Raw genomic sequence first — 224,218 nt, 5'->3', positions numbered from 1 at the left:
TCGCCGCCGCCAAGGCAGGTGTCACCACCGGTGAATGGGCCGAAGAAATGCGCAAGGCCTACGGCACGTATCGCGGCCCGACCGGTGTGTCGGGCTCGGTGTCCAACAAGACCGAAGGGTTGGACGATCTTCGCGCGGCAGTCGATGCCGTTAGCGACAGGCTGGGCCGTCGGCTAAAATTCCTTGTCGGAAAACCCGGCCTGGACGGGCATTCAAACGGAGCCGAGCAAATCGCGTTTCGCGCCCGCGACTGCGGAATGGACATTACCTATGATGGTATCCGCTTGACCCCCGAAGAAATCGTGAACGCCGCGATGGAAGACAAAGCCCATATCATCGGCCTTTCAATTCTGTCGGGCAGCCATATTCCGTTGGTCGAAGACGTTATGGCACGGTTGCGGCAGGCCGGATTGGAAGACGTACCGGTAATTGTCGGCGGCATTATCCCGGACGAGGATGCCGCAAAACTAAAGGCGATGGGCGTCGCTGAAATCTACACACCCAAGAACTTTGAGTTGAACGCAATCATGGATGACATCGTCACCTTGGTTGACCCCCAAACCCTCGCCGCGGAATAGCGCGCGCAGGGCGTTTTCGGTTTTGATCTGATCCGAGCGATAAAACGGGGTATTTGCGCGTTAAGCTTGTAACTACGGCTACTCTTCCAGTAAGCCGTAGTTTCTTATGTGGGCCGGAAAACAACGGGAATCATCGTCAGCATAGCGATTTGCAACCACAAAGCGGAGCGACACGGGGCGCAACAAATGCCCGATCGCTGCACCGCTGCGCAGGTTTAGATACGTTTCACTTCTGCTGTGCTGTCTGAATTTGCGCTGAACCGGCTCTGTAAAAATGGCGTTAGGCCTGAATCCAAGGGGACAAAGCTTTAAAATGACGATCCATATTGGTGCCGCTAAAGGTGAGATTGCTGAAACCGTACTTCTGCCGGGTGACCCTTACCGGGCGAAATGGGCGGCTGAGACCTTTCTGGAAGACGTCAAACTGGTAAACGAAACCCGCGGAATGCTGGGCTATACCGGCACCTGGAAAGGAAATCCGGTTACGATTCAGGGCAGCGGGATGGGGATGCCATCACTGTCGATTTATGTAAACGAGTTGATCCGCGACTACGGTGCAAAAACGCTGATCCGCATCGGTTCATGCGGCGGCATGCAAGACAGCGTTAACGTTCGAGATGTCATTCTGGCGATGACCTCGACCACGCTCAGCACACCTTCTCGTGGGATTATGAAAGAGCTGAACTTTGCGCCCTGCGCCGATTGGGGTTTGCTACAGGCCGCGGCAGACGCCGCAGCCACCAAGGGCACCCCAACCCATATTGGTGGAATATACTCGTCGGATGTTTTCTATGATGAGCGGCCCGATCTGAACGATCAAATGGTTCGGCACGGTATTCTTGGCGTTGAGATGGAGGCCGCAGAACTCTATATTCTGGCCGCGCGTCACAAATGCCGGGCCCTCGCGGTGCTCACGGTATCCGACCATTTGCTCACCGGTGAGGCGTTGCCCTCGTCCGAGCGCGAGCGCAGTTTTGGCGAGATGGTTGAGATTGCGCTTCATGCGGCGTTCCCCGACGCCGAATAACAGTCCAAAGCCACCGAGGTCGCCTTAACCCTGCCTGCTTTTCAAACATTGGGTAGGCGCATCATCGCCAGATTGTTCCGCACCGCAAAAGGCACAGACCCAAGTGCCCTCTTTGCGGTGTTGGCGCCAGCGACAGTCGCGGGTCAACGACGTGGTCCGCGAGCGCCATAAAAGGTATGCAAAGACCCCAAGGGCCAAAATAAGCAAGAGAATGGGCATGACTATGCTTTGCCCAATCTCTGTATGGCTTCAAGTGTCTTGGTCGGGTTTCACGCAGCGTTTGCGTATTCGAACAGCTCTGGTTCGGCTTTATCCTGTCCGACGACCGGCTCGGGCATGTAATAGGCCCAAGCCTGTTCAAGAACTGCCAGCGCTTCTTGCGCTTTGGATTTGCTGTCTGGTTGAGTTTTCTGCATCGGAACGATCCCGTATAGGTGATATCATTCCTCCCTGATCGATCAGATAACGTCGATCAGATCGCGCTGCAGCCCATGATTTTGCAATCTTGCCATGCGCTTGCCGCAACCCGGCAAGCACATGGAATCAAGCCGTTATACGGCGCGTTCGACCATCATTTTCTTGATTTCCGCAATCGCCTGTGCCGGGTTCAAACCCTTGGGGCAGGTCTTTGCGCAATTCATGATGGTGTGACAGCGATACAGTTTGAACGGATCTTCCAATTCATCCAAACGCTCACCCGTCGCTTCGTCACGGCTGTCGATGATCCAGCGATAGGCATGCAACAACGCGGCGGGCCCGAGATAGCGGTCACCGTTCCACCAGTAGCTGGGACACGAGGTCGAGCAGCTGGCGCACATCACGCATTCATACAGACCGTCCAGTTTCTTGCGGTCCTCGATGGACTGCTTCCACTCTTTCGCGGGTCGGTTCGTCTTGGTTTCCAGCCAGGGCATGATCGATGCGTGCTGCGCGTAGAAATGCGTCAGGTCCGGGATCAGGTCCTTGACCACCGGCATATGTGGCAACGGATAGATCTTCACGTCGCCCTTGATCTCATCCATGCCGTAGATACAGGCCAGCGTGTTGATCCCGTCGATATTCATCGCGCACGACCCGCAAATCCCCTCACGGCAAGACCGGCGGAAGGTAAGTGTTGGATCAATCTCGTTCTTGATCTTGATCAGCGCGTCCAAAACCATCGGGCCGCAGCTATCCATATCAACGAAATAAGTATCGACGCGCGGGTTCTGACCGTCATCTGGGTTCCAGCGATAAATCTGGAACTTACGCACATTGGTCGCGCCATCAGGTTTGGGCCACGTCTTTCCGGTTGTGATCCGGGAATTCTTTGGGAGGGTCAGCTGTACCATATGTTCCTCTCCTTAGAACGTCCGCGCTTTGGGCGCGATTTTCTGAAGGCTGATGCCACCTTCGTTTTCTGTGGTCAGCGGATCGACGATGACCGGGCGATAGCTAAGTTCAACCTTGCTGCCTTCAACTCGGCTGACGGTATGAACGCGCCAGTTTTCATCGTCGCGTTCCGTGAAGTCTTCGTGCGCGTGCGCACCACGTGATTCCTTACGCGCTTCGGCGCCCACAATCGTTGCCAGCGCGCTTGGCATCAGGTTGGTCAGCTCAAGCGTTTCCATCAGGTCACTGTTCCAGACCAAAGAGCGGTCGGTCACCTTCAGATCGTCCATCTTGGCAGCGATCGCGGTCATCTTCTCGACGCCTTCGGCCATCGTCTTGGCAGTACGGAAAACGGCCGCGTCGGCCTGCATGGTTTTCTGCATCTCAAGTCGCAGGTCGGCCGTCGGGATTTCACCACTGGCGTTGCGAACGGCGTCGAACCGATCAAATGCTTTGTCGACAGACGCCTGGTTCAGAACAGGGTTTGATGCCTCAGCATCCACCACTTTACCGGCCCGGATTGCCGCCGCACGCCCAAAGACCACTAGGTCGATCAGAGAGTTCGAACCCAAACGGTTCGCCCCATGGACCGACGCACACCCTGCTTCACCCACGGCCATCAGGCCCGACACAACAGCGGTTGGGTCGTCGGCGGTTGGGTTCAGCACCTCACCCCAATAGTTCGTGGGAATGCCACCCATGTTGTAGTGCACGGTCGGAAGAACCGGGATCGGTTCTTTGGTGACATCGACACCGGCGAAAATCTTGGCTGATTCCGAGATGCCGGGCAGACGTTCCGCCAGTGCCTCGGCAGGCAGGTGCGACAGGTTCAGGTGGATATGATCGCCTTCGCCGCCGACACCACGCCCTTCGCGGATTTCCATGGTCATGGACCGGCTGACGTAATCGCGGGGCGCAAGGTCTTTGTACTGGGGCGCATAGCGCTCCATGAACCGCTCTCCTTCGGAGTTGGTCAGGTAACCACCCTCGCCCCGTGCACCTTCTGTGATCAGACAGCCCGAACCGTAGATGCCGGTCGGGTGGAACTGCACAAACTCCATGTCTTGAAGGGCCAGACCCGCGCGGGCCACCATGCCGCCGCCATCACCGGTGCAGGTATGGGCCGACGTGGCCGAGAAATAGGCACGGCCATAGCCGCCAGTTGCCAGCACCACCATCTTGGCGTTGAAGACATGCATGGTGCCATCGTCCAGCTTCCAGCAGACAACGCCCTGACACTGCCCGTCGTCGGACATGATCAGGTCGATGGCGAAATATTCGATATAGAACTCGGCGTTGTTCTTCAGCGACTGACCATAGAGCGTGTGCAAGATCGCGTGACCGGTCCGGTCAGCCGCGGCACAGGTGCGCTGTACGGCAGGGCCTTCACCAAATTCAGTGGTGTGCCCGCCGAAGGGACGCTGATAGATTTTGCCTTCTTCAGTACGGCTGAACGGCACACCGTAGTGTTCCAGCTCATAAACCGCCTTGGGTGCCTCACGCGCGAGGTATTCCATCGCGTCGGTATCCCCCAACCAGTCCGAACCTTTGACGGTGTCGTACATGTGCCACTGCCAATGGTCCGGCCCCATGTTCGACAGCGACGCCGCAATCCCGCCTTGCGCCGCAACCGTGTGCGAGCGCGTCGGGAAAACCTTGGTTACACAAGCCGTGCGCAACCCTTGTTCTGCCATGCCCAGAGTGGCGCGCAGTCCGGCCCCACCAGCGCCGACAACGACCACGTCATATTCATGTGTTTCGTATTCGTATGCAGCCATTTCGTTCAGCTCCGGGAATTAAAGGGCAATGCGCGCGATGGCGAACAAGCCAGCCGCTGCCGCGCCGTAAGACAGGCAGGTGGTCAGGATGATCAGGACTTTTTCCATGGTGCCATGGACATAATCCTCAAGCATCACCTGCGCGCCTTCGGCAAAGTGTTTGAACCCGATAACCAGTGTCAGCGCCGCGACAATTGCCGGGAAGGGGCGCGAGTAATAGTCCAGCACCACATCATAGGGCTGTCCCAGTACCGGGCCGAATGTGAAGATGAAAAGCGGAACAAGGATCAGCAAAGCAACCGAGCTGACCTTCATCCGCCAGAAATGCGCAGTCCCCGCCTTGGCTGAACCCAGGCCAATCGCGCGTTTACGGTCCGTCAGATAACGCATGTCAGGCCTCCTTTAAGCGACGATGATCAGGGTCAAAAGGGTCAGAACGACTGAACCGATGACAACCGCCCAACCCAGCTTGGTCGCGGTGGGCAAGTCCAGCCCCACGGCGTTATCCCAAATCAGGTGACGCACACCAGCCAGGGTGTGATACCACAGACCCCACAAGGAAAACGCCATCACCAGATCACCCAGAACCGAGGTCACCCACCAGTTTGCGCGTTCAAATGCCTCGGGCGACGTCGCGGCGGCCAGAAACCACCACACGATCAGCAACGCGGCCACGATCATGGCGTTTCCGGTGATACGGGTCAGAATGGATGTGACCGAGGTCAGCTGCGGTCGATAAATCGACAGGTGCGGTGATAACGGGCGATTGCCCCGATTAACATCGGCCATGGCGGCTCCTTTTCGGTTGGCTACCGAACGTTTTACTGGTTTTTGCGACACTGTCACGTGCTGCACATGCAAAAAAGCCGCAAATTGACGCAATATGGCAGATATTGCGAAAACGTGATCACACAAAATAATGACGTGATCACAAAAGAAATCGAGTCCTTTGGATGTTAGCGCCGCGACTTCCGAATCTGCGTTTCGACTATTCCAACCCAGCCGTTTGTTGTGTCACTTCCCGCAGCAACTTTTTCCGGATGCGCTCGGGATAATCCGCGAATCCGGCGGCCGAAACAACGAATGCGCCTTCGCCCACTATAACGTTTTCAAAGAAGTAGGCGGTCAGGTCCGGTTCACTCTCTTCAATGGCGATCGCATTCACCGTCACACCTCGGTTTCGCAGAACGTCATGTATTTCGTTAGGTTCGACCCCCTCGTTCGAGATTCCGTCGCCAGATATGTCGATCAGATGACGTTTGCATTCAGAAACCTCGTCAAAGCTGGACAATGTCATCTCGAGCGCTTCTCCGATCGCGGTGGAAAAGTTGCGCCACACCCTAGGGTCAGCCGCCACTTGATCGGCAAAGCGATCCAAAGTTTCAAAACTGTCGATCCGGGTCCACGGGATCGTCACTTTTTGCCGCGACGCACCGGTCCACTGCACCAGCATCAATCTGGCATCGCCCCGCACCAGCGCCTCGGACACGATTGGGTCGCGCAAACCGGCAGCCAGACCGTCCATCTGAATGCGGTATTCTGTGGAATCAACCGACCCGGAAACATCAACTGCCAGAGCTAAAGCGAGGTCACACGCCAAAGCGGGAGAAGAAAGACCAAAAGTGACCGCAAGGGAACGAAGCAGAACCATGCGCGCAGCCTAGCACGATTGGCCGTCATTGCGATCACATGAATGTGGGCGTCGATCAAATCGGCATAAGGGCCCAATAATCAAGGTCGAGCAGGACATCAGGAAGGTACTTGCCGTCCTCACCCTTTATCTCAAATGCCGGCCCACCTTTGGTGGCGACCAGCCGCAGGCGAATGGCACCAACACCGGGCACGTCGGTTTCCGCCTTGTCCAGAACCTCGGACCAGGCTTTGATTGTGTCGCCCGCGAAACAAGGGTTGGCATGCGCCCCACCGTTCAGCCCAACGATCATTTGCGCGTTTGCAAGCCCGTTGAAGGACAGCGCACGCGCCATCGAGATCACGTGCCCACCGTAGATCAATCGACCTTCGGGCCGGAACGTCAGGTCGAAATGTACTTTGGCCGTATTCTGCCACAGCCGAGTTGCCAGCATATGCTCGGCCTCCTCCACGGTGACCCCGTCGACGTGATCAATTTTTTCGCCAACCGAGTAGTCACCCCAACGGTGCGACTCTCCTGCAAGCGCAAAGTTGTAATTGGTGAAGTCCAGACCGTCAGGAACGATCAGATCTTGCGGTTCCAAGACCTTTTTCAGTTCCGGAACGACCGTATCGGGTGCAGGTGCACCCGGATCTGATTTACGCACCATAACCCAACGAACATAATCCAGAACGGTTTCGTCCCTTTGATTCAGGCCGCGTGTGCGCACCCAAACAACGCCCGTCTTGCCGTTAGAGTTCTGCTTGACGCCGATCACCTCGGATTCCGACCGCAACGTATCGCCGGGATAAACCGGTTTCAGCCAGCGTCCTTCGGCGTACCCAAGATTGGCGACCGCATTCAGTGATACATCCGGGACGGTCTTGCCGAACACGACATGAAAGGCGGCCAGATCATCAATCGGGCTTTTCGGCAAACCGCTTGCCCGGGCAAACTCGTCCGAGGAATACAGCGCATGACGCGCTGGATAAAGCGCGTGATACAAGGCCCGCTCGCCATCTGTCACAGTCCGCGGCACCGCATGATGCAGGACCTGACCGACAGAGTAATCCTCAAAAAAGCGTCCCGGATTGGTTTTTGCCATTACTGCAGTCCCAGTTTCATATCGGGGGAATAGTCGGCCTCAACGTCTTTGGTCACAGCTTGCGCGCACCGCATGACGTTGTTGGCCGCGTCAAAGGCGTATGAGGGGCCGCCGTAAAGCTCCCAACCTTTGGCCAGGGCATCGGACACCTTGTGGCAGAAAGCCGAGGTGTCCTCCTCGGTCAGAATGCGATAGAGTTTCGCCATCGGTATACCTCTTACGAACCAAACGGTGACGGGCCAACCAGCCCGTGAATATAGCCGATGATCCCAAGCAGAACGATCGAGGCCACAAAGAACATCGCGTCCTTACCGTAGGTGCCAGGTTCACCCGGCGTCCACTCGGGCTCGGATTTGTTGATCACGATCACTTCGACCACGGCCCAGGCCAGCAACCCGCCGAACAGGATGATCGAGGCCAGATCGCCATTCACCAGCAGATGCGCAAAGGCCCACAGCTTGAACCCGCCCAGCATCGGATGGCGCAGTTTGTTCAGCAGGCGGCCTTTCTTCGCTGCGGGGCTCATCAGAAAGATGGCGATCAGCACCAACAAGTTGTTGACGTGGATCAGGAATGTCGGCGGTGCCCAGACATAGACGAAATCGGTCATGCGATAGCCGAAGATCATCAACACAATCGCCGCGACCAAAGCCAGCGCCACGGCGCCCTTGCCGCCATCGCCCATCGCCGCGCGCTGCGTAGGCATTACACGTTTGAACAGATGAGCCGCCCACCAAAGCGCCACACCAAGGATCAGAAGAACAAAGCCCATGCTGGCTTACCCCGCTTGCAAAGCTGAAATTGCCTCTGCTTTTGCCAGAATTTCGCGGGCGGTTGCAACGTGCAGGTTTTCAACAATTTTGCCATCAACGACGGCAACACCCTGCCCTTGGGCCTCAACCTCTTCAAACGCTACAATCTGACGTCGTGCCAGATCGATCTCGGCATCTGACGGCGCATAGGCCGCATTGGTGATATCCACTTGCGCCGGATGGATCAGAGTCTTGCCATCAAACCCCATATCACGCCCCTGCTCACATTCCGCAGCAAGGCCAGCGTCATCTTTGAACGCGTTATAAACACCATCCACGATCACCAGCCCCTCGGCCTTTGCGGCCAGCAGACACAGCCCCAGCGAAGCCATCATGGGCAAGCGGTCAGGACGGAAACGAGTTTGCAGCTCTTTGGCCAGGTCATTTGTGCCCATCACAAAGCCCGCCATCAGAGGGTGGGCGGCAATCTCGGCTGCCTTCAGCATCCCGCGCGGCGTCTCCATCATTGCCCAAATGGGTAAATCTGCGGTGATTGCGGCCAAGGCATCCACATCCGCCGCGGAATTCACCTTGGGCAAAAGAACCACATCGGCATCCATATCTCGAACGGCTTCTGCATCGGCACGGCCCCACTCGGTGTCTAGCCCATTGATCCGCACAATCTTGACGCGCGCGCCATAGCCACCAGCGTCCAGCGCAGCTTTGAGGGTGGCGCGCGCATTGTCCTTTTCATCCGCTGCCACCGCGTCTTCCAGATCAAAGATTATCGCGTCGACGGGAAGAGTGCGCGCCTTGTCCAGCGCGCGGTCCCGGGAACCGGGGATGTACAGAACAGAACGATAGGGGCGCTGACGGGGGTCCACGGGCCTCTCCCTCTTGAAATAAAGTTGCGCGAAATGGGGCATTATTTTTCGGAAAGTTCAAGGACAAAATCGCCGCATCGCAGCATAAACGACGCAACGTACGTTTATTTAACCAGATTTCGGAGTCTACTCCGCACTTTTTGGGTCAGTTGAACCCGAAGGAATCGCGAATGAAAAAGACACTCATCAAGATGACAATTGGCTTGGGCATCATGGCTCTGGCCGCTCAACAGGTGAACGCGCAAACATGTGCGCCGCGAAAAGATGTGCTCACACGCCTGGCTGAAACCTATGGGGAAACACGCCGCGGGATAGGGATCGCCCGACAGGGTGTTGTGATGGAGGTATTCGCGTCAGACCAAACCGGAAGCTGGACGATTACCGTCACACATCCCGATGGAATGACATGCCTGTTTGCCTCGGGCCGCGCGTATGAAGATACGGCCGAAGATTTGCCGCCCAACACTTAGGTCAATGCATCCCAAATCAACTTGCTGCCAGTTAAGGTCAACAAGACATAAGCGATACCAAAGAACAGGCGTTCGGACAGCATAAAATGGGCTCGAACGCCAAGCCAAGCACCCAGAATGGCAAATGGGGTCAACAACAGATCAGCCAAGGCCGTGTGCCACGTGAACAGACCCAGATAGGCGTATGGGACGAACTTGGCAAAATTGATCACCCAGAACACCAACACGGTTGACGCCTGAAATTCGGTTTTCGAAAGCCGTTGCGATAACAGGTACACTGCGGCCGGGGGTCCCCCGGCATGGCTGACAAAGCTGGTGAATCCAGCCACCAGACCCGCGAACAAGCCTGCGGGCGGCGGTAGTCGATTTGCAAACCCGCGAATCCAACCTTTGCTCTGCGCCATATGCCACACCACAAACCCAACTGAGATCCCTCCGATCAGCAGCCGTAGCAAATCGTCATCGGTGGCTCGGTAAAGCCATGCGCCTAGTGCCACACCGGGCACAGCCCCAAGGATCAGCAACCTCGAGTCCGGCCAGCTCCAGCGCTTCCAATATGGTCCAAGCGTGGTGACGTCGATCACCATCAGGATCGGTAACATCAATGCCAGCGCCTGGCCTGGTGTCAGGATCAATGCCAGAATCGACGAAGACGCAAACGCTACGCCAGACCCAAAGCCACCCTTGGAAATGCCAGCAAAAATCACTGCCGGGATCGCCACTGCAAAAAACATCAAGTTCAATTCGAACATGTGGCATCCCGTAAATACGCCTGTGTGCTAGGCCATTTAGCGCAATCACAATGGAGAGAGCAAACAGTATGCGGTTGCATGCCGCGCCGCAGGACACTTGCAAGAAACGCATTTAACGACTAGCAAAACCGCGATTTCAAAACCGACCGGAGATAATCCAAATGGCCAGACCCAAGATCGCGCTGATCGGCGCAGGTCAGATCGGCGGCACGCTCGCCCACCTCGCAGCAATGAAAGAACTCGGTGACGTTGTCCTGTTCGACATCGCCGAAGGCACCCCCGAAGGCAAGGCGCTGGACATCGCAGAATCCGGTCCCTCGGAAGGGTTCGACGCCAAGCTGAAAGGCACGCAGTCCTATGAAGACATCGCAGGCGCGGATGTCTGCATCGTCACAGCCGGTGTCCCTCGCAAACCGGGCATGAGCCGCGACGACCTGCTGGGCATCAACCTGAAGGTCATGAAATCCGTGGGTGAAGGCATTGCCGCCAACGCGCCCAACGCGTTTGTCATCTGCATCACCAATCCGCTGGATGCGATGGTCTGGGCACTACGCGAATTCTCAGGCCTGCCCCACAACAAGGTCTGCGGTATGGCAGGCGTTCTGGACTCGGGTCGCTTTGCCCACTTCCTGTCGGAAGAATTCAACGTCTCTATGCGCGATGTCACTGCATTCGTTCTGGGCGGTCACGGCGACACGATGGTGCCGTCCGTTCGTTACTCGACCGTTGCCGGTATCCCGTTGCCCGATCTGGTTGAAATGGGCTGGACCACACAAGAGAAACTGGACGCTATCGTTCAGCGCACCCGTGACGGCGGTGCCGAGATCGTTGGCCTGCTGAAAACCGGATCGGCCTTCTACGCTCCGGCTACTTCGGCGATCGAAATGGCCGAAGCCTACCTGAAAGACCAGAAACGCGTTCTGCCGTGTGCTGCCTATTGTGACGGTGAACTGGGTGTCGAAGGCATGTATGTCGGCGTACCCACCGTTATCGGCGCTGGCGGCATCGAACGCATCGTCGACATCAAACTCAACGCAGAAGAGCAAGCCGGGTTCGATAACTCGGTCAACGCCGTAAAAGGCCTGATCGAGGCTTGTAAGGGTATCGACAGCTCTTTGGCGTAAGCTTTTGCACAGAACTGATGAACCCGGCTCCTTGCAAAAAGGGGCCGGGTTTTTGTTTATCTGAGAGCGGCATCTTCCCGAAACAAAGCACCAGTAGTCGTGACGCCGAGCAAAATCATGCAAGCCGCGAACACGACAAGTTATGCAAATCAACCTTGTCACCTAAAAAGCGGCTGATAAGCTCTGCTACGGTTAGCGCTAGCTTCCGACACATTACATTCCAAGGTCGGAATTCCGTGCCGAATCAACAGAAAGCAGCAACTCAAACTTTGTGATCACACCCAAAAAAGGCGTGATCACAAATAGTGAAAATCTTCGTGAAAAAGCGCTTCGACGTCAAAAAAGCCTTTAAACTTGTCCCCTAGACCCCCCTATAAAGGTGTAATCGTAGTCAGACGGGACATATTTCGATGAACATTCACGAATATCAGGCCAAAGCGCTTCTTCGCAGCTATGGCGCTCCGGTCTCCGATGGACGCGCCGTGTTGCGCGCCGAGGAAGCCAAAACCGCAGCCGGTGAACTGGACGGCCCCTTGTGGGTTGTCAAAGCACAAATCCACGCAGGTGGACGCGGCAAGGGGTCTTTCAAAGAGGCCGACGCCGGTGAAAAGGGCGGTGTCCGTCTGACCAAATCGGTGGAAGAAGCGGCAGAAGAAGCCAAAAAGATGCTGGGCCGCACCCTGGTGACGCATCAGACCGGCCCCGCAGGCAAGCAGGTCAACCGCATCTATATCGAGGCCGGTTCCGGCATCGAACGCGAACTGTACCTGGCGCTGCTGGTGGATCGCCAGACCAGCCGGATTTCCTTTGTCTGCTCGACCGACGGTGGCATGGACATCGAAGAGGTGGCGGCAGCCACACCAGAGAAAATCCTTTCTTTCTCGGTGGACCCCGCGACCGGTTATCAGGCCTATCACGGCCGCCGCATCGCCTTCTCACTGGGACTGGAAGGTGCGCAGGTCAAGCAATGCGTCAAGCTGATGAACCAGCTCTACAATGCCTTCGTCGAGAAGGATATGGAGATGCTGGAGATCAACCCGCTGATCATCTCGGACAAAGGTGACCTGAAAGTTCTGGATGCCAAGGTCGGCTTTGATGGAAACGCGGTCTACCGCCACCCTGACATCGCCGAACTGCGCGACACGACCGAGGAAGACCCCAAAGAACTGGAAGCCTCGAAATACGACCTGAACTACATCGCTCTGGACGGTGAGATCGGGTGTATGGTGAACGGCGCCGGTCTGGCGATGGCCACGATGGACATCATCAAGCTCTACGGTGCTGAACCTGCCAACTTCCTCGACGTAGGCGGTGGCGCGACCAAAGAAAAAGTGACCGAAGCGTTCAAGATCATCACCTCGGACGACAACGTCAAAGGCATTCTGGTCAACATCTTCGGCGGCATCATGCGCTGTGACGTCATCGCCGAGGGCGTTGTCGCCGCGGTGAAAGAGGTCGGCCTGCAGGTTCCGCTGGTCGTGCGTCTGGAAGGCACGAATGTCGAGAAAGGCAAAGAGATCATCAACACCTCTGGCCTGGACGTGATCGCAGCGGACAACCTGAAAGACGGTGCCGAGAAGATCGTGAAGGCCGTCAAAGGCTAATCCCAATTCCGTAGGGTGTGCTTCGGCACACCTTTCCGAAGAATTCTGGCAGGCCGAGGCCCGCCAAAAAAAGGAGAACGCCAAATGGCAGTCCTCATCGACGAAAATACCAAAGTGATCTGTCAAGGCTTTACCGGCTCGCAGGGCACATTCCATAGCGAACAGGCCATTGCTTATGGCACCAAGATGGTCGGCGGCGTGACCCCCGGCAAAGGAGGGCAAACACATCTTGACCTGCCCGTGTTCAACTCGGTCCACGAGGCCAAGCATGTGACCGAAGCCAACGCCTCGGTGATCTATGTTCCACCGCCCTTCGCGGCGGACTCGATCCTCGAAGCGATTGATGCCGAGATGGAAGTGATCGTCTGCATTACCGAAGGTATCCCGGTTCTGGACATGATGAAGGTGAAACGCGCGCTGGAAGGTTCAAGCTCGCGCTTGATCGGGCCGAACTGCCCTGGTGTCATCACGCCGGATGCCTGCAAGATCGGCATCATGCCCGGCCACATCCACAAGCGCGGCTCGGTCGGCGTTGTGTCCCGCTCGGGCACCCTGACTTATGAGGCCGTCAAGCAGACCACCGATGTGGGTCTCGGCCAGTCCACCTGCGTCGGCATCGGCGGCGACCCGATCAAAGGGACCGAGCATATCGACGTGCTGGAATGGTTCCTGGCTGATGACGAAACCCACTCGATCATCATGATCGGTGAGATCGGTGGCTCGGCCGAGGAAGAAGCCGCGCAGTTCCTGGCGGATGAGGCCAAGAAAGGCCGTAAAAAGCCGGTTGCTGGCTTCATCGCAGGCCGCACGGCCCCTCCGGGCCGCCGCATGGGCCACGCAGGCGCGATCGTCGCCGGCGGCAAAGGTGGTGCCGAGGACAAAATCGAAGCCATGCGCTCAGCCGGTATCGTAGTGGCAGAAAGCCCCGCGACGCTGGGTGAGGCTGTGCTGGAAGCGATTGGTTAGGCTATGTCTGCCCCCTGCGCATATGTGCTGAGGGCAGCACCCTATCTGGGGTGGTTGCGAAGCGCCCGTCCTCTGGGGCGGGCGGGCTTCATTGTCGCGCTTGCTTGCTCAAGTGGCACAGCGGGCGCCGAAGCTTCCAACAAAACACCGTCGGATCAATTCATCGTTCGAGCCATTCCCAGTGTGACAGGCGGTTCGACAGAAACACTAGGACAAGACCGCATATCATTCACTTACTTGAGCATTCGTGTTGATAATGAGGAACTGCAAACAGCGGCCGACTTCTGGTGCACACAGTTTGAAGGTTCCCCAAGGCTTGTTTCGGACAGCGCTATCGGCAACTCATTCCTTCTATTTGAGCGTCGTCAGTCAATTTTTGACTGTGCGTCCAGCAACTAGGGGGTAAGGGATGAATCAACACGGAACAATGACCTTTTCCGACGCCATCCGCACTTGTTTCTCCAAGTTCTTCACCTTCACGGGTCGTGCTTCACGGCCCGAATACTGGTTCTTTTTCCTTTTCATCGTGATCTGGAGCATCATCGCCGGAATAATCGACCTCAAGTTCTTCACTCAGGTCGCCACTACAGAAACCGAGACGACCAAATCCGTCACCGCCACGTCCTCTGGCCCTGTGCAGACCATTGTCGGTGCGATTGTGTTTTTCCCGCATCTGGCCGCAGCGTTTCGCCGGATGCACGACACAGGACGCAGCGGGTTTTATGCTTTGCTACCGATTTTGCTGATCGTCGGAGCCGTGGGGGTTTTGATCTTTGGCATCGGCCTTGCGTCTCATTTCCAGCACGGGGGTAGCCTGGATATCCTGTTTACCCGTGCCACGCTGCTTCTTGTTATTCCGACACTACTGGTTCTGGTGGTGTCGCCCCTCCTGGTTTTGTGGTGGCTGACCCGCCCCAGTGAACCAGGCACCAATCAATACGGTCCCAACCCAACAGAGGTAATCCCATGACCGAACACTCGCCCAACGACCAGTTTCATGCCTCAAGCTTCATGCAGGGGCATAACGCAGAGTATCTGGAGCAGCTCTATGCCCAGTACACCAAGAACCCAGGCGCTGTAGATGCGGCCTGGGCCGAGTTTTTCAAGGCAATGGGCGACGCAACGCCTGACGTACAGAAAGAGGCCGAAGGTCCGTCATGGGCACGGACCGATTGGCCTCCGATGCCGACGGACGATCTGACCGGAGCACTTACGGGCGAGTGGGCCGAGATTGATGCCAAGGCGGCGGGCAACAAGATCAAGGACAAGGCCGCTGCAAAAGGGGTCGAGGTCAGCGACGACCAGATCAAACGCGCGGTGCTGGACAGCCTGCGCGCACTGATGCTGATCCGCGCCTATCGGATCCGGGGGCATCTGGCCGCTAATCTCGATCCGTTGGGCATGCGCGCGGCCAGCACGCATCCGGAATTGGACCCCAAGACCTATGGGTTCACTGACGCTGACATGGACCGGCCGATCTTTATCGACAACGTACTGGGCCTGCAGATGGCCAGCATGCGCCAGATCGTCGAGATCGTGAAGCGCACTTACTGTGGTACTTTTGCATTGCAGTACATGCACATCTCGAACCCGGAAGAGGCCGCGTGGCTGAAAGAGCGGATCGAAGGCTACGGCAAAGAAATCCAGTTCACCAAGGAAGGTCGCAAGGCGATCCTGAACAAGATGGTCGAAGCCGAGGGTTTCGAGAAATTCCTGCACGTCAAATACATGGGCACCAAGCGGTTCGGTCTTGACGGTGGAGAGGCTCTGATCCCCGCGATGGAACAGATCATCAAGCGCGGCGGTGCATTGGGTGTCAGCGACATCGTGATCGGGATGCCCCACCGGGGCCGTTTGAACATTCTGGCCAACGTGATGCGCAAGCCGTACCGGGCCATCTTCAACGAATTCCAGGGCGGCAGCTTTAAACCGGAAGACGTAGATGGATCGGGTGACGTGAAATACCACCTCGGTGCGTCCAGCGACCGTGAGTTTGATGGCAACAGCGTACACCTGTCTCTGACAGCGAACCCCTCGCACCTTGAGGCGGTGAACCCTGTGGTTCTGGGCAAGGTCCGTGCAAAACAGGACCAGTTGAACGACAAGGATCGCACGGCTGTCATGGGCATCCTGCTGCACGGCGATGCCGCCTTTGCCGGTCAGGGTGTTGTTGCCGAAGGTTTCGGCCTGTCTGGTCTGCGCGGTCACAAGACCGGCGGCACTATGCATATCGTTGTGAACAACCAGATCGGGTTCACCACTGCACCGCATTTCTCGCGTTCCAGCCCATATCCGACCGATATCGCGTTGATGGTCGAGGCGCCGATCTTCCACGTGAACGGTGACGACCCCGAGGCCGTGGTTCACGCAGCCAAGGTCGCGACCGAGTTCCGTCAGAAGTTTCACAAGGACGTGGTCATCGACATCTTCTGCTACCGCCGGTTTGGTCACAACGAGGGCGATGAGCCCATGTTCACCAACCCGATCATGTACAAGAAGATCAAGACGCATAAGACGACCCTGTCACTGTACACAGAACGTCTGGTGAAGGACGGCCTGATCCCAGAAGGTGAGATCGAGGATATGAAGGCCGCGTTTCAGGCTCATCTGAACGATGAGTTCGACGCTGGTAAGGACTTCAAGCCCAACAAAGCCGACTGGTTGGATGGGCGTTGGTCACATCTGGACAGAAACAAGGACGAATACGTGCGTGGCGACACCGCCATTACGCCGGAAACCCTGGCCGAGGTTGGCAACGCGCTGACGCACGCCCCAGCAGATATCGCCGTCCACAAAACTGTTGCCCGTCTGCTGGAACATAAAAAGCAGATGTTCGAAACGGGTAAGGGTTTCGACTGGGCAACCGGCGAAGCTTTGGCATTCGGGTCTTTGCTGACCGAAGGGTATCCGGTGCGCTTGTCAGGTCAGGATGCAACACGCGGGACGTTTTCTCAGCGCCACTCGGGGTTTGTGCATCAGGAAACCGAAGAACGCTACTATCCGCTGAACAACATTCGACAAGGACAATCGCACTACGAGGTCATCGACTCGATGCTCAGCGAATATGCCGTGCTGGGGTTTGAGTATGGCTACTCGCTGGCCGAACCCAATGCACTGACCCTATGGGAAGCGCAGTTTGGCGACTTTGCCAACGGTGCGCAGATCATGTTCGACCAGTTCATCAGTTCGGGCGAAAGCAAATGGCTGCGGATGTCCGGGTTGGTTTGCCTGTTGCCGCACGGGTTCGAAGGGCAAGGCCCTGAACACAGCTCGGCGCGGCTCGAGCGGTTCCTGCAGATGTGCGGTCAGGACAACTGGATTGTGGCGAACTGTACGACGCCTGCGAACTATTTCCACATCCTGCGCCGTCAGTTGCACCGGACCTTCCGCAAGCCTCTGATCATGGTAACGCCCAAGTCGTTGTTGCGTCATAAGCTGGCCGTCAGCACTGCGGACCAGTTCACCACCGGGTCCAGTTTCCACAGGGTTCTATGGGACGACGCACAACAGGGGAACTCTGACACCAAGCTGGTGGCCGACAAGAAGATCAAGCGCGTGGTGATGTGTTCGGGCAAGGTCTACTACGACCTACTGGAAGAACGCGATGCGCGCGGGATCGACGACATCTATCTGATGCGGATCGAGCAATACTATCCGTTCCCAGCCCACTCTCTCATCAACGAACTCGAGCGTTTCAAAGGCGCCGAGATCGTCTGGTGTCAGGAAGAGCCCAAGAACCAGGGGGCATGGACCTTTATCGAACCCAACATTGAATGGGTTCTGACCCGCATTAAGGCCAAAAACACACGGCCCCGTTATGTTGGTCGCGCAACTTCGGCCTCGCCCGCGACGGGTCTGGCCAGCCAACACAAAGCCCAACAAGAAGCGCTGGTGAACGAAGCGCTGAGCATTGAAGGAAAGTAATGATGACCATTGAAGTTCGTGTTCCCACGCTGGGCGAGTCGGTCACCGAAGCCACCGTCGCCACCTGGTTCAAAAAACCCGGTGACGCGGTCGCAGTCGACGAGATGCTGTGCGAGTTGGAGACAGACAAAGTCACCGTCGAAGTGCCTGCCCCTGCCGCGGGTGTGATGGGTGAAATCGTCGCCGCCGAAGGCGAAACTGTTGGCGTTGATGCATTGTTAGCCACGATCACTGCGGGCGAAGGCGCTGCCCCTGCTCCAGCAGCGGCGGCAGCAGCGCCGGCGGCGGCACCTGCGGCAGCATCAGGTGACAGCGTGGATGTGATGGTGCCCACGCTGGGCGAATCCGTGACCGAAGCGACTGTTTCGACGTGGTTCAAACAGGTGGGCGACGCCGTTGCGCAGGACGAAATGCTGTGTGAGCTGGAAACCGACAAGGTCTCGGTCGAGGTTCCGGCCCCGGCGGCTGGCGTGCTGGCTGAAATCGTAGCACCCGAGGGTACAACCGTGGATGCAACGGCCAAGCTGGCTGTCATCTCGGGTTCGGGTGCTGTTGCAGCCCCAGCGGCGGCCCCTGCAGCAGCAGCGGCCCCGGCGGCCGCGGCCACCGGCAAGGACGTGGCCAACGCGCCCTCTGCCGAGAAGGCGATGGCCGAGGCTGGTCTGGCCGCAGGTCAGGTCACCGGCACGGGCCGTGACGGTCGCATCATGAAAGAAGACGTTGCCCGCGCCGTCGCCACGGCGGCTGCGCCCGCACCGGCTGCCGCTCCGGCACCGGCCCCTGCGCCGCGAGCGCCTGTGGCCGCCGACGATGCAGCGCGCGAAGAACGGGTCAAGATGACTCGTCTGCGCCAGACCATCGCCAAGCGTCTGAAAGACAGCCAGAACACCGCAGCTATGCTGACCACCTATAACGAGGTGGACATGACCGAGGTGATGGCGCTGCGCAGCCAGTACAAAGACCAGTTCGAAAAGAAACACGGCGTGCGTTTGGGCTTTATGTCCTTCTTCACCAAAGCCTGCTGCCACGCCCTGAAAGAAGTGCCCGAGGTGAATGCCGAGATCGACGGCACCGACATCGTGTACAAGAACTTCGTCCATATGGGCGTCGCCGCCGGTACGCCCACAGGTCTGGTGGTTCCGGTCATCCGCGATGCGGATTCGATGTCTTTTGCTGCGATCGAAAAAGCCATTGCCGAGAAAGGCAAACGCGCCCGTGACGGTAAGCTATCCATGGCTGAGATGCAGGGCGGCACCTTCACCATCTCGAACGGAGGTGTTTACGGCTCGCTGATGTCCTCGCCGATCCTGAACCCCCCGCAGTCGGGTATTCTGGGCATGCACAAGATCCAGGATCGTCCGATGGCGATCAACGGTCAGGTTGTGATCCGTCCGATGATGTATCTGGCGCTGTCCTATGACCACCGGATCGTTGACGGCAAAGGCGCCGTGACCTTCCTTGTGCGCGTGAAAGAGGCGCTGGAAGATCCACGTCGCCTGTTGATGGACCTGTAATCATGGCAACGCATGTTCTCTGGCAGGCCGATGTGGCCGATTTCAATGCCTGGCTCACTGTGTTTCGCGAAGATCAACCCGCGCGTAAGGCGGCAGGTATTCATGACCTGCATGTCTGGCGCGACCCCGATCAGCGCGACCATGCCATAGCCATGTTCGAAGTGCGCGATCTGGACAAAGCTCGCCGATTTCTGGAATCTCAGGAATTGGCAATGCACCACGAGCGCGGCGGCGTCGCCCACATCCAGGTGAAACTGCTGGAGCCCGTCTGACACGAACCTTACCCGTGTGCCGGGCCCACCTCGGCACACGGGATAGCACATGCGCGTGAACCTGACCTGCGCTCGACCAGTGCGAATGCTAATCGCAAGACCGGACTCTGATTGATAAAAGGATACCTATGATGTCTTCCGAGCTTTCAATTCTGGCACTATATGGCCTCGTCGTGATCGTGGTCATTCTGGTTAATGTCCTGACCGCCATGTCGCAGGTCGGGCTTATGACCTTGGGTGGCGCACGGGATGATATGCCGCCGCTGACCGGGGTTGCCGGTCGTGTCGAGCGCGCACTGACCAACTCTGTCGTGGCAATGGCGCTGTTTGCCCCTGCCATTCTGATCCTGTCCGCCAAGGACGCCTTTACAGGTGGCACGTTGTTTGCCGCACAGTTGTTTTTGATCGCCCGGATCGCCTTTGTGCCGATTTACGCGTTCGCCATTCCCGTTCCGTTCCTGCGCACCATTGTCTGGCTGGTAGGATTTCTCGCGACGGCTTATCTTTACCTGCAAGCTCTGTAGAGCCTGAATTGCCGCGTCTTGAAAGGCGCGGCCAAGACACACCAAGGAGTGCCCTATGTCCAGCTATGACGTCATCGTAATCGGAGCCGGCCCCGGCGGCTATGTCTGTGCCATCCGCTGCGCCCAGCTGGGCCTTAAAACCGCCGTTGTCGAAGGGCGTGACACCTTGGGCGGTACCTGCCTGAACGTGGGCTGTATCCCGTCCAAGGCCCTGCTGCACGCCAGCCATCAACTGCACGAGGCCGAGCATAACTTTGCCAAGATGGGCCTCAAGGGCAAAAGCCCCTCTGTCGACTGGAAGCAGATGCAGGCCTACAAAGAGGAAACGATCGAAGGCAACACCAAGGGCATCGAGTTCCTGTTCAAGAAGAACAAGATCGATTGGCTGAAAGGCTGGGGCTCGATCCCCGCCGCCGGTCAGGTCAAGGTTGGTGATGAGGTCCATACCGCCAAGAACATCATCATCGCGTCGGGGTCGGAACCTGCTTCGCTGCCCGGTGTCGAAGTGGATGAAAAGGTCGTTGTGACCTCGACAGGGGCGCTGTCACTGGGCAAGATCCCGAAAAAGATGGTCGTCATCGGCGCGGGCGTGATCGGGTTGGAATTGGGCTCGGTCTATCAACGCCTGGGCGCCGAGGTAACGGTGATCGAATTCCTCGACGTGATCACGCCGGGCATGGACCCCGAGCTTCAGAAGACATTCCAGCGTATCCTGAAAAAGCAGGGGCTGAACTTTGTCATGGGCGCTGCGGTTCAGAAAACCGAAGCCACCAAGACCAAGGCCAAAGTCACCTACAAACTGCGCAAGGATGACAGCGAGCACGTGATCGACGCCGACACCGTGCTGGTCGCCACCGGGCGCAAGCCCTTCTCGGACGGGCTGGGGCTTGAGGCTCTGGGCGTTGAGATGACGCCGCGCGGTCAGATCAAGGTCGGCAGTGACTGGCAAACCAATGTACCCGGCATCTATGCCATCGGTGACGTGACCGAAGGCCCGATGCTGGCCCACAAGGCCGAGGATGAGGGCATGGCAGCCGCTGAACAGGTCGCCGGCAAGCATGGCCACGTGAATTACGGCGTGATTCCAGGAGTGATCTATACCTGGCCCGAGGTTGCCAATGTGGGCGAAACCGAAGAGACGCTCAAGGCTGCTGGCCGCGCCTACAAGGTTGGCAAGTTCATGTTCATGGGCAATGGCCGTGCCAAGGCGAATTTTGCCGCTGACGGCTTTGTAAAAATTTTGGCCGACAAGGACAGCGACCGCATTCTTGGCGCACATATCATCGGCCCGGCAGCCGGCGATCTGATCCACGAGGTCTGCGTGGCGATGGAGTTTGGCGCGTCTGCCGAAGACCTGGCGCTGACGTGCCACGCGCACCCGACCTATTCCGAAGCGGTGCGCGAAGCCGCTCTAGCCTGTGGCGACGGCCCGATCCACAGTTGATTGAAGCTAAAACCTGAGATTTCAAAAAGGCGGGCCATATGGCCCGCCATTTTCTTAACGCGATCATGCCTCACTTTCGCTCTCGCGAGAGTTGATCACGTTATCGTGACCGATGCTATCCCATCGGGCTCGATCAACAGCATTTTGAGGCAAACATGAGATTTCTTTTTTTGCTCGCCGCAGCAATGAGCTTCACTCTTTTCCTTGGGCAAGACGCACAGGCTGCTCGTGGTGGCGGCGTCTGGGGTACATCCGAACAGATGAGCCTGATCGCCCAAACAGATATCGAAGACGACAGAGGCCAACAGCTGGCCCTGTGCCATCTCACCAAGAAAACCCATATCATGTTCGCCGGAGTTTGGCGGAGCTCGATCGGCTACGTGATAGCCCCTAACGCATGCGACAGCGACAGCTACTACAAGCTTACAACTGACAAGCTAGAGCTGGGCAAAGTGCTGGGCGATTTCCCGTCCGACCTACCTGATCAACCCGTTATGTCGCGCGCAGATAAGATCTCGGGATTTTGGGGGCTTGGTGCAATTGCACTCATTCTAGTGTTTGCCGGCCTTAAGGCATTGGGCCAATCCAGGCGCAAAGCACAACGCCATGCCGAAATGGGTAGTGTCCATCCCGCTGCCCTACAGGTCATGGACGCAATGTGCCACGCAGCAAAGGCCGATGGTCGTCTGGATACATCAGAGATAGCAACAATGATTGACATCTCCCGCAAGATTACCGGCGAAGAGTTCGATGAAGCACGAATTCGCCGTCTGTACGATATGGCCGAAGCCAAACCAACAGATGCACAATTCGCGGCATTTGGACGTGGTTTGAGCCCCGAACAGAAACGTATGGTCATGCAAGCCACACTAATGATCGTCGGCGCGGATGGCGGTCTGGACAAGTCTGAAACTGTGTTCATTCAAAAACTGGCCAAAGGGCTCAGCATCAATGTGGATGAAATCAAACAGATGTTCCAAAACATGACGGCACAGCCCACCTAGGCCTTCTACCACATCGTCTCGGCGGCGCGGGCACCCCATTCCTGATCATAGCGTGCGCCGCCTTCTTCACCCTCTGATGCCTCTGCCAGAATCTCTCCGACCGTGGGCAACTGGGCGGTTTCATCCCCGCTCGTCCATGTTCGTGCGCGCATCAGCGCACGGGCACATTGGGTGTAGATTTCCGAGATTTCAATAACGATCACAGTGGCCGGGCGTTTGCCGCCTTTCGCAAACCGATCCCTGAGCCCTTCATCTGCTGTCAGACGCGCGGACCCGTTAAGCCGCACAACAGTGTTTGAGCCGGGCACGACAAACATCAACGCGACACGTGGATCCCGCACGATATTGCGCAGACTGTCCAACCGGTTGTTTCCACGCCAGTCCGGCAAAGCCAGCGTTTGTTCGTCCAGCTCCAGTACAACCGGGCCATCATCGCCACGCGGGCTGCCATCGACACCTTCTGGCCCCACAGTGCTAAGGACACACAGCCGTGACGCCATGATCCACTTTCGATAAAGCGGTGTCATCCGATATGCGACTTTGCGCAGAGCGGGCGCGGCGGGCGTTCCATAGAGCCCTTCTAGCGTTTCGATATCCTCAACGAATTCCATCAGGATCAAACCCCACTTCTCTCATCAGTGTATTCGAGCGGTCCTCGATCACGCCCTCAAGGCGTTCCAAAAACGAAGCCCGTTCGACCCCGGGCTCGATCCGGTCAAGAAAGTCCACGATCGCCAGACCCGGCTTACGCATGACCCCAGTGCGCGGCCAAAACACGCCAGCGTTGGTTGCGACTGGAACGCATGGAAAGCCAAGCCCCTCGTACAAAACGGCTGTTCCAACCTTGTAAGGTTTCTGCAGACCCGGAGCGACCCGCGTTCCCTGCGGATAGATGACCAACTGACCGGGTTCGGCGAACTCTTTGGCGACGTCCTTGACCATCTTTGCCACAGCCGCACCCTTTTTCCCGCGATCGACCGGGATGCAGCCCAATCGACGCGCATATACTCCGATGATCGGGGTCCACATGAGTTCGCGCTTCATGATGAACTTGGCCTGCGGCATCGCATTGAAGATCATGATGATATCCAGGAACGACTGGTGCTTTGCGCCCACGACAACTTCGTCTACCGGTGCGGTTCCACGCACCTCGCATCGGATACCAACCATCCAACGTGCCAGCCACATGGTCGTGCGCGCATATGTTTTACAGGCCTTCCGTGCCCCCTGTTTCGCGAATATTGCATAGGGCGCGAACACGATGCCAAGGATCAGCATCCATACATAGATCACGATCATGAAGACCAAAGAGCGAACCCATTGAATCGCTGTCAGCATCACGAAAGCTCCTTTAGTTTGCGGCTGGCGGCCGTCCATGTCGCCAAAAATGCGACCATTGCCCCCAGTGCCGGGATCAGGGCGGGTAATAGCCAACCGATACCCTGAAAACCCAGCCCAGTCAGAAAGCCGCCCTCATCCGAGGCCTCGGGTAGCAACAAAACACCTGTCATACCCAGAACCACTCCGACCACGGCCCCAAAGAAGGCGCGATAGGTAAAACGTCGGACAAACGCGCTGGCGATAAACCGGTCGCGCGCGCCGACAAGGCGCAGAACTTCGATGATTTGCGCATTGGCGGCGAGTGACGCATTCGCGGCCAGCGTGATCATGGCAGCGGTTGCTCCGCCGATCAGCAGGATAGACACCCAACCCAATCTGCGCAGTGACGTCGCCGCATCGACCAGAGGTTCGCGCCAGCGGGTATGGTCATCCAGAACGGCACCGGGAACTTCGGCACCTAGCCTCAAACGCAAACCGGCGGCATCCATGCCCGGCTCACCCTCGATGATTTCGATGAGTTGAGGGATCGGAAGTGTCTCCAACGGCAAGTCGGACCCAAACCACGGGGATAGAAGCGCGATTTGTTCATCAGACGAAAGCGCACGTGCCGATGCGACACCAGGCGTCTGCGATAACACGGTCAGCGCCGCCTGCGTCTGGGCCTGCAATTGATCTGCCGGCGCATTGATGCGCAACGTTGCAGCCCCCGCGAGTTCTGTCGCCCAACGATCTGCCAACCGCCCTGACGCCAAAGACAGGGCCAGCGCAAACACCGCCAAAAAGGCCATAGCCCCGGACACGAAAAGGGTCAGCTGTGCCGTATAGCCTGTGGGTGGAACGACACGATCCGCACGCGAGTCCCGCTTTAACAGATTTCGGATGGTTCCCTCGCTCATAGGTCCGCCCCCGCCAGTTGAACCTGCCGCTGGGTAATCCTCAGAACGCGCGCCTGAACCTGGCTTTTGGCCGCCCGGATCAGGCTTAGATCATGGGTTGCGATCAGGACGGTTTTGCCCATCTTGTTCAGCTCGACCAGAAGGCGCAGCAACCGCTGAGACATTTCCCAATCCACGTTACCGGTTGGCTCGTCCGCCAACACAACATCCGGTGACAGGATGACAGCGCGCGCCAGGGCTGCACGCTGACGTTCACCACCGGACAGCTCAGGCGGTAGGGCCTCCTGTCTGGCAGCCAGACCGACCCAACCCATAAGCTCAGTCAGGTCGCTCTGCTGCGCTGCTTCGGCGCGCCCGGAAACCATCAGGGGCAGCATCACGTTTTCAGCCAGCGTCATGTGATCCAGAAACCGGCAGTCCTGGTGAACGACGCCAATTCTACGCCGAAGCAGGGCCATTTGGTCCCGGTCCAAATCCGCGATGTTCTGTTCAAACGCTATCATCCGACCCGAGGTCGGCAACAATGCGCCGTAACACAGCTTGAGCAAGGTCGTCTTACCCGCCCCCGAAGGTCCGGTCAGAAAATGGAAGGATCCGGGCTGAATTTGCAGAGACACATCGCTCAGCAATGCGTCACCACCATAGGTATAGCTGACGTTTTCCAGCTCGATCACAGAAGCCCCCAATTTGATTGCCGCTCTTCTTGCCCGAGCGCCGCCACGGTTTCAATGCCTGCACCGGGTCGAATTGGTGACACTTAGGCCGTGAAACCGAAAACACCCTTTGCTGTCAGGTCTTAACGGAATATCATTTCTGAAAAAACTATTATCAGGCCAACGCCATGGCCGGGAGGCAGCATGCGTCTTACATGTCCAAATTGCAGTGCCCAGTACGAGGTTCCAGACGAGGTCATCCCCGAAGAGGGGCGCGATGTGCAGTGTTCGAACTGCGAAAAGACGTGGTTTCAGAGCAAATACCCTGAGGCTGCTGCCGCACCAGAGGAAACAGAACCTCAGCACCCTGAGCCCGAACCTACAGAACCAGAAGCAGCGCAGCCCGAAATGGAACCGGCTGCCGAGCCCGAGCCAGTTCCGACGCCACCGTTTCCGCCGAAACCGGATCCTGATCAGAAAGACGAGGCTTCGTCATCGGCCCATGTCGACCCCGATGTCGCCAGCATTCTGAAGGAAGAGGCCGAACGCGAGGCGCAACTGCGCGCGAAAGAAGCCGAAAGCCTAGAGACGCAACCAGACTTGGCGCTGGAAGCCCCCCCTGCCCCAGATCCAGAGCAGCGGATCAAGGAGCTGACCAGAGCCGAAGCTGAAAAAGACGCCGCGCAGTCAGATGACCTACCCGATGTTGACGCGATCAATTCAAGCCTGCGCAGTACCGAAGCTGCTCCGGCACAGGAAGAGGTTCAGCCGTTACCGCGACGGTCCAGCGGCGGATTTCGGCGTGGGTTTCTGATCGCCATCATCATTGGTGTCATCTTGTTCCTGATCTACGGAAACGCCCAACAGATATCTGAGGCCGTTCCTCAGGCCAAGCCGGTTCTTGACGGGTATGTATCCGTGATCGATCAGGCCCGGCTGTGGCTCGAGGCGCAGTCAGGATCGGGTGGGTCGCAGAACTAAGGTTTCAGTTCAGAACCGCTCCAGCAAACGCTTAAGGTATTCCAGCTCGACCTCGGGACGATCAGATTCGCCCGTGCGCCGGCGGATCTCGTCCAGCAATTCCCGCGCACGACGATACACATCCTCACCCTGCAGCAGGTTATCATCGGTCGAGATCGATCCTGAAGACCCGGGGTTGCGCCCCAATGGATCGCGGTTATTGGCCTGCATATCACCTTCTTGCGCGCCCTGACCCGGCTGGTTCTGTTGGTTCTGGGCCAGTGCTTCGCCCAAAGAGCGCATACCTTCGCGCAAGGCTTCCATGGCCTCGGACTGGTTATCGATGGCTTCGGCCAGATCATCATTGCGCAAGGCCTGTTCAGCCTCGTCCATTGCACGACCGGCCCGGCCCAACGCGTCCCGTGCAGCCTCACCTTCCGGGGTTCCAGCACCGGGCAGGTTTTGCTGTTGACGACCAAGCTCATCCCGAAGGGCTTGTTGTCTGTCGGCCAGTGATCCCTGACCTTGCTGGCCCTCACCCGCCTGATCAGAACCTTGGCCCTGACCGCCCTGACCTTCGTGGCTTTCACCACGGCCTTGACCACCGTTGCGCCCTTCGTTGCCTTGATTTTCACCCGCTTGGGCACCGGGATTAAATTGTTCCTGCAAATCGCGGAATGCCTGATCACTTAAGCCCTGCTGTTCGCGCAACGTTTCGGCCAAGCCCTCCATAGCCTGTTGGCCTTCGGATTGTTGGCCTTGTCCCTGACCTTGCGTGACACGCATGTTTTCCATCATCTGCTGGAATTCTTCCAGCGCCTGCTGCGCTTCGGCCATGCGACCCTGTTCCATCAGCTCCTGAATGCGATCCATCATCCGCTGCAGATCGTCTTGCGTCATTTGCATGGACTCGCCGTTTTGGCCCTGCTGGTTCTCGCCGCCTTCGCCGTTTTCCTGGGCCAGACGCTGAAGCTGTCGCATGTATTCCTGCGTCGCTTCCCGCAATTCTTGCATGAGTTCAGCGATCTCTTCGTCCGAGGCCCCGTTCTGCATCGCCTCGGTCAAACGTTCCTGGGCACGGCGCATACGCTCCAGTGCATCCGCCAGTGTGCCGTCTTCGATCTGAACCGCCAGATCCCACAATGCCTGTGCGATTTCTTCCTGCTGTTCGGGTTTCAACCCGTATTGATTGAACAACTCGAGCCGGCGCAGAGTAACCCGCAACCGCAAATACGCGGTATCCGATCTAAAGAAACCTTCGGGCAGATGCGACACAGCCCGCAACAACTGAGATACCCGGGTCGCATTTTCCCGTGACCACAAAAGGTCGCGGCGTTGTTCAATCACCGCTGCGGCCAAAGGATCAAAGAACCGACGTGCAGGTAGTTCCGTCAAATAGGGTTCTGACTGACCTTCCTGATCCGCAGCATCGCGCGCCATAAGCGATATCTTGACCGGCAAATGCGCCCAAGGGTGCTGGGAAAAATCTTCGATCAGATCTTCGACAAAATCAGCACGATCGCCGGTGATTGGCATCGGCAGCTCAACAATGATCGTTTCGCGCGGTTCAGGATTCGTTTCCAGACCATAGCTGCGATCAACCGAAGCAAGGTCCAGTTCAATCAATGCCGAACCTGAAACGACGCCGTAATCATCACTTGCCGCAAAAGGCAATTTCATCTGGCCGCCCGCCTCAGACTCGGCAACGTCGGCAACGCCGATCTGCGGGGGCGTATCAGCGATTACGCTCAGTGCCCACTCACGGCCCGCCGGACCGTCAATCTTTAAAAGACCCGAGCGGTCCGCGACGAACTCCTGCTCGGGCTCTGCTGCGGCTTCGGTGCCCAAAGGCGTCGACGTTTCGGTCAACGTATGCGCGCCGACCTCGCCATAAAAGCGCAGTGTAATGCGGCTGCCCTGTGGAACCGACAGGGTCGGGTCTGATTGATCCGCCAAATAAAGCGTCGGCAGCCCAGTGTATCGTGGCGGCTCAACCCAGCCTTCCCAAGTGGGCCCCTGCCCTGCCACGGCGGCCCCCGGCGTCATCTCAGTCACCGAACCGATCCGCCAGAAAGAGCCGAATAACGCTGCAATTACCAACGCCAGCAGCGCAGCATAGCGCAAAGCGAACGGATCGCGATCAGCCAGGCGAAGATTGGGTTTCACCGGTTCCGCCTGCGCTGCGCGTTGTGCCATACGTGCCTGGTGCGCGTGCCACAATGCAACAGAATCCGCATCCATGGCGCCAATCGCCTGATCATCCATCAGCGCCTGAATCGGTCGACCCGGAAGGGTTTCATCCAACCGCATCAGCGCTTCGGCGCGTGTCGGAAGATGGAATCGCCTGGCCCCAAAAACGGCTGCAAACACAAGAGCCAGCACTGACAACGCTGCAACGCCCCAAACAACCTCAACCCTGACAAGGTCCTGCAAACCCAGCATCAGGGCGGCCAGAACCGCCATAACTCCCGAAAAAAACGGCCAAAAAGCGCGCCAAACCCGTTCGGCGAGCATCCCCGCATGCGTCAACAGCAGGGAAAACTTTGGAATCGGCAGGGTCTGTTTAGCCATAAAGGCGGGCCTCCTGATCAGGCCCGCGCGCCTATCGCGTCAAAGCCACGAGGGTATGGTATCGCGGTTTATGATTTCGTCAAAGCTTGGGCGTTCACGAATAACTGCAAATTGATCCCCGTTCACCAGAACTTCGGGGATCAGAGGCCGCGTATTGTACTCGCTGGACATGACGGCCCCATACGCACCCGCGCTTCGGAATGCGATCAAATCATCCGCAGCAAGCGGGGGCATGTTGCGGCCCTTGGCAAAGGTATCCCCAGATTCGCAGACCGGCCCAACAATGTCGTAGGGGCGCTGTTCGATACCTGGTGAGGGTTCGACGACTGCGACGATATCATGATGCGCCTCGTACATGGCCGGACGGATCAGGTCGTTCATCGCACCGTCTACGATCAGGAAATCACGGTCTTCCCCTGACTTCACGTAGATAACTTTGGATACCATCAGCCCCGCGTTGCCTGCGATCAGGCGGCCGGGTTCAATCTCGATCTCGCAATCCAGATGACCTAGCGTTTTCGTGATGAGCGCGCCGTATTCCATCGGCAAGGGCGGCGCGTCATTCGCACGGGTGTATGGAATACCCAAACCTCCGCCCAGATCCAGACGTCGGATATCATGGCCTTCGGAGCGCAGCTGCTCGGTCAATTCAGCGACCTTACGATAGGCTAACTCAAACGGCTCAAGCTCGGTCAGTTGCGAACCGATATGGACGTCAATCCCGATTACCTCGAGCCCCGGCAAGCTGGCCGCAAGCGCATAGACCTCAGAAGCGCGCGAGATCGGGATACCGAACTTATTTTCGGATTTTCCGGTCGCGATCTTGGCATGAGTTTTGGCGTCCACATCGGGATTCACACGGACGGTGATCGGAGCAACCACGCCTAGTTCCGTGGCTACGGCGCTGATCACTTCCATCTCGGGCTCGGATTCCACGTTGAACTGGCGGATACCGCCGGTTAGCGCAGTGCGGATTTCATCCGCCGTTTTGCCCACGCCCGAGAACACGATCTTGTCGCCCGGTACGCCTGCAGCTTTGGCGCGAAGGTATTCACCGCCCGAAACCACGTCCATACCGGCCCCGGCCTGCGCCAGCGTTTTCAGGATCGCCTGATTGCTGGCCGCTTTCATCGCATAGCAGACCAAATGCTCGGTCCCCTCCAGCGCATCATCAAACAGCTTGAAATGCCGCAGAAGTGTCGCCGTCGAGTACACATAGAAAGGGGTTCCGACCGCGGCTGCGATCTCAGATATCGGGACATCCTCGGCGTAAAGCGCGCCGTCGCGGTAGAGAAAGTGATCCATGACTGCGCGCTTAGACCAAAAACGCCCCTTGGATCAATGGATTCGCAGCATCGCGTTACCGAACAGTCGACACGCCAACCCGTCCATACCCCGAAATCGAAATACCCGACCCGCCGGAATTGGTTTCAGGCTCTGGCCGCGGTTGGTACGAAGGGTCACAAGCAGCAAGAGCACACAGCGCAACAAAAAAGGCAGCTATTCTCATTTCAATCTCATCTTAAATGTGGAAACGGCTGCGCGCTTAGTCCTTGTTAATTAAAGGGTTCAACCCTCAAAGCCCAAGGAAAATACCCAACCCACCACGCTGCAGGCCAACGCCCACGCCGCCGTAGGCTCCGCTGCTTCCGACACCGATATTGGCGCTCATGGTGGGTTGAATAGGTTCGCCATCTGCGCCGCACCCGGCCAAGACTAATCCGACCGACACTATTACCACCAATCGCAAGATTCGCATCACACCTGCGCCTTCCATCGCTTGATCTGCGCACGCACCTGATCGGGTGCAGTGCCACCATAGGATTGGCGTGAGTTTACCGAATTTTCGACCGTTAGGACAGAATAGACATCATCTGTGATGTCTGGGTGCACGGATTGCATGTCATCCAGCGTCAGATCGGGAAGATCGCAGCCTTTGGTCTCGGCCATAGCGACCAGCGATCCAGTGACGTGATGCGCATCGCGGAACGGCAGGCCCAGCACCCGTACCAGCCAGTCGGCCAGATCGGTCGCGGTCGAGAAACCCGACCCGGCAGCGGCAGCGAGGCTTTCGCGGTTGGCGGTCATGTCCTTGACCATGCCCTCCATCGCCGCCAGCGCCAGCATCCAGTTGTCGGCGGCATCAAAGACCTGCTCCTTGTCTTCCTGCATGTCCTTGGAATAGGCCAGCGGCAGACCCTTCATCACCATCATGAGCGCAGTGTTTGCGCCGTAGATACGGCCCACCTTGGCGCGGATCAGCTCGGCCGCGTCAGGGTTTTTCTTCTGCGGCATGATCGATGAGCCGGTCGAGAACCGATCCGAGAGTGTCACAAACCGGAATTGGGCCGAAGACCAGATTACCAATTCCTCAGCAAAGCGTGACAGATGCACGGCGCAGATCGAGGCGGTGGAAAGGAACTCCAGCGCAAAGTCACGGTCGCTGACCGCATCCAGCGAGTTCGCGGCGGGACGGTCGAAACCCAGCGCCTCGGCCGTCATCTGACGGTCGATGGGGAAGGACGTGCCCGCCAGCGCGGCGGCACCAAGAGGGGATTCGTTCATCCGGGCGCGTGCATCGCGAACGCGGGACAGGTCGCGACCAAACATCTCGACATAAGCCATCATGTGGTGACCCCATGTGACAGGCTGCGCCGTTTGCAAGTGAGTGAACCCGGGCATGACCCAATCGGCCCCGGCCTCTGCTTGCGCCAAAAGCGCGCGGATCAGGGCTAAAAGGCCGGTTTCCGCCGCATCGAACTGATCACGCACCCAAAGCTTGAAATCTGTTGCGACCTGGTCATTTCGCGAACGCCCGGTGTGCAAACGACCAGCGGGTTCCCCGATCACCTCTTTCAGCCGCGCTTCGACATTCATATGAATATCCTCAAGCGCGGTCGAAAACTGAAACGAACCGGACTGGATTTCTGACAAGACTGTGAGCAGCCCTTCCCGAATAGCTTCTGCATCACTATCACTTATGACGCCTGTGGCCGCTAACATGGCGGCATGGGCGCGCGAGCCTGCGATGTCCTGGGCTGCCATCCGCTGATCGAACCCGATCGAGGCGTTGATCGCCTCCATGATCGCGTCAGGACCGGCGGCAAAGCGGCCGCCCCACATCTGGTTCGAGGATTGATCGGTCATGTAAGAAAACCCGGAGTTGATATGCGCCTATTTCGTCTGATCCCCCTTTATATGGCCCTTGCGCTGGGTGCAAATGCGGCTTTGGCTGCCGATGTAGAAACTCTCAAACCACTGCGGGAAGGGACGCTCAAGCGGCTGATCCTGCACAAAGAGCCCAAGCCCAAAGAGGCGATCGAGTTCCAGTTGGAAGATGACGGCGGCACCGCGACGCTGGCCGATTACAAAGGCAAATATGTTCTGGTGAATTTCTGGGCCACCTGGTGTGCCCCCTGCCGCAAGGAAATGCCTCAGATCGCTGAGCTTCAGGAAGAGTTCGGCGGTGACAAGTTCGAGGTTGTCACACTGGCCACCGGCCGCAACTCACCCGCAGGCATCAAGAAGTTCTTCGAGGAGAACGGTATCAACAACCTGCCCCGCCATCAGGACGCAAGTTCTGCCGTAGCGCGTGAGTTCGGTGTCATTGCCCTGCCAATCACCGTAATCCTCGACCCCAACGGTGACGAAATCGCCCGCCTGATCGGCGATGCCGAGTGGAACTCGGATAGCGCGAAGGCGATTGTTGGCGCTCTCGTGGCGGGTGAAAGCTGAGAATTTTCGGCTGAAATCATCGAATCGTGGTAATCTCCCGGCGTTTAAAACCGGGAGATTTTCTTATGAAGACCATAGCTTATGTTGTCGCCGCTGCTGCCTGCATCTTTTCGCTGGCAGATCCCGCCGAAGCGAAAGACGTAAAGAAAAAAGATAAGTTCCTCGAATCCGTAGCCGGTAAGAAACTGGTAAGCGGCGATACATGGTTCATCATTTCTGCCGATGGCAAAATCTCGGGCGTTGGTCGCGACAATGCCAAGGTTGTTGGGGCCTGGGCTTGGAACAAACGGTATTGGTGCCGCAACATCGTAATCGGCGAAAATCAACTGCCCGAAGACTGTCAGAAAGTGTCGGTTGAAGGCAACCAGGCCACCTTTACGCGGGACCGTGGCAAAGGTGACTCTATCACTTTCACGATGACGGAATAATTCGTTCACGGAAATCAAAACGTACCGCAGGTCCAAGTAACCGCGTATTGCGAAGCTGACGCGACGCCACCTTTGACAGATACCCATCCTCTTTGCAGTTTGACTGCAGGAGGATGGAATGCCACTGGACATACTGTTGGTTCTGGTCGTCGGCGGTATCGTCGGCGTAACGGTGCTGTTGCATTTAACTGGACGGTCGCGGATGCGCGAGCTGACGCCCGAGACTGCGCGCTCGGAATGGCTGCGTCATGCGCCCGATGATGTGATCATCGACATCACCATTGCACATGACAGACATTCTGCCTTGGTCCGAACCGAAAGCGGGAACGGGCTGCTGTGGTCTTTTGGGGCCGACACTGTGGCCCGCCACCTTATGGATTTCGACCGGATCGACCACCCCGACGGGTTCGAAGTTCAGTTCCACGACTTCGGCACCCCCAAAGCCATCATCCGCCTTGACGACTTTGAACGCCCGCACTGGGAACATCTGATGGACCCCACATGACTGACCAAATCACCTTCCCCGACGCCGTGCAATGGGCCGTGCCCTTCTTCATAGCCGCCATTCTGGCCGAATTCCTGTGGATTGCCGTCAAAGGCAAAGGCGGGCGGTACGAGACCCGCGATGCCGTAACTTCATTGGTCATGGGCGCGGGCAACATCGCCTCAGGCTTTTTGCTGGGGCTCATCGCCTATGGGTTCTTCATGTGGTTGTGGCAGATCACGCCGCTGAACCTTGGCACCTCGATCCCTGTGATCATCCTGTGCTTTGTGCTGGATGATCTGCGCTATTACTGGGTACACCGATTTGGCCACCGCATCCGCTGGGTCTGGGCCAGCCATGTGAACCATCACAGTTCGCAGCATTACAACCTGACGACCGCGCTGCGGCAGACCTGGACCTATACGTTCACCTTCATGATGGTCGTGCGCGCACCGCTGATCCTGCTGGGCTTCCACCCCGCGATGGTTCTGTTCGTGGGTGGTTTGAACCTGATCTACCAATTCTGGATTCACACCGAGGCCATCGGCAAAATGCCGCGTTGGTTCGAGGCGGTGATGAACACCCCCAGCCACCACCGCGCCCATCATGGCCGCAACGCGCGCTACCTGGACTGTAACTATGCGGGTGTGTTTATCGTCTGGGATAAACTCTTTGGCACGTTTGTTCCCGAGCAAGAGAATGACCGCGTTGATTTTGGGCTGGTCCACAACATCGGAACATTCAACCCGCTGCGTGTCGCGTTCCACGAATGGGTCGGCATCTGGAGAGATGCCACCCAACCAGGGCTGACACTACGCCAGCGACTTGCCTATTGTTTTGCACCGCCGGGGTACAGCCATGACGGCAGCCGGGATAACTCTGACCAGATCAAAGCAAAGCACCTGATGCGCCATCCGGAAGATCGCGGAACGCCCGGATTTGAGCATTTCACGACAGAAACGCCTAATTCGCAGGCAAAACAGGCGTAAACGCGCCGGTCTATTAGGGGTCGATTCTTGAAGGCGGGGCTTCGCATTCCATATTCCTATGGATGAAGCCGAAAACGCCGGAGAGCAAAATGAACCGTTTAACAACCTATTCTACCATCCTCGGGTTGGCAGGTCTGGTTTTGGCGATGCTCTTGGCGCTGACGACTTCAGCGCCCACAGGTATTGCGCTGGGTTTTGTCATGATGGCGCTGGGTTTTGCAGGCGCGATTGTTGGCGCAGCGGCTGCGTTGGGTAAAGCGTGGGAAACCGCGCGCTGAGCAATTTGCGCTAAGTTTAAGCCGGAAATTAACTCAAGATTCACAGGTTTGTTCTGAAATCCAACCTTGACCGTCAACGGCAAGGGGCAACAGCGCATGCAGGACAACAAACTGGCAGACTTGCCCGAAGGCTCGGACAGTCCGCTGAACGCGGCCGTTACGTCCCGTGACGCCTCAACCGTTCAAATGGCGACCGAGGCGGTGAGGCACAAACAGTGTAAGCTGGCGTTCCAACCCGTTATGCAAGCCAACCCGCCGCATGCTGTTGCCTTTTACGAATGTTTTATCCGCGTCTTGGATGAAACCGGCCGGGTAATCCCGGCCCGAGAATTCATGCCTCAACTGGAAAACACACCAATCGGCCGCGAACTGGATTGTATCGCGCTGGAAATGGGATTGCGCACATTGGCCCGCAATCCCGATATTCGAATGTCGGTCAACATGTCCGCACGTGCGATCGGCTATGCACGCTGGAATCGTTTGCTTGAGCGGTATTTGAAAAAAGACGCCAACATAGGCGAGCGGTTGATCCTGGAAATCTCTGAAAGTTCAGCGATGACCGTGCCTGAACTCGTGATGGACTTCATGGATCGGTTGCAGCCGCGCGGTGTGGCCTTTGCTCTGGATGACTTCGGCGCCAGCAACTTCAGCTTTCGCCATTTTCGCGAGTTCCTTTTCGACGCCGCCAAGATCGACGGCCAGTTCATTCGCGGCATTAGTACTAATCCCGACAACCAAGCATTGGTCCGCGCCCTGATCGCCGTCGCGCGCGAATTTGAAATCCTCGTCACAGCCGAATCGGTCGAAACAAAAGAGGATGCTGAGTTTCTTGTGTCGAACGGAGTTGACTGTTTGCAGGGGTTCCTCTTCGGTGCCCCAAGCGTTTCGCCGCCCTGGAAAAACGAAAAGGTCAAACATTCAGCAGTTTAGTCAATAAATAATCAGCGGAGTCAGCCTGAGACAAGCTGACCGTTGCTGCATGTGCAGCGTTAGGCTATTCCATGAGCAGTTGGAGCGGGGGATCATGTGGCGCTCTTACTGGCAGGGGGCGACCTCTGATAACTGCGCCGTCACGTTTCCCACAGGACCTTGACGGTAAAGGATTGTCTAAATGACGAACGTAGTAATCGCATCCGCGGCACGCACCGGTGTGGGCAGTTTCGGTGGTTCCTTTGCGAACACGCCTGCGCATGATCTGGGAACCGCTGTGCTTGAGGCCGTTGTGGAACGCGCCGGGATCGAAAAGGGCGAAGTTTCCGAAACCATCATGGGACAGGTTCTGACAGCAGCGCAGGGTCAAAACCCCGCGCGTCAGGCACATATCAACGCAGGATTTCCGCAGGAAAGTGCGGCTTGGGGTATTAACCAAGTGTGCGGCTCGGGCCTGCGCGCTGTTGCCTTGGGCGCACAGCACATCCAACTGGGTGATGCGGATATCGTTGCCGCAGGTGGCCAAGAGAATATGACGCTGTCCCCCCATGCCGCAGCACTTCGCGCTGGACACAAGATGGGCGACGTTAAGTATATCGACACGATGATCCGCGATGGTCTTTGGGATGCTTTCAACGGCTATCACATGGGACAAACCGCTGAAAACGTGGCTGAGAAATGGCAAATCAGCCGCGATATGCAGGATGAATTTGCCGTAGCCAGCCAGAACAAAGCAGAAGCGGCGCAAAAAGCCGGTAAATTCGCGGATGAGATTACCCCTTTCACGATCAAGACCCGCAAGGGCGACATCGTGATGGACAAGGATGAATACATCCGCCACGGCGCCACAATCGAGGCTATGGGCAAACTGCGCCCGGCCTTTACCAAAGACGGTTCGGTCACAGCGGCGAACGCGTCTGGCTTGAACGACGGCGCAGCGGCAACGCTTCTGATGTCAGCGGAAAACGCAGAAAAGCGCGGGATCGAACCTTTGGCCCGCATCGCGTCTTATGCAACAGCTGGTCTTGACCCGTCCATCATGGGTGTTGGTCCGATCTACGCTTCGCGCAAGGCGTTGGAAAAAGCTGGCTGGTCCGTGGACGATCTGGATCTGGTCGAAGCCAACGAAGCATTTGCCGCTCAGGCCTGTGCGGTAAACAAGGATATGGGCTGGGATCCTTCGATTGTGAACGTGAATGGCGGGGCCATCGCGATTGGCCACCCCATCGGCGCTTCCGGCTGCCGCGTACTGAACACGCTGCTGTTTGAAATGAAGCGACGCGACGCCAAGAAAGGCTTGGCGACTTTGTGCATCGGTGGCGGAATGGGCGTAGCCCTGTGCGTGGAGCGCGACTAAGTGCGTCCCCACTCAAATAAAAAAGGGCGCCGATCAGGCGCCCTTTTTTGTTGCAGATCAATGTTAACTCTCAAATGCAGCAATATTCTGGCGCCGGAGGAAGCCAAAGCAAGACAATAATGTTGCGCAAATCAATCCATCAAAGTAACAGAATTACCAAGACGACTAAACTGGAGGACTACCATAATGGCACGTACAGCACTTGTTACCGGCGGTTCGCGCGGGATCGGCGCGGCCATTTCCAAGGCTCTTAAGGCCGAAGGATACAATGTTGCCGCTACCTACGCGGGAAATGACGAAGCGGCGTCAAAGTTTACCGAAGAAACCGGTATCAAGACTTACAAATGGAACGTGGCCGACTACGACGAATCCAAAGCCGGGATCGAAAAGGTCGAGGCCGAGGTCGGTGCCATTGACATTGTGGTCGCCAATGCCGGCATTACACGCGATGCACCCTTCCACAAGATGACGCCCGAGCAGTGGACTCAGGTCATCGACACCAACCTGACCGGTGTTTTCAACACAATCCACCCGGTCTGGCCCGGCATGCGCGAGCGCAAGTTCGGACGTGTCATCGTAATCAGCTCGGTTAACGGTCAGAAGGGTCAGTTTGCGCAGGTCAACTATGCGGCTACCAAAGCTGGCGATTTGGGCATTGTGAAGTCGCTGGCGCAGGAAGGCGCACGTGCGGGCATCACTGCAAACGCCATCTGCCCCGGCTACATCGCAACCGAGATGGTTATGGCCGTTCCGGAAAAGGTGCGCGAGGCCATCATCGGGCAAATTCCGGCGGGCCGTCTTGGTGAGGCTGATGAAATCGCGCGCTGCGTGACATTCCTGGCTTCAGATGATTCACAATTCATCAACGGCTCTACCATTTCTGCGAATGGCGCTCAGTTCTTCTCGTAAGTCTGACAGCTCAGATACAATTCGGGCCGGTTCATCGAACCGGCCCTTTTTTATCCCGTAAGAACACGCGCGCTGTATTCAGCGGGAACCAAAAAGCCATTTCAGGGCTTGCTTGAAAATCTCACCACGCTGAGCGTGCGCCTTTTGAAAGGCGCGGGCAGCTGCGGGGTTGGTCGTCATCTCGATCATGGCAGTCGTCCTTTCAGTACAGTTTTGTTTGACTTGAAACCAATATGACGCTTACCAATGTGTCGTACAAACGAGCTTTCTACACCCTTCAGTTAAATAAAACTTACCTGACATGAGCAACTATCTCCCCCCACTCACCGCGTTGCGCGCTTTTGATGCAGCCGCGCGTCATATGTCATTTGCCCAAGCCGCCGAAGAGCTGCGCGTCACACCGGCAGCCCTTTCCTTTCAAATCAAATCGCTGGAAGAACACTTGGGGCGCCCTTTGTTTCACCGTTTGAACCGCGCGGTTGAGCTTACCGAAGCTGGGCGTATTCTGGCCCCCGGTGCCGCCGAAGGGTTCGCGACCCTTCAGGCAGCCTGGCAGGCGACACGCAAGCAAGGCAATGACACAAGCCTGACCGTAACAGCTGGCCCGGCCCTGACGGCGAAATGGCTTGCCCCCAGACTATATGATTTTGCGCGCGCGCATCCCGATATTGACCTCAAATTCTCGGCCACCCTGCGCAACATGGATCTGGAAAGGGACGACGTGGATGTGGCCATACGCTTTGGTTACGATGAAGATGAGGGTCTCTACTCCCTACCGGTCCGCAAGGAATGGCTGACCCCGGTCATGACGCCAGAGCTGGCCGCGCAGTATCCAACACCGGACAGCCTGCGCGAGGCACCCCTGATATTTGACGACTCAATCGCGTTTTTGCGCCCGCCCAGTGATTGGCCCACATGGTTTCGTGCCGTCGGCGTCGATTTTGCGCCGACACATGGCGCGCATTTCTCAAATGCCGATCACGCAATTGATGCCGCAGTCGCAGGTGTTGGCGTTGTTTTGGGCCGCCGCGCGATGATCATCAAAGACCTGACCGAAGGCCGTTTGGTTGCCCCGTTTAAGGTCGCTATCGAAACCCGCGGGCGGTTTCGCTTCTTGTGCCTTCAGGGGGCGGAAAAACGGCCACAGATTGCAGCCTTCCGCGATTGGTTCATGACCGAGATTGAAAAGACCGCGCATCTTTCGGATGATTTCACGATCATTCCGGTAGAAGAGGTTCCTGCCCCATGACAAGAACGCGCGCAACCGGGATCGGCTTTGTTGCCGTCCTGCTTTGGGCTCTGCTTGCGCTGTTTACCGTTGGGTCGGCCCCAACGCCCCCATTGTTGTTAAACGCCATCTGCTTTTCGATCGGCGGGAGCCTGGGGCTGGTTTGGACATGGGCCAATGGCGAAATCGGCCAGTTAAAAACTGTACCCTGGACAACCTACCTGTTCGGGACGGTTGGCTTGTTTGGATACCACGCGCTGTATTTTTCGGCTTTGCGTATGGCTCCGGCTGCCGAGGCCGGTTTGATCGCTTACCTTTGGCCCCTGCTCATCGTATTGTTTTCGGGGCTTTTGCCGGGGGAACACCTGCGTATTGGACACTTGATCGGTGCCTGTCTGGGTTTCGCCGGAGCGGCTGTCATCATCGCGGGTGCTGGCACAGGATTTCAATCACAACATATCCCCGGGTATGCCTTGGCGCTGCTATGTGCACTGACCTGGTCAGGATACTCGGTCCTGTCCCGCAGACTTGGCGATACGCCGACAAGTTCCGTCGCTGTATTTTGCGTGGCTACAGCCATCGCGTCCGGGCTGTTGCACATGGCACTGGAAGAGACCGTGTGGCCTGAAACCGCAATGGGTTGGATTTCGGTCGCCGCGCTGGGGCTGGGGCCAGTGGGCTTGGCGTTTTATGTCTGGGATATCGGGGTCAAGCAGGGTGACATTCAAATGCTGGGCACGTCTTCTTATGCTGCCCCATTGCTGTCTACGCTTGTTTTGGTGCTGGCCGGGATCGCCGCCCCTAGCTGGGGTCTGGCGATCGCGGCGCTCTTGGTTACAGGTGGCGCGGTTATTGCCGCGCGGGCCAGTATCGCTCGTTAACTGGACAATCGCTCAATCTCTTCCTTTAACCTTAGCTTCTGTTTTTTGAGCTGGGCTATATGGAGATCGTCGATACCTGGCGAGCGTTGGGCTTGTTCTACTTCGAGACCGAGAGTTTCGTGCTTTTTCTTCAGTTCGGTCAGATGTGCGCTCACGCTCATTTCGATACTCCTTCGTTGGTGTCTCAGGTTCACGTAAGAAGTTGACCACATCGTTTCCAGCCTGTCACGCTGCGGGTGCATAGAAAATATGATAAATCCGACAATTTCGGCTGGTTAATGCCAATCAGCCTGAAAAACCCGGAAGTTGAGCCCCATTTCGGAGGACCTCAGAGACCTGCGGTGTATAGCTGTCACCGTCCTGCTGGTGGGATTCTCCTTCGTGCAAGATCAGCGGTGCATGAAGCTGAAACGCGGCTTTACCACCTTTTTTCGCCCTGAGTATCACCAACTCTGCCGAGCGGCCGATCCGTGCAGCCAATGGCAACACTTCGACCGACCCCAGCCGCCCTTCGCAGGCGGTCAGCATTTCGGGCAGCCGGTTGGCCTTTTGGATCATGTGCAAATAGCCCTTTGGCGCAAGGCGTTTGGCAGCACATTGAACCCATGAGGCCAGTGGTGTCTGCTCCCCGAGCGCTATGCTGCGCCCAGCATTCTCGGCTGGGCTATGCGCACCTGCCCTATAGTAAGGTGGGTTCGCGATAATGTGATCAAACTGGCGCTGCCTCAGATCAGCAGGCAAATCGGTCAGATCGGCCTCGATCACCTGTAGCCTGACCTCATTCTCTGCCGCATTTCGCCGCGCAAGTTCAGCGTAAGCCGCTTGCAATTCCACACCAGTGGCACGCAATTCAGGTACCCGGGCCATCAGACACAGTACCGCCGCACCGGCACCACACCCCAGCTCAAGCATAGTCTGGCCGGGCTCCGCAGGTACCGCAGCGGCCAATAAAACAGGGTCAACCCCAGCCCGATAGCCTGATCGGGGCTGCCACAGCCGCACACGACCGCCTAGAAAATCATTGCGTGTCAGATCGGCTTCAGGGAATTGGGTCATCGACCCAGCGGAATGTCGTTATCCCGCATCACACGCTCGGCACGGGTCAGGTCGTCAGTCCGAACCATCAGACGACGCGGAAAGATGCCGATGCCTCCTTCGAGGATGCTCATATTTACGTCCATTTGAAAGCAGTCTATATCCTCGCCTTCAAGAAGGGCAGAAGCAAAGGCCAGGATCGTTGGATCGGTGCTGCGCAGAAGTTCTTTCATGGGGATGGATGTAAGGGCAAGGTGAGGTGGAAGTCGAGCCTTGTATCAGGAGTGTGATGGATATCAGCACGATCTCAAAGCCGCATGAGCGCCTGGCAGAACTGCTCGCAGGCGAAATGAACTCGGTCAACGACCTGATCCGCACGCGCATGGCGTCTGAACATGCGCCCCGCATCCCCGAGGTCACCGCGCATCTGGTCGAGGCAGGCGGCAAGCGCCTGCGCCCCATGCTGACGTTAGCGGCGGCGCGCCTGTTTGGATATTCCGGTGACCACCATGTCCGACTGGCGGCTACGGTTGAATTCATCCACACTGCAACACTGCTGCACGACGATGTGGTCGACGAAAGTGCCCAGCGTCGTGGGCGCCCGACGGCCAACCTGTTGTGGGATAACAAATCAAGTGTTCTGGTTGGGGATTACCTGTTTTCCCGCAGTTTCCAGTTGATGGTGGAAACCGGGTCCCTGCGTGTTCTGGACATTCTCGCCAACGCGTCCGCAACAATCGCCGAGGGCGAGGTTCTGCAGATGACCGCGGCCACTGATCTGGGTACGACCGAGGCGATCTACCTTCAGGTCGTGCGTGGAAAAACGGCCGCCCTGTTCTCGGCAGCGACCGAGGTCGGAGGCGTGATCGCCGGAGCGTCTGAAGAACAGGTCAAAGCACTCTATGCCTATGGCGACGCGCTTGGGATCGCCTTTCAGATCGCTGATGACCTTTTGGATTATCAGGGCGACAGCAATGCAACCGGCAAGAACGTCGGTGACGATTTCCGCGAACGCAAATTGACCCTGCCTGTCATTAAGGCTGTGGCACAAGCAACACCGGAAGAACACGCGTTTTGGGAGCGTACGATTGGACGTGGCCGCCAGGAAGACGGCGATCTGGACCATGCGCTTTCCCTGATGGCCAAATACGGCACGCTGCAGGCCACAAGAGCAGATGCGTTCGGCTGGGCTAATAAAGCGAAGGCATCGCTTGACGCTCTGCCCGATCATGAGATCCGCACATTGTTGCGCGATTTGGCCGACTACGTAGTCTCTCGCCTCAATTAAGCTGCGTTGCCCGACACCACCAATCGGGGTGGGCAGCCTGCAGTGTCTCTGCCGCAGCCCGTGCCTTTGCCATCGTGGGGTAAAGCGCAAAACACGTCGAACCAGAGCCGGACATCCGAGCCATAAGCGGGTGTTCCGTTAGCTTCAGCTCATCCAATACAAACTCGATCTCACGCGCCACACCGGTTGCCGGTGCCTCAAGGTCATTGCGTTGATCCGCTAGCCAATGCGCACAATCCGCAGGGGACTCAAACTCCGGGATATCTTGCGGCATCCCCGGATTATTACGCGAGGCCAACGCCCCAAACACAGCAGCCGTTGGGACAGGGATGCCCGGGTTCACCAGCACGGCGGGCAAATGCGGAAGGGTGATCGGCGTTAACCTGTCGCCAATGCCCTGCATTCTTGTCGCCTTGGCTGCCATGCAAACAGGAACATCCGCACCCAGCGAAACCGGAACCTCGTCTGGGATGCTATAACCCATCCCCGATAGCGCCCACAACGTGGCCGCCGCATCAGACGAACCACCACCGATCCCGCCACCATGCGGCAACACTTTGTCCAGCGTTATATGGCCCGACCAACCCACTGCGTCAGCGGCTTTCCAGACGAGATTTCGGCTGTCTGTAGGGACCCCCTCAGCATGTTCACCCGTTACCGAGATCGACAAGGCATCTCCGGGTGTGAAACTTAACCGGTCACCGATATCAGCAAAGACCACCAAGGAATCCAACTCGTGATAGCCGTCCTCGCGGCGGCCGGTCACATGCAGAGAAAGATTGATCTTGGCAGGTGCGAAAGCCTCAGCCTTCATTCGCCACCTTCAAAGGGTCCGCACCTTCTTCGACCAACACCGCGTCCAGCCCGATTTCAAGCTTGCGACGAATGCGATCCGGGTCGGCTTCGCCATCGGTGTCTTCGGGATCAATGAACGACAAGGCGCGTTTCCACTGGAACTCGGCCTCGCGTGCCCGACCAACAGCCCAGTACACATCGCCCAGATGGTCGTTGACCACCGGGTCGACCGGCATCAACTCGACCGCTCGCTCCATATGTCCGACCGCCTCGTCGTACCGGCCAAGGCGGAACAAAACCCAACCCAGACTATCCACGATATACCCACTTTCAGGGCGTGCGGCGACTGCGCGTTCGATCATATCAAGCGCTTCGTCCAGCTTTTCTTGCCGCTCGACCAGAGAATAACCCAGGTAATTCAAAACCTGTGGCTGGTCCGGGTTCAATTCCAAAGCGCGACGAAAATCGGCTTCGGCCGCGTCCCAATTCTTTAGCCGCTCATGCGAGATACCGCGCGCATAGTGCAAGAACCAGTTCCCGCCGACCCCGGCGTCGATCAGCTCGATCGCGGTGTCATAGGTTTCAACAGCCTCGGCATAGTTTTCCTTGCGGCGCTGCAAATCGGCCAAGGCCACATGAACGCTGGGCAAATCGGGGCTTTTGGCTGCCAGATTTTGCAGCACCTCGGCCGCGGCATCCGTTTTTCCGGCACGTCCCAAAACCTCGGCGCGGCCCAATTCAGCCGCATGATAGTCGCTGCTGGTGGATGGCACCTTGCGGTAAACCTCGACCGCAAGGTCATATTGTTCGAGCGCATCAAGCAATTCAGCGCTTAGCAGGATCGCATCTATATGGTCGCTGCGCAGAAACGCGGCGAGCTGCGCATAGAGCAGTACATAGTTTTGCGCTGCTTCGCTGCTGAGCGCTGCGCCCACGGAAAAGAACACCTCGGCCATTCCGTCTTGCGGTGACGACACATGCGTAAAGGGCAGCGTTTCCCCAGCCTTCAGGCGGGCTTCATAGCCTTCGATTGATGGATCGCTTCCGGCGACGAAGACTTCGTTCAGAAACGCCAGTGCATCTTCGTTTCGATCCAACTGCGACAGGATTTCCGTACGGGCCAACGCCGCACGGCGGGTAAATCTGGAAATCGCGCCACCGTTGGACGAAAAGATCGCCTCGGCTGCTTCGAAATCCCCAACAGAGGCCAACGCCAGAGCTTTGTGATAAAGCGCGAACTCGGCCAGGCCCTCTTGCTGAGAAACGGTATCGAATTGGTCCATCGCCTTGGTCATTGCGCCCTGACCGACATGGGCCCAACCCAGAATCAACCCGTCTACAAGCGGACCGACACCCTGAGTTTCCGGGTCACGCGACAACAGCTCATCCAGCTTTTCATCGGCAATCAAGTTCGCCACGATCACCATTCTGGCGGCCTGACTTTGCAGGTTCATTTCTTCGATAACTTCTGCAACCGGTAAGGCGCGTCCGATTTCCCCCAGCGAAAGCCGGGCGACGACAACACTTTCCAAGAGCTGGGCATTTTCAGGATCGGATCTCAGCGCCTGAGCATAATACCGTTCGGCCGCGGTGTAGTCGTTTTGGAAAATCGCCTGTCGCCCGGCGAGATACGCACCGGACCCGGTATCCGAAAAACCGGGAAACGCAAATGCCGAGGAGAATAGCGCAGCAAGCGCCGCGCGACGAAAGACGGATACCACCAAAACCCTGCCCTGCCATTGTTGACTGCGTAATAAGCTAGGGCTTCGCCTCGAAAGAGGCAATGGCAGAGCCTTCACGACGGTGCCATTGCCCATTTTTTGCTTACATGTTGGGATAATTTGGGCCATCGCCGCCTTGCGGCGTTGTCCAGGTGATGTTCTGGCTGGGATCCTTGATGTCACATGTCTTGCAGTGAACGCAGTTCTGGAAGTTGATGACGAATCGTGGCTCGCCTTCGTCTTCGACCACCTCATAGACACCAGCCGGGCAGTAGCGCTGTGCCGGTTCGGCAAATTTCGGCAGGTTAACACTGACCGGGACAGCCGGGTCCGACAACCGCAAATGGCAAGGCTGGCTCTCCTCGTGGTTGGTCATTGCGAAAGACACGTTGGTCAGACGGTCAAAAGACAGCACCCCATCGGGCTTGGGATAGTCGATGGGTTGGTGCTTGCTCGCCTCTTCGGTCGATTCTGCATCGTTCTTGCCGTGCCCAACGGTTCCAAACAAAGAAAAGCCCAGCGTATTGGTCCACATATCCAGACCGCCCAGCATCAACGAGGCCGTCAGACCCCATTTCGACCAGATCGGCTTGACGTTGCGCACTTTCTTCAGGTCAGAACCGATCGCACCATCGCGCACGTCGGTTTCATACGCGGTCAGTTCATCGCCCGAACGGTCGGCTTTGATCGCTTCAAACGCAGCCTCGGCTGCGGCTTTGCCCGACAGCATCGCGTTGTGGTTGCCTTTGATGCGCGGCACGTTGACCATACCCGCCGAACAGCCCAGCAGCGCCACACCCGGCGCGACCAGCTTGGGCATCGATTGATAACCGCCCTCGGTGATCGCGCGCGCGCCATAGGCCACACGCTTGCCGCCTTTCAGCAGCTCGGCCACCATCGGGTGGTGCTTGAAGCGCTGGAATTCCATGTACGGATACAGGTACGGGTTCTTGTAGTTCAGGTGCACCACGAAACCGACATAAACCTGATTGTTTTCCAGGTGATAGATAAACGACCCGCCACCCGCGTTGCTGCCCAGAGGCCAACCCATCGTGTGCGTGACAGAGCCTTCTTTGTGCTTGGCCGGGTCGATCTCCCAGATCTCTTTCATGCCGACGCCGTATTTCTGCGGCTCTTTGCCCGCAGACAGGTCGTATTTGGCGATCACTTCCTTGGACAGCGAGCCACGGACACCTTCCGACAGGAAGACATATTTGCCGTGCAGCTCCATCCCCGGTTCGGTGTTGGGGCCGTAGGAGCCGTCCGCTTCCAAACCAAAGACACCGGCGACCACGCCTTTGACTTCGCCATTCTCGCCGTAGACAAGCTCGGAACACGCCATGCCCGGGAAGATTTCCACGCCCAGCTCTTCGGCCTGTTCAGCCATCCAGCGGCAGACATTGCCCATCGAGACGATGTAGTTGCCGTGGTTGTTCATCAGCGGCGGCATCGGCCAGTTGGGGATGCGGATCTGACCCGCTTCGCCCAGCATGTAGAAATTGTCCTCATGCACCTCAGTGTTCAGCGGCGCGCCCTTCTCTTTCCAGTCCGGGATCAACGCGTCCAGACCGCACGGATCCAGAACCGCGCCCGACAGGATATGCGCGCCAACTTCCGAGCCTTTTTCCAGAACCACGACGTTCAGGTCGGCATCCAGCTGTTTCAGACGGATGGCCGCAGACAGGCCCGCGGGGCCTGCGCCCACGATCACCACGTCATATTCCATCGCTTCGCGTTCAATATCGGCCATCGCGGGCTCCTTAGCTAACTTTCCGAATTGGCGCTTTATGCGCGCGGTCGGCGCAATTTTGTTTCACGGCTGATTACATGCTGAGAAAGACATAGGTCAATCGAAACACGGCGTAACAATGCCGCTATTCGACACTTCTGCCTTCCGGAGTGTCACCCATCAGGTATCTGGGACCTTTACCATAGGATTTTGCACGATCATCGGGATTATATAACGCGCATTTTGGCAGGCTCAGGCACCCGCAGCCAATGCAGCCATCCAGATTGTCACGCAATCGTGTCAGGGTTTCGATTCGCTGGTCCAGATGGGTTCGCAAACCAACACTGATATCCGTCCAATCCTTGGGTGTCGGCGTACGGTTTCCCGGCAGACCCGACAAGACATCGCGGATCTCAGGCAATGTCAGGCCGAACTGCTGAGCGATCATAATAAAGCTCAAACGTCGAATGTCGGCGCGCTGATACCGGCGCTGCCCCCCCGCATTGCGCCAAGGCGCGATCAAGCCTTGCGCCTCGTAATACCGGATCGCCGAAACAGCCAAACCCGTGCGTCGCGACAAAGCCCCAATAGCCAAACCTTCAGAAGCTGCCATTTCGCCCTCAAAAAAATACCTTGACCTAAAGTTAGGTTTAGAAATTACGGTGAGTCGGGACAAGCCTCAAATAGAAAAGGAGATCCCATGATGGCGACACTTGAACACACCAATTTCACAGTCCGCGATCCCCAGGCCTCGGCGAAATGGATGCAGGATGTATTTGGTTGGAAGACACGCTGGGAAGGCCCGGCCATTGCTGGCGGTTATACGGTCCATGTGGGCAGTGCTCATACCTACCTTGCACTTTATGCACCCAGTGATCCGAAACTTTCCGAGGAAAGCAGCTATGACATCGTGGGCGGGCTGAACCATGTCGGTGTTCTGGTGGAAGACATCGATGAAACCGAAGCCAAGGTCGTCAAGGCCGGGTTTGTCCCGAAATCACACGCAGATTACGAACCGGGTAAAAGGTTTTATTTCGACGACGATAACGGGATCGAATTCGAAGTGATCAGTTATAACTAGGCCGCAATCCGCACATGGTGCGACAAAGCCCCCTTGCATTTCACGCGCCATTTGGGTCAGGTATTCAGCGACCCAACACTTCGCCCCGACGCTTTTTGTGCGGCGGGGCGACTCAATTTATGCGTGGACGACAAGAATATGGAAAAAATTCCAATGACGCCTGCTGGCAATGCCGCGCTCGAGGCGGAACTGAAAAACCTGAAGTCCGTCGAGCGCCCCGCGATTATCGAGGCGATCGCCTCAGCGCGTGAACTGGGCGACCTGAAGGAAAACGCAGAATACCATTCCGCACGCGAAAAACAGGGCTTTATCGAAGGCCGTATCAAAGAACTTGAAAGCATTCTGTCGCTGGCAGATGTGATCGACCCATCCAAGCTATCGGGTGCGATCAAGTTCGGGGCAAAAGTGACCTTGGTTGATGAAGACACCGACGAAGAAAAAACATGGCAGATCGTTGGTGAGTACGAGGCCAATATCGAAAATGGTCTGCTGAACATCAAATCTCCCATCGCGCGCGCCTTGATTGGTAAGGAAGAAGGTGACAGTGTCGAGGTCCGCACCCCTGGTGGTGTGCGCTCCTATGAAATCCTGAGTATCGAGTACGCCTGATCCAAGCGCCGACAATGTCCGAGTCCACGCAAGAGCAAGAACCCGAGCGGCCAACGCCGCTGGGTGTTTATGACAAACCCGCCGAACCTTCGGTGACAGAGATCGAAATCGCAGCCATCGCGCTTAGCCTTGTCTGGCTGGTCGTGTCGGTTGTCTTTCTGGTCCTGCCCGGGAAGGTTGGCGGTAGCGGCTTTGTTGTAACCTTGCTTGCTGTGTTCATGCCGATCGCGATGATCTGGGTCGCAGCGACCGCCCTGCGCGCCAGTCGCATAATGCGCGAGGAAAGTGCGCGGCTGCAAAGTTCAATCGACGCAATTCGCAACGCGCTGATTGCACAGCAACAGCGTGCCTCCAGCGGGTATGAGCCGAACGTCACCAAGAAACTGGACGAAATCGTCGAAACGGCGAAGAAAACCGAAAGCGCGCTGGCCACGTTCTCGTCCAATCGGCGGCAAACGATCCGCGGCAAGACACCGAATGCGAACGGGGATCAAACCACGTTGGAACTGGGCACGCAGGCCGGGGACATCTCACCTCCGCTTAGCACCGACGTTTTCATACGCGCCTTGAATTTTCCGGAAACGCAGGAAGATACCGAAGGGTTCAACGCCCTGCGTCTTGCGCTGAAAGACCGCAAAGCCGCCCAGCTGGTGCAGGCATCGCAGGATGTACTGACCCTGCTTAGCCAAGAAGGCATCTACATGGATGACTTGCGCCCTGATATGGCGCGCCCTGAAATCTGGCGGCAATTCGCGCAAGGGGCCCGCGGACGCTCGGTCGCTGCATTGGGTGGTATCAGGGATCGGTCTTCTCTTGCACTGACGTCGGCGCGGATGAAACAGGATCCGATCTTTCGCGATGCTGCGCATCACTTCCTGCGCCGCTTTGACCATATGATCATCGAATTCGAACCCGAAGCCAGTGACGCGGAACTGACGGCACTTGGCGACACGCGCACCGCGCGGGCATTCATGTTGCTGGGTCGGGTTGCAGGGACTTTTGACTGACGGCTAAAGACCGAAACTGCCGTACGGAATAAACCGCACCATATCGCCGGGTTGAATGTGGCAGGCACCGTCGCCAATCTCGACCAGCCCTTCGGCCCAGCTCAATCCGCTGATCCGCCCGGACCCTTCCGAGGCAAAGACCTCGGCCCGACCATCGCGCACCCGGGCACGCAGGTATTCCCGCCGACCCGGTTTCTTACGTTTCTCGAAACCTGCGGGCAGGGCGAACCCCTGTGGCTCCTGCCAGCCCTCGCCAGCCAGCAATCCCAACGCAGGTCGGGCAAAGATCAACGTACAAACCAAAGCCGCGACCGGGTTTCCGGGCAATCCAAATACCGGAGCACCCTCCCACATGCCAAGCGCAAGGGGACGCCCGGGTTTCAAAGCTATGCGCCATTCCTGCATTGCCCCAGCATCCCGCAACAGCGCCGAGACATGATCCTCATCCCCAGCCGAAGCGCCACCGCTGGTCAGGATAACGTCGGCTTGTTTCGCCGCGCTATCAAGGCGCGCGCGCAATGCTTCGCGATCGTCCGGCACACGCCCCATGTCGACGGGATGAAACCCCGTACGCTCGATGAGCGACAACAACATCGGGCGGTTCGCGTCATAGATCTGCCCGGCACCAACGGTGTCACCCGGCTCGCGCAGTTCATCACCTGTCGATAAAACGGCGACCCTCAGTGTTTCGCGGACCGAGACATTGGCAACACCGATCGCAGATAACAGTGCCAGATCAGCAGGCGTTAACCGACGTCCCGCGCTCAGGGCCAGATCCCCTGCGGCGACGTCCTCTCCGGCGCGGCGGGTATTCGCCCCCAGTTTTAGTGGCCCGCGAAACGCGATGTGCCCGTCCTGAAACGTGACATCTTCCTCAAGAATGACCGTATCAACCCCGTCGGGAAGCGCCGCACCTGTCAGCACCCGAAGAGCGTTGCCCGCCGCAACCTGACCGTCAAATGGAATACCGGCCGCCGCGCGCCCGTCCTGCACCGGCATAACCTGCGCCCCGTCCGGCGCGGGACCGGCGAAACCATACCCATCCACGGCCGTGTTAGGCTGCGGTGGGTTCGAACGCTTCGCATGAACATCTTCGGCAAGGATACGACCAGCCGCCTGCGCAAGCGGCACAGTCTCTGCCGCTTTCACGGTGGACAACCTGTCGCGCAGCAGTGCCAGCGCGTCATCGACCGGCGTCCAACTCACCCCGGCGGGCAACGCAAAGCAATCATTGCGCAAAGGCGGCGGTGCGATATCTGGCTTGTTCATAACCCCACCTCATGCAGTATGAATTCCGCGATGGCCGCCGTATCATTCAGATCGAAAACCGGGCGATCCACATCCAAAGGCGTATCACTGGCAACGGCGCGTATTGACATGTTGTCTGTCGCGATCAAAGGGTTTCCGGCTTCGGCGCGATAAGCCTCGACCTTGGGATGTGGTTCGCGTTTGAAACCTTCGATCAACACCAAATCCACCGGTGCCAGACGGGCCAGCAATTCTGGCAAAGCGGGTTCTGGCGATCCGCGCAGCTCTTGCATGATGGCAACGCGTTGCGCCGAAGCCAGCAAGACCTCGGACGCACCTGCCATTCGGTGCCGGTGGCTGTCGGTGCCGGGTTGATCCACATCTACGGCGTGATGCGCGTGTTTGAGCGTGGAAACAGTAAAGCCGCGCCCGGTGATCTCGGTCACCAACCGCTCGACCAGACCGGTTTTACCTGCGTTTTTCCAACCCGTAACACCGTAGACCCTCATGCCTGCTCCAGCAGTGTTTGCGCCCGGGCCAGATCGTCAGGAGTGTTAACGTTAAAGAATGGATCAAAGGGATCTGCGGAGAACAAAGCTTCTCGTCCGTCGTGCTTGTCCGTCCACAAGACAACCTTGCGCAACCCGTCATTCAAGGCCGCACGTAAATCATCGCGCAATGCAACGGGCCAGAGTCCAAAGGTCGGATGGCGATTGATGCGTTTTCCACCACCGGATTTCAAAGCTTCGCCCTCGCTACGCGGCGTGGTCGCAAGGACCAACGGATGGGTCTGACCTACGGCAGCTGCGACCAGCCGTGCCGTCAGGTCGCGCGGAAAGAACGGCGTATCGGCAGCGGCCGTCACGATTGCGTCCGCACCCTGTTCCGCCGCCCAATCCAAACCGGCCAATACTCCTGCCAAAGGGCCCGCAAACCCTTCGATACTGTCGGGCAGAATGGGTAAATCCAAATCAGCGAACCGTGCTGGATCACCATTCGCATTCAGCGCAAGCCCATCTACCTGTGGGGCGAGGCGTTCAATCACATAAGACATCAGGCTCTGCCCACCGATCCGCAGCAGCCCCTTGTCGCCACCGCCCATTCGGGTGGCTAGGCCGCCTGCGAGGATTACTCCGAGTGGTTTAGTCATTGGGTGTCCTCTATAGTGGGCCACTTTCGATACTTCTCAAACGGAAGAACAACGCCAATAGCAATGACACCTACCAAGGCCGTGAACCAATAGACCGGGGGAGTAGAGGTGGCGTTGCCCAGCCAGACACCGATCTTCGCCGATCCCACCAAATACACCAAAGACAAACCCGGGACACCAACTATCCAAAAATAGAGCCTAAATGCGCGCGCTGATTTTCGTACAGATTCCTCCATCTCGTCAGGGGTAGGCAGGCCACGGATCGCCACTCGTTGAAGGCCAAGCATCTGATCTCGAAAGCTATTGCCATGTAGCGTCCAACCTGATCCCTGAAACGGAAGCGCTTTCCACAGGCTAATGTAAGGGCCGGATTTCCATCCAAGCGGGGCCAGCCTGTCCTCGCCAAGCGTCGCGATTCCCTCAACGACGGCTTTCTTGCAACGTTCAAAGTGCAGGAAAGCTCTGACCATGATCCAAGTGAGCAGGACCAGAACCAGTACCGGAATGACATACAGCAAAACAATCATACCGCACTCTTCCGCCGATGTTTCTTGTCCTCGACCGCGACGCTGGCCGGATCGATGTCGCGCAGCAGGCGATCCTCGCCCGACAGGCATACGAACCGTTGCCCGCGCATTCGGCCGATCAGAGTCAGGCCGACCTCGCGCGCGATCTCGACGCCCCACGCTGTGAACCCGGACCGCGAGGCCAGAACCGGGATGCCCATCATCGCAGTCTTGATCACCATCTCGGACGTCAGGCGGCCCGTGGTATACAGAATCTTGTCATCTGCACCTTCGCCTTCGGACAGCATCCAGCCGGCAATCTTGTCGACCGCGTTGTGGCGGCCCACGTCTTCCATATAGACCAAAGGTCGGTTTTCCCGGCACAGCACTGTTCCGTGGATCGCCCCTGCCTCAAGATACAAAGACGGAGTACGGTTGATCTTGGCCGCAAGCTCATACAGCCACGAGGTCCGCACCTGAACCTGAGGCAAGCGCACATCTTCGAGGCCTTCCATCATGTCGCCGAACACGGTCCCGACAGCGCACCCGCTGGTGCGGGTCTTTTTCTTGAGCTTGTCCTCATACGAGGTTTGACGCGCCGTTCGCACGACAACAGTTTCAAGGTCATCGTCATAGTCGACGCGGGTGATCTGGTCGTCTTCCAGCAACATGCCCTGATTACGCAGAAAGCCCAGCGCCAGGTATTCGGGATAGTCGCCAATGGTCATCGCTGTCACGATCTCCTGCGCGTTCAGGAAGATCGTAAGCGGGCGTTCTTCGACCACTGAGATCTGGCTGACCGCACCATTCTGGTCCACGCCTTCCACCGCACGGGTCAGGCGTGACGCTCCGGGCTCGGGGGCGATGATATAGTCTGTCAGGTCGATTTCCGTGGCCAATTGCAACCCTTTCCCAAGACCGCTACTGCTGCTTCGATCACCATAGGATTTAGCCATGGCCTCTGCCACATCCAAGTCATACTTCTGGAAAGGTTTTCGCGACGGCACGCCGTTTGTCTTCGTCGCCGTACCGTTTGGCCTATTGTTCGGGGTTTTCGCAACCGAAGCCGGGCTGAACATCGTCCAGACGATCGCCTTTTCCGCTACTGTCTTTGCAGGTGCCGCCCAATTTACCGCACTACAATTGCTGCAGGACAACACGCCGACGATCATCATTCTTGTTTCGGCACTTGCCGTGAACCTGCGCGTGGCGATGTATTCGGCTTCACTGACCCCCTATTTGGGGGCGGCACCATTATGGCAGCGAGCTTGTGCCGCCTATTTGATCGTGGATCAGTCCTATGCCTGTTCGATGGTGCGGTTCGAAAAAGAGCCCCAGATGACTGTCCCTCAGCGGATGACATATTTCCTGGGCACAACGGCCCCGATTACCCCGATGTGGATGCTGGGCACCTATCTTGGCGCTGTTCTGGGCACGCAAATCCCTGAAAGCTGGGCGTTGGATTTTGCACTACCGATTACTTTTCTCGCAATGATCGGCCCGATGATGCGAACACTGGCCCATGTTGTCGCTGCACTGGTCGCCATCACGGTGGCTTTGCTGGCTGTGGCCGTGCCCTATAACCTTGGCCTTTTGATCGCGGGCACGGCGGGGATGATTGCCGGTGCATATGTCGAACTTATGCTGGAAAGACGCCGGACATGACCAAAGTCGACCCAATAACAATGTGGATCATCATCGCCGGATTGGCGTTTGGCAGCTACGCCTTGCGTTTCACTTTCATAGGGCTGGTCGGGGATCGACCGATGCCGCCCTGGTTGCTGCGGCATCTGCGATACACGGCTGTCGCCATCATTCCCGCTCTGATCGCGCCCTTGGTGGTCTGGCCCACAGCGACCGAGGGGCAGCCGGATGTGCCGCGGATGGCAGCAGCCGCGGTCGCCCTGGCGGTAGGCTACATCACCAAGAACGTATTGGCCGCCATCTTTTCCGGTGCCGCAACACTTTACGGATTGCTTTACTTAGTTGGCTGAGGCGGCCTCAAGCTGGTTGAGGCGTGCGTTGTTTTCGGCCAGCCCCTGCTGCAGATCGGCATTGTCATTCTCACGATATTCCGTGGTAACGACACCCGGAATCTGACCGAACTGATCCGACAGTTTGACTGGATAGAAGGTCGTTTTGATTTGCTCGAACCCGGGCACTTGCTGCAACAGTTGCGCGGTAGAATTTGCACAAAAGGCGCCTGCAACCGGGCCAGACTGCTTGGCCAGCTGCAAAGCGATCTCAGCCTGCTGTGGGGTCACTTGGATGGTTTGAATACGCGCGTAATGCGTCTCGCGGGCATGGCTGCTGCGATAGGCACGCTCGGCATTCGGAGTGATGCCGTACAACACATCATCTTTGATCGGCACAACATCCGCCCGGAACGATCCCGCCGGGTCAAAAATCACACGCTCGCTACCGCTGATCATAAGCGAGGTATGCGCACCCGAGCCGGTCCGGGTGCTGATCATCGTGTAAAGGGTCAGCGTCGATGGGCCAGGATCACGGTACGAACGCGCCACAATCTCGGCCTGGTCCGCCTGCGGACGCTGAGAGCCGACACAGCCGGCAACTGTCGCTGCCAGCAGGCAGGCAATCAAAATCCTGATCACGGCCGACCCCGCTTTGGATTAAGAGGCGAAAACCGCCAGAAAGAGGCACAGGAGGGCAATGGCGACGACGCACCACGTGGTTGCCTTGACGAACCCGTTGAAAGTTTTGGTTTGAACGGTGATGTCCATTTCGCCGTGCTTGTGTTCAGCCATGTCAGATAGATTCCCAATTCGCGTGTTTGGAATGTTGGATAATCGAATTTGTCGGGCCTGTCACCACGTCATTCGCGCGCAGTTGACAGCGGCTGAAACACCGAGCAGCCCGGATACCCAAACCCCCATCGCCAAGGCAGGCCAGAACACGGACCGCCGCCGAATCGAACAGCCGCATACATCGCCTCGGCCGTAATGGAATACGCTGATTGTATCTGGTCTGGCGTCATGTCGTAACGCTGGGCATACGTGTCAGCGTGGTCCCTGCCATGTTGCTTTACACAGCTGCGCAACGTGTCATCCGCAGAAAGCCGCGCTGTGAAACTGTCTTCGGGCAGCAGCGCGCCCCCGGCATTGTGGTAGGCGCGATCATGGTCAACACAACAGTTTTCCCAAGGCGGATGGGCTTCGTAAAGCGCACGGAACTTTGGAAAGGTCTCGGCTACGAACCGCCAACTGGCAGATAGACCACCTGAACACCCATCCGTTTCAAAGGGCGTCAATTCGACATCACCCTTCTGAGCGATCAGAGCACGATGCGCAGGCATTTCGATACTGCGCATGATATCTTGCGCCCATGACGGGGCAGCGATCATCGCGATCAGAACCGCAGCTTTAAGGGCTTTCATCGCGCATGGCTTCCTTGTCGAAGGACATCCCGAAGGTTGTCGCCATCCACAGCAATATCCGTTCGGCCGGACCAAGCTCGGCCCGCACACGAAGTACTTCGTTGGCCATTGCGGGGCGATCAGTGATCAGCCCGTCCACCCCCATCGAAGCCATCGCCGACATCTGCAAAGGATCATTCACCGTCCAGACGTAGATATCTTTCCCGGCCGCCTGCACGGAACGAACCAAACCCGGCGAGGCCATTGCCGCGTTGACCGCAACGAAATCGCCTTCCAGCCCTGTCAGATCACCGATTGCTGTTGCCGCCAATACGCCAGCGCGCCAATCCGGACGCAGTGACTTCATCTTTTGCACGGCCGGGTATTTCAGCGACATGGTCGCGATATCGTCCTGCATCTCGAATTCTTCGACCAAGGCGGCGACACGATTTTCCAGATCGATATCATGCCCATAATATTTCAGTTCGATAATGACTTTGGACTTGCCTTTTGCCGCGGCCAGAACATCACTCAGGGTCGGGGTGCGCTCGTCGGCATATTCGGGTCCAAACCAGCTGCCGATGTCGATATCGGCCACGTCCTCCATCGTGGCATCCCAGACCTTTAGGTTCACGCCCGCCAGTTTCATGAAATCACTGTCATGCGCCACTAGAACAACGTCATCCGCAGATTCCTGCACGTCGATCTCGACCCAGTCCGCGCCGTCCTCAATCGCCTTAAGGACCGAGGCCATGGTGTTTTCCGGCCTCAGCGCCGCCGCACCACGATGACCGATAACTTCGGCCCGGTCTTCGGCTTGCACTTGCTCAAGCAACGTCTTGCCGAACCAAAGGCCGATCAGAACTGCAACGGCCGTGCCGCCCAGCGCGACAAAAAGCGGAGCACGGAATTTCCCCGGTTCGGGAAGCGGTGGTCTGTCGGCGTCGGTCTCGAAAAAGCGATCCAGCACAACGGCCAGTGCGCCCAAAGCAATCGCTGCCAGCACCAGTCCGGCCAAAGACCACACAGCTGCAACAATCAAGCTGTAGACAAGTGCCACCCGCAGGTTCGCAGACCCCTGCAAAGGAACCAGATCGAATAAAAGCCCGACGACCGCGGCAATAATAGCGGCGATCAGCAATCGCACACCTAACCAGATCGCAAGCTCGATCTTGAGACGGCCACGTTTGCCCTCCATCCGCTCGGCACTGGTCGCAAAGGCCTGCGACGGTTTCAGACCTTCGAACAGAACCAGATGCAGGCCCAACGCCCAAGCCGAAAGTCTGCGGATCAAAACCCACGCCATGACCAAAACCACAATCCCAATCAGGCCAACGGCGATCCAGAAGGACGGTGGTTTGAACGTAAGGTAATAGTTGATGTCATACTCGGTCAGGCGCCACCATGCGATCAATGCCGCAACCGCAGCAAATGGAACAACCAATACCAGAACGCGCAGCACAAACCGCGCCGCGAACCCAAAGAGCGCAGGTAAGCGGGACAGGATTAACCCAACAGCCGACCTGCCTGCGCGCCACGGATCGATTTCCCCCATGCGCAAAGACCCTGCCATGACCGAAAACACAAAAACTTCGGCCAGCAGAAAAATGCTCAGTACGGTGATGGCTGCGACGAACCCGATAGGTGAAAGGAAAAAGGCCGCGATGTCCTGATCCGTCAGTGCGGTCTGATCCGACAACGATACAGCAAGGTTCACAGCTATTGCGACGCCCGGAGCGATCAGTGCGATCAGCAGCAATCGAACAGCAACATAAATCGGAATAAAGACGGCTCGACGCGCCCAAGCAACTTTGTAGGCATTTGTAACGGCTGAAAAACTTGTCACGATCCGCCCCTAATAAATGGTGGATTCATTCAAGGCTGCGCAGACGTGAATTGCAAGATGTCTATTCGTTTTCTTCCAGATCAGCGGCCAACCTGAACCCAATGCGATTTGCGGGTTTGTCTTCCACCGATTTTGGCAACGCACGCAACATCACGTTCAACTGGCTGACATGTTGCACGAGCTGAGTGCGCGCACCCGTCGCGTCAGACCCGAAAAAGGTGATCACGTCCGGATCGAAATATCCCATCCCTTCGATCCGCATGACACCTGCATCCCCTCCGGTAAAACCCATTGCAACTTCGTGATCACCGTCCAGCGTCTTTTCAAAGTTCTGGATGTACAGGATCAGCCGTTCATAGGCCCACTGGGCAGGACTTTTGGTTTCAACCGGCTTTTGCAACGGGCCGGGCAGTTCCTGCGTGCCGGATTGGGATTCCGAATTCGCGTGAACCTCGTAGCAGCGCGGAAGGGCGGCGGACTCTGCCGCTTCGGCCGAGGTTTCGATTTTGTCCATTCTGGCTACCCTTTGCGCTGAAACTCCCAGGCCCCGTCCGCACGACGCGTTCGGGTGACAGCACCAGTGTGGTAAAGATGGTTCAGATGTGCAACCGCTTCGACCAGTGCCAGGCCGTATTCCCCCTCGCCTATCTGGCGCTTGAACAAGGGAACAAAACACTCTGCGGCGGTTCTGGGTCGATCGAGATAATCCTGCAGACGGTCCAGTGCGCTATGGTGGTTTTCGATCAGTTGCTTCATGCGCAACGGCAATCCGGTGAAGGGCAACTTGTGTCCACCCAATGCCAGATGATCTGGCCGCGCCAACCCTTGCAGGCGCTCACAGGCATCCAGCCATTCGGCAACGGGATCAGCCATCGGTTCGGTCACATAGACGCCCAGATTCGGACTGATCGAGCTTAGGATCTGATCACCGGTGATCACCAGGTTGTCGTCACGGCTCCAGAACGTTGCGTGTTCAGGGGCGTGGCCGTTGCCAATGTGCACATCCCAATCACGACCGCCCATCCGGATCACGCTGTCCTGTTTGATCCGCGTAAAGCCCAAGGGCATTGGGTAAACCGTATCGCAGAAATTGAACGGGCGTTCGGTCATGCGCTTGGCAAGGAAATCAGGATCCATCCCGGCACTTCGGTAGTAGTCCAGCGTTTCCTGTGGCCAGTTTTCCTGCACGTCCAACTGCAGCATACGGGAAAAAAGCCATGCCGTTCGTGTCGTAACCAGCTCGGACCCATGCTCGGACTGAAACCAACCGGCATTGCCGACATGGTCGGGATGGTGATGCGTGACGATAACGCGGTTCACGGGCTTGCCGCCCAGTGCGCCTGCCAAAAGCTCGGCCCAGATGCGCCGGGTTTTGTTCGACGACAAACCAGTGTCGATCACCGTCCATCCACCGCCGTCATCCAGCGCATAGACATTGACGTGGTCCAGAGCCATCGGCAGGGGCAACCGCATCCACAAAACGCCTTCGGCGACCTCAATAGCCTCGCCCGCAGCCGGAGGTTCGGGCCAGGGATACCGGATCGTCAAAGGGGTATCGCCGTCCATCAGGCTGTCAATTCTTCAGCGCTTAAGGCAAACACATCGTCGGCCCCGCACTGCGCCCGAACTAGCAGCCCGGCGCACTCGGGCAGCAACGCGTTGATATAAAAACGCGCCAGTTTGAACCGGGGTCCGTCCGGTTCGGCCAAGGCGGCTTTCAGGTGATAATGCCCACCCAAGACGCGCGCGAACGCATGCAGATAGGGTACTGCCCCCGCGAAACGGTTATTCATATCCGATTGTGCCACCAACCACTCTGTCGCTTCACGCAGGCTCTCGGTTGCTTCCCAGACAGGGCCGGCCAGTTCAGGCATGGATGTCCGGGCCATTTCGGCGTGATCTTCGATCTCATCCAACAGACGTCCTGCGGCCTCGCCGCCGTCCATCATCTTACGGGCAACAAGGTCCATTGCCTGAATGCCGTTGGTCCCTTCATAGATCGCAGTCACCCGTACGTCGCGGTAATACTGGGCAGCGCCGGTTTCCTCGATAAAGCCCATACCCCCGTGGACCTGCACGCCCTCTTCCGATACCCGCATGCCGGTCTGGGTGCCGAACACTTTGCTGATCGGTGTCAACAAAGCGGCGCGCGCGACCCAGTCGGAATCGCCAGTGGCGCAGGCCATATCTATTGCGGCTGCGTTGGCCAACATGATGGCCCGTGCAGCGAACGTATCGGCGCGCATGCTCATCAGCATCCGACGCACATCCGCGTGGTCGATAATCGTACCCGAGGGGGTTTTGCCCTGTTTACGCTCCAGCGCATAAGCCAGTGCATGTTGGTACGCACCTTCGGCGGCACCGACACCCTGACCACCAACACCCAGCCGCGCATTGTTCATCATAGTGAACATCGCGGCCATGCCGCCATGCTCTTGCCCAACAAGCCACCCCTTGGCCCCGTCATACTGCATCACACAGGTCGGAGAGCCATGCAGCCCCATCTTATGCTCCAGCGAGACGACCTTCAGATCGTTGGCCACACCGGGATTTCCATTCTCGTCCGGCAGGTACTTTGGCACCAGGAACAGCGAAATACCCTTGGTGCCGGGCACACCATCCGGCAAGCGCGCCAAAACAAGATGGCAAACATTTTCGGTAAAGTCGTTGTCACCCCAAGAGATATAGATCTTTTGGCCCGTGACAGAGAACGTCCCGTCCCCGTTCGGCTCTGCCTTTGATGTCAGTGCGCCAACATCTGACCCTGCTTGGGGCTCGGTCAGGTTCATGGTCCCCGACCACTCACCCGCGATCATTTTGGGAAGGTACAGCGCCTTTATGTCATCGCTAGCGTGATACTCCAGCGCCTCGATCTGGCCCTGGCTCATCAGCGGAGCCAACTGCAGCGACAGGCAAGCCGCGCTCATCATCTCATTCACTGCGGTGGTCAGCGTCATCGGCAGACCCATACCACCATATTCGGGGTCCGCGCTCATCCCGATCCAGCCACCTTCGGCAATCGCCTTCCAGCCGTCGGCATAGCCGGGCGACGTGCGCAGCACACCGTTTTCCAACCTCGCCGGTTCCAGATCACCCGGGCGTTGCAAGGGCGCCATCACCTCTTCGCACATCTTGCCCGCTTCGGTCAGAATTGCGGTTACAAGATCTTCGCTTGCCTCTGCAAACTTCTCGGTGGCCGCGATCTGATCAAAACCAACAGCATTGCGGAACAAAAACTCATAATCAGAGATTGGCGCGCGATATGGCATAGTTTTCCTCGGGCTGTCTAACTCGGTGTACGCAGGCGGGGTTGGAATTTCCAGCGCCCACCTTTATGCATCTGGGTTTGAATTATTACGTAGCCTTCCTCATGTTACACGCAATCAAAACGCGGCGTCACCAGCCATGATCCCCAACGGCACACAAGAATTATCCGCAGATCCGGATGGAATCGCCCACGCTGCAGACCTTTTGCGTCAGGGTCTTCTGGTCGCCTTTCCGACCGAAACGGTTTATGGTCTGGGCGGTGATGCGCGGAACGGCGAGGCTGTGGCCAGCATCTATGCCGCAAAGGGGCGGCCCAGTTTCAATCCACTGATCGCCCATGTTGCCTCGGTTGAAGCCGCGCAGCGTTTCGTGACCTGGTCGGATCAGGCCGAAGCATTGGCCGCAGCTTTCTGGCCCGGCCCCCTGACGCTGGTCCTGCCTTTGCGCACAGGGCACGGGGTATCCTCACTGGTGACGGCCGGGTTAGAGACACTGGCCATAAGGGTTCCGGCACACCCGACCGCACGGGCCGTTCTAGCCGCTTTCGATGGACCTGTCGCAGCGCCTTCAGCGAATCCATCGGGTCAGATCAGCCCTACTACAGCAGAACACGTACGCGCGGGTTTGAGCGGTCGCATCGCTGCAATCCTTGACGATGGCCCCTGCGGTGTCGGGCTGGAATCTACGATCGTCGGTTTGGCAGGCGATCCTGCGCTATTGCGCCCCGGTGGCATCCCATTGGACCAGATCGAAGACGTCTTGGGAACACAGCTACATCACCACCAACCCGGAAGTCTGCTGACAGCCCCCGGGCAACTCCAATCCCATTACGCACCGGATGCGCCGGTCAGATTGAATGCAAAAGACCTGCAAGGCGATGAGGTACTGCTGGGTTTCGGCGAAATTGATTGCGATTTGAACCTGTCGCCAAGCGGTAACCTGAACGAAGCAGCCGCCAACCTGTTCGCAGGCCTGCATACTTTGAACGCCACCGGCCGCCCGATTGCCGTTTCGACCATTCCTGATGAGGGGCTAGGTGCGGCCATAAACGACCGTTTGCGCAGAGCCGCCGCACCACGGGATAGCTGATCAGGCGCGCCCGGCGCTTGCCGACAGGGTCAAAGGATCCACGCCCAGTGTGGCCAGCGCGGCCTCCCATTTTTCGTCATCCGGGACGTCGAACACCAGTTTCGACGTCGCGTCGGTCGTCAGCCAGCCATTCATGGCGATTTCATCTTCCAACTGTCCCGGTCCCCAGCCGGAATAGCCCAAGGCCAGCGTCGAATTCAGCGGGCCGCGCCCGGATGCCAGATCCTCCAGCACATCCAAAGTTGCCGTCATGCTGAAATCATCTGAAATCTTCATCGAATGCAGATTCGCGTCATAGTCAGAGCTGTGCAGGACAAAGCCCCGCGACATCTCAACCGGGCCACCGAAATGGACAAGACGTTCCCCGACGATCGGTATCCGACAAGCGATGTTGAGCTGTTCTAGCAAGGTTTTGATGCGCAGGTCGGACGGTTTGTTGATGATCAGACCCATCGCACCATCTTCGCCATGGCTGCACATATATACCACCGAATGATCGAAGCGCGGATCGCCCATGCCGGGCATCGCTATCAACAGTTTTCCCGTCAGGTCCATCAGATGACATCTCTTGCTGTGTCTGCTTCAACAATGACCCTGAGGGGCGTGGATTGGCAAGGGATCAGCGCAGATTTCCGCAGATTTCATTCAGGTGACCGGAACGTGACTTGGAATCTGCGGCTGGACCGCGCATTTATAGGTTATGAACGCGCATATGACATTCTCAGTGGTCGCTTTGACCCTTGCCATCGGTACCGCCGGACCCAGTTCAGCGCAGGTGACAGGATCGGTGGCCGAGTTGGACATTCTGGATGGCGGACGGACAGCACAAGGCACATACCTTGGCGCGGTACGTGTGACACTGGAAGAGGGGTGGAAAACCTATTGGCGCGCGCCCGGCGACGCCGGAATCCCTCCGCAATTCGACTGGAACAGTTCGGACAATGTCGGGGATGTTTCTATCACCTGGCCCGCTCCGGATATCTTTGACCAAAATGGGCTGACATCCATCGGCTATGAAGACCAGCTGGTTTTGCCGGTCGAAATCACACCGCGCGACCCGGCGCGACCGGTTCATCTGAAGGGCACGATGGATCTGGGCGTATGCAAAGACGTCTGCATTCCCGCGCAGCTTGGCTTTGACCACTCTGTCGATGCCGAGGCCGATCGCAACCCTGCGATTGCAGCCGCGCTGGCCCAACGACCCTATTCCGCGAAAGAGGCGCAGGTCACCGCAGCACAGTGTCAACTGACCCCGACATCGGACGGTATGCAGATTGAGGCCCGGCTGACCATGCCTTCGGCCGGTGGCACCGAGCTTGCCGTGATCGAACCCGGCAATCCGACCCTTTGGGCCTCGCAACCCAAGACCGAGCGTCACGGGGACACGTTGATCGCAACATCCGAAGTGATCAGCGCGTCAGGGGCATCTTTTGCGCTGGACCGGTCGGAAATCCGGATCACCGTTCTGGGTGCCAATCACGCCGTCGATATTCAAGGGTGCAGCGCAGGCTGACCGGGGTGACACAATCGCCCAAAATCGGTGCTTTGGCCGTTGTGTTGCACAACGATCACGTCCTGCTAGTAAAACGCAGCAAACAACCGGACGCAGGTCTTTGGGGGTTTCCCGGTGGCCACGTGGAATGGGGTGAAACGGTTTTGCAAGCAGCACAACGCGAGCTGTCCGAAGAAACCGCGATCATAGCAGAACCGTTGCATTATCTGGACAACCTCGATCTGCTACGCCAGGACGCGCAAGGCGAGACTATTTCCCACTATCTTTTGGTCGGCGTAGCCTGTCGGTACGTGTCAGGTCAGCCCACAGCGGGCGATGATGCGCTCGACGCGCGTTGGTTTCCTTTGGAGCAAATACGCAAGCGCGATCTGCCCATGAGCGACCGGGTCACCGATCTATTGGAAACAGCTTTGCGACGCAGTTAAGCCATTCGATCCCTGAGGCGTGTGTACAACAATCCAGACAGCACAACACTGCACAACAAAATGACTGCAGCTCCGGCAACAAAAGCGCCTAGCCCCATGTGCAGGGCAGCAAGCCCATCTTCTGATCCATAAAGGCCCGACAGGACGCCAACCGGGCCACCGGTTACTGCAGGCCAGACCATTGTTACGCCAAACCAAACCATCAGCGTCGCACCTGTCGCCACAAGCGCGCCCTGAACTACCCGGTCAGGCGCACGTAAAGCGCGCCGCATCGCGGTCATCGGACGCGCCAGATCGTTGAGAATAGCCAACAGCGCTGGCACCAGAATCAGAACCAACACCATGCCAAAGGCCAAACCGTAAACCAGCGTGATCACTGTCGGTTTGAGGAACTGCGCCTGCTGTGATCCTTCATACAGTAGCGGCGTCAGCCCCAGAACAGTCGTCAGCGTGGTCAGCATAACGGGGCGCAGACGGTCGGCGGTTCCCTCGATTATCGACGGCACCAAACCGCGATCCTTTTGGTAAGCGTCAATAGTTGTCACCAGGACAATCGAGTCGTTGATGATGATCCCTGTCATGCCCAACAAGCCGACAACTGTGAACATGCTGAGCGGCACATCCCAGATGTAATGCCCCCAGATCGTACCGACCAAGCCGAATGGAATGATCGCCATCACCACCAGCGGTCTGGTCCAACTGGCGAACACCCACGCCAAGACCAGATAGATACCCGTCAGACACAGGATCAAACCGGTACGCGCCTCTGACAGGAACTCATCCTCCTGTTCGCTTAGCCCGGCCATCGTCCATTCGACCTGACGTTCTGCGGCGATGTTGGGCAGTATCTCTTCGCTCATGGCGCGGCTGATTTCTTCGGCCCGCGCGGGATCATCCTCGGATATGTCACCGTTGACCGAGATCACCCGCAGCCCGTTTTCACGCCGTACTGTCGAAAACCCTGACCTGCGCTGGACCGAGACGATATCAGCAAGAGGCACATATACCCCATCCGGAGTTCGCATCAGCGTTCGTTCCAGGAAATCCGCCGTTAGCTCGCTTTCGGGAAGCTCGACCCGTATTTCGGCGCTGCGCGGGCCATCTGGGAAAGTCGCGGCCTCGATCCCGTTCAACCGATCCCGTAGAACACGGCCCAGTGTTTCAATCCGGAACCCTAAGGCCTGACCCTGCGCGGTCAGATCCAGAATGAACTCTTCCTTGTCATAGGCAAGGTTGTCTTCCAGAGCTGAAACCTCGGAATATTTGGCCAGCTCGGCCTGCAGATCCTCAGACGCGGTCTTGAGCGTATTGACGTCGGCGCCGTAGAACTGAACGTCAATCGCATCACCGCCCGGACCAGACCGCCAACCGCGGAAGCTGAGCAGCTCGACCTTGGGATGGCGCGGTACGAAATCCTGCAGCTCGCCCACGAATTCAAAACTGGAATAGGGCCGCAGATCTGCGTCGATCAACTCGATCGAGATGCCGCCCAAAAGGTCTTCGTCTTTCCCGTCTGCCGCCGATAGCCCAAACCCTGCCGATCCACCGACCTCGGCCAGGACATAGTCGATCGGATTGCGCCCGTGCCGTTCTTCGTAGATCACACCCAATTCGTCCACCGCTGTTTGCAACTGACGCATCATTGCCAGCGTGTCTTCGCGGGTGGCCCCCTCGGCCATGATGAAGTTCCCAGTGACCGAGCCGCGCTCGGGCGCGTTAAAGAACCGCCAGTTCACATCACCACGAATGAACAGAACAGCCTGGCTGGCAAGGATCAGGATCATGGATGCAACGACCACGTAACGCGCCCAGATGACCCAGGCGATCGCGGGGCGGAACAAGTGGTCACGCACCCATCGGAACCCGCGATTAACCACGCGGTTGGGCATATCGTACCAGTGTTCCTTGGCCGAGTGCGCAATGGCGTGCGCCATGTGGTTTGGCAGGATCAAAAAGCATTCAATCAGCGACGCAATCAAAACAGCGATCACGGTGAACGGGATGTCACGGATCAATTCGCCGAACCGTCCCCCGATTGCAGTCAGGCCAAAAAAGGCGATCACCGTCGTTAGCGTAGCCGCAAAGACCGGCATAGCCATCCGGCGCGCAGCACGTTCTGCCGCCACCATGGGCGCTTCACCAAGACGGCGGGCGCGGAAATCAGCGTGTTCGCCCACCACGATGGCGTCGTCCACCACGATCCCCAACGTAATGATCAGGCCGAACAGCGACACCATGTTGATCGACAGCCCGCCGATATACATGAACGCAATCGCGGCCGACATTGCCACCGGTATCCCCGCCGCGACCCAAAAGGCGATGCGCGCGTTCAGAAACAGGAACAGCAGACAAACGACCAACCCGAGCCCGACCAGCCCGTTATCGATCAGGATATCCAGGCGATCGGTAATCGCCTGCGCGCGGGTCCGGATCAGTTCGACCGTCACGCCCTCGGGCAGGCTGGCTTGCATTTCGGCAAGCACATCCTCGACCGTGTGCTGGATTTCAATCGCATCACCAAGGTTCGAGCGGTCAACCCTTACTGACATCGCCGGGTTTTCGCCTACAAAATAGCTGCGGACCCGGTCGACGCCTTCAACCCGGATTTGCGCAACATCTCCGATCAACATCTTTGAGCCATCGGCGAAATTGCGCAGTGGGATGCTTTCGATTTCTTCCGGCGTTCGTTTTTCCGTACCGGTCCGGATACGCGCGTTGGCCCCGCTGACGTCGCCGGCGGGGTTGGCGTTCACCTCGGCTGCAACCGCCTGCGCAATCTCGGACAAAGTAATGTCGTTGGCGATCAACTGAGCGGTGGGAACCTCGACGACAACGCGCGGTGACGCCAATCCTTGGATGGTTGTGCGCGTGACGCCGACCGCAAAAAGCCGGTTGATCAATTCATCTGTAAACTTGGCCAGTTGGTCGGGCGATACCGGCCCGGTCAAGACCACATCCGTGACCCGATCCCGCCAGGCCCCGCGACGGATTGTGGGTTCTTCGGCGTCTTCCGGCAGGTTAGTCACCCCGTCGATAGCGGTTCTGACCTCTTCTACCGCACGGGACATATCCCAGTTCGGCTCAAACTCCATCCGGATACCGGCCCGCCCCTCGCGCGAGGTCGACTCTGTGCTTGAGACGCCTTCAACAGCCAAAAGCGCAGGTTCAAGGATCTGGACAATGCCGTTGTCGACGTCCTCAGGCCCGGCGCCTTCCCACTCGATATTCACGTCGACAATTTCGCGAACCACATCGGGAAAGAACTGAGCCCTCATGTTCGGGATGGCGGCTGCACCCAGAACCAGCATGACCAGCAGCAATAGATTGGCAACCGTCCGATGCCGGGTGAAATAGCTGAGGATACCGCTTGCCGCGCCGGGGATCTCGCGCATCATCGCGCCTATCCCCCCGCCCGGTTTTCTATGCGACGCACGAGCGATGCGGGCACTTTGGCCTCACCAAGCTGCGTCAGAACGCGGTCTTTCATGTCCTTTGGCATCCGGTCGCTTGCTTCGACCTGCGCCACAAGCTGTGCGCGTTGTTCATCGGTCAGTTCAACCATATCCGATTCGACACTTGCGCTGTCTTCGTCCCTGAGCGGTCGAACCCGAACACCAGGACCAAGCAGAGGCGTGCGGCCAACGACAACTTCACGCCCTTCTAGGCCTTCGCCGCGCAGCAAGACCTCATCTCCCTGACGGCGGATCAACTGTACCGGCAGCGCTTCGAGGCGGTCATCCTCTCCTAGCACCAGAACCGTTCCGATTGCATCCAGTACCGAAGATGGCAGCCTGACCACGTTGTCCAGTGGTTGCTCTTCGACAGTAACCGTAACGAAATCCCCCGGCTTAAAGCCTGAAACGTCTTCAAGGCGCGCATAAATCAAACGCCCTGTCTGGCCTTCACCGGCCGAGCCGCTGTCGCGACTGATCCGGCCCGTGGCCAGCAAATCCGCCCCGGTCACTTCAAGCGACACGGTCACCGGTGCGCTGATCAGATCCCCCTCGGCATCCAGAAGACGCACGAATTGCGCAGTAGACACACGGAACGCGACCTCAAGCGCGTTCGCATCGACCAGTTCCGCCAGTTTTTCATTGGCGGCGACCAACCGACCTTCGACAAGGGTCACATCTGTCAGAGTTCCGCTAAAGCGCGCGCGTATCGTCATGTCCTTGAGATCGCGCTCAGCCGCTTCCAGCGCAATACGCGCCCGGGCCAGCAAGGTAGACGCCTGATCCACGCGCGATTCTGCCTGTGCCAACGCAATACGACTGGACAGTACCGCCTGCTGTGCAACAGCTTCGGCCAGTTCAGCCTCTTCCACGGCGGCCGCTGCGCCCACACCGCGCGTTTGAAGGTCTTTCTGACGTTGCATGGCACGGCCACGTAACTCTGCCTGCGACTCGGCCGAGTTCAATTCGTCCTGCGCCAAAAGCAATGAACGTTCAGCATCACGTTCTTCAAACTGGGCATCCAGCAAGTCAGATTTAGCTCGGTCCAACGCCGACTGTGCATCCGCAGGGTCCAGCTCAACCAAAACCTCACCGGCGGTCACGACACCGCCATCCTCAAAATCGTCGGACAAGGTCACGACGCGCCCACCCAAAGCGGCGCGCAGTTCAAGGCGACGACGGCTTTGAACTTCGCCAAAGGCCTCCAACAAAGGGGTTACCGTTTCGAGTTCGGCTTCGCGCACACTTACGGCAAAGACACGCTCGCGCGCTTGCGGGGCCTTATCTTCGCGCGCCAGCACGTCCTGAACCGCCCCGGCGATCATCTGGGCAGCCGCAAACAGCAGCGCCAGCGTCACGGACGCCAGAAACACACCAACAAGGCTTTGCCTTAAAAAGCGCATGTTACTCAAACCCCGGTTGCATCATGCTACCACAAACAAAAGGTAGCCGGACCGTCGAAATTGCCAAGCCACAAAGCAGTTATATACAGTTGAACGTACGACCAGTTTACTTCCGTCGCAGATGTTCGTCCAATCTGGGCATTATTTCCACGAAATTGCAGGGACGATGCCGGTAATCGAACTGTTTCTCTAAGATCCCGTCCCAAGCATCCTTGCACGCGCCGGGGCTGCCGGGCAGAGCAAACAAATAAGTTCCCCCTGCGACGCCACCCGTCGCCCGCGATTGCACGGCGGAGGTGCCAATTTTTTCCATAGACAGGATGGTGAAGACTGTTCCGAAAGCTTCGATTTCCTTTTCATAAACGTCGCGATGCGCCTCAACCGTCACATCGCGGCCGGTCAAACCGGTGCCGCCGGTCGATATCACGACGTCGATGTCAGAATCAGCAACCCATGCACGCAGCTGATCGGCTATCATACTGCGTTCGTCCGGAATAATCTTTCGATCCGCGACCGAGTGCCCGGCTTTTTCGATCCTGTCCACAAGCGTCTGGCCCGAGCGATCCTCGTCCAGAGACCGCGTGTCCGAAACCGTCAGTACCGCGATCCGGATCGGGATGAATTCCATTGTTTCATCAATGCGTGACATGCTGCGTCAGGCCCTTTCCATAACTGCAAGTCGGATAGCGAGTGCTGCAAAAATACCGCCTGTTACCCATCCCATGACCCGCGATGCACGCGGGTTTGAAATCAACACACGCCCCGCACCACCGGCGAAGACACCGACCAGCCCGTTCACCACAAAACCGCCCAGCGCAATTATCACGCCAAAGATCAGGAATTGCGGCAGGATCGGACCAAGCGCGGGGTTAACGAATTGCGGAATAAAGGCCAAGACAAACAAGATCACTTTAGGGTTGGTGAGATTTACGACCAACCCGTCCCGAAAGGCAAACTTCGCAGGTTTTGCAGGCGCATCGCCCGAGACTGCCCCGTTTCGGACCGCCCCCCAGGCCAGATACAAAAGATACGCGACGCCCATCCAGCGGATCACATCAAAGAGCCACGGCAAAGTCGACACCGCCGCGCCCAAACCCAGCCCCGCAAGCAGAACATGTACCATCAGGCCAGCAGACACCCCGGCACTGGCGATCAGCGCGGGCTTTGCACCTGAACGCAGCCCCTGTCCGAAACAGAACATCATATCTGCACCGGGCGTAAAGTTCAGGGCCAGAGCGGCAGGCACGAAAGCCAGCAAAGTAACGGTCTCGATCATGCATCCACCTCGAACCAACTGGGTCTGGGCCCAAGGTTGGCAACCTGCGTCCGCCCGATCACCCCACGATAGCCCCAACTGTCATGAATATGACCATGCAGCGAAATACTTGGTTGAACGCGTTCAATCGCGTCCCGAACGGCAACCGAACCGACCGAGTCGCCCATCGAGGTTGTGTCGCCATGACCTTTTGGCGGCGAATGCGTAATCAGAATATCAGCGCTGTCACACCGATCCAGCAACTCGGTCGCCTCGGCCTCGGTCAGGTCGCAGGACCAGTCACCAAAGGGCGTTTGGGGCACGCCATATCCCATTCCGAACAACCGCAGCCCGTCCAGCGTCATCCCGGCACCGTGCAGGACATGCACGCCTTCAGCCGCCGCGTCCGTCATCTCTTCGAAGCTTTCAGCGTTCCCCGGTACTAAAACCAAAGGAACAGAGATACCTGACAGCATCTCCATCGCTTCATCCAACCCTTGCCGCATATTGCAGAAATCACCCGCTCCGATGACCAGATCAGCGTCGACACTGGCTTTGACGACCTCGGCAGCGCGATTGCGTGCCATGTGCAGGTCCGAAAACGCCAGAATGCGCATCACTTGGCCTCCAACCGGGACTTAAGTTCCAGCAAATCGGCCCACGCCTCACGTTTCATCGCAGGCTGTCGCAATAGATAGGCAGGGTGGAACATGGGTATGACCGGCAAATCCATGGCCTGATCCCACTGCCCCCGCAAACGCGTGATGCCGCGTTTGCCAAGTACGGCCTGACAACTGATATTGCCCATCACCACAAGAATGTCGGGCTTGGCCAAGGCCACGTGGCGTTCCAGAAAGGGCTTCATCATCCCGATCTCTTCGGGTTTTGGATCCCTGTTCTGAGGGGGCCGCCATGGAAGGACGTTGGTGATATAGACGTCCCTGTCCCGCGACAGATTGATTGCCGCCAGCATCCGATCCAACAATTGTCCCGCCCGCCCGACGAAGGGCTTACCCTCGCGGTCTTCGTCGCGCCCCGGTGCTTCGCCGATGATCATCACCTTCGCGTCTGGCGACCCGTCAGCAAAGACCAACTGCCGCGCCCCGCGTTTCAGCTCGCAATGATCAAACGCCGCCATCGCATCGCGGAGTTGTTGTAGCGACCCTGCAGTCTGCGCGGATGCTTTGGCCACGGCCACCGCATCCACCGCGACCGGCTTGGCGGGTGCTGCCTGCGCTGCCGGTTTCTTGGCCTTTGGCGTCACATCCGGAAGCGAATAGCGATCAACCGGCGCATCACCGATTGCATCTGTCGCGCCCATTTCGATCTGCCACTCCAGCAGAGCCCGCGCTGTATGATAGTCCAAAGCCGATTCCATAGCCCTCAATCTAACCACCTTTTGACCGAGGGAAAGCGAATAGGTCTTGATCCACCGGCTGGTCGCACCGACGATCAGACCGTTCATGCGTGTTATTTTGCGATTCCTCTTGCTGACCCTGCTGCTGACATCCGTCGGCGGCCCCGGTTTTGCGCAGATCAACGACAGAAACAGCCTTCAAAACCGAGGCGGCCTTTACGACAGGAACGCTCAGTGCCAGGGCAGACAGCTTAGATGCGGCACCCGGTGCTGCGCGGCAGGCCAAAGGTGCAGCTTTGATGGCCATTGTATTCCACTAGGTGCCACATATTGCGGCGGTGGTTTGTCCTGCGGCCCGTTCGAACGCTGCGTCGACCGTCGTCGATGTGCGCCGAAGGGCGAAAACAAATGCCGTTCTACATTGGATTGCCCCAGCGGCACTTCGTGCAACGGGCGCGGCGAATGCGAGCCGATCACGCTGGAATTCACCCTGCCCCGCCCGCAAGCCAGATGTGACGACGGCAGCACCTGCGCAAGCGGCTCAAGCTGTTTGCCCGGTGGCGGTTGCACGCAACCGGGCTGGTTCTTGTGCGAAAAAACCGGCTCGCAATGTCGCCCGGGTTTCAAATGCTCAAGAAACCAGGGATGCGTGCCCGTCAAGGCTGTCGACTGTGGTTATGCCAAATGGTGCAAACCCGGCGAGCAATGCCTGCCCGGAGGCGGGTGCGAGAAACTGCCCGAGGGGTCGGAACCATAGGTTGCCTTAGCCCACGCAGGTTTCTATAAGCGGCTCGATTGTCAGACAGGAGCCCGCCCATGCGTTTCGCCCATCGTCACCTTCTTGGCATCGAGCATCTGTCGCAATCCGATATCACCGCCATTCTTGATCTGGCCGAAACCTATGTCGACATGAACAGACAGTCGACCAAGCGTTCTGACGTGCTGTCGGGGCTGACGCAGATCAACATGTTCTTTGAGAACTCGACCCGTACGCAGGCCAGTTTCGAACTGGCGGGCAAGCGGCTGGGCGCGGACGTGATGAACATGGCGATGCAGGCCAGCTCGATCAAAAAGGGCGAGACGCTGATCGACACAGCCATGACGCTGAACGCGATGCATCCCGACCTGTTGGTGGTGCGGCACCCGCATTCTGGTGCGGTCGACCTGCTGGCGCAGAAAGTGAATTGTGCCGTGCTGAACGCGGGCGACGGGCGACACGAACATCCCACGCAGGCTTTGCTGGACGCGCTGACAATCCGCCGCGCTAAGGGCCGTCTGCACCGGCTGAACATCGCGATTTGCGGGGATGTGGCGCATTCCCGCGTGGCGCGCTCGAACCTGATCCTGTTGGGCAAGATGGAAAACCGCATCCGCCTGATCGGCCCGCCGACCCTGGTGCCCGGCCAGTTCGCTGAATTTGGCGCCGAAATCTATGACGATATGAACGAGGGCCTTCAGGACGTCGACGTCGTGATGATGCTGCGCCTTCAGAAGGAACGCATGGATGGCGGCTTCATCCCGTCCGAGCGCGAATATTATCACCGCTACGGGCTGGATGCCGCGAAACTGGCGCTGGCCAAGCCTGACGCCATCGTCATGCACCCCGGCCCGATGAACCGTGGGGTCGAGATCGATGGCACACTGGCTGATGACATCAACCGGTCCGTCATTCAGGAACAGGTCGAGATGGGCGTCGCCGTCCGTATGGCCGCGATGGAGCTGCTGGCCCGCAATCTGCGCGAGGCCGCATGAGCAACCTGACCGTCGCCCCCAACGAACGCGGCGTAATCCGCCTGTTCACGCTGGACATGCGCCCGGAAGAGGCAAAATTTCTGCGCGAACCGGGTGCGGCTGATCAGGTTCTGGGGGTAGAAGGTCTGGACCCTGCACAGATCGACATCTTTCCGGTCTCGGACCTCGAAGATCTGGGGCTTTATGGCTACCTGAATGACGGTTGCGGGGTGTCACAGGACCAGTTGAACCGCACTATTCTGGACTCTGTCGAAGGCTGGGTCATGGTTTTGCGCAGCGCAGCGTTTGGCGGTCGTACGGCGACATTGAAACCCGATCCCAGACTTAGCCTGCTGGAGCTTTTGACCGAAGAGGCCACAAACTGGACCGGCGGCATTATTGAAACGGAAAGCGCCAAACCTTATTCCGCGCCTCAGTCACCGTCTGAAAATGATCAACCGCGCCGGATAGGTTCAGCCATTCTGGCGCTGGTTATTCTGATAGCTATCGGAGGTGTCCTATGGCTGATCCTGTGATCTTTACCCCTAACCGGGGTGCCTACATCCAAACAAATCTGACCCTTGCCGCCATTGCGATGGCGGGCGCGATGATTGTTCTGTGGCTGATCGGCAATCCCTATGTCTGGACCGGTGCCCCCGCCGGGCTGGCCGCCATTGGTATCCGCGCGTGGTATCTGGCCTCGGAAGAGCTGACCAATACGTGGGAAATGACTGACACCACCCTCACCGGTCCGGGCCCGCGCACCGTGGCGTTGAACCAGATTGAGGCCGTCAACACCATGGGCAGCTTTGTTCAGGTCGTAACCAAAAGTGGCGACAAACATCTGATCAAGTACCAGGCCGACCCTGCCGCCACCAAAGCCGCGATTGAAAGGGCGATGGGATGACGGACAGCGGTGAAGCTTGGTGGCGCAGTCAGATCCCAGACGACGAACAGGTCATTTGGTCAGGACGTCCGCATAACGGGTTTTTTCCCTATCAGGTGGGTTGGTCCTATCGCATTCTGATCTCTGGCCTCGCGCTGGCATGGCTGGCCAGCCCTCTATTCGCAGACACCGTTAGGGATTATTGGAAACTGGTCAGCTGTACGGCGCTTCTTGCGTTCTTCATCTGGTGGGACCGTTTGGTACGTTCAAAGCGCGTCTATGTTGTCACGACACATAACGCTTGGTGGATCAGTGAGATTTTCAAACCCAAGTGTGTTCCAATTGACAGTGCATTGAAATTTCATCGCAGCAGACAGAATGTCGTGTTTTCCCGCCGACTTTTCCTTGTATTCGAATATCTTGCCGACCCTGACGCCGCTTTAGCGGCCTTGAAACAAGCCCGAGAGGCCTCAGCATGACATCCGCAGTTTTCTCCAACGCCCGTCTGATTGACCCCGAAGCCGGGACGGACTCGGCCGGTTGGCTCCACGTCGCGGAAGGACGGATCGTTGCGCGCGGCGAAGGCGAGGCTCCGTCCGTGGACGCGCACGTTATCGATTGCGGTGGGCAATGCCTGGCCCCCGGTATCGTCGATATCGGCGTCAAGGTGTGTGAGCCCGGTGAACGGCACAAAGAAAGCTATAAATCCGCAGGGTTGGCAGCAGCGGCCGGTGGGGTAACCACCATCGTCACCCGGCCCGATACATTACCTGCAGTCGACACGCCCGAAACGCTGGAATTCGCAACCCGCCGGGCACAGGCAGATGCGCCGGTCAATGTGTTGCCCATGGCCGCTTTGACAAAAGGACGCGAAGGGCGCGAAATGACCGAGATCGGGTTCTTGCAGGACGCGGGGGCTGTGGCCTTTACCGATTGCGATCATGTCATCACCAACACCAAGGTGTTCTCACGCGCTTTGACCTACGCCAAATCCTGCGGCGCGCTGGTGATTGCACACCCGCAAGAACCTGGGCTGAGCCAGGGTGCAGCGGCCACCAGCGGCAAATTTGCCGCTCTGCGCGGGCTGCCCGCCGTTTCACCCATGGCGGAGCGTATGGGGCTAGACCGCGATATTGCACTGCTGGAAATGACTGGCGCGGCCTATCACGCCGACCAGATCACCACCGCCCGCGCCCTGCCCGCGCTGGAGCGCGCCAAGCGCAACGGGTTGGACATAACCGCGGGCACTTCGATCCACCATCTGACGCTGAACGAACTTGACGTGGCCGATTACAGAACCTTCTTCAAGGTCAAGCCACCCCTGCGATCCGAAGACGACCGGCAAGCCGTGATTGAGGCCGTGCGCACCGGCCTGATCGACACGATCAGCTCGATGCACACGCCACAGGACGAAGAAAGCAAACGGCTACCGTTCGAAGAAGCAGCCTCTGGCGCGGTGGCGCTGGAAACGCTGCTGCCCGCCGCATTGCGCCTCTATCATTCAGACCAACTGGACCTGCCGACCCTGTTCCGCGCCATGTCGCTGAACCCCGCAAAGCGGTTGGGTCTTGAGGGTGGCCGCCTTGCCCAAGGTGCGCCGGCCGACCTTGTTCTGTTCGACCCCGATGTGCCGTTTGTCCTGGACCGGTTCAGCCTGAAATCGAAATCGCAGAATACGCCGTTTGACGGTCAGCGGATGCAAGGTAAGGTCACCGCAACATACGTGGCAGGACAAGAAATCTACCGGAGACCCTAATGCCCCCGATTGACAGCTCAACGGCCCAACTCCTGTTATGGGCCGCGCTTGGATACCTGATGGGGTCCGTCCCGTTTGGGATGATCGTCGCCAAAGTCATGGGGCTGGGAAATCTGCGCGACATCGGGTCGGGCAATATCGGCGCAACCAACGTTCTGCGTACCGGGAACAAATCCGCCGCGGCCCTGACCCTGATTTGCGACGCCGCAAAAGGTGCCGTCGCCGTACTGCTGGCCCGCGCCCTTGCCGGTGAAGACGCCGCACAGATCGCTGCACTAGCGGCGTTTCTTGGCCATTGTTTTCCGGTTTGGCTGGGCTTCAAAGGCGGTAAGGGCGTCGCAACATTTCTGGGCATTTGGCTGGCGTTGGATTGGCGTATCGGTATCGCGTGTTGCTTGACGTGGTTGGTTGCCGCCTTGGTCTGGCGCATCTCTTCACTTGCCGCGCTCTCGGCGGCGGCCATGTCGACAATCTGGATCATGCTGCTAACAAACGGACAAGCGTTCTTTCTGGGCATGGCGCTGACACTGCTTGTCTATTGGCGCCACAGCGCCAACATCGCGCGGATACGCGCGGGCACTGAGCCTAAGATCGGCCAGTCTTGACGACATCAGACGCGTTCCTGAACGCTTTCTTTGCGATACCATTGGGCACTTCGACCGGCTCCAGCAACGGCCGGCGGTATGTCGTCAGTCGTTCGAAACTTGCACGCGGCAAATCAAACAAACTTGTCGCTCACCAGCTTGGCGGTTCGGACTATATCAGCCTGAACCTGTACCTCACTCAAAACAGCGGTGCATTGTTGCGGCCTTGTGAAATGACGGTCGAAAAGGTGACTTCATTTGTCATCAATTTTTTGCCCGATCTCTGACCTTCGATCTGCATTTCTGCACAATAACTATTCGATTACGCACAATCACAATTGATTGTTTTGAACGTGAAGGCGGAACCACCCACTTCGGGATCGTGACGGCCAATTACCGACCGCACGGAACAAAATCTAAAAAGGGCGGCCCTAGTTCAATTATTGTACTGACAGGTTGCTCAATTCACGAAAGGTGAAAACCATGAACAAGTTCAAATCCCTCATCGGCGGCGTTGCGCTGTCCGTCGCAGTTGCAAGCACGGCTCTGGCTGCTGGCGTTGAGCTGAACGCAAGCTCGACCGGTCTGGCGCTGCAGGGTTACGACCCGGTTGCCTATTTCACCGTTGGCGAAGCAACCAAAGGTGACTACCGCATCACCACGCTGCACAACGATGCGCTGTATCGCTTTGCAAACGAAGAAAACAAAGCTGCGTTCGAAGAGAACCCAGAAGCATACCTGCCTGCATATGGCGGCTACTGCGCCTTCGGCACCGCAATGGGCTTCAAGTTCGATGGTGACCCGAACTACTGGAAAATCGTTGACAACAAGCTGTACCTGAACCTGTCGGCAGACATTCAGGAACGCTGGGAAGGCGACATCCCGGGCTTTAACGAGCGCGCAGACGCCAACTGGAAAGACATCGCGACCAAAACTCCGGCCGAACTGCAAGCGCAGTAAATCGACCAAAGGTTTAGAAAGATCGGCGGCAGATATTTCTGCCGCCGATCTTTTTTGTAGTAGGCAGCTATCTATTCGCCCGAAAGCTCGAGAACCGTGCTGCCTGTTGTTTGGCGGGCTTCCAATGCGCGGTGGGCCTCTGCCACCTGCTGCAACGGAAAACGCTGGTCGATGTGAATCTTGACCTCGCCACCTTCGACCTTGTTGAACAGCCGCCGGGCCATAGCCTGACACACCGCATGATCAGAAATATGCGTGAACAATGTTGGCCGCGTGATTTTCAACGACCCCTTTTTCGCAAGAATGCCGATATCCATCAAAGGTACCGGCCCGGAAGCATTGCCAAACGAAATCATCATGCCCAATGGCTTTAGACAATCCAACGAGCCGTTGAACGTATCAGCACCGATCGAGTCCATCACAACGTCTACGCCCTTGCCGCCGGTGATCTCGGACACACGTTGGGCGAAGTCCTCAGTTTTGTAATTGATGCAGTGCGTGGCACCATTGAATTGGGCAAGGCTGCATTTTTCATCGGTCCCAGCCGTCCCGATCAGTTTGATCCCTTCGGATTTCGCCCACTGACAGGCAATCAGCCCGACACCTCCGGCGGCTGCATGGAAAAGAACGGTATCGCCACGCCTGAGCGGCGTTGTACGGTGGAACAGATATTCGACCGTCATCCCCTTGAGCATCATGGCAGCCGCGGCATCAAAGGATATTCCGTCAGGCAAAGGGCAGACCTGCGCAGCGGGCATGACCCGCGCCTCGCAATAGGCTCCGGAAGGGGCGGCGGCATACGCGGCGCGCTGGCCGGGCACAAGATGTGTCACACCCTCACCGACAGCTTCGATAACACCCGCTGCTTCCATCCCCAATGCATGAGGCAAATCCATCGGATAGAGGCCAGTACGCTGATAGACATCGATGAAATTCAAACCACAGGCATGATGCCGGATACGGACCTCTCCGGGTCCCGGATCACCAAGAGCGCGGTCTTCGATCTTCAGTACCTCGGGGCCACCATGTTCGTGAATGACGACTGTACGTGCCGTTTGCTGCATACTCACCTCCTTACACCTGACGACAAGCTAACACGCCTGTGTCACAGGGCAATCGGCACGATGGCATGAGGTTTGCAAAAAACTGTGCTATACTTGACGCCTAAGCGTTGCCGGCTGGTCCGGCCAAGGGCAACTCATGTCGGATCATCTCTGCTGCGCGTGTCTGCAAACGGGAGGGATGACGATGGTCAGGACGATAGGAAATCCGATCAGTTGGGCGGCCCGGAGTATCGGTGCCACCGGAGACCACATAGCAGAAAGCGTGAACCGGATCGGCAGCGCAGAGACGCGTCAGGTGCCGGAACCTCAGAAACTAAGACTAAGCGATTTGTGGGCCTGCTTGCGGGCCGGTTCTGATGACTTTCTTGAAACCCGGGCCGACGCGATCTTTGTCGTGCTGATCTACCCGATCGCCGGTCTGTTGATGTTTGGCTTTGGGTTGAACAAGAACATGGTCCCGCTTCTGGCCCCTCTGGTGGCGGGCTTTGCCTTTGTGGGGCCCGTGGCGGCTGTTGGCCTGTATGAGATCAGCCGACGTCGCGAACAGGGAACCGAGGCGCATTGGCTGGACGCGTTCGGCGTTTTCCGCTCGCCCTCGTTCGGGGCCATTCTGGCGCTGGGGTTCTATCTGGTCATGCTGTTGCTGATTTGGCTGATGGTGGCCCAAAGCATCTATGAACATACGCTTGGCCCCGATTTACCCACATCGTTCGGCGCATTCCTAAGCGATGTTTTCACCACCACGGCAGGTTGGACGATGATCCTCGCGGGCAATGCCATTGGGTTCATGTTCGCGCTGGTCGCCCTGGCAATCAGCGTGGTCAGTTTTCCACTGCTTCTGGACCGCAAGGTTGGTGTGCCTGTGGCCGTTGTGACTTCCGTACGGGTCTTGCGACGCAACCCCGGCGTCATTCTGACGTGGGGGTTCGTCGTCGCCGTATCGCTGATCCTGGGGGCGGTCCCGATGCTCTTGGGTCTTATTGTCGTCATCCCGGTCCTGGGCCATGCGACCTGGCACCTTTACCGGCGTGCCGTAGCCTGACTCAATTGCCTACGTTCAAAACGATTTTGCCGATATGACCCGAGCTTTCCATCCGTGCATGTGCAGCCGCTGCGTCTGCCAATGCGAATTCGCTATCCATGACCGGAGCGACCTTGCCTGCGGCAAGTAACGGCCAGACCGCTTCACGCAAGTCTTGTGCGATTTTCGCTTTGGCCAGATCGCTTTGTGGCCGCAACGTACTGCCGGTCAGGGTCAGGCGTTTGACCATCATCATCGCAAAATTCAGCTCGATCTTCGGGCCTTGAAGAAAGGCGATCTGAACCAACCGACCGTCCTCGGCCAGCGCTTTGACATTGCGGGGGATGTAATCACCACCCACCATATCAAGGATCAGGTTCGCACCGCCCTCGGCGCGCATAGCGGCCACAAAATCCTCTTCACGATAATTGATGGCTTTTTCCGCGCCCAGGCTGACGCAGGCCGCGCATTTCTCATCCGATCCGGCGGTGGCAAACACGCGTGCGCCAAAGGCGTTGGCCAATTGGATGGCCGTCGTACCAATCCCGCTTGAGCCGCCATGCACCAGGAACCTCTCACCCGCTTTAAGGCCGCCGCGTGTGAAAACGTTCGACCAGACCGTGAAAAAGGTTTCGGGTAAACAGGCGGCCTCTTTCAAACCCATCCCGGCGGGAACCGGTAAACAATGCGCAGCGGGCGTTGCCACATATTCAGCGTACCCACCACCCGGCAGCAATGCGCAGACCTGATCGCCAATGGAAAGGCCTTCGACACCGGCACCGACGGCCACAACTTCGCCCGATGCCTCAAGCCCCGGCAGATCGCTGGCCCCGGGGGGCGGGTCATAGGCACCAGCGCGCTGCAACGCATCCGGACGATTGACCCCTGCATAAGCAACCTTGAGAACGACCTGACCCGTAGCCGGTGTTGGCACAGGCCGCTCGGTCAACTGCAGAACATCCGGGCCACCGGGTTTGGTGATTTCAACGGCGCGCATCATCTGGGTCATGGGAAAATCTCCTTTGCGCAATGCCTAGCAGGCAATTCACGGAAGGCCCAGCGACAAGCCAGTTACTTGCGCGGGTTCAGCAATCCTGGCAAATCGGCCCGCATTTTCATCGGAGCTTTGACCTGACCCGCCAACCAGTTTGGAACAGCCAGAAAGGGCTTGAGCAGAGGGTTACCATTGACCTGAGACTTGAGCTTTTCGAACTGCATGACGTTGTCGATCCGCCGGTCCAGGAATTCCCACGTTTTCTGATGATCCGGCGAATCATCACCCAACCAAAACAACAGGGTCGAAGAATAGACACCCGATAAGGTTGCCCGCTTGGTGTACCAATTCACATCATCCGAGGTATCCCCCAGCGTATCCCAGATCAGATCGCAGGTCTGCCAGAGCGCCTTCGCCCCATCGGCTGCATGCATCGGCAGGGCAAACAGCGTCATTCCCCGGCGCACCAGTTCCTTGTCTTCGACAGCCTGCAGACGAAATCGAACGGCTGTGGCAATGCGATCCCGGAACTTCAGATCGGACAAATCTTCGGTTTTCAGGCGTTCTACCATTGCGGCATCGCCCCGTGCGTGGAATGCCAGCGCCATATCTACCGCGCCACGGGGACAAATCGCGCGGGCCAATGTGTCTTCGATCTCGCAATCCGCGACCGCCATACGAAAGCTGGTTTCCGACCAGCCATCAAACGGAACATGGCCCAGCATTGCATCCAGTAGCTGGTCTTTTGCGTCTTCATAAGTGGTGGTCATGGCGGTTCTCCGGTTCTCGGGTCCAGTACTAGACAAGATAGGGGCGCTTTGCTATACGGCCAACTCCTGCAATTTCCTTGCAACTCTATCTAGAAAGGTGGTGACAACCACATGCAGGTTAGTGTTCGCGACAATAACGTCGATCAGGCGCTTCGTGCCCTGAAGAAAAAGCTGCAGCGCGAAGGCGTGTTCCGTGAAATGAAGCTGAAGCAACATTTCGAGAAACCGTCCGAGAAGAAAGCGCGCGAGAAAGCTGAAGCGATCCGCCGTGCCCGTAAACTGGCACGCAAGAAAGCCCAGCGCGAAGGTTTGCTCTAAGCGCAGCCCGAAAAGTGGGAACCGGTTTTCGGGCCAAGCTGCGCGAAATCAAACCACTGACGCTCGTCCAGCTTTGGATGACACTATTTGACGACCCCCGAAGCATCGCTCGGGGGTTTGTCGTTTCAGGGGTATCGAAGGGTCATTGGGATCAGTAGATTTTCGGCACGTGCAATTCGTCCGGTAGAACACGGCGTTCATATTCCGGGTTGTACTTGCGGTCCGGCAGATTGACCTTTTCCTGCGGCACATCTGTATAGGGTATCTTGGTCAAAAGGTGCTCGATACAATTCAGACGTTCGCGTTTCTTGTCGTTGCCTTCAACAATGTACCACGGCGCTTCGGGGATATTGGTGCGGAACAGCATATCCTCTTTGGCCTTCGTGTAGGACTCCCACCGGATACGCGATTCAAGATCCATTGGTGACAGTTTCCACTGTTTCATCGGGTCATGAATCCGCATCAGGAAGCGCAGTTGCTGTTCTTCGTCAGAGATCGAGAACCAGTATTTCAACAAAATGATACCCGACCGCACCAGCATGCGTTCAAATTCGGGAACGTCCTGAAAGAACTGCTCAACCTGATCTTCGCTGGCAAAACCCATCACACGTTCGACGCCTGCGCGATTGTACCATGACCGGTCGAACAAAACGATTTCACCCGCCGCAGGCAGATGCGGAACATAACGTTGGAAATACCATTGGCTCTGTTCCCGGCGGCTGGGCGCTGGCAGAGCGACCACGCGGGCCACACGCGGGTTCAGGCGCTGGGTGATCCGTTTGATTACACCCCCTTTGCCGGCACTGTCGCGCCCTTCGAACAGAATGCAAACTTTCGCGCCGGTGTGCTGGACCCAATCCTGAACCTTGATCAGCTCGGCCTGAAGCCGCAGCAGGTTCCGGAAATACACCTTGCGATCCAGCATCTCTGGGTGCTGGTCCTTGTAGATCTTGCGGATTTCCATCGACAGCATGGGTTCGCTGAACTCGATCTCAAAATCTTCGTCCAGCGTGTCTTCCAACTCGGCTTCCAGCCAGTCTTTGGAGGCGTCGTTATATTCGTCGGCCAAAATCTGCTCCTTATGTGTCAACGGGTTCAGACCGTATCAGGCGCGTGTAAACGCCTGATGTCATCAGAAGAATTGATGAAAGCCCATTTCTAATTATAACAGCTTGCGGCCACAAGATCACTGCGGCGCGAAAACGCAACCAACCCTCTGATCAATCAGTGCAGGCCAGCCTTTGATGGGCTTGCCAGAACCGGGTTTGTCGCGTCATGAAGGCGGATGTCCAAAGCGTGAGAGGACCGTGGCGCATTTTATCTCATTACTCCCTTCGATCTGGCCGTGGTTGATCCTGATCACCGCTCAAATATGCGCTGTTAGTGGTCAAAATCCCATTGGCTTCGCGTTGCTGGCATTGTTCGGGATCGTATCTTTGGCCACGGGCCTCGTGGATCCCGTCGCCGTGACTATCGTTGTCTCAGGTATTATCGGTGCAGCATTTCTACACCGCTTGTCCGGAGCACCTGCCGCGCTTGGCCATGTCGCACTGGTGCTTTGGTGCCTTGCTTTGGGCATCCACGTTTTTCCCGGATTTCATAATCTGTTGGTATTAGACCAAGTGCGGGCCGGTCCAGACAGCACAACGTTCACGATGTACCTGAACCTGGACAAGCCAATGATCCTGTTTGCGGTGCTCGTCGCGTGGCCCAGCATGATCAAAAACGGTAACGCGTTTCGCGCGGCTCCGATGTTGATCGGACTCGCACTTCTGCCTGCGCTGTTTCTGTTGGGATTGACGGTCGGTGCTATTCACCCGGAATTCGGCATACCACCCTGGTGGCTTGTTTTCGCCATGTCCAATCTGTTTTTGACCTGCCTGACAGAGGAAGCTTTCTTTCGCGGCTACCTGCAATCCGCTTTATCCTCGAAGATCGGCACCATTTGCGGGGTCGCAATTGCCAGCGTACTATTTGGTTTTGCCCATATCGCCGGTGGCCTGCCATTAGTAGCTTTCGCCACGATCCTGGGGGCGGCTTGTGGGCTTGGATACTATGCAACAGGGCGCTTATGGGTTCCCGTTCTTATGCATTTCGCTTTTAACGCAGCGCACCTGATTTTGTTTACCTATCCCGGCCCGGCCTGATTACACAGGCAAAGCCGTGGTTTTGAAAACGGTGCGCAATGCAAACGAACTTTGCATTTGGGCCACGCCCGGTAAGCGCGACAAGTATTGGCGATGGATACGGGCAAAATCCTCGGTGTTTTCGGCAACGACCTTGAGGATGTAATCCGCTGTGCCAGCCATCAAATGGCACTCCAATACATCCGGAATACGCGCGACGGCCTTCTCAAAGGCTTCCAAGACTTCTTCGGCCTGTCCCTGCAGCGTGATCTCGACAAATACGGTTGTCGGTACATTCATTTTACGCGCGTCCAACAGCGCTACGTAATTGCGAATAAACCCATCCGCTTCAAGCCTTTGCACGCGCCGGTGGCAGGCTGAGGGCGACAGATTCACCTGCTCGGACAGCTCTGCATTCGACATCCGGCCATTTCGTTGTAACGCCGCCAGAATCTTTCTATCCGTCGTATCTAGGCTCATTCACGCAAATCCTTTGCAAGTTTAGATCATTTTACCGCAGAATCTTTCAAAGAGAACCGCAGATAGTGAGAGAGTTTCACAGAAATTGCGCCTCGATATGCCCATTATTTAAGCAGTTTATGAACGGAGAAACCCAATGAAGATCGGTTGCCCCAAAGAAATCAAACCGCAAGAGTTTCGCGTTGGCATGACCCCAAACGCAGCGCAAGAAGCAATCGCCCGAGGCCATGAGGTAATTATTGAAACCGGTGCCGGGCAGGGCTCTGGCTTTGACAATGACGCATACTTTGCAGCGGGTGCGCGCATCGTTGATACTGCGGCCGAGGTCTTTGCGACGGCTGACATGATCGTCAAGGTCAAGGAACCGCAGGCGGCAGAACGCAAGATGCTGCGTGAAGGTCAATTGCTGTTCACTTACCTTCACCTTGCGCCCGACCCAGATCAGACGCACGACTTGCTGGCGTCGGGTTGCACAGCCATTGCCTATGAAACCGTAACAGACGCAGGCGGCGGCCTGCCTTTGTTGGCCCCCATGTCCGAGGTTGCCGGTCGTCTGGCCCCACAAGTTGGATCGTGGACACTGCAGAAAGCCAACGGCGGTCGGGGTGTTCTGATGGGCGGCGTTCCCGGTGTGGGCCCGGCCAAAGTCGTTGTCATCGGCGGTGGTGTTGTCGGAACGCATGCAGCCAAGATCGCGGCCGGGATGGGTGCTGATGTCACGGTTCTGGATCGCTCACTGCCCCGCCTGCGGTACTTGGATGATGTGTTCGGAAAACAGTTCAAAAACCAGTATTCAACCGCTGGCGCGACGGCCGAATTGATCCAAACAGCGGATATGGTAATCGGTGCTGTGCTGATCCCGGGTGCAGCCGCGCCGAAACTGGTCACGCGCGCGCAACTGTCTACCATGAAACCCGGCGCGGTTCTGGTGGACGTCGCGATTGACCAGGGCGGGTGCTTTGAAACGTCCAAAGCAACGACGCATGCCGAACCGATCTATGAGGTCGATGGTATCATGCACTACTGCGTTGCCAATATGCCCGGCGCCGTTGCGCGGACGTCAACGATCGCATTGGGCAACGCCACGATGCCTTTTATGCTGGCGCTGGCTGACAAAGGCTGGAAACAGGCATGTCAGGACGACCCTCACCTGATGGCCGGCCTGAATGTCCACGCGGGTCAGTTGACCTACTATGCGGTCGGCAAAGCCCTGGGAATAGACGTCGTATCCCCCAGCATTGCGATCAAGTCCTGAAGCCTCCCGCCCCTGAAAGCGCCCTCTTGCGAGGGCGTTTACTGCGTTGGGCGTGGCGCCGCGCTGGTGCGCGTCACGGCATCCTGCTGGCCCTCATACCAATAAACGCAAAAGCGCCGCGCATCAGCGCGGCGCCGGGCCCAACCGGAGGCGGGCATGCCAATGCCCAATCGACGGGCGGGAGCACTAACCTTGTTTCTGAATTTCCACAGAATGTGGGTAGGGGATGGAAACACCCTTGGCGTCAAATGCTTCCTTAACCGCCTTGGTGAGTTCGAACTTTATGTCCCAATAGTCCGCAGCGGCACACCAGAGGCGCGCTGTCAGATCGACTGAGCTGTCACCCAGATTGGTGACACGCACCCAGGGCTCGGGATCGCTATGAATCCGCTCATCTGCCTTTGCCACATCCAGAATGATCTTCATCGCCTCATCAGCGCTGTCGCCATAGTCGATACCAAAGACCAAATCGACACGTCGTGTATCATGCGCGGAATAGTTTGTGATGATCGATCCCCAGGATTGACCGTTGGGGACAATGATCTGCACGTTGTCGGGTGTAACTAGCTCAGTCGTGAACAAATTGAGATCCTTAACGGTTCCCGCCGTGCCGCCAATGTCCACATACTGCCCCAGTTTATAGGGACGAAACACAACCAGCATGACGCCTGCGGCCAGATCGCTGAGCGTGCCTTGCAGCGCCAGACCAATGGCCAGGGATGCGGCACCCAGAATGGCGACGATACTGGTGGCTTGGATTCCGAAAATGCCAAGCACCGCAACCAGCACCATGGCCAGGATCGCCCATTTGACGAGGCTGGCCATAAAATTCCCCAATGTCTGGTCGATATGCGGCGTCGCGTTGATCCTGCGGCGCACCACGCCACCAATCGCCCCGGCAACGATCCAACCCAGAATTAGAACAATCAGCGCTTTGACCGCGCTCATGATAAGAGGCGCAAACGCCCCGACCTGTGTTACGACCTCATCCACGCGCTTCTCCTTTGCGAGTCACAACAAACCCGCGGCAATAGCGCGGGGGTCACAAGATTGTGAGTGATAACTGCGGTTCAGTCTAGGTGTGAGTTTCTGCGGTTTTCCCCGCTGTTCCCAAATGCACAATATCTGACCAGCAACGCACACGCCGCATACTGGTAAGACGCAAGTTAAGCACCTACCTGATGGGTACACCGCAACAGGAGTTTTCAATGCTGGACACCGCTTCCCACCCGATCACGGCCCGCTGGCCTGCCCAGTCGCCGGACAAAATCCAACTGTACTCCTACCCCACGCCAAACGGGGTCAAGGCCTCGATCATGCTGGAAGAAACCGGCCTGCCCTACGAGGCACATCTGGTGACCCTTGCGGATTCGGACGTCAAAAGCCCGGAGTTCCTGTCGCTGAATCCAAACAACAAAATCCCCGCACTGATTGATCCCAATGGTCCGGACGGCAAACCGCTGAGCCTGTTCGAAAGCGGAGCCATTCTTCTGTATCTGGCGGAAAAAAGCGGCAAGTTTCTTGGTGAAACCGCGGGCGACAAACATCGCGTCACACAATGGCTGATGTTCCAGATGGGAGGCTTGGGCCCGATGTTCGGGCAATTGGGGTATTTCCACAAATTCGCCGGAAAAGAGATCGAAGATCCCCGCCCTCGTGAGCGGTATATCAACGAAGCTAAACGCCTGCTGAATGTCGTGAACACGCAGCTTGATGGTCAGGACTGGATCGCCGGCACTTATTCGATTGCAGATATGGCCATCGTCCCATGGCTGCGCGGGCTGGACTATTACGGTGTGAAAGAGATCCTTGGCTGGGATGACTTCTCGAACCTGCAGCCTTATATGGACCGGTTCCTTGATCGTCCCGCCGTGCAGCGGGGGCTGTCCATTCCGGACGCCAACTGAAGCAGGGCGAGGCCAGACCTCGCCCGTTTCATCTTAGCCGGGCAATTGCCCGGTCAGAACATATCGGAGCACGTCAACGACCTGTTTGGGGTGCTCTGCTACAGCCAATGCCGCCGCGTCCACCTCTTTCAGCGCGTGCTGGTGGTCAGGTCCGTGCAACACGATCAGTGACTTGCCCAACGCAGCCGCATAGCCTGCGTCAAAGGCGGCGTTCCACTGTTTGTATTTATCGCCAAAACGTACGACGACCACATCGGCGTCCGCGATACCCTTGCGGGTCCGGATTGCGTTAACCATCGCACCCTTGTGGTCATGCCAGTACTTGTCTGGCTCTGCTCCAAGTGTGGCGACACCGCAATCATCGCTGGCGGCATGATCCGTGACCGGGCTGTTGAATGCGATATCCAAACCTTGCGCTCCATCGATGATCTGTTCTCGCCAGTCGGTATGGATTTCTCCGGACAAATACACATTCAGGCCCATGGCATCCTCTCAATTTACTCTATCGCCTACTTAAGGCGCGAAACGCCAAAGCCCAACGAAAAACGCGCCCGAAGGCGCGTTCAACTCATCCTGTTCCAGCGTGTTTATCCGCGTAGAACACCACCCGTCGCTTTTGAGACTTTGGCGATAATCTTTTCGGCCACCGCTTCGATGTCCTTTTCCTTCAGCGTCGTATCCGTAGGTTGCAGACGCACAGTTATGGCCAAAGACTTTTTGCCTTCGCCAAGGCTGCCACCAATGAACTCATCAAAGACGCGGACATCTTCGATCAACGCTTTATCGGCACCAGCAGCGGCGTTGACCAGCGTCAGAGCCTCGACACCCTCATCAACAACAAAGGCGAAATCACGTTCAACCGCTTGAAGATCGCGCAGCTCAAGCGCGGCGCGGGTTGCACCGGATTTTCGGGGCACAGGAACCTCGTCAGGCCAGATCGTGAACGCCATCGCAGGACCTTTGATATCCATCGCCTGCAAAATGCGCGGGTGAAGTTCACCAAAGACGCCCAGCACCTTCTTGGGTCCCAGACAAATCTTGCCGTGGCGACCGGGATGCCACCAGGCATCCCCATCGCGCAGGATCTGCACTTTGGCAGGTGCACCAATGGCCGCCAGCACCGCCTCGGCATCCGCCTTGGCATCAAACACATCCGCGGAACGGGACGCACCGTGCACGTCCTTGTCACCATCCCGGCCAACCAGCACGCCGGAAATCTGCGTTTTCTGGTCTCCGGGTTCGCCTCCATGGAAAACAGGACCAACCTCGAACAACGCCACGTCTGCATAACCACGCGCCTGATTGCGCGCAGCCGCCTGCAACAGCCCCGGCAACAGGTCGGGTCGCATATGGCTCATTTCGGACGAGATCGGGTTTTCCAGCCGTGTTGCATCATCGCCGCCGCCAAACAACGCAGCCGACGCCTGATCAATGAACGTGTAAGACACGCATTCATTGTAGCCCAGCGCAGCGCAGGTGCGACGCGCCATCGATTGCCGTCGCTGTGTCGGCGTCATGACCGGTTTCGGAATGCCATCGACCACGCGCGGTAGCGGTTTACCCTGCAACTTGGTCAACGAGGCAATCCGCGCAACTTCTTCAACCAGATCAGCTTCGCCCATGACGTCAGGACGCCAACTGGGAACATGTGCCATCTCACCTTCCAGGCGGAACCCAAGACGGGTCAGAGTCTGACGCTGATCAGATTCCGGAATATCCATACCGACCAGCGACTGCACTCGCGCTGCATCCAGCTTATAGGCACGTGCGTGGTTCGGCGCTTTGCCCGCTTCGACGACCGACGACACCTCGCCACCGCAGATATCAAGGATCATCTGTGTCGCCTGCTCCAACCCTTCACGGGTGAAATCCGGATCAACGCCACGCTCGAACCGGTAGCGCGCGTCCGAATTGATCTTGAGCGCACGACCCGTCAGGGCGATCTGCACGTGATCCCAAAACGCGCTTTCAAGGAACACATTGACCGTTTCTTCGGTGCAGCCCGTTTCCTCACCGCCCATGATGCCAGCGATCGATTCCGGGCCTTTGTCGTCCGAAATCACCATCATGCCGGGCTGCAGGGTGTATTCCTTTTCATCCAGCGCAATCAGCTTCTCACCGCCTTTCGCGCGATGAACACGCAGGTTGCCCTGCACCTTGTCCGCGTCGAACACGTGTAGCGGGCGGTTCTGATCAAAGGTCATATAGTTGGTGATGTCGACCAAAGCCGAGATCGGGCGCAGCCCAATCGCCTTTAACTGATCCTGCAGCCATTGCGGGCTGGGGCCGTTCTTGACCCCCCGGATCACGCGCCCGGTGAAATGAGGGGCACCATCCAGCGTATCTTCATCAATGGTCACCTTGATCGGGCATTCGAAATCGCCGGGCACCGGAGCATAGACGTGCTGTTTCAGCGTCCCGACGCCGCGCGCGGCCAGATCACGCGCAATACCCGCAACGCCCAGTGCGTCGGGGCGGTTCGGTGTAATCGCGATCTCGATCATCGGATCAACCTTCGAGGGGTCATTCTCGGCCAGCCAGTCGACAAACCGGTCACCGACCTCACCCGAGGGCAGCTCGATAATGCCGTCATGTTCGTCCGAAAGCTCCAGCTCACGCTCGGATGCCATCATGCCAAAGCTTTCGACGCCGCGGATTTTGCCGACGTTGATCGTGATATCCAAACCGGGGATGTACATGCCCGGCTTGCACACGACGACGGTAATCCCCTCGCGTGCGTTGGGTGCGCCACAGATGATCTGCAGATCGCCCTCGTCAGTCGCCACTGTACAGACCCGCAGCTTGTCGGCATCGGGGTGTTTTTCGGCGTGCTTAACGTGGCCCAGCGTAAAACCCGCAAGCCGATCCGCCGGGTTGACGATCTCTTCGACCTCAAGCCCAAGGTCGGTCAGCGCCTCGGCGATTTCATCAACCGAAGCGTCGGTGTCGAGGTGGTCTTTCAGCCAGGAAAGAGTGAATTTCATCGGTCGTCATCCGCCAGTCATCTTGGGTCAGACCGCATGTAGCGGATATTGCACACAGGGGAAAGAGGCCGTTCGCCTTAGTCTTCGGCAACCGTGTTCGAAACGCTGTCAGACCCGGCAAATACCGCCAGAATGCGCGCTATCCCCTCGCCTGTATTCACACCCGCATGGGTCGAGCGGAATGCCTCTACAAACGCGTCCCCGGTTTTGTAAACCCGCTGCCCCGCCGCGCCGTAATCCACGGTAATCTCACCCTCAAGCACATAGGCTGCCAACGGTGCATCATGCCGGTGGCTGCCTGTATCCTGACCCGGCTGCATTGTGACGATCGCCATCGTGATCTCGGCTTGCCCGGCGGGGTATTCCAGTGGCTCACCAATCACGGATGTGTCCGTCTGAACAAGCAGCTCGACCGGCGGATACGTGTCTTTGGCAAAGGCGGGGGCAGCAACAAGCAATGCGCCGAGCAGCAGGGGTTTCACGGATAGGCTCCTGTTTTGTGATTAATCAAACAGGAGAGCCAACAACCGGATATGTCAACGCCTAGGGGTAGGTCGGAGTGCGCCCCAGCAACTCATCCAATTGCCTTCCAATCCAGCCATGCGGTATAAAATGCCCACCGGGATGCGTGTCCAATGTGACATGCCCCCGCGCACAATCGGTCCATTCCACACGGCTGAGGGTCAAGATCGGCACAACGTTCCAATCCCCGCGCGGCGTGGCGTCGTGGCAGTCATAGACCCCGCGCCACAGCGCCACCGGATAGGTCGTGTCGCCGTTGGCACCGTAAGGGAAATCCATCACCGTATCGCTGAGCCCATGCACATGACGCGCCTCACGCGGGGCTTCGGGGCAATCCTCGGTCTGGCGGATACTGCCGGCAACAGCCAGCAAAGCGGCAATGTCATTACCCGACTGGCACACATAGCGCCACGCCATCGCACCACCAAAGGAATAGCCCGAGACGTAGATGCGTTCAGGATCAACCGGATAGCGTTTGGCCACGTCCTCCAGAACGGCATCCGCAAAGGGCACATCACGCGTGTTCGCACGCCAGAAATCCCAGCTTTTGCCCAAACCGTTCGGGGCCACCAGCAACACCCCCCGCAGCTTGGTCGCCCCGGCGATGCGCTGATGGTTGACCACCACAGTGCCTTGCCGCGCCCAGCCGTGAAAATGCAAAAGCACTGGCAAAGGCGTTTCCCCGTCCCATCCCTCAGGTTCGAGCACATGGTATGAGCGGTCCCCGACCTCGCATGCTGTATCGCCATGACAGTCGGATTTCCACGGTCCCATAGCGAATGCCGGGGTTGCGGTCAGTAAGAGGAAAAGCAGTCGATAAATCATAGGCCGGAGCCTAGCCACCTGTCGCCAACTGTCACGTCACAACCCTGTGGGAAACTGTAACACGCGCAGATTTCGGCCCTCCAGACAGAGTGCAAGCCGTGCTATCGCCAGACCGCCCGGGCGGGCTGGCGATAGCGCGGCGGCCTATCGGCCTTTGCTCCGCGCTTTGCCACGTCTTCGCTGCCCCCAAAAAAATCGACAAATAACAAATAGAAGTCAAATGCTTAAGCCGCTGCAGCTTTCAACGTGACCGCCTAATTGGCAAACTTTTGATCATCCATTTGCCGAAGCGTCTAGGAAAACGAAAGCTTTGGTGATCTGCCAGTTCTAATCGCATAATGTCGATTAGTTCGTGCCTAGATTTTCGGTATTCCGCATCTGCAAGTCTTGTTCGTTGCGCGATTTCGATATCAGTCGCTGTCTCTCTAGGAAAAGAAATTTTCCAAGCTCGGAACTTTTCGTCATGGCTACTAACCGCGTCATAGATGCGGTCTGACGAAATCAAAACCAGTTCGTCTCTAGTCGAGTAGATTTCTATCTCTGTTTTGGATATTCCAAAAAACTCATCAAGTTCTTCCTTGGAATATTCTACGCCTTTGTACGGCTGTGACAAGAAGTGCGCGTTCGTTAGCGTCAGGTATCTGGCAAACAACTCTCTTTGCTTATCCTGGAGCACAGCCTCTCGTTCAACAAGTTTTTGCCAACGGTACACGACCGTTGCTACCAAAATTGTTACTAAGCCGAGAAAAAACTGCCCAAGGCTCACCGCGACAAACCACCATGCAGGTTCGGCATGTCCAGCGCTGCGAACCCATAGTGGCGAAGCCAGCGAAGATCTGAATCAAAGAACGCCCGCAGATCAGGAATGCCGTATTTCAGCATCGCCAGACGGTCGATGCCGATCCCGAACGCGAAACCCTGATAGACCTCAGGATCAATCCCACCGGCGGCGATCACCTTGGGGTGGACCATGCCGGAGCCCAGAATCTCCATCCAGTCGTCGCCCTCGCCGATCTTCAGCTGACCGTTATCCCAGGAACAGCGGATATCGACCTCGGCCGAGGGCTCGGTGAAGGGGAAGTGCGAGGCGCGGAAGCGTAGCTCGACATCGTCGACCTCAAAGAACGCCTTCACGAACTCTTCCAGAACCCATTTCAGGTTCGCCATCGAGATGTCCTTGTCGATCGCCAGCCCCTCGACCTGATGGAACATCGGCGTGTGGGTCTGGTCATAGTCGGCGCGATACACGCCGCCCGGGCAGATCACGCGGATCGGTGCGCCCTGTTTCTCCATCGAGCGGATCTGTACCGGTGACGTATGGGTGCGCAGCACATGCGGCGGGCGGTCGTCACCTTCGGCGCGGTGCATGTAGAACGTATCCATCTCGGCCCGTGCGGGGTGGTGGCCGGGGATGTTCAGGGCGTCAAAGTTATACCAGTCGTCCTCGATCCGAGGCCCTTCGGCCACCGAAAAGCCCAGTTCGGCAAAGATCGCGGTCAGTTCCTCGGTCGCCTGGCTGATCGGGTGGATCGAACCCTGACGGCGCGGGCGGGTCGGCAGGGTGACGTCCAGCCATTCGGTGCGCAGACGCTCATCCAGTGCGGCATCCGCCAACGCGGCCTTTTTCGCGGCCAGCGCCGAGTTGATCTCATCCTTCAGGGCGTTCAGTGCAGGGCCTGCGACCTGGCGTTCCTCGGGGGTCATCTTGCCCAGCTCGCGCATCTTCAACGCGACCTCGCCTTTTTTGCCCACAGCGGCGACGCGGATCGCTTCAAGCGTGTTTTCGTCGCCCGCTTCGGCGATTTGACCCAGATATTTTGCCTTAAGATCGTCCATGACGCTTTCCGAAACTGACCCTTGAGTGGTGTTCACGACCTGCTATCACAGCCGCCCGCGAAAGCAAGAGGGCGCTGCGTGCAATCAATCCACGTGAAGCACTGATGCGTCGCTGACGCTTTGGACGGGCCGCGCCGTCGTACCATAGCCCTTCGGCGATTTGCGCAGTTCAGGAAAAAGCGCAAACAGTTCCTCGGCCGCGGCGGTGTCGATTCCGTCAACCCCCTCCTGCCCGGGAAAAAAGCTTTCCGAAATCAAACCGGACGTCGAGACAAGCTGATGCTGGTCAAAAAACAGATGAACATACCGCACGCGGGCCTTCGGAGCCGATAGGATAGTGGATCCGTTAATCAGGCTTTTGGCGGCGACTAACACTTCGTCTTCCCCAAACAAAAGCTGCGCCTGCCATCCTGAAATCAGCACGCGATGTTGCGGCGAGACGCAGATATCTATCTTGGCACCCAACACTCCGGACCGGATCAGAACAGGGGCAAAACGCCCGACACCCCGAACGGTGCGCCCGCCGACCCAGCAAACGGGGCGGGCACCGTGATCAACGGTGTCCACCAGATCGCCCGGCTTGATCCGCTCAACCGGGCGGGGGCCGTCTGGCGTGTCGACCAATGTGCCTGCAACAAAGCAAGGCGCGCCGCTGTCGCCCGGAGACAGATCACCATTCACCAGAACGTCTGGATTGGGCTGGTTGAACTGGATCGATGTTCTGGTCTGGCCCGGATTTGTCAGAACAGGCAGGTTTTCCGAAGTTGCCCCGGCTGCGGCACCATCCAGCGCCAGAATATCCTGAGTGCCGCCACCGATGTCATAGAAATCAATCACCTCGTTGGTCGAGGTGTTGGTCAGCGCAAAGGCTTCAAAGTTGGTTGGCCCACCGCCATCAGGATCTGTCAGCTGAATCGGGAAGTCATCCGCCGAGATGACAAAGACCTGTTCATTGTTGTCCGGGTCCGTGAAAACCTGAATTGCGGGATCGTCCAGCGAAACCTCGAACCCGACCGTTCCGTCAGCCTGATAAAAGGACACGGTAAAATCTGACGGGTCCTCGGACGCGCTGAGAGCGACTTCGAGAAACTCGGATACGCCCGATTGAGCGGCAAACGCATTCGAGTAGTGGAGTTCGCTTATTCGAGCCACAAGATCACCGCTGTTTACGAGTTACCATCAAAGTATCGACCAAATATCTGGCCTTTCAAGCGCAGGCTTGAAAGGCAAAATAACGGTTACATTACTGCAACGGGTAAACAGTAAGCGATCAGTAGCTGAATTCAGGGTAAATGCGGGTCAGGTCACCCTGCCAATCGCCGTTGTAGTGGTCCAAAAGCTCATCTGCCGGGACCTTACCGGTTTCAAGACTTTCCTTCAGTGCGTTCAGGAAATGCGTCTCGTCCGGCACCATTCCACCTGCACCGGGATAGGCACGGGCCTTGAGGCCGGCCTCGGCAATCGACACAACTTCGCGGGACAGGTCATGCATGTTTATGTTGCCAACTTGGGCCTGCAATCCTTCCTTTGCTGCCTCAACCCGCAGCGCTTCGCGCGTTTCCGCGTCCCATCCCTTGACCAGATCCCAAGCTGCATCCAGCGCGCCCTGATCATAGGTCAAGCCAACCCAGAAGGCAGGCAGCGCACACAGGCGTCGCCAAGGGCCGCCATCTGCGCCGCGCATCTCCATGAATTTCTTGATCCGCGCTTCGGGGAAGGCTGTGGTCAGGTGGTCAGCCCAATCGGACAAGGTTGGCGTTTCGCCCGGCAAGGCAGGCAATTCGCCCTTAAGGAAGTCGCGGAAAGACATACCCAGTGCGTTGATATACTCGCCATTGCGATAGACGAAGTACATCGGCACATCGAGCGCGTATTGCGCATAACGTTCAAACCCAAAGCCCTCTTCGAATACGAAAGGCAGCATGCCCGTGCGCGCATCGTCCAAATGCCGCCAGATATGGCTGCGCCAGCTTTTCTGGCCGTTCGGTTTGCCCTCAAAGAACGGAGAGTTCGCAAACAGCGCCGTCGCCACCGGCTGTAAGGCCAGCGCCACGCGCAGTTTCTGGACCATGTCCGCCTCGGACCCAAAGTCGATATTCACCTGGACCGTGCAGGTGCGCCGCATCATGGCGCGGCCCATGGTGCCGACCTTTTCCATATAGTCGTTCATCAACCGATACCGGCCCTTGGGCATCAACGGCATCTCGTCATGGGTCCAGATTGGGGCCGCACCCAGACCGATGAAGCCCACGCCAATCTCATCGGCGATATCCTTGACCTCACGAAGGTGTGTGTTCACCTCATCACAGGTCTCATGGATGGTTTCCAGCGGCGCACCTGACAGTTCCAGCGCGCCACCCGGTTCAAGGCTGACATTCGCGCCATCTTTCTCAAGACCGATCAGCTTGCCACCCTCGCGCAACTCGGCCCAGCCGTGGCGGTCGCGCAAACCTTCCAGCACCGAAACGATGGACCGCTTACCTTCAAACGGCAGCGGCTTCAGGGTGTCCTTGCAATAGCCGAACTTCTCATGCTCGGTCCCAATGCGCCAATCGGACTTGGGCTTGCAGCCCGATTCCAGATATTCGGCCAGTTGTTCGTGGCGTTCGATCGGCCCGCCGCCGGACTGGGGAATGGACATGAACCGTGCTCCGATCCTGATGTGTCTGTATTGGGGTCAGTCGTGGGCGCAAACGCCGCCAGTGTCAATGCAGGCGAAGATGCGAAGGGCGCATTGGATGCCGTTCCCAGATCACCACCGGATGCGCAGCGCGACCGTTCAGTTCGGCCAGCATTTGTTCGGTTTTCAGCCCCGGCAACGTCGAGAACACATCAAACAGCGCCTCTGCACCTTCTGCATTCACAGGAATGTGAAGCATGGGCTGCCCCGGTTGTTCCAAAACCCAATGCGCCGGTTCCGAGGTTGGATCCAGTGCCAACCGCTCGATTTCGCGCGTGGCGACGATCCCGCCGTCCAGCGGGCCAAGATAAGTGATCTGGCCTTCATCTATGGTCACAACACCCACGCCGCCAGCACCTGTACGGAACCGAGCGCGCTGTACCCCGATCACCGCCAGGGCGATGGCAGCGAGGATAAGAACCCAACCGATCCATCCCAAAAGTCCGCCCGGCCCCGTGATCCAGCTTAGACCGACCAGCAACACGGCTGCGGCGATCAACACCTCGCGCCAGCGCCACAAGGCGAGTTTGGCTTCGGGTCGGATGAAACTCATGCCGGGTCCTTTGGGTTTTTGAACAGGATCAGCGAGAACTGTCCTGCGGGTTCGAATCCGATTGATATATAGGCGCGTGCCGCAGAATCGGAAGCCGCGAACAGCACTGCACGGGAAACACCAAGGCTGCGCGCCTCGCTCAGATGCAGAGCAACGGCAAGCCGGGCATAGCCACGACCACGCAAGTCGGGCGGTGTGTAGACACCACCAACCTGCACGATTTCAGGTAACCGCGCGTTAAATCCCGTCATCGCTACAGGCCGATCATCCAGCAATAAAACGCGATGAGAATCCCGGGCTACATAAGCCTCACAATCTTTTGCCGCTTGAACGCAAGCCCGATTGTGGTCGAAATCCATCGCCTCAACCAGGTAATCCGCACGCCATCGTTCGATGACGTCTGGGGGCACGGTCCCCAAGGGCTCAAGCCGTGCCCCTTTGATATTCGGGACAATCATCTGTCGCAGATCCAGTGTAAACCCCGGCTCATCACTGTTGAGCGTTGCGGGGCGGTCCTCCCATTCTGCCAGTTGCATTATTCTGCGCGCCTGTGTGGCTTCGGCCGCTACTCCAAACAAGGCGCGCCCTCGGATCAGGTCGATCGCAGCGGAAAGCTCTTCATCGGCGCAATCGGGGCACTGCGGCAACAACATCCCCTCGTTGGTGATGGACCATGTGGCGCGAGGTGCCTCACCTAACATCCAAACGTCGACGGCACGCGGATCAGATCCCCGCAAGCCGTGGTCTCGCAGATTCGCCAATGGGAACATCGACGTCTGACTATGTTGAAGTAAGAAACGTTCGATCTTTGGCACATCGGCGTCACGCGCCTGTTGCCACATCACGCCCAGTCTCCCAGCGCTTGCTGCCACATGGTCAGGGCCGCCACCGCCGCAGTATCTGCCCTAAGAATGCGGGGCCCGAGGCTTACCACATGCGCATAGGGCAAGCTGGTCAGTCGCGCGCGCTCGCGGTCTGAAAACCCGCCTTCGGGGCCGATCAGTATTGCCCAAGGCTGTCCTTTTTCCTGCGCTGCCAGACGCAGGGCCGAGCCAACCTCGGCCTCGTCACAGAACATAAGCTGACGATCCGATGGCCATGCCTCCAACACACGGTCGAGCCGCTGCAGGTCAGCGACATCCGGCACGTATGTTCCGCCGCATTGTTCGGCCGCTTCGACCGCATGAGCTTGCAGCCTGTCCTGACGGATACGCTCTGAGTTGGTGAATTCGGTCTGCACCGGCATGATCCGGGCAGCGCCCATTTCAGCCGCCTTTTCAACAATGAAATCGGTGCGCGCTTTTTTGATCGGCGCAAACAGAAGCCACAGATCAGGCGGCAGCTGCAACGGCTTGCTCTGGGCGACGCACCGCAGCAAGCCCGCGCGTTTGCCGGCCTCGACCACTTCGGTCTGCCACTCTCCGTCTTTGCCGTTGAACAGGGCGACATGCCCACCGACGGCCAGCCGCATGACGCCGAACAGGTAATGGGCCTGATCACGCGTCAAAGGAACCGATTGCCCCGGACCCAAAGGGTGCTCTACATACAGTCTGATCTTTGCACTCATGAGACCTTACATATGCAAGGCAATGCTCCAACACCAGACGGTCAAGTCGCCGACGCCGTCAGCGGCAACTGGGTCGATACCTATGCGCCCGCCTTTACCCGACCTTATCTGCGCCTGAGCCGTGCAGACCGGCCGATCGGCACATGGTTATTGCTGATCCCGTGCTGGTGGGGTTTGACACTGGCGATCCTGAGTGACGGCACACCCCGCTGGGAGGATCTGTGGATTGCAGTTGGATGTGCCATCGGTGCCTTTCTGATGCGCGGCGCGGGCTGCACATGGAATGATATCAGTGATCGCGAATTCGATGCGCAGGTCGAACGCACCCGGTCACGCCCTATCCCGTCAGGTCAGGTCAGCGTGCGGCAAGCTGCTGTTTGGATGGTGCTGCAATGCCTGCTGGCATTGATGATTCTCCTGACATTCAATCAGGCCGCCATTGCCATGGGTGTTTTGTCATTGCTGCCGGTGGCCATCTACCCCTATGCCAAACGTTTCACATGGTGGCCGCAAGTCTTTCTGGGGCTGGCGTTCAACTGGGGCATTCTGCTGACATGGGCGGCCCATACCGGAACCATAGGCGTTCCAGCGATTACCCTCTATCTGGCAGGTATCGCCTGGACATTGTTCTACGACACCATCTACGCCCATCAGGACGCAGAAGACGACGAATTGATCGGCGTAAAATCCACGGCACGCTTGTTTGGGGAAGACACCGCCAAGTGGCTGAAATACTTCCTTGTGGCAACCGTCTCGCTGATGGGGCTGGCGATTATCGACGCGATGACGACGCAGACATCGATCATGGCCTTGTTCGTCGCGCTGGCGGGCCCGTGGGCCATGGGCTGGCACATGGCCTGGCAATTGCGCGGACTGGACACCGAGGACAACGCAAAACTGCTGCAATTGTTTCGCGCAAACCGGGACACCGGCCTTATTCCGCTGATCTTCCTTTGCGTCGCACTGCTGGTCTGATTGCACCCCGGCGCAGGCCTCTGTAAGAGTCCTGCTCAATCACTTCAGGAGTCGACCGCCCGCACATGCGCCTGCCCTATTTACTAGCCGTTGCCCTGATCTTTCTGGTATCTGCCGGGCTGTCCCTGCTGGCGGCAAGCTATGCGGTCACCAAGGTCGAGGATGCTTCGGAATTTGCAGTGCGCCGCGCGCTGGATCTCAAAGGTCATGATTGGGCCGAAGTCGAATCGGATGGATTGCGCGTGGTCCTGACGGGTATTGCCGCGGATGAGGCTGCGCGGTTCAACGCGCTGACCGCTGCCGGCACCGAGGTCGACACGTCCCGCGTGATCGACCAGATGCAGGTGGCTCCGACCACGCAATTGGCTCCTCCAAGGTTTTCAGCGGAAATTCTGCGCAACGATAGCGGCATCTCGGTCATCGGACTGATCCCCGCAAGCCAGGACCGAGACGATCTTGTGCAGCGTTTGCAACGTCTGGGCGGCGGGTCGGTGTCAGATCTGATGGAAACCGCCGACTACCCCAAACCTGAAGGCTGGCAAGACGCGCTGGATTACGCAATCGAGGCACTGACCAGACTGCCGCGCGCCAAGATATCTGCCAGCCCCGGCCTGGTTCGGATCACGGCAATCGCCGACAGTCAGCAGGAAAAAGAACGGCTGGAACAGGACCTGACGCGTGCTGCGCCACCCAGCCTGCGCATCGGCCTGGCAATTACGGCCCCACGCCCGGTCATCACACCCTTTACGCTGCGCTTTCTGATCGACGCCGATGGGGGGCAGTTCGACGCCTGTTCCGCACAGGATGAGAAAGGGCGCGCCGCGATTGTCGACGCCGCCCAGCAAGCCGGCATGACGGGACCCTATAGCTGTACCATCGGGCTGGGCGTGCCTTCCCCACGCTGGTCTGACGCCGCGATCCTTAGCATCGGCGCTTTGGCGGAAATCGGTCAGGGCTCTGTCACCCTGTCTGATGCAGATATCACGCTGGTTGCAGCCCAAGGAACGGATGCCACAGTTTTTGATCGGGTGATTGGGGAGCTGGAAAACGCCCTGCCCGATGTGTTTGCCCTGCATGCCGTTTTGCCTGAACCAGAAGTAGACGCACCTGCTGGCCCCATAGAATTCTCGGCCACCCGCAGCCCGGAGGGTCTGGTGCAAATGCGGGGTCGGCTGGGGGATGAAACCCTGCGCGATATGGTCGACAGTTTCGCCCGCGCCTCTTTCGGGTCCGAGCAGGTTTACACTGCAACACGCATCGCACCTGACCTGCCTGCGGATTGGTCGGTTCGCGTGCTGGCGGGTTTGGACGCCCTTTCGCAGCTGCACAATGGTGCGTTGACCGTAACACCCGACAATGTCGCGCTGAGCGGCGTAAGTCATGACGCCGAGGCGAAAGCACGGATTGCCGGACAACTCTCGGACAAATTGGGTGAGGCCCAGGAGTTCACGCTGTCGATCACCTATCAGCCACCCCCGGAACCCGAGGACAAACTGCCCGACCCAGAGCTGTGCGAGGCACAGATTGCCGAAGTGCAAGCCAGCAGCAAAATCGCGTTTGAGCCAGGTTCGGCCACTGTTGCCGCCGATTCACGCGACACCGTGAACCAGATCGCAGATATTTTGCGGGAATGCGGACCGATCCGGCTTGAGATTCAGGGACACACGGACAGTCAGGGCCGTGAAGAGATGAACCAGCAACTCAGCCAGGCGCGTGCCCAGTCGATCTTGAATGAGCTGCGTGGCCGCCGAATCCCGACGGCCAGCTATTCCGCGGTGGGCTATGGCGAGACACAGCCGATTGCCGACAACGACACCGAAGAAGGCCGTGAAGAGAACCGCCGTATCGAATTCCGCCTGATCCGGCCCGAGCCTGTTGCGAATTCGGAAACCGGGCTCGAAGCGCTTGAGGCGGACACGCAAACATCACAAGACGCGCAGCCAGACGCCGAGGAAACCGGCGCAGGGGACCAGTAAGTTGAACAGAATCGAATTCATCATCGCCACGGCCATTATCCTGTTCGGAGCCTTCTGCGTGGGCTGGTTCGCCAATTGGCTGGCCCATCGTCTGTCGCGTGTGCGCCAAAGCGACGTGGCCGATCTGGATCGCATGAGCCAGGAATTGCACGAAGCCGAAGAAACCCGGGATCAGGCCATCACCTACCTGCAACAGCGCGAAGCTGAACTGACCAATCAACTGACCCAGGCCGAGGCGGAACTGTCTGCTGCGATGGACGGTTTGCGCGCAGCCCGCCAAGAGGCCGAAGAACTGCGCGGACGCATCAACAACGCCGACTGAACTACCAACGTGTCAGGGCGTCTTCATCTTCGTCCTTGGCAGCAACCCATTCTGCACCAGAATTGGTGATTTCCTTCTTCCAGAAGGGCGCGCGGGATTTCAGGTAATCCATCAGATACTCGGCCGCCTCAAACGCATCCTTGCGATGAGGAGCGGCCGTGGCCACCATCATAATTCGATCCCCGGGCGCCAACCGCCCATGTCGATGGATCACCAATACATCGCCCAAAGACCAGCGCGTCTGCGCCTCTTGCGCGATCTTTGCCAGCGCGCGTTCGGTCATTCCGGGGTAATGCTCGATTTCCATGACATCAAGATCGCCGCTGGCCAGATCGCGTACGACGCCTGTAAACGTCACAATCGCACCGTTCGCTGCGTCATCCCCCGCAGCAAAGGCGTTTGCCTCAGCCCCTAAATCAAAGGCGTCTTCCTGAACAACGATCCGCAAATCAGCCACCGGTCATGGGTGGAAAGAACGCGACCTCGCGCACGCCAGCAAGCGAGGCGTCGAAATCCGAAAGCTCTTGATCCAACGCCACTCGCAACGCGGAAAGATCGGCAAAAGCCGCAGCATAGCGGTCTTCGCGCGCGCTAAGCTCGGCAACAAGATCCGACACCGTGGCCGCCTGCGTTTCGACCTTTTCTTTCGGCAGACCGATGCGCTCACGCACCCAGGCGAAATACAGCACGTCCATGGCTTAGCTCTCCTTCAGATGGGGCATGGCTTTACGTAGGTAGTCGAAGCCCGTGATCAATGTCAGCGTCGCGGCAATCCACAAAAGCCACAACCCAATGCGACCCGACCAGAACATGCCCTCAAGATGCCAACGCAGGTGGTTCAGATCTTCGACCTGGCCGCTCAGAACCTGATCAACGGTTGCAGGGTCCATCCCGAACGTCCCCATGACAAAGTAATGTTCGAATATACCTTGCGAGAACAGGATAGCGATTGCCACCATTTGCGCCGTGGTTTTCCACTTTGCCAGTTTGGTCACCTTGAGCGTTCCGGCCGTGTCGCCAAGATATTCGCGCAGTCCCGAGACGAAGACCTCGCGAAACAAGATCACCGTTGCGGGCAGCACCAACCAAGGCGTCCAGCTTTCCGTCGAATACCCCACAAGGATCATCAGCGCGATAACGACCATCGCCTTATCGGCAATTGGGTCCAACATGGCACCGATCTTGGTTTCCTGCTTCCAGGCACGCGCCAGATATCCATCGAACCAATCCGTAATCGCCGCGGACAGGAACAGGACCAGTGCGAACCAGTCTGCGTACGGTCGCGTGAAATACAAAAACATGACTGCCAAACCGGGAGCCGCCAAAAGGCGTAATACGGTCAGGATATTCGGCAAATTCCACTTCATAACCGAAACTCTACATCGCCGGTTCAAGACATAAAAGACGAGCCTGCGAAAAACTGACCCATTCACAGTCGGTTGCAGCACTTGGTGTCAAAGGGTCGCAATCCCTGGCAACAGGCCAGTTACGGCTTGGCCCGGGGCGGCTTTGCAGTCAGATTGGCGGTTCCCGGACTACAGATCGCACCCCATGACGACGCATATTCAAACAGATCCACGGTCAAATCTTGTCGGCAGCCTTTGGATGATCGCTGCAATGGCTTTGTTCGCGCTGGAAGACGCGTTGATCAAAAGTGCCTCGGCTGCGATTCCGATCTGGCAGGTGCTGGTCTTGTTTGGCGCAGGCGGCGCTGTGATCTACGCGGCCGTTGCTGTGGTGCGTGGAACGCGCCTGTTTCAGCCTGATGTGCTGTCGCGCCCGATGAAGGTGCGCGTGGTTTTCGAAATTCTGGGACGGTTGTTTTATGTGTTGGCCATCGCGCTGACGCCCTTGTCTTCGGCCACCGTGATTTTGCAGGCAACGCCGCTTGTGGTGGTCGCCGGAGCAGCGCTGGTGTTCGGCGAAACCGTCGGCTGGCGAAGGTGGAGCGCCATTCTGATTGGCCTGCTCGGCGTCGTGATTATCATCCAGCCGACCGGAGACAGCTTTACGGCGCTGTCGATCCTTGCCGTGTTGGGAATGCTGGGTTTTGCCGGACGGGACCTCGCCAGCCGCGCCGCGCCCGCGTCACTGGGGACCGAAGTGCTGGGTTTTTACGGTTTCTTATGCATCATCGCCGCCGGGCTGGCCTACCGTTTCTGGGAAGGCACGCCGCTGCAAACGCTGACACCACACGTAAGCCTCCACCTGAGTGGGGCAATTCTGATGGGAGTCATGGCCTATGCCTCGCTTATGAAAGCAATGCGCACGGGCGAGGTATCTGCGGTCACACCGTTTCGCTACTCACGCCTGCTGTTCGGAATTGGACTGGGCGTGGTGATGTTTGGCGAGCGTCTTGACCAGACCATGTGGATCGGGTCGGCGCTGATCGTTGCCTCGGGCCTCTATATCGTGTGGCGCGGTCGACGCGCCTAACCTTTGTCGTGGAAAAAATCGTAAACCTTCTGGGCCAACCCGGCTGAGATCCCCTCGACCGCCTTCAGGTCCGCCAAGTTCGCTCGGCTTACGGCCTTGGCACTGCCGAAATGGGTCAGCAAGGCCCGCTTACGCGCGGCGCCCACACCGGGGATTTCATCCAACGGAGTCGCCCCAACAGCCTTGGCACGCTTCGCGCGATGGGTGCCAATCGCGAACCGGTGCGCCTCGTCCCGAAGGCGCTGGATGAAATACAGCACCGGATCGTTGCGTTTCAGAGCAAAAGCGCGTTGACCCATTCGGTGAAATTCTTCTTTGCCGTGATCGCGGTCCACCCCTTTGGCGACCCCAACCATCGGGATGTCTTCAACCCCGTGCTTGACCATGATCTCATGCACCGCACTCACCTGCCCGGCACCGCCGTCGATCAGCAAAAGGTCGGGCCACATGCCTTTTTCGCGGTCTGGGTCTTCTTTTTGCAGGCGGGTAAAGCGGCGGGTCAGAACCTCTTTCATCATGCCGAAATCATCGCCGGGGGTCAGGTCATCACCGCGAATGTTGAACTTGCGATAGGCGTTTTTCATGAACCCCTCGGGGCCGGCCACAATCATCCCGCCCACCGCGTTGGTGCCTTGGATATGAGAGTTATCATAGACCTCGATCCGTTCAGGCGGTGTATCCAGATCAAATGCTTCGGCCACACCACGCAGCAGCTTGGCCTGTGTCGCGCTTTCCGACATACGCCGCGCCAGCGACTCGCGCGCGTTGCGCAAGGCCCCCGCGACCAGTTCCTGTTTCTCGCCCCGTTGCGGGACAAGGATTTCCACCTTGCGCCCGGCTTTCTCAGACAGGGCTTCCTGCATCAGATCGGCGTTCTCGATACCGTCTGACAGGATCAGCTGGCGAGGTGGTTCCTTATTGTCGTAGAACTGACCCAAGAAGGCTTCCATCACCTCAGCCGGGGATACATCCGCCCCGACCCGAGGGTAGAAATCCTTGTTCCCCCAGTTCTGATTGGCCCGGATAAAGAACACCTGCACACAGGCCTGTCCGCTGTCCATATACAGCCCGATCACATCCGCCTCGGCCACGCCACGCGGATTGATACCCTGAGAGGTCTGCACCTGCGTCAGCGCCCGGATACGGTCGCGCAGGCTGGCGGCGCGTTCGAACTCCATGGCCTCGGACGCTGCCATCATCTGTTCGGCCAGCTCTTCCTGCACCTTGGTCGAGCGCCCCGACAGGAAGCGTTCGGCATCCTTGACGCTTTCGCGGTAGTCATCCTCGGAGATCAACCCGACGCACGGCCCAGAGCACCGCTTGATTTGATACAGCAGACATGGCCGCGTGCGGCTGTCGAACATCGAGTCCGAACAATTGCGCAACAGGAACGCCTTTTGCAGCTGGTTCAGCGTTCGGTTCACCGCCCCCGCGCTGGCGAAAGGGCCGAAATAGGCACCCTTTTCCTTTTTGGCTCCGCGATGTTTCTTGATCTGTGGAAAGCCGTGATCCTTGGCGACCAGAATATTCGGAAAGCTTTTGTCGTCGCGCAGCAGCACGTTGTATTTCGGCTTGAGCTGCTTGATCAGGTTCTGTTCCAGCAGCAGCGCCTCGGTCTCGGTCCGCGTGGTCAGAAACATCATCGACGCGGTCGATGCGATCATCTTCTCGATCCGGCCCGAATGGCCGGGGCGCGTATAATTCGACACCCGCGCCTTGAGATTACGCGCCTTCCCAACGTACAGAACACGACTGTCCGCATCCAGCATTCGGTACACGCCCGGAGAGCTGTCCAGCGTTTTTACATAAACCTGAATGCAGGCATACCCGGTCGGATGTGTTTCAGTATGTGATTCTGTTGGGGTCGTCATGAGCCTGAGATATGATTCCCTGTCCATGGCTGCAATCTTGAGCGCCCCAGATCAAGAGAAAACAAATCCACGGTTTCTGTGGATAAGTATGAAGATAAGTTTCCGGGTATCCCGATTTTCCCTTAATTCCTTGTACATTCGTTGATTTGCACAAAAAATAGGCGGCATATTAAGCTATTGTTTTTAATCATTATTTTTTATTACACATGGCAAGTGCATGAAAAAAAAGACATTTTTGTAACGCGCAGGTAACGGAAATGAGAGCGGTGCAAAACTTGTAGCTGAATTACTTATTCAACACCAAGAATGTCTGGTGTTTTCCATGCCAAGTGCTGCCCGCCGTCGACACATAAAAGCTGTCCCGTCACAGCCTGAGCGTCCAGAAAATAGCCCAGCGCGGCCGTGATATCCGAGGGGTTCGCCCCACGCTCCAACACGGTGTTCACTCGCTGCGCTTTGAAATGTTCTTCGCTTTGACGATGCCCCTGCATGGTCGGACCGGGCCCGATCCCATTCACACGTATGGCCGGCGTCAGGGCTTGCGCTGCTGTGCGGGTCAAAGCCCACAGACCCATCTTGGCGATCGTGTACGACATGAACTCGGGCGTCAGTTTCCGCACGCGCATGTCGACCATATTCACGATCAGACCGGTTGCAACGGGTTCGCCCGCCTCATCCGTTTCAGGCTCTAAGCCCTGACCAGCCATCGCTTGTGTCAACACAAAGGGTGCGCGCAGGTTACTGTCCAGATGGCGGTCCCAGCTTTCACGGTTCGCCGTCTGAATGTTGTCATACTCGAATATGGACGCGTTGTTGACCAAACAGGTCACAGCGCCCCCCAGTGCCTCTGCCGCGCGGGGCAAGAGGGCCTGAACCTGTTCTTCGTCCAGCAGGTCAGCCTGCAGCGCAACCGCGTTACGGCCCATGGACATGATCTCGGCCACGACTTCGGACGCAGGTTCCTCTGACGAGGCGTAGTGAACCGCCACATCGTACCCGCGCTGCGCAAGGTACAGGGCCATAGCCCGGCCAAGACGGATTCCGGCACCGGTTACCAAGGCTCGGGTCATGTGGGTTTCCTTTTTGTCACGTCACGCCAGCAGAGAGATAACGTAGACCGCGTACAGCAGTGTCAACGCAAACCCCCAGCCGCGGGTGATATCTTTTTTGAAGAAAACAAACGGGATCAGCAACAGCGATGCACCCAGCATGACCCACAGATCAAACTGCAGGAATTCCGGGTCGACCGGAATAGGTCCGACCATCGTCGCTATCCCGACAATGGCCAGCAGGTTGAACATGTTTGACCCAATGACATTGCCCAAAGCCACGTCCGCCTGACGGCGCAAAGCCGCCATCACCGTTGTCGCAAGCTCTGGCAGAGACGTGCCAACAGCAACCAGTGTCAGGCCTATCACCGTTTCACTGACGCCATAGGTCCGCGCAATGATCGTTGCATTGTCGACCAAAAGATGCGCGCCCATCGGCAGGCCGATCAGGCCCAGAACCAGATAAACAGTTATCTTCCAGTACGGCATGTTGGGATCGGCTTCTTCCAAACCGTCCAGTTCTTCGTCATCCGCACAAGCTTCGCCGCAGGCTTTTCTGTGCGCATGGGCTTCGCGGAAGGCATTCCACAATACCAAAGCCAAGGCCGCAAGAAGGATAACCCCGCTGTACATGTTGAACACGCCGCCAAAGGCCAGCACGATAAACAGCACTGTCGCCAACAGCATGAAGACGTAATTCTTACGACTATCGCACTCACTGGTGTGTAATGTGGCCAATAGGGCCGGTACGCCCAGAACCAGCAGGATGTTGGCCGTGTTCGAGCCAACGACATTTCCCAATGCAATGCCGGGTGCGTTTTCCTGAATCGCGCTGATTGCGATCAGTAGTTCAGGGGCCGAGGTCCCGAAAGCGACGATCGTCAAGCTGACGATCAACGCCGGCACGCCCAGACGCAGGCTCAGGTTTACCGCCCCACGCACAAGCGCATCGCCTGCCAACAGCAGGATCAGCAACCCGAGGCCGGACAACAGCCATGCCGTCATTTACGGCCTCCTTTTTCGCAAGCGCACGGGCCCTTGCCGATCCTGAAACGCCCGCAACGCGAACAGCGGGAAGATTGCAGCCTCTTTTGCCCAGGAAAGCGCAGCTTGCCGAACATCGCCAAAACGCCCATGGCAATCAGGAAGAGAGAGACAATCTTGATAATCACGTCACAAACCGAAACGCGCGTAAGCGGCACGCTCCTCAAGCCCGGCTATTGCGTCTTGCGCCAATGAGGCGCCAAACCGTGACCAGAAGGGTTTGCGCAACCCATAACGGCGGAATTTAACTTTGTCGCCAAACCGCGCCTGCAACATCGGTTTCAGATGCGCGATGCCGTCGATCAGCCCAAGCTCTTGCGCGCGGCGCGCCAGCCAGATTTCTCCGGTGAAGAGATCCTGACTTTCATCCAGCTTGTCGCCGCGACGCGCTTTGACATGGCGGATAAAATTGTCGTGAATATCGGCCAACAACCCCTCCAGCCGCGCGACATCCTCTTTCTTTTCCGGAGAGAACGGGTCGAGCATGGATTTCGACTGACCCGCAGTGTGTACGCGCCGCTCGATACCCTGACGCTTGAGCAGAACATGTGCACCAAACCCTGATGAGATCACCCCGATCGAGCCCAGCACCGAACTGTCATCGGCGTAGATCTCATCGGCAGCGGCGGCCAGCCAATACCCACCCGATGCAGCAACATCCTCGACAAAAGCGATGACAGGTACGTTCAAATCCTCAGATAACCTGCGGATTCGCGAACCAATGAGTGAACTTTGAACAGGTGATCCGCCGGGCGAATTGATCTCAAGCGCGACGGCGACCGGTTTTCCTTTTCGGAATGCCTTCTCAAGAACGGGCGCCAAAGACGTATCTGACATCGACCCGCGCCCGGCCATTCCGATTGCTCCGGACAGGCGAACAACTGCGACGCAAGGTTGCTTTTTGATGAAGGGCAGGCTGAGTTTCATGGGTGCCGATGTAGAGTGCGGCCAACAGGTAAACAAGGGACGGGTTGAACGTTAGATGCAGCGGAAACACATTTCCCGGCGTCAACGGGCAAAAATGCAACGCAGGTCAAAGCCTAGCTCCGGATGCGCCAACCCGTTTTGAATATCCATCCAATGATCCCCAGACACAGTCCCGTAAAGGCGACAATAGCCAGCAGGCTGAACCCGATCGGCACATCCGCAAGCCCATAAAACGACCACCGAAACCCCGAGATCAAATAGACCACTGGGTTGAATAACGTGATCGTCTGCCACACGGGCGGAAGCATCGAGATCGAGTAGAATGTCCCCCCCAGAAAAATGAGCGGTGTAACGACAAGCTGAGGCACCAAAGACATCTGTTCAAAGTTGCTGGCCCAGATACCTATTATGAACCCTAATAATGAGAAGCTGAGACAGGTCAGCACCAGAAACGCGACCATCGCAACCGGGTGTTCGATCCGCAGATCCACAAAGAAGGTCGCCGTGATCAGAATAACCACACCCACAAACAGCGACTTTGTCGCGGCGGCGCCAACGTAACCAATGACGATTTCGATAAAATTGACCGGAGCCGATAGTAGCTCGTAGATCGTTCCCAGAAATTTCGGGAAATAGATCCCGAAAGACGCGTTCGAAATGGCCAGCATCACCACCGACAACATGATCAGGCCCGGCACGATGAATGCGCCATATGATACGCCTTCGACCTCTTGTATGCGACTGCCAATGGCCGTGCCGAAAACGACAAAGTAAAGCGAAGTCGACAAAACCGGCGACAGGAAACTCTGCGCCAAAGTGCGAAAGAACCGGGCCATTTCGAACCGGTAGATGGCGGCAATGGCGGTCCAGTTCATGTGGAATCTCCGGAAACCAGATTGACGAAAATCTCTTCTAGGCTGGACTGCCGGGTCTGAACGTCCCGCAAAACCAGACCGGCGTTAGCCACATCGTTCAACAGCGTCGTAATGCCGGTACGATCCGCATGCGTGTCATAGGTGTAAACCAGAACGTCCCCGTTTCCGTTCAGCGTCAGATTATGGGCTGAAAGACCGGGCGGAATGACCTCAATGGCCTCGGTCAGCATGACTTCGATCTGTTTCTTGCCCATCTGCGCCATCAGCGTGTCCTTGTCCTGCACCAACAGCAATTCACCCTGATCGATAACGCCGACACGGTCGGCGATGGCCTCGGCCTCTTCAATGTAATGGGTGGTCAGGATAATGGTGACACCAGCCTGTTTCAATTCGGCCACGATCTCCCACATGTCCTTGCGCAGCTCCACATCGACACCTGCGGTCGGCTCATCCAGAAACAGTACCCGCGGTTCATGCGCAAGGGCTTTGGCGATAAGCACCCGGCGTTTCATCCCGCCGGACAATTCCTTGATCGCGCTCTTGCGTTTGTCCCACAGCGACAGTTTGCGCAATATCTGCTCGAGATGCGCGTTGTCGGCCCCATACCCGAACAGCCCCCGCGAAAACCGCACCGTGTTCCAGACCTTTTCAAACGGCTCCAGTGCGATCTCTTGCGGCACCAGCCCGATCATGCGGCGAGCTGCTCGAAAATCCGTCTGAATGTCGTGGCCTCCAACCGTAACGGTCCCTGATGTCGGCGTGGTAATTCCACATATCGTCGAAATCAGCGTTGTCTTTCCCGCGCCATTCGGACCCAGTAGCGCCAGTATCTCGCCTTGCTCAATGTCGAGTGACACGCCTTTCAGCGCCTCGAACCCTCCGGCGTAGGACTTCCGCAATTCTCTGATAGACAGAATAGTCGACATTCACTTTCCCCGTTCTGGCCGCGACACTACCTTGGCGGCACCACGCCGAACAGGCCCATTCCTCTCTTTCGACTTGATAGGCCTTCAGATCGCACCTTGGGTGCGCTGGACCCAACAGCAGCAGAGGATGAGGAAACGCTGATCCCCCAGAGAAATCCCGCGAATCCGCACTTGCATTTTCAAGACCAGCCCAAGAACCTGCCAAAAAGGAGTGGCAAAATGCTGAACGGTTTCCGCGTTGTCGAATTCGAAGGGCTGGGTCCGGGACCATTCGCCGCAATGCAGTTGGCCGATATGGGTGCCGACGTGATCACCATCCACCGCAAAGGTCAGCCTGTAACCCCCGGTATGCCGGAACAGTCTATTTTGGACCGGGGCAAGCGTTCAATCGCGCTTGATCTCAAAGACCCTGACGATCTGGAGGTTGCGGGCTATCTGATTGCAACCGCCGATGCCCTGATCGAAGGTTTCCGCCCGGGTGTGATGGAAAAGCTGGGCCTCGGGCCAGACGCCTGCCGCGACCTGAACCCAAAACTGGTCTACGGTCGCATGACTGGCTGGGGTCAGGAAAGCCCGCTATCCGCGTCTGCCGGCCATGACCTGAATTACATCGCGATGTCCGGTGCCCTGTGGTACGCGTCTGCCCCCGGCGACACGCCCCAAACACCCGCCACACTGGTCGGTGACATAGGAGGAGGCGCAATGTACTTGGTGACAGGCCTCCTTGCCGGGTTACTCAACGCCCAACGAACGGGCCAAGGCACCGTCGTGGATGCCGCAATCTATGATGGCTCGGCCCATATGATGAACCTGTTGATGAGCATGCGCCAAACCAACAACCTGTCCGAAACACGCGGACACAGCCTGCTCGACGGCCCACACTGGAGCCGAACATATGCCTGCGCTGATGGCGGGTTCATATCCGTACAATGCCTTGAGCCGAAGTTCTATGCGTGCTTCCTGGCCCTTCTCGACCTCGACAATGATCCGGAATTTGCCCGGCAATATGATCCCAATGTATGGCCACGCTTGACAGAAAGACTGACGCTGATCTTTGCGTCCAAACCAAGAGATGACTGGGCAGCATTATTCTACGGCACCGATGCCTGCGTGGCGCCCGTTCTCTCCCCCAATGAGGCGCAAAACCACGCTATGAACGCCGCGCGTCAGGCCTGGGTCGACAACGATGGAAATATGCAGGCAGCGGCAGCTCCGCGCTTCTCGGCCTTCGAATGGCACCCGCGACATAGCCCCAGGCGCGGGGAGCACACGCAAGAAATCCTTTCAGAACTCCGAAACAAAGGCTGATCCGCCCCTTCATCTGGCTAAAAATATCCCGGGGGATGAATTGGCCAAAGGCCAAGAAGGGGGCTGGCCCCCTTTTTCCTAGAGGCCTCGCACCGTATCAATCATCAGTTTGACATTTTCCGGGTCCGCATCCGGAGTGATCCCATGACCCAGGTTGAAGATATGCGGCCCCTTGGAAAACGCCTGAACAATTTGGCGTGTCTCGTCAACCAACGCCTGCCCACCTGTCACCATATGAGACGAAGCCAGATTTCCCTGCACACACCCGTCTACCTGCACATTCTGCGCGGCCCAGTCCGGCGAGACTGAGTTATCAAGTGCCACACAATCCACACCGGTTGCTTTGGCAAACCCGACATAGCCTTTGCCCGCCTCACGTGGAAAACCGATTACAGGAATGCCTGGATGACGCTCTTTGATGGCCTGGGTGATCACGCGGCAAGGCTCAACGGCGTATTTGGTAAATGCCTCACCTTTCAGGGAACCCGCCCAGCTGTCGAATATCTTGACCACTTCGGCACCGGCTTCGATCTGGGCTGACAGGTATTCAATCGTGGCCAGCGTGATCCGCTCCAGCAATGCTTCGAACAGAGCCGTGTTTTCTTCACGCAACGCATGTGCTGGCCCCTGGTCCGGCGTGCCCCGACCCGCAATCATATATGTCGCCACAGTCCAGGGCGCGCCCGCAAACCCGATCAGAGTTGTCTCGGATGGCAACTCACGCGAAAGAATGCGGACCGTTTCATAGACAGGCGACAGAGTGTCGTGAATGGAATCGACCGGTTTCAGCGCATCGAACTCTGCTTGCTGAGTGATGGTAGAGAGGCGCGGCCCCTCCCCAGTAACGAACCAAAGATCGGCCCCCAAGGCCTGCGGCACCAGCAAGATGTCCGCAAACAAGATCGCGGCATCGAACCCATAGCGACGGATCGGCTGCAAGGTTACCTCAGCCGCAAGCTCGGGATTGTAACAAAGCGAAAGAAAGTCACCGGCCTGAGCACGCGTGGCACGGTATTCCGGCAAATAGCGTCCTGCCTGCCGCATCATCCAGATCGGTGGCACATCCTGCACTTCACCCGCCAGTGTCCGCAGCAGCTTTTTCGTTTCGGCCATCTTTGCCCCCAATCATCCGGTTTCCGTCACGGGTCATCTTTCGGCGGCAATTTGTCAAGCCATGCCCCCATTGTCAGGGCAATGTGACGCGACTAAAGCTGGGCACATGACGTTGACCCTGCCCTCCCCCGACTCACCGCTCAAGATCGGCACGCGCGGATCGCCTCTGGCGCTCGCACAAGCCTATGAAACCCGGCAGCGCCTGGGGACCGCTTTTGACCTGCCTGAAGATGCGTTTGAAATCGTCGTGATCAAAACCACGGGCGACAACCGCGCCATGATCGACGCGGACCGTCCGCTGAAGGAAATCGGTAACAAGGGCCTGTTCACCAAGGAAATCGAAGAGGCGATGCTGCGGGGCGATATCGACATCGCAGTACACTCCACCAAGGATATGCCGGTTGCACAGCCGGAAGGTCTGATACTGGACACGTTCTTGCCGCGCGAAGATGTGCGCGACGCGTTTATCTCTCCCACCCTCAGCTCAATCCACGACCTGCCTCAAGGGGCTGTCGTTGGGACATCATCGCTGCGCCGTCGGGCGCAGTTGCTGAACCGGCGACCCGACCTGAACGTGGTTGAGTTTCGGGGCAACGTGCAGACTCGTCTGCAAAAGCTGGCCAATGGCGTCGCTGATTGCACCTTTTTGGCAATGGCCGGGATTCGTCGCCTGGATATGGCTGATGTTCCAGCCACGGCCATTGCACCCGAAGATATGCTGCCTGCAATCGCCCAAGGCACAATCGGCATCGAACGGCGCGTCGACGATTCCCGCGCAGCGGGAATGCTTGAGGCTATTCATCACGACGAAACCGGCCAAAGACTTGCCGCCGAACGGGCGCTGTTGGCTGCTTTGGATGGCTCTTGTGAAACGCCAATTGCGGGATTGGCAGAAATCTCCGGTGGGCAACTGCGCCTGCGCGGCGAGGTGTTGCGCCCGGACGGGTCCGAGGCGATTTCCGAAGATCTCACAGGTGCCATTGAAGATGGCACAGCTATGGGCCGTGATATGGCTCAAACACTGTTGGCCAAGGCCGGTCCCGGCTTCTTTGATTGGAGAAATTGAAGAAAAATTCACATAATGTGAACTACTTCACTGCCGACCTCGCGATCATCGGGCATTAAGGTGGCATACCGATTGAGAAGTCGGGTTGGTCTCGAAAAAGTCGAAAGTTTGTAAGTCTGTCCGTTTTTTAAGTGGTATTCGAGGGGGCGAGACCCATCCCTGAGATCCGATCAGTAAGGGCCGCTGTCACTATCTGACAGCGGCCCGTCTCTTTTGTGCTGACAACTTAGCTGGCGATCACCTGCACTGCCGTCTCGATCGCGTCCCGCGTCTGCTGCAGGTCGGCTTCGGTCACGGCGAGTGATGGGTAAAGCTTACCCGGAGATTTGAAGATACCACTCGCCCGTAAGCTGTTGTTATACGCCGCGTTACGCTGGGGGTCGTCATGCCGGGCACTGCGATAATCGCGGCATGGGGCGTCCGTAAAGTAAATATCAAACAGGGTTTCATCACCGCAGACCTGATGCGGAATACCCGCTTCAGTCAGCGCGTCCACCTGCATCTTTTGCAGCGCTGCGCCAGTTTCCCGAAGCAGGTCGTAAACCCCGTCGCGCCGCAGCACTTCCATCGTCTTCAACCCCGCGACCGAAGCAACGGGGTTGCCCGACAAGGTCCCTAATTGCATTAACCACCCGCCTTCTCCGACCTGGTCCTTATCGAAATGCTTCATGATATCTGCGCTTGCGCCCAGTGCCGCCAGTGGAAAGCCGCCACCGATGATCTTGCCAAGCGTGCAGATGTCCGGTGTCACGCCATATTTTTCCTGCGCGCCACCATAGGCCAGGCGGAACCCGGTCACGATCTCATCAAAAATCAGCAGAACGTTATGCTTGTCGCACAGATCCCGCAGGCCCTGCAGGTAGCCGGGCAACGGCGGGATGATCCTTTGCAAAGGCTCGACCATGATCGCGGCAATATCTTGATGTTCGTCCAGCAGCGCCGCGACGGCATCGAGGTCATTGAAGGGCGCGATCAACATCTGCTCGGCCACACTGTCGGGAATACCCGCACTGTCGGGCACAGCTTGCGGGAAATTGACCTGCCGGCTGGGGGCAAGGCTCATTTGCGCCTCGGCGCTCATGCCGTGATACCCGCCTTCAAACTTCAGGATCTTGTTGCGGCCCGTATATGCCCGGGCCAGTCGAATGGCGTACATATCCGCCTCACCGCCCGAGGCTACAAAACGCACCTGCTCGCAGCAGGGAACCGCTGCGACGATCGCCTCTGCCAGTTCGACACCTTTGGCATTGTTGGCAAAGAAGGTCATCCCTTTGGGAAGTTGTTCAAGCACCGCTTCCATGACTTCCGGGTGTCCATGGCCCAACAGCATGGGGCCAGAGCCGATCAGATAGTCGATGTATTCGTTGCCATCCTCATCCCAGACCCGACTGCCATCGCCTCGGGCAATGATGATACCGGGGTCGAAATTGCCGAACCCTCCGGCGGGCAGAACTTCGTTCGCGCGGCTGATCCATTCGGATTGAGTATTGATCTTGAGCATCTCACACGATCTCCAATATCGGGGAACCAAGGATGTCCAGATCGGGCGTAACGCCCAGACCGGGACCTTCAGGCGGAGAAATCCTGCCGTCTTTTCGGGTTGGCGCATCAGGGCAGATGCGCGGTGAAACATAGGAAGACAGATCGCAGGTATTCAACAGTGACCCAACCGGGGTCGAGGCTGCAAAATGCAGCGAAGCTGCGGTAACGACATCCGACCCCCACGTGCATTCAGCACAGATTTCGGCCCCCAGATGCACGGTCAAATCACGCGCACGGCGCATTGCTGACAACCCGCCAAACTTTGAGAGCTTAAGCGCCACGGCGTCCATGCACCCCAGCTCGTGCGCCCTTAATAGCGACGCCAAATCATGCGCGTTTTCGTCGATCTTCATTGGCAGACCTGTGGCCTGTCGAACCGCCGCGCAATCTTCGAGCGTTTTGCAGGGCTGTTCCAGCATCACATCCAGATGCGCCACCGCGCGACCTGTTCTTGTGGCCTGCAGACGTGATGCGCCACAGTTCCAGTCGCCGTATACCAGCGGTCCATGACCCACGGCTTCGCGCACTTTGATCAGACGTTCGGCATCAGCTTGCCAATCACCCTCGACCCCCAGCTTGACCTGAAATTGCCGTATGCCCGTTTGATACGCCGTCTTTGCGATCCGCGCCATATCGTCCGGAGCAATGCAGGTAATCGAGTGGTAAAGGGGCATATCCTTGCGCGTTCGCCCGCCGAGCAGCGCGTAAACCGGTTGTCCCGTAGCTTTGCCAAACAAGTCCCACAGGGCGATATCAACCGCGGATTTTGCGTAGCGATGACCTTGCAGGAACCCATCAAGCTTGCGCATCGGCGCATCCGCACCGAACGGGGACATGCCAAGAACCTCAGGCCCCATTTCAGCGACTGCGGCCGGAACACCATCGGCATAGGCCGGCAGGTAATGGGGAATTGGGCAAACCTCTCCCCACCCTTTCAGGCCGGTATCCGTTTCAAGGCAAAGGACGTGTGATTTGACCGTCGCACAGGTCTTACCCTCGGCCATGTGATAGGTCTCATGGCTGGTCAGATCCGTCGACCAAAGGGTAATCCCGGATATCTTCATTTCAGTTCCATCTCGACAAAAGACATTGGTGCGGCTGCATTATTGATCACGTTGTGTTCGACACCTTCATCCCGGCGATAGGCCGTTCCGGCCGGGACGGTCACCTCGTTGACCGACCCATCGGGCAATTCCAGACGCATATGGCAGTCCGTAATCGCGGTGATCACATAATCCATCTGGTGACGGTGCCACCCGGTCTCTGCACCCGGTGCAAAGTCGAACCGTGTCACGCGAACGCGGGCATCGTCGACCAATTGTGTCGCGACAGCTTGGGGTCTCATATCCTGTACTCCTCAACCGGTGCGCCAAGGCTTGTGAAATCGGGGGTTACACCCAACCCCGCACGATCTGAGGCATAGAGCTTTCCATCACGCGAAACAGGCCCGCCGATACCGGTTGACCGCGTGTTGTAATTCATCAGATCCGTGGTGTTTTGCAGGTATTCCTCGTGCGTAGAGGCCGCGAAATGCGCGACAGCCGACGTCGCGATTTCCCCGCCCCAGGTGTCTTCGCTGACCACGGGAAACCGGTTCTCGACCAGATAGTCACGCACGCGCCGGGCCTTACTCAACCCACCGAGGTTCGAGATTTTCAGGCAACAGATTTCGGCCCCACGATCGGCGACGATGCGTTGGGCCATCTGCATGCCGGTCACGCATTCATCCAACTTCATCGGCTGCTCGGCGACACGGCGCACTTGTTGGCATTCTTCATAGGTCCGGCAGGGCTGTTCCAGGATATAGTCCAGATCACGCGTCGCCCGCGCCACCCGGATCGCGTTGTCCACACGCCAGCCCTGATTGGCGTCCGCCATTGCTTTTTCCCCCGGCTGCAAAAGCGGAACCGTTGTTTTGATACGCTCAATATCCGTGACCCAATCGCCACCGACCTTGACCTGAAACTGGCGGTAGCCCTGATCTCGGTAGGTGTTCATTTCGGCCACGGTCTCATCCACGGCTTTCTGTGGTGCGACACGATACATCGGGGCCCCATCGGTCAGCTTACCGCCCAACAGCATCCAGACCGGTTGATCACAGGCCTGCCCCAGAATGTCCCAGCAGGCGGCATCGAACGGCGCTTTGGCGTATCCATGCCCTTGCACCAGATGATCCATCAACTGTTCGACCCGCCCGACTTGACGGGGGTCCTCGCCCAACAGTTTCGGGGCGACCAGACGCGCTAGCGCTCTTACACCCTCGGAATGGGCCACCATGTAGTTCTCGCCACAGGGCGTGAACTCACCACAACCCTGCAGACCCGCATCAGTATCTATTACAACAACTGAGGCAGTGGCCGTTTCTATGGCATTTCCCGCCCCCCAGACATAAGCGCCGCCCACATAGGGCAACCCGGTCTGATAGACACGTATGCGGGTGATCTTCATGCTGCATCCATCTGGGGTAATGCGCCCAGCCCGTCACCGCGCCACAGCACATAGGTCAGGATGGGACGATCTGTCGTTGTCATCGCGTGACTTTGCCAACTGGCGTGCAGGCGGGTTTGGTTGGGTTCAAGGTCGGCCTCATTTCCCGCAACCTTGAACCGCGCTCCGCCCGACACAATCAGGTACAGTTCCTCGGCTTGATGGCTGTGCCAGTCATAGTTCAGCCCTTCGCCCCAAAACGCGACGTAGCCGCGCAATGTGTTGGTCCTAAAATGCCCCGTCGGACCAAACAGCTCATAGTATCCAAACCGGTTCAGGAAATCCGCGCCAACCTCATCCTCGGTATAGGTCAGCTTCCAGTGTGCCAGATGTGCCGTCGCTTTGATCGCTTCGGCCAGCGCTCTGGTCGGCGCATCGTCTGTTTCGATCGCTTGTACCAGCGGAACCGCAGGGATCGGGTTCGGAGGTAATTCAGCCGGTTGCAAATCTTCGGGCCACTCCCCGAATGCGCACAAATCAGGGTGTGCGTGGTGCAGCTGTTGCGCGGCTTTTAAAACGTCATCCATATTCATGGGATCACCACAATATTCCCGGTATGTTTCTTGGCAATGAAAGCTGCCTGCGCCTCGCGCAGCTCCTCTAAGGGGTAAGTCGCTGCGAGGGCGGGTTTGATCTCTCCACCCTCGATATATTTCACAAGGTTCTGCATGACCTGAGGGTCGATCACCGTTGAACCTGTGAAGGTCAGGTCACGCAGATAGAAAGTACGCAAGTCGAACTCGACAATTGGACCCGCGATGGCGCCTGAACATGTATACCGGCCGCCGCGCTCGAGAACGTCGATGAGTTTGGCCCAGTAGGGGCCGCCAACTACATCCGCCACAACAGTGATCTTTTCGGTTCCAAGTGCAGTTTTCAGGTCATCTGGTGCGCGTGGCAGGATCAGGTCGGGGCCCAGTTCCGCCACATCTGCGTGTTTTGCCTCGGACGCCATCGCAATAACACGCGCGCCGCGTCGTTTGGCCAGCTGAACCAACGCACCGCCCACACCGCCCGAGGCACCGGGAACCAGAACTGTATCTTTGTCGGTGACGTTGGCTCGGGTCAGCATGCCCTCAGCCGTGGAATAGGAACATGAGAACGTGGCCAGTTCTGCGTCGGACAGGTCCGAGGCGATTGGTACAGCGTTAACTGCCAAGGTCGTGGCGTATTCTGCAAACCCCCCGTCCCGCTCGGATCCGAAGTAGCCGGTCTTGTCCATGTTTTCGGGATCGGCAGGATCGCGCAGCCAGCCATCGGTGATCACCCGCTCGCCAATGCGGTCGTTATCCACGCCCGCTCCGACGGCGACGATTTCACCGCAGATATCCGCACCCTGAATGCGCGGGAAGGTGATCGGGTTGCCGCCCCAGGTCGGGTCTTCTTCCCCGACCTCTTCGAACGCGCCGCCGGTGGTCGCGTCGGTCACGGTTTTCGAGTACCAACCCGAGCGCGTGTTCACATCGGTATTGTTCAAACCGCAGGCGGCCACCTTTATAAGCACCTCACCGGCGGCCGGTTCGGGGCGGGGCCAGTCCGGATGAAGAACCATCTGCTCCAGACCGCCATGGCCCATTGTGACCATGGCTTTCATTGTATCCGGCAGAGACATCAGGCGGTCTCCAATACGGCGTCGGTTCTGGGCAGCAGACTCTGCGGGTCATAGGCCGGCTCGCCCAGCACTCGCGCGGCGCGTGGCGTCCCGTGGATCACAACCTCAAGAGATGTACCTGGCGTAGCTGCTTCGGGTTTGATGTAGGCAAACGCCAGAATTTTACCGACCGTATGCCCGTAAACCACCGACGCTGTCGAGCCGACGACGCGACCGTCCATCATGACGGCCTCGCCACCATGGCCGTCAATCTCGCCATCCGGTTCGATTTCCAGATAGGCGCAAACCCATGGCATATCGGTATTCAGGGTCTTGGCCTTACCCAGATAGTCCTTGTCCGTGCGGGCAAAGCGCAACACGTCGGCCTCGGCCAGAGTGACCTCGTTGGTCAGTTCTCCTGCGCCTTTAAAGCCCTTCTCCATCCGCATCACGTTCATGGCAAAGCTACCGTAGTCGCTGATACCATGCGGCTCACCCGCCGCCCAAAGCGCGTTGTAAACATCGAGACAGGCGGCGTTCGGCATGTGCAACTCCCAACCCAGCTCGCCCGCGTAAGACATACGGAAGGCCCAAACCTGATGACCCGCGATAGTGATTTCCTGCGCAGATAACCAGCGGAACCCTGCATTGGTCAGATCGGTATCGGTGCAGCGTGCCAGAACTTCGCGCGCGCGGGGCCCGTTCAGCGACAAGGCTGACCAATCGGACGAAAGGGCGACGATGTCGACAGAATTTTCGTCGAAAATTCTTGCCCCGCGCAAGTGATCCAGCAAGCGCTGTTCGAAGAACGCGGCGCAGACCAGATAGAAGCGATCTTCGGCCATGCGGACAATCGTGGTCTCCAGCTCGATGCGGCCCCGACGGTTTAGCATATGGGTCAGGGTGATTGAGCCAACCTTTTGCGGCATCCGGTTCGCGGTCAGGTGGTCCAGCAGCGCATAGGCCCCCGGACCCGAGACCTCGACCTTGGTAAAGGCCGTCACATCCATGATGCCGACACGTTCGCGCACCGCTTTGACCTCGGCCGCGACCATGTCGTCGGCAGGGGTACGGCGGAAGGAATAGTGGTCGCGCTGCTCGACCCCGCCGCGGGCGAACCAGCGGGGGCGTTCGAACCCATAGACCTCTTCATGCACCGCGCCCTTGGAGTTCAGCAACTCATACAAAGGTGACGGTTTGATCGGGCGCCCCTCCAACCGGTTGAAATGAGGAAAGGGAATTTCGTGGCGCAGGCAGTAATCCTCCTCGGCCTTGATCACCTGCCAGTCCTTGGTGGCATAGCTGCCAAACCGGCGCGGATCGAACTCGCGCATCGAGATATCGGCCGCCCCGTGCACCATCCAGCGCGCCAGTTCGCGGGTCAGGCCCGGCCCCCAGCCGATACCGATCTGGGTGCCGCAGCAGCACCAATAGTTCCGCACCCCCGGCGCGGGCCCGATCAGCGGGTTGCCATCGGGTGGGTGCGAGATTGCCCCGTGCACATCGCGCTGAATGCCCAGCTCCGCAAAGATCGGCATCCGGTTCAGGCTTTCCTCAAGCCATGGCATCACCCGGTCGTAATCCGCATCGAATAGCCAGTTCTCGTATTCCCACGGACAATGGTCATGCCAGACCGAGTTCGGATTTTCCTTTTCATAAATCCCGATCAGCCCGCGCTGCTGCTCCATCCGGATATAGCCCGAGACCTTACGGTCATCGCGGATCACCGGCAGTTCTTTGTCCAGATTCTGGAATTCGGGCACCGGCTCGGTCACGAAGTAATGGTGCGTCATCGAGGTCATCGGCAGTTGCAGCCCCGACCACTCGCCCATCTGACGGGCATAGGTGCCGCCTGCGTTCACCACATGCTCGCAGGTGATGGTGCCCATCTCGGTCTCAACCACCCACTCGCCGTTCTCGGCCTGCGTGATGTTGGTGGCACGGCAATTGCGGAAGATGCGCACACCCTTCTGTCGCGCGCCCGTCGCCATTGCCATGGTCACGTTGGTCGGGTCCACATGGCCATCATCCGGCGTGTGCAGCGCGCCCAACACGCCTTCGAGATTATAGAACGGATGCAGTTCGGCCACCTTCTCAGGCCCGACCAGTTCAATGTTGAACCCCAGCGAGCGACCCACCGATAGAGTATGGCGCAGCCAGTCCATCTCATCCTCGGTATAGGCCAGACGGAACGAGCCGCAGCCATGCCATGTCACAGGCTGACCCGTTTCAGCTTCTAACGCGCCAGAGTAAAGCCCGATATTGTAATCCACGCATTTCCCCAGCCCAAAGCTCGAGGTCGAATGCGTGATCTGGCCCGCGGCGTGCCAAGTGCTGCCGCTGGTCAACTCGGCCTTTTCCAAAAGGACGGTATCATGACCCCACCCTTCGTGACCCAGATGGTAGGCCAGACCGACCCCCATAACTCCTCCACCCACAATGACCACGCGGGTGTGTGACGGCAATTCGTTCCCGGACATGATTTTTCCTCTTCCCGAGTCGCTTTTCTGCTCGACAGGCTAATTCCACATTTGTACCATCGTCAATCATGAATGACACAAATGTATCATCAATCGTTCTTGACCGCCTGACAGAGGAATGGGACGCCCTGACGCCCGAAGCGCAGAAAGCTGCGCGCTACGTGCTGGAAAACCCAACGGATGTTGGGGTTTCAACCGTGCGCGAGATCGCCGAGGCGGCCAAAGTCAAACCCAACACGTTTGTCCGCATGGCGCGGCAAGTCGGGTTCGACGGATACGAGGATTTCCGCGCTCCGTTCCGCGATGCGATTCGGCGTGGGAACGTCTCGTTTCCCGATCGGGCCAAATGGCTGCAGGATATCGGCAAGTCCGGAGAGTTGGGCGGCCTCTACGCGGATATGATCGGTGCAACAATTCGCAATATCGAAGAGACCTTTGCAGGGATCGACGCGACACGCCTGAAGGCCGCTGCCGAGGATATCTGGAATTGCCGTCAGATTTTCACGCTTGGCGTTGGCGTCAATAACGCCAATGCACGGAACTTCACCTATCTTGCCTCAACCGGCATGAAACAATTCCACGCCATACCGCGCCCCGGATCGACACCCGTAGACGATCTGGCCTGGGCTGATGATCAGGACGTCCTGATCGCGATGACTTGCCACCCCTATCGCACCGAAGTCATCGAGGCAGTCAAACTGGCCCGAGAACAAGGGATGACTGTGGTCAGTATATCCGACAGTCCCGCCAGCCCCGTCATCCTTAATGCGCATCATGGCTTTGTCATTGCAGTCGACACACCGCAATTCTTCCCGTCCTCTGTCTCGACCATCGCGCTGCTTGAGACGTTGCTATCCTTTGTGATCGCCGTCGCCAGCGACGAAATCGTCGAGCGGGTGGAACGGTTTCATCAACGCAGACACCAGCTTGGCATCTACGCGGAGGAGCCCGAATGAATGCCCCCCTGACCCATTCACTGGACGCCCGATACTATACCGAACCCGCCATCTTTCAGCAGGAGATGCAGGGGCTACTGGCCCGAACATGGCAATTCGCAGGGCATGTTGCACAGGTTCGCGAACCCGGCGATTACTTTGCGTTCGAGATCGCCGGTCAAAGCCTGTTTTGTATTCGTGGGCGGGACGGTGAGATTCGCACTTTCTACAATGTCTGCCAGCATCGCGCCCATGAAATGGTCACAGGCGCTGGCAACACACGCGTCGTGGTCTGCCCTTACCACGCCTGGACATATGAACTGACGGGCCATCTGCGCGCCGGACCCAACATCAAATCCGTCCCCGGTTTCGACCGCAGTGCCATTTGCCTGACCTCGGTCCGGACCGAAGTGTTCAACGGCTTTATCTTCGTCAATCTCGACGATGACGCCGCGCCTATGGACGAATGGTACCCCGGCGTACGCGAAGAAATTCGCGCGTTCGTCCCGCATATTGCCGATCTTGAGCCGCTCGAATGGGTCGAGATTCCCGAAAAATGCAACTGGAAAGTCAGTATCGAGAATTACTCGGAATGCTATCACTGCCCCACCAACCATCCGACCTTTGCTGAGGGCGTGGTAAAGCCCGAAACCTATGACATTCAACCGGATGCTGGTGGCGGTTACGTCCTGCGTCACACGACCGAGTGTCAGAGCCTCGATAAAATGACTTATCCGATCGACCTGTCGGTGCCTCATGCGGGCGACTATCAGTCGTGGTTCCTGTGGCCCATGTTCTCATTCCAGTGCTATCCGGGCAATGTTCTGAACACCTATCACTGGCGTGCCGACAATGCCGATCACTGCACCGTTTGGCGCGGCTGGTTCACCGAAGGCGGATCCGAGAGCGCCGTGATCCGGCAACTGGCCGTCCAAGATCGCGAAACAACGGTCGAAGAGGATATCCATCTGGTCGAGAGCGTCCACCGCGGCCTGAAATCGCGCGGCTACCGCCCCGGCCCACTGGTCCTGGATCCCGGTTGTGGAGTGATGTCGGAACACTCGATTGCCAAGCTGCAACAATGGATGCGCGAGGCGGTTGATCCGTGACGACAGGCGATGCCACATGCTGATGCCCGAAGAATGGCGCCCCGAGCATAAGCTGTTCCCCTATCAGGTGGGTTTTACCAGCCCGCCGTTTGACTTTGACGCGGCTCCATCGGATTTCCTGCGCATTTGCCCCGAAACTGTCGGTGTTCATGGCTGGATGCTGCACGTACCAGATTACGTGCACGGGCTGGACCAGCGGAAACAGAACTTTGGCATGCTCGAGGATTTCGTCCATTGCATGTCGCGCAATGGTGTCGATGTGTGCGGACAAGTCGGGTCCAACTGGGTGCACGCTTGTGGGTTGGGCGTTGAAGGCGTCCGGCAGCATTGTGAAAACCTGTCCGACAAATACGGCACGCAGTTCCATATGGCTGGCTATGCCATGGTCGAAGCCCTGCGTGAGATGAACGTCGAAAAAGTCGCCCTGAACGCGGCCTACCATTGGCCGGAATGGTGGCGCGGGACAGTGGGGTTCCTGCAAGAGGCAGGATTCGACGTCTTATGGACCGGCAATTTCCACGATCAGGGTTGGTTCGAAACACAGGAACAGGTGAATGATTCTCGCTGGGTTTTTGATGGTGATCTGGCGTTGAAAAGCTTTGAATATGTCGCTGACAAAGCGCCCAACTCCGACGCGATCCTGATCAACGGTATGTGCAACTTTCGCAGCGGTCTGAACGGGCTGCCGCAACGCCCTCTGCATCTGGTCGACGAGTTGGAGGCTGCTTTGGACAAACCTGTGATAGGTCACGACATTGCGCTTTACTGGCGCATCTTCAGATCGCTTGGTGTAACCCCTGCGCAGCCACGCGGGCGATTGCTTGGGCAGCTCTAGCAAAAAGGACCACGCCAGCATGCACAAGATTCTTGCGCTTTGGGCGGTACCAAGATCCACCTCGACCGCATTTGAGTGGATGATGCGCCAACGCGGCGATCTGGAATGCTTGCACGAACCCTTTGGCGAAGCATGGTATCAGGGGGAAGACCCTCTCTGGCACCGGTTTCAACCCGGCGACGTCACTACACCCGGTCTGACGCTTGAGACGGTTTGGCAAGATATTCAGGAACGCGCCGAAAAAGGCCCGGTCTTCATCAAAGACTTCCCTCACTACATCAACCACATGTGGGATGCCGCGTTCCTTTCCCATTTCAATCACGCCTTCCTGATCCGTGATCCGGCAAAGACGATAACCTCGATGCACAAACACTGGCCCGACTTTGCCGAAGGTGAGGTTGGCTTTCCCGAACAGCGTGCCCTGTTCGACCTGCTGACTGCCCTGAACGGAACACCCCCACCCGTGATCGACAGCGATGATCTGTTGGAGAACCCACACATGATGACGCAACGGTTTTGCGAAGCGGTCGGCATCCCCTTTATCGAGGACGCCCTGCATTGGGAGGCGGGCGGAGACCCCTCGGCCCATAGCTGGTGGGACGGCGGCTCGTTTCACGCCAATCTCGCCAAGTCGACCGGGCTGACCCCACAGCCGCGCAAACACATATCGATCACAGATGCGCCGGATCGGGTCAAACAGGTGTACCGGCGGATGAAACCGCATTACGACCATCTCTATAAGCATCGCCTGAAAGACTGAACGACCGGGAGACCTACAATGGCTGACATTTTTGACGAAGACCTGTTCCTGAAAGGGCTAGAGCAGCGCAAAAGCACGTTAGGCGCAGAATATGTCGAGAAAAATCTTGCCGCTGCCGATGATTTCACCCGTCCGTTCCAAGAGGCGATGACGGCATGGTGCTGGGGCTTTGGCTGGGGGGATGACGTGATCGACGCCAAGACCCGCTCAATGATGAACCTGTCGATGATCGGCGCATTGGGTAAAATGCACGAATGGGAAATTCACTGCAAAGGCGCGATCACCAATGGCGTCACACCCGAGGAAATCCGCGCCATCATCCACGTGATCGGCATTTACTGCGGCGTCCCACAGGCATTGGAATGCTTCCGTGTCGCGCGAAAGGTGTTGGGGTACACCTGAAACTGGCGGCAAGTCGGTTGTTTGCGAAACGCATCTTCGCCGAACCAATGTTCGGAAATAACAATCTCGCGTCATTTAAGAATGGCGCGCGTTTTTGCTTTGCCCGAAGGGTGAGCCAAATCTCATTTTCTCAACTGAAATTCAGTGTTTAGACATAGTTCTGCCTAACTTCGCCACTAGCGGTTAGGTCATGAGATCATTTATTGCTTTTTGCCTGATTATTAGCGTTTTTTCTGGCTGCAGCCGCGAGACTGCGCGCGACAAAATGTTCGACGAGCTACGTGTCCAACGGGACATTCAAACCCCGTTTCCCGCACCCGGAGTAACCTATGCCAGCTTTGACAGCGGGCATGGCTACCAGATCGAATATCTCGACCCAAATGGCAACGCATACCTTTGGTACCCCGGAAACAATAAGACCGTCGTCGGAAACTGGAAAACGCTTCTTGACGAGATGTGTTACCGCTATGGCTCCGACACGTTTAACCCACAAACTCTACAGCGCGGCGGGTCGTGGAACTGTGAATATGCCCAAACCTTGGGATTCCGCGTGACCGCCTATCAGGCCGGGGACGTGTTCAATTTGAAATCAGGAAACATCCCCTACGCTCGGGGGAAATGCGACCTGCCTGACCGTTTGAACCAAGTCAAAAAAGTGAGTTGTTCATGAAAACCATTCTTTCCGCCATTGTTTTTCTTCTGCTGGCTCAAACAGCCGCAGTTGCCTGCACCAATATGAACCGCATGCCTGTTTTCAATTACAAAAAGCACGCATCTGGTGACGCCGATTTTTACGGCCTCGATCCCAAGAAACGGCGATCTATCCTTATTCGCCACACCGGCGGGGTTTCGCGTGTTGAAATAAAGGCCAAGCGAGGTGCCAAGGGGATGTACACCCGCTCAGGAACGGGTGAACCTCTTCCCGTGTCGGTGTCCGTTACGGAAAATCTGTGTAAACAAGGCGGTACCAATCTGTTCACAAAGAAATTCCACGCCCGCCTGAAAGAAACCTACACCACGCAGTTTTACACGCCATTCCGCGCCGAAAAGAACAAAGCTCAGGCTATTTCGGTTGCGCAGTCGGTTTTACGGGCGACCTACTGCCCCAAAGGCGAAATCGCGCTGAACCACAATTTCCAATATGTCGACGAGCGCGGGAGCAAACCGGTTGTTAAGACCTTGCCCGTAGCGCAGTCTTGGGGGTCAGATCCCTTCGACGAGGTATGGAGCGTTCAATTCACGTGTTCAGAGTGGCGCAAGCCGTGACACTTGCAGGGTCATAGGCCGCAAGTCGCGCAACATTCCGACCACCAGGCCTCGCAGTCAGTGGCAGAAAGACGGGAAGCCAACCCGATACCAACAAGTTGCCCTTGCTCGGGCTGCGGGATTTCCTCGATTCCTACCGAATTGCCCGCAACCTGCACCAGATACCCTTTGCCGGAGGGGCCGCGTATCTGCCCCTTTATCCTATAGAGGTGCTCAGGCCTTTCTGCCAAAGCGGCAGCCAACTGGCCCCGGTCAAAGGATTGCCGTCCGGTAAAGGACCATTTCGTGTAAGCGGGATGCAACTCTTCGCCCATCTCTCCGGGCTCCATTTCGGTTAACAGAACCGATGTTATGTCAAACGCCTCTGCCCGGATCTGTAGGGCATTTGGGTTTATCGCGGATAAGATCTCGCCAATTCCGTCAGCACCATCAGTTTTGCTAAGCGCCAGAATGTCGGCGCATGTGATCTGGCCGTGTATCTGCGGTGCAATCATCGGGTCCGCGTTCAACCTTTCGAACTGCGTCTCATCCACGACCGTGACGATACCGGCATAGCGCAGATCGGGCTCGGCCCTGGCGACGTTGGCGATACGGGCGGGGTCCGCGATACCGCTTGCCTCAATGATCAGGTGATCGGGTCGTGGAGTACGGTCCAGAACGTCGCCCACCGCAAGGAATAAGTCCGCACCCATTGTGCAGCAGACACATCCATTTGCCAGCTCGATCGTATCTTCGTCAGATGAAATCAGCAGGCTTGCATCAATGTTGATCGCGCCAAAGTCGTTGACCAAAACCAATATGCGTAGGCCGTGATCCGCTGCCAGAACATGGTTGATCAGCGTTGTTTTTCCCGCGCCAAGGTAACCTCCGATCACCGTCAGGGGCAGTTGGATCATAGGCGGTGCACCTCGCCCCCAAGCACGGTGCCCAAAACCGGGACATCCTTTAACTCGGTCGCTGATACAGTCAGAGGATCCGCACCAAGCAAGGCAAAATCCGCACGTTTTCCAACCTGAATCGACCCAACCTCTGTGTCCATTTTCAAAGTCTGCGCCGCCCCCAGCGTGATTGCTGAAAGTGCCTCTTGCACTGTGATGCGTTGCTGCGGTCCGAGTGTTCGGCCGCTCATCGTTTGGCGGTTAACGGCGCACCAGGCCGTGAATAGCGGGCCCATGGGCGTGACAGGCGCGTCGGAATGGATCGCTGTGACCACCCCGGCATCCAGACTGTCGCGCACCGCGTCCATTGCGTTGACTCTTTCGGGCCCGATTGTCAGTGCGGCATGCTGGTCGCCGAAATACCAGATGTGATTGGCAAAGATGTTACACGCGACGCCCAATTCGGCAGCGCGTCGAAACAAAGCGGAATCCATCATTTGGCAATGCTGCAAAACATGCCGCGCACCCGGCCAAGGGTGATTGCGCGCAGCATCTTCAAGCGCATTCAGCGAGACTTCGGCCGCTTCATCCCCGTTGACGTGGATATGCATCTGAACGCCATGTTCCTGCATTGCATTGCATAGTTGAAAAATCTGTTCCGGTGGCGTGTTCCACAACCCGTTGGGCTGACCCCCAACATATCCCGGCGCGCGGACGCGCGCTGTCCAACCCTGAATTGATCCATCAGTCATCAGCTTGACGGCCCCCAACCGCAGCTTGTCGGTGGATGCCGCACGCATTTTCAATGCACTTGATGCGATCTCGTGCGGGGGCGAACCCATTGCGCCCAGCGCAGGGACCAATCGCACAGGAAAATCAACCCGCGCCGTCGCAGTCGCCAGCCGACCGATATCTTCATCCGTCAGCGTCGCGAACAGGTCCGTCACCGTTGTCACACCCGCGCGTTTGCAGACCTCTCCGTAGGATGTCAGGGCCGCGTCGGTTTGTGTGAGCGCGCGAAAATCAATCCCCGTTCGACGCATGATCGGAAACATCGCTGCCATTTCCTGCAACTCACCCGTGGGCAGGCCGTCTTCGCCTTTGATCACACCCTCGACATTGGTGGACTGATCATACCCGACAAGGTCCAGTGCCGCGCTATTGGCGCACAGCAGATGGAAATTTGAGAACAGGATAGCGATTGGCCGTTCGGAACTGACCTGATCCAGATGGCGTCGGCTAAGACGTTCGCTCGTCAGGAATATCGGGTCAAAACCCCATCCCACAAGTGGCTGTCCGGGTGCCAGATCGGCTTCGTTCTCTTTCAACCGCTGAATGACATGGTTGATCTCGGTCATGCCTTTGTGCAGCCGGCCTTGCGGGTCTAGCCGGTCGTGATACCCGCAATAGACGTAATCCCACATGGCGCCCGCCATCATATGGGCGTGGCCTTCGACAAAACCCGGCATCAGGACGCAGTCGGACAGGTCGATCTGCTGATCTACTCCTCCCCACGCGCTGGCACAGTCCGGGCCGCCGACCGCCAGAATCCGCCCATCCCGGACCGCCACATGGGTCGCCCGTGGGATGTTACGATCCATCGTCAGCACCGATTTAGCGTGAAATAAAAGCGTTTTACCCATGCCCATCCTACTACCGTTTCCAAACAGCTATCCAAGCTTTGTCGTTTGGAAAAATAGAATTAGTATCGGAGTATCACACAAAAAATATGGGATGTTCTGTGCGTTTCACCCTTAAGCAACTGCAATATTTCGACGCCGCATTACGCACCGGATCAATTGCCCGAGCGTCGGTTGAAATGAACATCTCTCAATCCTCGATCACCGCGGCCATCGACATGATCGAAAGCACCACACAAGCCGAGCTTTTGCGGCGCATGCCCGCCAAGGGCATAATCGCAACGGACAAAGGGATCGAAATCGGCGCGCGCATTCGAGAGTTTCTGGAACAGGCCCGAATATTCGAATCCGACCTGCTGACACTCACCGGTGATCCGGCAGGAACTTTGCGGTTGGGATGCTATGCTCCGACTGCGCCGTATGTTCTGCCGCCGATCCTGAAGCGTATCTCGCAGGACTTTCCTCAGATCAGGGTCGAAATTAAAGAGGGCGACATGCTGAGCATCGCAGAACTGCTCAATGGCGGTGTTGTTGATCTTGCATTGACCTACCGTCGCGCAGCACCCAAGGCGCAACCGTTTCTGCCAATGTTCAAAGCCGCCCCAATTGCGCTGATACCTGACGTTTCTCCGCTTGCGAAAAAACCGCAGGTTGCGTTGTCGGATCTGGCTGACCTGCCGATGATCCTTCTCGACCTACCCGGCGCCCCGGATTACTTCGAAGCCCTGTTCACAGCCGAAGGCCTTCGGACAAAGGTCGCGCATACCACCAAAAGCTCTTCGGTATTGCGCGGGATGGTCGGGGCTGATCTGGGATATGCCATCCTTAACATCTGCGGGCCGTTGGACCGAAAAGGTCAAAATGGATATGTCGCCCGGCCGATTTCAGGCAACCAGGATGCCCCCCATTACGGTGTCGCCTATACTGGGGCTGGCAAACGATCTGCATTGGTGCGCACCGTTCTGGAGACCTGCCGCGAAATCGCCGATCAGGGGGGATTTGACCACCTGCTGTCGACCCCGGCGTCCGACCACCGCTAAAAGCGTCAAAAAATGTATGAATACCCCGCCAAAACAATTGTTTTCTGCATTTATTGGGATTGGGTAGCTTTCTCAAAGACTGCCTGCCCAAGTTTGCGGAGTATCGTTGGAACGACTTAACCCTTGAAAGAGACGGTACAAAACCGGGGCGAAAGACAAAAACCACATAACAGAACGCGACCAACCAGGAGGACTTCATGAAATTGATGAATTTGAAAACGGTGACGATGCCGGTACTGGCATTCGCACTCTCTGCCACATCCGCTCTGGCCGCCGACATCACAATGAATGTCGGCTTTGGCGCACCCGAAGAGTCTCTCTACGGTCGTTTTGGCAAAATCTTTCAGGAAAAGGTAGCTGAACACTCAGACGGTGCAATTGAGGTCAAACTGCGCTGCTGCAACCAGATCTCCAGCGAGGATGAGGCGTTCAAGGCCATGCAGCTTGGTACGGTTGATGGGTTCTTTATCACCGCCAACAACGTCTCGCCCCATTGGCCGCTGATGGATGTCACGGTGCTGCCCTATATCTTCCAGAACGCCGAACATCTGGACCGGGTGCTGAATGGCGATGTTGGTCAGCAAATGAAAGACCAATTGCAGGCCGACACCAGCGTGCATCTATTGGCCTTTGGCCCTGCGCTGTATCGCGATTTCTACAACTCCGTGCGTCCCGTGAACACGATGGCCGATATGGAAGGGTTGAAAATCCGCGTCCCCAAGAACGAGGTGATGATCGCCACGTTCGAAGCCTTTGGCGCAAACCCAGTGCCGCTTGCGTGGTCCGAGACCCCCACGGCGCTGCAGACCGGCACCGTGGATGGTGGCGACAACGGCACCTCCTTCATCCGCGACATGAAATTCTTTGAGTTCGAGCCGCATCTGGTCATCCTCGAACACTTTGTGGCCTTCGCACCTCTGTTCGCGTCGGACAACTTCATGAAGAAGCTGAACGATGAGCAGCGCGCCCAAATCCTTGCCGCTGCCGAAGAGGCCGGGGCAGAATTCGCAGCGCAGGTCGCGAGTGAGACCGAAGAGGTCCGCACATGGTTGGTCGAAGAAGGCGGCATGGCCCGTACGGACCCGGACCGCACCGACTTTATTGCCGCCGCTCAGGGCGTTCAGCAGGAGTTCGCGGAAAAACGCGGTGATGATTTCATCGCTTTGGTGAACGCCATTCAGGCCGCCGCCCAATAAACAAACCGGGCGCCACAAGGTGCCCTTTTTCGGCCCCGTAAGCGGACGAGGGACAAAATGGTTGCACTCAAGTGGCTCGAACGGCATTTCGAGGAGCTGATCTGCTGCACCTGTCTGGCGGTGATCGCCGTGGCGGTCTTTGCGCAAGTGGTGGCGCGCTATGTGTTTCAGGTCGCCTTGCACTGGACCGAAGAAACCGCGGCCATGTGCATGGTCTGGGCGGTCTATATGGGCGCGTCGCTCTGTGTGCGCGAGCGGTTCCACATCCGCATCATGGTCGCGGTGCAAGCGCTACCCACCGGCTTCGGCAAGATCGTCATTTTCATCGCCGACATCTTCTGGGCTTTCTTCTGCCTGTTCATGCTGCGGATCAGTTGGGATTATCTCGCCGTCTTCTGGCGCTTTCCCGAAACTAGCCCCAGCCTTGGCATCAACCAATTCTACCCCCAAACCATTCTGGTGATCGGCTACGCGCTGATGCTGATCCGTCTGGCACAAACCTACGTCAACTGGTGGCGTGACGGGCGAAACGGCCTGCCGGGTATGCTGGCTGAGGAATGGGAAGCGACCACCAAGGATCAGGAGCATCAGATATGAGTGCTCTGATGGTTCTGGCCATCGCCTTTGTCCTGCTGACGGTCATTGGCGTGCCGCTGTTTGTCTCGGTCGGCCTGACCACGGCACTGGCGCTGTATCTGATCGACATCCCCTATACGCTGATGGCGCAGACCGGCTATGGCAGCCTAACGCCCTTTCCCCTGCTGACCATTCCGCTTTTCGTGCTGGCTGGACGGTTGATGGAAGTAGGCGGAATGGCCACCCGGATGATCTCAATCGCGACCAACCTTGTGGGGGCCTATCGCGGCTCGATGGGGTTGGTGACGGTCTTTGCCTGCATGTTGTTTGCCGCGCTTTCCGGTTCGGGCCCTGCCACCACTGCGGCGATTGGGTCGGTCACGGTTCCGGCCATGAAACGCGAAGGCTATGACGTGCCCTTTGCCGCCGCCATCACCGCCAGCGCGGGCGCATTGGGTAGCCTGATCCCGCCTTCGAACCTGCTGATTATCTACGGGCTGGTCTCGGAAACCTCGATCCCGCGCCTGTTTCTGGCGGGGTTGATCCCAGGGCTGATGGTCACGATCCTGCTGATGATCACCACTTACATCGTCGCCCGTCGGCGCGGGTGCGGAGGCGACGGCGAGCGGTTCTCATGGGACCCCTTCCTACGCGCGGCATGGGACGGTAAATGGTCCATCGGCGCTCCGGTTCTGATCCTTGGCGGCATCTATGGCGGGGCCTTCACCCCGACCGAGGCCGCAGGTGTGGCCGTGTTCTATTCACTGTTCGTCGGCTTCTTTATCTACCGCGAACTGACGATCGAAAAGCTGATTGAGGCTCTGCGCTTTACCTCCCTGCTGACCGGCATCCTGATCCTGCTGACGCCCACGCTAGCCTTCGGGCAACTGACCGCGTTCTATGACGTGCCGACTGCGGTGCAGGACGGCATCACCTCGATCACCGAGAACAAGTTCCTCGTCCTGCTGCTGATCGGCGTTTTCTACATCTTCATCGGCACCTTCATGGAGTCGCTGGCCCAGATCGTCCTGTTCACCGCCGTGTTCCTGCCGCTGGTCAGCTCTCTGGGTGTCGATCCGGTGATGTTCGGCATCTTCACCGTCATCACCTGCGAGATCGGGTTCCTGACACCGCCCCTTGGCGCAAACCTGACGGTAGCGGCGCGGATATCCGGGATATCCATCGAACGCATATCCGTCGCAGTCCTGCCCTTCATACTCGCCTATATCATCGGCATGGTGATCCTGATATTCTTCCCCGACCTCACCACGTTCCTGCCCGACTGGCTGTACGGAGAAGCGAAATAGGAGGCCCCCATGTTCGATCTTGTTCTGAAAGGCGGCACCATCGTCAATGGTACAGGACAGGATGGCTATGTGGGCGACGTGGCGGTCACGGGCGAGACCATCAGCGCCGTCCTGCCCGCAGGTGAGTTGGCCGCGCAGAAGGCCGCGCAAGAGATCGACGTCTCAGGTCTGGTGGTCGCACCGGGTTTCATAGACATGCACACCCATTCCGATTTCACCCTGATCGCGGATGGGCGCGCGGAAAGTCAGGTGCATCAGGGCGTCACGACCGAAGTGATCGGCCAGTGCGGCATCAGCTGCGCGCCCGTTAACAGCCCCGGTGACATCAGCCGCGTCGCGCCTTGGTACACCGATCAGGCCAGGCATGACACATGGCTGGGCTTCGGCGACTATTTGGATGTGCTGGATCGCACCGAACTCGGCGTGAACGTCATGGCCTTTGTCGGCCACGGCACCGTGCATCGCGCGGTTCTGGGCGATCAGTTGCACCCGGGTGAGGCCGAGGACGTTGCCGAAATGGCCCGACTGGTCGATCAGTGCATGGACGAAGGCGCAGGTGGCTTTTCCTCGGGTCTGGAATACTTCCCCGGCAGCCTCGCCGCGCCCGAACATCTGGTGCCCATGTGCGAGGTCGCGGCCAAATACAAACGCCTCTACGCCACCCATGTGCGCAACCGGGATACGCATTACGATCTGGGCTTTGCCGAGGCCATCGCCACCGCGCGGCAATCGGGTGCAAAGCTGCAGATCAGTCATATCCAGCCCAAATTCGGCGCGCCGGATTATGCGATGGATCATACGCTTGAGATGATCGACCTGGCGCGGCGTCACGACGTGGACATCGCCTGTGACGTGATCCCGCATGACTGGAACCATACCCTCATGGCGGCGATCCTGCCGAAATGGGCGCAGGCGGGGTCAGTCGACGATGTGCTGAAACGGCTGGCCGATCCTGAATGCCGTGAAAAGATCAAAGCCAACCCGCAGCCCATGTGGCTGATCGTCAAGGCCGAGAAATGGTCGGACATCATCCTGTTGAACGCCACCGTCAACAAGGACATCGTCGGTGCCGACTTTGCCGAAATCGGGCGGATGCGCAATTGCCATCCCTATGACGCGGTACTGGATATCCTGCTGGAGGAAGGTGAGAACCTGATGGCCTGCATGTGGTCCTCCAAATCCTTCCGAAACTCGGACGTGGAACTATGTCTGGGCCAACCGGAATGCGCGGTGATCTCGGATACCGTAGCCATCGCCAACGAGGGCATTCTGAAGGATCATATCGGCTCGCTTTCGGGCTATGGCTGGGCGGCGCGGTTCCTGCAGTACTACGTGCGGGATCGTGGCACGCTGACGCTGGAACAGGGTATCGCCAAGCTGACCTCGATCCCGGCAGATCGCCTTGGGTTGCAAAACCGCGGACGTCTGGCCGCAGGTCAAAGGGCGGATATCTGCGTATTTGACCGGGTGAATATCGCCAGCAACGCGACAGCACAAAACCCCCGTAGATATGCGTCGGGCATCGCACATGTGCTGGTGAACGGGAAACTGGCAATGCAAAACGGACAGCGCACGGACCAAAACGCGGGCCAGGTGATACGCGAATTTGCCGCCGCTGGCTAAGAGCTATTGCGCGTGTTTCACAAACGCGGTTTCCTGTTCCCGAGAAGGAACACTATCGCATGGCAGAACCCTCACACCCGCCCGTCCTTTTGCTGACAGGTACAAACGCCGCCGCCTGGACCATGGACAATGTCCGATTGGTCTTTGAAGCCGAAGGCTACGCCTGCCACAGCCTGACCTATCGCCATCACGACCTACCCCCCGGACCAGAACGCGACGCCAAACTGGTTGGGCTCAGCATTGCCGACTATGTGGAAGATGCACGAAATAAGATCACTGAAATCGGAGAGCCCCCTATCGTCATAGGGCATTCTTTGGGAGGCGTAGTCGCACAGCTCTTGGCATCCCAAGGATTGATCCGTGCCGCTGTCATGCTGAACAGCAGCATCGTTAACGGCGTCTTGCCGACAACTGACGGTGAGCGGGAACTGGGTCAGCTTTTCATTTCAGCCGGGGCATTCTGGGAACAGGCTTTGGGTCAGGACTTTGACCTTTTGGCAACCTACGGGCTGAACACGCTGCCGCCCGCCTTGCAGCACGAAATTCACGAGCGATTGGGCACGGAATCCGGGCGTGTGCTGTTCGAGTTTGTGTTCTGGATGTACGACATACATCAGACGACGTTGATTGACCCCGAAACCATAACGTGCCCGCTGTTGTTCGTGTCGGGAACCCAGGACAAAGCTGTCGCGACCAGTACCGCGCGATCTATGTCAAAGCGTTACAAAACGGCTGAGTTTATCGCGGTTGAAGGGGCCTGCCATTATATTCAGTTCGACACGCAATGGGCAGACACCGCAAAGTCGGTTCTGGATTGGGTCCGTAACCGAAGCCTCGATGCAGGTCAGGCAGATTCCTTCTGATCAAGCCAAGCGCGGATAATCGCGCGGTGACGTTCGCCTTCGTAGCTGGGGAAATGGCCGCCATGCACAACGCGCACAGGCAGACCATACAGGCGAACCATAGATCGATAATAATCGGCCGCATCGCTATGGTAGGTGTCTTCGATAAGCTCTCCGTCATAGACGATATCACCTGAAAACAACGTGCTCGTCGCGGCTTCCCATAAGGCGATACCGCCGGGCGAATGACCCGGAGTGTGGATGACCTCAAAGTGGCGATCCCCCAGATCGACCACATCCCCATCGTCCAGCAGACGCGTCGCCCGCGCCCCTTTGACCGAGTAGCTGTCTGAACGGTACGGCAACGGTGGAAGGCGGTCAAAAATCTCGTCCGTGACATACGGGTCCGCCAGTGTTGCAGCCCTGGAAGGTGTCGCCAGAATGTCCGCCTCGGCCCAGTGTACGGCACGATCTTCGAACTCATGATGGCAGCCGATATGGTCGAAATGCGTGTGACTCGCGACCGCTGTCAGTGCCCGTTCTGTTACCAAGGGAACCCATTCGCGCAGCGACACAACACCCATTCCGCTGTCGATCAGCATATCCCGATCACGCCCCCGAACATGCCACATATTGCAGCGGTAGAACGGCGTGATGAATGGCTCATCAATCAAGGTCACATCATCGCCTTTACGGGTGGTGCGATACCAATCCTGCGGTCTTGCACGCTCCATCAGTCATGCCTTTCCTGAAAAAACACGAAAACTGTCGCCGTCAGCTGACAGCTGTATCACGTCCCCCGAAGACCACGCCCTGTCCGGCGCCAAATAGGCAGTCAGGGTCAGGTCGGGCGCGCGTTCCGGCGACAGATGCGCCCGGCAATAGGTTCCGAAAAACGCCACGGATGTCAGGCTGGCACCGCCCAGTTGAACTGCGCCCTGATCGTCCGGGCGGATATCCTCGGGCCGCAAACAGATCGCTGCAGCGCCCTGCGGAATATCTGACGCAGAGGGCAAAAGACCAAAGGCGGTTTCAACCCCTACCCCGGTTTGCTTGCCGGGGATGTGGTTGTTTTCGCCCATGAAATCTGCGGTGAACAAAGTTGCCGGGTGGCGGTAGACACGATCCGGCGTACCGTGATCTTCGATCCGGCCTTTGCTCATCACCACGATTCGGTCCGCGATGGCCATGGCCTCTTCCTGATCATGTGTGACATGCACGAATGTGGTACCGATTTGTTTCTGGATACCCTTCAATTCATCCTGCATTGAACGGCGCAGTTTGAGGTCAAGTGCCCCAAGGGGTTCGTCCAGCAACAGCACATCCGGATTGACCGCCAAGGCGCGCGCCAGCGCGACCCGCTGGCGTTGGCCACCAGACAATGCGTGTGGCCGTTTTGCGGCATCCTGTTTCAGCCCGACCAGATCCAGCATTTCGTCGGCGCGGATGTTGCGGTCTTTGCGGTTCACACCGGACATCCGCAAGCCAAAGCCCACGTTGTCGCGCAAAGACATATGCGGAAACAAAGCGTAATCCTGAAACACGGTAGTGGTGGGCCGTTTCACCGGTGCAACATGGGTCATGTCCTTGCCGCCGATCAGAACCTGCCCCTCGGTTGGTTCCAGAAAGCCGCCCAAGATGGATAGCAAGGTGGTCTTTCCACAGCCCGACGGCCCCAACAGGGTGACGTATTCGCCCGCTTCGATTTGCAGGTCTATATCGCGCAGGGCCTGAAACTGACCGAACCAGTGATTGAGACCGGAAAAGGTGACGGACGCAGTCATGAGCGGCCCTTCCGAAAGATCGTGAATTCCAACAGCAGCACAACTGCGACCGAGATGACAAAGACAAAACTACCGATCGCGTTCAGCTGCGGTGACAACCCCGACCGCAACAAAGACCAGATCTCAACCGGTAGTGTCACATCAAAGCGCGTCAGGAGAAAGGCGATGATGAACTCATCCCAGCTGAGCGTGACAGACAGAAAGTACGCCGCCGCAATGGACGGCAACAGCATCGGCACAGTGACAAGCAGGATCACCTTGGGTTCTGATGCACCCAGATCGCGCGCGGCCCGTTCGGCGTTTTGCTGCTGCGCCCCCATCGAGGCATATATGATCGCAAAAGCCAGTGGCAGGTTGATCACCACATGGCCGATTGCCGCGGTCCACAGGGATACACCCATGCCGGTGCGTGTCAGTACGATCAACAATCCCAGCCCGACGATCAGGTAGCTGACGGTCAATGGTGTGATCAGCAACCCTCGGATCAGGGCCGAGCCCGGCAGGACATGGCGCGCCAACCCATAGGCGGCGAGAAACCCAAGCGTTACAGCAACAGCGGATGCGCCAAACGCCACCACCAATGAATTGCGCAACGCGCCCATCAGGTCGGAATCACCCAGAATGGTTTGGTACCAGCGCAGCGATGGGCCATTGAATGGCGGCACCGGCAAAGTTCCGTCCTGCAGCGAAAACAGCACCAGAACACCCACCGGCAGGTAAATGAAGACAAACGCAACAACGAGGTAGATCCAAGGCAGCGCGCGCATCATAACCGGTCAATCCTCAGCCAGCGCGCAGAAGCCAGATATGCCAATGCAACGATGCTCATCAATACGATGGCCAGTGCCGAGGCCAGCGGGAAATCGGCTCGGCGGCCAAGCTGCACCATGATGACTTGCGGCACGGTAAGTTCGGTGTTCCCGCCCAAAATCTGGGGTGTCACGTAATCCCCGATGCACAAGACAAACGTCAGAAAGGCCCCTGTCACGATACCGGGCAGCGTCAGTGGCAGGATAACATGCCGAAAGGTTTGAAAGGCATTCGCGCCCAGATCCATGGCAGCCCTACGGTAATTCGGCGACAGCTGGATCAGGTTTGCATAGATGGTCAGCGTCAACAGCATGACAAAGAAATGGACAAAACCGGTCACTGTAGCAAAGCGCGTGTTGGCCAGTGTAATCGGCTCGCCAATCAGCCCCAGCCCCATCAGGGCTTCGTTCACAACACCCTCGCGTGCCAGAACCAAAAGCCAAGCGTAAGAGCGCACAACGTAGGACGTCCAGAACGGTAAAATCGCCAGCAACAACGCAAGGCGTTGCCAGCGCGGGGGCACTTTGAAGGCGATTATCCAAGCCAGTGGATAGGCCAGCAGAACCGAAACAACCGTGACCGTCAGGGTAATCTCCAACGACACCACAATCGCGCGCGACAGGTACGCTTTCTCAAACAGTTCCGCGTAATTCGCCAGTGACAAATCCCAGACCAGCTTGCGCCCTTCGAGTGACGCAAAACTCATCGCCCCCATCACAACGAAAGGGACGACAAAGAATACGACAGTCCAAAGAAGGGCCGGGGTCACAAAGCCCCAGCCCCGCAACTGGTCCTTCTGCATCACTGCTGCAGAGTCTCGAGCCAGAGGTCCTGCATCTCGATGTCCAAATCCGCATCAGGTGCCGGATAAAGCTGCGTCAAAGCTAGGTAATCCGGCTGCTGATCCCAACGCAGGATGGACTTTTGTTCATCCGTCAGAACGTCACCAGCCTTGGCGTTGGCGGGCATCCCCCAGAAACAAGATGACGTTGCCAGACGGGCCTGACCTTCCGGGCTAGTGATGTACTTGATGAACTCAACCGCCATGTCAGGGTTTTGCGCACCTTCGACCACGCCGATTGACTGCGCCCAGCGCACCGCACCTTCCTTGGGAATGGTCCATGTCAGCTCGGGCTGTTCCGAGGCCAAGACGGCCGTCAGCCACTCGCCACCGCCCACAACGATATCGACCTCGCCCGTGGCCAGTGCTGTTTGCGCGGCGACAACGCCCGCAACCGAAGCTGCCCGCCCACGCATCGTGGACAGGACATCGCCGATCTTTGCCAGATCGCCTGCACCAATCGCATCCGTGGCGATCCCTTCTGCGATCGCAGCAAGCCCCATGACCGGCAAGTAGTAGTCATAGATCGAGATTCTACCGTCGTATTTCTCGGACCAGACGCTGGACAACGCCTCCATATCCGCCGGATCGACCTTGGCTGAGTTGTACGAGATCGTGTTATAGCCAAACTTTTCGGTCACGGCGTATGTCACGCCATCAATTGTGTTGTTTTCGGCCATGACCACTTCGGGGAAGTAATCGGCTGTCGACACCGCGCCATCAGGCAACGGGGCCAATACACCAGCCTCTACCGCACGAAACACGTCGATCCCGTCCACAACAAGAACGTCCCAATCCCCCGGGCGGGACTGTTCCAGCAAGGCCAACGCGGCCCCTGTTCCCTCGTATTCGCGCAGATTGACCTTTACACCATGTTTTTCTTCGAACGGCGCAATCAGTTCGGGGTCCGTGTGGTCACACCACACCAACGCATTCAATTCACCTTCGGCCCAGGCGTTGCCCGCGGTCAGGGCCAGTGCCGACACACCAAGGATTTTCCATCCGGTTCGCATTTGCTTCATCTCCTGTTGATTTCGGGTCGCCCGTTTTTTTAATTGGGTCTGTAAGAAAAAACTTGAACACCCTCATCTTTATAGTCAACTCTAAATTTACATTTCACACGGATGAGCCCATGGCAGGATTAAGAGAGAGGCAAAAAGCAGCACGAGAACGCAGGATTCTCGAGGCAGCATCTGCCAAATTCCGGTCGCAGGGCTATCGCTCGGTGCGAATCGAGGACCTTGCCGAAACGGCCGAGGTCTCTGTCGGGACGGTATACAATTACTACCAGACCAAAGGCGACATTCTGATCGCGACCGTCGCGATGGAGGTCGAAGAGGTCATCGCCGCAGGCGAGCGCATTCTGGCCGATCCCCCGGGCCGGCTGGACGAGGCCATTCTTGCATTGATCTACGAGTATTATGATCACTCGCTCGAGTATCTTTCCAAGGAAATGTGGCGTACGGCGATGGCGCATTCCATCGAAGATCCAAACACGCCAAGCGGTCGGAAATACGCAGAACAGGATGAACGGCTGGCCGCACAGGTCACGGATCTGATCACTGTCCTGCAGCACCGGGGACAAATCAGAACCGATCTCGTTGCGAATGATCTGGGCCGGATGATCTTCAGTTGCCTGAACCAAATGTTCGTCGATTTTGTAAAACAGGACAGCATGACCCTTGAGACTCTGCGCCAACATATTGCGGCGCAGATCCGACCTCTTGCACGGCTTATCGAAAAAGAGGCGACGCAGTGACCCAGTTCAACCATCCTCTGGGGCAACGACAGGCCGCGTATTGGCGGATCAGCGATAATGACGCGCCTGCCCCAATCGGGCTCTGCATCTAACTGAGACACCCAGACCAATGCAAAAGGGGCGCGGCAAACCGCGCCCCTTTGGTTCTCAAGCCTGTATTGGACCTGTTTACTTGATCAAGCGAAGCTTCTGGATCGAGCCTGCAATCGACACGAACGAGTCGATGATCTCTTCGCCAGTCACTTCGTAGTAGTGTGACCACGAAGATGCGCAGGTTCTGATCTCGGAAGCAGCCTCATCCGTGGTTTCGAACGCGACGGTGTAGACGACCGCGCCCTTTGCCTTGGCCAATTCACACTGCTGGTTGAACAGTTGCAGGTTGGTCAACTGCGACGAGGCAATGGTCGTGTCTTCGCTGGGGCGAGCCACCAGCTCCGTCAGGCCGTTTTCCTCTTCCATCTCGTCGGTGGGGCGCACCTGCGGGCTGGTCTGTCCATCGGTCATGATGACAATGATCTTCGAGCTGTTTTCATGCTCCCAGCTCAGCGGGCGGTTTGCGAACTCGGCCGGAACTTCCCCGGCTTGGCTGAGATAGGCAAACGCATCCTGGCTCGACGGGTCCAGCAGGGCCACAGCGTATTTCAGGCTGTAGTTGGTACCGGTGCCGTCGAACAGGCGCAGACCGTCGATGAAGGCGTGCAGTTCAGCTTCATCGTCCTGAGCGTATTGGATGCTCATTTCGTCTTCCGGGCACCAGCCCCAGTTCTGGGTGGTCGCATCATATTCCCAGTTCACGAAATAGGGCGTCTGTTCGATCGAGCCTGAAGGTAGGCTTGTGTCCAGGAAATCCGAATACGTCATCTCAAGGCAAGACGAAGTATTGTTCGGAATGTTGCCCACGTAATTGTGGAAATCAGAATACTGCAGCTCGATGTCCACGTTATTGAACTTGGTCGGGCCATCAGCTTCATCATATTCCGTCGTTGTCCGGTCAATGCTGAAATACGTCGTCTTCTGCCGTCCACCTTTGATAGAAGCTCCAACCAATTCCGCGCTTTCAGGCAGCTGGGACGAGTTGTCGATGATAAAGTCGCGCACATAGTGGTAGTAGGTGTCGACGTCATCCTTGTTGAACAGATCGGTCTCATTGTCCGGGAAACTGTCGATCTTGACGGAAAAATCGGGGTCAGCATTGCCGTCTGTATCGAACCAGAACACGACGTTCGAGATATCCTGTTGCCATTCCGGGAAGTAATCTTCCTCGGTGGTCGTGCCGAACCGCTCGCCGCCCAGATATTCGAACATCACCGAACCTGGGTTGGTTTGACCCGCAAATGGGATAATGCTGACCGACGTCGCGCATGCGTTGTCCGGGTCGTCGTTATGCTCCAGCGTTTTCGTCACAAACTCTTTGGCAGCAGTCTGCATTTGCGTCAGGCGCGCGTTGTCTCCCATACTGCCCGAGATATCCAAAACCATGGAAATCTCGGTACATGGTTCCGCCTCATTCGCAGCCGAGTTAACGTCGAGAGACAAGGTTTTGACCCCGCTCAAGCGCATGAAATTTGTGTTAAAATCAGTGCTGATAGTTGCGCTGACCGTCCGATCACGGGTTGCCTCTTGGACTGCCACAGAGTTTTCGTAATGCGACAATCCATGAGCTGCCAAATGCGCGTTCACAACGTCGGTCGGGGGCAGTTCCTGATCCAGATTTGCAGCCGCGAGAACGGCATTATCCAGAACCCACTGCAGTTTAACGCGATCCCGTTCATAGTTGACGACGTCGACCGCGATACCCGTCGCAGCCAACAACACCAAAAATACGAAAACGGCGAATATTGTAAAAGCACCATCTTCATCGGAAGCGAAGGTTTCTTGTTGCTTGGATTGCTTCCAATTCAGACTGCGCTTGGGTCGTCCATTGGGCCAGAACTTAGGCATTTGAATCTCCAATACGGCAATAATTATTTGCCTTTATCTCAGGAGAAATTGTTTCTAATTCGCCATAAATCGGGAGTTTAGACTACAGTAAATGAATGTTATTTTAACTGAATATGAACACGCAAATGTTTGATGTTTTGATTTTCGTGAAACGCCTGTCAATTACACCAACATCGGGGGTTCAAGGCAAATACCGATGCTAAATCGGTCCAAAAGCCCTTTGTCGACAACATTAAGCCATTTCAAAAATTAGATTACAGCTAGGGCGCTTAAAGGTCTGATTGTTACAAACAAAGTAACCTTCGATTCGCGGCTATAATCCAGTGATTGTCTACGCATTGGGGACAACCAAAGCGAAAATTAACCAATGTATTTTCAATGTGTTCGGCCATAATTCAGCTTAAGCGCAGCTGGCTTATCTCGGGTCTAGAAGCGGAGCCTTCAGGCACATAAAGGAAACTGCGGGGGCTAGTTGTCATTTTAATCTAGGAGCGTTGGTCGCAAGTCAGTCTCGACCGCTTCCCGGCTGACCAATGAAACACCAAAGCGGATGAATCGCGAACACGTTTCGAGCGCTATCATCAACACCCGAAACGGTTTGAGATCTTATTCATCAAACTCAGACCAGTGACCGAAAGAAAAGCCAACCAACCGCGCGGTCAGAATAGGCAACCAATAACTGGTTCAGACCCATTGCACAGAAAAAGCCCGCTCAAAATAAGAGCGGGCTTTCGTTCGCGCTTAGAGTGAGTACAAGGTGCGCGTGTTCTGTTTGCGGTGCTTCTATACACACCTATTTTATTAAGTAACCGGACCAGCCAATGTTTGTGTAGGTGGATGAAAATGGCTGGCCCGGCCCCCCTTGCCTCCGTGGGTGTCAGGGCAATGAGTTGGCGTTGACTATTCCAAACCCAACAGGGCTTTTACGGCTGTCTCCACTTCGTCGGTTACAGGTTTGTTTGCAGCGTCTTCCAGTGCAGCCCGTTCAAGTTCGGGTTGCTCTTCGATAGCTTCGTTCAGCGTTTCGACATCGTTCACGGCTTGTTCAAAATCGAGCGCTTCCTGACGTTCTTCCGCCAAAGCATCAGCTGCATCTTGCGACGCTTGCAAGTCAGCCTCAGCTTGTTCGATCGCGTTTTCGATATCGGGATCAGTTCCGCCAGCGTCAATCAAATCCTGTTCAAGATCAGCCAGAACCTGTTGATCTTCCTGAACTTGAGTCTCTGCGGCTTCCAGTTCCGGCTCTATTTCACTCACGGTACGCTCTGGCTCATCCAAGCCAGCCAAGATACCTTCAGCGATTGCAAGATCTTCCTCAAGCTGCTGCCCGGCCAGTACCGTATCACGATAGATCGCAATCCGACCAACCCGCGAATTGGGCGACGCATTCAGCAACGCTGTTTCGCTTGCATTCGCCGCGTTGAGCGCACCTAGCTCAGAAGGATGGGCACCCAAAAGCGCCGCAGCTTTGTTTCCCTTGGCGCGTACTTTTGGTCGAACCGAGGTTTCTACATCAGTCGACGCAAACGCCTTTTGCGCTCCGCCAGCCTTTTTCTGTCCGGCTTTCGATTTCGCTCCACCGCTTTTGTCGATGCCCAGCAAACCTTTCAGAGAAAAGCCTTTACCCTTCTTCGATTTGCTACCGCCACGGTTGAGTCCGCCGATTTTCGCGTCTTCCTTTTTGGAAGCTCCAAAACCGACACCTTTACTCTTTCCACCACTGTTGCCGGCGTTACCCTTATCGCCGCCATTTCCTCCGGCGTTACCGCCGCCGTTACCTTTGCCCCCACCATTTCCGTTACCTGGTTTAGCAAACGCTGCATCCGGCATTGCCATAGTCGCAACAACCGCAGCGGAGCCAACCAGAGCCACTGCAACTGCAGAAGCTTTCAACAGACTGGTTACCTTGGTTTTCATTTCATCCTCTTGGGTCAGATCCTGGCAATCACAACTCCGGGCAGAAAAGCTCAGAAAAGAATCACCTGCCCTCCCATAAGAACTGATGCTCGCTGAACACACGAAAAACTGTTTGTTCATCACTAGTTCACATAGAATTAATTAATCTTTAGTGTGATGTACGCCAAGACAGTGACAGTGATGATAAAGCTTTTTGCCACGACAGTTTGTGTGGCCCTTCTCGTGACGAGTGAAGGGAATGCCGCCGTGCGCGAATTAAAGCAGTCGGAGTTGCGTCAGGCGACCAAGTCCGGCGGGGCAATTCGGCTAAAGAAAGTGATCCGAGGGGTCGAAAAAGTCTTTGGCGGGACACCGGTCGACGCACGAGCCTATCAATCCGACGGTGTCTATTATCGGATTCTGATTAAGAAACCCAACGGCAAGATAGTGAGTGTCATCGTCGATGCCAAAACCGGCGTGGTTGTGTCCAACCGATCGAGCTTGGGGCGACAAATAAAAGAGGCCGCCCAAGCAAGCGCGACCAGGACCGCGAATACACGCAGCCAAGCTGGCAACAAAGCCAATAGCGGCAACTCCGGGAACAACGGTAACGGCAACGCTGGCGGTAATGGTGGCGGTAATGGTGGCGGCAACGGCGGCGGTAATGGTGGCGGCAACGGCGGCGGTAATGGTGGCGGCAACGGCGGCGGTAACGGTGGCGGCAACGGCGGCGGTAACGGTGGCGGCAACGGCGGCGGCAATAGCGGTGGCGGCGGCAACAGCGGTGGTGGCAACAGCGGCGGCAATGGCAACGGCGGCGGTAGAAGATAAAGAATGAATAATTGACCGAGGCACGGTAGTTTTCGCATATGAGAGTATTACTGGCAGAAGATGAACCGCACCTCTGTGCGCAAATCAAAAAGCTTCTGAATGCCGAAGGGCGCGTTGTGGATGTCGCCCATAATGGTCTTGAAGCCCTCCATCTGGGGTCAACCGAACCCTACGACGTCATCGTTCTGGATGTGGGCCTGCCTGAGCGCGATGGAATTTCCGTTCTACGAGAGTGGCGATCGGCTGGTGTAAAAACCCCCGTTTTGATCCTGACCGCTCGCGACGGCTGGAGCGAACGCGTCGACGGCCTTGATGCGGGTGCCGACGACTATATGACAAAACCCTTCCACATGCCGGAACTTGCCGCACGGGTCCGCGCGATCTTGCGGCGGCAAAGCGGACAACTGAACCCGATGATCGAGATGGGTGATGTGTCGCTGGACACAAAGAACGGTCGGGTCACAGCAAAGGGTATCCCGATTGATCTGACGGCACAGGAAATCGCCGTTCTGACCTACCTTGCGCACAACAGGGGCCGGTTGATCTCAAGAACCGAACTGTCTGAGCATATCTATGAATATGACGGGGATCGGGATTCAAATACCATCGCGGTGTTTATAACACGTCTGCGAAAAAAGCTGGGGCCCGAGCTCATAAAGACAGTGCGCGGGCGCGGCTACATGATTGATGGGACCTGATGCTTTCATTGCGTCAACGCGCCTTGTTGGGTGGCATGGCATCAGGCGCCATATCCGTCACCGTCGGAACGCTGGCCGTTCTTTCCTATATCAACTCCAGGGTTTCCGATCAGTTTGACGCAGCACTGCGGGATCGGCACACACAGCTTGTCGTTGGTCTGAGTGTAACAACGGAAAACCCGGGGGCTTTGGGTGATCTGATGTTTGACCCGGCCTATAGCACTCCGTATTCCGGACGATATTGGCAAGTCACCAGTCAGGCAGGCGATGTTTTTACATCCGCCTCTCTGTTTGACGAAACCATCGCAGAGCCGCAATCCACCCCAACCGCACCCGTCCTATGGAATACCGAAGGGCCAGAAGGTGAGGCACTGCGCAGCATTTATCAGGAAATCTCTTACGAAGACGGAACGGTTTGGGGGGTCAGCGTCGCCGAAAGCCGGGATGAGCTGATCGGTGAACGCCGGGCCGCGCAACGCAGTCTTTTTCCCGTCTTCACACTGGTCGGGCTGATCGGGGTCGCCGGATCGTTGTTTCTTATGTCTGCGATTCTTGGCCCCCTTCAGAAACTGCGAACGGATGTCGCTCATCGCTGGGACACGGACGAAGGTCTGAAACCGGATGACTACCCGGAAGAAGTATCGCCGCTGGTCGACGACTTGAACCAGCTCTCAAAGCGCAACCGCGATATCGTGTCTGGATCTCGACGGCAAACCGCTGACTTGGCGCACGCTCTGAAAACTCCGACGGCCATTTTGCGAAACGAGCTGAGCAACCTGTCCGAGCAAGGCACCCAGATTGAAACAGCCCAAGAAGCTTTGGGGAGGATCGACGCGCAACTGAGCAGATCATTGGCCAGAATGCGCGCCATGAATACTGCCGAGCTTTCCCATTCGCGCGCCGACCTGTCAAACTCGGTCGATCGGCTTTCACGCTTGTTTTCAAGGATGGCGGCCAGGGACGACAAGGTGTTTGAAGTCACGCGCCAAAAGGACCTTTGGGTTCGAATGGACCCGCAGGACATCGAAGAGGTCTTGGGAAATCTAATGGACAACGCGGTAAAGTGGTGCCGCAATACCGTTCGCGTTTCCGCCTTTGCCAAGCCAGGTCGCATAGAAATTCACATCGAAGATGATGGTCCAGGCATCCCGGAGGATGATCGCCGAGAAGCACTGAGATCCGGCGGTCGCCTCGATACCTCGGTGGCCGGTACGGGTCTGGGGCTTGCGATTGCGGTCGACCTCCTGAATGCCTATGGCGCCAAGCTTGAGTTGGGCCGGTCAAAAACATTGGGTGGTCTTGAGTGCCGGGTAATCATCAATTCAGTCTACAAAAAACCCGCGCGATAACGCCCCGTTGCCGCAGCTTTCCAGACAGCCTTTAGCCGTCAAATTCCAACAATAGATGCATAAAAAGCTGTTGGAGAACAATGCGCACACCAGCCAGCCCGTACTATTACTAGAGTTGGCTTTGGTGGCGGAGACGAAGGGATTCGAACCCTCGAGACGGTTTCCCGCCTACTCCCTTAGCAGGGGAGCGCCTTCGACCACTCGGCCACGTCTCCGCTGGCCGGTATATCCTCGCCTGTTGACCACTTACAAGACGATTTTCCAGAGCCTCGCGATTTTTCTGCCTACCGAGACAAGTTTGGCCGAGAGCGAGACCGCCAAAACCGTGATACGTGCCTCAAAAACGCGCAATGGCAGCCTTGACGGATTGCTTGGCAAGGGTTGTTTCACAAGATACACCATAAAGCTTGCCAAACATGCGTATTATAAGGCATATTTGTTCAGACATATTTTAAGAAAATAAAAATATTGAATTCATAGAGGTCAAAACCGGGCAGTAGGCGTTTCGCCTGCAACATAATCTATTTGGGGGAATAGACGGTTGGCCTGGTTAAAAGTGTTACTTGTTTTGTTGTGTTTGCTGCTTGCGCCTGTGCAGGCTCTGGCCAACATCGGAAAAGTTGTCGGCGTAAAGCAAGGCGCGCAGATCACGCGCGCGGGAAAGTCGCAACCGTTGAAGACCGGGATGGAGGTCGCGTCGGGCGACGCGATTTCGACGAACGGTAGCGGTCTGGTTCAGCTTATATTTAGTGACGAAACCAAAATTGCGATTGGTCCGAACGCCAGCATGGTGTTGGATGTCACCATGCTGCGCGGCAACCAAAAGGCAAAGTCATTTGCCGTTCAGGCCCTTGGCGGTAGCTTTCGTTTTATCTCGGGCAAAAGTAAAAAGCGTGCCTATTCGATCAAAACACCCACCGCCACCATGGCCGTGCGCGGGACAACGTTTGACATGTGGGTCGTTTCCGATGCGCAAAGCGCAATGTTGGTTCTGGAAGGATCCGTTCGCATGTGCGGACAAAGCGGTGCCTGTCGATCGGCGGGGCGCGTATGCAGCCTGTATGCAACGTCCGAGCGCGGCAGCGTCGGTCGCCCTATTGATCAGGTTCAATACGATCTAGCGCTGCAATCCGGGTTTCCTTTCATTCAGTCACAGCAGGACTTGCTCAGCCCGCTTCAGGTAGACATCGGAGGATGCGCGGGTGAGGCCGCACCAATCCCATCTGTGAACTCTGACCCACCTCCACGACCCGGTTTCCGACAAACGGCAGTGCAGGAGCAGGCCCCGCCAGAACCGCCGGCACCAGAACCACCGCGCCCGGACCCGCCGTCTGCTGAACCACCTTCGCCAGAGCCACCTTCGTCTGAGCCACCGACAAGGTCGAGCCGTTCGGGTCAGCAAGATGGTTCGAACCCAGCCGGGGTCTCCGGAAAATCCGGAGGTGTAAACAACCCCGGAAAAGGCAAGGGGCCGGGGCATGGCAAAGGAAAGGGACAGGGAAAAGGAAGAAAAGGTAAAACCTGAGCGGGTAACTCAGTCGAGTGACCGAGGAAGACAGCAAAGTAAGTCGCGTCAGGCGCATGCAAGCCATCCGCAGCTAGAAACAGATTGCTGCATACGGAGGCCGGAGTGACCAGAAGACCCAGAGAAAAAACAGGGCGTCGGCGGGGCTTCCGGCTGGTCGGCCTTGCCCTGATCCTGCTTGGGTGCCTGATCAGGGTTCTGGATCCCTATCCTGTACGGCAGACGCGGTTAATCTATTTCGATCTTCTGCAACGGATATCTCCTCGGGAATACGTCCCTGACCTGCCCATCCGCGTTCTGGATATTGACGAGCGGACATTGGCAAACTGGGGGCAGTGGCCGTGGCCCCGGACGCTGCTGGCGCAGATGGTTCAGAACCTTGGCGAATATGGCGCAGCAGCAATCGCGTTTGATATGCTGTTCGTCGAACCCGACAGGTATTCGCCAACTCGGTTGCTGAATGATCCTACTCTTTCCGAGGTTCTGACGGTCAAACGCCAAGCCCATCACATAGACTATGATGTCCTTTTCGGTTTGGAGGTTGCGAATTGGCCGGTTGTCATGGGAACCGCTGCGCGGATATCTCAGGAAGGGTCCGACGTTACCCCCAAAGCGGGCATCATTGAAATCGGTGAACAGCCGACCGCAGGGCTGGTACGGGTCCCGTATTGGACACCTATCGCACCACCATTGGATCGAAGCGCCGCCGGTATTGGCGGTGTAAATGTGTCGCCCCTTGGCGGGACCGGAGTTGTCAGGCGCGTACCTGTCCTGTGGGGTGGACCTAGCGGTCCAATCCCTAGCCTTGGGATTGAAGCACTAAGGGTCGCGATCGACGCGCCCTTTGTTCTGGCCGAAGGATCCCCGGATGAGGCGGGGATCATGCTTGCGGTCGAACTTGGTGAGTTTCGCTTGCCAACCACCGAAAACGGAGAGGTCTGGGTCAGGTACAGACGCGACCGACCCGACCTGTATCTGTCGGCGAATGAGATCATGCAAAATCCGAACGATCCGGCTTTGCGGGCCGAAATCGAAGGCCGGATCATTCTGGTGGGTACATCGGCGGCCGGGCTGTTCGACATGCACCAGACACCCCTGGGCGAGTCCGTTCCAGGCGTATCAATTCATGCCCAGTTGCTGGAACAAATTCTGACCGGCGAAATGCTGAACCGTTCAGATGTAACCGCGGCACTTGAATTGCTGTCCTTTGTGCTGCTTGGGCTCATCGTAATCGCCGTTATGTCCAGCTTTGGCGCGGTCGTATCCTTCGTCGCGGGCGGGCTTGCGGCTTGCGTCGTTCTGGGCACCAGTTGGCTTGCATTTCAAAACCAGCTGACGCTTTTCGATGTGACCTTTCCTTTGGTCGGTGGAATGGCAAATTTCGGGTTGCTGGCAGGATACCTGTTTGTATCGACCGAGCGGGAAAAGCGTGAAATCCGCAAGGTCTTTTCGCACTATGTCGCCCCCGAGATTCTGGACGAAATGGAACTCTCGGGCCACCAGTTGCAACTGGGCGGCGAAACTCAGGAAATCACCGTCATGTTCTCTGACATCCGTGGCTTTACCCCCCTGTCAGAAACCGTCTCTGCGACTGATCTTGTAGCGTTGCTGAACGAATTGTTTTCGCAAGTCGGCGATCAGATTCTGCATGAACGCGGTACGATCGACAAATTCATCGGTGATGCCGTCATGGCATTCTGGAACGCGCCCTTGCCGGTCGAGGATCACCCCTGCCGGGCCGCCCATGCCGCATTGCTGATGCGCAAGGCTCTGGTGGCGTTCAATGCATCACCCGTTATGCGAAACCGGCCACCGATTGAATTGGCGACGGGCTGTGCAACGGGTCAGGCCTGCGTCGGTAATATCGGGTCGCGAAGCCGTTTCAACTACACCGTAATCGGCGATGTAGTGAATATCGCGGCCCGTATCGAACAAAGCTGTCGCCACGTTGACTATGACATCGTCGTCTCGAACTCTGTCTATCGGGCGGCCCGCCAAGACCTTGCAATGTTGGAGGCCGGGTTTGTCGACCTCAAAGGGAAATCAGACCTAGAGGCTGTTTACGTTCTGGTGGGTGACAAGTCTGTGCTGGGAAGCCCTGATTTCGGTAAGCTCGCTACCGCGCATTCAGACCTGATTGACGCCATCCGCAACAGACAATCGCATCAGAGCATTGAGCAGATGTGCCTGCGTTGCGCGGCGCTGGCGGCGGATGTCGAACCGGGTTTACGGCAGTTCTATCAATCGTTGTCAGGGCGCTCTGCAGATTTTCGCACGGACGTGCAATCCGGTCAGGTCATATTCGGCCACCATCTTCGCGCCGGTCAAACATCGGCCTGAACGTTTGGGGCGGCTATGCTGCCCAGATTGGGGTCTTGCGCTTCAGACTGAATTTTCCATGATGAGCCCGAAAAAGAATACCCGCGCAAGGAAAGCGCAGGGCGGAATATGAGGCCAGGCACGTGACGTTTAAATTGGTTTCCTGTGACGGCGGCGGGATCAGGGGATACCTGACTTGCCTGATCCTTGAGGGCCTGCACCAAGAAACCGGTTTTCTGGATAAGGCAGACGGGTTCGCGGGCACGTCGACCGGTGGGCTGATTGCCGTGGCTTTGGCGGACGGTCGCACCCAGGGCAAGGATATGGGCGCTTTGATCGCTCAGCTTGCAAAACACTATCGCGACGACGCCGCAACCATATTCCGCGAAAATGAACGCACCCTTTTGGACAAGGCTTTGGATGACCTGCTGCGGCGGTTCAAACTGGGTGGTGGCCCCGGCATCCTTGCCTCGCAATACGTCGCGACCGGGCTTGAGGATATCGGGCATTCTTTGGTCTCTGACCGCACAGTCGGTTCGCTGGATCCCGATCTGGTACTGGCTGTGAACACCGCCTGCCTGCACCGCAGCGACAAAATTGGCTGGTCGCCCTTTACGATCACCAACCAGAACCTCACGCAAGACTCGTGGCTGGATATGAGCGCGGTGCATTTGCTCGACGTTGCGCTGGCCAGCTCGGCCGCGCCTTCGTATTTCCCACCCCATCTGATCAAGGCAGGTGGCAAGGATTACGGCTATTTTGCCGACGGCGGCACCTTTGCCAACAACCCGGTCATGAACGGAATCAATGTGGCCATCGCAACCGGCCACGCAAAGGGATTGGCAGATATTGACGCCTTGTCGATCGGCACCGGACAACAACCAACCGATATCTCAGAACAAATGGTCCGCAATCCTGACGATTGGGGCCTGTTGAAATGGTTCGGCATCACCTCGGGCGCGCATAAAGGGGCGCTGATTGAGCTGCTTTTGACAACTTCTGCTGAAAATCAGCACTGGATGGCACGCCTTGTTCTGAAGGACCGGCTTGTGCGGATTAACCCGCCGCTGCCCAAAGTGGTGGGGCTGGCCACGCACAAACCGGAATCCTACGTTTTGATGCAAAACGCGTTTCAGGCCTGCAAACAAAGCAAGTATTGGCAAAACGCCCTCAGCATGCTGAGCAACTGGTAAACTGAAACCCGGTCGACCTCGTCGTCACTGTTGTTTTTGGAATCCAAGTAAGTATGGTTAACGGATCGTTAGTTTCAAAATATCAGTACATTACACGAGGGCAGAAGCATGAGCGATCCCGGCATTGCCGAGAAGCTGGTCGAGGTTTTACGTCGACCTGATGGCGACGTGGACCTTCGCCCGGTTCATACGATCGGTATAAGTGCAACGGGTTTTTTCGAGCCTTCTCCGATCGCCAAAACATTCTGTATTGCCGAGCACTTTAACACGCAAAAGACCGACGTGATCGTGCGGTTTTCAAACGGATCGGGCAGCGCAGATGTGCATGATGGCTGGTCAGACGTGCGTGGCATGGCGGTGCGGTTCCACCTGCCCGACGGCTCGGACACCGATCTGATTGCGATGACACTGCCGGAATTCTTCGCACCAACGCCCGAAACATTTTTGGAATTCGCCGAAGAGGCCAAGCCCAAATCTTATCACGGTGAAACGCCTTGGCAGAAAATTAGCAACTACTTGCACCTGATGCTGCCGAAACGTGACCCCTATCCCGATGAAACCATCAGCCCCGATGACGGTGCGATCGCGTTCGCCGACAAATACGCATTTTCGCAGCTGGGTGTGATGCAGGCCGCACAAATCGGCGCGCCAACCAGCTATGTGCGCGCTGCGTACCATGCGGTGCACACATTTATTGTGACAGGCCCGGACAGTGTGCGCCGCTGGGTGCGGTTTTCCTGGCAGCCCATTGCGGGTGTTTTGAAGACCAATCCCAATGAGCCGCCGGACAACGATTACCTGCGTGGCGAACTAAAAAGGCGGTTGTCAAAGGAACCTGCCCGGTTTTCCTTGATGATGGCGATAGGCGAGGTTGGCGACGACTTTTCAAACTCATCCCGTCCCTGGCCACCCCATCGCAAACGGATCATGATGGGGACCCTGACGGTAGATGCCGTCCCCGAAAACCAGATTGCCGATTGCGAAAAACTCAGCTTCAATCCGGGTCTTCTGACCAAGGGGATTGAGGCCTCAGATGACCCGGTGCTGAAAATCCGTATCGAGTCGTACAAAATCTCAAGCGAATGGCGCGGCGGTTCCCCCTGCCCGTTCTCAAAGGGGTAAGCGCATGTCCTCGCAGAGCGGATGGTTCAACACATACGTCAACAGCCTGCCTGATCGCGGCTGGTTCCAGTTCCTGTCGCGATACATCGTCGTGCCCTATTGGATCTGGCGTGATCCTAAACCCAAGCTACCGGGCGGGCCACGCCCATCGCCGCAACCCAGTGAGAACGTGCAGCGCATGATGAACCTGATCATGCCGCTCAAGGACCCCTCGCCCGCCGGTCGAGCGCGCGCCACAATGGCAATTGCGCAAAACGTGGACGAGATCTTTGCCGGGCTCGACAACGTCGGCACCGTGCATTTCGCCCGGTTCCTTCTGATCGACAATAATATCTGTATGATTTCGGTCTATGACGGGGATTTCACCAATTACATCCGCGACTTCATCACCACAATCGGCAGTGTGTTCAACGATGTGATCTCACTGGTGGACGGCGCAGATCATCTGATTCCAACGGAACACAACGTCGAAGAGTTCATCGACTGGGTCCACGAGCACGACTTGTTTCAGGCGCCTGATTTCCCCACAGACATGTTCGGACTGCAGGACATCGCCAAAGGGCAGGAACCGAACAAGCCGCCCCATATGTTGGCGTCGCTGCCGCGTGACTTTGTGCTGCAACTGCATGCCAACCGCAATATTTCGCTGGGGGGCGGCTATCGCGCCTATCCCGGAGTTTCAGCCGCGCAAGTGCGCCAGAAGTTTGGACAGGGCTGGTGACCAGAAAACTCGATCTCGCCGATATTCAGGGCAACATCCTGCGCGGCTACCGCCGTGACCTTGTGCGTCACCTTTTCCTGGAAGTCACGGACCGCGATGCTGCGCGTCAGTTTCTGGCCGCTTCGGTTGAAGGCGGGCAGGACAGCGTTCCGGCCATCACACGCGGGGTACTGTGGGAGGTCAAGCCGCCCTTCTGCTTTAACATCGGCATTACGTACCAAGGGCTGCGGGCGCTGGGAACTCCGGCACAGCATCTCAATACTTTTCCCACTGAATTCAAGCAGGGCATGACAAGCCGCGCGATGAAACTGGGCGACTTCGGCGATAGCGCACCTGAACACTGGCCCGCTCCGTTTGATCAGCCAGACCGTATTCACCTGATGGCTTCGGTCCATTCCGACGTTGCAGAACACCTCGACCTCATCGAAAAGCAGGTGAGCGCGGCGTTCAATGTTTTGGGCGTGCGCAACGGTCGGAATCTACCTGAAGGCAAGGTGTTCTTTGGCTATGTCGATGGCATCTCTCAACCCAGGTTCGAACAGGTGTTCGACCCTGATCAAGCCGGGGTGGACGAACCGATTGACCCGCTGGGCACGGCTTTGCTGGGATACCCCACGCGGCAAGAGGGCGTGTTGTTCCGCGTCCCATCCCCGGATGCATTGGGCGTTAACGGATCCTTCAATGCCTTCCGGATTCTCGCGCAGGACGCAGCCGCGTTCGAGGCTTATCTGGATCAGGCCGCTGACACACTGATGGATCACCCCAAGCGCGATCTGTTGGCCGACCCCGATCACTTGGACCGTATCGGCAAAGGTCTGGATCAGCGCGGCGCACTGCGCGAAGTGGTTGCGGCCCAGATGTGCGGGCGCTGGCGCAATGGTGTCCCGTACGAGCTTTCGCCAGACGCGCAGTGGCCGGAAACCGAGGTTTCACCAACCAATTTTGACTATACGCACGGTTCGCGTTGCCCTGCCGGGTCGCATTTGCGCCGCGGCAACCCGCGTGGTGGGCCTATCGTTCAGCGGATCGCCAATTACACCCGACGCCTTGTGCGCCGGGGTATGTCTTATGGCCCCGACTTTGACCCGCAAAACCCCGACAGCGCGGAACGTGGACTGCTAGGCAGCTTCATCGGTGCCAATATCGGCGCGCAATTCGAAGCAGTCATGTGTGACTGGATCAACCTTGGCCTGCAGGACCCCAACATAACCGGAGCGAATGACCCGCTTTTGGGCGCGAACACCGCCGAGACCAGTTGGTTTGACATGACACTGCCCGACGGCGATACGATCCGCTTGTACGGCTTCCCGCGGCTGATTTTCACACGCGGGGGTGCATATACCTTTTTGCCCAGTCTGACCGCGATAAAATACCTGTCCGAGTTGACGGATTAGGCCAGTTCCGCCAAGGCGGCGTCGATACGTGCCAGCAACGGCGTTTTGCCGGCCGTCTCGACGACAACACGAGCCTTGGTCAGATAACTAATGGCCTGATCTTTCTTTTTCCGGGCCTTGCACAATAGGCCCATGATCATGTCGCACCGCGCGATATAGTGACCGTTCTTGTCTAACTGAGGGTTGCTGCGAACGGCGTCGATCATGGACCGCAGCCGTTTCTCACCAAACAGAACAACCCACAGAATGGACCTGAAATTCCGCAAAAGAACACGCAATGAGCCGCCACCTTCGCCCGTCAGAATCGCCAAATACAGTTCGCACATGTAAAGGCGCGCCCAATCCGTCGCGATCTGGGTGCCTTCGGTTTCGCGTTTTGCCAGCGCGGTTTCTATCTGTGACAGACCTTCTGCGATTTGGCCGTTCATCGCATACGCGACCCCCAGCATCGTTTCGGGACCGACCGTAAACAAAGACCACCCCTTTTCCTGGCAGTCTTCAATGTGGCGTTTGGCCGTTTCGATCGCTTCGGGCATTTGCAGGGGCAACAACGCCCCGACGGTTGCAGCCGCAGCTATGGCGCGTTCGAATTCGACCTTCGAGGTTTTGCGCGCTTCTTCTGCCATTGCCAACGCCAGCTCGTAATCGTCGGTTACCATCGCGATCAACGCTTTCATTGCCTTGCCGTAACCCAGTGATCGCGGGTCATTACGCGTCTCGCCCACTGCGATCATTCGATCCGATGTGGCATGCGCGCGCGCAACGCGACCGCGGCACAGTTCATTCCAGCCAACAGTCGCCAGATAGAAGTTCTGGATATAGGCGTCTTCGATCTGTTCAAGGACAGCTTCGACCTGACCCTTTCTGGCCTCGAACTTGTCGTTGTCGATTGGCGAATGATAGATGGAGACCGAAAGCTCGTTCACCATCGCATAGGCCTTGGAGGCCGGATCGCGCAGGCGATTGGCCATCTCGGTCAGTTCTTTCTGAACCCAATGCGCCTCGTGGTATTTTCCATTGCACACAAGGCAAGACACATAGTGATGCAGGAACAAGGCGTGGTTTTTGTCGTCTCCAACCTGTTCCAAGATCGGACGAACGGTTCCTGCAAGATTGATAAGTGTCTTCACCCTGAGCGAGATGTTAGAACACAACGCGAAGTTCGCCAGAAACGCCGCAAATTGTTCTTTCGAGGCACAGTCGGGGTTGTTCAGATACAAGTCCAACGCCGATTCGTAATACCGGTTGGCCTCATCCAGTGAATAGACGCCCAAACTCTTGTCACCGGCCATCGCGCTAAAGCGAAACGCCTGATCCACCCGATCCGACAATCCGTAGTGGTAGGCCAGCATTTCGGCCGCCTCTTGCAAACGGTTTGCGTTGCGATGCACCAAAGCTTCGGCAATTGCAAAATGCAGCTCTGCTCGCCGGGACGCCACGAGGTTGTGGTAAACTGAATCCCGTAAAAGAACGTGGCGAAAGATGTAATCGGACGAGTTCGCCTCGCGGTACAAAACATCCTGCGCCTGCAGACGTTGCAATACCGCGCCTGTGTCTTCGGCCTGCTCTGCAAGTTGGGACAACAGACCCGGATCAAAGCGGCGCCCGATCGCAGCCGCCGCCTGCAGCAATTCCCGGTCTTCGGGTTCCAGCCGTTCAATCCGCGCCGCAAGAAGGCTGCGCATCGTCACAGGAAGACCGGTATCGTCCATTTCCGCGTCGAAATGCGCCTTGCCTGCGTCCACGCGCAGCGTTCCTTGATCCTGAAGAAAACTCAGGATTTCTTCACCGAATAACGGGTTTCCACCTGCCCGGGTTGTCAACTGTTCGGCAAGCCCGTCTTCCAGATCATCCACACCCAGACGCGCACGGGCCAAATCGGCGAAATCATCAACCTCAAGCGGGCTGAGCGCCAGCGTCGTGACACCAGCCTCGCCCAGCCAGCCGGGCGTGTATTCCGGCCTACGCGTCTGAATGACCATGAGATTGGCGAATTCCGGTTCTTCGATCACAAGGCCCAACAGATCTTCGGAGGCGCTGTCAATCCAGTGGCTGTCTTCGATCAACAGGATCACGCGGTCCCGGCTGCATTTCGATCTGAGCAGCGCCAGCATAAGCTCGCGGCTGCGCAACCCGATCAAAACGCCGTCCAAACCGTCCAACGCATCCGCTGGCGGGCGCAGCCCCAGAAGGTTCATCGCCAGACCAAGGTTTTCTTGCGTATAGAGTTTGGATTTCTCGAGCCCGACCTCCAGTTTCTTTTGAATCCGCTGAGGTTGATCGGCATCGACGATCTGGAAGGACTTTCGTAAAATCTCAAGGAAGGGCAGAAACGGCACCTGTTGGCCGTCTGCAAAACAGTGGCCGGTCAATACCGAAACATCTTTGGACTGAACCCGCTGCAGGAACTCAAAAACCAGACGTGTTTTTCCAAGACCGGGTTCCGCGACAAGGTCTATGACCGCACGGGAACGCTCGGATCGTGCCAAAGCGGTGGACATGGCATCCAATTCACCGGCCCGACCGACATAGTCACTTAAGCCACGCGCAACAGAGGCATCAAACCGCGTGGCTTCGTCTTTGACCGATTGCAATTGCCACAGCTTTTGGGGTGCGTCCAAACCCTTGATCGGGTGTTCGCCAAAGAAACCCAGCTCTGTCACCCACTCGACAAGACCGCGGGTCGTGTCACAGATCAGACTGCCACCGGGTGGCGCAAGGTTTTCAAGCCGCGCCGCCAAGTTCACGGTGCTGCCCACAGCCGTCGTCGGGCCGCCTTTGCCCTGCACGGTGGCCATCAGAACGGTACCAGAACTGACCCCAACCCGCATTTTGGGGCGGACACCGAACCGGCTTTCAAAATCATCCTCTGCCTCAGCAAAAGCTTGATGGACAGTCAGAGCGGCACGGCATGCCCGCAGTGCCGGGTCTTCCAATGCATCCGGAATTCCGAACAGGGCCATGATGCTATCGCCGCCGAAATCACGGACAGTGCCGCCATGTTCTTCGACTGAACGCACCAGCATGTCATAGACGGTGCGCACAAATTCCAGAGACTTTTCTTCTTCCAGCCCGGCGATGATCGCGGTGTAGCCAACCATATCGGCGAACAATACGGAAACCGGACGACGCTGCGCCGATTCTGCCAATTCCTTGGCAGGCTTATCCTTGTCCTTCACCATATCGGTGTTTTGTCTACAACACCGCGACCGACCCCGCCAGTACGCGACACAACCCAATCGACAAGACATCCCGACCGGGAAGCGAAAATGTCACGCGATTGCATCCAAAAGCTGTATCTTAGGCCGTAAATGCAAGTTTCAGGCCGGGGCGGGGCCATCTGGTTTTATAGATTTTACCGGTGCTCGACGCAGTTATCCACAGATCCTGCATGTCTTTGCCGCCGAAACATAAATTTGTTGTGAACAGGTCCGGCACCGGCACATGTTCCGTTGTCCCATCGAGGCTGAAAACAGTGATCCCACCGTTGTAGATTGTTCCGACGCAAACGCGGCCGTCCTGTTCCACCTTGAGGCTATCCAGCCATTGGTATCCCGGCAAGGTCTGCACCACAGTTCCCGTCATCCCTGGAATCGGTCCCGGTTTAACCTCTCCGGGTCCGGTGATCTCCATCGCCCATAAACGACCAAAAACAGTGTCCGAAACGTAGATTGTTTTTCCGTCCGGTGACAGCCCAACGCCGTTAGGCATGGGGATCGTCGCAGCCTTGATCAGCGTTTTTCCGTCGATCGAGGCATAGTACAGCCCCCCATATCGGGTCGAGGTTTCATCCTGAATTCCGGTGTCTGTGAACCAGAACCCTCCGTCCGCATCGAAGACGATATCATCAGGTGCAATCAGCCTTTCGCCCTTGTACGAGTCAAACAAAGGCTCAACCTTGCCGGTGCTTAGATCGACACGATGAACCGATCCACCCCGATAATCCGGGCGCAAAGGCGACGGCACAGTGATTTTGTCCGGGCCATAGGGGACAAAGCTGTACACGGCACCGTTGTTACACACATACGCCGCGCCATCCGGACCGATAGCAACGCCATTCGGTCCACCGGGTATGTGGGCAACAACAGTGACGTTCCCATCAGGCGTCACTCGGGACAGGTTTTCGTCCTTGATATCCACGAACAGGACAGACCCATCGTCCATCGCAACCGGTCCTTCCGGAAAGCCCAAGCCGCTACAAACCTCTTGTAATTCCAACGTCATATCCCATCCCTTTTTTGCGCAATACGTTTGTTCTGGCCAAGCCTCAGACAAACAAAGCCAGCCCATGCCTAAGAAGGCATTTCAGGATGTTCGTGTCAAAATTTTTGTCGGAATATTGCGGTTGACCCGAAAGGTCACATTAGATCGTTCTCGACATCTTCGGCTGAAATACCCAAGGCGTCCAAACCGTTTTCAAGGTGATCTGACAGGTGCGGTGTGCCAATCAGGTAATCCGCACAGGGGGTCGATGCCTCGGATTTGGCAGTTGCAACGGCTTCTGCCAAATCTTCTGCGAAAAAGCTTTCGCGTCCGATCCACATGACGGCGACCAGCTCGGCCTGTTCGTCCTCACCCATACGATCAATAAACGCACGCAACTCGCCCTCAGCCCGATCCAGTTCACGGCCCATCATGGCGACCTGAGCGATTTTTCTTGCCGAGATTTCCAGCATGTTCCGACTCCTCGTGTTCGCGGTTTCAAGACAACATCAACCACCGAGATGGGGCCGAGTCTTTGATCTTGAGCAAAAAACGAGGGTTTAGGGTTTGCGGATACCTGAAACAGGGTGATCTGGTACTGGTTCGGTGCGAAACGGGCGAAATCGGGCTTTCTTCAGCTTTAGCTTCAAGGCCTGCCAGACAATCAACGTAAAGGCGCGGCGTGCCCCGAATGGCCGGCGCAGCAAAGACCAAGCCAAAGCCCGGTCCGTCAGTGGCGCACGCGGTCCCGTCAGCGTGGCGATCAGGCCCCCCGCCTCGCGCCCATAGTCGATCCAGACGCCAACCCGATCGGGACGCAAATCAAACCGAAAGGTGTAAGACCCTTCGATCTTCTGGAACGGAGACACATGCATCAACTTGTCGGCCACGATCCGGTCTGACGGTTGGATCGGCGCAAAGTTCGCGTTGTGACACAGATAACTGTGGCGTGTGCCGTAGGTATTCGTCACCTCAGCCACGACTGCATACAAATTATCCTCGGCATCGAAGCAGAACCAAAAACTGACGGGGTTGAAGACATGGCCCAGTACACGTGGTTGGGTCAGCAAAGCGATGCGCTTGGGCTGTGTCACGCCCAGCAGCTCAAACTGCTCACGCAGCCATTCTGCACCACGCCCTTTACCGGGCTCACCACCGTGATCCCGTTCGCGCCAATTGGTAATGTTCGGTTTGTTGAGTGAGAATAAAAACGGTGTCGCAACGTCGGCTTCGGGGTCCAGCAGGATATAGTCGACCGAATAGCGAAACGCGTTTTCTATCGCGCCTTTACGGCCGTGGTAGGTATGCCCCGCGATGTGATCAATCCGGTTCATCCTGCCTTTCCCATTTTGCCTGCCAACCGATCAAACTGCATTCTTTTCCTCAGTCTTTACATATGCGTACTACGAAATCGTAGTCAGCGTGGATTAAAATAATTGTGCAGAGTGATCCGGCTTGGGTCTGCCCGCGTAATAAGGTTATGTTTACCGAGATCGATACCGCGAGCTTGGATGAACCGGTGGCCGACGGGCCCATAGTGACACCCTTGCGCGCAAAGCAACGCATCAAGGGTAAACCGGTGAACCAGGCAAACGGCAGTTGCGACACAAGAACCGAATGGGTGAGTCACATCACCCGTATCCGCGATGCGCAGGATCAGGCGGCTTTTGCCGAGCTGTTCCAGCACTTTGCCCCTCGGGTCAAGGCGTTCCTGATGAAATCAGGGTCCGACGCCACTTTGGCCGAGGAGTGCGCGCAGGAGGTTATGGCCACCTTGTGGCACAAGTCGCATCTGTTCGACCCGACCCGCGCGACCGTGGCCACCTGGGTGTTCACGATTGCAAGAAACAAGCGCATCGACGTTCTGCGCAAGCAACGCCGACCCGAGCCAGAAGATCTTGGCTGGGGACCCGAGGCTGAGCCGGACCAGGACGACGTGATCGCGCTGCAACAGGAAACCGCGCAGTTGCGTGACGCTTTGACCGCGTTGCCAGTGGCGCAAAGAGAACTGATCGAGAAGGCGTATTTCGGAGACCTGAGTCACCGAGAGATCGCATCGCAGACCGGGCTGCCCCTGGGAACGATCAAATCTAGAATTAGGTTGGCGCTGGACCGCTTGCGCCATGCCATGAACTGAGATGACGATGATGAATAACAAGATCAAACATCACCTGACAGACGACCTGCTGATGGCCTACGCTGCAGGGTCTTTGCCCGAGGCGTTCGACCTGATGGTCGCGACGCATCTATCCTTGTGCGACCACTGCCGTGCGCGTGCTGAAGGGTTCGACGCCGTAGGCGGCTGTGTCCTGCAAGAGCAGGATGACACGGTCGGCATGAGCAACGGGTCCCTTGCCGCAACTATGGCTATGATCGCCCAAGGCGCGCCAATTGCGAAACCGTCGCGTCCCGGCTGTTCTGTGCTGCCAACACCGCTGCAGGACTACGTTGGCGGTGACGTGAACGATATCCAGTGGCGTTCGATCGGTATGGGCGTCAAACAGGCGATTTTGCCCACGACGCGCGAAGCGACAGCCCGCCTTCTGTTCATCCCGGCCGGAGCAGCCGTACCGGACCATTCGCACAAGGGTATTGAGCTGACGATGGTGCTGCAGGGTGCGTTCTCGGACGAGGTTGATCACTTTGCCCGTGGTGATGTTGAGATTGCGGACGAAGACCTGCATCACACCCCCACGGCAGACATGTCCGAGGATTGCATTTGCCTGGCGGTCACGGATGCGCCGCTGAAATTCAGCAAACTGATGCCGCGCATTTTTCAGCCCTTTCTTCGAATCTGACGCGTATCGCCCGGTTGTGCTAAACTGAACCCGCACTGTGGAGGGCCTTGCTATGCTGAGATTTTTGTTCGTTCTTGCGACAACCATCGGGTTGGCCACAGTCGCTACCGCTCAGCGTGTGGCCGACGTCAAATTCGACCAAGGCAACTATGGCACGATGGTCAGCGGAACAGTCACTGGCGATGAGTATTTCGACTATAAGCTGGACGCGTCAGCCGGGCAGGAAATGTTCGCAGAGCTTGTTGTCAGTGACACGAACGGCAACGGTGTGGTCTATTTCAACATTCTGCCACCGGGCAGTGAAGGTGAGGCGATCTACATTGGGTCCATTGACGGCAATACAGCCCGCATAAACCTGCCCGAAGACGGGGAATACACGATCCGCGTCTACCTGATGGGCAATGACCGCGATACAGGAAAGACCGTTGGCTATAACCTCGATCTGTCTATTCAGTAACGCCTAACCTTCGGACTTACCCAAAGGCACAACGTTTGTGTGGCCTTCGGGGGCCAATTCTTCGAAGTCGAAATTATCCAACCGTTGTGCCCTGCGTCCGGCCTTTTCGGCGCTGATCTTGATTTCTGAGATATCTTTGGCAGCCTGCCCAAAATGCCGATCCAGGTTCGAGACGCGATCCCCCAAACGCTCCACGTCTTTATGCAGCAGCCCAAGCTCTTTTCGGATTGCCCCGGCCTGCTCGCGCATTCGCGCATCTTTCAGGATCGCACGCATCGTGTTCAGTGTTGCCATGCAGGTGGTCGGAGAGACGATCCAGACCCGCTTGCTAAAGCTTTCCTGTACCAGCTCGGGGAATTTGGCGTGCAGCTCGGCATAGACTGCCTCGGATGGCAAAAACATCAGCGCGCCATCGGCGGTTTCGCCATCCAGTATGTATTTCTCGGCAATGTCGGTGATGTGCTTGCGAACAGTGCTGCGGAACATCTGCACCGCCGCCTTCAACTCCATATCGTTGGTCGACCCGATCAGCGCCTCGTAGGCTTCCAATGGAAATTTGCTGTCAATCACGATTGGGCCGGGTGGGTTCGGCAGGTTAATCAGACAATCCGCGCGTCGCCCATTCGACAGCGTAGCCTGCAATTGGAAACTGTCCGATGGTAACGCCTTGGACACGATATCATTCAACTGGATCTCACCGAACGCGCCGCGTGTTTGCTTGTTCGACAGAATATCCTGCAAGGACAACACATCACCGGACAATTTGGTAATATTGTCCTGTGCCTTGTCGATAGCCGCCAAACGTTCCTGTAATTGGGTCAGTGAGGTGGCCGTCTGCTTGGAAGAGCCATGCAGTGACTCCTTCATCCTTTCCTGCATCTCAGCCAGGGCACGTGCCGATTTCATCGCGTTGTCTGCCAGCCGATCGTTCATTTGCTGCTGTACAGAGGACAAGCGGGATTCAACCGTCTGGATCACCTGAACCTGTGCGTTGGCCTGCGTGTCAGATACATGCTGCAACCCGCCGCGCAGCTGCTCTTGCCCCTGCCCCAACTGCTGCACATGTTGCCCCAGATGCGCCATTTGACGGGATAGGGGCTCTGCCAATTGGGCGGATCGGTTGGCCGCACGCAGCGACAAGAACAACAAGACCAGAATGAGCGCGACCACTCCGCCCACGGTCAGGACCACCGGGTCGTTCAGCGCGTATTGGGTACCTGCAATCTCGATCATGTCGCCTCGGATGTTCTTGTTTTATTCTTATTAACCCGCGCGCAAGGCGGGATCAACTGCGTCCAAACAAACGCTCAATATCGGCCAGTTTCAGTTCCACATATGTTGGCCGTCCATGGTTGCACTGACCGGAATGGGGCGTCGCCTCCATCTCGCGCAGCAGCGCGTTCATTTCCTCGGCACGCATCTGGCGCCCCGAACGGACCGAGCCATGACACGCAACCCGGCTCAGGATCGCCTCAATCCGGGCTTGTAACGTCTGGCTTTCCCCTTGGTCCGCCAATTCATCAAGGATATCCAGGATCATCGCGCGCGCGTCGACCTCGCCCAGAATTGCGGGTGTTTCGCGCACTGCGATTGCCCCGCAACCAAACGGCTCCAGCGTCAGGCCAAGGCGGGAAAGGTCGTCAGAAACGGCCATCAAACGCGCGCAGTCGCTCTCGGACAATTCCACAATTTCCGGGATTAGTAGCGCCTGCGCTGCGACACCATTCTCGGCCATCTGGGTCTTCAGCTTTTCGTAGACCAGCCGCTCATGCGCAGCATGTTGGTCAACGATGACCATGCCGTCAGCCGTCTGGGCTATGATGTAGTTTTCGTGCACCTGCCCGCGCGCGGCACCCAGAGGAAGCTCTTGCACAGGTGGTTCTTCTGCTGCAGGGGTCGCTGTGGGGCCCGGTTCGACAATCCTACCGCTGTAATCCTGCGACAATTCGGAAAAACCGGGCGATTGCGCCTGAAAGGCGATCTGCCGCGCAGCGCGCGATGGCCGGTCCATCTGATACACCCGTGCTGGTTCCGGTTGCGCCAGCTCTGGCCGCATCGCACCAAGCGTCGCATTCGCCACGGTGGATGACGCCCGGTGGCCAGCCTCGGCCAGTGCATGGCGTAAAGCCGAGACAATCAGGCCGCGCGCAACGCCGGGATCGCGGAACCGAACCTCGGATTTTGCAGGGTGTACATTCACATCAACCAGGGTCGGGTCACAATCGATGAACAATGCAGCAGCGGGATGCCGATCGCGGCTGAGGAAATCGAAATAGGCTGCCCGCAGGGCGCCAGTCAGCATCTTGTCCCGCACAGGACGGCCATTGACGAAAAGGTATTGCGCCACGGCGGCACCACGGGAATAGGTCGGCAGGGCCGCGTAACCGTACAGTCGAATGCCTTCGCGTGTGGCGTCGATCCTCAGGGCATTCTCGGCGAAGTCGCGTCCGATGACACGGGCCAGTCGTGCGTGCAGTGCATCAAAGAGATCGCCATTTTCACGATCGGCGCGAAAGGTCACCCGACCCTCACCACCACCGGACACATCGCGCAGCGTAAAGGTGATTGCCGGCTCTGCCATCGCAAGGCGCTTGACCGTATCCGTGATTGCCTGCGCCTCGGCCCGGTCCGTGCGCATGAATTTCAATCGTGCAGGCGTTGCAAAGAACAGATCGCGCAACTCGACCACAGTACCCACGCGCAGGGCGGCAGGTTTAACCGCCTCCATTTTGCCCCCCGCCACATGGATCTGCGCCGCGTCTTCCGTTGGCACTCGGCTGGTGATGGTCAGCCGACCGACGGCCGCCAACGAGGGCAGTGCCTCGCCACGAAAGCCGAACGTGTGGATATTCAACAAGTCCGAGCCGTCGATCTTTGACGTCGCGTGGCGCGACAAGGCCAGCGGCAGATCGCCGGCAGAAATACCGCATCCGTCATCTGTGACACGAATCAGTGTCTTGCCCCCATCCGCAATATCTATGGCAATCCGCGTAGATCCCGCATCAATCGCGTTTTCGACCAGTTCTTTGACGGCAGAGGCCGGGCGTTCCACCACTTCCCCCGCTGCGATACGGTTGATCGCGGCGTCATCCAGCTGACGGATTACCGGTCGATTTTCGCGGATATTGGGGTCTACATGCGCCATACCCCTAGACCTAGCACAGGTGCGCACGATTCTACCACCTTCATAGACACTGGGTTTAAAGAGAGAGGGGGGCGTTCGGACAATCGCGTCGCGTCATCAAAATAGGGTGATAAGCGTATTCGCGGTTGCCCGAACGATCCAATGTGAGTGGCGGTCAAACGTTTAACAATGAAAGTTCTGTAACACGAAATGCCCTTTGGGGCTCATTAACTCTGAAGCCCCCATCCCGTTGGGCGGAGTTCAGCCGAATCTGGCCCCTGCGCGCACCGTATTTATGCCGGTCCCGGTGCCCCGGCCCGGGTTCGACATGGCCCCCAGATCGCGGCCACCGCCAGTATTAGGCCCGAAACGGTTGCGATCATACCTGCCGCGCTGACCGCGTCTGCCATTCCCAACCATAAGGGTCCGTACCCCGCCAAAACGTATCCGGCGACCGCTGAAATCACGGCAAATACGATGCTCCAACCAATCTGGGACTCAAGCCGGTTCGTCATCATCCGCGCCGCAGCAGGCGGGCAGATGAACATTGCAATCACGATGATTGAACCCACCGCGTCAAATGCCGCCACTGCCGCAATTGCAGCCGTGATCACAAGGGCAAAACCCAACGGACCCGTGCGAATTCCAACGGTGCGAGCGAAACCTTCGTCAAAGGTCGAAATCTTGAGCGGCCGCCAGAACAACCAGGTGAACAAAGAAACCCCGGCGACGGTCAAAGCTATGCGTGGCAGTTCCGGCGGCAAACCGGCCAGCGCCTCGATGTCCCACAGCGACGACCACCCGGTTGCGTCAAGCCAGATCAGGCTTTCCAGATTGCCGTAGAGCGCATGTTCCACATCCAGATGCACGGTCGAGGTGTCCGTTTGCTCAAGCAACAGAACGCCCGCAGCGAACATGGTGGTAAAAACCACACCCATCGCGGCACCGGGCTCGATCTGGCCAAGACGGCGGACCGCCTCAATCGATACAACAGCGACCACAGCGGCACCGGCGGCCCCCAACATCATCGGCCAGGTGGAAATTGCACCGGTCAGTATGAACGCCACAACAATCCCCGGCAGCACGACATGGCTGATCGCGTCCCCGATCAGAGCCTGTTTGCGCAGCACCAGAAAATTGCCTGGCAATGCGCAGGCGATGGCTGCAAACGTACCAATCAATAGGGGCGTCAAGGAAAGGGGGACAAATTCTTCACCGTTCATGTTGCAACCCCCTGCGGGCCGCCAATCTGACGGTCGATCTCGATGATCTGGTCGCGCGTCAATACGGTTTCGATATCCCGCAACCCATCATACAGTGCGGCCGTCGCTTCGTGAGCCTGATCGGCCCGGACAACTTCCCAACGCTTTTCGTCGCGCAGCGCCTTCGCGGCACGGGCTTTCCCGGCTTCGGTTGCGACACCGTCCGCGCGCGCCAAACCGGCGCGGCGTAACAATCGCAAGGTCAGCGGTTCGTAGATTTTTTGCCCCTGCGCCAGCGCCAACAAACCCTGCCGGATGTGTACGCGACGTTGGAACTTAAAGTGCCGCAGAAGGGCCGCCATGACACCGCGCACTGGTGCCAGAAGCAAAGACAGTAAAAACAGCGCGAAACTCACCAGAACTATGATTGGGCCAGTCGGTAAATTGGGTGCCGATGCTGACAACGCGGCTCCAACGTATCCGGATACGCCCCCTGCCAGACCGGCCAGCACAACGACGCGATCCGACCGTTCTGTCCAGAAACGGGCTGTTACGGCAGGGATGATCAGTAAGGCGACGATCAGGATCAAACCAACGATTTTCAACCCGACGACCGTCACCGCCATGACCAAACCCATCATCGCAAGATCAACCCGATGCACAGGCACGCCTCGGGCTGCGGCATATTCCGGATCAAAGGCCACCAGGGTCATAGGACGCCGCAGCAGCATCACCAAGCCCAAGGTCACTGCACCACCGATTGCGATAATCAACGCGTCGGCCCACAGCATTCCAGCGGTCGATCCTAAAAGAAACCCCTCCAACCCGGCCTGACGCCCGACACCCATAGTTTGGATAATGGTCAGTAGAACGATGCCAAACCCAAAGAAAACCGACAGAACCGCGCCAATCGCTGCATCCTCGGCCAGCCTTGTGTTGCGCGTCAGCCAGTTCATACACAAAAGCCCAATCCACGCGGATACGGCAGAGCCTGCCAACAATCCGATCAGGTTGCGACCGTCGCCGCCCAACAGGACCAAAAGCATGAAGGCCAGGCATACGCCCGGCAGGGTCGCATGGCTGATTGCGTCACTTACCAGCGCGCGCTTGCGCAGGAAAAGAAAAGTGCCTGTCACACCAGCCGACACACCCAGCAGTGCTGCACCAATGGCGACCAGCGAGGCGTTGTAGCCAAGCTGCAGGGTCAGGGCGTCCCAAAGCATGGTTATCCCAATGCGCGCGAAATCTGGTCGATCTGAGCTGTCGCCAACCGGCCACCGTAGGCGGATTGCAGGGTTTCAGCAGTGAACGCCTTAGCCACTGTTCCCTCGGCCACTTTGCGCGTGTTGATCAGGAAAACATGATCGAAATAGTCGGTCACTGTGGCAAGGTCATGGTGGACCACGACCACGGTCTTGCCAGCCTCTTTCAACGATTTCAGAACAGCGATGATGGCCTTTTCCGTGGCCGCATCGACACCGGCAAAGGGTTCATCCAACAGATACAGGTCAGCGTCCTGCGCCAATGCACGTGCCAGAAACACGCGTTGCTGTTGCCCCCCTGACAGCTGGCCGATCTGGCGATCTGCGAAATCGCGCATGCCGACCCGGTTCAGGCAATCCATCGCCCGCGCCTTGTGCCGCGCGCGAACACGTCCCAGCAGGCCCAATTCCCGGGACAGACCCATCAGCACCACATCAATCACGCGGGTCGGAAAATCCCAATCAACGCTTGCACGCTGCGGTACATAGGCAATTCGGGCACGCTGTTTTTCCAACGGTTGACCATAGACGGTCACCTGCCCCGACAGCGGTGAGACTATGCCCAGCGCCGCCTTTAGCAACGTCGATTTACCGGCTCCGTTCGGGCCAATAATGGCGGTCATCGCCCCGGGCTGCACGGTCATGTCAACGGAAAACACCGCCGGTTTCTGGCCATAAGAGACCGTCAGCCCGCGAATAGCGAGAGGCCTGTCTTCAAGCCCATTTTCCTGTACGGATACTCCTTGGTTTGCCGCCAGTTCCAGCATCGCTTAGAACCCCGCCGACAGTTTACCGTTCATACCCCGATCGGGCACGTCTGCGCCCAGAGCGCTCCCGATGACGGTGAAGTTATGATCCAGCATGCCGATATATGTGCCCTCATAAGTGCCAGGCTCACCCATTGCGTCCGAAAACAGCTCGCCTCCGATGCTGACATCATGACCCTTGGCTGCGGCCCCTTCGATCAGCGCCAGCATCGAACGATCGGAAACCGAGCTTTCGACGAACACTGCAGCAAGCTTCTGGTCGACCAGTGCATCGACCAATTCGCCAATCCGGTTCAAACCGGCCTCGGACTGGGTCGAAATGCCCTGAATTCCCAAAACATCATACCCGTATTCCGCACCAAAATATCCAAAGGCATCATGCGCGGTCACAAGCACCCGCTGGTCTTCTGGAACAGCGGCTAGCACTTTCTTGCCATAGGCTTCCAATTGGTCAATCTCGGTTAAATGTGTCTGGGCATTGGCTGCGAAGAAATCAGCCGCTTCGGGACGCGCCTCGGTCAAGGCATTCTGCACCTCGACAACCACATCGCGCCACAAGGCGGGGCTCATCCAAATATGCGGATCGTATTTGTCGGCGTAATCGTCATGTGCAAGGAGTTTGGATGTGTCGATCCCCTCGGCCACGGCGACCACGTTCCGTTTACGGCCCAGATCGTGAAAGAAGTCTTCCATCTGCGCTTCAAGATACAGACCGTGCCACAGTATCAAATCCGCACGGGTCATTGCGACGATGTCGCTGCGGGTCTGGCGGTAGGCATGTGGATCGACACCCGGCCCCATCAGGCCTTTGACCTCGACCTGATCACCACCGACCTGACGCACGGCATCTGCAATCATACCAGTCGTTGCCACCACTTTCAGCGGCGATCCGGCCCAAGCCGATACGGGCAGCGCGACGGCAAAAGCCAGCGCTGCAAGAAAGCTACGACGAATCATGTCAGACCCCGATCTGATATCCCCATGACGTTAAATATGCGAACCACTCGCAACTAAGTCAATGCTATTGAGAATTATTCGCAAGAAAGTTCCTTATTTTTGTCCATTTGGTCAAAAAAATTGGACTTCAGACGCCGGATTGCCTTCCATTTACCCGCAACACATGCGATTTTGGCACAAACCTCCCAAAGGATGTGAAGATGGAAACGCAGAGCTCAGACAGCCCCGTGCGCACCGCGCATCTGCCGCAAGTGACCGAACCCAGAAACCCGGGCATGGATCTTGATCTGGATTGGGTGCGCGCTGTTCAGGCCAATACATCGGCCATAGAACGCCGTGCCGCTACCCTGCCCGGCCGTCGGTCGGTGAAGAAAGACTATCAGGCCGCATGGCTGCTCAAGGCGATCACCATGATCGACCTGACCACTTTGTCGGGCGATGACACGGCGGGCCGCGTGCGTCGCCTGTGCGCCAAAGCGCGACAACCTGTGGCCCCCGCTCTGTTGCAGGCGATGGATATGCCGCCGATCACCACAGGCGCAGTTTGTGTCTATCACGACATGATCGAACCCGCCGTTGCGGCGTTGAAAGGCACGGGGATTCCGGTGGCGGCTGTCTCGACCGGGTTCCCGGCGGGTCTGTCACCCTTCCATCTACGCGTGGCCGAGATCGAAGAAAGCGTGAAGGCCGGGGCCGACGAGATCGACATCGTGATCTCGCGCCGTCATGTGCTGTCGGGCGATTGGCAGGCGTTGTATGATGAGATGAAGGCGTTCCGCGCTGCCTGTGGCGACGCCCATGTCAAAGCCATTCTGGCGACCGGAGAGCTGGGCAGCCTGCGCAATGTCGCGCGCGCCTCGGTCGTGTGCATGATGGCGGGGGCGGATTTCATCAAGACCTCGACCGGCAAGGAAAGCGTCAACGCCACCCTGCCCGTATCGCTGGTGATGATCCGCGCGATCCGCGATTACTATGACCGCACCGGGTATCGGGTCGGCTACAAGCCTGCGGGCGGGATTTCCAAGGCCAAGGACGCACTGGTCTATCTGTCGCTGATCAAGGATGAGCTGGGCAATCGCTGGCTTGAACCGGACCTGTTCCGCTTTGGCGCCTCCTCGCTGCTGGGTGATATCGAACGGCAGTTGGAACATTATGTGACGGGCGCGTATTCCGCCGGTTATCGCCACTCCATGGCCTGAGGACAGAACAATGACAGTCAAAGAAATTTTTGAAACCATGGACTACGGCCCCGCCCCCGAAAGCGCAGCCGAGGCGTTGGCCTGGCTGGTCGATCAGGGTGATAAGTTCGGTCACTATATCGACGGGGCGTTCACCAAGCCCGGCAAAGGGTTCGAAAGCCGCAACCCGGCGACCGGAGAGGTGCTGGCCAAGCTGACCCAAGCCAAGCAAGCCGACGTCGACGCTGCCGTGGCCGCCGCCCGCAAGGCGCAGCCCAAGTGGGAGAAACTCGGTGGCGCGGGACGTGCTCGGTACCTTTATGCCATTGCGCGGCTGTTGCAGAAACATTCGCGCCTGTTTGCCGTGCTGGAAACTATGGATAACGGCAAGCCGATCCGGGAATCGCGCGACATCGACATCCCTCTGGCGCAGCGGCACTTCTACTATCACGCGGGTATGGCACAGTTGATGGAGAGTGAGCTGCCCGACGCGCAAGCTTTGGGTGTCTGCGGCCAGATCATTCCGTGGAACTTCCCCCTGCTGATGCTGGCGTGGAAGATCGCGCCCGCGCTGGCGATGGGGAACACGGTGGTTCTGAAACCTGCCGAGTATACCTCGCTGACGGCGCTGCTGTTTGCTGACATCTGTTCTCAGGCCGGGCTGCCCAAGGGTGTGGTCAACATCGTCACCGGCGACGGCGCGGTGGGTGAGATGATCGTGGCTGCCGACGTGGACAAGATCGCCTTTACCGGATCAACCACCGTGGGGCGGCGTATCCGTGAGGCAACGGCAGGCTCGGGCAAGGAACTGACGTTAGAGCTGGGCGGTAAGTCCGCCTATATCGTGTTCGACGACGCAGATATCGATTCAGCCATCGAAGGGCTGGTGGATGCGATCTGGTTCAATCAGGGTCAGGTCTGCTGCGCGGGTTCGCGTCTGCTGGTGCAAGAGGGCATCGCCGAACGGTTCTACGCCAAGCTGCGTGCCCGGATGGATGGGTTGCGTATCGGTGACCCGCTGGACAAATGCATCGACGTCGGCGCGGTTGTGGACCCGGTCCAGTTGCAAACGATCAAAGGCATGGTCGACAGCAACACCGCAGGAGACGTCTATCAGGCCGCATGCGCGCTACCCGAAAACGGCTGCTACTACCCGCCGACGCTGATCTCGGGGCTTGAGACCTCGGACCCGCTGATGCAGGAGGAAATCTTTGGCCCGGTTCTGGTCTCGTCCACCTTCCGCACCCCGGCTGAGGCGGTCGAGCTGGCCAACAACACCCGTTATGGGCTGGCCGCGACAGTCTGGACCGAGAATGTGAACCTCGCGCTGGATATCGCGCCCAAACTGGTTGCGGGTGTGGTCTGGGTGAATGCCACCAACCTGTTCGACGCAGCCGCCGGCTTTGGCGGTGTCCGCGAAAGCGGCTTTGGCCGCGAAGGCGGTTGGGAAGGGCTGGCCGCCTATACCAAACCCAAGGGCAAGACCAAGCCGCTGACCAAGGTCGAAGTTCCGACAGGCGACGGTGCCCCGGTCGATCCAATCGACCGCACCGCCAAGATGTATATCGGCGGCAAACAGGCGCGGCCCGATAGCGGGTACTCGAAACCCGTCTGGGGCAAATCGGGCCTTCTGGGCCATGTGGGTCTTGCCAACCGCAAGGACGTGCGCAACGCGGTTGAGGCCGCCGCAGGTGCCAAAGGTTGGAGCAAGACCACCGGCCATCTGCGCGCGCAGATCCTGTATTATATCGGCGAAAACCTCTCGGCCCGTGCGGATGAGTTCGCGGCGCGGATTGATGCCATGACCGGCGGCAAGACCGGTGCAAAAGAGGTGGACACCTCAATCCAGCGCCTGTTCACCGCCGCCGCCTGGGCCGACAAATATGACGGTCAAGTCCACGGGGTACCAATCCGGGGAGTAGCCCTTGCGATGAAGGAACCCGTAGGCGTGATCGGCGCGCTGTGCGCGGATGAAGCGCCGCTGCTGGGTCTGGTCTCGGTCCTGGCCCCGGCGATTGCGATGGGAAACCGGGTGGTGCTGGCCGCATCAGAACCCTTCCCGCTGGCCGCGACGGATTTCTACCAGATCCTCGAAACCTCGGACGTACCCGCAGGCGTGGTCAACATTCTGACCGGCCGCCACGCAGAACTGGCAAAGCCGCTGGCCTCACACCTGAACGTCGATGCGGTCTGGTCGTTCTCGTCCACCGACCTGTCGAAAGAAATCGAGGCTGTGTCCGCCGGGAACCTGAAACGCACATGGGTCAATAACGCGACGGCAACCGATTGGAGCATGGACCATTCCCGCCGCTTCCTGCAGGCTGCGACCGAAGTGAAAAACATCTGGGTGCCCTACGGCGAGTAGGGCTCCCGCATCACGGGAGGCCCACATGGGTTTTTCAGGACAAACCGTCATCGTTATCGGCGGAACCAGCGGTATCAACCGGGGCATCGCCGAGGCCTTTGCGGCCTCGGGTGCCAAACTGGCCGTCGCCAGCCGATCTCAGGAAAAGGTGGATGACACAGTAGCCGCACTCAAGACTGCGGGTGCCGCTGATGCCATCGGTGCAGCGTTTGATGTACGCGACCCCGAGGCCGTAGCTAAGGGCCTTAAACAGTTCCACGAGGCGCTCGGCGATTTTGACGTTTTGGTTTCGGGTGCAGCGGGGAACTTTCCGGCTCTGACCTCGGAAATGTCGGTCAACGCGTTCAAAACTGTTGTCGATATTGATCTGATGGGAACTGTCCACGTCATGAAAGGGGCCTACCCTTATCTCAAACGGCCCGGGGCCAGCATCATCAACATCTCGGCCCCGCAGGCCTTTTTGCCATACGAAGGGCAAGCCCACGTCTGCGCCGCGAAAGCTGGCGTTGACCAGATTACCCGTACCCTGTCGATGGAATGGGGTGTCGAAGGCATCCGTATCAATTCGGTCGTGCCCGGATTTATCGAAAACACCGAAGGGGCCCGTCGGCTTGCACCGACTGAAGACGCAGCCGAGAAGTTACGCGCAGATGTCCCAATTGGCCGCTGGGGAACCGTGCAGGACGTCGCCAATGCTTGCTTGTTCCTATCCTCGGATATGGCCAGTTATATCAGCGGCACAGTCTTGTCTGTCGACGGGGCATTATATCAACGCGGTTCGGGCAAATTTGGTCAAATGATGGGGCAGATGTTGCGTGCTCAGGCGAAAACACGCACATAACACAAATTAACCTGTGAATTTGTTCATATACAATCGAAAGTGAAAACTTCAGTTTGGGTGCATTCAACACGAGGGCACGCCCGACCATGCTGAGTTTTCCGTTTGATTTTCCTGAATTCGTTCACTTGACCACATTGATCGGCGTGACCGGCGCCGGTCTTTACATACTGAACTATTTCCTACTGCAGATGGGTTTCATTCGTGGCAATGGCATCGCGTATCCGGTGTTGGTCATTGTCGCCGCAGGTTGCGTACTGATCAGCATGGCGAAAGAGTTCAACCTCGCTGGGTCAATCATACAATTCGCCTATATTCTGATTTCGGTACTGGGACTGATGCGCGGCTATCTTGCACGTCACTTTGTCCGTTTTTCCGACGACGAACGGCAGTTCATTGCATTGCACCTTGAATCCCTCAAACCCCATCAAGCCCGAAAACTGCTGAACACGGCCACTGTCCGGGAGTTTCCCACTGGGGACATATTGATCGAAGAGGGCAAAACCACGGATTTTCTTGGGTTTGTCCTAAGTGGTAAGACGACCATTCTCAAAGAAGACCAGGTGATCAACACCTGCGGATCAGACGAAATATTAGGAGAGCTCACCTTCGGTTTGGGGTTACCTGCAACGGCAACCGTCATCGCCACTGAGCCCACCAAGTGCCTTGTGTTCGACAATATTCAACTGGCCCGTTTGCTGCGCCGCAACCGCCATATTGATGATGCGCTGAAGGCCGCGCATTTCAGACATGCGCGGCAAAAGCTGCTGAACAGCAACAAACATACGCTCAAGGCTCAAAAGCAGCCAGCGGCGGCCTAGGGCTTAACCGTCCAGCCCTTCGGGTTTACCAACGATCGTGAAATGAAGCCCCTCAGGGTTCAGCAGCTCTGACGCGACGCGATTTACGTCGTCCAACGTCACCGCATTCACCTGATCATTCCGCGTGGCGATATAGTCGATAGGCAGATCGTCCATCTGCATACCCACCATGATCCCGGCGATCTGACTATTCCCATCAAACCGCAGCGGGTAAGCGCCCGTCAGATACGTTTTGGCGTCATCCAGTTCCTTCTGCGTCACACCCTCGGACGCAGCCCGCGCCCATTCGTTGCGGATCACCTCAACGGTTTCGGCGATTCTGTCGTTGGCAGAGGACACGGACCCCAGATAAACCGACGCCAAATCCTTGGGCACAAGGTAAGTCGCCACGCCATAGGTCAGCCCGCGTTTTTCCCGAACTTCATGCATCAATCGGCTTTCAAAACCACCGCCGCCCAGAATGTGGTTCAGGACAAAAGCCGCAAAGAAATCCGGATCGTGCCTGTCAATGCCCGCATGGCCAAACAGGGCCACGGATTGCGGCGTATCAAAATCGACAACGCTGACACCACCGGGGATGGTCACGTCGGCCTTGCCCGGAATGGGTTTTCCTGTTTCGGGAAGGTCGGCCAGCAACTTGTCCAGCAATTCGCCCAGTTCCTCGGCCGTAATATCTCCGACCGCACCGACATACAGCCGGTCCTTGGCAAAGACATTCTCATATGCCGTGACAACGTCATCCCGTGTCAGGACCGTCACGCTGTCTAGGGTGCCTTTCCCTTCGGAGCCGTAAGGGTGATCACCATAGGCCATCTGCGCAAAGTTGCGTCCGGCGATGTCATTTGGGTCCGTTTGGTCCGACCGAAGCCCAGACAACACCTGCGCCTTGACGCGATCTACAGCGTCTTGATCAAACCGTGGCTCGTGCAAAGTGGTGCGCAGCAGATCTATAACCTCATCGCGGTTCTCGGTCAGAAACTGCGCAGATACCGAAACGGTATCATCAGACGCGTTGTACCGGAACGAGGCCGCAAGGGATTCCAACTGGCGCGCATAGGTTCGCGCATCCATATCGCCTGCGCCCTCTTCGATCAGGCCGCTCATCAGGTAGACGGCACCGCGCTTGTCCGGATCATCCAGCGACGTGCCGCCTCTGAAACGCAGCTCAAGCGCCGTGAAGGGGATTGAGTGATCTTCGACCAGCCAGGCGGTGATACCACCCGGCGATGTCACTTCTTCGATCTCGATCTCGGCCCATGCGGGCAGAGCGACGACAAAAGCGATCAGTGTTACCAGAAACCGTTTCATTGCGTCACCTCATCATCGCGCATCAGCCAACCCGTGACGGATGCTTCGCGTTGCAGAACTTCGCGGGCAGCCGCGATGATCTCATCACCGGTCACGGCCTGAAGAACATCAGGCCAAGCCTGCACATCCTCGACTGTCAGGCCGCTGGTCAACGCACGGCCATACCGGTTTCCGATACCATCCACGTTATCACGCGCATAGGTTTGCGCGGCACGCAGTTGCATTTTGATGCGGTTCAGGTCGTCTTCATTCACGCCTTCGGCAATGAAATCGGCAACCGCCTGATCCATCGCGTCCTCGGCTTCTTGCAGCGACACGCCCTGCGCCGGAACAACCAGAAGATCAAAGGTTGTGTCGTCCAAGGACACGCCCCGATAGAACGCGCCCGCATATACGACGGTTTGCTGTTCAAACTGCAGCTTTTCGTTCAGGTAAGAGGTATTCCCACCGCCCAGCAACTCGGCCAGCAGGAATAGCGCGGCGGCTTTCTCCTGCGCGCCAGAGTCGCGCTCGGGCGCCAGATAGCTGCGCTGCACATAGGGTTGCGACACGCGTGGATCCTTGAACGTCAATCGACGTTCCGCGGTTTGCGGTGGTTCTTGCGACCGGATCCGTTCTGGCAGGTCCGGATTGGCAGGGATCACACCATAATATTGCTCTGCCAGCGTCTTGACCTCATCAGGGTCCACGTCTCCGGTTACCACAAGAATGGCGTTATTTGGCGCATAGTGGGTCTGGTAGAAGGACAACGCGTCCTCCATGTCCAACGTCTCCATCTCATGCCGCCATCCAATGATTGGCACGCCGTAGCGATGGTTCAGATATTGCGCCGCGTTCATCTGTTCACCGAACAGAGCGCGCGGGTTGTTGTCTGTACGCTGGTTGCGTTCTTCAAGGATCACGTCGCGTTCCGTGACGATATCGTCTTCGGACAGGCGGATATTGCGCATGCGATCCGCTTCCATCCTCATCATCAGTTCAAGCCGATCGGCGGCGACGCGCTGGAAATACGCAGTATAATCGTACGAGGTAAAGGCGTTGTCGTTGCCGCCATTGGCCGCGACCGTGGCCGAAAACTCACCCGGTGCCAACGTGTCTGTACCTTTGAACAGCAGATGTTCCAGGAAATGCGCAACACCGGACGAGCCCACCGGCTCATCCGCAGAACCTGCGCGATACCAGACCATGTGCTGCACCACAGGGGCGCGGCGGTCTTCGACCACTACGACATCCATGCCGTTATCCAGTGTGAAGGTCGTGACCGCCTCTTGACCGTCCTCGGCAAAAACCGGGGTGGCGGCGATCAGGGCAGCCGACAGTGCCAAGGCCCGAACCATGGGGCATCCTCCGTTTGTTGTCTGATGTTCAAACTACGGTGACGCGGCGCAGGTTCAAGACTGATGACGAAAAGTTAAGGATTATTCATCCACCGGGGGCGCCGACGGCGTTTCGATACCCGCGCGACGGGCCGCTTGGTTCTGTTCTTCTGCATCAAGCGCGTCCTTGCGGTAAACCTGCGCATACCGGTCCACCTTGAACAGACGCAGACGCGTCAGGCGTCCCTGTTTCCTGCGAAACTCGGCATCTTCGGCATCGACCGTTTGCCGTGTATTCGCCGGAACGCCATAGCGGCTGGAAGCCGTCACCAAGGCCGCATCCGTCGACGGGATGGCAGTGTTCGGGTTCAGTGCGGCAGGGTTACCACCCAATGCAGCCACTGCATCAGCTTTTGGCGTCGGGTCCGTCAGGTTCGCGCCTCCGGGTGTGGGGGCAGGCAGAAACTGATAGTCTTGTGGCTGTGTCAGCGGTTTAGCCGGAAGAACCGAAAACTCATCCGGTCCCGGTCCCGGCGCCTCGAGGTGGCGCAGACCGATATCGGAACAACCCGCAGCCGCAAAGGCTAATGTCACTGCAATGAAGGAACGCGGCAACCGCATCAGAGTCTCCAGCCTGTTTCAGGCGCTTTTATCGCATTTCAATTCGCGCGTCACGAGGGCTTTTTACCATCAAAGATCACGAGACCGATGGCCCCAGCGAAAATGAACACATCTGCAAGGTTGAAAACAAAAGGATTGTTGATGCCACAGCAGGACATGTTCAGGAAATCCAAGACATATCCGTAAAGCAGCCGGTCCAGAACGTTTCCAAGCGCACCGCCGATCAGCAGCCCACCGCAGAATAACATTATTTTTGACGGCGCGGATCGCACAAGCCAGATCATCACGCCTATCGCGATTGCCAGCGAGATTGCGATCAAAACCCAGCGCGCGGCGTCGCTATTACCCTGGAACAGGCCAAAGTTGATGCCCCGATTTTCACCGTATTTGAACACAAGCAAGGGTGGCAGCACATCAATATCGCCCTCGGCCACGCGCATGACGTGAACGACCAGAACCTTGCTGATCTGGTCGATCGCAAACGCCACAAGTGCGGCCCAGAGCAGAAGCCGATACCGCATCAGTGGCGGAAGTGGCGCATGCCGGTGAAGACCATGGCAAGCCCGGCCTCATCCGCAGCCGCGATCACCTCATCATCGCGCATCGAGCCGCCGGGTTGAATGACACAGGTCGCGCCCGCCTCGGCAGCCTCCATCAGACCATCGGGGAAGGGGAAGAATGCATCCGAGGCCACGGCTGAGCCGATGGTCAGAGGTTGCGGCAGCCCCAGCACGTCGGCCATGCGTTCGGCTTTCTTGGCCGCGATCAGGGCCGAATCCACGCGGCTCATCTGGCCTGCACCCACGCCCACGGTTGCGCCATCCTTGACGTAAACGATGGCATTGGACTTGACGTGTTTCGCTACTTTCCACGCAAACAGCAGGTCGCGCATCTGTTCCTCGGTCGGGGCCTTTTTGGTGACAACCTTCAGATCGTCCATGCCGACAAAGCCATTGTCCTTGTCCTGCACCAACAGGCCACCGGCCACCTGCCGGACGGTCTTGCCGCCTGCGGTCACATCCGGCAGCCCTTCGGTCGTCAGCAGGCGTAGGTTCTTCTTGGCGGCAAAGATCGCCTTGGCCTCATCCGAGGCACCGGGGGCAATCACCACCTCGGTGAAAATCCCGGTGATTTCCTGCGCGGTTTCCGCATCCAAAGGCTGATTCAGCGCCACGATCCCACCAAAGGCCGAGGTCCGGTCGCAGTCGAACGCAGCCTTATAGGCGTCGATCAGCGTCGCACCCTTCGCCACACCGCAGGGGTTCGCGTGTTTGATGATCGCACAGGCCGCGCCTTGCGCCGGGTCAAACTCGGCCACCAGTTCGAACGCTGCGTCGGTGTCGTTGATGTTGTTATAGCTGAGTTCTTTGCCCTGATGCTGCACGGCAGTCGCCACGCCGGGGCGGTTCGTACCATCTGTGTAGAACGCCGCCGTCTGATGGCTGTTCTCGCCATAGCGCAGGGTCTGTTTCAACTCACCGGTAAAGGCGCGGCGGCGCGGGGCCTCGGCGGACAGTGCATCTGCCATCCAGTTGGATACAGCACTGTCATAGGCCGCCGTGCGCGCATAGGCCGTCTGGGCCAGTTTCTGCCGGAACGCATAAGAAGTCTGACCGTCATTTGCCGCCAGTTCGGCCAGCAAGGCATCGTAATCCTCGACATCCACGACGACGTTTACAAAGGCGTGGTTCTTGGACGCGGCGCGGATCATAGCTGGGCCGCCAATGTCAATATTCTCAACGCATTCGTCATAACCGGCACCCTTGGCCACAGTCGCCTCGAACGGGTAGAGGTTCACCACCAGCAGGTCGATCGCGCCAATGCCATGTTCATTCATCGCGGCCACATGGGTGTCATTGTCACGCAGCGCCAGCAACCCGCCATGCACCATCGGGTGCAGGGTTTTCACCCGACCATCCATCATCTCGGGGAAGCCGGTGACCTCGCTCACGTCTTTGACCTCCAGCCCGGCATCACGCAGCGCGCGTGCCGTACCGCCGGTCGACAACAGCTCAACCCCGCGCTCGGCCAGTGCCTTGCCGAGGTCTATCAATCCGGTCTTGTCGGATACGGAAAGCAGCGCGCGGCGCACGGGGTGAAGGTCGGTCATGGGTCCAAAGGTCCTTTTGGCGTCAGTCGAAAACGGGCTCGTCCCGGTGCACATCGCGCACGGCATAGGCTGTATCCTGTGCCTTGCTCAACGTCCACCGAATGCGCGTCGCATACTCCATTGCGCGGCCAGATAGAACGATCTGTTTTGTCGCGCGGGGCTTCAGGCGACCCTTTTCAAGATAAACGCTTGGTTCAACGGACAATTTCGCAACGCCATCATGGCGGAAAACCCATATCTCGCCGCTTTTGAGGGCCATCGACACCGCAGCCCCGCCCAAATCCAGCGCTGCATCCACGTCCGGATGAAGGTGAAAGCGGACATCAAAGCCGATGCCCTGCAGATTCGAGGCGTTCAGCGCCTTGTCGAACTGCCGTTTTGCCTTGTCATCGGCAGCCAGCAGAATATCTTCGCCAACCAGTTCGCGCCCGTCAAAGCGCAGCTCGAACGTACGCGCATGCGTCAGGCCAAAAACCTTGGCATAGCCGTCGTGACCCGCCATGAACCGGGTGCCGTCGAAAAACTCTTCGAATTCGTTCGGAACGTCTTTTGGCGCATCAACCAAAGCCTCGGTTCCGGTGCCTTCGTTGGGTGCGGTCAAACGTGCGCTGGAATAGCCATCCAGACATAACGTCGAATGCGACGGGGTTGCACGCCCGGCCCGACGCCATTCTGCCCCGAAGGTTTCACCTGAACCACAATTGACAATCAAAGGCCGCCGTCCGGACGTCAGCTCGAATGCCAGGGTCGAAGCGTGTGCGTTAAAGGATGTGGCCCCTTTGGGCGGAGCGCTGGCATCAATGATTACACTGGTTCGTGCCGCGTATAAGCGCGCAAAGCCCATCGACAATCCGGTGACGTGCTGGGGCCTGACTCCGCTTTGCGCCAAGGCCTGATCCAAACGGCCTTCGACGCCGCGACCACCCCCATGATACCGCGCCAACGCGCCATCGGCGTGCCGCAGGCACCGCAGGGTTGGAGCCATCCGCTTAATGGCATTGGATTGCGCACCGGGTGTCCCACGCCCCAGTTCACTGAGCGCCGCCGACGTCCAAGCAAGCAGCGTAAAGACCTCAAGCAATTCCTCGGGGTTTCGCGTGGGAATACCACCTTTTTGATCAATCTGCGTGTCACATTCGCGGGCCAGCGCACGCAGCGCCGGATCTGCCATATGCTCAAAACCATCCAGCGCCAGACCCGCCTGAACCAAGCCCGCCAAAGCCTCGAAACGGGGCAGCCCCGGCGTGGCTGCTTTCCACCGTTTGGACAGGAACCATGTCTGTTGAGCCAAAGCGCGAAAGAACTGCTGGCTTTGTTTCTCGTCCTGACCACGCAACAGAAAGGACGAGTGGTTGATCCAGCGCATAACGCGCCGACCTGTCAGATCCGGGGCCCACCCCGGGCCATGCCCACGCCCATGCGCCGCGATCCAGCCCCAAACCCAACGCTGCGCCTTTTCCCGGGCGCGCATATCACCCACGGCAGCCAGATCGTCCAGCCATGAAAACCCGTGCCGTTCATGATCAAAACCTGCGCTTGGCGCGGTGACATCCCAAAGCTCGGTATCCTGCGCTTCGACAAGAAAGCCTGCAAATAAAAGGTTTCCGGCGACCAGCTGTCGTCCGCGCGCAAAGGATCCGACAGTTCGCGGCTCGGGGTCGCCGACGAAACCGTTTACGGCCTTACGTCGTTGGCTGAGACGCGCGTAAAGACGGTTCTGAAACCGCGTCCACCGCTTTGCCATGCTATCCGAATTCGACATGCCGCTCGTTACTCTGCCCCCTGCGCTCTGGTGGCGCATGTGCCCGACGATAAACCGCGTCGCGCGTCATGTCATCGAAAAGCGTCGCCTCAGGAAGATTTGTTCAGGCAAGCGATATAGAAGCCATCCATTCCGCCCAGATCCGCCCAGTAATCGGGCCGAAGCCGTAAGCCGCCTTCTGAGGTGATCCAGTCTTTTTCAACACCGTCCAAATCCAGTGCCGCGCGATCGACTTGCATGTCCGAATGCAGCTCCAGTGCGTCTTCGATCTGCACCTCGCCTTCGTCTGGCAGCAATGAGCATGTACAATACACCATCCGCCCCCCCGGTTTCAGCAATTTCCACGCATGAGACAGCATCTGCGATTGCAGCGCGATCAGCTCACCAAATTCAGAACCGTCCTTGGCAAACGGCAAATCCGGGTGGCGTCGAATGGTACCCGTCGCCGAACAGGGCGCATCCAGCAAAACAGCGTCATACTGGCCCTGATGCTCTAACGCGTCCCCAGCGATGACTTGGGCGTTCAATCCTGTTCTAGTCAGGTTTTCCTGCACGCGCTCCAGCCGCGTCTCGGATACATCCAATGCGGTGACCTGCGCTTTGGCCGCAGCCAGTTGCAGCGTCTTGCCACCCGGTGCTGCGCAGAGATCAAGGATCTTCTCTCCGGCTTTTGGCGCCAGAACTTGCACAGGCAATGCCGCAGCGGCGTCCTGCACCCACCAATCGCCGCGATCATAGCCGGGCAAAGCAGAGACCTGACCCGCGTCTCGCACCCGGTGCGAACCGGTCGGCAGCACCTCGCCTGGTCCGTCGGCCCCGGGTTTTAGCGAAAGATCCAATGCCGCGCCTTCAAAATGCGCCCGTTCCATACCCGCAACGGCATCCGCCCCCCAAGCCATGGTCAGAGGGTCACGTAACCACTCGGGCAGGCGTGGCACCCGCATCTTGGGCCATGCTTCGGGACCCTCTGCTGCAACCTTGCGCAGCACCGCGTTGACCAATCCCTTGAGACGACCATGTTTGCGCGAGCGTCCTACAATCTCGACCATGGAATTCACCACCCCATGCGCCGCCTCGCCATGGCACAGCTCGACAGCACCCAGTCGCAGCGCGTTGCGCACAGTTAGCGCCGGGGACTTGTTCAGATGGTTGTCCAGCAGGCGATCTGCCCGTTCCAATCCGCGCAGGGTTTCCAGCGTCAAACGCTGCGCACGCGCGCGGTCTTCGGGGTTCAGCCGCTCTAACGCACCGGCGGCAAGGCATTCGGATAACAGCCGCCCCTCGCCCAGAATCTGATCCAGCAGATATATCGCGCTGCGTCGTGCCGCTGTTGCATTGTCAGACATGGAACCGCCTTTGCTGTGACCCTCGCCCGCATTGCCAATCGCGGACGGGGGCGTATATCAAGCAGATGCACGGAAAGGAACCCAGTGTCATGACTGACGATCGCAAAGACCTGCCCCCTGCAGCACAGCGTGCTCTGGCCGAAGCCGAAGAACGTCGTCGCAAGGCCGCGGCCGAGGCGAAAGAGCTGCCCAAAGAGCTGGGTGGCCGAGACGGCCCTGATCCGGCCCGGTATGGTGATTGGGAGAAAAAGGGCATCGCAATCGACTTTTGACCCTAACACTCCCTGAGTGCTTGCAGGAAATCGCCAATAAGAGCGCGTTGCTTTTTGGATTTCGACCGTTCTTCGGGCCATGTCAGCCAATAGCCGTCCTTTGTTTCCAATTCCGGCAAGTCCAGTCTTTGTAAACGCCCCGCGCGCAGATCGGCGCCCGCCAATGGCACAGAACACAGCGCCACCCCAATGCCCTGTCGCGCGGCTGAAATAGCATGCTCCATCGAATCAAAGCTGATCTTTGACGGCAAAACCTCGGTTAACCCAACCTTGCGGGACCAGTCGCGCCAACCGGGTCTTTCCCCACGCAACTCAATGACCGCGTCACCCCATTCGATCCCCGGGGCGGCCATCGGAACCAGAACTTCGGGCGCAATTAACTCTGCCTCACGTCCCGGCCACGCCCCGCGTCCATAACGGATTTGCAGCCACGTCCGCTCTTCATCCAGCGACGACCTGCGGGCAACCGAATCTGTCAGAACTCGGACTTTCGGACGCATCTGCTGAAACCGTGTGATCGCAGGCACGACCAACGCGTGAATATTCGACGACAGCCCCGCTACCCGCAATTCGCGTGGGGATTTCCCGAATAAATCTTCGGTGTTGCGCTCTAACGCCTGCAAACTGTCCTGCACAAGCGGCAGGTAGCTTTCGCCTTCAACCGTCAAGGACACACCGCGCGCCTCGCGCACAAACAAGGATCGGCCCAACCATGCCTCGAGGTTCCCGATACGCTGGCTGACCGCGGCCTGCGTTAAGCCGAATTCACGAGCAGCCGCCGAAAATCCGCCCAGACGACCGGCAGCCTCGAAAACACGCAACCAATCCAACGGGGGCAATCCGATCTTTTTCTTAGCCATAAGTAATTCCAAGCCTCAGTCGTAATAAGGATTAATTGTCGTAATGCCATGAACGGCGTATCAGCTCAATCAAAGCTCGCGCCGAACAGGAGATGCCCCATGCTGCGCCAAGCCGCTATTGATGCGTCCGTCTTGATGGTCGAATTCACCGACGGTTCCAGATCTCGCTTTCATGCCATTTGGTTGCGTGACAACGCGCTGGACCCGGAAACGCGCGCACCGGGCAACGGTCAGCGACTGATCACCATCGGCGATCTGCCCGAACAGGTCACGATCAGCGCGGTAGAGGTCGCGGATGGCGATTTGCAGATCACGTTCCAACCCGAGAACAAGACAGTCACCTTCCCCGCCCATTGGCTGGCCGCCCATCGGTACGACCACGACCACTCAGCCGATTTCGGACGCACGGCCCCCGGCATTACCACGTGGCAGAACGATATTGATGCGCCCAGCGCAGACTGGACTCGGGTGCAGACCGATCCTGCCGTCAAACGCAACTGGCTGGCGGCTGTGGCCGAATTTGGCTTTGCCAAATTGACCGGCGGCCCGAAAGAACCGGAGTCACTGCTGCAAGTGGCCGATCTGTTCGGTTATGTCCGCGAGACCAATTACGGCCCCTACTTCGAAGTCCGCACCGAGGTGAACCCGACCAACCTTGCTTATACGGGCTTGGGTTTACAGGCGCATACGGACAACCCCTATCGCGACCCGGTACCAACGCTGCAAATTCTCTACTGCCTTGAAAACAGCGCGGAAGGAGGTGACTCGATCGTCGTGGATGGTTTCCGTGCGGTTGAACGCCTGCGCACGGATAACCCTGAAGGTTTTGCTTTGCTGGCAGGATATCCGGCCCGTTTCGAATATAAAGGTTCAGATGGAGTTTGCCTGCGCTCAAGGCGTCCGATTATCGAACTGTCGCCAGACGGTGAGTTGATCGCCATCCGCTTCAACAACCGATCAACAGCGCCTCTGGTCGACATTCCCTTTGATAAGATGGAGGCCTACTATGCTGCCTATCGTCAGTTGGCGGCCTATATCGACGACCCTGAAATGGGTGTTTCCTTCAAGCTTGAGCCGGGCGAAAGCTTTATCGTCGACAACACCCGTGTGTTGCATGCAAGGCTGGGATACTCCGGTGCAGGATCACGTTGGTTGCAGGGATGCTACGCTGACAAGGACGGCTTGCTGTCAACTTTGGCAGCGATGGAGATGACCACACCGGAGGCCGCAGAATGAAGCCCGATTTCTCGACCCTGACCCGCGACAATATCGTGGCATTTATCGGTGATATCTTTGCGCGCCGTGGCGGTGAGGAATATCTGGGTGAGCCCGTGACAATGGCCGAACATATGCTGCAAGGGGCCACGATTGCCGAACAGAACGGCATGCCCGAAGAAATCATCGTGGGTGCCTTGCTTCACGATATCGGCCACTTCACGTCCGAGTTCGGCACCTATCACCCCCACGACACCGAGGACCGGCACCACGAAGATGCGGGGGCCGAGGTGCTGCAGCAATTCTTCCCCTCAGTCATTACCGATTGCTGCCGTTATCATGTTGCGGCCAAACGGTATCTGTGTGCGACCAAGCCGGAATATTTCAATCGCTTGTCCGCCGCCTCGGTCCACACTCTGGAATTGCAGGGTGGGCCCATGAGCCCTGCGGAGGTGGCCGAGTTTGAAGAGAACCCGAACCTCAAAGAGATCATTCAGGTCCGCTATCTGGACGAGGCAGGCAAGCGCCCGGATATGCAGACCCCTGACTTTACCCACTTCGCGCCAATGGTACAGCGCATGGTCGATAAGCACATGGGGGCTGCATGAACGCACCAGAATATATCTTTGAAGCCAGCACCAAACCGTCTCTGCCCTGGCACGAGGTCCCGCTGATCCGAGCCACTGACGAGACGGTCAAAGGCTATGGCTGTCTGGTCGATGATCCCGAAGGGTTCGAGATCGAAATCACCCGCTGGCCGCAACAGGGCTGGCGGCCCATCGACGAGGGCACAGGGGACGAAGGCGGTTGGGTTGAGGGCACCTTTCATGGCGAATGGAAGGGCGATGTGCTCTATGGTCGAAACGAAGCGGTTGGGGGTCACTACGTTCTGGGTTGGTCTACCGATCCGCAAAAGGCGCAGGCCGACCGGCAGACCGCTGCGCGTGATCAGTTTTTGCTGTGGCACATGAACTATCACCCGGATGGCGGGCAGATGTTCTGGCCGCTGGACAACAAGCCCTTCATCATCCCCGCCGCGTTGCCCGGCGACAACCTGACACCGGAAAAGGTGGTGGCGTTTTGGTGTGATGGCTCACGCGGTCTCTATATCCACCCCGGCATCTGGCACGAGGGGATTTTCCCGGTCCAGGACGAACAACGGTTTCTAGACCGCCAGGGCGCGGTTCACGCACGGGTCAGTGCCGATATCGGCAAGGAATTCGGAGTCTATCTCGCCTGCCCATTGCGCGCGGACAAGATCAAGGACGTGTAGGCAGAGCCCCGCCATGTGCGGAGCTCTGGCGCGCGATCCAGATCTGAACGGCCAGCAGATAGGGTACAAAGAACGCAAAGTTCTGCACCAGATCAAACGGGCCCGAGAAATCGGGTTCGGACCCCAGCCCGCCTGTCAGAAGATACCAAATCGTGTAGTGCACCCGGTAAAGCCACGATCCCAGCGCCAGCCAGAACAGGCGAAGGCCCCAAACCCAATGGCCCGCACGGTCTTTGTTCAACGCCATGCGGGCCACCATCAGCGCAGCGGTAAACAGGCAAAGACCATAAAGGAAAAAAGCGGCCGACATGGTCGGCCCACCGATCGTACCGCGCAGGGGGATATAGGTCATTCCGGCCAAACCCGTGATCAACGCAAGTGTGACAAGCATTCGGCCCAGCATACGATGGAAACCGGTAAATCTCCGCCGCAAGTTTGGTAGCATTTGCAAAGGGACAAGCGCAACCAACACGGTCCCGGCGAAAACATGCACCAGCAACGCCAAATTGCCGACGCGTTGCCCTTCTGCAAACAAATAGCTTTGCTGGGCTGCATCTTCGGACAGCCCAACACCAATCATTGTAAAACCATGCACCACGAAGGGCAGCAGTGTCAGATAGAACACTGCCAGCATCAGCCCCAACAACACATGAGGTTTTACGGTCCGCATAAGCTGACCCTAGCGCCTTTGGTCTCCGCGTCTATGGCTCAGAGGCCCAGCACATCCACCATGTCATACTGACCCGGCGCTGTGCCCTGCCCCCACAGCGCCGCTTTCAGCGCGCCCCGGGCAAAAATGGCGCGGTCGGTGGCCAGATGGCGCAGCACAATGCGCTCACCCGGTGCGGCGAACAGCACGTCATGTTCGCCCACGATGTCTCCGCCGCGAATGGCGTGGAAGCCGATATTGCCCCGTTGACGCGCCCCAGTGATGCCGTCGCGCGCCCTGTCGGACACATCCGCCAGATTGACGCCACGCCCTTCGGCGGCAGCTTCGCCCAGCATCAAGGCCGTGCCCGAGGGCGCGTCGACCTTGTGGTGGTGGTGGCCTTCGATGATTTCGATATCGAAATCCTCATCCAGCGCGGCGGCGACCTTTTTGGTCAGTTGCACCAGCAGGTTGACCCCAAGGCTCATGTTGCCCGCCCGCACGATCACCGCATGGCGCGCGGCAGGTTCCAGCGCGGCAATCTGTTCATCCGTCATGCCGGTGGTTCCGATCACGTGCACGCAACGTGCCTGCGCGGCCAGTGCCGCGAATTCCAGCGTCGCTTCGGGCGCGGTGAAGTCTATCACGGCCTGCGCCTGCGCAAATGCCTCAAGCGGGTCGTCTGTCACGGTAACGCCCAGCGCGGGACCGCCCATGGCCGAACCGACATCCTGACCGATCCAGTCATGACCCTTGCGCTCGACCACGCCGACCAGACGCGCCTGATCGCTGTCGGTCACGGTCTTGATCAGCATCTGCCCCATACGGCCCGAAGCCCCTGTGATGACGATCCCCGGAATATGGGTCATTGTGCTGGTCCTTTCGCGTTAGTCGGCTCAAAGCCTCCTACCCGGTTCGCGCCCGCTTGGCAAAGGTGGGATTTGGGCTTAGATCGAAGTCATGGCAAAGAACAAATTCCACGATGGCCCCGGCCCGTCCCAACGACAGCTGCGCGTCGGCGAACTGATCCGCCGCACCCTGTCCGAGGTTCTGGCGCGCGGAGATGTCCACGACCCCGACCTGAACCGCATGTCAATCACCGTGGGTGAGGTGCGCACCTCGCCCGATCTGAAGATCGCCACCGCCTATGTGCTGCCCTTGGGCGGAAAGGGGCAGGAGGACGTGATCGACCTGCTGGCCCGCAACAAGGGTGAGCTGCGCCGCATGATCGGCAAGAAGCTGAACCTGAAATTCTCGCCCGATCTGCGGTTCCGACTGGATGATACGTTCGACCGTCTGGACGACACCCGCCGCATGTTCGAACAGGACGCGGTGCGCCGCGATCTGGACGAGTGATCCGCACGCTGGCCACATTATGCGCGCTCCTCTGGGCCGCGCAGGCTGGCGCGGTGACCTGTGAAAAGGTCACGCATGAGGACAAGCGCTATACCGTTTGCGAGGTGGACGCCGCCAGCGAAGACCTGCGCCTGTTTCTGAACGACGACAATGGCGACCTTCTGGGGCATTTCTCGTCAGTGAATGAGGCGCTGGCCCCCGGTGGCGAACGTCTGGCCTTTGCGATGAATGCGGGCATGTATCACGACGACCGCTCGCCCGTGGGTCACTACGTCGAGGACGGGCAGGAGCAGATGCGCGTCATCGCCAACCCCGGCCCCGGCAATTTCGGCCTGCTGCCCAATGGCGTGTTCTGCATCCGCGACGGTCGCGCCGATGTATTCGAAACGCTCGACTATGTGGATCAGGCCCCCGACTGCCGCTTTGCCACCCAATCCGGCCCCATGCTGGTGATCGACGGAGAGCTGCACCCGCGCTTTCTACCCGACTCGACCTCTCTTTTCGTGCGCAACGGCGTGGGCACCAGCGATGATGGCACCCGCGCGGTGTTCGCGATTTCCGAGGATTACGTCACTTTCCACGAATTCGGCAGCCTGTTTCGGGACGTGCTGAAAACACCCAATGCGCTGTTCTTCGACGGCAATATCTCACGCATGTATCACCGGGCCGGGGGACGCTCGGATATCGGGTTCTCGCTGGGGCCGATCGTGGGAGTGGTCGAAAGCGCACCCGTAAATTGACAGCGCCCATGTGATCCGCTACCCCGCGCGCCTTAGCATGAATCAAGGTGTGATATGGGACGCAAACGCAAGGGCCGCGATATTTCCGGTTGGCTGGTGGTGGACAAGCCTGCGGGCATGACCTCGACCTCCTTGGTCAACAAAGTGCGTTGGGCCATGGATGCGAAAAAGGCGGGCCATGCGGGCACTCTGGACCCCGAGGCAACCGGCGTTTTGGCCGTTGCGCTGGGTGAGGCGACCAAGACCGTTCCTTATATCACCGACGCTCTGAAGGCTTACACCTTCACCGTGCGTCTGGGTCAGGCCACCAATACCGACGATGCCGAGGGCGAGGTGATCGCCTCCAGCGATGCGCGTCCATCAGATGACGACATCAAACAGGCGCTGACCCCGTTTCTGGGCGACATCATGCAGGTGCCACCCAAGTTCTCGGCCGTGAAGATCGACGGCCAGCGCGCCTATAAACTGGCCCGCGACGGCGAGGATGTGGAACTGTCCGCCCGCCCGCTATGGGTTGAGGAACTGATCCTTGTCGACCGCCCCGACGCCGATCACGTGGTGCTTGAGATGACCTGCGGCAAAGGCGGCTATGTCCGCTCCATCGCCCGCGATCTGGGCGCGGCGCTGGGATGCCACGGCCATGTGAAAGAGCTGCGCCGCATCTGGTCCGGCCCGTTTGAGGTCGAAGATGGGCTGAGCATCGAACAGATCGACGAGATGGCCAAAACCGAGGCGCTGGACGAGTATCTGCACCCGCTGGAAACCGGCCTCGCAGACCTGCCCGAGTTGAAATGCACCCCCGAAGGCGCCACCCGCCTGCGCAATGGCAATCCGGGCATGGTGCTGGCCTCGGATGTGGAATATGGCGACGAGGCATGGGCCTCACTGGACGGCAAAGCTGTGGCCGTGGGCATCTATAAATCCGGCGAACTGCATCCCAGCCGGGTGTTCGTCACCTAGAAGACCTGCGCTTTCCTTTGGTTTCGTCCTGAGACAGCACAGAAGCTGCTAAAGACTTGATTTCCCTTTGCGTCGGCTTCTTTTTGCCCGAAAGCACTTTTGAAGCCAAAGTTGAAGTTTTGTTGCCCGATTGCTTTTTCGCTGGCATGTCAGTCTCCTATGGAATCACTAAATCCACATTGGCACAAAACGAGAACAAAATCCACATATAGTGGTATCAAAATGAGAATTGGATAAACTTAGTATGATCACCCGAACGCATACCAAGGGCGACGCGCCCTCGACCGCCGTCTATTCCGATTGCGAAAAGTATCGCTATAGCCTGACCCGGGTCTGGGACCCGGACGGGCGCAAGGCGTTGTTTGTGATGCTGAACCCCTCCACCGCGACCGAGGTTCAGAACGACCCCACGGTCGAACGCTGCGAACGCCGTGCACGGGCGCTGGGGTTTGGCGCGTTTCAGGTGACCAATATCTTTGCTTGGCGCGACACCGACCCGCGCAAGATGCGCGCCGCCACCGATCCGGTGGGTCCCGCAAATGACGCGGCTATTCTCGAGGGCGTTCAATGGGCCGATCAGGTCATCGCCGCATGGGGCACCCACGGCGCACATCTGGACCGAGGGCCTGCGGTTGAAACCCTGCTGCGGGGCACCGGCCAGCCGCTGTTCCATCTGGGGCTGACGCAGGCCGGTCATCCCAAACATCCGCTTTATATTGCCTACACTCAACAGCCAGTGCCCTGGTGACGAAAGGTTAACCAAAAGCCCAACCTGGCTTTGACCAACCGCTTGACCAAATGAGATAAATCACCCTCAACGCCGTGCGCATTCGGAGGGTTAGATGTTTCTGATCGGATTGTTCAGCCTCGTGGCCGTTGGCGGTACGGCTTACGCCATAAGCGATCTTTTTGAGCTCGACGAAGAGCCGGAAGACGATGAGATCGTCGAAGGTGAGGTCGAAGAGACATCACATGGGAACCTGCTTGAAATCAGCGAAAATCCCCCTGATCCCGAAGAAACCAAGGCTTCAACCGGCACTGTGATTTCAGAGTTTGATGGCGACCTGATTGTCGCTGGCAGCGACGGCGAGGACATCCTGACCGGTCACGACGGGAATGATCAGATCAACGGGTATGACGATGACGATACGGTCTTCGGCGGTATGGGGGACGACTCCATTTATGGCGGTACAGGTGACGACACACTGATCGGTGGCCAAGGCGATGACACGCTGCATGGCGAGGATGGCGATGACCTGCTGAGCGGAGGCGAAGGCGAGGACGCGCTGTACGGTCACTTCGGTGCCGACAACCTGCAAGGCGGTGAAGGCGATGATGTTCTGTACGGTGGGCAGGACGCTGACACATTGGCGGGCGAGGCCGGAGATGACGCGCTGCATGGTGGCTTTGGCGACGATCACCTGTCCGGCGGCGCGGGACAAGATACGCTGTTTGGCGGCGACGGTGACGATGTCCTGATCGGACAAGACGGTGAAAATGGTGACGAAGTGGATTTCCTGAACGGCGGGGCGGGTGACGATACCATTCTGGCCGAGGGCGGAGATATCGTGACCGGCGGTGCAGGCGATGACAGCATTGCTGTCTCGGCGGAGTCGGATGATGAGGCCGTCACCGTGATGGACTTTCAACCCGGGCAAGACAAGCTGATGATCGCTTGGGAAGGCGAAGACAAAGCAGACATTCAGATCGAAGCGGATGCCAAGAATGACAACCTGACGAATGTTTTGGTTGATGGTCAGACCGTCGCGCAGTTACTAGGGGCCGAAGGGCTGACGGCAGAAGACATTCAATTGATTGCCCAAAGCGATCTGGCCCAGTTATCTGCCTTGGGCTGACCGCGGCAGATTCCTTTTGCCATTCCAGAAAAAAGCGCCTATATGCGCCCATCCGCATCGGAATCGGTGCGGTTTTCTCCATGGGCCTGTGCTGGACGACATCCCGGCCTGCGCCATCACCTCTAACCTTGTAAAGGAGACCCCGATGTCGATCACTGCCGCTGAAAAAGCACGCGTCATGCAAGAATTCGCAACCAAAGAAGGCGACACCGGTTCGCCCGAAGTTCAGGTTGCCATCCTGACCTCGCGCATCAACACCCTGACCGAGCACTTCAAGACCCACAAGAAAGACAACCACGGTCGTCGCGGTCTGCTGAAAATGGTCGCCCAACGCCGTAAGCTGCTGGACTACCTGAAGGGCAAAGAAGAAGCACGCTATCAGGACCTGATCAAAAAGCTGGGCATCCGCCGTTAATCGCTTTCTGCGTTCCGAATGAACCCGGTCTGATCCGGTGAAACGCCCGCCGCTTGGTGGGCGTTTTCATTTCATCAGGCGCGCCTCGCCACGTTCTTAGCCGACAGGACTAACAGGGCAGATTGGGGAAACGGCCAAACCGCGTCAGGGGTCTTCCGTCGTTTCGGAATAAGTCGAACATGTAAGCGGTCCGGTTTTCCTGAAATGCCAGCAAGGCGGCACGCTCGTCCGAACCGCAGATTACCGGACGGATATGTCGGTAGAGATGGAGATCTGCCCCAAAGATCGACTCATCGCGTATCCGAACCATCTCGGCCGTGTTACGCGCACTGAAGGTGAAATTGATTATGCCGTCCCGAAGCTCGACCCCATCGAAACGCGAAACTCGGTGTGGGATAATCTGATCAAGGCTGGCTTCAAAACGCTTGTGAGCCCGTTCTATGGCTTGATCATGCGCAGCATCGTCCAACAGCCAGGTTTGCATCAGCCGGTATTGATTCAATCGCGGAGCGTCCTCACGCACAGGGACTGACGCACGCGACCAGCTTTCATTGGCACCGCCAACCTCAACAATGGTGTCATCGGTCAATTCAAAAGCGAAAACTTCGACCTGCTCCGGCGTCTCATTCACAACAAAGAGACAGGCCATGAAACGATCCCCGGGTTGGGCAATCTCAGCCGACCAGATGCGCATCTCGGCTATACATCGTTCGCGCGGAATATCGATCGGTTGATGATTAGGGCTGGCCCAGATTACCCCGATCACAGCGGGGCTCGCACCAGAAATGTCGTAGACTCGCGGCGCATCGGGCTTTTGCTCATCCAGAAAGCGACACACGATGTATTCTTTGAATCCCGTTCGATATCGAACGCTGGGCGCAAGGTTTTCGGTCCCGACCGTCTGCAGACAGGAATTCCCCAAAACAGGTGTGACTTGCGGATTGTTGGCAATGTCCGGTCTCCAGTTGGCCAACCACATTGGGCCAAGGCCATCAAAAAACATGGTGTAGTCACCCGGGTAGTGCACATCATAGACAGTCTCGCGCCCCTCGGGATCGGCAAACCTAAGCGTTGCGTCAAGCTGACCTGCAAAAGTGTATCTGTCTATTAGAGCGATGCTCGCGTCTGTCTTAACACTGTGCACTGCTTCGGCAGAACGACCGATCACACCAGACCCTAAACGCTGGAAGCTATGATAAAATTGAACAAACGACAGTGTGCCTGACAAAAAAAGATAAGAAATCCCGAACAGTACAAGCGGTAAAAGAAATTGAAAAATGGTTGAAATACGCATGTCTTGCAGCTTGCCGAATTTACCTAGTCGGTTTCAACAAACCAGTTTTTCTGCATTCGAAAGTGTGTCTAACACGCATTAGTTGCAACGCGTGCTAAGTCTCACGCTTTGCTTATTAGATCAGAGCATCCATTCTTGGACGAAAAAGTGCTCAATTCATGTAAATTGAATCTGGCTCGCCTTCGGGATCCAGAACCGGGTCCAGCACCAGCACAAGACGCGTTTCGCCCGTTCCTTCGATTGGCGGAGAACGGTGCAGCAAACCCGATGCCGGATGCTCGGGCCAGAGTGTGCCGCGCAGTAAAATCGGTGAACCGGTTGGAACGGTAAATACCCGACTTGGATCAGTCCCGCTCGTCGAAATGCCATATTGGGTCCCAGTCCCTCGATACGTGCAAACGAGACGTGCAGTCACCGCGTCGATGTGGAACCGGCGGCAGGCGTTGGTTTCGACGACGTCCAGACGCAAGCCTAGCCATTTGGTCCGCATGAGACCCGAGAAAAGGCCCGACAGAGACGCAATATCAAACACGAGACGGTCGCGTTCAGCGCAATCCGGTATTCCCGATGCCTCGCAGACAGAATGAGCCACATCACGCGCCGCTTCGGAGCGTAGGATCACACGCGTTTTAGGCAATTGCTGAGGATCTAGCCCGTCCAACCAAGACTGAAACCCCGGCAAAGGATTACGCCTCCAAATCGCGGCTGCACAACCCGGTTGATGAATGACGTTTAAACCATTGGAAGTCTCAGAAACGCCAACACCAATCGCCGCGTCGGTTATGGCTTCGCGCACGAACTTCATGCTGCAGCCTCCGCGCGCCGCCAGTTGGGGAAAGGCTCAGAAATCCCAGCGGATTCGATCAGCAAATAGTCAAAGCGTTTCTCTCCTGCCAGACGGCGCACTTCGTCCAACAAGTCATCCCTCAGGGTGCAGCAAATGCACCCATTAGACATCTCCACAAGCGTCTCATCTGTTCGCGACAACTCGGTGTCCGCCCGTACCAGATCAGCGTCAATATTCACCTCAGACATGTCGTTTACGATAACGGCAACCCGACGCCCGTCGCGGTTGTTCAATACCTTGCTCAGAAGCGTTGTCTTACCTGCACCAAGAAAGCCGGACAGAACAGTTACTGGAAGGTGGGTGTCAGTCATTTAAAGGCTCCGTGATGTAGATGTGCAGCTCGGCAAACGATGCGACGTCGAATGGGTGTAAATTGGTCTGCCTAATATTTGTTATGTTATCACATAATGATTTACAAGAAGCTTTTCGCCAATATCGTTACGTGTCAGTTCAGGAAAATCGCAGCAGACACTTCAATAGTTCAAACTTGCCATGCTCGCACGCAGTTCTGTTCGCACTTCCCTTCTTGCACATTCTCATGTATGCGCGCGGGTATCTGAGACGTTGTGCCCTGACCCCGGCACTCGAATGGAAGATAAATGGGGTCGGCGGCAATGGGGCCGCCATGCAAACCGGAGACCCGCAGGGGCGGGAGTGCTCCGTTCTAGGATACGCATATGTTTGATGTAACAAAGAAATCGATTCAGTGGGGCGAAGAGACGCTGGCACTGGAAACCGGCAAGGTTGCCCGTCAGGCGGACGGCACCGTGATTGCCACGCTGGGTGAAACCAGCGTCATGGCCAACGTGACCTTTGCCAAGAGCCAAAAGCCCGGTCAGGACTTTTTCCCGCTGACCGTACACTACCAAGAGAAATACTATGCTGCCGGCAAGGTTCCGGGCGGCTTCTTCAAGCGCGAGGCGCGCCCGACCGAGAAAGAGACGCTGACCGCGCGTCTGATCGACCGTCCGATCCGCCCGCTGTTCGTTGACGGCTTCAAGAACGAAGTTCTGGTCATGTGCACCGTGCTGAGCCACGATCTGGTCAACGATCCCGACATCGTTGCAATGATCGCCGCCTCCGCTGCTCTGACCATTTCCGGCGCGCCGTTCATGGGTCCGATCGCCGGTGCCCGCGTTGGTTTCGTGGATGGCGAATACGTCCTGAACCCGACCGTGGACGACATGCAGGACCTGCGCCTGAACCCTGAACAGCGTCTGGATCTGGTTGTTGCAGGTACCAAAGACGCCGTGATGATGGTGGAATCCGAAGCCTACGAACTGTCCGAGGCGGAAATGCTGGGCGCCGTGACCTTCGCGCATGAGCAGATCCAGCCGGTGATCGACCTGATCATCAGCTTGGCCGAAGAAACCGCGAAAGAGCCGTTTGAATTCGTCGCCCCCGATTACTCGGAGCTGTATGCTGCTGTCGCCGCTGCCGGTGAAGAACAAATGCGCGCCGCCTTCGCCATCACCGACAAGCAAGAGCGCACTGCCGCTGTTGCCGCGGCCCGCGAAGCCATCAAGGAAGCGCTGACCGAGGAACAGCTGGAAGACAGCAACCTCGGCTCGGCGATGAAAAAGCTGGAAGCCGGCATCCTGCGCGGTGACGTCGTCAAAGGCGGCAAGCGTATCGACGGTCGTTCGACCACCGATGTCCGCGCGATTGAGGCCGAAACCTCGCTGCTGCCGCGTACGCACGGTTCCGCCCTGTTCACCCGTGGCGAGACTCAGGCGCTGGCCGTGACCACGCTGGGCACCGGCGACGATGAGCAGTTCATCGACGCGCTGCACGGCAACTTCAAATCGAACTTCCTGCTGCATTACAACTTCCCTCCGTATTCGGTTGGTGAAGTTGGCCGCGTGGGTTCGCCCGGCCGTCGCGAGATCGGCCACGGCAAGCTGGCATGGCGCGCGCTGCAGGCGGTTCTGCCTGCGCCGACTGACTTCCCCTACACCGTTCGCGTGGTGTCGGAGATCACGGAATCCAACGGTTCCTCTTCAATGGCTTCTGTCTGCGGCGGTTCGCTGTCGATGATGGATGCGGGTGTCCCGCTGAAAGCGCCGGTTGCCGGTGTGGCCATGGGTCTGATCCTGGAAGATGACGGCGACTACGCTGTTCTGACCGATATTCTGGGTGACGAAGACCACCTGGGCGACATGGACTTCAAAGTGGCAGGTACCGAAAACGGCATCACCTCGCTGCAGATGGACATCAAGGTCGCAGGCATCACGCCGCAGATCATGGAAACCGCTCTGGCACAGGCCAAAGAGGGCCGGATGCACATTCTGGGCGAGATGGGCAAAGCCCTGTCCGAGACCAACGAATTCTCGGTCCACGCCCCACGCATCGAGACCATGAACATCCCGACTGACAAGATCCGCGAAGTGATCGGCTCGGGCGGTAAGGTCATCCGCGAAATCGTTGAGGTTTCGGGCGCCAAGGTCGACATCAACGACGATGGCGTCATCAAGATCGCCTCGCCGGACGGAGAGTCGATCCAAAAGGCATACGACATGATCTACTCGATCGTGGCCGAGCCGGAAGAGGGTCAGATCTACACCGGTAAAGTGGTCAAGATCGTCGACTTCGGTGCCTTCGTGAACTTCTTTGGCAAGCGCGACGGTCTGGTCCACGTATCCCAGATCGAAAACCGCCGCCTGAACCATCCGTCGGATGTTCTGAAAGAAGGTCAGGAAGTAAAGGTCAAGCTGCTGGGCTTTGACGACCGCGGCAAGGTGCGCCTGTCGATGAAAGTGGTCGATCAGGAAACCGGCGAAGAGATCGTGCCCGAGAAGAAAGAAAAGAAAGAAGACGCAGAGTAATCTGCACTCCTTTTCAAATGATCAAGGCCTCGGTGCAAACGCCGGGGCCTTTTTAGTCAGGTTTGCGCCCGGCAACACTGGTTGCGCATCCGAAGAAGTGCCGTTTCAGCGATACCTCAAGACCGGCCTCGCGCAACGCCTGCGCCATATGCGCGCTGCTGCCGAAATTGCGCGTATAGGTGCCAATCATGCTGAAATCCTGCGCGCCGTTCAGAAAAAACCGCTCGATCTGTGGCAGCACCTTGTCCAGATACATCCGATAGACCGGCCGCAGGACCCAGCCGGTGGGATCAGAAGCTTCGATGAGGGCAAAGCACCCGCCCGGTTTCAGAATGCGCGCCACCTGACCCGCCAGTATCGACTGCTGTTCGGGATTGAAGGTTTTGAGCCCGAAGGTCGAGACAACCATGTCCGCAAAATGCTCGGGCAGGTCCGTCTCAAGTGCGTTGGCCTCCAGATGCGAGATCTTCTCGGCATATTGCCGGTGCAGCCGTTCCACCGCCACGGTATGCATTCGGTGTGATATGTCCAGCGCCGTGATCGCGCCGATATCGGGAAAGCGCCGCAGCACGTGCGGCCAGACCTCACCCGTGCCCGCCATCAGATCAACGACCACTGCTGCGTCCCCGACCGGGGCTTGCAGACGGGCAACACACTGGCGACGCCATATCGAGGTGAAGCCAAAGGAACTGACCGCGCTCCAGCGTCGGTAGTTTGCCGAGCACCGGTCAAACAGATCGGCAACGAATGCGGGATCATAAATGTCCTCATTCGCGGTCTCAGAGGTATCGGTCATTCAGAAATCTGCTCAATATTCCTGAATTTCACTCTAAAAGCCCAGATACTTTTGTCCACGTCTGAATGGGCAACAGAATGCCGGCCCGGCGCTGTATCTCGCGCCAATTTCTGTCAGAGCTCAAATGCACGCAAGCGGTACTGCGCCGCGAGCACAGTCTCAATCCTCTGGCCTTCTGCCCGGAGGCGCATGGCAGATTATGAATGCGCAACACCGGACGGCCCATGTTTCATCACATGCCATTGCCCGTAGCTGTCATTGAGATCCAGCTTGATCGCGGCATCCGCCTTGGTCGAGGCGCTGCCGATCTCGGCCAGAGTGAATTCGATGCCGCCGGGGATGTCGATCCGAACACGATGCTCACCTCCGCCGTGAGGCGCCTGAATCGGGCGACCGGTCGAATTTAGGACGTCACCGATTGCAACTTTGGCTGTGCGGCCTTCCATATCCATTTCGAAATTGATCGGTAGATAGAGGGTTTCGTGCACGGTCTTGCACATCGCGCGGAAGACGAACCAATGGGTCGCCATCTCTTCGGTCTCTTCGCCGTGGAAAACCTTTTCCAAGGCCTCACGCTGTGCATCTGAGGCACCGTGGTCAATGATGACCTGCATCTCTCCGCCGCCCTCAAAAATCGGACCCGGCCAAGCGTAGATCAGAGCTGCCTTGCAACCGGTCAGATCGACGTCATCGAAATGCCCGCGCGATACCTCCAGAACTTCGAACCCGCGGCAATGCCCGTTTGTCGGCAGTTCCTCGAACTGGCAGGGGCATGCGTACCCGCAATTGCAATTTCCGAAGGCATCGCCTTCCAAATACCAATCTTTAAACGCCATCGTCTTCTCCTGTGATGCACAGTTTGAATGCCCGATATCCGCAATTGTCCAAATGAAGAATGTCCCGCCCCGGGTCACCCTAACATATTTGACCCGACACACGAAGCCATTGGTGTGTTTCCGCCGGTCACCGTGAGTCTGTGTGCAAGTTCACAGTCAAAGGCGCCGCGCCATGACAGGTTACGTAACGGAAACAATCTACGCTTGGGCTGACATTTTTGGCCCGAAACCAGCGCGAACAGATTTCAAAAGCGTGTATTTGAAGGGGCGGCAAATGACACTCAGGACATTCAAGGAACGAGTCATTCAGACGGGCAGTTTCGAGTTAATCGGCATCGCGTTTGTCTCACCTGTCTATGCCTATATCGCAGGCGCATCTATGGCCCACGGGTTCGCATTGATAACCATGCTGTCCATCGTCATCCTGATCTGGTCACCGATATTCAACACGCTGTTCGACCTGATTGAGCGGCACCGAACCTGTCGACTTGCCTGTGCTCGCCCCCACCAACTGCGAATTATTCATGCCGTGATGCACGAGGTGACCGCAGTCCTCATCACATGCCCGTTGCTGATGTATGTAGGGGGACATTCGCTAAAGGCGGCGTTGGCCTTCAACCTCGGCCTGACCGTGACTTATTCGGTCTACACCTATGTATTCCACATTGTTTACGACCGTCTTCGCCCCGTTCAGCCCAACTCAACTGACGCCTCTTTCAAAGATCCCGCTAGCCCGGTTTCGGTCACGTAAGGCGCGTTTAAGTTCAACCGCAGATCAACGGCTCACACCCCTCAAAATACCTGTGAAACGAAGTGAAGGTCCCTTGGCTTCCTTTTGGAACTGCGTTGCCCACATGAGCGACACGAACCATTTGGAACAAAGGACATGGATATGGTTACGCGTCTTCTCATTACTACGGCGGCCCTGACGATCAGCGCATCAGCGCTGTCCGCCCAAAGCCTGACAGACGGACTTTATATTCAAGGTTTCGCGGGCTACAGCCAGCTGCAAGACAGCGACTTCAGCGGCACTATCAACGGATCTTCGGAAAACGTAGACACGGATTTTGATGGTGGATTTGGCCTTGGTGTCGCTGTGGGCAAGGAAATCCCACAATGGAGCAACGATACCATCGGCACCCGGATAGAGCTGGAGCTGTCCTATCGCGACAACGACGTTGATGGGGTAAACTTTACCGGCAACGGCCCCGCCGCTGAAGGGAACGTTTCGGGTGACGTGACGCAGACCTCTTTGTTTGCCAACGTGTTGGTCGATTTCAAACAGGCTGGATTGTTCACGCCTTACGTCGGTCTGGGCATTGGTGCGACCTATACCGATTTGGACTTTGCCTATGGTCCGGGGCTCGAGCTTGATGACAGCGACACGAACTTCGCGGCGCAAATCATTGCGGGTGTTTCATATGACGTCAGTGAGAATACCGCTCTGACGCTGGATACCCGCTACTCTCGTGCTTTCGACGTATCTTCTGACCGTTTTGCACCTGATGGGTCTCTAACCGGTACTGTTGAAGACGATATCGACGCATTCAGCGTCAATTTCGGGTTCCGTCAAAGCTTCTGACCGCAATGGGAAGTGTTTCTTTCCGGTTTCACTTCCCCCGCATGCCCTCGTGCTCTATGCACAGGGGCATGCGATCTTTCGTTATTCATATGTCTTCAAGTGCTGCGCGTCGACCGAACGCGGAACAGCTGTGCAATGATCTGCCAAACGCTGAGTTGTTCGAGGCTGTCGATGGCCGGGACCCGCATCAGATTGCATGCGTGCAGTTGTTTCCCGGCAATCTGCATCGCCCGGCATACCCGTTCAAGCTGCGCCCGGCAGAAATTGGCGTGTTCGAAAGCCATCGCCGGATTTGGCGCAAGCTGGTAGACGAGCAAATAGATCTGGCGATTATCACCGAAGACGATTTGCGGATTGATCCAGCGCGCATGGCTACGGCACTAAAGATACTGGAGCCGATCGCCACGCCTGACCACTACATCCGCATACCCGTCAAACAGCGCGAAGTCGCGGCCAAGGTTCTTGCCCGGCAAGATGGGATGCGTCTGATCCTGCCCAAAGTGATTGGACTGCAGTGCGTTTGTCAGGTGGTCGGTCGAAATGCAGCCAAAAGGTTGCTGGCCGTTACGGACAAGATCGACCGTCCCGTAGATACGTTTCTGCAAATGCATTGGCTGACCGGACAGCAAATCCTGTCCTTGCAAGGTACGCGAATTCAGGAAATCGCGGGCCAAATCGGTGGTTCAACCATTCAGGTTCGCCCACCAGCGTCCGACAAAGTCACGCGAGAGTTCAAGCGGGCCGCCTATCGGGCGAAACTGCTTCAACACCCTCAAAGACCTGCCGCATAAGCCGTCCGGCCTGAGCCAGAGCAGCCGGCCCTAAAAAGGAAAAGGGCGGAGCAATTGCCCCGCCCACATTCTTAGCTGGGTGCTTTGGTCTTGCGCAGGTAAGGGAAGATGGTTTCAAACTCACCAAATTTCTCTTTGGCATCTTCATTCGATACCGCAGGTGGAATGATTACGTCTTCACCCGGCACCCAGTTGGCCGGGGTGGCAACACCCTTCGAACTCATCTGAAGACCGTCCAGAGCGCGTAGAATTTCCGCAAAATTACGGCCAACGGTCATGGGATAGGTCATCGACAGCTTCAACTGCTTATCGGGCCCGATGATGAATACCGAGCGGACGGTCGCGCTGTCCGCAGGGGTACGCCCATCGGGCAGGTAAGCTTCGGCGGGCAGCATGTCGAATGCTTTTGAAACCGCCAGACCATCATCCGCGATAATCGGAAAGCCCGGATTGGCGTTGCCGTAAGCCTCGATGTCTTTCTTCCACTTCTTGTGGTCTTCAACACCATCGACGGACACACCGATCACCTTGGTGCCACGTGCAGCCCATTGGTCATTCAATTGCGCGACCGCCGAGAACTCAGTGGTGCAAACCGGGGTAAAGTCCTTGGGGTGGGAAAACAGGATCGCCCAGCTGTCGCCGATCCAATCGTGGAACTGAATGGTCCCCTGATCCGTTTCCGCCGTAAAATTCGGGACAGTGTCGTTGATGCGCAAACCCATGATGCGTCTCCTCTGTTGGTATGGGAACCGAGTCGGTTGCAGCAAACTTAACCACTTTGGCCGCAGGTTAAACCTTTGAGTGCTTACGTAAGGTAAATTCACGTATCGCCATATTTGACTTACGTTTTTCGCTTTCGTCGCCATCCCTGCGATGCCAAAGTGGATTATAAGCCGACCGTTCGGTCGGTTATCTTGTGGTGCGGAGGAACCCTCATGATCGAAAAGCGCGATTTCTATATCAATGGCCAGTGGGTTTCCCCGGCACAGCCAAACGATTTTCAGGTCATCGACCCATCAACCGAAGAGCCTTGCGCCGTAATCTCATTGGGTGGGGCCTCCGATACTGACGCGGCTGTTGCGGCCGCGAAAACCGCTTTGCCGGGGTGGATGGCCACCCCGGTCAGCCAACGCATAGCGTTGGTTGAAAAACTGGTCGAAGTTTACCAGACCCGCACCGAAGACCTTGCTCAAGCCATGACGCACGAAATGGGTGCTCCGATTGATATGTCGCGAACCCAGCAAGTGGGTGCAGGTATCTGGCATTTGAAGAATTTTGTGCGCGCGGCGAAGGCCTTTGAGTTCGACCGCCCGCTGGGTGAGCATGCTCCGAATGACAGAATCATTTACGAGGCCGTCGGTGTCGCCGCGTTGATCACGCCGTGGAATTGGCCGATGAATCAGATCACACTCAAAGTAGGGGCCGCCGCAATCGCTGGCTGCACAATGGTCCTGAAACCGTCCGAGCAAAGCCCGCTGAACGCGATGATCTTTGCTGAAATGATGGATGAAGCAGGATTCCCGCCGGGCGTTTTCAATCTGGTGAACGGGGATGGCGTCGGCGTCGGCTCACACCTTTCAGCGCATCCAGACGTGGACATGATCAGCTTTACCGGCTCGACCCGCGCGGGAACGGCAATTTCCAAGAATGCCGCTGACACGCTCAAGAAAGTGCATCTTGAACTGGGGGGTAAAGGCGCGAACGTGGTTTTTGCGGACGCAGATGAAAAAGCCGTCAAGCGCGGCGTGCTGCACATGATGAACAACACAGGTCAAAGCTGTAATGCCCCCAGCCGGATGCTTGTTCAGCGCCCGATTTACGACCAAGCCGTAGAAACGGCGGCCGAGGTCGCAACCAAGGTAGGCGTCGGTCCGGCGTCCGAAGAAGGCCGTCATATTGGCCCGGTCGTGAACGAGGTGCAGTGGAACAAGATTCAGGACCTGATCCAAAAGGGGATCGACGAAGGTGCGCGCCTGGTTGCAGGTGGCACCGGACGGCCCGAAGGCCTGAACAAAGGCTATTATGTGCGCCCGACCGTCTTTGCTGATGCCAACAACCAGATGACCATCGCGCGCGAGGAAATCTTTGGGCCTGTTCTGACCATGATCCCCTTCGATACCGAGGAAGAGGCCATCGAGATTGCCAATGACACGCCTTACGGCCTGACGAATTACGTCCAAACACAGGATGGAGCCCGCGCCAATCGCATGGCTCGGGCTTTGCGGTCCGGTATGGTCGAAATGAATGGTCAGTCGCGCAGCGCAGGATCGCCTTTTGGGGGGATGAAGCAATCCGGCAATGGGCGCGAGGGCGGCGTCTGGGGGCTTGAGGATTTCCTTGAGGTCAAAGCTGTCGGCGGTTGGGCCGCCGAGTAAGCGGTGCAAACTATTGTCCAGTTGAGAGGCACCCAAGGGTGCCTCACTCTATTTTTCAGGCATCCGCCTGTGCGGCTTCATAGGCCAGCATGGCGCGTTTGACCGGCAACCCCCAGTGATAGCCGCCCAACCCACCCGATTTTCGCAGCGCCCTATGGCACGGAATCAGCCAACTGACCGGATTGCGCCCAACGGCGGTGCCCACTGCGCGAACGGCTTGCGGTGAACCGACCCGCTGCGCGATCTCTGAATAGGTGGTGACCTGGCCTGAGGGGATATGCATCAGTGCCTCCCACACTTTGATCTGAAGGGGGGAACCGATCAGATGCAGTGGCGTTTCAGATCGCTCTGCTCCGAAGGACGCATCGACCCAGGGACGCAGTTTTTCGGCATCCTGGACATAGGTCGCCTTGGGCCAGCGAGAGGTCATATCCTCCATCGCGGCTTCTTCTCCGGTCTCTGAACCAAAGGCCATGCCGCAGATGCCTTTGTCGGTTCCCATCACCAGCGTCGGGCCAAAGGGACAATCGAACCAACCCCAATAAATCGTAAGCCCTTCACCTTTGCGGGCGTATTCGCCGGGGCTCATGGATTCCCACTTGAGAAAAAGATCGTGCAAACGGCCGCTTCCTGACAGACCGACATTGTGCGCCGTGTCCAAAGTGGTGAACCGTTCACGCAGCAGCGCCTTGGCATGACCCAATGTCAGATACTGCTGATACCGTTTGGGGGACACGCCTGTCCAACGCGAGAACAATCGCTGGAAATGCGCTGGGCTCATGTCCATCTGCCTAGCCAATTCCTCAAGGCTGAGGGCCTCACCCCCCTGATCAATCAACTCGATCGCGCGGCGCATGACGTTGTAGTGGTATCCGCTTTCGGGGGTCTGGACGTTCATGGGACTCACCTCATTCCAATTGGCCAAACCATAGCGCGCAGGTCACGCCATCGCGACCCGGAACTTGCGCATTGGCTTTGGGCTTGTGTCAAAGCCCTGTGGGCGGCATTAAGACCCGGATGGCAAAGCAACTCGATTATCACACGATCCGCGAGATCTTTACGCGCTTTCAAGAGGCCGACCCCGAACCCAAGGGTGAGCTGGAGCATGTGAACGTCTACACTCTGGTCGTTGCAGTCGCGCTTTCGGCGCAGGCAACCGATGCAGGCGTCAACAAAGCCACGCGCGAGCTGTTCAAGATCGCGGACACCCCGCAAAAGATGCTGGATCTGGGCGAAGAGGGGCTGACCGAGCATATCAAGACCATTGGTCTGTTCCGCCAAAAGGCCAAGAACGTCATCAAACTCAGCCGTATTCTGGTCGAAGACTATGGCGGCGAAGTGCCCAATTCTCGCGCCGCCTTGCAATCGCTGCCCGGTGTCGGGCGCAAGACGGCCAATGTGGTTCTGAACATGTGGTGGCGGCAACCGGCGCAGGCTGTGGATACGCATATCTTTCGCGTCGGCAACCGCACTGGCATCTGTCCCGGCAAGGATGTGGACGCCGTCGAGCGCGCCATCGAAGACAATATTCCCGCCGATTTCCAGCTTCACGCGCATCACTGGCTGATCCTGCATGGTCGCTATCACTGCAAAGCGCGCAAACCCTTATGCGGAACCTGTATCATCCGCGATCTCTGCCAATTCGAGGACAAGAACTTATGAAAACCTATCAGCTCACCGGTATCGGAAACGCCGTTGTGGACGTGATCTCTCAGGCCGATGACAGTTTTCTGGAACTGATGGGCATCGAGAAGGGCATTATGCAACTGATCGAGCAGGAACGCGGTGAGGTTCTTTATGCCTCGATGGAAGGCCGGGTGCAGACGCCGGGTGGGTCGGTCGCAAATACCATCGCGGGTGCAGGTGCGCTGGGTCTGGATGCGGCTTTTATCGGTCGGGTTCATGACGACGCGTTGGGGCGGTTCTATGCGGATGCGATGAACGAGGATGGGGTTGATTTCGTGAACCCGCCGGTTCCGGGGGGCGAGTTGCCGACCTCACGCTCGATGATTTTCGTGTCGCCCGATGGCGAGCGGTCGATGAACACCTATCTGGGCATTTCCTCGGAACTGTCGTCTCAGGACGTATCCAAGGACGTGTCGGGCAACAGCCAAATCATGTTCCTTGAGGGGTATCTGTTCGACAAGGAAAAGGGCAAAGCCGCGTTTCTTGAGGCTGCGCGCACCTGCCACGCTGGCGGAGGTAAAGCGGGGATCGCCATTTCCGATCCGTTCTGCGTGGAACGTCACCGGGTCGATTTCCTGCTGCTGATTGAGAATGAGCTGGATTTCGTCATCGGCAACGAGGCCGAGATCAAATCGCTGTTTGAAACCGACGATCTGGAAGAAGCACTGGCGAAAACCGCAGCGATCTGTCCGCTGGTCGTTTGCACCCGTTCAGGCGACGGCGTGACGGTTTTGTTCGACGGTCAGCGCACAGATGTGCCGGTAGAAAAGGTTGTGCCGGTAGATGCAACCGGAGCAGGCGACCAGTTCGCCGCCGGTTTCCTGTTCGGAATGGCCACAGGTCGCGATTACGAGACCTGTGCCAAGATCGGCAATGTCTGCGCGCGCGAGGTCATCAGCCACATCGGCCCACGCCCCGAAGCGAACATGAAGGAGCTTTTACAGGCCGAAGGGCTTTTGTAACACGCTCAGGACCCGGTTGCCGCGTCGTTCAGCGCCCAATCGTATTTATAGGCGCTGACCCGCGGCGTGTTCTCCAGCTGCTCTTTTAAGGCCGGGTCGGCAGCCGTCTTGATGTATTCCGAAACGGCTTTCTCATTCGATCCGAAATCCTCGCGGAACCAGACATAGATCTTGGACAGGATCAGGCCGCCACGATCATTGAAGCGCACACCGCGCGGATCATTGATATAGGCGCGTTCTGCTGCGGCTAGGTCGCGCTCCAGCGTTTCAGCCTGCCATGCGCGATCCATCAGGTTGGGGCAGCCCACGGCTGCACAGTTCAACGCATAATGAATGCGAGGTTCGTCAAAGGTTGGGCGAATGATGCGGTGTTCGATCTCGTTCAGGGTGAGGGTCTGACCCTCCACCGTGACCAGTGGCCGGTCCCATGGGCCAAAAGAGAACCCGCCATCTGTAATATCCCGGATCGACGCAACCGGATAGTTTTCAAGGATCAGATCAACCGTAACGGCATTATAAAGGTTGATCCAATACGCAAGCTGCTGATCGCGGGTCAGCGTGGTTGGGTCCACTGACTGCAACCGGTTCAGGTAGTTATCCAGCCGCGCTTGGTCGGCTTGCGTAACCTGCGCGTAAGCGACGCGATTCACACCTTGCGCGTCCGGTGCCACGTAGCTGTTCAGGAACGCGCTCCACTCGCGGTGATCGACGCGTTCACCCGGCGGGGGCGCGGTTTGGGTCAACGCGCTGTCTGGCAAGGGTGCTGCAGCCGGCAAAGCCAGACGTTCGACGCTTGCACAGGCTGCGAGCAGCGGAAATAGCAGGATCAGCAGGAAGGCTCTCATGACGCGTCCTTTCGAGTTTGACGCAGGGCGCGCATCTGCCCTTTCAATCGTTTCATAGGGGCCAGCGCAGGATCACTTAGATCAGGTAGGTCGGGGCCACCCGACAGGCGCGGAACCGCAGCGTTCCACCAGCTGGGGCCGGTTGGACCGTCAATGCGATCGGGGCTGGCAAGGTGCATGTCGCGTTGGGCGTTGTGCACACACATGGACAAGGGCCCGTTCGCCGTCGCCACCATAAACACGCATGACGCACATCGGTCTTCTTCCAACGCATCCGCTGCCATGAAGTTGTGAATGAAAACAGCCTGCCGACGAACCGGCCCCCGCAACAGCCCGGTCCCCAGCCGCAAAACACATCCCACCAGATGCAAACCGGCCCTCAAAGCCAGCCGTGGGTTTCGGAAAGCCATGCGCCGCACGCCGTCTCGTATCACCAGATGCCCGTCTGTCGCGCGGTCAGCCTTTTCAAGCGCTGCTATGACGCGATTAACCAGTTTTGGGTTTGACAGCACTGATCTTGCCCGACCACCAGCCGTCACGACGCTTGCGTATCGGTTGCACTTGGAATGACCCACGGCGGCCGTGCCGAAATGCAAGGGGGTTTCGTAGCCTTCCTCAACAGCTTTGGCGACGCTGTCCTGTGTGATCATGTCGGGACGTTCACGCAACACGCCGCGCCCGGTATCGGCCTGCATCTGGAACGACACAAAGGCAACCTCGGGCCGGTCTCTCAGGTAGCGGGCCAGTGCCGGAAGCTCGGCAAAGTTGCCTTCAAACACCGTGGTATTGAACAAAATCCGAAGGCCCAGCCCGCGCGCGCGGCGAATATACGCCCGACGAACCGTGTTCAGTTCGACCTCGCTCTCAAATCCTTTACGCTCCTGTGTCATGTCCACATGAAAGGCCACGTCGTCCAGCCCGGCAGCGGCAAGACGTGTCAAAAAGGCCCGGCTGGCGCGAATCCCATTCGTCATCAAGCAGGACCGCATGCCCAATCGTCGGATCTCACGGCACAGCGCCTCAAGATCTTCGACTTTGCGCAACGTCGGATCCCCACCTGTCAACTGTACGGAAACGCCAGATCCATAGTGGCTGTGGATCGTAGCCAACCGCGCAAACAGGACCGAGAGCGGGGGGTCATATGTCATCTCGGCCCGGTCAGACAGATAGCACAGTGTACAATCAAGATTGCAGCGCTGCGTCACCTCAAGCGCTACGCAGGCAATGGGATAAAAGCGACCCGCAGTCTGTCCGGCGCCGTATTCGCCACAGCTTTTCAAACCCGTACGCAAAGGTGCGCGGCGATCTGAGCCGGTGAATTTGCGCCCTGCAGGAGCGATGGCGAGTTCGGTATGCGCGGTGTCTCTCATGCGGACCAAGCTAGAGATGTGCCCCAGCCCGAACTACGCCCCCTCACGGCAACGTGCAGCGCAGTGAACGCCCGCCAGCAAAAACATCAGGTTTCGGTGTTACATCGTCAGCTTGGCAATGCGTTCGGAGGTCAGAAACCTGTCTCTTCTGTCCTGAAACAGACGTAACGCGTTTTGCTCGAGTTCGCGAAGGACGGGGTCCTGCAACCAATCCGACAACAAGCCCTCAACCGCGTCGATATGGTCAAGAATGCCAGTGTCCCGGCTGTCATTCCCGTTATGGCGTCGGAAAAAGGTCGAGTTGATGTAATATTTCTGATGGCTGTGCCCCATGCCGTCGCCGCGGTCATTTTTCATCAGAAATACATCCAGCGAACGGATCGCATAATGGTGAATACAAGCCACATCCCAGGTCAGCTTGTCGTTTGACAGAATATATCGTGCACGTCCGGGTGACTTGACCGCAGCATTGCTGATCTCTTCCCCTTTGGAATTCACGCAAAGGATTTTTGGGTCACGCGGGATTTTCGGCATGTGGTCTATTGCGAAGGTGAACTTCGATGGCCGGAACATGGATTTGTGACCAGAGTTAGGCCGCCGGGGCCGCGCCTGGCAGCGCAGGAAACTGCGCAATACACTGCCACCGCGCCAAAACCTTTGGCCGGAATTGCCAAAGGGCCGCCACATCAGCGCAATGTTATCTGCATGCCCGCACACATCCAGCAAATCGCCGACCCGACCGTCGCCTGCGGAAACCCTCAGGAATTCATCCGCATCAACATGCAACAACCAATCGGTGTCCGCCATTTGGGGCAGGCCCATAACCGCTTTCAATCCGTTCACCTGCGGGCTTTCGCCTTCGGGCACGGACTGATCGAAATGACGAACAACACCCAATGATTGCAACCGCTCAAGGATCTGGTCCGTCCCGTCCGTGCAATCATTGGTCACGACGTAGACATCGTCAAAACCGATGGCCTTGTGATAGGCCACCCATTCCAGAACGAACGGCCCTTCGTTCTTCATGCATGAGACAACGGCAGTTCTCACAACGCGACCCTGCTCACCTCGCTAAGACTGAATTCATTCGGATATGGAACTAAATCACACATGGGGCGTTGCCGAACTTTCATTCCAGATGCGCAGCAAACGCGCTGAGCACGCTGACGTAAACCGCGCGTTTGAACGGCACGATTTCATTGACCAGATTCGCAGGCTCCTGCCATTTCCACTGCGTGAACTCGGGGTGATGCGTTTCGATATTGATCTGCTCGTCGCGGCCCGTAAATCGCATCAGAAACCACTTTTGTTCCTGCCCGCGATACCGGCCTTTCCAGATCTTGGGCACGATGTCGTGCGGCAGGTCATAGGGCAACCAGCCCTCGGTTTCGGCGATGATCTCGACCAGATCGGCCGTGACACCCGTCTCTTCCCATAGCTCGCGCAGGGCCGCATCACGTGGGTCTTCGCCCTTGTCCACACCGCCCTGCGGCATTTGCCAGGCGTCTTTGTGACGGTCGTTCCGCTGCCCGACAAAGATCTTGCCCTGGGCATTCATCAGCATGAGCCCAACACAGGGCCGGTAGGGCAGTTTGGCAATTTCGTCGGGGGTCATGCGCGGCCTCATAAATGTGCTACGAAAACTCTGTATCAACAGCCGCAACGCCCGCATAGGGGGTGACGTTAGGTTTCACGTGACAAAGATGACGCGAACGTCAATCTAACGGGCAATATTCCTGAGGGAGAGTTCACCATGACTGCGTACCCAAACATGCTGGCCCCGCTGGACCTGGGCTTTACCACGCTGAAAAACCGCGTGCTGATGGGTTCGATGCACACCGGCCTCGAGGAAACCGGCGACTGGAACCGGGTGGCCGAGTTCTACGCTGACCGGGCGCGTGGTGGTGTTGCCCTGATGGTAACCGGTGGGATCGGCCCGAACCTTGAAGGTTCCGTCCTGCCCGGAGCCGCAATGATGACCACAGACAAGGACGTTGCGAACCATTCGATCGTGACAGACCGGGTCCATCAGGCTGGCGGTAAGATCGCGATGCAGATCTTGCACGCGGGCCGCTATTCTTATGGCCCGAAATGCGTGGCGCCCAGCCCGGTCAAATCTCCGATCTCACCCTTTCCGCCGAATGAACTGGATGAAGACGGGATCGAAAAGCAAATCAGCGACATCGTCAACGCCGCTGTTCTGGCCCAGAAAGCCGGTTACGACGGGGTCGAGATCATGGGATCCGAAGGGTATTTCCTGAACCAGTTCCTGGTGACCCATACCAACAAGCGCGAAGACCGTTGGGGCGGGTCATATGAAAACCGAATGCGCCTGCCGATCGAGGTTGTGCGACGGACGCGCGAAGCCGTCGGAACAGATTTCATCATCATTTACCGCTTGTCGATGATCGATCTGGTACCCAACGGCTCGACCCATGATGAGGTGGTTGAGCTGGCGCAGCAGATTGAAAAGGCCGGTGCTACAATCATCAACACAGGTATTGGCTGGCATGAGGCCCGGATTCCCACAATCGCCACCAGCGTACCCCGCGCTGCTTTTGCCTGGGTCACCAAAAAGCTGATGGGCAAAGTTTCGATCCCCGTCATTACATCAAACCGCATCAACACGCCCGAAGTCGCCGAAGAGGTACTTTCAACGGGTTGTGCAGACATGGTCTCATTGGCACGCCCAATGTTGGCGGACGCGGATTTCGTCAATAAGGCGATCGCCGGTGACGCCGCACAAATCGCGCCGTGCATAGCATGCAATCAGGCCTGTCTTGACCACACGTTTGGCGGCAAGCTCACCTCGTGCCTTGTGAACCCGCGTGCCTGCCACGAAACCGAACTGGTCATTGAAGATGCCCAGACGCCCAAGACAGTCGCCATTGTCGGCGCTGGCCCGGCAGGCCTGTCCACTGCGATGACCGCAGCCCAGCGCGGTCATAATGTCACCCTGTTCGACCGAGCCACCGAAATTGGTGGTCAACTGAACATGGCCAAACAGGTGCCCGGCAAAGAAGAGTTCTGGGGGCTGGTCGACTGGTACCGCACGATGCTGGACGAGCTGAACGTAAAGGTTGAACTAAGCCGCGAGGTCACCGCCGACGATCTGTCTGGCTACGATGAGATTGTCATCGCAACAGGCGTCACACCGCGCGATCCGCAGATACCGGGACAGGATCGCGATAACGTCCTCACATATATTGACGTCCTGCGGGGCAAGGCGGATGTCGGTAAATCTGTCGCCGTTATTGGTGCAGGCGGTATTGGCTTTGACGTTTCCGAATTTCTGCTGGAAGACGGCCACAGTGTCACCACGGATCTTCCTGCGTGGATGAAGGAATGGGGCGTGACAGATCCGGCTGAACACCGCTCGGGCCTCGCACCCGAAGGGCCGCAACCCGCCGCGCCTGCACGGCAGGTCACGTTGTTGCAACGCAAGAAACAGGCACACGGCAAAGGGCTGGGTAAGACGACGGGCTGGATCCACCGCGCAACGCTGAAGATGAAGAATGTGAATTTCGTCGGTGGTGTGAATTACGAACGTATCGATGATGACGGGCTGCACGTCACCTTTGGCGAAGAACGCGCCGACCCGACCGTGATTGCCGTGGACACAATCATTCTGTGCTCGGGACAGGTCTCGGACCGTAGCCTCGCAGATATCCTGATCGAACGCGGACTCACACCGCATGTGATCGGAGGAGCAGACGTAGCCGCCGAGTTGGACGCGAAACGGGCAATTAATCAAGGCACCCGGTTGGCCGCAAGTTTTTAAGAATAACGCCGGGATCAAAAATCAAAGGATGGTGGTGCCCCCATTTCTCTCAATGGAGCCCTGTGGGTGCCATCCCCTTTTTCTTTGCAGGTACACCGCTGTCATCGGTGCATGCGTGGTATTTGCATCCAAAAGTCTCTCAACATAGACGCTTCCAGTCGGGCTATTTTTGGTTTCGCGATCAGCTCATTCCAATGGGATAGAAAAAGTCAGGATCGAGGTGGTGAAAATGGGGCCCAAAACCTTCTCGATGGCCACAAAATTGCCATTCTCATTTTGGCATAATCGGGCTAAGGCCCACAAAAGCCAGTGAATACTGGGTTTGTGGCGATTTAGGAAACCACCGTTTCCGCGTTTCCCATCCTTAAACGATCCCTTTTAAATCCCTGATATTATCCCGACTCTGCCCTGTTTCCGCCCAGATTGCCCGCCAGGTTGGTGCAAACGAAAAGACCTGGGGAACGAGGATGGACAGACTGACCGAAATGGAAGCCTTTGCCAATGTGGTGGACCAGGGCGGCTTCACCGACGCGGCGAAAAAGATGGGCATATCCAAATCGGCCGTGTCAAAGCACGTATCGAGCTTGGAGGCCCGCTTGGGCGCCCGCCTGCTGAACCGCACCACACGGCGTGTTTCGCCGACCGAGATCGGCTTGGCCTATTATGATCGCGCCCGTCGCGTCTTGAATGACGCGGGTGAAGCAGACGCTTTGGTAACATCGATGCAATCCGCCCCATCCGGGCTGTTGCGGATCAGCGTTGCGACCGATTTTGGTGTGAATCACCTGTCTCCGGTCCTGTCAGAGTTTCTGTCGGCCTACCCGGACATCACCGTGAACATGGTTCTTAACAACCGCTATGTGGAGCTGATTTCAGAGGGTTTTGACGTGGCCGTGCGCATTGGTGAGCTTGAAGACAGCACCCTGCGCGCCCGCAAGCTGACGGAAACCGTTAAACGCATGGTCGCCGCACCCAGCTATGTTGAAAAATATGGCCGTCCGCAAAAGATCGACGACCTGAACGAACACAAGTTGCTGCACTATTCCAGCCAGTCATCGGGCAACGTGTGGAAACTGACCGCACCTTCGGGTGAAAAACGTCAGGTCCGCACTGCAGGTTGGCTAAGCGTGAATGACGGGCAGTCCTTGCTGAACGCTGCGATCTCGGGTCTTGGGATCGCGCATCTCCCAAGCTATCTATATGCCAACGCTTTGAAATCCGGACAGGTTTTGGACGCGATGCCGTCACTACCGGATGAAGTGCAGGGTGTCTTTGCGGTCTATCCGCCCGGCCGCTTTACCCAGCCCAAAGTACGCGCATTCATTGATTTTCTGGTCGAGTCCTTCAAAGACAAGGGACCGATGGATTGGTAATTTCTCCCCGGTGAAACTAGACGGCCCGCGCATCTGTGCGGGTCTTTTTTTTCAATCGCTCAGAACCCTCAGCCCCATACCACGTGCCACGGTACGCAGCGACTCTGTCAGAATATTCTGGCCGGGCAAATTACGCTCGCCGCTGCGCGACAGCAGGGCAATGTCGCGGTTGGCATTGGGAATTGCTAACGGACGCAAACGAACTTCGTCACGATATATCCCCTGACGCCGGGCATACAAATCGGGCAGAACCGCAGCACCAACCCCCGACGCGGCCATCAACACGATCGAATCCAGTGTCGTGCCCTCATATTCATCTGAAACCACCCCTCCGCATTCGGCTGCCAAAGCATAGACGATACGAGACAAACGGTGACTTTGGTCCAGCGTCAGGATCAGCCGGTCGCGCAAATCCTCGGCCGTGACACCGTGAAGGTCGCGCGCCAGAATATCGTCGACCGCAACACCAATCCATAAGGTTTCATTGAACAGTCGCTGTTGAACCGTGTTGGGATGATCTTCGGGGGTGGAAATGATCATGTCGAACCGCCCTGTTTTCAGGCCCTGCTCAAGATCGCGGGTGTTTTCCTCGCGTACGACGATACGCAGCCCTGGACGATCCTGGTGCACCCTTTTGATGACTTGCGGCAACAGGTACGGACCAATTGATGGCAACACGCCCAGCCGTAGTCGTCCCCCAACCGGAGTATCGCTGGTGACGGCGTGGCGCAGATCCTGAACGTCCGCGAGGATCTTCTGGGCGCGGGAAATGAACTCTTCCCCCTTTGCCGTTACCTGAACTCCACCGCGGTTTCGGTCGAATATCCGCAGCCCAAGCTCTTGTTCTACCGTCGCAATTTGGGCCGACAAGCTGGGCTGGCTGACATTGAGGACCTCAGCGGCCAGCCCAAAGCGACCCAGTCGGCTTACCATCACAATATATTCCAACTGGCGCAGGGTTGGTCGCATTTAATAGCCTTAAACTATGTTAAATTTAGAAAGATAATATTGGGATAAATCTTTTCTGCAAGGCAACAGCCCCAAAAGACCGGGACAGGAGCCTAAATATGCCCAGCGTAATCGAAACCCTCTCCAGCAATTTGTTGGTGCCGACGATCCTCTTTTTTGCCCTCGGGTTGCTGGCCGCATTTGTGCGAAGCGATCTGTCCATTCCAGAAGGCGCAGCCAAATTCATGTCGCTGTACCTATTGCTGGCGATCGGGTTCAAAGGCGGTAGCAACCTGGCCGAGCATGGGGTTCATCTGGACCTGTTTTTGACATTGCTGGGGGGTGTTGCGCTCTCGTTTGCCATTCCGTTTGTGGCGTTCGGTTTGCTGAGGGCGATGACCCGCCTGGATGCTTTGAACGCGGCGGCGGTCGCAGGACACTATGGGTCGATTTCGATCGTAACGTTTGTGACCGCGACCAGTCTTTTGGATCTAGTCGGCCTCAGCCATGACGGTTTCATGGTGGCCGTAGCCGCCGCGATGGAGGTGCCTGCCATCCTGTCCGCGCTCTGGCTGGCCCACAGGTCGGGCGGAAACGGTGTAAAGGACGACAAACTCTGGCGGGATCTGCTGGCCAATGGGTCAATCGTATTGCTGACCGGAGCCTTTCTGATCGGCGCCATTACCGGCGGCGAGGGTATGCAGATGATCGCGCCCTTCATTGTCACGCCATTCACCGGGATTCTGTGCCTGTTTCTGCTGGATATGGGCCTGTCGGCGGGTCGAAGCCTGATCAAGAACCGGGACAAGCTGTCGGTGGGGTTGTTTGCCTTTGGTGTACTGATGCCCCTGATCGGAGCGCTGATGGCCTGGGTCGTGGGTGCCTTGATCGGACTGTCTGAAGGAAGCTTGTTCCTGTTTATGGTTCTGTCCGCATCGGCCTCATACATCGCGGTACCTGCCGCAATGAAAATTGCGCTGCCCAAGGCCGAATCCGGAATCTATCTGACCCTGTCTCTGGGCGTTTCCTTTCCGTTCAACATCACGGTTGGACTGCCTGTGTACCTGTGGTGGGTTATGTAGGCGATTAGTTTAACAGCAAAACCGCCTCGACCCGGCGGTTTTGCTCGCGGCCTTCGGGGGTTGCGTTCGACGTCATCGGGGCCAGATATCCGATCCCCCGCGCCTCGAGCCGATCACCAGCTATCCCATAATTTTCGATCAACCGGACACGTACTGCCTGGGCACGTCCTGTGCTGACCGAAATATTCGCCTCAAGCGCGCCCGTGTCGTCCGTGTTCCCCACAAGCGCCAACCGGACATCCGGGTTTTCTGACATATAGCCCGCGATCAGACCCAACGAGGAAAACGGGCCTTCACCCAGAGTTATCTCGCCGGTGCGAAAATGCAGGTCGGCCAGAATGACATGGCCGTTCTCTTCCAGATCAGCCAGCAAACCCCCAGCCTGCGTAATCGTCTCTTCGACGACAAGAGGTGGGGGGGGCGGCGCATCCACCGGCGTAACGCGGATCATCTGAACATAGCCGTCCGGCGGGTTGCGGCTCACCAAAAGGCTCAGGGCTTCTTGTCCGCGTGTTGCGGACAAAAAGCGGTAATCCTGAATGGAAACATACATATCCGGGGTGGGCACAACCTCGGTATTAAAGCGGAAATCAAACCCGCCACAGGTATCAGCATTGCATTCGAAAAGAACGTCAAACCCCTGCGCCTCGATCTGGTCACGCAGTGGCGACAGCAGTTGCAATGTGGTGCTTGACCCGGACTGCAAGCGCCATGTCAGCCGCTCGACCTGCCCTTCGACGCGTTGCGTCGGCACCGTGCCACCGGAGAATGGGCCGGTTGGCATGTAATAGCTGTCAAAAGGACTGGCCCGATCACTGACTAAGCGCGAGCCGGAAGGCATCGCGACTTCTTGGGCAACCAAGGGTCCGGCCATGACGGCAAGTATTAGGGCGACCCGGCAGATCATCGGGCCTGCGCGTGGTAATCTTCGTTCGGGGCCATCGCCGTGGCGCTGGCGACCCTGTTCGACATGTTGAAGAAACCGGTCACATTGGCGATGTCCCAGATATCGCGATCCGAGAATCCTGCGTCGCGCAAATGTTGCCGGTCGGTCTCATCAATCTCGGCGCTGGATGTGGTCATTTTCACAGCAAAATCCAGCATCGCACGTTGTCGTTGGCTTAAGGGTGCTACCCGGTAATTCATCATCAACATCTCACCCAATTGCGGATCACCGGACAATTGTCGGACGGCTGCTCCGTGGGACACAAGGCAATAGAAACACTTGTTAATTGCAGACACAACAACGGCGATCATCTCACGCTCGAGCTTGGATAACCCGCTTTCGGCCAGCATCAGATCGTTATACATGCCGGTGAATGCGTTCAGCTTGTCGATGTCAAAGGCATATGCACGCAGAACATTGGGAACAAAGCCCAGTTTTTCGACGCAGATATCAAAGTACCGCTGCGTCTCAGTCGGCAGCGGATCGACCATGGGCAGGTTCAATGCAGTCGGCAAGGTGTGATCGGTCACGTCAGGCTTTTCTCCTTACACAAGCTGACGGTAATGATATTCTCCGGCAAGCTCCATCCCAAGCTTTGCGTAAAGTGCATTCGCCCTTGCATTGGCCTTGGTGCAGATCACGCTGAGTGTATGTGCCCCCTGTTCCTGCGCCCAAAACGCGGCCGCCCGCATGGCCCATTGACCCAAACCATGTCTGCGGTGGTTGGATAGAACCTCAAGCGCGTGCACCATAGCGATTTTGCCTTGCATAGCCACAAAGGCCGTCCCCGCAGGCTGATCGACGCGGCGCAGCAAAAGCCCGGTTTTCGGCCCTTGCGCACGTTCCATAACGGCAAGCCGCGCCGTCCCGATGCCGCCCTTGGCCCAGATTTCGTTCATCACGGCCAAAGGGTCCCATATGGTGAAAACCGTCACCCGCGGAATTGGCACGTCAGTCAGATGAGAGACCGAGCATCTGTAAATATTCACGGGGTCCAGAACCGAATACCCTCGACCCGCAAGTTGCCTGTCCAGCGTCTCATTTCCCGGCCAGATGCAAAAAATGCGCTTTTGGCCCATAGCCAGCATAGCCTCTTCCGCAGCATCAATCTGGGCCTCGGTCGCGGGCTCAAAGGCACTTGTCGCGGAAACACGCGAGCCGCCGCCCTGCCCTTCACGCAGTTGGAAGGGGCCTAGCTTTTGATATCGCGCAGCCGGCCATGTTCCGTCCACAACACCGGGCCAATCCGTCAAAGCGCGAACTCTTTTGCCAAACGGGTGACAGCGACGTCGACACGCGCGCCATCCGTGCCACGCACAACCACATTGGCACCAAAGACGCCATTCACCTGGAACGGATAGCTGCCAATCGCCAGATCCGGAAAATCAGCGGCCAGAGCGGCAAGCGGGCCTGCAATATCGCCTTCCCCCCGATCCACCCGCAGCGTCTGCGACAAAAGCGGACGGCCTCCGGTCAGCCCGGGCAGCACGCTGGCCACCATTGCCTGAAAGACAGACGGCACACCTGCCATGACATGCACGTTTTCAATCGTGAACCCCGGTGCCGTCGAAACCGGATTGTCAATGAGCGTTGCACCATCCGGGATACGCGCCATACGCAAACGGGCCGCGTTCAGTTCGAGCCCGGATTTTTCATAATGCGCTTCGAGAAGCGCGCGTGCGTCCGCGCGAATATCTATCGGTCTGTCAAACGCGCGCGCGATGCAGTCGGCCGTGATGTCATCATGTGTGGGTCCGATACCGCCACTGGTGAATACATGGTCATGCGCCTCAGACAATGCGCGCACAGCGGCTTCTATTGCGGCTGCATCATCGCTGACGACGCGGACCTCTTTCAGGTCAATCCCCTGTTTCGTCAGCTCTCCGGCAAGGAAATGCATATTCGCGTCGCGCGTTCGGCCAGACAGGATTTCATCCCCGATCACAAGCATTGCAGCAGTTGGATTGGACATGTCGAAGTGCCCTCCTCTTGATCGACCCTTGAGGCAGGTATAGGCCGTGACATATGCGCTTTGAAACCCCTCTTGTCCCCGCCCGCCTGATCCGACGTTATAAACGCTTTCTTGCCGATTGCAGGCTGGAGGACGGGCGTGAAGTTACCGCGCATTGCGCCAACCCAGGGTCAATGAAGGGTTTGGCAGAACCTGACCAGAAAATCTGGCTGGAACCCAACGACGACCCAAAGAAAAAGCTGAAATTCGGCTGGCGGTTGGTCGATCATGAAAACGGGCATTTCACAGGCGTCGACACTTCGGTTCCCAACAAAGCCCTGCGCGCCGCGCTTAAAACGCAAGCAATTCCTGAGCTGGCCGCCTATGAAACTGTGCGTCCCGAAGTCAAATATGGCGAAAACAGCCGAATTGACTTCCTTCTGACCCAACCCGGCCTGCCTGACGCCTATGTCGAAGTCAAAAGCGTGACACTATCGCGCCAATCCGGTTTGGCCGAGTTCCCCGACAGCGTCACCGCACGTGGTGCCAAACACCTGACGGAACTTGCGGCTATGTCAGCAGAAGGGCACAGGGCGATCATGCTGTATCTGGTTCAACGCACCGATTGCGATCAGTTTACACTGGCGGCGGATATCGATCCCAAATACGCGGCGGCGTTCTCTGCGGCGACAGGTGTTGAGCGTTTGATCGTTGGAACAAAGATCACACCCGAGGGTGTCTGGGTCGATCCCGCAAAGCGCTGGCAGATCGTCTGAGATTACGGCACGATCCGGAAATCCCCTAAAAAGGCGCCCGAGTTCGCAAACAGGCCCCTGTAGGTTCCATCGGGTAAACGCCCAACCTGCGCGCAAAGCATACGACCCTGCCGGAAGTCCTGCCAACGGCTGCAGATTTTGTTGTCTTCCACCCACCAAATGCCCGTGTCCTGCCCAACGCGCGGAACCAACGCCTTAAACGTTTTGTCAGCGCGCAACGTGGCGGTACCGCTATAGTGCAGCCTTTTGAATGAAATTTTCCGATCTTCCGTCAGCAGTGCCGCGATTTCAGATCCAGACAGCATGGTCACATCTTCGCGGCAGCCTGCAAGGGCCGCAAAAAGAAAGATCACCACCCATAATTTCATCGCTTCCACATGCGTCCGCACTAAATTCACAAACCACCCAAGCACGGTAACCGTCGGCATGGGTACTAAAACCGAGTCACGATACTCTGACCCAGCAATAAACAGTCAGATCTTACGTCTTGGGTTCAAGGTCCGGCCACAGCGTAGTGTCAAGCGACTTGATAAACGGCGCAAGATGGTCTTCGACCGCCTTCCACCGCCCGACCGATGACGTACTGACCGGCTTGCGAACCTGTAAGCTACTGGCCGTTCTCACAGCGTCCTGGGTTTTCTGTGGTGTCAGCATGTCCTCTTCAAATTCCAGATCGCACAGTTGCGCCAGTGAACGCACCGCATCGGGGAAATTACTGACAAGCTCTTCGTAGCCAATATCGTGAATACGACCCGGCAAAACCTGATGCCAATGCTGCATGTATCTTTGATAGCGGTTGGCCTCAGCCGCCATCCACTTGAAGTTATGTGAAAAATACATGCCCCTGGCGCCAAAGTACTCGCGCCACATCGACAAGGCGATGTCCCTTGGGTCCCGCCGAACATTCAGAATGATAGCATTTGGAAAGGCTTGCGCGATGGCCCCCAGATAGGCGTAGTTTCCGGGCATCTTGTCCACAAAGGCAACCGGTTCAACATCATAGCCCGGTAGCTTGTCCACGTAGAAGTCCGCAAGATCGCCCATATCCCACTTATCAGCGGCGTCGACCTTATTCTTTCTGACCCAGTGTTGAACAGTCGCCAGCTCTCCAAAGCCATGGACGCCTGAATGAGAGGACAAGATACGCTCGACCAGCGTTGTGCCGGACCTTGGCAACCCGACTACAAAGATTGGGCGAGGAATTTTTGGGTTTGCGCCCTCTGTCTTGGCCGGAAGTGGTGCCGCCAATAGTTTGCGGGCCTCTTTTGCCTTATCGTTTTCCATTTTTTCAAGGCCGTTTGCCATCAACAAATGCGCTTTCGTCAGATGTTCCATCTCTTGCGCCGTGTCTTTGTCAAGAAAGGCCAGTTTTGCGCCCGCGAAATGAACCACCGCGTCTTCTTGGCTGTTATTCGTCGGCAGGTTCGCGACGGCCGTATCAACGCGGGTCCGAAGTGCCGCTGCATCATCTGGCGTCAGGTTGGGAAGCGTCGTCATGAAATGCAGCGTCTCGGCATGGGTAGGAGCCAGCTTGAGCGCTGCGCGTGCATGCTCCAAAGCCTCATCTATACGTCCCAGCCCTGACAAGCCTTTGGCCAGTCTAAGTTGGCCGTAAGGAAAACGTGGATGCTGAACGACCAAGTCCTGCAACACAGCGATCGCGTCGTCCCAACGATGCATCTCGTCCAGAATATCGGCCTTTAGACAGACAGCCGCCAAATTGCGCGGCTCGTGTTGTGTCACCTGATCAACCGCGCCCAGCGCCTTATCCAAACGACGTTCCCGCAGCAAAGCCATCGCGTGGATATAGTGCTGCGTCGGCGTCAACGGCCCCTTGGACGCGATTTTGGCGATAAACCTCGAAGCCGCCTCGGCATCGCCCGCCTGGACAAGACTTAGACCGTAGTTCTGGATCAATTCCGGATTACCGGGGTCCAGCTTCAAAGCCTGTTCGAAATAAGGTTGAGCGAGCTTGGGGTTCTGCTGCTGAACAGCGCACAAGCCTGCCAACCTCGGTAACGCAGCTACCTTTGGCCACTTTTTGGCGGCTTTGCTTGCTCGTTTAAGTGCACGCTCTGGCCGTCCCTTCTTGAGCAGGTCTGTAATGCTGGCAATTTCGGCCCGAAGCTGGTCGGCTTTTTGCATTGGCGCACCCTTTTTAGTGGTTTTAGCATGCGGGTAGGACTTGCCTTGTGCTAGTTCATTGT

Annotated in this window: 229 protein-coding genes, 1 tRNA gene and 2 pseudogenes (1 of these 232 only partly in view); 103 read left to right on the top strand and 129 right to left on the bottom strand. The window is 57.5% G+C overall.

Going from position 1 to position 224,218, the window contains the following annotated elements:
• Positions 1-578, top strand: the 3' portion of a protein-coding gene (locus tag ACR0BD_RS02825; RefSeq protein ID WP_480828761.1) for a methylmalonyl-CoA mutase family protein. 1,483 nt of this gene lie to the left of the window's left edge; only the last 578 of its 2,061 coding nucleotides appear in the window; its start codon lies beyond the left edge, outside the window; it ends in the stop codon at positions 576-578.
• A 313-nt stretch (positions 579-891) separates the two neighbouring features.
• The gene (gene deoD / locus ACR0BD_RS02820; protein ID WP_480695221.1) at positions 892-1,605 is read left to right on the top strand and encodes a purine-nucleoside phosphorylase; all 714 of its coding nucleotides are present in this window, start codon (positions 892-894) and stop codon (positions 1,603-1,605) included.
• A gap of 269 nt (positions 1,606-1,874) precedes the next feature.
• Here deoD and ACR0BD_RS02815 read toward each other — a convergent pair whose 3' ends face one another.
• The 10 genes from ACR0BD_RS02815 to ACR0BD_RS02770 form a co-directional block, all read right to left on the bottom strand.
• The gene (locus ACR0BD_RS02815) at positions 1,875-2,021 is read right to left on the bottom strand and encodes a hypothetical protein (RefSeq protein WP_480828760.1); all 147 of its coding nucleotides are present in this window, start codon (positions 2,019-2,021) and stop codon (positions 1,875-1,877) included.
• 135 nt (positions 2,022-2,156) lie between these two features.
• Positions 2,157-2,936, bottom strand: a complete 780-nt coding sequence (locus ACR0BD_RS02810; protein WP_480695225.1) for a succinate dehydrogenase iron-sulfur subunit — start codon at positions 2,934-2,936, stop codon at positions 2,157-2,159.
• Between the two features lie 12 nt (positions 2,937-2,948).
• On the bottom strand, positions 2,949-4,754 hold the full coding sequence (sdhA, locus tag ACR0BD_RS02805; RefSeq protein ID WP_480828758.1) for a succinate dehydrogenase flavoprotein subunit: 1,806 nt from the start codon (positions 4,752-4,754) through the stop codon (positions 2,949-2,951).
• Positions 4,755-4,772: 18 nt separating this feature from the next.
• Entirely contained in the window at positions 4,773-5,144 is a 372-nt protein-coding gene (sdhD, locus tag ACR0BD_RS02800) for a succinate dehydrogenase, hydrophobic membrane anchor protein (RefSeq protein ID WP_480695229.1), read from the bottom strand.
• 12 nt (positions 5,145-5,156) lie between these two features.
• Positions 5,157-5,543 carry a succinate dehydrogenase, cytochrome b556 subunit gene (gene sdhC / locus ACR0BD_RS02795; protein ID WP_480695231.1) on the bottom strand — a complete coding sequence of 129 codons (387 nt, stop codon included), beginning with the start codon at positions 5,541-5,543 and terminating at the stop codon, positions 5,157-5,159.
• Between the two features lie 199 nt (positions 5,544-5,742).
• Positions 5,743-6,405, bottom strand: a complete 663-nt coding sequence (locus ACR0BD_RS02790) for a DUF1194 domain-containing protein (protein WP_480828756.1) — start codon at positions 6,403-6,405, stop codon at positions 5,743-5,745.
• A 55-nt stretch (positions 6,406-6,460) separates the two neighbouring features.
• Complete coding sequence (locus ACR0BD_RS02785; RefSeq protein WP_480828754.1) at positions 6,461-7,489, bottom strand: MaoC family dehydratase; 1,029 nt, start codon at positions 7,487-7,489, stop codon at positions 6,461-6,463.
• A complete protein-coding gene (locus ACR0BD_RS02780; RefSeq protein WP_480828753.1) occupies positions 7,489-7,695 on the bottom strand; it encodes a DUF1737 domain-containing protein in 207 nt (68 codons plus the stop codon). Before ACR0BD_RS02780 ends, ACR0BD_RS02785 begins: the two co-directional genes overlap by 1 nt.
• A gap of 11 nt (positions 7,696-7,706) precedes the next feature.
• A complete protein-coding gene (locus tag ACR0BD_RS02775) occupies positions 7,707-8,261 on the bottom strand; it encodes an NnrU family protein (RefSeq protein ID WP_480828752.1) in 555 nt (184 codons plus the stop codon).
• Positions 8,262-8,267: 6 nt separating this feature from the next.
• The gene (locus tag ACR0BD_RS02770; protein ID WP_480828751.1) at positions 8,268-9,125 is read right to left on the bottom strand and encodes an HpcH/HpaI aldolase/citrate lyase family protein; all 858 of its coding nucleotides are present in this window, start codon (positions 9,123-9,125) and stop codon (positions 8,268-8,270) included.
• Positions 9,126-9,295: 170 nt separating this feature from the next.
• Between ACR0BD_RS02770 and ACR0BD_RS02765 the strand changes: the two genes are divergently transcribed.
• Entirely contained in the window at positions 9,296-9,595 is a 300-nt protein-coding gene (locus tag ACR0BD_RS02765; RefSeq protein ID WP_480828750.1) for a hypothetical protein, read from the top strand.
• Here ACR0BD_RS02765 and ACR0BD_RS02760 read toward each other — a convergent pair.
• The gene (locus ACR0BD_RS02760; protein WP_480695244.1) at positions 9,592-10,347 is read right to left on the bottom strand and encodes a sulfite exporter TauE/SafE family protein; all 756 of its coding nucleotides are present in this window, start codon (positions 10,345-10,347) and stop codon (positions 9,592-9,594) included. The genes ACR0BD_RS02765 and ACR0BD_RS02760 overlap by 4 nt on opposite strands.
• A gap of 161 nt (positions 10,348-10,508) precedes the next feature.
• Here ACR0BD_RS02760 and mdh point away from each other — a divergent pair, with 161 nt between their 5' ends.
• From mdh to ACR0BD_RS02710, 10 genes are all read left to right on the top strand, one after another.
• Positions 10,509-11,471 carry a malate dehydrogenase gene (gene mdh / locus ACR0BD_RS02755; protein WP_480695246.1) on the top strand — a complete coding sequence of 321 codons (963 nt, stop codon included), beginning with the start codon at positions 10,509-10,511 and terminating at the stop codon, positions 11,469-11,471.
• Positions 11,472-11,881: 410 nt separating this feature from the next.
• Positions 11,882-13,075 carry an ADP-forming succinate--CoA ligase subunit beta gene (gene sucC / locus ACR0BD_RS02750; protein ID WP_480828749.1) on the top strand — a complete coding sequence of 398 codons (1,194 nt, stop codon included), beginning with the start codon at positions 11,882-11,884 and terminating at the stop codon, positions 13,073-13,075.
• Positions 13,076-13,159: 84 nt separating this feature from the next.
• Positions 13,160-14,041, top strand: coding sequence for a succinate--CoA ligase subunit alpha (gene sucD, locus ACR0BD_RS02745; protein ID WP_480695250.1), 882 nt, complete (start codon positions 13,160-13,162; stop codon positions 14,039-14,041).
• A 409-nt stretch (positions 14,042-14,450) separates the two neighbouring features.
• Positions 14,451-15,011, top strand: coding sequence for a DUF805 domain-containing protein (locus ACR0BD_RS02740; protein ID WP_480828748.1), 561 nt, complete (start codon positions 14,451-14,453; stop codon positions 15,009-15,011).
• Positions 15,008-17,965: a 2-oxoglutarate dehydrogenase E1 component gene (locus tag ACR0BD_RS02735; protein ID WP_480695254.1), complete on the top strand. Its 2,958-nt coding sequence runs from the start codon at positions 15,008-15,010 to the stop codon at positions 17,963-17,965. Before ACR0BD_RS02740 ends, ACR0BD_RS02735 begins: the two co-directional genes overlap by 4 nt.
• A 2-nt stretch (positions 17,966-17,967) precedes the next feature.
• A complete protein-coding gene (odhB, locus tag ACR0BD_RS02730) occupies positions 17,968-19,479 on the top strand; it encodes a 2-oxoglutarate dehydrogenase complex dihydrolipoyllysine-residue succinyltransferase (protein WP_480828745.1) in 1,512 nt (503 codons plus the stop codon).
• A gap of 2 nt (positions 19,480-19,481) precedes the next feature.
• Positions 19,482-19,751, top strand: a complete 270-nt coding sequence (locus tag ACR0BD_RS02725) for a hypothetical protein (RefSeq protein ID WP_480695258.1) — start codon at positions 19,482-19,484, stop codon at positions 19,749-19,751.
• A gap of 131 nt (positions 19,752-19,882) precedes the next feature.
• Positions 19,883-20,275, top strand: a complete 393-nt coding sequence (locus tag ACR0BD_RS02720; protein ID WP_480695260.1) for an MAPEG family protein — start codon at positions 19,883-19,885, stop codon at positions 20,273-20,275.
• Positions 20,276-20,330: 55 nt separating this feature from the next.
• A complete protein-coding gene (gene lpdA, locus ACR0BD_RS02715) occupies positions 20,331-21,719 on the top strand; it encodes a dihydrolipoyl dehydrogenase (protein WP_480828744.1) in 1,389 nt (462 codons plus the stop codon).
• 185 nt (positions 21,720-21,904) lie between these two features.
• The gene (locus ACR0BD_RS02710; protein WP_480828743.1) at positions 21,905-22,723 is read left to right on the top strand and encodes a tellurite resistance TerB family protein; all 819 of its coding nucleotides are present in this window, start codon (positions 21,905-21,907) and stop codon (positions 22,721-22,723) included.
• Positions 22,724-22,728: 5 nt separating this feature from the next.
• Here ACR0BD_RS02710 and ACR0BD_RS02705 read toward each other — a convergent pair whose 3' ends face one another.
• The 4 genes from ACR0BD_RS02705 to ACR0BD_RS02690 are packed head-to-tail and all read right to left on the bottom strand — an operon-like array spanning position 22,729 to position 25,634.
• Positions 22,729-23,334 carry a pyridoxamine 5'-phosphate oxidase family protein gene (locus ACR0BD_RS02705; RefSeq protein ID WP_480828741.1) on the bottom strand — a complete coding sequence of 202 codons (606 nt, stop codon included), beginning with the start codon at positions 23,332-23,334 and terminating at the stop codon, positions 22,729-22,731.
• Positions 23,321-24,061, bottom strand: coding sequence for a lysophospholipid acyltransferase family protein (locus ACR0BD_RS02700; protein ID WP_480695266.1), 741 nt, complete (start codon positions 24,059-24,061; stop codon positions 23,321-23,323). Before ACR0BD_RS02700 ends, ACR0BD_RS02705 begins: the two co-directional genes overlap by 14 nt.
• A complete protein-coding gene (locus tag ACR0BD_RS02695) occupies positions 24,061-24,960 on the bottom strand; it encodes a cell division protein FtsX (RefSeq protein ID WP_480828739.1) in 900 nt (299 codons plus the stop codon). Before ACR0BD_RS02695 ends, ACR0BD_RS02700 begins: the two co-directional genes overlap by 1 nt.
• On the bottom strand, positions 24,957-25,634 hold the full coding sequence (locus tag ACR0BD_RS02690; RefSeq protein ID WP_480828736.1) for a cell division ATP-binding protein FtsE: 678 nt from the start codon (positions 25,632-25,634) through the stop codon (positions 24,957-24,959). Before ACR0BD_RS02690 ends, ACR0BD_RS02695 begins: the two co-directional genes overlap by 4 nt.
• Positions 25,635-25,817: 183 nt before the next feature.
• Here ACR0BD_RS02690 and ACR0BD_RS02685 point away from each other — a divergent pair, with 183 nt between their 5' ends.
• Entirely contained in the window at positions 25,818-26,594 is a 777-nt protein-coding gene (locus ACR0BD_RS02685) for a zinc-ribbon domain-containing protein (RefSeq protein ID WP_480828735.1), read from the top strand.
• Between the two features lie 9 nt (positions 26,595-26,603).
• Here the strand turns inward: ACR0BD_RS02685 and ACR0BD_RS02680 are convergent, their stop codons facing one another.
• The 4 genes from ACR0BD_RS02680 to argH form a co-directional block, all read right to left on the bottom strand.
• A complete protein-coding gene (locus ACR0BD_RS02680) occupies positions 26,604-29,144 on the bottom strand; it encodes a TIGR02302 family protein (protein ID WP_480828734.1) in 2,541 nt (846 codons plus the stop codon).
• 39 nt (positions 29,145-29,183) lie between these two features.
• Positions 29,184-30,449 (bottom strand): diaminopimelate decarboxylase, encoded by a 1,266-nt coding sequence (lysA, locus tag ACR0BD_RS02675; RefSeq protein WP_480695276.1) that lies wholly within the window; start codon positions 30,447-30,449, stop codon positions 29,184-29,186.
• A 271-nt stretch (positions 30,450-30,720) separates the two neighbouring features.
• A complete protein-coding gene (locus ACR0BD_RS02670; RefSeq protein WP_480828733.1) occupies positions 30,721-30,903 on the bottom strand; it encodes an argininosuccinate lyase in 183 nt (60 codons plus the stop codon).
• The gene (gene argH, locus ACR0BD_RS02665) at positions 30,903-32,291 is read right to left on the bottom strand and encodes an argininosuccinate lyase (RefSeq protein ID WP_480828732.1); all 1,389 of its coding nucleotides are present in this window, start codon (positions 32,289-32,291) and stop codon (positions 30,903-30,905) included. The genes ACR0BD_RS02670 and argH overlap by 1 nt, the downstream gene beginning before the upstream one ends.
• A gap of 21 nt (positions 32,292-32,312) precedes the next feature.
• On the opposite strand from argH, the gene ACR0BD_RS02660 reads away from it, so the two are divergent.
• The 10 genes from ACR0BD_RS02660 to yddG all read left to right on the top strand — a co-directional run bounded on the left by ACR0BD_RS02660 (position 32,313) and on the right by yddG (position 40,363).
• Positions 32,313-32,879, top strand: coding sequence for a TlpA disulfide reductase family protein (locus ACR0BD_RS02660; protein ID WP_480828731.1), 567 nt, complete (start codon positions 32,313-32,315; stop codon positions 32,877-32,879).
• 65 nt (positions 32,880-32,944) lie between these two features.
• Complete coding sequence (locus ACR0BD_RS02655; RefSeq protein WP_480695284.1) at positions 32,945-33,307, top strand: hypothetical protein; 363 nt, start codon at positions 32,945-32,947, stop codon at positions 33,305-33,307.
• A 118-nt stretch (positions 33,308-33,425) separates the two neighbouring features.
• Positions 33,426-33,812 (top strand): hypothetical protein, encoded by a 387-nt coding sequence (locus tag ACR0BD_RS02650; protein ID WP_480695286.1) that lies wholly within the window; start codon positions 33,426-33,428, stop codon positions 33,810-33,812.
• Complete coding sequence (locus ACR0BD_RS02645; RefSeq protein ID WP_480828730.1) at positions 33,809-34,780, top strand: sterol desaturase family protein; 972 nt, start codon at positions 33,809-33,811, stop codon at positions 34,778-34,780. The genes ACR0BD_RS02650 and ACR0BD_RS02645 overlap by 4 nt, the downstream gene beginning before the upstream one ends.
• Positions 34,781-34,869: 89 nt before the next feature.
• On the top strand, positions 34,870-35,058 hold the full coding sequence (locus tag ACR0BD_RS02640) for a hypothetical protein (protein ID WP_480828729.1): 189 nt from the start codon (positions 34,870-34,872) through the stop codon (positions 35,056-35,058).
• 96 nt (positions 35,059-35,154) lie between these two features.
• Positions 35,155-35,988 carry an EAL domain-containing protein gene (locus ACR0BD_RS02635; RefSeq protein WP_480828728.1) on the top strand — a complete coding sequence of 278 codons (834 nt, stop codon included), beginning with the start codon at positions 35,155-35,157 and terminating at the stop codon, positions 35,986-35,988.
• A 181-nt stretch (positions 35,989-36,169) separates the two neighbouring features.
• The gene (locus ACR0BD_RS02630) at positions 36,170-37,345 is read left to right on the top strand and encodes an acetyl-CoA C-acetyltransferase (RefSeq protein WP_480828727.1); all 1,176 of its coding nucleotides are present in this window, start codon (positions 36,170-36,172) and stop codon (positions 37,343-37,345) included.
• Between the two features lie 186 nt (positions 37,346-37,531).
• Entirely contained in the window at positions 37,532-38,254 is a 723-nt protein-coding gene (gene phbB / locus ACR0BD_RS02625) for an acetoacetyl-CoA reductase (RefSeq protein WP_480695296.1), read from the top strand.
• Positions 38,255-38,555: 301 nt separating this feature from the next.
• Positions 38,556-39,503 (top strand): transcriptional regulator GcvA, encoded by a 948-nt coding sequence (locus ACR0BD_RS02620; protein ID WP_480828726.1) that lies wholly within the window; start codon positions 38,556-38,558, stop codon positions 39,501-39,503.
• Entirely contained in the window at positions 39,500-40,363 is an 864-nt protein-coding gene (yddG, locus tag ACR0BD_RS02615) for an aromatic amino acid exporter YddG (protein WP_480828724.1), read from the top strand. The genes ACR0BD_RS02620 and yddG overlap by 4 nt, the downstream gene beginning before the upstream one ends.
• On the opposite strand, the gene ACR0BD_RS02610 is transcribed toward yddG, so the two are convergent.
• From ACR0BD_RS02610 to ACR0BD_RS02600, 3 genes are all read right to left on the bottom strand, one after another.
• Complete coding sequence (locus ACR0BD_RS02610) at positions 40,360-40,524, bottom strand: YdcH family protein (protein ID WP_480695302.1); 165 nt, start codon at positions 40,522-40,524, stop codon at positions 40,360-40,362. The genes yddG and ACR0BD_RS02610 overlap by 4 nt on opposite strands.
• Positions 40,525-40,648: 124 nt before the next feature.
• On the bottom strand, positions 40,649-41,419 hold the full coding sequence (locus ACR0BD_RS02605) for a tRNA1(Val) (adenine(37)-N6)-methyltransferase (protein ID WP_480828723.1): 771 nt from the start codon (positions 41,417-41,419) through the stop codon (positions 40,649-40,651).
• Positions 41,416-41,631: a putative signal transducing protein gene (locus ACR0BD_RS02600; RefSeq protein ID WP_170333283.1), complete on the bottom strand. Its 216-nt coding sequence runs from the start codon at positions 41,629-41,631 to the stop codon at positions 41,416-41,418. The genes ACR0BD_RS02605 and ACR0BD_RS02600 overlap by 4 nt, the downstream gene beginning before the upstream one ends.
• Positions 41,632-41,687: 56 nt before the next feature.
• Between ACR0BD_RS02600 and ACR0BD_RS02595 the strand changes: the two genes are divergently transcribed.
• On the top strand, positions 41,688-42,686 hold the full coding sequence (locus ACR0BD_RS02595; RefSeq protein WP_480828721.1) for a polyprenyl synthetase family protein: 999 nt from the start codon (positions 41,688-41,690) through the stop codon (positions 42,684-42,686).
• On the opposite strand, the gene ACR0BD_RS02590 is transcribed toward ACR0BD_RS02595, so the two are convergent.
• The 4 genes from ACR0BD_RS02590 to soxR form a co-directional block, all read right to left on the bottom strand.
• On the bottom strand, positions 42,679-43,500 hold the full coding sequence (locus ACR0BD_RS02590) for a 4-(cytidine 5'-diphospho)-2-C-methyl-D-erythritol kinase (protein WP_480828720.1): 822 nt from the start codon (positions 43,498-43,500) through the stop codon (positions 42,679-42,681). The two genes, ACR0BD_RS02595 and ACR0BD_RS02590, sit on opposite strands and share 8 nt — an antisense overlap.
• Positions 43,490-45,202 carry a tetratricopeptide repeat protein gene (locus tag ACR0BD_RS02585; protein WP_480828719.1) on the bottom strand — a complete coding sequence of 571 codons (1,713 nt, stop codon included), beginning with the start codon at positions 45,200-45,202 and terminating at the stop codon, positions 43,490-43,492. The genes ACR0BD_RS02590 and ACR0BD_RS02585 overlap by 11 nt, the downstream gene beginning before the upstream one ends.
• 103 nt (positions 45,203-45,305) lie before the next feature.
• A complete protein-coding gene (locus ACR0BD_RS02580) occupies positions 45,306-46,952 on the bottom strand; it encodes an electron transfer flavoprotein-ubiquinone oxidoreductase (protein ID WP_480828718.1) in 1,647 nt (548 codons plus the stop codon).
• A gap of 124 nt (positions 46,953-47,076) precedes the next feature.
• Complete coding sequence (soxR, locus tag ACR0BD_RS02575; protein ID WP_480828716.1) at positions 47,077-47,544, bottom strand: redox-sensitive transcriptional activator SoxR; 468 nt, start codon at positions 47,542-47,544, stop codon at positions 47,077-47,079.
• Between the two features lie 87 nt (positions 47,545-47,631).
• Between soxR and ACR0BD_RS02570 the strand changes: the two genes are divergently transcribed.
• The 3 genes from ACR0BD_RS02570 to ACR0BD_RS02560 all read left to right on the top strand — a co-directional run bounded on the left by ACR0BD_RS02570 (position 47,632) and on the right by ACR0BD_RS02560 (position 49,628).
• Positions 47,632-48,012 (top strand): VOC family protein, encoded by a 381-nt coding sequence (locus ACR0BD_RS02570; RefSeq protein ID WP_480695315.1) that lies wholly within the window; start codon positions 47,632-47,634, stop codon positions 48,010-48,012.
• A 138-nt stretch (positions 48,013-48,150) separates the two neighbouring features.
• The gene (gene greA, locus ACR0BD_RS02565; RefSeq protein ID WP_480695317.1) at positions 48,151-48,621 is read left to right on the top strand and encodes a transcription elongation factor GreA; all 471 of its coding nucleotides are present in this window, start codon (positions 48,151-48,153) and stop codon (positions 48,619-48,621) included.
• A gap of 14 nt (positions 48,622-48,635) precedes the next feature.
• Complete coding sequence (locus ACR0BD_RS02560) at positions 48,636-49,628, top strand: hypothetical protein (protein ID WP_480828714.1); 993 nt, start codon at positions 48,636-48,638, stop codon at positions 49,626-49,628.
• Positions 49,629-49,631: 3 nt separating this feature from the next.
• On the opposite strand, the gene ACR0BD_RS02555 is transcribed toward ACR0BD_RS02560, so the two are convergent.
• Genes ACR0BD_RS02555 through ACR0BD_RS02535 form a run of 5 tightly spaced genes read right to left on the bottom strand, consistent with a single transcriptional unit; the run spans position 49,632 to position 53,488 of the window.
• Positions 49,632-50,897 carry a molybdopterin-binding protein gene (locus ACR0BD_RS02555; RefSeq protein WP_480828713.1) on the bottom strand — a complete coding sequence of 422 codons (1,266 nt, stop codon included), beginning with the start codon at positions 50,895-50,897 and terminating at the stop codon, positions 49,632-49,634.
• On the bottom strand, positions 50,894-51,385 hold the full coding sequence (gene mobB, locus ACR0BD_RS02550; protein WP_480828712.1) for a molybdopterin-guanine dinucleotide biosynthesis protein B: 492 nt from the start codon (positions 51,383-51,385) through the stop codon (positions 50,894-50,896). Before mobB ends, ACR0BD_RS02555 begins: the two co-directional genes overlap by 4 nt.
• Positions 51,382-52,026 carry a molybdenum cofactor guanylyltransferase MobA gene (gene mobA, locus ACR0BD_RS02545; protein ID WP_480828711.1) on the bottom strand — a complete coding sequence of 215 codons (645 nt, stop codon included), beginning with the start codon at positions 52,024-52,026 and terminating at the stop codon, positions 51,382-51,384. The genes mobB and mobA overlap by 4 nt, the downstream gene beginning before the upstream one ends.
• Entirely contained in the window at positions 52,023-52,553 is a 531-nt protein-coding gene (locus tag ACR0BD_RS02540; protein ID WP_480828710.1) for a hypothetical protein, read from the bottom strand. Before ACR0BD_RS02540 ends, mobA begins: the two co-directional genes overlap by 4 nt.
• Positions 52,550-53,488 carry a formate dehydrogenase accessory sulfurtransferase FdhD gene (locus tag ACR0BD_RS02535; RefSeq protein ID WP_480828709.1) on the bottom strand — a complete coding sequence of 313 codons (939 nt, stop codon included), beginning with the start codon at positions 53,486-53,488 and terminating at the stop codon, positions 52,550-52,552. The genes ACR0BD_RS02540 and ACR0BD_RS02535 overlap by 4 nt, the downstream gene beginning before the upstream one ends.
• Between ACR0BD_RS02535 and ACR0BD_RS02530 the strand changes: the two genes are divergently transcribed.
• Both ACR0BD_RS02530 and ACR0BD_RS02525 read left to right on the top strand, forming a co-directional pair.
• A complete protein-coding gene (locus ACR0BD_RS02530; protein ID WP_480828707.1) occupies positions 53,487-54,197 on the top strand; it encodes an AzlC family ABC transporter permease in 711 nt (236 codons plus the stop codon). The genes ACR0BD_RS02535 and ACR0BD_RS02530 overlap by 2 nt on opposite strands.
• Positions 54,194-54,526: an AzlD domain-containing protein gene (locus ACR0BD_RS02525; protein WP_480695331.1), complete on the top strand. Its 333-nt coding sequence runs from the start codon at positions 54,194-54,196 to the stop codon at positions 54,524-54,526. Before ACR0BD_RS02530 ends, ACR0BD_RS02525 begins: the two co-directional genes overlap by 4 nt.
• On the opposite strand, the gene ACR0BD_RS02520 is transcribed toward ACR0BD_RS02525, so the two are convergent.
• The 7 genes from ACR0BD_RS02520 to ACR0BD_RS02490 all read right to left on the bottom strand — a co-directional run bounded on the left by ACR0BD_RS02520 (position 54,515) and on the right by ACR0BD_RS02490 (position 61,023).
• Entirely contained in the window at positions 54,515-55,147 is a 633-nt protein-coding gene (locus ACR0BD_RS02520) for a hypothetical protein (protein ID WP_480695333.1), read from the bottom strand. The two genes, ACR0BD_RS02525 and ACR0BD_RS02520, sit on opposite strands and share 12 nt — an antisense overlap.
• 18 nt (positions 55,148-55,165) lie before the next feature.
• Positions 55,166-55,300, bottom strand: coding sequence for an aa3-type cytochrome c oxidase subunit IV (locus ACR0BD_RS02515; protein WP_480695335.1), 135 nt, complete (start codon positions 55,298-55,300; stop codon positions 55,166-55,168).
• Positions 55,301-55,368: 68 nt separating this feature from the next.
• Entirely contained in the window at positions 55,369-55,929 is a 561-nt protein-coding gene (locus tag ACR0BD_RS02510) for a hypothetical protein (protein ID WP_480828706.1), read from the bottom strand.
• Entirely contained in the window at positions 55,916-57,754 is a 1,839-nt protein-coding gene (locus ACR0BD_RS02505; RefSeq protein WP_480828705.1) for a glycerophosphodiester phosphodiesterase family protein, read from the bottom strand. Before ACR0BD_RS02505 ends, ACR0BD_RS02510 begins: the two co-directional genes overlap by 14 nt.
• 61 nt (positions 57,755-57,815) lie before the next feature.
• Positions 57,816-58,268, bottom strand: a complete 453-nt coding sequence (locus tag ACR0BD_RS02500) for a DUF6173 family protein (protein WP_480695341.1) — start codon at positions 58,266-58,268, stop codon at positions 57,816-57,818.
• A gap of 5 nt (positions 58,269-58,273) precedes the next feature.
• The gene (locus tag ACR0BD_RS02495) at positions 58,274-59,320 is read right to left on the bottom strand and encodes an MBL fold metallo-hydrolase (RefSeq protein ID WP_480828704.1); all 1,047 of its coding nucleotides are present in this window, start codon (positions 59,318-59,320) and stop codon (positions 58,274-58,276) included.
• Positions 59,320-61,023: an acyl-CoA dehydrogenase gene (locus ACR0BD_RS02490; protein WP_480828702.1), complete on the bottom strand. Its 1,704-nt coding sequence runs from the start codon at positions 61,021-61,023 to the stop codon at positions 59,320-59,322. Before ACR0BD_RS02490 ends, ACR0BD_RS02495 begins: the two co-directional genes overlap by 1 nt.
• A 136-nt stretch (positions 61,024-61,159) precedes the next feature.
• On the opposite strand from ACR0BD_RS02490, the gene ACR0BD_RS02485 reads away from it, so the two are divergent.
• Entirely contained in the window at positions 61,160-62,110 is a 951-nt protein-coding gene (locus ACR0BD_RS02485; protein ID WP_480828700.1) for an L-threonylcarbamoyladenylate synthase, read from the top strand.
• Here ACR0BD_RS02485 and ACR0BD_RS02480 read toward each other — a convergent pair whose 3' ends face one another.
• A complete protein-coding gene (locus tag ACR0BD_RS02480) occupies positions 62,111-62,665 on the bottom strand; it encodes a YqgE/AlgH family protein (protein WP_480828699.1) in 555 nt (184 codons plus the stop codon). It abuts the gene before it with no gap.
• A 145-nt stretch (positions 62,666-62,810) separates the two neighbouring features.
• On the opposite strand from ACR0BD_RS02480, the gene ACR0BD_RS02475 reads away from it, so the two are divergent.
• Both ACR0BD_RS02475 and ACR0BD_RS02470 read left to right on the top strand, forming a co-directional pair.
• Complete coding sequence (locus ACR0BD_RS02475; protein WP_480828698.1) at positions 62,811-63,623, top strand: protein-disulfide reductase DsbD domain-containing protein; 813 nt, start codon at positions 62,811-62,813, stop codon at positions 63,621-63,623.
• Between the two features lie 5 nt (positions 63,624-63,628).
• Positions 63,629-64,048: an NUDIX hydrolase gene (locus ACR0BD_RS02470; protein ID WP_480828697.1), complete on the top strand. Its 420-nt coding sequence runs from the start codon at positions 63,629-63,631 to the stop codon at positions 64,046-64,048.
• Here the strand turns inward: ACR0BD_RS02470 and ACR0BD_RS02465 are convergent.
• The 7 genes from ACR0BD_RS02465 to ACR0BD_RS02435 form a co-directional block, all read right to left on the bottom strand.
• On the bottom strand, positions 64,045-67,443 hold the full coding sequence (locus ACR0BD_RS02465; RefSeq protein ID WP_480828696.1) for an efflux RND transporter permease subunit: 3,399 nt from the start codon (positions 67,441-67,443) through the stop codon (positions 64,045-64,047). The genes ACR0BD_RS02470 and ACR0BD_RS02465 overlap by 4 nt on opposite strands.
• Positions 67,444-67,448: 5 nt before the next feature.
• Positions 67,449-68,903: an efflux RND transporter periplasmic adaptor subunit gene (locus ACR0BD_RS02460; protein WP_480828694.1), complete on the bottom strand. Its 1,455-nt coding sequence runs from the start codon at positions 68,901-68,903 to the stop codon at positions 67,449-67,451.
• A gap of 106 nt (positions 68,904-69,009) precedes the next feature.
• Positions 69,010-69,552 (bottom strand): molybdenum cofactor biosynthesis protein B, encoded by a 543-nt coding sequence (gene moaB / locus ACR0BD_RS02455; protein ID WP_480828693.1) that lies wholly within the window; start codon positions 69,550-69,552, stop codon positions 69,010-69,012.
• Between the two features lie 6 nt (positions 69,553-69,558).
• On the bottom strand, positions 69,559-70,179 hold the full coding sequence (locus ACR0BD_RS02450; RefSeq protein ID WP_480828691.1) for a LysE family translocator: 621 nt from the start codon (positions 70,177-70,179) through the stop codon (positions 69,559-69,561).
• The gene (locus ACR0BD_RS02445) at positions 70,176-70,775 is read right to left on the bottom strand and encodes a metallophosphoesterase family protein (RefSeq protein WP_480828690.1); all 600 of its coding nucleotides are present in this window, start codon (positions 70,773-70,775) and stop codon (positions 70,176-70,178) included. Before ACR0BD_RS02445 ends, ACR0BD_RS02450 begins: the two co-directional genes overlap by 4 nt.
• Positions 70,775-71,536: a uracil-DNA glycosylase gene (locus ACR0BD_RS02440; RefSeq protein WP_480828826.1), complete on the bottom strand. Its 762-nt coding sequence runs from the start codon at positions 71,534-71,536 to the stop codon at positions 70,775-70,777. The genes ACR0BD_RS02445 and ACR0BD_RS02440 overlap by 1 nt, the downstream gene beginning before the upstream one ends.
• A 10-nt stretch (positions 71,537-71,546) precedes the next feature.
• On the bottom strand, positions 71,547-71,822 hold the full coding sequence (locus tag ACR0BD_RS02435) for a hypothetical protein (RefSeq protein WP_480828689.1): 276 nt from the start codon (positions 71,820-71,822) through the stop codon (positions 71,547-71,549).
• 509 nt (positions 71,823-72,331) lie between these two features.
• Between ACR0BD_RS02435 and ACR0BD_RS02430 the strand changes: the two genes are divergently transcribed.
• The 8 genes from ACR0BD_RS02430 (at position 72,332) to ACR0BD_RS02395 (ending at position 77,432) form a co-directional block, all read left to right on the top strand.
• A complete protein-coding gene (locus ACR0BD_RS02430; protein WP_480828688.1) occupies positions 72,332-73,267 on the top strand; it encodes an aspartate carbamoyltransferase catalytic subunit in 936 nt (311 codons plus the stop codon).
• Positions 73,264-73,782, top strand: coding sequence for a hypothetical protein (locus tag ACR0BD_RS02425; RefSeq protein ID WP_480828686.1), 519 nt, complete (start codon positions 73,264-73,266; stop codon positions 73,780-73,782). The genes ACR0BD_RS02430 and ACR0BD_RS02425 overlap by 4 nt, the downstream gene beginning before the upstream one ends.
• A complete protein-coding gene (locus ACR0BD_RS02420; protein ID WP_480828685.1) occupies positions 73,767-74,153 on the top strand; it encodes a hypothetical protein in 387 nt (128 codons plus the stop codon). Before ACR0BD_RS02425 ends, ACR0BD_RS02420 begins: the two co-directional genes overlap by 16 nt.
• The gene (locus tag ACR0BD_RS02415) at positions 74,150-74,611 is read left to right on the top strand and encodes a hypothetical protein (protein ID WP_480828684.1); all 462 of its coding nucleotides are present in this window, start codon (positions 74,150-74,152) and stop codon (positions 74,609-74,611) included. The genes ACR0BD_RS02420 and ACR0BD_RS02415 overlap by 4 nt, the downstream gene beginning before the upstream one ends.
• A complete protein-coding gene (pyrC, locus tag ACR0BD_RS02410; protein WP_480828683.1) occupies positions 74,608-75,888 on the top strand; it encodes a dihydroorotase in 1,281 nt (426 codons plus the stop codon). Before ACR0BD_RS02415 ends, pyrC begins: the two co-directional genes overlap by 4 nt.
• The gene (plsY, locus tag ACR0BD_RS02405) at positions 75,888-76,493 is read left to right on the top strand and encodes a glycerol-3-phosphate 1-O-acyltransferase PlsY (protein ID WP_480828682.1); all 606 of its coding nucleotides are present in this window, start codon (positions 75,888-75,890) and stop codon (positions 76,491-76,493) included. The genes pyrC and plsY overlap by 1 nt, the downstream gene beginning before the upstream one ends.
• A 41-nt stretch (positions 76,494-76,534) precedes the next feature.
• Positions 76,535-76,759, top strand: a complete 225-nt coding sequence (locus ACR0BD_RS02400; protein WP_480828681.1) for a hypothetical protein — start codon at positions 76,535-76,537, stop codon at positions 76,757-76,759.
• Between the two features lie 196 nt (positions 76,760-76,955).
• Positions 76,956-77,432 (top strand): YHS domain-containing (seleno)protein, encoded by a 477-nt coding sequence (locus ACR0BD_RS02395; RefSeq protein WP_480695373.1) that lies wholly within the window; start codon positions 76,956-76,958, stop codon positions 77,430-77,432.
• A gap of 71 nt (positions 77,433-77,503) precedes the next feature.
• Here ACR0BD_RS02395 and ACR0BD_RS02390 read toward each other — a convergent pair whose 3' ends face one another.
• Positions 77,504-78,496 carry a quinone oxidoreductase family protein gene (locus ACR0BD_RS02390; RefSeq protein ID WP_480828680.1) on the bottom strand — a complete coding sequence of 331 codons (993 nt, stop codon included), beginning with the start codon at positions 78,494-78,496 and terminating at the stop codon, positions 77,504-77,506.
• 184 nt (positions 78,497-78,680) lie between these two features.
• Between ACR0BD_RS02390 and ACR0BD_RS02385 the strand changes: the two genes are divergently transcribed.
• Positions 78,681-79,538 carry a DUF2189 domain-containing protein gene (locus ACR0BD_RS02385; RefSeq protein WP_480828678.1) on the top strand — a complete coding sequence of 286 codons (858 nt, stop codon included), beginning with the start codon at positions 78,681-78,683 and terminating at the stop codon, positions 79,536-79,538.
• Between the two features lies 1 nt (position 79,539).
• On the opposite strand, the gene ACR0BD_RS02380 is transcribed toward ACR0BD_RS02385, so the two are convergent.
• On the bottom strand, positions 79,540-80,526 hold the full coding sequence (locus ACR0BD_RS02380; protein WP_480828677.1) for an NAD(P)H-quinone oxidoreductase: 987 nt from the start codon (positions 80,524-80,526) through the stop codon (positions 79,540-79,542).
• A 62-nt stretch (positions 80,527-80,588) separates the two neighbouring features.
• Positions 80,589-81,281, bottom strand: a complete 693-nt coding sequence (locus ACR0BD_RS02375; protein ID WP_480828676.1) for a COQ9 family protein — start codon at positions 81,279-81,281, stop codon at positions 80,589-80,591.
• A 111-nt stretch (positions 81,282-81,392) separates the two neighbouring features.
• Between ACR0BD_RS02375 and rpsU the strand changes: the two genes are divergently transcribed.
• Positions 81,393-81,599: a 30S ribosomal protein S21 gene (gene rpsU / locus ACR0BD_RS02370; RefSeq protein WP_005614280.1), complete on the top strand. Its 207-nt coding sequence runs from the start codon at positions 81,393-81,395 to the stop codon at positions 81,597-81,599.
• A 151-nt stretch (positions 81,600-81,750) separates the two neighbouring features.
• On the opposite strand, the gene ppk2 is transcribed toward rpsU, so the two are convergent.
• The gene (gene ppk2 / locus ACR0BD_RS02365) at positions 81,751-82,668 is read right to left on the bottom strand and encodes a polyphosphate kinase 2 (RefSeq protein ID WP_480695383.1); all 918 of its coding nucleotides are present in this window, start codon (positions 82,666-82,668) and stop codon (positions 81,751-81,753) included.
• Positions 82,669-82,906: 238 nt separating this feature from the next.
• On the opposite strand from ppk2, the gene ACR0BD_RS02360 reads away from it, so the two are divergent.
• Positions 82,907-83,746 (top strand): CPBP family intramembrane glutamic endopeptidase, encoded by an 840-nt coding sequence (locus tag ACR0BD_RS02360; RefSeq protein ID WP_480828675.1) that lies wholly within the window; start codon positions 82,907-82,909, stop codon positions 83,744-83,746.
• Here the strand turns inward: ACR0BD_RS02360 and ACR0BD_RS02355 are convergent, their stop codons facing one another.
• Positions 83,747-84,205, bottom strand: coding sequence for an Lrp/AsnC family transcriptional regulator (locus ACR0BD_RS02355; protein ID WP_480695387.1), 459 nt, complete (start codon positions 84,203-84,205; stop codon positions 83,747-83,749). It abuts the gene before it with no gap.
• Positions 84,206-84,341: 136 nt separating this feature from the next.
• Here ACR0BD_RS02355 and ald point away from each other — a divergent pair, with 136 nt between their 5' ends.
• Positions 84,342-85,460, top strand: coding sequence for an alanine dehydrogenase (gene ald, locus ACR0BD_RS02350; RefSeq protein WP_480828673.1), 1,119 nt, complete (start codon positions 84,342-84,344; stop codon positions 85,458-85,460).
• 186 nt (positions 85,461-85,646) lie between these two features.
• On the opposite strand, the gene ACR0BD_RS02345 is transcribed toward ald, so the two are convergent.
• A complete protein-coding gene (locus ACR0BD_RS02345) occupies positions 85,647-86,408 on the bottom strand; it encodes a mechanosensitive ion channel family protein (RefSeq protein ID WP_480828825.1) in 762 nt (253 codons plus the stop codon).
• A 260-nt stretch (positions 86,409-86,668) separates the two neighbouring features.
• Here ACR0BD_RS02345 and ACR0BD_RS02340 point away from each other — a divergent pair, with 260 nt between their 5' ends.
• Entirely contained in the window at positions 86,669-87,367 is a 699-nt protein-coding gene (locus tag ACR0BD_RS02340; protein WP_480828671.1) for a glutathione S-transferase family protein, read from the top strand.
• A gap of 33 nt (positions 87,368-87,400) precedes the next feature.
• On the opposite strand, the gene ACR0BD_RS02335 is transcribed toward ACR0BD_RS02340, so the two are convergent.
• The 11 genes from ACR0BD_RS02335 to ACR0BD_RS02285 all read right to left on the bottom strand — a co-directional run bounded on the left by ACR0BD_RS02335 (position 87,401) and on the right by ACR0BD_RS02285 (position 98,334).
• A complete protein-coding gene (locus ACR0BD_RS02335) occupies positions 87,401-87,850 on the bottom strand; it encodes a YtoQ family protein (protein ID WP_480828670.1) in 450 nt (149 codons plus the stop codon).
• 104 nt (positions 87,851-87,954) lie between these two features.
• On the bottom strand, positions 87,955-90,351 hold the full coding sequence (pheT, locus tag ACR0BD_RS02330) for a phenylalanine--tRNA ligase subunit beta (protein WP_480828669.1): 2,397 nt from the start codon (positions 90,349-90,351) through the stop codon (positions 87,955-87,957).
• 77 nt (positions 90,352-90,428) lie between these two features.
• Positions 90,429-90,833 carry a cupin domain-containing protein gene (locus ACR0BD_RS02325; RefSeq protein ID WP_480828668.1) on the bottom strand — a complete coding sequence of 135 codons (405 nt, stop codon included), beginning with the start codon at positions 90,831-90,833 and terminating at the stop codon, positions 90,429-90,431.
• Between the two features lie 61 nt (positions 90,834-90,894).
• Positions 90,895-91,698: a CE1 family esterase gene (locus tag ACR0BD_RS02320; RefSeq protein WP_480828667.1), complete on the bottom strand. Its 804-nt coding sequence runs from the start codon at positions 91,696-91,698 to the stop codon at positions 90,895-90,897.
• A 241-nt stretch (positions 91,699-91,939) separates the two neighbouring features.
• Positions 91,940-92,464, bottom strand: a complete 525-nt coding sequence (locus tag ACR0BD_RS02315; protein ID WP_480828666.1) for a hypothetical protein — start codon at positions 92,462-92,464, stop codon at positions 91,940-91,942.
• Entirely contained in the window at positions 92,461-93,534 is a 1,074-nt protein-coding gene (pheS, locus tag ACR0BD_RS02310) for a phenylalanine--tRNA ligase subunit alpha (RefSeq protein WP_480695403.1), read from the bottom strand. Before pheS ends, ACR0BD_RS02315 begins: the two co-directional genes overlap by 4 nt.
• A gap of 84 nt (positions 93,535-93,618) precedes the next feature.
• Complete coding sequence (locus ACR0BD_RS02305) at positions 93,619-94,686, bottom strand: Hint domain-containing protein (RefSeq protein WP_480828665.1); 1,068 nt, start codon at positions 94,684-94,686, stop codon at positions 93,619-93,621.
• A gap of 118 nt (positions 94,687-94,804) precedes the next feature.
• The gene (locus ACR0BD_RS02300) at positions 94,805-96,175 is read right to left on the bottom strand and encodes a glutamate--cysteine ligase (RefSeq protein ID WP_480828664.1); all 1,371 of its coding nucleotides are present in this window, start codon (positions 96,173-96,175) and stop codon (positions 94,805-94,807) included.
• Positions 96,176-96,239: 64 nt separating this feature from the next.
• A complete protein-coding gene (locus ACR0BD_RS02295) occupies positions 96,240-96,767 on the bottom strand; it encodes a hypothetical protein (protein ID WP_480695409.1) in 528 nt (175 codons plus the stop codon).
• On the bottom strand, positions 96,764-97,609 hold the full coding sequence (locus ACR0BD_RS02290; protein ID WP_480828823.1) for a GNAT family N-acetyltransferase: 846 nt from the start codon (positions 97,607-97,609) through the stop codon (positions 96,764-96,766). The genes ACR0BD_RS02295 and ACR0BD_RS02290 overlap by 4 nt, the downstream gene beginning before the upstream one ends.
• Complete coding sequence (locus tag ACR0BD_RS02285) at positions 97,609-98,334, bottom strand: 16S rRNA (uracil(1498)-N(3))-methyltransferase (protein WP_480828663.1); 726 nt, start codon at positions 98,332-98,334, stop codon at positions 97,609-97,611. The genes ACR0BD_RS02290 and ACR0BD_RS02285 overlap by 1 nt, the downstream gene beginning before the upstream one ends.
• A gap of 12 nt (positions 98,335-98,346) precedes the next feature.
• On the opposite strand from ACR0BD_RS02285, the gene ubiA reads away from it, so the two are divergent.
• The 3 genes from ubiA (at position 98,347) to ACR0BD_RS02270 (ending at position 101,607) form a co-directional block, all read left to right on the top strand.
• Entirely contained in the window at positions 98,347-99,309 is a 963-nt protein-coding gene (gene ubiA / locus ACR0BD_RS02280; protein WP_480828661.1) for a 4-hydroxybenzoate octaprenyltransferase, read from the top strand.
• A 65-nt stretch (positions 99,310-99,374) separates the two neighbouring features.
• Complete coding sequence (locus ACR0BD_RS02275) at positions 99,375-101,285, top strand: OmpA family protein (protein ID WP_480828659.1); 1,911 nt, start codon at positions 99,375-99,377, stop codon at positions 101,283-101,285.
• Between the two features lies 1 nt (position 101,286).
• Positions 101,287-101,607: a hypothetical protein gene (locus tag ACR0BD_RS02270; protein WP_480695417.1), complete on the top strand. Its 321-nt coding sequence runs from the start codon at positions 101,287-101,289 to the stop codon at positions 101,605-101,607.
• 1 nt (position 101,608) lies between these two features.
• Here the strand turns inward: ACR0BD_RS02270 and ACR0BD_RS02265 are convergent, their stop codons facing one another.
• The 3 genes from ACR0BD_RS02265 to pgsA are packed head-to-tail and all read right to left on the bottom strand — an operon-like array spanning position 101,609 to position 102,974.
• The gene (locus ACR0BD_RS02265) at positions 101,609-102,055 is read right to left on the bottom strand and encodes a molybdenum cofactor biosynthesis protein MoaE (protein WP_480828821.1); all 447 of its coding nucleotides are present in this window, start codon (positions 102,053-102,055) and stop codon (positions 101,609-101,611) included.
• Position 102,056: 1 nt separating this feature from the next.
• A complete protein-coding gene (gene moaD / locus ACR0BD_RS02260; protein WP_010443581.1) occupies positions 102,057-102,302 on the bottom strand; it encodes a molybdopterin converting factor subunit 1 in 246 nt (81 codons plus the stop codon).
• A gap of 3 nt (positions 102,303-102,305) precedes the next feature.
• Complete coding sequence (gene pgsA / locus ACR0BD_RS02255; protein ID WP_480695421.1) at positions 102,306-102,974, bottom strand: CDP-diacylglycerol--glycerol-3-phosphate 3-phosphatidyltransferase; 669 nt, start codon at positions 102,972-102,974, stop codon at positions 102,306-102,308.
• Between the two features lie 184 nt (positions 102,975-103,158).
• Between pgsA and ACR0BD_RS02250 the strand changes: the two genes are divergently transcribed.
• Complete coding sequence (locus ACR0BD_RS02250; protein WP_480828658.1) at positions 103,159-104,043, top strand: DMT family transporter; 885 nt, start codon at positions 103,159-103,161, stop codon at positions 104,041-104,043.
• On the opposite strand, the gene uvrC is transcribed toward ACR0BD_RS02250, so the two are convergent.
• The 6 genes and pseudogenes from uvrC to ACR0BD_RS02220 all read right to left on the bottom strand — a co-directional run bounded on the left by uvrC (position 104,040) and on the right by ACR0BD_RS02220 (position 110,735).
• A complete protein-coding gene (gene uvrC, locus ACR0BD_RS02245) occupies positions 104,040-105,914 on the bottom strand; it encodes an excinuclease ABC subunit UvrC (protein ID WP_480828657.1) in 1,875 nt (624 codons plus the stop codon). The two genes, ACR0BD_RS02250 and uvrC, sit on opposite strands and share 4 nt — an antisense overlap.
• A gap of 290 nt (positions 105,915-106,204) precedes the next feature.
• Positions 106,205-106,987, bottom strand: a pseudogene (locus tag ACR0BD_RS02240) (SDR family oxidoreductase); the annotation flags it as partial.
• Positions 106,988-107,005: 18 nt separating this feature from the next.
• Positions 107,006-107,968 carry a calcium/sodium antiporter gene (locus ACR0BD_RS02235; protein ID WP_480828656.1) on the bottom strand — a complete coding sequence of 321 codons (963 nt, stop codon included), beginning with the start codon at positions 107,966-107,968 and terminating at the stop codon, positions 107,006-107,008.
• A 168-nt stretch (positions 107,969-108,136) separates the two neighbouring features.
• On the bottom strand, positions 108,137-108,934 hold the full coding sequence (locus tag ACR0BD_RS02230; RefSeq protein WP_480695428.1) for a S49 family peptidase: 798 nt from the start codon (positions 108,932-108,934) through the stop codon (positions 108,137-108,139).
• A 113-nt stretch (positions 108,935-109,047) separates the two neighbouring features.
• A complete protein-coding gene (locus ACR0BD_RS02225; protein ID WP_480828655.1) occupies positions 109,048-109,809 on the bottom strand; it encodes an ABC transporter permease in 762 nt (253 codons plus the stop codon).
• A complete protein-coding gene (locus ACR0BD_RS02220) occupies positions 109,806-110,735 on the bottom strand; it encodes an ABC transporter ATP-binding protein (protein WP_480828653.1) in 930 nt (309 codons plus the stop codon). Before ACR0BD_RS02220 ends, ACR0BD_RS02225 begins: the two co-directional genes overlap by 4 nt.
• Before the next feature lie 219 nt (positions 110,736-110,954).
• On the opposite strand from ACR0BD_RS02220, the gene ACR0BD_RS02215 reads away from it, so the two are divergent.
• Entirely contained in the window at positions 110,955-112,043 is a 1,089-nt protein-coding gene (locus tag ACR0BD_RS02215; RefSeq protein WP_480828650.1) for a CaiB/BaiF CoA transferase family protein, read from the top strand.
• Between the two features lie 78 nt (positions 112,044-112,121).
• On the opposite strand, the gene hemE is transcribed toward ACR0BD_RS02215, so the two are convergent.
• Entirely contained in the window at positions 112,122-113,156 is a 1,035-nt protein-coding gene (gene hemE, locus ACR0BD_RS02210; RefSeq protein ID WP_480828648.1) for a uroporphyrinogen decarboxylase, read from the bottom strand.
• Between the two features lie 106 nt (positions 113,157-113,262).
• Between hemE and hemC the strand changes: the two genes are divergently transcribed.
• On the top strand, positions 113,263-114,222 hold the full coding sequence (gene hemC / locus ACR0BD_RS02205) for a hydroxymethylbilane synthase (RefSeq protein WP_480828646.1): 960 nt from the start codon (positions 113,263-113,265) through the stop codon (positions 114,220-114,222).
• Positions 114,223-114,448: 226 nt separating this feature from the next.
• Here the strand turns inward: hemC and ACR0BD_RS02200 are convergent, their stop codons facing one another.
• The 7 genes from ACR0BD_RS02200 to ACR0BD_RS02170 are packed head-to-tail and all read right to left on the bottom strand — an operon-like array spanning position 114,449 to position 122,322.
• A complete protein-coding gene (locus ACR0BD_RS02200) occupies positions 114,449-115,723 on the bottom strand; it encodes an aspartate aminotransferase family protein (RefSeq protein WP_480828645.1) in 1,275 nt (424 codons plus the stop codon).
• Between the two features lies 1 nt (position 115,724).
• A complete protein-coding gene (locus ACR0BD_RS02195) occupies positions 115,725-116,828 on the bottom strand; it encodes a mandelate racemase/muconate lactonizing enzyme family protein (RefSeq protein ID WP_480828644.1) in 1,104 nt (367 codons plus the stop codon).
• Entirely contained in the window at positions 116,825-117,109 is a 285-nt protein-coding gene (locus tag ACR0BD_RS02190) for a cupin domain-containing protein (RefSeq protein WP_480828642.1), read from the bottom strand. The genes ACR0BD_RS02195 and ACR0BD_RS02190 overlap by 4 nt, the downstream gene beginning before the upstream one ends.
• Positions 117,106-118,212 (bottom strand): mandelate racemase/muconate lactonizing enzyme family protein, encoded by a 1,107-nt coding sequence (locus tag ACR0BD_RS02185; RefSeq protein ID WP_480828641.1) that lies wholly within the window; start codon positions 118,210-118,212, stop codon positions 117,106-117,108. Before ACR0BD_RS02185 ends, ACR0BD_RS02190 begins: the two co-directional genes overlap by 4 nt.
• The gene (locus ACR0BD_RS02180) at positions 118,209-118,784 is read right to left on the bottom strand and encodes a dimethylsulfonioproprionate lyase family protein (protein ID WP_480828640.1); all 576 of its coding nucleotides are present in this window, start codon (positions 118,782-118,784) and stop codon (positions 118,209-118,211) included. Before ACR0BD_RS02180 ends, ACR0BD_RS02185 begins: the two co-directional genes overlap by 4 nt.
• Positions 118,781-119,863, bottom strand: coding sequence for an alcohol dehydrogenase family protein (locus ACR0BD_RS02175; protein WP_480828639.1), 1,083 nt, complete (start codon positions 119,861-119,863; stop codon positions 118,781-118,783). The genes ACR0BD_RS02180 and ACR0BD_RS02175 overlap by 4 nt, the downstream gene beginning before the upstream one ends.
• Positions 119,863-122,322: an FAD-dependent oxidoreductase gene (locus tag ACR0BD_RS02170; protein ID WP_480828638.1), complete on the bottom strand. Its 2,460-nt coding sequence runs from the start codon at positions 122,320-122,322 to the stop codon at positions 119,863-119,865. Before ACR0BD_RS02170 ends, ACR0BD_RS02175 begins: the two co-directional genes overlap by 1 nt.
• A gap of 68 nt (positions 122,323-122,390) precedes the next feature.
• On the opposite strand from ACR0BD_RS02170, the gene ACR0BD_RS02165 reads away from it, so the two are divergent.
• The 7 genes from ACR0BD_RS02165 to ACR0BD_RS02135 all read left to right on the top strand — a co-directional run bounded on the left by ACR0BD_RS02165 (position 122,391) and on the right by ACR0BD_RS02135 (position 127,629).
• On the top strand, positions 122,391-123,278 hold the full coding sequence (locus tag ACR0BD_RS02165) for a MurR/RpiR family transcriptional regulator (protein ID WP_480828637.1): 888 nt from the start codon (positions 122,391-122,393) through the stop codon (positions 123,276-123,278).
• On the top strand, positions 123,275-124,366 hold the full coding sequence (locus ACR0BD_RS02160) for an aromatic ring-hydroxylating oxygenase subunit alpha (protein WP_480828636.1): 1,092 nt from the start codon (positions 123,275-123,277) through the stop codon (positions 124,364-124,366). The genes ACR0BD_RS02165 and ACR0BD_RS02160 overlap by 4 nt, the downstream gene beginning before the upstream one ends.
• 16 nt (positions 124,367-124,382) lie before the next feature.
• Positions 124,383-125,201 carry a hypothetical protein gene (locus tag ACR0BD_RS02155; RefSeq protein WP_480828635.1) on the top strand — a complete coding sequence of 273 codons (819 nt, stop codon included), beginning with the start codon at positions 124,383-124,385 and terminating at the stop codon, positions 125,199-125,201.
• 19 nt (positions 125,202-125,220) lie between these two features.
• Positions 125,221-125,961, top strand: coding sequence for a sulfotransferase-like domain-containing protein (locus ACR0BD_RS02150; RefSeq protein ID WP_480828633.1), 741 nt, complete (start codon positions 125,221-125,223; stop codon positions 125,959-125,961).
• 18 nt (positions 125,962-125,979) lie between these two features.
• Positions 125,980-126,363, top strand: a complete 384-nt coding sequence (locus ACR0BD_RS02145; protein ID WP_480828631.1) for a carboxymuconolactone decarboxylase family protein — start codon at positions 125,980-125,982, stop codon at positions 126,361-126,363.
• A gap of 190 nt (positions 126,364-126,553) precedes the next feature.
• Positions 126,554-127,033, top strand: a complete 480-nt coding sequence (locus ACR0BD_RS02140) for a hypothetical protein (RefSeq protein ID WP_480828628.1) — start codon at positions 126,554-126,556, stop codon at positions 127,031-127,033.
• Positions 127,030-127,629 (top strand): hypothetical protein, encoded by a 600-nt coding sequence (locus ACR0BD_RS02135; RefSeq protein WP_480828626.1) that lies wholly within the window; start codon positions 127,030-127,032, stop codon positions 127,627-127,629. The genes ACR0BD_RS02140 and ACR0BD_RS02135 overlap by 4 nt, the downstream gene beginning before the upstream one ends.
• Positions 127,630-127,640: 11 nt before the next feature.
• On the opposite strand, the gene ACR0BD_RS02130 is transcribed toward ACR0BD_RS02135, so the two are convergent.
• Together ACR0BD_RS02130 and ACR0BD_RS02125 are read right to left on the bottom strand one after the other, a co-directional pair.
• Positions 127,641-128,525 carry a CobW family GTP-binding protein gene (locus tag ACR0BD_RS02130; RefSeq protein ID WP_480828624.1) on the bottom strand — a complete coding sequence of 295 codons (885 nt, stop codon included), beginning with the start codon at positions 128,523-128,525 and terminating at the stop codon, positions 127,641-127,643.
• Positions 128,522-130,150: an amidohydrolase gene (locus ACR0BD_RS02125; protein WP_480828623.1), complete on the bottom strand. Its 1,629-nt coding sequence runs from the start codon at positions 130,148-130,150 to the stop codon at positions 128,522-128,524. Before ACR0BD_RS02125 ends, ACR0BD_RS02130 begins: the two co-directional genes overlap by 4 nt.
• Before the next feature lie 98 nt (positions 130,151-130,248).
• Between ACR0BD_RS02125 and ACR0BD_RS02120 the strand changes: the two genes are divergently transcribed.
• The 6 genes from ACR0BD_RS02120 (at position 130,249) to ACR0BD_RS02095 (ending at position 136,752) form a co-directional block, all read left to right on the top strand.
• Positions 130,249-131,187 (top strand): LysR substrate-binding domain-containing protein, encoded by a 939-nt coding sequence (locus tag ACR0BD_RS02120; protein WP_480828621.1) that lies wholly within the window; start codon positions 130,249-130,251, stop codon positions 131,185-131,187.
• A gap of 197 nt (positions 131,188-131,384) precedes the next feature.
• A complete protein-coding gene (locus ACR0BD_RS02115; protein ID WP_480828620.1) occupies positions 131,385-132,383 on the top strand; it encodes a TRAP transporter substrate-binding protein in 999 nt (332 codons plus the stop codon).
• 57 nt (positions 132,384-132,440) lie between these two features.
• Positions 132,441-132,980 (top strand): TRAP transporter small permease, encoded by a 540-nt coding sequence (locus ACR0BD_RS02110; RefSeq protein WP_480828618.1) that lies wholly within the window; start codon positions 132,441-132,443, stop codon positions 132,978-132,980.
• Complete coding sequence (locus ACR0BD_RS02105; RefSeq protein WP_480828617.1) at positions 132,977-134,266, top strand: TRAP transporter large permease; 1,290 nt, start codon at positions 132,977-132,979, stop codon at positions 134,264-134,266. The genes ACR0BD_RS02110 and ACR0BD_RS02105 overlap by 4 nt, the downstream gene beginning before the upstream one ends.
• 9 nt (positions 134,267-134,275) lie before the next feature.
• Positions 134,276-135,889 (top strand): N-acyl-D-amino-acid deacylase family protein, encoded by a 1,614-nt coding sequence (locus ACR0BD_RS02100; protein WP_480828616.1) that lies wholly within the window; start codon positions 134,276-134,278, stop codon positions 135,887-135,889.
• Positions 135,890-135,948: 59 nt separating this feature from the next.
• Positions 135,949-136,752, top strand: a complete 804-nt coding sequence (locus ACR0BD_RS02095) for an alpha/beta hydrolase (RefSeq protein WP_480828615.1) — start codon at positions 135,949-135,951, stop codon at positions 136,750-136,752.
• Here ACR0BD_RS02095 and ACR0BD_RS02090 read toward each other — a convergent pair.
• Genes ACR0BD_RS02090 through ACR0BD_RS02070 form a run of 5 tightly spaced genes read right to left on the bottom strand, consistent with a single transcriptional unit; the run spans position 136,734 to position 141,179 of the window.
• On the bottom strand, positions 136,734-137,465 hold the full coding sequence (locus tag ACR0BD_RS02090) for an MBL fold metallo-hydrolase (RefSeq protein WP_480828613.1): 732 nt from the start codon (positions 137,463-137,465) through the stop codon (positions 136,734-136,736). The genes ACR0BD_RS02095 and ACR0BD_RS02090 overlap by 19 nt on opposite strands.
• A gap of 3 nt (positions 137,466-137,468) precedes the next feature.
• Complete coding sequence (locus ACR0BD_RS02085) at positions 137,469-138,515, bottom strand: ABC transporter ATP-binding protein (RefSeq protein ID WP_480828612.1); 1,047 nt, start codon at positions 138,513-138,515, stop codon at positions 137,469-137,471.
• Positions 138,512-139,285, bottom strand: coding sequence for an ABC transporter permease (locus ACR0BD_RS02080; protein ID WP_480695481.1), 774 nt, complete (start codon positions 139,283-139,285; stop codon positions 138,512-138,514). The genes ACR0BD_RS02085 and ACR0BD_RS02080 overlap by 4 nt, the downstream gene beginning before the upstream one ends.
• A complete protein-coding gene (locus ACR0BD_RS02075; RefSeq protein WP_480828611.1) occupies positions 139,282-140,127 on the bottom strand; it encodes an ABC transporter permease in 846 nt (281 codons plus the stop codon). Before ACR0BD_RS02075 ends, ACR0BD_RS02080 begins: the two co-directional genes overlap by 4 nt.
• Positions 140,127-141,179 (bottom strand): extracellular solute-binding protein, encoded by a 1,053-nt coding sequence (locus ACR0BD_RS02070; RefSeq protein WP_480828610.1) that lies wholly within the window; start codon positions 141,177-141,179, stop codon positions 140,127-140,129. The genes ACR0BD_RS02075 and ACR0BD_RS02070 overlap by 1 nt, the downstream gene beginning before the upstream one ends.
• 119 nt (positions 141,180-141,298) lie before the next feature.
• On the opposite strand from ACR0BD_RS02070, the gene ACR0BD_RS02065 reads away from it, so the two are divergent.
• Complete coding sequence (locus tag ACR0BD_RS02065) at positions 141,299-141,925, top strand: TetR/AcrR family transcriptional regulator (RefSeq protein ID WP_480828609.1); 627 nt, start codon at positions 141,299-141,301, stop codon at positions 141,923-141,925.
• Between the two features lie 168 nt (positions 141,926-142,093).
• On the opposite strand, the gene ACR0BD_RS02060 is transcribed toward ACR0BD_RS02065, so the two are convergent.
• A complete protein-coding gene (locus ACR0BD_RS02060) occupies positions 142,094-143,866 on the bottom strand; it encodes a TadE/TadG family type IV pilus assembly protein (protein WP_480828608.1) in 1,773 nt (590 codons plus the stop codon).
• 900 nt (positions 143,867-144,766) lie between these two features.
• The gene (locus ACR0BD_RS02055) at positions 144,767-145,783 is read right to left on the bottom strand and encodes a hypothetical protein (protein ID WP_480828607.1); all 1,017 of its coding nucleotides are present in this window, start codon (positions 145,781-145,783) and stop codon (positions 144,767-144,769) included.
• Between the two features lie 222 nt (positions 145,784-146,005).
• Here ACR0BD_RS02055 and ACR0BD_RS02050 point away from each other — a divergent pair, with 222 nt between their 5' ends.
• The 3 genes from ACR0BD_RS02050 to ACR0BD_RS02040 are packed head-to-tail and all read left to right on the top strand — an operon-like array spanning position 146,006 to position 148,640.
• A complete protein-coding gene (locus ACR0BD_RS02050; RefSeq protein WP_480828605.1) occupies positions 146,006-146,593 on the top strand; it encodes a PepSY domain-containing protein in 588 nt (195 codons plus the stop codon).
• A 38-nt stretch (positions 146,594-146,631) separates the two neighbouring features.
• On the top strand, positions 146,632-147,291 hold the full coding sequence (locus ACR0BD_RS02045; protein WP_480695494.1) for a response regulator transcription factor: 660 nt from the start codon (positions 146,632-146,634) through the stop codon (positions 147,289-147,291).
• Positions 147,291-148,640, top strand: coding sequence for a sensor histidine kinase (locus ACR0BD_RS02040; RefSeq protein WP_480828604.1), 1,350 nt, complete (start codon positions 147,291-147,293; stop codon positions 148,638-148,640). Before ACR0BD_RS02045 ends, ACR0BD_RS02040 begins: the two co-directional genes overlap by 1 nt.
• Positions 148,641-148,765: 125 nt before the next feature.
• Here ACR0BD_RS02040 and ACR0BD_RS02035 read toward each other — a convergent pair.
• Positions 148,766-148,855, bottom strand: a tRNA-Ser gene (locus ACR0BD_RS02035).
• 362 nt (positions 148,856-149,217) lie between these two features.
• Between ACR0BD_RS02035 and ACR0BD_RS02030 the strand changes: the two genes are divergently transcribed.
• The 6 genes from ACR0BD_RS02030 to ACR0BD_RS02005 all read left to right on the top strand — a co-directional run bounded on the left by ACR0BD_RS02030 (position 149,218) and on the right by ACR0BD_RS02005 (position 156,914).
• A complete protein-coding gene (locus tag ACR0BD_RS02030) occupies positions 149,218-150,165 on the top strand; it encodes a FecR family protein (RefSeq protein ID WP_480828602.1) in 948 nt (315 codons plus the stop codon).
• A 105-nt stretch (positions 150,166-150,270) separates the two neighbouring features.
• On the top strand, positions 150,271-152,505 hold the full coding sequence (locus tag ACR0BD_RS02025) for a CHASE2 domain-containing protein (RefSeq protein WP_480828601.1): 2,235 nt from the start codon (positions 150,271-150,273) through the stop codon (positions 152,503-152,505).
• A 122-nt stretch (positions 152,506-152,627) separates the two neighbouring features.
• Entirely contained in the window at positions 152,628-153,677 is a 1,050-nt protein-coding gene (locus ACR0BD_RS02020; protein WP_480828600.1) for a patatin-like phospholipase family protein, read from the top strand.
• Between the two features lie 108 nt (positions 153,678-153,785).
• Positions 153,786-154,799 (top strand): catalase, encoded by a 1,014-nt coding sequence (locus ACR0BD_RS02015; RefSeq protein WP_480828598.1) that lies wholly within the window; start codon positions 153,786-153,788, stop codon positions 154,797-154,799.
• A gap of 4 nt (positions 154,800-154,803) precedes the next feature.
• Positions 154,804-155,520: a hypothetical protein gene (locus tag ACR0BD_RS02010; protein WP_480828596.1), complete on the top strand. Its 717-nt coding sequence runs from the start codon at positions 154,804-154,806 to the stop codon at positions 155,518-155,520.
• Positions 155,517-156,914 (top strand): Dyp-type peroxidase, encoded by a 1,398-nt coding sequence (locus ACR0BD_RS02005; RefSeq protein ID WP_480828593.1) that lies wholly within the window; start codon positions 155,517-155,519, stop codon positions 156,912-156,914. The genes ACR0BD_RS02010 and ACR0BD_RS02005 overlap by 4 nt, the downstream gene beginning before the upstream one ends.
• Here the strand turns inward: ACR0BD_RS02005 and ACR0BD_RS02000 are convergent.
• The 4 genes from ACR0BD_RS02000 to ACR0BD_RS01985 all read right to left on the bottom strand — a co-directional run bounded on the left by ACR0BD_RS02000 (position 156,911) and on the right by ACR0BD_RS01985 (position 162,451).
• Entirely contained in the window at positions 156,911-160,093 is a 3,183-nt protein-coding gene (locus ACR0BD_RS02000) for an ATP-binding protein (RefSeq protein ID WP_480828591.1), read from the bottom strand. The genes ACR0BD_RS02005 and ACR0BD_RS02000 overlap by 4 nt on opposite strands.
• Before the next feature lie 121 nt (positions 160,094-160,214).
• Complete coding sequence (locus ACR0BD_RS01995) at positions 160,215-161,138, bottom strand: SMP-30/gluconolactonase/LRE family protein (protein WP_480828590.1); 924 nt, start codon at positions 161,136-161,138, stop codon at positions 160,215-160,217.
• 134 nt (positions 161,139-161,272) lie between these two features.
• The gene (locus ACR0BD_RS01990) at positions 161,273-161,590 is read right to left on the bottom strand and encodes a DUF3775 domain-containing protein (RefSeq protein WP_480471640.1); all 318 of its coding nucleotides are present in this window, start codon (positions 161,588-161,590) and stop codon (positions 161,273-161,275) included.
• 87 nt (positions 161,591-161,677) lie between these two features.
• Complete coding sequence (locus ACR0BD_RS01985) at positions 161,678-162,451, bottom strand: DUF1365 domain-containing protein (RefSeq protein ID WP_480828589.1); 774 nt, start codon at positions 162,449-162,451, stop codon at positions 161,678-161,680.
• A 146-nt stretch (positions 162,452-162,597) separates the two neighbouring features.
• On the opposite strand from ACR0BD_RS01985, the gene ACR0BD_RS01980 reads away from it, so the two are divergent.
• Genes ACR0BD_RS01980 through ACR0BD_RS01970 form a run of 3 tightly spaced genes read left to right on the top strand, consistent with a single transcriptional unit; the run spans position 162,598 to position 164,372 of the window.
• Positions 162,598-163,254, top strand: coding sequence for a sigma-70 family RNA polymerase sigma factor (locus tag ACR0BD_RS01980; RefSeq protein WP_480828588.1), 657 nt, complete (start codon positions 162,598-162,600; stop codon positions 163,252-163,254).
• Positions 163,255-163,264: 10 nt separating this feature from the next.
• Positions 163,265-163,915: a ChrR family anti-sigma-E factor gene (locus ACR0BD_RS01975; protein ID WP_480828820.1), complete on the top strand. Its 651-nt coding sequence runs from the start codon at positions 163,265-163,267 to the stop codon at positions 163,913-163,915.
• A 52-nt stretch (positions 163,916-163,967) separates the two neighbouring features.
• Positions 163,968-164,372: a hypothetical protein gene (locus tag ACR0BD_RS01970; RefSeq protein WP_480828586.1), complete on the top strand. Its 405-nt coding sequence runs from the start codon at positions 163,968-163,970 to the stop codon at positions 164,370-164,372.
• Between the two features lie 3 nt (positions 164,373-164,375).
• On the opposite strand, the gene ACR0BD_RS01965 is transcribed toward ACR0BD_RS01970, so the two are convergent.
• The 6 genes from ACR0BD_RS01965 to ACR0BD_RS01940 all read right to left on the bottom strand — a co-directional run bounded on the left by ACR0BD_RS01965 (position 164,376) and on the right by ACR0BD_RS01940 (position 171,684).
• A complete protein-coding gene (locus ACR0BD_RS01965; protein WP_480828585.1) occupies positions 164,376-165,605 on the bottom strand; it encodes a DNA recombination protein RmuC in 1,230 nt (409 codons plus the stop codon).
• Between the two features lie 52 nt (positions 165,606-165,657).
• Entirely contained in the window at positions 165,658-167,517 is a 1,860-nt protein-coding gene (mutL, locus tag ACR0BD_RS01960) for a DNA mismatch repair endonuclease MutL (RefSeq protein WP_480828584.1), read from the bottom strand.
• Positions 167,518-167,789: 272 nt separating this feature from the next.
• Entirely contained in the window at positions 167,790-168,719 is a 930-nt protein-coding gene (locus ACR0BD_RS01955; protein ID WP_480828583.1) for a metal ABC transporter permease, read from the bottom strand.
• Positions 168,716-169,921, bottom strand: a complete 1,206-nt coding sequence (locus tag ACR0BD_RS01950) for a metal ABC transporter permease (RefSeq protein WP_480828582.1) — start codon at positions 169,919-169,921, stop codon at positions 168,716-168,718. The genes ACR0BD_RS01955 and ACR0BD_RS01950 overlap by 4 nt, the downstream gene beginning before the upstream one ends.
• Positions 169,922-169,923: 2 nt before the next feature.
• Positions 169,924-170,727, bottom strand: a complete 804-nt coding sequence (locus ACR0BD_RS01945) for a metal ABC transporter ATP-binding protein (RefSeq protein ID WP_480828580.1) — start codon at positions 170,725-170,727, stop codon at positions 169,924-169,926.
• 3 nt (positions 170,728-170,730) lie between these two features.
• Positions 170,731-171,684 carry a metal ABC transporter solute-binding protein, Zn/Mn family gene (locus ACR0BD_RS01940; RefSeq protein ID WP_480828579.1) on the bottom strand — a complete coding sequence of 318 codons (954 nt, stop codon included), beginning with the start codon at positions 171,682-171,684 and terminating at the stop codon, positions 170,731-170,733.
• A gap of 200 nt (positions 171,685-171,884) precedes the next feature.
• Between ACR0BD_RS01940 and deoC the strand changes: the two genes are divergently transcribed.
• From deoC to ACR0BD_RS01920, 4 genes are all read left to right on the top strand, one after another.
• A complete protein-coding gene (gene deoC / locus ACR0BD_RS01935) occupies positions 171,885-172,883 on the top strand; it encodes a deoxyribose-phosphate aldolase (protein WP_480828578.1) in 999 nt (332 codons plus the stop codon).
• Between the two features lie 10 nt (positions 172,884-172,893).
• Positions 172,894-175,227, top strand: a complete 2,334-nt coding sequence (locus tag ACR0BD_RS01930; RefSeq protein WP_480828577.1) for an aldehyde dehydrogenase family protein — start codon at positions 172,894-172,896, stop codon at positions 175,225-175,227.
• A gap of 25 nt (positions 175,228-175,252) precedes the next feature.
• Positions 175,253-176,068 carry an SDR family oxidoreductase gene (locus ACR0BD_RS01925; protein ID WP_480828575.1) on the top strand — a complete coding sequence of 272 codons (816 nt, stop codon included), beginning with the start codon at positions 175,253-175,255 and terminating at the stop codon, positions 176,066-176,068.
• Positions 176,069-176,154: 86 nt separating this feature from the next.
• On the top strand, positions 176,155-176,886 hold the full coding sequence (locus ACR0BD_RS01920) for a cyclic nucleotide-binding domain-containing protein (RefSeq protein WP_480695536.1): 732 nt from the start codon (positions 176,155-176,157) through the stop codon (positions 176,884-176,886).
• 3 nt (positions 176,887-176,889) lie between these two features.
• On the opposite strand, the gene ACR0BD_RS01915 is transcribed toward ACR0BD_RS01920, so the two are convergent.
• The 7 genes from ACR0BD_RS01915 to ACR0BD_RS01885 all read right to left on the bottom strand — a co-directional run bounded on the left by ACR0BD_RS01915 (position 176,890) and on the right by ACR0BD_RS01885 (position 185,349).
• Complete coding sequence (locus tag ACR0BD_RS01915; protein ID WP_480828573.1) at positions 176,890-178,194, bottom strand: M16 family metallopeptidase; 1,305 nt, start codon at positions 178,192-178,194, stop codon at positions 176,890-176,892.
• Positions 178,191-179,531 (bottom strand): M16 family metallopeptidase, encoded by a 1,341-nt coding sequence (locus ACR0BD_RS01910; protein WP_480695540.1) that lies wholly within the window; start codon positions 179,529-179,531, stop codon positions 178,191-178,193. Before ACR0BD_RS01910 ends, ACR0BD_RS01915 begins: the two co-directional genes overlap by 4 nt.
• Positions 179,532-179,612: 81 nt before the next feature.
• Positions 179,613-180,131 (bottom strand): DUF3035 domain-containing protein, encoded by a 519-nt coding sequence (locus ACR0BD_RS01905; protein ID WP_480828571.1) that lies wholly within the window; start codon positions 180,129-180,131, stop codon positions 179,613-179,615.
• 50 nt (positions 180,132-180,181) lie between these two features.
• Positions 180,182-180,652, bottom strand: coding sequence for a signal peptidase II (lspA, locus tag ACR0BD_RS01900; RefSeq protein ID WP_480695544.1), 471 nt, complete (start codon positions 180,650-180,652; stop codon positions 180,182-180,184).
• Entirely contained in the window at positions 180,652-182,241 is a 1,590-nt protein-coding gene (gene purH, locus ACR0BD_RS01895; protein WP_480828569.1) for a bifunctional phosphoribosylaminoimidazolecarboxamide formyltransferase/IMP cyclohydrolase, read from the bottom strand. Before purH ends, lspA begins: the two co-directional genes overlap by 1 nt.
• 22 nt (positions 182,242-182,263) lie before the next feature.
• On the bottom strand, positions 182,264-184,003 hold the full coding sequence (locus tag ACR0BD_RS01890) for a heparinase II/III family protein (protein WP_480828568.1): 1,740 nt from the start codon (positions 184,001-184,003) through the stop codon (positions 182,264-182,266).
• Between the two features lie 89 nt (positions 184,004-184,092).
• A complete protein-coding gene (locus tag ACR0BD_RS01885) occupies positions 184,093-185,349 on the bottom strand; it encodes an RsmB/NOP family class I SAM-dependent RNA methyltransferase (protein WP_480828566.1) in 1,257 nt (418 codons plus the stop codon).
• Between the two features lie 89 nt (positions 185,350-185,438).
• On the opposite strand from ACR0BD_RS01885, the gene ACR0BD_RS01880 reads away from it, so the two are divergent.
• Positions 185,439-185,621, top strand: a complete 183-nt coding sequence (locus ACR0BD_RS01880; RefSeq protein ID WP_480695552.1) for a DUF1674 domain-containing protein — start codon at positions 185,439-185,441, stop codon at positions 185,619-185,621.
• Between the two features lie 2 nt (positions 185,622-185,623).
• On the opposite strand, the gene ACR0BD_RS01875 is transcribed toward ACR0BD_RS01880, so the two are convergent.
• On the bottom strand, positions 185,624-186,481 hold the full coding sequence (locus ACR0BD_RS01875) for a LysR family transcriptional regulator (RefSeq protein ID WP_480828563.1): 858 nt from the start codon (positions 186,479-186,481) through the stop codon (positions 185,624-185,626).
• A gap of 99 nt (positions 186,482-186,580) precedes the next feature.
• On the opposite strand from ACR0BD_RS01875, the gene tmpA reads away from it, so the two are divergent.
• Genes tmpA through ACR0BD_RS01860 form a run of 3 tightly spaced genes read left to right on the top strand, consistent with a single transcriptional unit; the run spans position 186,581 to position 188,969 of the window.
• Positions 186,581-187,717 carry a 2-trimethylaminoethylphosphonate dioxygenase gene (tmpA, locus tag ACR0BD_RS01870; RefSeq protein ID WP_480828561.1) on the top strand — a complete coding sequence of 379 codons (1,137 nt, stop codon included), beginning with the start codon at positions 186,581-186,583 and terminating at the stop codon, positions 187,715-187,717.
• Positions 187,714-188,304, top strand: a complete 591-nt coding sequence (gene tmpB / locus ACR0BD_RS01865; RefSeq protein ID WP_480828560.1) for a (R)-1-hydroxy-2-trimethylaminoethylphosphonate oxygenase — start codon at positions 187,714-187,716, stop codon at positions 188,302-188,304. Before tmpA ends, tmpB begins: the two co-directional genes overlap by 4 nt.
• Positions 188,301-188,969, top strand: coding sequence for an ureidoglycolate lyase (locus tag ACR0BD_RS01860; RefSeq protein ID WP_480828558.1), 669 nt, complete (start codon positions 188,301-188,303; stop codon positions 188,967-188,969). Before tmpB ends, ACR0BD_RS01860 begins: the two co-directional genes overlap by 4 nt.
• On the opposite strand, the gene ACR0BD_RS01855 is transcribed toward ACR0BD_RS01860, so the two are convergent.
• Positions 188,956-189,639: a DUF2306 domain-containing protein gene (locus ACR0BD_RS01855; protein WP_480828557.1), complete on the bottom strand. Its 684-nt coding sequence runs from the start codon at positions 189,637-189,639 to the stop codon at positions 188,956-188,958. The genes ACR0BD_RS01860 and ACR0BD_RS01855 overlap by 14 nt on opposite strands.
• A gap of 38 nt (positions 189,640-189,677) precedes the next feature.
• Positions 189,678-190,487, bottom strand: coding sequence for a 4-hydroxy-tetrahydrodipicolinate reductase (gene dapB / locus ACR0BD_RS01850; RefSeq protein WP_480828555.1), 810 nt, complete (start codon positions 190,485-190,487; stop codon positions 189,678-189,680).
• Positions 190,488-190,578: 91 nt separating this feature from the next.
• Between dapB and rbfA the strand changes: the two genes are divergently transcribed.
• The 3 genes from rbfA to truB are packed head-to-tail and all read left to right on the top strand — an operon-like array spanning position 190,579 to position 192,674.
• The gene (rbfA, locus tag ACR0BD_RS01845; RefSeq protein WP_170379347.1) at positions 190,579-190,974 is read left to right on the top strand and encodes a 30S ribosome-binding factor RbfA; all 396 of its coding nucleotides are present in this window, start codon (positions 190,579-190,581) and stop codon (positions 190,972-190,974) included.
• A complete protein-coding gene (locus ACR0BD_RS01840) occupies positions 190,971-191,714 on the top strand; it encodes a phosphodiester glycosidase family protein (protein ID WP_480828553.1) in 744 nt (247 codons plus the stop codon). The genes rbfA and ACR0BD_RS01840 overlap by 4 nt, the downstream gene beginning before the upstream one ends.
• A 54-nt stretch (positions 191,715-191,768) precedes the next feature.
• Positions 191,769-192,674: a tRNA pseudouridine(55) synthase TruB gene (gene truB, locus ACR0BD_RS01835; RefSeq protein ID WP_480828552.1), complete on the top strand. Its 906-nt coding sequence runs from the start codon at positions 191,769-191,771 to the stop codon at positions 192,672-192,674.
• Here the strand turns inward: truB and ACR0BD_RS01830 are convergent.
• Positions 192,667-192,822: a hypothetical protein gene (locus ACR0BD_RS01830; protein ID WP_480695570.1), complete on the bottom strand. Its 156-nt coding sequence runs from the start codon at positions 192,820-192,822 to the stop codon at positions 192,667-192,669. The two genes, truB and ACR0BD_RS01830, sit on opposite strands and share 8 nt — an antisense overlap.
• Positions 192,823-192,918: 96 nt before the next feature.
• Here ACR0BD_RS01830 and ACR0BD_RS01825 point away from each other — a divergent pair, with 96 nt between their 5' ends.
• From ACR0BD_RS01825 to rpsO, 3 genes are all read left to right on the top strand, one after another.
• Positions 192,919-193,422 carry a DUF1643 domain-containing protein gene (locus ACR0BD_RS01825; protein WP_480828551.1) on the top strand — a complete coding sequence of 168 codons (504 nt, stop codon included), beginning with the start codon at positions 192,919-192,921 and terminating at the stop codon, positions 193,420-193,422.
• Between the two features lie 94 nt (positions 193,423-193,516).
• Positions 193,517-194,530: a calcium-binding protein gene (locus ACR0BD_RS01820; RefSeq protein WP_480828550.1), complete on the top strand. Its 1,014-nt coding sequence runs from the start codon at positions 193,517-193,519 to the stop codon at positions 194,528-194,530.
• A 145-nt stretch (positions 194,531-194,675) separates the two neighbouring features.
• Positions 194,676-194,945, top strand: coding sequence for a 30S ribosomal protein S15 (gene rpsO / locus ACR0BD_RS01815; RefSeq protein WP_170329634.1), 270 nt, complete (start codon positions 194,676-194,678; stop codon positions 194,943-194,945).
• A gap of 109 nt (positions 194,946-195,054) precedes the next feature.
• Here rpsO and ACR0BD_RS01810 read toward each other — a convergent pair whose 3' ends face one another.
• From ACR0BD_RS01810 to ACR0BD_RS01800, 3 genes and pseudogenes are all read right to left on the bottom strand, one after another.
• Positions 195,055-196,113, bottom strand: a complete 1,059-nt coding sequence (locus tag ACR0BD_RS01810) for a hypothetical protein (protein WP_480828549.1) — start codon at positions 196,111-196,113, stop codon at positions 195,055-195,057.
• Positions 196,114-196,390: 277 nt separating this feature from the next.
• Positions 196,391-197,044 (bottom strand): DUF1826 domain-containing protein, encoded by a 654-nt coding sequence (locus tag ACR0BD_RS01805; protein WP_480828548.1) that lies wholly within the window; start codon positions 197,042-197,044, stop codon positions 196,391-196,393.
• Between the two features lie 26 nt (positions 197,045-197,070).
• A pseudogene (locus ACR0BD_RS01800) lies at positions 197,071-197,397 on the bottom strand (GTP-binding protein); the annotation flags it as partial.
• A 366-nt stretch (positions 197,398-197,763) separates the two neighbouring features.
• Here ACR0BD_RS01800 and pnp point away from each other — a divergent pair.
• Positions 197,764-199,911 carry a polyribonucleotide nucleotidyltransferase gene (gene pnp, locus ACR0BD_RS01795; RefSeq protein WP_480828547.1) on the top strand — a complete coding sequence of 716 codons (2,148 nt, stop codon included), beginning with the start codon at positions 197,764-197,766 and terminating at the stop codon, positions 199,909-199,911.
• A 52-nt stretch (positions 199,912-199,963) separates the two neighbouring features.
• On the opposite strand, the gene ACR0BD_RS01790 is transcribed toward pnp, so the two are convergent.
• Together ACR0BD_RS01790 and ACR0BD_RS01785 are read right to left on the bottom strand one after the other, a co-directional pair.
• Positions 199,964-200,707 (bottom strand): class I SAM-dependent methyltransferase, encoded by a 744-nt coding sequence (locus tag ACR0BD_RS01790; protein ID WP_480828545.1) that lies wholly within the window; start codon positions 200,705-200,707, stop codon positions 199,964-199,966.
• A 197-nt stretch (positions 200,708-200,904) separates the two neighbouring features.
• Entirely contained in the window at positions 200,905-201,543 is a 639-nt protein-coding gene (locus ACR0BD_RS01785) for a DUF1326 domain-containing protein (protein WP_480828544.1), read from the bottom strand.
• Positions 201,544-201,817: 274 nt separating this feature from the next.
• Here ACR0BD_RS01785 and ACR0BD_RS01780 point away from each other — a divergent pair, with 274 nt between their 5' ends.
• The 3 genes from ACR0BD_RS01780 to ACR0BD_RS01770 all read left to right on the top strand — a co-directional run bounded on the left by ACR0BD_RS01780 (position 201,818) and on the right by ACR0BD_RS01770 (position 203,916).
• Positions 201,818-202,294: a PACE efflux transporter gene (locus ACR0BD_RS01780; RefSeq protein ID WP_480828543.1), complete on the top strand. Its 477-nt coding sequence runs from the start codon at positions 201,818-201,820 to the stop codon at positions 202,292-202,294.
• A gap of 141 nt (positions 202,295-202,435) precedes the next feature.
• Positions 202,436-203,125 carry an outer membrane protein gene (locus ACR0BD_RS01775; protein WP_480828542.1) on the top strand — a complete coding sequence of 230 codons (690 nt, stop codon included), beginning with the start codon at positions 202,436-202,438 and terminating at the stop codon, positions 203,123-203,125.
• A gap of 68 nt (positions 203,126-203,193) precedes the next feature.
• Positions 203,194-203,916 (top strand): glycosyltransferase family 25 protein, encoded by a 723-nt coding sequence (locus ACR0BD_RS01770; RefSeq protein WP_480828538.1) that lies wholly within the window; start codon positions 203,194-203,196, stop codon positions 203,914-203,916.
• A 71-nt stretch (positions 203,917-203,987) separates the two neighbouring features.
• Here the strand turns inward: ACR0BD_RS01770 and ACR0BD_RS01765 are convergent, their stop codons facing one another.
• Entirely contained in the window at positions 203,988-204,638 is a 651-nt protein-coding gene (locus ACR0BD_RS01765; protein WP_480828535.1) for a peroxiredoxin, read from the bottom strand.
• Between the two features lie 213 nt (positions 204,639-204,851).
• On the opposite strand from ACR0BD_RS01765, the gene ACR0BD_RS01760 reads away from it, so the two are divergent.
• Complete coding sequence (locus ACR0BD_RS01760; protein WP_480828534.1) at positions 204,852-206,291, top strand: aldehyde dehydrogenase family protein; 1,440 nt, start codon at positions 204,852-204,854, stop codon at positions 206,289-206,291.
• Between the two features lie 55 nt (positions 206,292-206,346).
• Here the strand turns inward: ACR0BD_RS01760 and ACR0BD_RS01755 are convergent, their stop codons facing one another.
• On the bottom strand, positions 206,347-207,189 hold the full coding sequence (locus ACR0BD_RS01755; RefSeq protein ID WP_480828533.1) for a bifunctional helix-turn-helix domain-containing protein/methylated-DNA--[protein]-cysteine S-methyltransferase: 843 nt from the start codon (positions 207,187-207,189) through the stop codon (positions 206,347-206,349).
• A 119-nt stretch (positions 207,190-207,308) separates the two neighbouring features.
• On the opposite strand from ACR0BD_RS01755, the gene nth reads away from it, so the two are divergent.
• Together nth and ACR0BD_RS01745 are read left to right on the top strand one after the other, a co-directional pair.
• Positions 207,309-207,953: an endonuclease III gene (gene nth / locus ACR0BD_RS01750; protein WP_480828531.1), complete on the top strand. Its 645-nt coding sequence runs from the start codon at positions 207,309-207,311 to the stop codon at positions 207,951-207,953.
• Positions 207,950-208,939, top strand: a complete 990-nt coding sequence (locus ACR0BD_RS01745) for an adenosine kinase (RefSeq protein WP_480828529.1) — start codon at positions 207,950-207,952, stop codon at positions 208,937-208,939. Before nth ends, ACR0BD_RS01745 begins: the two co-directional genes overlap by 4 nt.
• A 5-nt stretch (positions 208,940-208,944) precedes the next feature.
• On the opposite strand, the gene ACR0BD_RS01740 is transcribed toward ACR0BD_RS01745, so the two are convergent.
• The 4 genes from ACR0BD_RS01740 to ACR0BD_RS01725 form a co-directional block, all read right to left on the bottom strand.
• The gene (locus ACR0BD_RS01740; RefSeq protein WP_480828527.1) at positions 208,945-209,784 is read right to left on the bottom strand and encodes a DUF547 domain-containing protein; all 840 of its coding nucleotides are present in this window, start codon (positions 209,782-209,784) and stop codon (positions 208,945-208,947) included.
• Complete coding sequence (locus ACR0BD_RS01735) at positions 209,781-211,154, bottom strand: radical SAM protein (RefSeq protein WP_480828526.1); 1,374 nt, start codon at positions 211,152-211,154, stop codon at positions 209,781-209,783. The genes ACR0BD_RS01740 and ACR0BD_RS01735 overlap by 4 nt, the downstream gene beginning before the upstream one ends.
• Before the next feature lie 99 nt (positions 211,155-211,253).
• Positions 211,254-212,204: a glycosyltransferase family 2 protein gene (locus ACR0BD_RS01730; protein ID WP_480828525.1), complete on the bottom strand. Its 951-nt coding sequence runs from the start codon at positions 212,202-212,204 to the stop codon at positions 211,254-211,256.
• Positions 212,205-212,283: 79 nt separating this feature from the next.
• Complete coding sequence (locus ACR0BD_RS01725; protein ID WP_480828524.1) at positions 212,284-212,769, bottom strand: RNA pyrophosphohydrolase; 486 nt, start codon at positions 212,767-212,769, stop codon at positions 212,284-212,286.
• Positions 212,770-212,907: 138 nt separating this feature from the next.
• On the opposite strand from ACR0BD_RS01725, the gene ACR0BD_RS01720 reads away from it, so the two are divergent.
• Both ACR0BD_RS01720 and ACR0BD_RS01715 read left to right on the top strand, forming a co-directional pair.
• Positions 212,908-214,935 (top strand): FAD-dependent oxidoreductase, encoded by a 2,028-nt coding sequence (locus tag ACR0BD_RS01720; RefSeq protein ID WP_480828522.1) that lies wholly within the window; start codon positions 212,908-212,910, stop codon positions 214,933-214,935.
• 467 nt (positions 214,936-215,402) lie between these two features.
• Positions 215,403-216,308: a LysR family transcriptional regulator gene (locus ACR0BD_RS01715; protein WP_480695616.1), complete on the top strand. Its 906-nt coding sequence runs from the start codon at positions 215,403-215,405 to the stop codon at positions 216,306-216,308.
• Between the two features lie 51 nt (positions 216,309-216,359).
• Here ACR0BD_RS01715 and ACR0BD_RS01710 read toward each other — a convergent pair whose 3' ends face one another.
• Entirely contained in the window at positions 216,360-217,277 is a 918-nt protein-coding gene (locus tag ACR0BD_RS01710; protein ID WP_480695618.1) for a hydrogen peroxide-inducible genes activator, read from the bottom strand.
• A gap of 98 nt (positions 217,278-217,375) precedes the next feature.
• Here ACR0BD_RS01710 and ACR0BD_RS01705 point away from each other — a divergent pair, with 98 nt between their 5' ends.
• A complete protein-coding gene (locus tag ACR0BD_RS01705; protein WP_480695620.1) occupies positions 217,376-218,338 on the top strand; it encodes a sodium-dependent bicarbonate transport family permease in 963 nt (320 codons plus the stop codon).
• A gap of 4 nt (positions 218,339-218,342) precedes the next feature.
• Here the strand turns inward: ACR0BD_RS01705 and ACR0BD_RS01700 are convergent, their stop codons facing one another.
• Genes ACR0BD_RS01700 through ACR0BD_RS01685 form a run of 4 tightly spaced genes read right to left on the bottom strand, consistent with a single transcriptional unit; the run spans position 218,343 to position 221,256 of the window.
• The gene (locus ACR0BD_RS01700) at positions 218,343-219,212 is read right to left on the bottom strand and encodes an OmpA family protein (RefSeq protein ID WP_480828519.1); all 870 of its coding nucleotides are present in this window, start codon (positions 219,210-219,212) and stop codon (positions 218,343-218,345) included.
• A gap of 29 nt (positions 219,213-219,241) precedes the next feature.
• Entirely contained in the window at positions 219,242-219,814 is a 573-nt protein-coding gene (locus ACR0BD_RS01695) for a peroxidase-related enzyme (RefSeq protein WP_480828518.1), read from the bottom strand.
• Positions 219,815-219,829: 15 nt separating this feature from the next.
• Positions 219,830-220,537: a GNAT family N-acetyltransferase gene (locus ACR0BD_RS01690; protein WP_480828516.1), complete on the bottom strand. Its 708-nt coding sequence runs from the start codon at positions 220,535-220,537 to the stop codon at positions 219,830-219,832.
• Positions 220,534-221,256 carry a competence/damage-inducible protein A gene (locus tag ACR0BD_RS01685; protein ID WP_480828514.1) on the bottom strand — a complete coding sequence of 241 codons (723 nt, stop codon included), beginning with the start codon at positions 221,254-221,256 and terminating at the stop codon, positions 220,534-220,536. Before ACR0BD_RS01685 ends, ACR0BD_RS01690 begins: the two co-directional genes overlap by 4 nt.
• 53 nt (positions 221,257-221,309) lie before the next feature.
• Between ACR0BD_RS01685 and sfsA the strand changes: the two genes are divergently transcribed.
• Positions 221,310-222,011, top strand: a complete 702-nt coding sequence (gene sfsA / locus ACR0BD_RS01680) for a DNA/RNA nuclease SfsA (protein ID WP_480828513.1) — start codon at positions 221,310-221,312, stop codon at positions 222,009-222,011.
• 2 nt (positions 222,012-222,013) lie between these two features.
• On the opposite strand, the gene ACR0BD_RS01675 is transcribed toward sfsA, so the two are convergent.
• Positions 222,014-222,379, bottom strand: coding sequence for a hypothetical protein (locus ACR0BD_RS01675; RefSeq protein WP_480828512.1), 366 nt, complete (start codon positions 222,377-222,379; stop codon positions 222,014-222,016).
• A 112-nt stretch (positions 222,380-222,491) separates the two neighbouring features.
• Entirely contained in the window at positions 222,492-224,156 is a 1,665-nt protein-coding gene (locus ACR0BD_RS01670; RefSeq protein WP_480828511.1) for a tetratricopeptide repeat-containing sulfotransferase family protein, read from the bottom strand.
• Positions 224,157-224,218: the final 62 nt, after the last annotated feature.

The sequence above is a fragment of the Ruegeria sp. G5 genome (assembly GCF_056533365.1).
This window is presented reverse-complemented; position numbering and strand designations above follow the sequence as displayed.

What these genes read in the sequence shown, in the direction of transcription:
- ACR0BD_RS02290 (WP_480828823.1), bottom strand. Translation starts at nt 97,609, where the DNA reads ATGTGGCAACAGGCGCGTGACGCCGATGTGCCAAAGATCGAACGTTTC.
- ACR0BD_RS02635 (WP_480828728.1), top strand. Translation starts at nt 35,155, where the DNA reads ATGCAGGACAACAAACTGGCAGACTTGCCCGAAGGCTCGGACAGTCCG.
- ubiA (WP_480828661.1), top strand. Translation starts at nt 98,347, where the DNA reads ATGCAAGGCAATGCTCCAACACCAGACGGTCAAGTCGCCGACGCCGTC.
- ACR0BD_RS01785 (WP_480828544.1), bottom strand. Translation starts at nt 201,543, where the DNA reads ATGGCGTTTAAAGATTGGTATTTGGAAGGCGATGCCTTCGGAAATTGC.
- ACR0BD_RS02515 (WP_480695335.1), bottom strand. Translation starts at nt 55,300, where the DNA reads ATGGCTGAACACAAGCACGGCGAAATGGACATCACCGTTCAAACCAAA.
- ACR0BD_RS01965 (WP_480828585.1), bottom strand. Translation starts at nt 165,605, where the DNA reads ATGATCGAGATTGCAGGTACCCAATACGCGCTGAACGACCCGGTGGTC.
- ACR0BD_RS02115 (WP_480828620.1), top strand. Translation starts at nt 131,385, where the DNA reads ATGAAATTGATGAATTTGAAAACGGTGACGATGCCGGTACTGGCATTC.
- sdhA (WP_480828758.1), bottom strand. Translation starts at nt 4,754, where the DNA reads ATGGCTGCATACGAATACGAAACACATGAATATGACGTGGTCGTTGTC.
- ACR0BD_RS01770 (WP_480828538.1), top strand. Translation starts at nt 203,194, where the DNA reads ATGCGATCTTTCGTTATTCATATGTCTTCAAGTGCTGCGCGTCGACCG.
- ACR0BD_RS01755 (WP_480828533.1), bottom strand. Translation starts at nt 207,189, where the DNA reads ATGAACGTCCAGACCCCCGAAAGCGGATACCACTACAACGTCATGCGC.
- rpsO (WP_170329634.1), top strand. Translation starts at nt 194,676, where the DNA reads ATGTCGATCACTGCCGCTGAAAAAGCACGCGTCATGCAAGAATTCGCA.
- ACR0BD_RS02345 (WP_480828825.1), bottom strand. Translation starts at nt 86,408, where the DNA reads ATGAGCGCGGTCAAAGCGCTGATTGTTCTAATTCTGGGTTGGATCGTT.
- ACR0BD_RS02450 (WP_480828691.1), bottom strand. Translation starts at nt 70,179, where the DNA reads ATGATCGAGACCGTTACTTTGCTGGCTTTCGTGCCTGCCGCTCTGGCC.
- ACR0BD_RS01905 (WP_480828571.1), bottom strand. Translation starts at nt 180,131, where the DNA reads ATGCGGTTGCCGCGTTCCTTCATTGCAGTGACATTAGCCTTTGCGGCT.
- ACR0BD_RS02175 (WP_480828639.1), bottom strand. Translation starts at nt 119,863, where the DNA reads ATGTCTCTGCCGGATACAATGAAAGCCATGGTCACAATGGGCCATGGC.
- ACR0BD_RS02335 (WP_480828670.1), bottom strand. Translation starts at nt 87,850, where the DNA reads ATGGGCCTGAATGTGTATTTGTCCGGAGAAATCCATACCGACTGGCGA.
- ACR0BD_RS02150 (WP_480828633.1), top strand. Translation starts at nt 125,221, where the DNA reads ATGCACAAGATTCTTGCGCTTTGGGCGGTACCAAGATCCACCTCGACC.
- ACR0BD_RS01805 (WP_480828548.1), bottom strand. Translation starts at nt 197,044, where the DNA reads ATGAAGTTCGTGCGCGAAGCCATAACCGACGCGGCGATTGGTGTTGGC.
- ACR0BD_RS02180 (WP_480828640.1), bottom strand. Translation starts at nt 118,784, where the DNA reads ATGAATATGGATGACGTTTTAAAAGCCGCGCAACAGCTGCACCACGCA.
- ACR0BD_RS02710 (WP_480828743.1), top strand. Translation starts at nt 21,905, where the DNA reads ATGAGCTTCACTCTTTTCCTTGGGCAAGACGCACAGGCTGCTCGTGGT.
- ACR0BD_RS02445 (WP_480828690.1), bottom strand. Translation starts at nt 70,775, where the DNA reads ATGCGCATTCTGGCGTTTTCGGACCTGCACATGGCACGCAATCGCGCT.
- ACR0BD_RS02530 (WP_480828707.1), top strand. Translation starts at nt 53,487, where the DNA reads ATGGCCTCTGCCACATCCAAGTCATACTTCTGGAAAGGTTTTCGCGAC.
- ACR0BD_RS02440 (WP_480828826.1), bottom strand. Translation starts at nt 71,536, where the DNA reads ATGGAATCGGCTTTGGACTATCATACAGCGCGGGCTCTGCTGGAGTGG.
- ACR0BD_RS02160 (WP_480828636.1), top strand. Translation starts at nt 123,275, where the DNA reads ATGAATGCCCCCCTGACCCATTCACTGGACGCCCGATACTATACCGAA.
- ACR0BD_RS02775 (WP_480828752.1), bottom strand. Translation starts at nt 8,261, where the DNA reads ATGGGCTTTGTTCTTCTGATCCTTGGTGTGGCGCTTTGGTGGGCGGCT.
- pheS (WP_480695403.1), bottom strand. Translation starts at nt 93,534, where the DNA reads ATGGACGATCTTAAGGCAAAATATCTGGGTCAAATCGCCGAAGCGGGC.
- hemE (WP_480828648.1), bottom strand. Translation starts at nt 113,156, where the DNA reads ATGGCCGAAACGAAAAAGCTGCTGCGGACACTGGCGGGTGAAGTGCAG.
- pyrC (WP_480828683.1), top strand. Translation starts at nt 74,608, where the DNA reads ATGACATCCGCAGTTTTCTCCAACGCCCGTCTGATTGACCCCGAAGCC.
- ACR0BD_RS02385 (WP_480828678.1), top strand. Translation starts at nt 78,681, where the DNA reads ATGGTCAGGACGATAGGAAATCCGATCAGTTGGGCGGCCCGGAGTATC.
- ACR0BD_RS02250 (WP_480828658.1), top strand. Translation starts at nt 103,159, where the DNA reads ATGACGACGCATATTCAAACAGATCCACGGTCAAATCTTGTCGGCAGC.
- ACR0BD_RS02430 (WP_480828688.1), top strand. Translation starts at nt 72,332, where the DNA reads ATGCGTTTCGCCCATCGTCACCTTCTTGGCATCGAGCATCTGTCGCAA.
- ACR0BD_RS02700 (WP_480695266.1), bottom strand. Translation starts at nt 24,061, where the DNA reads ATGCTGACAGCGATTCAATGGGTTCGCTCTTTGGTCTTCATGATCGTG.
- ACR0BD_RS02435 (WP_480828689.1), bottom strand. Translation starts at nt 71,822, where the DNA reads ATGGCCATCAAAGCTGCACCTTTGGCCTGCCGCGCAGCACCGGGTGCC.
- ACR0BD_RS01830 (WP_480695570.1), bottom strand. Translation starts at nt 192,822, where the DNA reads ATGCCAGCGAAAAAGCAATCGGGCAACAAAACTTCAACTTTGGCTTCA.
- ACR0BD_RS02705 (WP_480828741.1), bottom strand. Translation starts at nt 23,334, where the DNA reads ATGGAATTCGTTGAGGATATCGAAACGCTAGAAGGGCTCTATGGAACG.
- ACR0BD_RS02100 (WP_480828616.1), top strand. Translation starts at nt 134,276, where the DNA reads ATGTTCGATCTTGTTCTGAAAGGCGGCACCATCGTCAATGGTACAGGA.
- ACR0BD_RS02155 (WP_480828635.1), top strand. Translation starts at nt 124,383, where the DNA reads ATGCTGATGCCCGAAGAATGGCGCCCCGAGCATAAGCTGTTCCCCTAT.
- ACR0BD_RS02590 (WP_480828720.1), bottom strand. Translation starts at nt 43,500, where the DNA reads ATGAAGGCTGAGGCTTTCGCACCTGCCAAGATCAATCTTTCTCTGCAT.
- ACR0BD_RS02085 (WP_480828612.1), bottom strand. Translation starts at nt 138,515, where the DNA reads ATGACTGCGTCCGTCACCTTTTCCGGTCTCAATCACTGGTTCGGTCAG.
- lpdA (WP_480828744.1), top strand. Translation starts at nt 20,331, where the DNA reads ATGTCCAGCTATGACGTCATCGTAATCGGAGCCGGCCCCGGCGGCTAT.
- ACR0BD_RS02170 (WP_480828638.1), bottom strand. Translation starts at nt 122,322, where the DNA reads ATGTCCGGGAACGAATTGCCGTCACACACCCGCGTGGTCATTGTGGGT.
- ACR0BD_RS02320 (WP_480828667.1), bottom strand. Translation starts at nt 91,698, where the DNA reads ATGATTTATCGACTGCTTTTCCTCTTACTGACCGCAACCCCGGCATTC.
- ACR0BD_RS01715 (WP_480695616.1), top strand. Translation starts at nt 215,403, where the DNA reads ATGGACAGACTGACCGAAATGGAAGCCTTTGCCAATGTGGTGGACCAG.
- ACR0BD_RS02640 (WP_480828729.1), top strand. Translation starts at nt 34,870, where the DNA reads ATGAACCGTTTAACAACCTATTCTACCATCCTCGGGTTGGCAGGTCTG.
- ACR0BD_RS01950 (WP_480828582.1), bottom strand. Translation starts at nt 169,921, where the DNA reads ATGCTTTGGGACGCCCTGACCCTGCAGCTTGGCTACAACGCCTCGCTG.
- ACR0BD_RS02785 (WP_480828754.1), bottom strand. Translation starts at nt 7,489, where the DNA reads ATGGCAAAAACCAATCCGGGACGCTTTTTTGAGGATTACTCTGTCGGT.
- ACR0BD_RS02040 (WP_480828604.1), top strand. Translation starts at nt 147,291, where the DNA reads ATGCTTTCATTGCGTCAACGCGCCTTGTTGGGTGGCATGGCATCAGGC.
- ACR0BD_RS01880 (WP_480695552.1), top strand. Translation starts at nt 185,439, where the DNA reads ATGACTGACGATCGCAAAGACCTGCCCCCTGCAGCACAGCGTGCTCTG.
- sucD (WP_480695250.1), top strand. Translation starts at nt 13,160, where the DNA reads ATGGCAGTCCTCATCGACGAAAATACCAAAGTGATCTGTCAAGGCTTT.
- odhB (WP_480828745.1), top strand. Translation starts at nt 17,968, where the DNA reads ATGACCATTGAAGTTCGTGTTCCCACGCTGGGCGAGTCGGTCACCGAA.
- ACR0BD_RS02620 (WP_480828726.1), top strand. Translation starts at nt 38,556, where the DNA reads ATGAGCAACTATCTCCCCCCACTCACCGCGTTGCGCGCTTTTGATGCA.
- ACR0BD_RS02395 (WP_480695373.1), top strand. Translation starts at nt 76,956, where the DNA reads ATGAACAAGTTCAAATCCCTCATCGGCGGCGTTGCGCTGTCCGTCGCA.
- ACR0BD_RS02225 (WP_480828655.1), bottom strand. Translation starts at nt 109,809, where the DNA reads ATGAACTGGACCGCCATTGCCGCCATCTACCGGTTCGAAATGGCCCGG.
- ACR0BD_RS02595 (WP_480828721.1), top strand. Translation starts at nt 41,688, where the DNA reads ATGGATATCAGCACGATCTCAAAGCCGCATGAGCGCCTGGCAGAACTG.
- ACR0BD_RS02810 (WP_480695225.1), bottom strand. Translation starts at nt 2,936, where the DNA reads ATGGTACAGCTGACCCTCCCAAAGAATTCCCGGATCACAACCGGAAAG.
- ACR0BD_RS02055 (WP_480828607.1), bottom strand. Translation starts at nt 145,783, where the DNA reads ATGAAAACCAAGGTAACCAGTCTGTTGAAAGCTTCTGCAGTTGCAGTG.
- ACR0BD_RS02720 (WP_480695260.1), top strand. Translation starts at nt 19,883, where the DNA reads ATGTCTTCCGAGCTTTCAATTCTGGCACTATATGGCCTCGTCGTGATC.
- ACR0BD_RS02060 (WP_480828608.1), bottom strand. Translation starts at nt 143,866, where the DNA reads ATGCCTAAGTTCTGGCCCAATGGACGACCCAAGCGCAGTCTGAATTGG.
- ACR0BD_RS02670 (WP_480828733.1), bottom strand. Translation starts at nt 30,903, where the DNA reads ATGCGAATCTTGCGATTGGTGGTAATAGTGTCGGTCGGATTAGTCTTG.
- hemC (WP_480828646.1), top strand. Translation starts at nt 113,263, where the DNA reads ATGACGTTGACCCTGCCCTCCCCCGACTCACCGCTCAAGATCGGCACG.
- pgsA (WP_480695421.1), bottom strand. Translation starts at nt 102,974, where the DNA reads ATGAAGTGGAATTTGCCGAATATCCTGACCGTATTACGCCTTTTGGCG.
- ACR0BD_RS02685 (WP_480828735.1), top strand. Translation starts at nt 25,818, where the DNA reads ATGCGTCTTACATGTCCAAATTGCAGTGCCCAGTACGAGGTTCCAGAC.
- ACR0BD_RS02490 (WP_480828702.1), bottom strand. Translation starts at nt 61,023, where the DNA reads ATGCCATATCGCGCGCCAATCTCTGATTATGAGTTTTTGTTCCGCAAT.
- ACR0BD_RS01760 (WP_480828534.1), top strand. Translation starts at nt 204,852, where the DNA reads ATGATCGAAAAGCGCGATTTCTATATCAATGGCCAGTGGGTTTCCCCG.
- nth (WP_480828531.1), top strand. Translation starts at nt 207,309, where the DNA reads ATGGCAAAGCAACTCGATTATCACACGATCCGCGAGATCTTTACGCGC.
- ACR0BD_RS02815 (WP_480828760.1), bottom strand. Translation starts at nt 2,021, where the DNA reads ATGCAGAAAACTCAACCAGACAGCAAATCCAAAGCGCAAGAAGCGCTG.
- ACR0BD_RS01725 (WP_480828524.1), bottom strand. Translation starts at nt 212,769, where the DNA reads ATGACCCCCGACGAAATTGCCAAACTGCCCTACCGGCCCTGTGTTGGG.
- ACR0BD_RS01765 (WP_480828535.1), bottom strand. Translation starts at nt 204,638, where the DNA reads ATGGGTTTGCGCATCAACGACACTGTCCCGAATTTTACGGCGGAAACG.
- ACR0BD_RS02680 (WP_480828734.1), bottom strand. Translation starts at nt 29,144, where the DNA reads ATGGCTAAACAGACCCTGCCGATTCCAAAGTTTTCCCTGCTGTTGACG.
- ACR0BD_RS02185 (WP_480828641.1), bottom strand. Translation starts at nt 118,212, where the DNA reads ATGAAGATCACCCGCATACGTGTCTATCAGACCGGGTTGCCCTATGTG.
- ACR0BD_RS02045 (WP_480695494.1), top strand. Translation starts at nt 146,632, where the DNA reads ATGAGAGTATTACTGGCAGAAGATGAACCGCACCTCTGTGCGCAAATC.
- ACR0BD_RS02535 (WP_480828709.1), bottom strand. Translation starts at nt 53,488, where the DNA reads ATGGCTAAATCCTATGGTGATCGAAGCAGCAGTAGCGGTCTTGGGAAA.
- argH (WP_480828732.1), bottom strand. Translation starts at nt 32,291, where the DNA reads ATGACCGATCAATCCTCGAACCAGATGTGGGGCGGCCGCTTTGCCGCC.
- ACR0BD_RS01780 (WP_480828543.1), top strand. Translation starts at nt 201,818, where the DNA reads ATGACACTCAGGACATTCAAGGAACGAGTCATTCAGACGGGCAGTTTC.
- ACR0BD_RS01855 (WP_480828557.1), bottom strand. Translation starts at nt 189,639, where the DNA reads ATGCGGACCGTAAAACCTCATGTGTTGTTGGGGCTGATGCTGGCAGTG.
- ACR0BD_RS02495 (WP_480828704.1), bottom strand. Translation starts at nt 59,320, where the DNA reads ATGGACGGCGATACCCCTTTGACGATCCGGTATCCCTGGCCCGAACCT.
- ACR0BD_RS02760 (WP_480695244.1), bottom strand. Translation starts at nt 10,347, where the DNA reads ATGTTCGAATTGAACTTGATGTTTTTTGCAGTGGCGATCCCGGCAGTG.
- lspA (WP_480695544.1), bottom strand. Translation starts at nt 180,652, where the DNA reads ATGCGGTATCGGCTTCTGCTCTGGGCCGCACTTGTGGCGTTTGCGATC.
- ACR0BD_RS02095 (WP_480828615.1), top strand. Translation starts at nt 135,949, where the DNA reads ATGGCAGAACCCTCACACCCGCCCGTCCTTTTGCTGACAGGTACAAAC.
- ACR0BD_RS01925 (WP_480828575.1), top strand. Translation starts at nt 175,253, where the DNA reads ATGGGTTTTTCAGGACAAACCGTCATCGTTATCGGCGGAACCAGCGGT.
- ACR0BD_RS02110 (WP_480828618.1), top strand. Translation starts at nt 132,441, where the DNA reads ATGGTTGCACTCAAGTGGCTCGAACGGCATTTCGAGGAGCTGATCTGC.
- ACR0BD_RS02510 (WP_480828706.1), bottom strand. Translation starts at nt 55,929, where the DNA reads ATGAAAGCCCTTAAAGCTGCGGTTCTGATCGCGATGATCGCTGCCCCG.
- mobB (WP_480828712.1), bottom strand. Translation starts at nt 51,385, where the DNA reads ATGAGGGTCTACGGTGTTACGGGTTGGAAAAACGCAGGTAAAACCGGT.
- mobA (WP_480828711.1), bottom strand. Translation starts at nt 52,026, where the DNA reads ATGACTAAACCACTCGGAGTAATCCTCGCAGGCGGCCTAGCCACCCGA.
- ACR0BD_RS02285 (WP_480828663.1), bottom strand. Translation starts at nt 98,334, where the DNA reads ATGAGTGCAAAGATCAGACTGTATGTAGAGCACCCTTTGGGTCCGGGG.
- ACR0BD_RS02105 (WP_480828617.1), top strand. Translation starts at nt 132,977, where the DNA reads ATGAGTGCTCTGATGGTTCTGGCCATCGCCTTTGTCCTGCTGACGGTC.
- plsY (WP_480828682.1), top strand. Translation starts at nt 75,888, where the DNA reads ATGCCCCCGATTGACAGCTCAACGGCCCAACTCCTGTTATGGGCCGCG.
- ACR0BD_RS02735 (WP_480695254.1), top strand. Translation starts at nt 15,008, where the DNA reads ATGACCGAACACTCGCCCAACGACCAGTTTCATGCCTCAAGCTTCATG.
- ACR0BD_RS01885 (WP_480828566.1), bottom strand. Translation starts at nt 185,349, where the DNA reads ATGTCTGACAATGCAACAGCGGCACGACGCAGCGCGATATATCTGCTG.
- ACR0BD_RS01930 (WP_480828577.1), top strand. Translation starts at nt 172,894, where the DNA reads ATGACAGTCAAAGAAATTTTTGAAACCATGGACTACGGCCCCGCCCCC.
- ACR0BD_RS02605 (WP_480828723.1), bottom strand. Translation starts at nt 41,419, where the DNA reads ATGACCCAATTCCCTGAAGCCGATCTGACACGCAATGATTTTCTAGGC.
- ACR0BD_RS02130 (WP_480828624.1), bottom strand. Translation starts at nt 128,525, where the DNA reads ATGATCCAACTGCCCCTGACGGTGATCGGAGGTTACCTTGGCGCGGGA.
- tmpA (WP_480828561.1), top strand. Translation starts at nt 186,581, where the DNA reads ATGCTGCGCCAAGCCGCTATTGATGCGTCCGTCTTGATGGTCGAATTC.
- ACR0BD_RS02355 (WP_480695387.1), bottom strand. Translation starts at nt 84,205, where the DNA reads ATGAGCCTAGATACGACGGATAGAAAGATTCTGGCGGCGTTACAACGA.
- ACR0BD_RS01825 (WP_480828551.1), top strand. Translation starts at nt 192,919, where the DNA reads ATGATCACCCGAACGCATACCAAGGGCGACGCGCCCTCGACCGCCGTC.
- ACR0BD_RS02075 (WP_480828611.1), bottom strand. Translation starts at nt 140,127, where the DNA reads ATGCAGAAGGACCAGTTGCGGGGCTGGGGCTTTGTGACCCCGGCCCTT.
- ACR0BD_RS02555 (WP_480828713.1), bottom strand. Translation starts at nt 50,897, where the DNA reads ATGAACAAGCCAGATATCGCACCGCCGCCTTTGCGCAATGATTGCTTT.
- ACR0BD_RS02580 (WP_480828718.1), bottom strand. Translation starts at nt 46,952, where the DNA reads ATGGCCGATATTGAACGCGAAGCGATGGAATATGACGTGGTGATCGTG.
- ACR0BD_RS02420 (WP_480828685.1), top strand. Translation starts at nt 73,767, where the DNA reads ATGGCTGATCCTGTGATCTTTACCCCTAACCGGGGTGCCTACATCCAA.
- truB (WP_480828552.1), top strand. Translation starts at nt 191,769, where the DNA reads ATGGGACGCAAACGCAAGGGCCGCGATATTTCCGGTTGGCTGGTGGTG.
- ACR0BD_RS02135 (WP_480828626.1), top strand. Translation starts at nt 127,030, where the DNA reads ATGAAAACCATTCTTTCCGCCATTGTTTTTCTTCTGCTGGCTCAAACA.
- tmpB (WP_480828560.1), top strand. Translation starts at nt 187,714, where the DNA reads ATGAAGCCCGATTTCTCGACCCTGACCCGCGACAATATCGTGGCATTT.
- ACR0BD_RS01860 (WP_480828558.1), top strand. Translation starts at nt 188,301, where the DNA reads ATGAACGCACCAGAATATATCTTTGAAGCCAGCACCAAACCGTCTCTG.
- ACR0BD_RS02790 (WP_480828756.1), bottom strand. Translation starts at nt 6,405, where the DNA reads ATGGTTCTGCTTCGTTCCCTTGCGGTCACTTTTGGTCTTTCTTCTCCC.
- ACR0BD_RS01875 (WP_480828563.1), bottom strand. Translation starts at nt 186,481, where the DNA reads ATGGCTAAGAAAAAGATCGGATTGCCCCCGTTGGATTGGTTGCGTGTT.
- ACR0BD_RS02740 (WP_480828748.1), top strand. Translation starts at nt 14,451, where the DNA reads ATGAATCAACACGGAACAATGACCTTTTCCGACGCCATCCGCACTTGT.
- ACR0BD_RS02125 (WP_480828623.1), bottom strand. Translation starts at nt 130,150, where the DNA reads ATGGGTAAAACGCTTTTATTTCACGCTAAATCGGTGCTGACGATGGAT.
- ACR0BD_RS02275 (WP_480828659.1), top strand. Translation starts at nt 99,375, where the DNA reads ATGCGCCTGCCCTATTTACTAGCCGTTGCCCTGATCTTTCTGGTATCT.
- ACR0BD_RS01675 (WP_480828512.1), bottom strand. Translation starts at nt 222,379, where the DNA reads ATGAAATTATGGGTGGTGATCTTTCTTTTTGCGGCCCTTGCAGGCTGC.
- dapB (WP_480828555.1), bottom strand. Translation starts at nt 190,487, where the DNA reads ATGACCCATATTCCGGGGATCGTCATCACAGGGGCTTCGGGCCGTATG.
- ACR0BD_RS02015 (WP_480828598.1), top strand. Translation starts at nt 153,786, where the DNA reads ATGAGCGATCCCGGCATTGCCGAGAAGCTGGTCGAGGTTTTACGTCGA.
- yddG (WP_480828724.1), top strand. Translation starts at nt 39,500, where the DNA reads ATGACAAGAACGCGCGCAACCGGGATCGGCTTTGTTGCCGTCCTGCTT.
- ald (WP_480828673.1), top strand. Translation starts at nt 84,342, where the DNA reads ATGAAGATCGGTTGCCCCAAAGAAATCAAACCGCAAGAGTTTCGCGTT.
- ACR0BD_RS02500 (WP_480695341.1), bottom strand. Translation starts at nt 58,268, where the DNA reads ATGGACAAAATCGAAACCTCGGCCGAAGCGGCAGAGTCCGCCGCCCTT.
- pheT (WP_480828669.1), bottom strand. Translation starts at nt 90,351, where the DNA reads ATGAAATTCACTCTTTCCTGGCTGAAAGACCACCTCGACACCGACGCT.
- ACR0BD_RS02140 (WP_480828628.1), top strand. Translation starts at nt 126,554, where the DNA reads ATGAGATCATTTATTGCTTTTTGCCTGATTATTAGCGTTTTTTCTGGC.
- ACR0BD_RS02065 (WP_480828609.1), top strand. Translation starts at nt 141,299, where the DNA reads ATGGCAGGATTAAGAGAGAGGCAAAAAGCAGCACGAGAACGCAGGATT.
- ACR0BD_RS01710 (WP_480695618.1), bottom strand. Translation starts at nt 217,277, where the DNA reads ATGCGACCAACCCTGCGCCAGTTGGAATATATTGTGATGGTAAGCCGA.
- mutL (WP_480828584.1), bottom strand. Translation starts at nt 167,517, where the DNA reads ATGGCGCATGTAGACCCCAATATCCGCGAAAATCGACCGGTAATCCGT.
- ACR0BD_RS02425 (WP_480828686.1), top strand. Translation starts at nt 73,264, where the DNA reads ATGAGCAACCTGACCGTCGCCCCCAACGAACGCGGCGTAATCCGCCTG.
- ACR0BD_RS02480 (WP_480828699.1), bottom strand. Translation starts at nt 62,665, where the DNA reads ATGGACCTGACGGGAAAACTGTTGATAGCGATGCCCGGCATGGGCGAT.
- ACR0BD_RS01995 (WP_480828590.1), bottom strand. Translation starts at nt 161,138, where the DNA reads ATGACGTTGGAATTACAAGAGGTTTGTAGCGGCTTGGGCTTTCCGGAA.
- ACR0BD_RS02610 (WP_480695302.1), bottom strand. Translation starts at nt 40,524, where the DNA reads ATGAGCGTGAGCGCACATCTGACCGAACTGAAGAAAAAGCACGAAACT.
- ACR0BD_RS01735 (WP_480828526.1), bottom strand. Translation starts at nt 211,154, where the DNA reads ATGAGAGACACCGCGCATACCGAACTCGCCATCGCTCCTGCAGGGCGC.
- ACR0BD_RS02465 (WP_480828696.1), bottom strand. Translation starts at nt 67,443, where the DNA reads ATGATGCGCGAGATCCCCGGCGCGGCAAGCGGTATCCTCAGCTATTTC.
- uvrC (WP_480828657.1), bottom strand. Translation starts at nt 105,914, where the DNA reads ATGACGACCCCAACAGAATCACATACTGAAACACATCCGACCGGGTAT.
- ACR0BD_RS02630 (WP_480828727.1), top strand. Translation starts at nt 36,170, where the DNA reads ATGACGAACGTAGTAATCGCATCCGCGGCACGCACCGGTGTGGGCAGT.
- ACR0BD_RS01790 (WP_480828545.1), bottom strand. Translation starts at nt 200,707, where the DNA reads ATGACCGATACCTCTGAGACCGCGAATGAGGACATTTATGATCCCGCA.
- ACR0BD_RS01990 (WP_480471640.1), bottom strand. Translation starts at nt 161,590, where the DNA reads ATGCTGGAAATCTCGGCAAGAAAAATCGCTCAGGTCGCCATGATGGGC.
- mdh (WP_480695246.1), top strand. Translation starts at nt 10,509, where the DNA reads ATGGCCAGACCCAAGATCGCGCTGATCGGCGCAGGTCAGATCGGCGGC.
- ACR0BD_RS02525 (WP_480695331.1), top strand. Translation starts at nt 54,194, where the DNA reads ATGACCAAAGTCGACCCAATAACAATGTGGATCATCATCGCCGGATTG.
- ACR0BD_RS01890 (WP_480828568.1), bottom strand. Translation starts at nt 184,003, where the DNA reads ATGTCGAATTCGGATAGCATGGCAAAGCGGTGGACGCGGTTTCAGAAC.
- ACR0BD_RS02765 (WP_480828750.1), top strand. Translation starts at nt 9,296, where the DNA reads ATGAAAAAGACACTCATCAAGATGACAATTGGCTTGGGCATCATGGCT.
- ACR0BD_RS01920 (WP_480695536.1), top strand. Translation starts at nt 176,155, where the DNA reads ATGCTGAGTTTTCCGTTTGATTTTCCTGAATTCGTTCACTTGACCACA.
- ACR0BD_RS02540 (WP_480828710.1), bottom strand. Translation starts at nt 52,553, where the DNA reads ATGATTGTTTTGCTGTATGTCATTCCGGTACTGGTTCTGGTCCTGCTC.
- sucC (WP_480828749.1), top strand. Translation starts at nt 11,882, where the DNA reads ATGAACATTCACGAATATCAGGCCAAAGCGCTTCTTCGCAGCTATGGC.
- ACR0BD_RS02725 (WP_480695258.1), top strand. Translation starts at nt 19,482, where the DNA reads ATGGCAACGCATGTTCTCTGGCAGGCCGATGTGGCCGATTTCAATGCC.
- ACR0BD_RS02475 (WP_480828698.1), top strand. Translation starts at nt 62,811, where the DNA reads ATGAACGCGCATATGACATTCTCAGTGGTCGCTTTGACCCTTGCCATC.
- ACR0BD_RS02235 (WP_480828656.1), bottom strand. Translation starts at nt 107,968, where the DNA reads ATGACGGCATGGCTGTTGTCCGGCCTCGGGTTGCTGATCCTGCTGTTG.
- ACR0BD_RS02695 (WP_480828739.1), bottom strand. Translation starts at nt 24,960, where the DNA reads ATGAGCGAGGGAACCATCCGAAATCTGTTAAAGCGGGACTCGCGTGCG.
- ACR0BD_RS02090 (WP_480828613.1), bottom strand. Translation starts at nt 137,465, where the DNA reads ATGGAGCGTGCAAGACCGCAGGATTGGTATCGCACCACCCGTAAAGGC.
- ACR0BD_RS02660 (WP_480828731.1), top strand. Translation starts at nt 32,313, where the DNA reads ATGCGCCTATTTCGTCTGATCCCCCTTTATATGGCCCTTGCGCTGGGT.
- phbB (WP_480695296.1), top strand. Translation starts at nt 37,532, where the DNA reads ATGGCACGTACAGCACTTGTTACCGGCGGTTCGCGCGGGATCGGCGCG.
- ACR0BD_RS02190 (WP_480828642.1), bottom strand. Translation starts at nt 117,109, where the DNA reads ATGAGACCCCAAGCTGTCGCGACACAATTGGTCGACGATGCCCGCGTT.
- deoD (WP_480695221.1), top strand. Translation starts at nt 892, where the DNA reads ATGACGATCCATATTGGTGCCGCTAAAGGTGAGATTGCTGAAACCGTA.
- ACR0BD_RS02460 (WP_480828694.1), bottom strand. Translation starts at nt 68,903, where the DNA reads ATGCGCTTTTTAAGGCAAAGCCTTGTTGGTGTGTTTCTGGCGTCCGTG.
- ACR0BD_RS01940 (WP_480828579.1), bottom strand. Translation starts at nt 171,684, where the DNA reads ATGATTCGTCGTAGCTTTCTTGCAGCGCTGGCTTTTGCCGTCGCGCTG.
- ACR0BD_RS02340 (WP_480828671.1), top strand. Translation starts at nt 86,669, where the DNA reads ATGCTGGACACCGCTTCCCACCCGATCACGGCCCGCTGGCCTGCCCAG.
- rpsU (WP_005614280.1), top strand. Translation starts at nt 81,393, where the DNA reads ATGCAGGTTAGTGTTCGCGACAATAACGTCGATCAGGCGCTTCGTGCC.
- ACR0BD_RS02165 (WP_480828637.1), top strand. Translation starts at nt 122,391, where the DNA reads ATGAATGACACAAATGTATCATCAATCGTTCTTGACCGCCTGACAGAG.
- ACR0BD_RS02560 (WP_480828714.1), top strand. Translation starts at nt 48,636, where the DNA reads ATGTCCGAGTCCACGCAAGAGCAAGAACCCGAGCGGCCAACGCCGCTG.
- ACR0BD_RS02390 (WP_480828680.1), bottom strand. Translation starts at nt 78,496, where the DNA reads ATGCAGCAAACGGCACGTACAGTCGTCATTCACGAACATGGTGGCCCC.
- ACR0BD_RS02295 (WP_480695409.1), bottom strand. Translation starts at nt 96,767, where the DNA reads ATGAGTTTCATCCGACCCGAAGCCAAACTCGCCTTGTGGCGCTGGCGC.
- ACR0BD_RS01740 (WP_480828527.1), bottom strand. Translation starts at nt 209,784, where the DNA reads ATGAGAGCCTTCCTGCTGATCCTGCTATTTCCGCTGCTCGCAGCCTGT.
- rbfA (WP_170379347.1), top strand. Translation starts at nt 190,579, where the DNA reads ATGGCAAAGAACAAATTCCACGATGGCCCCGGCCCGTCCCAACGACAG.
- ACR0BD_RS01945 (WP_480828580.1), bottom strand. Translation starts at nt 170,727, where the DNA reads ATGCTGGAACTGGCGGCAAACCAAGGAGTATCCGTACAGGAAAATGGG.
- ACR0BD_RS01745 (WP_480828529.1), top strand. Translation starts at nt 207,950, where the DNA reads ATGAAAACCTATCAGCTCACCGGTATCGGAAACGCCGTTGTGGACGTG.
- sfsA (WP_480828513.1), top strand. Translation starts at nt 221,310, where the DNA reads ATGCGCTTTGAAACCCCTCTTGTCCCCGCCCGCCTGATCCGACGTTAT.
- ACR0BD_RS02070 (WP_480828610.1), bottom strand. Translation starts at nt 141,179, where the DNA reads ATGCGAACCGGATGGAAAATCCTTGGTGTGTCGGCACTGGCCCTGACC.
- moaD (WP_010443581.1), bottom strand. Translation starts at nt 102,302, where the DNA reads ATGGACGTGCTGTATTTCGCCTGGGTGCGTGAGCGCATCGGTCTGCCG.
- ACR0BD_RS02415 (WP_480828684.1), top strand. Translation starts at nt 74,150, where the DNA reads ATGACGGACAGCGGTGAAGCTTGGTGGCGCAGTCAGATCCCAGACGAC.
- deoC (WP_480828578.1), top strand. Translation starts at nt 171,885, where the DNA reads ATGGAAACGCAGAGCTCAGACAGCCCCGTGCGCACCGCGCATCTGCCG.
- ACR0BD_RS01705 (WP_480695620.1), top strand. Translation starts at nt 217,376, where the DNA reads ATGCCCAGCGTAATCGAAACCCTCTCCAGCAATTTGTTGGTGCCGACG.
- ACR0BD_RS02200 (WP_480828645.1), bottom strand. Translation starts at nt 115,723, where the DNA reads ATGCTCAAGATCAATACTCAATCCGAATGGATCAGCCGCGCGAACGAA.
- purH (WP_480828569.1), bottom strand. Translation starts at nt 182,241, where the DNA reads ATGACCGACCTTCACCCCGTGCGCCGCGCGCTGCTTTCCGTATCCGAC.
- ACR0BD_RS02145 (WP_480828631.1), top strand. Translation starts at nt 125,980, where the DNA reads ATGGCTGACATTTTTGACGAAGACCTGTTCCTGAAAGGGCTAGAGCAG.
- ACR0BD_RS02570 (WP_480695315.1), top strand. Translation starts at nt 47,632, where the DNA reads ATGATGGCGACACTTGAACACACCAATTTCACAGTCCGCGATCCCCAG.
- ACR0BD_RS02215 (WP_480828650.1), top strand. Translation starts at nt 110,955, where the DNA reads ATGCTGAACGGTTTCCGCGTTGTCGAATTCGAAGGGCTGGGTCCGGGA.
- ACR0BD_RS02080 (WP_480695481.1), bottom strand. Translation starts at nt 139,285, where the DNA reads ATGATGCGCGCGCTGCCTTGGATCTACCTCGTTGTTGCGTTTGTCTTC.
- sdhC (WP_480695231.1), bottom strand. Translation starts at nt 5,543, where the DNA reads ATGGCCGATGTTAATCGGGGCAATCGCCCGTTATCACCGCACCTGTCG.
- ACR0BD_RS02300 (WP_480828664.1), bottom strand. Translation starts at nt 96,175, where the DNA reads ATGTCCATTCCCCAGTCCGGCGGCGGGCCGATCGAACGCCACGAACAA.
- ACR0BD_RS01775 (WP_480828542.1), top strand. Translation starts at nt 202,436, where the DNA reads ATGGTTACGCGTCTTCTCATTACTACGGCGGCCCTGACGATCAGCGCA.
- ACR0BD_RS01720 (WP_480828522.1), top strand. Translation starts at nt 212,908, where the DNA reads ATGACTGCGTACCCAAACATGCTGGCCCCGCTGGACCTGGGCTTTACC.
- lysA (WP_480695276.1), bottom strand. Translation starts at nt 30,449, where the DNA reads ATGGATCACTTTCTCTACCGCGACGGCGCGCTTTACGCCGAGGATGTC.
- greA (WP_480695317.1), top strand. Translation starts at nt 48,151, where the DNA reads ATGGAAAAAATTCCAATGACGCCTGCTGGCAATGCCGCGCTCGAGGCG.
- moaB (WP_480828693.1), bottom strand. Translation starts at nt 69,552, where the DNA reads ATGTCACGCATTGATGAAACAATGGAATTCATCCCGATCCGGATCGCG.
- ACR0BD_RS02010 (WP_480828596.1), top strand. Translation starts at nt 154,804, where the DNA reads ATGTCCTCGCAGAGCGGATGGTTCAACACATACGTCAACAGCCTGCCT.
- sdhD (WP_480695229.1), bottom strand. Translation starts at nt 5,144, where the DNA reads ATGCGTTATCTGACGGACCGTAAACGCGCGATTGGCCTGGGTTCAGCC.
- ACR0BD_RS01985 (WP_480828589.1), bottom strand. Translation starts at nt 162,451, where the DNA reads ATGAACCGGATTGATCACATCGCGGGGCATACCTACCACGGCCGTAAA.
- ACR0BD_RS02380 (WP_480828677.1), bottom strand. Translation starts at nt 80,526, where the DNA reads ATGACCCAGATGATGCGCGCCGTTGAAATCACCAAACCCGGTGGCCCG.
- ACR0BD_RS02600 (WP_170333283.1), bottom strand. Translation starts at nt 41,631, where the DNA reads ATGAAAGAACTTCTGCGCAGCACCGATCCAACGATCCTGGCCTTTGCT.
- ACR0BD_RS01955 (WP_480828583.1), bottom strand. Translation starts at nt 168,719, where the DNA reads ATGAACGGTGAAGAATTTGTCCCCCTTTCCTTGACGCCCCTATTGATT.
- ACR0BD_RS01980 (WP_480828588.1), top strand. Translation starts at nt 162,598, where the DNA reads ATGTTTACCGAGATCGATACCGCGAGCTTGGATGAACCGGTGGCCGAC.
- ACR0BD_RS02780 (WP_480828753.1), bottom strand. Translation starts at nt 7,695, where the DNA reads ATGGCGAAACTCTATCGCATTCTGACCGAGGAGGACACCTCGGCTTTC.
- ACR0BD_RS01700 (WP_480828519.1), bottom strand. Translation starts at nt 219,212, where the DNA reads ATGGCCGGACCCTTGGTTGCCCAAGAAGTCGCGATGCCTTCCGGCTCG.
- ACR0BD_RS02230 (WP_480695428.1), bottom strand. Translation starts at nt 108,934, where the DNA reads ATGAAACTCAGCCTGCCCTTCATCAAAAAGCAACCTTGCGTCGCAGTT.
- ACR0BD_RS02655 (WP_480695284.1), top strand. Translation starts at nt 32,945, where the DNA reads ATGAAGACCATAGCTTATGTTGTCGCCGCTGCTGCCTGCATCTTTTCG.
- ACR0BD_RS02195 (WP_480828644.1), bottom strand. Translation starts at nt 116,828, where the DNA reads ATGAAGATATCCGGGATTACCCTTTGGTCGACGGATCTGACCAGCCAT.
- ACR0BD_RS02220 (WP_480828653.1), bottom strand. Translation starts at nt 110,735, where the DNA reads ATGTCGACTATTCTGTCTATCAGAGAATTGCGGAAGTCCTACGCCGGA.
- pnp (WP_480828547.1), top strand. Translation starts at nt 197,764, where the DNA reads ATGTTTGATGTAACAAAGAAATCGATTCAGTGGGGCGAAGAGACGCTG.
- ACR0BD_RS01670 (WP_480828511.1), bottom strand. Translation starts at nt 224,156, where the DNA reads ATGCAAAAAGCCGACCAGCTTCGGGCCGAAATTGCCAGCATTACAGAC.
- ACR0BD_RS01820 (WP_480828550.1), top strand. Translation starts at nt 193,517, where the DNA reads ATGTTTCTGATCGGATTGTTCAGCCTCGTGGCCGTTGGCGGTACGGCT.
- ACR0BD_RS02375 (WP_480828676.1), bottom strand. Translation starts at nt 81,281, where the DNA reads ATGACCACCACTTATGAAGACGCAAAAGACCAGCTACTGGATGCAATG.
- ACR0BD_RS02645 (WP_480828730.1), top strand. Translation starts at nt 33,809, where the DNA reads ATGACTGACCAAATCACCTTCCCCGACGCCGTGCAATGGGCCGTGCCC.
- ACR0BD_RS02485 (WP_480828700.1), top strand. Translation starts at nt 61,160, where the DNA reads ATGATCCCCAACGGCACACAAGAATTATCCGCAGATCCGGATGGAATC.
- ACR0BD_RS01910 (WP_480695540.1), bottom strand. Translation starts at nt 179,531, where the DNA reads ATGGTTCGGGCCTTGGCACTGTCGGCTGCCCTGATCGCCGCCACCCCG.
- ACR0BD_RS01685 (WP_480828514.1), bottom strand. Translation starts at nt 221,256, where the DNA reads ATGTCCAATCCAACTGCTGCAATGCTTGTGATCGGGGATGAAATCCTG.
- soxR (WP_480828716.1), bottom strand. Translation starts at nt 47,544, where the DNA reads ATGGCAGCTTCTGAAGGTTTGGCTATTGGGGCTTTGTCGCGACGCACG.
- ACR0BD_RS01970 (WP_480828586.1), top strand. Translation starts at nt 163,968, where the DNA reads ATGCTGAGATTTTTGTTCGTTCTTGCGACAACCATCGGGTTGGCCACA.
- ACR0BD_RS01915 (WP_480828573.1), bottom strand. Translation starts at nt 178,194, where the DNA reads ATGAAACGGTTTCTGGTAACACTGATCGCTTTTGTCGTCGCTCTGCCC.
- ACR0BD_RS02650 (WP_480695286.1), top strand. Translation starts at nt 33,426, where the DNA reads ATGCCACTGGACATACTGTTGGTTCTGGTCGTCGGCGGTATCGTCGGC.
- ACR0BD_RS01975 (WP_480828820.1), top strand. Translation starts at nt 163,265, where the DNA reads ATGAATAACAAGATCAAACATCACCTGACAGACGACCTGCTGATGGCC.